This window comes from Streptomyces sp. NPDC107500, from assembly GCF_055582785.1.
Genome location: NZ_JBVJPF010000002.1, coordinates 683386 through 914071 on the forward strand (window position 1 = coordinate 683386; position 230686 = coordinate 914071).

Consider the following 230686-nt stretch of genomic DNA (forward strand, 5'->3'; position numbering starts at 1 on the left):
CCGGGCGACGTCATCGCCACCGGCACGCCGCACGGCGTCGGCATGGGCCGCACCCCGCAGCTGTGGCTCGGGGACGGCGACGTCGTGGAGGTCGAGGTGGAGAACGTCGGCCGGCTCCGCAACACGGTGCGCCTCACCGGCTGAGGCCACCTCTTCCCTCTTCCCACCGTCCCGCCACCAGCAGGAGGACCGCGATGAACATCGCCGACGACCCCGACCGCGCGCCGGCCCGCTCGCACCTGTACGCCATGGGCCTGACCGACGACGACATGCGCAGGCCCACGGTGGGCATCGCGTCCACGTGGACGGGCACGATGCCCTGCAACCTCACCCACCGCGACCTCGCCCGGCACGTGGCCACCGGTGTGCGCAGGGCGGGCGGCACGCCGATGGAGTTCAACACCGTCGCCGTGTCCGACAACCTCACCATGGGCACGCCGGGCATGCGGGCGTCGCTGGTCAGCCGGGAGGTCATCGCGGACTCCATCGAGCTGATGGGCCGCGCGCACGCCTTCGACGCCCTGGTCTGCATCGTCGGCTGCGACAAGACGGTGCCCGCGGCGATGATGGCGATGGCCCGCCTGGACATCCCCGCCGTGCTCCTCTACAGCGGCAGCATGATGCCGGGCCGCTGGCGCGACCGCGACGTGACGATCCAGGACATGTGGGAGGCCCTGGGCGAGCGCGCGGTCGGCCGGCTCGGCCAGGAGGACGTGGACGACCTGGCCCGCAACGCCTGCCCCGGGGCGGGTACCTGTGCGGCCCAGTACACCGCCAACACCATGGGCGCGGTGGCCGACTTCATGGGCCTGGCACCCTTCGGCGTCGGTGACATCCCCGCGGTCGCCGCCGAGAAGCAGGCCGCCGCCGAGCGCGTGGGCGAGGTCGCCCTGGACGTCTTCGCCCGGGACGTGCGCCCGTCGCACATCCTGACGCGGGACGCCCTGTACAACGCCATCGTGTCGGTCGCCTCGATGGGCGGGTCCACCAACGCGGTGCTCCACCTGCTGGCGGTGGCCCGCGAGGCGGGTCTCGACCTGGCGATCGACGAGATCGGCGCGATCTGCCGCCAGGTCCCCATCGTCACCGGCCTCAAGCCCTCGGGGCCGCACACCGCGGTCGACCTGTGGCGGGCCGGCGGCACCTCGCTGGTGGCGTCCCGGCTGCGGGACGCGGGGCTGCTGCGCGAGAACGTGACCCTCGTCGACGGCCGCTCCTTCGCCGACGTGGCCGCCGACGCCCGGGAGGCGCCGGGCCAGGACGTGGTGGCGAGCGTCGCCGAGCCGGTGAAGGGGCCGGGCGCGCTCGCCGTGCTGCACGGTTCGCTCGCGCCCGACGGCTGCGTGCTCAAGCTGGGCGGCCGGGCCGACTTCCGGCGCGAGGGCCCGGCGCGGGTCTTCGACTCGGAGGAGGAGTGCTTCGAGGCCATCCAGGGCGGGCACGTGCGCGCCGGCGACGTGGTCGTCGTCCGGTACGAGGGACCGGCCGGGGGCCCGGGCATGCGGGAGATGCTGTCCATCACCGGCGCGCTGGTGGGCCAGGGTCTCGGCGACTCGGTCGCGCTCGTCACGGACGGCCGGTTCAGCGGCGTCTCGCACGGCCTGGTCATCGGCCACGTCGCCCCCGAGGCGTACCGGGGCGGACCCATCGCCCTGGTACGGGACGGCGACACCGTGGCCGTCGACTCGGCCGCCGAGACCCTCGACCTGCTCGTCGACGACGGAGAACTCGAACGCCGCCGCGCCGCCTGGACCCGCCCGGAGCGCCTCGCGGAACGCGGCGTCTTCAGCAAGTACGTCGCCACGGTGGGCTCCGCCTCGGACGGCGCGGTCACCGTCTGACCGGCCGCACGGCACCACGACAGCCCGGGCACCCGCCCGGGCTGTCGCCTTTCCCCGCGCCGGGGACGTTCAGCGCCGGTGCACCGGCCGCGTACCGCCGTCCTCGCGAAGGACCGTGCTGAGCAGGGAGCGGGCGGCCGGTTCCGTTCCCGGGCCCCGGTCGGTCAGGTGCCAGAGGGTGTCGCCCCGGCGGACGACCAGGTCGGTGCGCCGGGGGTCGTGCCGGACCGGGGTGGCCGCCAGTGCGGTGACGGGGCCGGTGCCGGGGAGGGTGAGGCTCCGGCGGCGGTCCGTGCCGGGGCGTACGGCGACGAGGTCCGCGCCGCCGTCCGACAGGAACACCAGCGGGCCGTCGGTGCCGTGCACCGCGGCGGCGTGCTGGGCGCCCGGCAGGGTGGACACGACGCCGTCGGCGCCCGTCCAGTGGCTGCTCGCGCGGGAGAGGGTCAGGACGGCGGGGCGGGTGGCGTCCGGGGCGGCCACCAGGGTCACCGCGTGCGGGGCCCGTCCGTCCGGGCCGGTGGGCCCGGGTGGCGCGACGGGGGCCCAGAGCAGGTCCGGGTAGCCCGCCGGGTCGGCCCGGTACAGGCGGCCCGGCACGGTGCCGGGGTCCGGGGACAGGAAGGTCCACAGCGCGCCGTCGGCGGTCTCGGCGAGCGCGAGCGCCGGGAAGGGGCGGGCCGGGGGCGGCTCCTCGGCCGTGAACGCGGCCTCAGGGCTCCAGCGCAGGCGGTGCGCCGCGTCGCCGGAGCGGGCCAGGACCTCCAGGTGATCGGGACCGTTGCGGCTCTGAAGGACGCGTATGTCGTCGTAGCGCCGCCCGGCGGCGAAGTGCAGGCCGCCGCTCCACTCGCCGGGGGGCGGCGCTCCCTCGGGCGTCCCGGTGCCCTCGGGGTCGGTGTTGTGCCACAGCACCCACAGGCCGTCGTCCTCGTCGCAGAGCACGAGCTCCAGGTTGCCGCGCTCGCCGTAGCGGCCCTGGGCGAGGCCGACGCCACCGCGCGACGGGGGCGGGGGTGCGCTGGTGAGGGAGGGGGAAGGGGCAGCTGCCATGGGGCGTCCTCGTCGCGGCCGGCCGTGGGGATCTGGTGGCGGGGGCGCCTGGCCGGCTGACCGCCCGCACCACGTCGGCACCGTCGCACACCCCGGAACGCGCGTCAATGAGCACAGACAAGCAAAAATGCGCAGGATGGCTTGCATCGACAGGAGGTACGGCCAAGACTGAGCGCTCATGGACTCCAACGGCAACGGCACCAGCAACGACGACCGCGACGACGGCACCGAAGCCCCCCGCGCCACCCCGCACCTGCTGGTCGTGGGAGCGACGGGCGCGCTGCTCCCCGCGGTCCGTACCGCGACCGCGCGGGGCGCCACCGTCACGGCGCTGGCCAGGAACGCCGCCGCCCTGCGGGACCTGGAGCGCGGCACGGGCGGCGCCGCACGGCCGCTGGCCCGCGACTTCGAGGCGCCCGGACTGCGCGAGGCGCTGTCGCGGGCCGCGCGGGAGAGGCCGTTCACCGGCGCCCTGCTCTACTGCCCCCTCGCCACCCCGGCCACCGTGCGCACCCTGACCGGGGCCGTCCCGGCGGGACGCCCCGTGGTCCTGCTGCTGACCAGCGCCCACGCGGCACCGGAGGGCGAGGTGGACGACGCCGGCCCGTGGGACCCCGCGTTCCTTCCCTCGGACGCGCGGCCCACCCCCGGCTGCCGGCTGCTCGTCCTGGGCTGGCGGACCCGGCCGGAGGGCTCGCGGTGGCACACGGCCGAGGAGATCTCCGAGGCCGCGCTGCGCCTCCTGGACGCCGCCCCGCCCGGCGACGCGGTCCTCGGACGGGTACGCCCCTGGCCGACGCGTCCGTCCGCGTAAGGTTTCCTGCACGACAACGCCGTACACGCCACGGCCTGGGAACGAGGGACGAGGGAACGCATGCTGGGCGCCGAACGCCGCAACAGGCTGCTGGAGATGGTGGGCGAGGCCGGCGTGGCACAGGTGGGCCTGCTGGCCGAGCGGCTGGGTGTCAGCCCGTCCACCATCCGGCGCGACCTCTCCCACCTCCAGGACCAGGGGCTGCTCAACCGCACCCACGGCGGCGCCGTCGCCCAGCAGTCGAGCGAGGAGCCCGACCGGCCCGCCCGTACCGACGTGGCCTCGTGGGAGAAGCGGCAACTCGCCGAGGCGGCCGTCCGCTACCTCCAGCCCGGCGCCACCGTCCTGATCACCGGCGGCACCACGACGGCGGCGCTCGCCCCGTTGCTCGGCGGGATACCGGAGTTGACGGTGGTGACCAACTCGCTCCACCTCGCGGGCGAACTCGCGCACCACGAGACGGTCACGACGGTCGTGCTCGGCGGCTACCTGCGGCACCGCGAGATGTCACTGCTGGGGCACCTGACCCGGCAGGCGCTGGAGGAACTGCACATCGACGAGGCGTACGTCGGCGCGTACGGCATCAACGCGGCCGGGATCAGCGGCGCGCACGTGGACGAGGCCGAGACGGACCGCTGGCTGCTGTCGAAGGTGCAGCGGGTGACCGTCCTGGTGGACGGTTCCAAGTTCGGGCGTTCCGGGCCGGTGCGGGTGGCGTCGTCCGCCCGCCTGCACCGGGTGATCACCGACGGCTCGGCGCCCGAGGCGGAGGTGGCCGCACTGGCCGCCGCCGGTGTGGACGTGGTCCGGGTCTGACCCGCGGGGCCGGGCGGCCCCCGGCCCACCGCCGCCTCAGCCGCGTGCGGCCCCGGCGACCGGCGCGAGCCGTCCGGCGCTCCACTCCGTCCACACCCCGTCGTGCGGCACGTCCCACTCCCCGGCCAGGGTCCGGCCCAGCGCCCGCAGCGCGGCGTCCGTGGCCGCGGCCGGGCGCTCCGAGCCGTGCACGACGGCGAGCGGCCAGGCGGCGACGGGCGCCTCTCCGGTGACCGTGACGGCCGCCGGGGCCAGTACGGCCACCACACCGGAGTCCGGCAGACCCAGCTCCGCCGCGACGGCCCGGCACAGGGCGGTCAGCCGTGCCGTGTCCCGATCGGGGCCCGCGCTGGGTGCGGTGACCTGGATGACCGGCATGCCCTACCTCGTCTCGTCGCTCATCACTCGGGGGATGCGCCGACGCTAAGCGGTCCCCCGCACAGCGTCAAGGGAAAATGAGCAAAAGAAAGCATGACTTGCTTGTTATTGACTGCTCTTGGTGAGGGGGATAGAAAGCAGTCATCGCCGGCCGCGGACCAGGCCGGAACCCGCCCTTGACATCTGGAGGTTGCCGCATGTCCGTCACCAGGCGCGCGCTGCTCGGCGCAGCCGTGGCCGGAGCCGGAGCGGTCGGTTTCGCGCGTCGCTCGGGCTTCACGCCCTCCAACACCGGCAGCGCGGGAGCGGACACGCTGACCTTCGCGCTCTGGGGAACCGAGGCGGAGACCGCGTCGTTCCGGTCACTGGCCCGGACCTACGAACAGCGCAACCGGGGCATCCGGGTGCACATCAAGGTCGAGCCGTACCAGCAGATGTACACCAACATGGACGCCCTGCTCGCGGGCGGCCGCGCCCCCGACCTGTTCCGCTGCGACTACGCCAACCTCGGCATGTACAGCGCGAGCGACCAACTCCTCGACCTGTCACCGTACTTCAGCGAGGCGGAGCGCAAGTCGTTCCTGCCCGCGCTGTGGGAGGCGGTCTGCCACGACGGCCGCCCGTACGCGGTCCCGCACCACACCGACACCACCGCCGTCCTCTACCGCAAGGACATGTTCGAGCGCGCGGGCATCACCGAGGTGCCCCGGCGACTCGAAGACGCCTGGACCTGGGACGAGTTCGGCGAGATATGCGCAAGACTGAGCAAGAAGCTCGATCACGTCTACCCCTTCACCTACGGGTGGCAGCAGGCGGGCGCGTTCCGCTGGCTGACCTGGCTGTGGGCGGCGGGCGGTCATCTGCTCACCCGCGATCTGAGCGCTCCGGCCCTCGAATCGGCCGCCGGACTGCGGGCCATGCGCTTCACCCAGGACTTCTTCCGCCAGGGCTGGGTCCCGCCCAACAGCTCGGTCAAGACGGCGTCCTACCCCGACTCCCTCTTCAACGCCGGTACCACGGCGATGGCCTTCGCCGGTGACTTCCTGCTGCCGCAGATCGTCGCGGGCGGCCTGGACCCGGACCTGTACGGCGTCACCTACCAGCCGCGCGACCGGACGGCCGCCACCGACCTCGGCGGCAACGCCGTGGTGGCCACCCGCACCACCGAGAACCCCGAACTGGCCGCCGACTTCCTCAAGTTCCTGGTGAGCGAGGAGATCATGCGGCGCTACTGCGAGGAGACCGTGGTCCTGCCCACCCGGCCGGCCCTGCTCCAGAGCCGCCTGGACTACGCGGAACGGCCCGACCTGATGCCCGTCTTCGCCGATCAGGCCACGACCCTGACCCCGGCCATGACCGGCGAGGTCGCCGTGCCCTACTTCGGCCGGATCAACGCCGCGCTCCAGGACGAGCTGGAGGCCGCCTTCGTCAGCGGCCAGTCGGCCGAGGCGACCCTCCAGAAGATCGCCGACGCCACCCGCGCGGCCATCGCCGCCCAGTGAACTCCTCCTCTTCCTCCCGCCACGGAGCTGCCATGGCCACCGTCACCTCACCCGCCCGCACGTCACCGGCCGCGAAACCCGCCCCGCCCCCGGGCCGGCGCCGGACCAGGTCCGCCGCCCGGGTGCGCGAGACCGTCGCCGCCTGGACGATGCTCGCCCCCAACCTGACCCTGGTCACCGTCTTCCTCCTGGTGCCCCTGGTCATGGCCCTGGTGCTGAGCTTCCAGTACAGCACCGGGCTGACCTCCCCGACCTGGGCCGGGCTGGCCAACTACCGGCAGCTCATGGGTGACCCCGTCTTCTGGCGGACCGTGGCCAACACCGCCGTGTTCTGCGTGGCGACGGTGCCCGTCGAGATGGCGATGGGCCTCGGTCTGGCGCTGCTGTTCAACTCGGTGATGCCGGCCCGACCGCTGTGGCGCACCCTCGTCTACCTGCCGATGGTCATCTCCGGGGTCGCCACGGCCCTGATCGGCACCCTGATGTTCGACGAGAACATCGGCCTGCTGAACAAGCTGATCGGCACGGTGGGGATCGACGCGCTGCCCTGGCAGACCGACGGCACCGCGGCCATGGGGTCGGTCGTCCTCATCACGCTGTGGATGCGGGTCGGCTTCAACATGGTCATCTACCTGGCCGGACTCCAGGGCATCTCGCCCGAGCTGTACGAGGCGGCGCGGGTGGAGGGCGCGGGCTGGTGGCAGCAGGTACGCAACATCACCGTGCCGATGCTCGGGCCGTCCACCTTCTTCCTGCTGATCATGAACGTCATCTACTCGTTCCAGGTCTTCGACACCGTCTTCGTGATGACGCTCGGCGGACCCGGCCACGCCACCGACGTCATGATCACGTACGCGTACCGCAACGGCTTCGAGGGCCGCCAGCAGGGCTACGCGGCGGCGATCGGCATCGTGCTCTACCTGCTGGTCATGGCCTTCACCGCGCTCCAGTGGCGCTTCAGCCGCAACCGGGACACGGTCGGCTGACCCCTCCCCCGGCTCCCCGTTCCCCCGTTCCGTCCCGAAGGACCCCCGATGTCCACGATCTCGACGCAACTCCCCGGTCCGGACACCCGCCCGGGCGCCCGGCAGCGGCGCGCCAAGCGCCTGAAGTACCTGCGGGTCGCGGCGGCGGCGCTCGCGGGGCTGGCCATGGCGCTCCCGCTGTACTGGATGCTGCTGACCGCCTTCTCGCCGCTGTCCGATCTGCACACCACCAGCCTCCACTGGTGGCCGAGCGACCTCACCCTGGAGAACTTCCGCACCGTCTTCGCCTTCCCGGTGTGGACCTGGGCGATGAACTCCACGGTGATCACGTGCTGCGTGGTCGCGGTCACCGTCACGGTCAACCTGCTGGCCGGCTACGTCTTCGCCAAGATGCGCTTCCGGGGCCGCAGCCTGGTCTTCCTGCTGCTGCTGAGCACCATGACGGTGCCCGTGCAGGTCCTGATGGTGCCGCAGTTCAAACTCGTCAGCGGCATGGGCCTGTTCGGCAGCTTCTGGGCCGTCATCCTGCCCGCCTCCTCCACCGCCTTCGGCATCTTCCTCGCCCGCCAGTTCATGCTGGGCATCCCCGACGAGATCCTCGAGGCCGCCCGCATGGACGGCGCCGGCCAGATACGCACCTTCGTGACCGTGGTGCTGCCGCTGTGCAAGCCGCTGGTCGCCGTGCTGTCGCTGCTGACGTTCCTGTACCAGTGGAACGACTTCGCCTGGCCGCTGACCGTCCTCAAGGACTCGCGGCTCTACACGCTCTCCGTCGGCATGCAGTTCGTGAACGGCGAGTACACCGCCAACTACGGCGCGATCATGGCGCTCGCGCTGCTGTCCGTCCTGCCCATGGTCGTCATCTTCCTGTGCTTCCAGAAGTACTTCGTCCAGGGTTTCGCACGATCGGGAATCAAGTAATGACCCACTACCTCAGCACCCTGTCCTTCTCCGACGCCTGGCTCGACCGGCTGCGCGAGCGCGTCCCGGGTCTGGAGATCACCCAGATAACGGCCGAGAAGGCCGCCGACGTCCCCGACGAGGTGTGGCGGCGCACCCGCGTCCTGCACACCGGCGGGGTCTTCCCCGGCCCCGGCCAGGCACCGGCGCTGGAGTGGATCCAGCTGGACACCTCGGGCGCGGACCACCTCAAGGGCACCCCCGCCTGGGAGCTGCCGGTCCCCATCACCTCCATCGGCGGCATCTCACCGGTGCCGATGGCCGAGTACGTGATGATGATGGTCCTCGGTCTCGCGCACCGGCTGCCACGCGCGGTGGCCGTCCAGCGGTCCGGGGTCTGGCCGTCCCTGAGCGAGCGGTGGAACACCCTGATGCCGCGCTCCCTGCGCGGCGCCACCCTCGGCGTCATCGGGTACGGGCGGATCGGGCAGGAGATCGGCCGGCTCGCCCGCGCCCACCACATGGAGGTCCTCGGCCTCAAGCGCGGCCGGGCGGCCCGTTCCGGTGCCTTCTTCGGCGCCGCCGCCCGGGACGAGGCGGACGCCGAGATCTACACCCCCGACCGGCTGCACGACTTCCTCGCCCGCTGCGACTACCTGGTGGTCACCTGCCCGCTCACCGAGGAGACCGCGGGCATGGTCGACGCCGGCGCCCTGGCCGCGCTCAAGGAGGGCGCGATGGTCGTCAACGTGGCGCGCGGCGGCATCGTCGACGAGGAGGCGCTGCTGCGCGCGCTGCGCTCGGGGCACGTGGCCGGGGCCGCGCTCGACGTCTTCGACGAGGAGCCGCTCGGCGCCGACAGCCCCTGGTGGACCGAGCCGGGCGTCCTGCTGACCCCGCACGTGGCGGGCTTCGCGCCGGACTACGAGGAGCAGGTGCTGCGGCTGGTCGGCGAGAACATCGAGCGGCACCTGAGCGGTTCGGACCTGCTCAACCTGGTGGACCGCGGCCGTGGCTACTGACTTCCTCCTCGCCCCCCAGCGCCATCACGCCGTCCTGGACCGGCTGCGCAGCCGGGGCGCGGTGAACGTCGTCGAGCTGTCCCGGCTGCTGCGCATCAGCCCCTCCACCGTCCGGCGGGACCTGCGGGACCTGGAACTCCAGGGGCTGCTGCGCCGGGTGCACGGCGGGGCCACCGCCCTCGCCGACTCCGTGGAGCCCGACCAGCCGGTCCGCGCGGCCGAACAGCCCGAGCAGAAGCGGCGTATCGCGGACACCGCGCTGTCCCTGATCCAGGACCGCAGCACCATCCTGATCAGCGGCGGGACCACCACGGAGGCGCTGGCAGGTCGGCTCACCGAGCGCCGGGGGCTGACCGTCGTCACCAACGCCCTGCCCATCGCCCAGATCCTCGCCGCCAGTTCGTCGACCGACGTGATCGTCCTCGGCGGCGTGCTGCGCCACCGCGAGCAGTCCCTGCTGGGTCACCTGGCGGAGCTGGCGCTGAGCGAGCTGCAAATAGACCAGGTCTTCAGCAGCGCGTACGGCCTGCACGCCGAGGCGGGTCTGACCGGTGCGCATGTCGACGAGGCGCAGACGGACCGGGCGCTGCTGAGCGCCGGGCACGACATCGTGGTGCTCGCCGACGAGTCGAAGCTCGGCCGCCGGGGACCGGTCCGGCTGGCCCCGCTGGCGCGGGTCGGCACGCTGGTCACCGACGCCCCGCCCCATCACCCCGTACCCGCCGCCCTCGCGGCCGGCGGCGGACGCGTCCTGCACGCCTGATCACCGACGGCGGTCCGCCGTACGCGGCCCGCCCCCATGCGAGAGACCGAAGAGAAGCCACAAGCCATGCCTCTGACAGCCACCTCCCACGTCGTCGACCTGGCGATCCGTTCCGACACGGCGGCCCTGGCCTTCAACGTGATCACGCTGGAGCACGCCCAGGCGATCGCCGCCGCCTGTGAGCGCACCGGCCTGCCCGCCATCCTCGCCGTCAGCCACAACGCGGTGCGTTACCACGGTGACGACCCGGCGGTGATCGTCGCCGCCTGCGCCGCGGTGGCCCGGCGCTGCCGTGTCCCCCTGTCCCTGCACCTCGACCACATCGAGGACCCCGAACTGGCCTGCGCGGCCCCGGACCTCGGGTGCACGTCGGTGATGTTCGACGCCTCCCGGCTCCCGCACGACGAGAACGTGCGGGTCACCGCCGAGGTGACCGCACGCCTGCACGCCCGGGGCGTGTGGGTGGAGGCGGAGCTGGGCGAGATCGGCGGCAAGGACGGTGTGCACGCCGCCACCGCCCGTACCGACCCGGCCGAGGCCGCCGCCTACGTGGCCGCCACCGGTGTGGACGCGCTGGCCGTCGCGGTCGGCAGTTCGCACGCCATGACCACCCGCACCGCCCGCCTCGACCAGGACCTGATCGCCCGCCTGCGGGACGCGGTGGACGTCCCCCTGGTGCTGCACGGGTCGTCGGGCGTGCCCGAGGCCGAACTCCGCGAGGCCGTCCGCAACGGCATGCGGAAGATCAACTTCGGTACGCACCTCAACACCGCGTTCACCGCCGCCGTCCGGGAGGCGCTCGCCGCCACCGACCGTGTCGACCCCCGCCGCTACCTGGCCGCCGGCCGGGAGGCCGCGTCCGAAGCGGCCGCCGCCCAACTGCGTCTCCTCGCCCCCGCGTCCCCGGCCGCCGCCGGGCCCGTCGAGAAAGGCTCGCCCATGCCCTCCGCCCCCACCGGTCCCGAGCCGGTCGCCGACCCGCGCCAGGTGCTGACCGACGCCGGTGAACGCGCCCTCGAACGCGAGGGCATCCCCATGTTCCTGGCCCTGCAGAGCGTCGAGGCGCGGCCGGCGGCCGAGGAGTCGGTGCGCGCCGAGGGCGCCGGGCTGGCCTCCCTCCTCGGTCACTACCGCTCCGCGCTCTCGCCGGAGTGCGCGGACGACGCGGAGCCCGCGCTGATCGACGTCCTCCAGGTCATGGCCGTCTCCCACTTCACCCCCCAGGCTCCGGCCGCCGCGCAGAACACCGAGGAGCAGCGATGACCCAGCACGCCGACATCCCGGGCGCGAGCTTCACCGCGCACGAACGCGCCTTCCAGGAGGGCCGGTTCCTGCGGGTGGTGAACTACCACAACACGCCGGAGGCCGACACGGAGAAGGTCCGGGCCGAACTCCACTCCCTCGCCGAGCGGTTCGACCCGGTGACGCTGGAGGACCTGGACGCGTTCCGCACCACCGGGCGGTGGCACAAGTCCCGCCCCGGCATCATCCCGGTCTTCTACGAGGGGTACCGCAACAACGCCGAGGTGGCCGCGCCGCTCGCCGAGGAGGCGGGACTGACCGGCTGGTTCTTCGTCTGCACGGCCTTCCTCGACGTGCCGGTGGCCGAGCAGTTCGACTACGCCAACGCCCACAACATCGACCTGGTCCCCGAGGACCGCGCGGGCGACCGGCTCGCCATGACCTGGGACCAGGTGGCGGACCTGAGCACGCGCCACGTCGTCACCCCGCACACCGCGAGCCACGCGAGCGCCGCCTCCCTGGAGACCGACGAGGCGATCCGGTACGAGGTCCTGGAGCCCAAGCGGCGGATGGACGAGGTCACCGGCCAGGACGCGGCCTGCACCGCCTTCCTGTGGGGCACGCCGTTCGGCCGGAACCCCAGGGTGGACGCGGCCGTCCGGGAGGCGGGGTACCGCTACCAGTTCAGCAACACGATGGTGCAGTACCTCGGCTGACCCGTCGGGCGGTACGGAAAGGGGCCGGGCGCGATCGGACGCGCCCGGCCCCCTCGCCGTAGGGCGGGTCAGTCCCGTGGGTCCGGCAGCCGCTGCACCATCGTGTTGCTGAAGAGATACCGGTACCCGGCGTCCACGAGGGCGCGGTCGGCGGTGCCCCGCCCGGTCCAGTGGGTGCCGGCCAGCCAGGCGGTGCAGACGGCGTCGCCGCCGGTGGCCGCGTCGATCAGCCGCTTGGGCTCCACCACCTCGCGGTGCACGTCCTCCTCCGTCACGACGCGCTCCGCCAGTTCGTGGGAGGCGGTGTGCGGGGTGACCACGTGCCCCCTGCGGTGCAGGTCCGCCACCTCGTCCCAGGTCATGGCGATGCGCTCACCGCGCGGGTTCTCGTCGACCAGCTTGATCCGGTGGGCCAGGGCGAAGTCGTACTGCCGGTCGGCGGGGGTGTCCATGAAGGCGGTGCAGACGAAGAACCAGCCGGTGACGCCGGCCTCCTCGCACGCGGCGGCGGCCACGTCGTAGTTGTCGCGGTATCCCTCGTAGATCGCGACGAGGAGGGCGGGCCGGTCCTGGTGCCACTCGCCGGTGCGCATGAAGCGGTCCAGGTCGCCGGGGGTGACGATGGCGTAGTCCCGGGCCAGCGCGGTCAGTTCGGCGACCAGTTCGTCCCGCATGCCCGGCGGGGTGTTGTGGTAGTTCATCACCCGCAGGAAGCGGCCGGCGCGCAGGTCGCAGAGGGTGGCGTCGTAGCCGATCGCGGCGGGGCCGGGGAGCGGGGCCGACGTGGCCGCCGAGGAGGTGTGCGGGCCGCGCTCGCCGCCGAGGAGGCGGTCGTACGCGACGGCCTGGAGGGTCTCGACGAGCGCGGTCTCGTCGTCGGCGCCGCCGGGGTGCAGCTCCCGGTGGAAGGTCTCGAAGAGGCCGGCGAGGCGGGCGTCCGCGCCGCTCGTCACCGGCGTGGCCGCCGGCCGGGCGCCGCGCAGGGAGACCACCATCGGGACCCCTTTGCGCCGCGCGACGAGCTGCCGGGATGCCTCCAGGGCGTCGTGCGCCCGTGGGGCGCCGGGGCTGGGATCGGGCATGGGCGTTCTCCTGTGCGTGCGGTGCGTCGGTCAGTCCACTCTGGTACGCGCCGCACACACAGGCAATAACGCGCAGAAGTTGCGCGCTATTGCTCGCTTCACACCTCGACGGGCGCGTCCTCCGGCAGGCTGTCCATGAAGGAGCTGACGGAGAAGACCGCGTTGCCGGCGCCGGGCGGGCCGTAGCCGGGGGGCGAGGAGAGACCGAACTCCTCCATCGTCTGCCGGTAGGCCTGGAGCAGCCGGATGTGGTACTCCAGCGGGGCGCCGTCGGGATTGGTCTTGCCCAGCGGGGTGGTGGGCTCGGGGCACCAGGTGGTGAAGCGGGGCGTGATGCCCTGCGACATGAAGAAGCGCAGGCCCTCGGTGGTGGAGGCGATGGCCTCGTCGACCGTCTTGAAGCCGAAGGGCTCGGCCATCTCCACGCCCGCCACGAAGTTCGGGATCACGTTGCGCGCGCCGAAGACGTCGGCGGAGTCGAGGATGCGCTTGTGCCACTCGTCGCGGCCGACGTAGCGCTCCTTGCCCGGGCAGTACATCTTGAACAGGTACTCGTCCCACACCTCGTAGTTGGGGTGGTAGATCTGGACGCCGTAGTCCTTGAAGCGCTGGACGTCGTCCTTGGGCAGCGCCTGGGCGACGACCTTGCCGATCCAGCGGCCGGGGAAGTGCTCCTCGATGGCCTTGGCGTAGCGCCCGTAGAAGTCCGCCTCGTCCAGGCCCTGGACCTTCGACGTGATCGCGCCGCCGGTGAGCGTGTAGGCCGTGGAGGTCTTGGCCGTGTCGTAGGTGTTGATGATGTCGAGGGCTTCGAGGACCTCGTCGACGTCCTTCACACCCGTGTAGGGGCGGCCCGCCGCCTTGTGCTGGCGCCAGTTGTGGTTGATGTCGCAGTACTGGCACTCCTCCTTGGCGCCGAAGTACTGGCAGACCCGGAACGCGGTCAGGTAGATCAGGTAGCCCCACTGGATGGTCGGGGCCACCTCCATGACCGACTTCCCGTTGGCGAGCTTGTGGCGGTAGTACTCCGGCATCGGCGGCACGCCGACGTCCGAGATGCGCTTGCCGTCGAGGTAGAGGCCGAGCTGGCCGTGCTCGTCGGAGGCGACCCGGTAGGGCGAGGAGGGGTTCACGCGTACCGAGACGACGGTGCGGCGCAGGTCGTAGGGGCCGCCGGTGAGGATGATCTCCTCGGGCGGGCGGCGCAGCGCGGCCTCGCCCAGCTCCGGCAGGGTGCCGTGGTCGAAGGAGAAGATGAAGTACGACTTCGGCTTGACCTCACCCGACTCGTTGTCGCTCAGCGCGGAGGGGTCGAAGGCCACCCCGCCGCGGAGCAGGTCCTCCTTGAAGACGGCTTCCCGCGGTACGTGCGGAAAGCGCTCCATAAGATCCTCGACCAGCGCGGTACGGCTGCCCATCCGTGTCTCCTCCCGGCTCAGGCGTTCGACTTCTCACGGTATGCCCCCGCGCGTGCGGCTTCCCGCCCGGGGCCCCTTCCAGGCGCGCCGGGTAGGTTTCCGCGGTATGAGCGACGTCACGGTGACCAACTGGGCCGGCAACATCACCTACACGGCCAAGGAGCTGCTGCGACCGCGCTCGCCGGCCGCGCTGCGGGCCCTGGTGGCGGACAGCGCGCGGCTGCGGGTGCTGGGCAGCGGGCACTCCTTCAACGAGATCGCCGAGCCGGGCGACGGCGGTGTCCTGCTGTCGCTGGCGGACCTGCCGTCCGAGGTGGACGTCGACACGGCGGCCCGTACGGTGCGGGTGGGCGGGGGCGTCCGGTACGCGGAGCTGGCCCGGCGGGTGCACGCGCGGGGCCTGGCGCTGGCGAACATGGCGTCGCTGCCGCACATCTCGGTGGCCGGTTCGGTGGCGACCGGCACGCACGGCTCCGGGGTGGGCAACGGCTCGCTGGCGTCGGAGGTGCGCGAGGTGGAGCTGGTCACGGCGGACGGCTCGACGCTGGTGCTCGCGCGCGGCGACGACCGGTTCGGCGGCGCGGTGACGTCACTCGGCGCGCTCGGAGTGGTGACCGCCCTCACCCTCGACCTGGAGCCGGCCTACGAGGTCGAGCAGCACGTCTTCACGGAGTTCCCGCTCACGGGTCTGGACGCGGCGACCTTCGAGACGGTGATGGCGTCGGCGTACAGCGTGAGCCTCTTCACCGACTGGCGGGCACCGGGCTTCCGGCAGGTGTGGCTGAAGCGGCGCACGGACCAGCCGCTGCCGGCGTTCCCGTACGCGGAACCGGCCGTGGACAGGATGCATCCGGTGCCGGGCATGCCCGCGGTGAACTGCACGGAGCAGTCCGGGGTGCCGGGGCCGTGGCACGAGCGGCTGCCGCACTTCCGCGCCGACTTCGTGCCCAGCAGCGGGGCCGAGCTCCAGTCGGAGTACCTGATGCCGCGCGAGCACGCCCTGGACGCCCTGCACGCGATGGACGCCATCCGGGACGTCCTCGCGCCGGTCCTCCAGACCTGCGAGATACGCACGGTGGCCGCCGACGCGCAGTGGCTGAGCCCGTCCTACGGGAGGGACACCGTGGCGGCGCACTTCACCTGGGTAGAGGACACGGCGGCGGTGCTGCCGGTGGTGCGCGGCCTGGAGCGGGCGCTGGCCCCCTTCGCCGCCCGGCCGCACTGGGGGAAGGTCTTCACGGCCCCGGCGGACGAACTGCGCGCCCGCTACCCGCGACTCGACGACTTCCGGACGCTGGCGGAGACCCTGGACCCGGCGGGGAAGTTCAGGAACGCGTTCGTGCGCGGAATCCTGGGCGGGGCCTAGGACCGCCCCGCCCCGCGGATCGGTGTGAGCAGGGCGGTCGTGGCGATGAGGACGCAGCCGGCGCCCGCCGCCAGGGCGACCGGTGTGGTGCCGTGGTGCTCCGCCGCCCAGGTGAGGACGGCCGCGCCGACGGGGGCCACCGAGTACTGGAGGGTCCAGAAGGCGGAGGTGACGCGGCCGAGCAGGTGCTCCGGGGTCACCTCCTGGCGCAGGGACATCGAGCAGGTGCCCGCCATGCCCACGCAGGCGAGGAAGGCCGCGCTCAGCAGGGCGACCGCGGGGACCTCGGTCACCCGGCCGAGACCGGCGAAGGCCAGCCCGCACACCGCGACCGAGCCGGTCCAGGTCGGGCCGAAGCCGAGCCGGCGCCGCGCGCGGGCCACCAGCAGCGCGCCGGTGATGGTGCCGAGCGCGCCGATGGCCATGACGGTGCCGACCGTGCCGTCGTCGCGGCCCAGGTCGTGCTTGAGGTGGTAGATGACCAGGTCGTTCAGGCCGAGGGTGAGGAAGCTGAACCCGCACAGCAGCACGGTGAGCGAGCGCAGCACCGGATGCCCGTACAGGAAGGCGATGCCGGTGCGCAGGTCCTGCCGGAGGCCCGGCCGCCTGCCGGTGGCCGGGGCGTCGTCGGCGGGGCGGGGGCGGAAGCGGACGAAGGCGACGCAGGCGGCCGAGACGCCGAAGCTGGCCGCGTCGACGCCGATGGCGGTGGCCGGTCCCGACCAGCCGGCCACCACTCCGGCACAGAGCGGGCCCAGCACGCCGGCCGCCGCGGCGGTGGCGTTGAGCCGTCCGTTCGCCTCGGTGAGCTGTTCGGTGCCGACCAGGCTGCGTACGACGGTGACGTAGCCGACGGCGAACAGCATGCCGACGGCCTCGCACAGGGGCAGGACGACGTAGAGCAGCCAGATCTGCGGGCCGAACAGCCAGACGACGGGGACCAGCCCGTACATGCCCATCCGGACGAGGTCGCAGCCGATGAGCAGCTTGCGGCGGTCGACGCGGTCGACGACGGCCCCGGCGAACACGGCCGCGAGGACCGCGGCGGCGCCGCCCACGGCCGTCAGCAGGCCCATCCGGGCGATCGAGCCGGTGGCCTCCAGGACCAGCAGGGGCAGCGCGATCAGCGCGAAGGAGTCGCCGAGGACGGAGAGGGTCTGCGCGGCCCAGAAGACCCCGAAGTCCCGTTGCCGCCACAGGGGCCGGGTGTCCTGCGCGGGGGGTCCGGCGGCCCGGTCGGCGTCGCGCGCCTCGCGGGTCATCCCGTCGTCGCCGTCAGCCGTCGCATACCGGTCGTCTCCCCCTGCTCGCCCTGCGCGGTCGGCGACACCCTACGGACCGGGGGCGGTGGGCGCAGCAGGGTTTACGGGCGCTGGCCTAGCATGAGGCCCGAGATCTCCAGGAGTCCCGAGGAGGCCGGAGAGTCAGGAAGGTGGCGCATGCCCCGAGTGGGCCTCACGACCGGCCGGGTGGTCGCGGCCGCCGCCGACCTCGCCGACGCGAGCGGCTTCGAGAGCGTCACCGTCTCCGCCCTGGCCCGGCACTTCGGGGTGAAGGACGCGAGCCTGTACACGCACGTCAGGAACCTCCAGGACCTGCGCGTGCGGGTCGCGTTGCTGGCCGGCGGCGAGCTGATCGACGAGATCGCGGCGGCGGTGGCGGGGCGGGCCGGGAAGGACGCGCTGGCCGCGTTCGCGAACGCCTACCGCGCCTACGCCCTGCGGCACCCGGGCCGTTACGCCGCGACGCAGATCCGCATGGACCAGTCCCTCGTCGCCGACTCCCCCGCCCTGCGCCGCACCGCCGAGATCACCCACGGCATGCTCCGTGCCTACGGCCTCACCGAGCCCGACCTGACCGACGCGGTGCGCCTGCTGCGCAGCACCTTCCACGGGTTCTGCGCCCTGGAGGCCACCGGCGGCTTCGGCGCCCCGCGTGCCGTCCAGGCGTCCTGGGAGCGTGCGGTGGACGCGCTGCACGTCGCGCTGGAGAACTGGCCCCGGGCGGACTAGCCGCCGCTCAGCGCGGTCACCTCCTCGTACGCCGGTGCCGTGCCCTCCGGCGGCCGGCCCGCGGCGATGTCGGCCACCGTCTCCAGGGCGGCGCCCAAGGCCCTGCGGTACAGCAGCGAGCCGAGGCTGACGCGGGCCACGCCGAGGTCGGCGAGGTGCGGGAGGGTGGGGCCGGCGGGTGAGTGGAGGACGTTGAGCGGGACGTCGAAGTGCGCGGCGAGGGCCGCGATCCGGGCGGGGTCGGTGAGGCCGGGGACGAAGACGCCGTCGGCACCGGCCTCGCGGTAGGCCTCCAGGCGCCGCACGGTCTCCCCGGGGTCGCCGTCGCCCGACCAGTACGTGTCCGTACGGGCGTTGACGAACAGGCCCGGGGCCGCCGACCGCACCGCGGCGATCTTCGCGGCGTGCCGGTCGGCGGGGCCCAGCGCGTCCTCCAGGTTGATGCCGACCGCGCCGACCGCCGCCAGTTGCCGCGCGAACTCCCCCACGTCGTCGGGGTCGTCGGCGAAGCCGCTCTCGGCGTCCACGGTCAGCAGGAACGGCCCGGAGCCCAGGGTGAGGGCCAGCCGCAGGGTCTCGTCCCGGGTCGCCGCCGCGCCGTCGGGCAGCCCGTTCGCCGCCGCGACACCGAGGCTGGTGGTGCCCACGGCCCCAAAGCCCCGGGCGGCGAGGGCGTGCGCCGACGCGTGGTCCCAGGCGCACGGCAGCAGCAGGGGCTCGCCCGGCCGGTGCAGGGCGGCGAAGGCGGTCACGTCAGGTCACCCACGGCGTCGGCGTAGTACACGGACTCCCCCAGGTGCCGGGCGAGTTCGCGGAAGCTCCAGCCCTCGCCGGGCGAGTCGTCGAGCTGCCGCGGGGTGAGCGCGTCCAGGCGGTCGGCCCAGATCCGGGCGAGCCGGGTGAGGCGGCTGCGGGCCTCGTCGAGGTCGTCCGCCGTGAAGGGTGCGCGGTCCGCGTCCGTGGTCGTGGCGGAGGCGTGCCAGTGGTCGGGCTGGGTCGGCCGGCCCGCCAACCGCGCCTCCATCTCGGCGAGATGGTCGACCAGGTGGTCGGCGACCCGCCGGACGGCCTTGTGCGGGGTGTAGACGCGCCCGTCGACGTGGACGGGTTCTCCGTCCCAGCGGGTCCAGGTGGCGGCCAGGGCGAGGACGTGCTCGACCATGCCGGTGACGGTGTCGGCGGGTGTGGCACGGGCGGGGGCGGTGGTTGCGGTGTGCGTGTCGCTCATGTGCCCGACGCTATGGGCCGGTTGTTTCGGCGGGCGCCGAAGTGTCCGGGGGCGGCGGGCGGGTATCCGGACGGACACGTGACGTCACCCCCCTGATCCGGCCGGCCGAGAGGTGGACATGAAGAGACGCGAGCGACGCGACGGGGCCCTGGAGCGGGACTGGCGGGACAGGCTGTCGGTGATCGGCCTGGCCGCGCTGGCGGTGGGCGTGGTGGTCCGGCTGGCCGCGAACGGGCTCGACTCGTGGCCGTGGGCGGTGATCAGCGCTGCCCTGATGAGTGTCTGGGTCGTGTTCCTGGTGCGCCGCCGCAGGCGTCACGACGCGCGGGACACCGGTGCCGATCCGGAGGACGTGCCCGCCATGGAGCGGCGGATCCTCAAGGGCGGCGCTCCGCCCGAGGACCCCGACCGGCGCCGGGAGATGGCCGCGCTGGTCGACTCGCGTCAGCGGCGGCTGCGGCGGGGCCGCAAGTGGGCGTTTCCCTTGCTGGCCCTCATCTTCTTCGGTACGTCCGTCCTGTGGTTCGCGGCCGGTTCCACGACCGCCGGGAGCCTGACCCTCGCCCTCGCGGTGGCCTTCATGGGCTGGCTGACCTGGTTCAACCTGCGCTTCGACCGGCGCCTGACGCAGATGCGCCACCGGCTGCGGACCTGAACTCCCCGGGCCGGTGGGCCTGCATCCGTGCGTCAGGTGACCAGCCCGTGGCGGTAGGCGAACACGACCGCCTGGACGCGGTCGCGCAGGTCCAGCTTGGTGAGGATGCGGGAGACGAAGGTCTTGACCGTCTCGGGGCTGATCACCAGGGCCGCGGCGATCTCGCTGTTGGACAGGCCGTCCGCGATGAGGCGCAGCACCTCCGTCTCGCGGGGCGTGAGGGGGAGGTCCTCGGCGGGGCCCCCGACGGGCCGGATGCGTGCGGCGTACCGGCCGACGAGGCGGCGCGTCACGTCGGGGTCGAGGAGCGCCGCGCCCATCGCCACGGTCCGGATGCCGTGCAGCAGGCGGTCCGGCGGCGCATCCTTGAGCAGGAACCCGCTCGCGCCCGCGCGCAGCGCCTCGTAGACGTACTCGTCGAGGTTGAACGTCGTCACGACGAGGACCTTGACGGGATGCTCCACCCCCGCGCCCGCCAGCCGCCGGGTGGCCTCGATGCCGTCCATGACCGGCATCCGCACGTCCATGACGACCACGTCCGGCCGTACTTCGGCGGCCAGGTCGACGGCGGCCTGCCCGTCGCCGCACTCGCCCGCCACCTCCAGGTCGGGCTGGGCGTCGACGATCGTCGCCAGTCCGGCGCGGATCATCACCTGGTCGTCGCAGATCAGGACGCGGACCGGGGCGCTCATGACGGACTCCTCGCGGGGATGCGGGCCTGGACGACGAAGCCTCCGCCCTCCGGGCGGTCCGCGCTGAAGTCGCCGCCGAGGACGTCGACCCGTTCGCGCAGTCCGGCCAGGCCGCGCCCGCTGCCGCCGGGGGACGCGGCGCCCGAGCCGGTGCCGTCCGTGCCGACCCGCACGGTGATCTCGCTTTCGCCGTGGTGGACCAGGACCGAGGTCCGGCCGCCGTGGTCGTACTTGAGCGCGTTCGTCAGGGCCTCCTGGACGACGCGGTAGGCCACGAGGTCGGCGCTGCCGGTCGAGGCCGCCGGTGTGCCCTCCTCGGTGAACTCCACCGGCTGACCGGCCCGGCGGGTCTGCTCCACCAGCGTGAGCACCCGGCCGACGGGCGGTGTCCTGGGCTCGGCGTTCCCGGTGCCGTGGTCCGGGTTGAGCAAGTCGAGCAGGTGCCGCAGGTCGGTGATGGCGCGGCGGCCGGTGTCGCTGACCGCGGCCAGCGTCTGGTCGAGGCGGTCGGGCGCGGCGGTCAGGTACCGGGCGGCCTCGGACTGGACGACCATCGCCGTGACGTGGTGGGTGACGACGTCGTGGAGTTCGCGGGCGATGCGGGTGCGCTCGGCGTTGCGGGCGTCCTCGGCGACCCGCCCCCGCCGTTCGGCCTCCGCGGCCCGGGCGGAGCGCATCCAGGTGCCGATGCCCCAGGCGAGGCCCAGCGCGAGGTAGAACGTGACGAATTCGGCGACCGGGTCGCCCGGTCCGCGCCGGTACAGGTCGACCGAGAGGGCGACGAAGGCCAGGGAGGCGAGGGCGAGGGTCGCGCGCCGGTACCGCTCCAGATACGAACCGGCGCTCAGCAGCGCGATGGGCAGCGCGGTTCCGGCGAAGAGGTGGTAGCCGCGGATCTGGTCGAGGGCGAAGCCGATCGACACCAGGGCGAGGCAGAGGTGCGGCCACCGTCGGCGCAGGGCGAGCGGAAGACACTGGAGGACGGCGGCGACACCGGCGAGTACGTCGGCGGAGCGGGTGGGCAGACCCCCGATCTCGGTGCCGTTGCCCCGCAGCGCCGGCAGCAGGGAGGCGACCAGGAGGAGCACTCCGAGCGGCAGGTCCCGGACGGTCACGTCGAGGCGTCGCCACCGCTCGGACATCCCCGGCATCATGTCGGGCATCCCTCGGCGAGCGATCATCGGGGCAGTGTAGCGGTGGAGTTGGCACGCGCCGCGCGGCGAGCACCGGGTGCCACGATGTGGCCGCGCCGGTGGGCCAGCCACAGGAACACCAGGGTCAGCAGCGCGCCGAATCCGACCGCGTACACGCTGCCCTCGGGGCCGAACTCGCCGCCCGTGATCAGCTTCGGGCCGTCCGTCGCGGCGTCGAGCAGCCCCTGGTTGGAGCCGTTGCCGGAGACCTCGGTGCTGAAGACGCCGGCCGCGGCGAAGTTCCAGCCGAAGTGCACGCCGATCGTGAGCCAGAGGCTGCGGGTGGCGGCGTAGGCGGCGGCGAGCATGAAGCCGGCCTCGATGGAGATGGCGAGGGCGCCCCAGACGGTCGCGTGTTCGTTGAGCAGGTGCGAGAGGCCGAACACGACGCCGGTCAGGACCAGCGCGACGTACGTGCCGACGTGTTCCTCGACGATCCGGAACAGGACGCCGCGGTACACCACTTCCTCCATCGCGGCGGCGGCCGCCATGAAGCCGACGAGGCCCAGGGCGCCCTCCACCGAGCCCAGGCCGTCGACCTCGTAGTAGCCGGAGGAGAAGAGGTTCACGATGACGGCGCCGAACATCCCGGCGCCGATCAGTGTCCCCCAGCCGGCCTTGGCCGCGGCGCCCTCCCGGGCCACGTCCAGGGCCTGCCGGCGCTCGGTCCGCCGGACCACCCACGCGTAGACGAGGACCGCCAGCGCGGCCGCCGTGAGGCCGACGCCGAGGGTCAGCCAGTCGTTCTCCTTCACGGCGTTGACGGCGTTTCCGCCTATGGCGTACATCGCCAGGACGGCCAGGAACTGCCAGACGAACCTCACGGGGACTCCTTCGTGGGAGGCCCGCGACCGGAGCGTCCCGGGCCGATCAGGACGCTACGGATCCGGCGCCGGGAGATCGTCACCTCGGGGTGGACACCTGGCCGTAGCTCGCACGGGGGACAAGACGCCGGGCCCGCCGCAGGACCGGGCATAGCCTCGTGCCATGACCAGCGATTTCGCCGCCGCCCTCGCCTCCGGCCGCCCGCTCGTGCTCGACGGCGGGATGTCCAACCAGCTGGAGGCCGCCGGCCACGATCTGAGCGACGAGCTGTGGTCGGCGCGGCTGCTCGCCGAGGCGCCCGATGCGATCACCGAGGCGCACCTCGCGTACTACGAGGCGGGCGCCGACGTGGCGATCACGGCCGGCTACCAGGCCACCTTCGAGGCCTTCGCCCGGCGGGGCTTCGGTCCCGGGCGCTCGGCCGAACTGATCGCCCTCAGCGTCGGCTTGGCCAGGGAGGCCGCTCGCCGGGCCCGCGCGGACCGCCCGCTGTGGGTGGCGGCCTCCGTCGGCCCGTACGGCGCGATGCTCGCGGACGGCTCGGAGTACCGCGGCCGGTACGGACTCACCCCGGAGGCTCTGGAGCGCTTCCACCGGCCCCGGCTCGAGGTACTGGCCGCCGCCCGGCCCGACGTCCTCGCGCTGGAGACGGTCCCCGACGCCGACGAGGCGGTGGCGCTGCTGCGGGCGGTGCGCGGACTGGGCGTCCCCGCCTGGCTGTCGTACACGGTCACGGGCGGCCGCACCCGGGCCGGGCAGCCGCTGGAGGAGGCGTTCGCCCTGGCCGCCGACGCGGGCGAGGTGATCGCGGTCGGCGTCAACTGCTGCGCCCCCGAGGACGTGCCGGGCGCCGTCGAGACCGCCGCCCGGGTCACCGGCAAACCGGTCGTGGCCTACCCCAACAGCGGGGAGACCTGGGACGCGGTGGCCCGGTCCTGGCGGGGGCGTTCCTCGTTCACCCCGGAGCGGGTACGGGCCTGGCGTGCGTCCGGTGCCCGGCTGGTCGGCGGCTGCTGCCGGGTGGGCCCGGACACGATCAGGTCGATCGCGTCGGCGCCGGGACGGGGGTGAGGAGAGGCGCCCGGGTCACTCCGCCGACCCGGCGCTCTTCCGCTGGTTGGCATGGAAGCGCGCCTTCTTCTGCCGATTCCCGCACGTGTTCATGTCACACCACTTGCGGGTGCGGCTCTGGCTGGTGTCGAAGAAGGCGGCACGGCAGGTGGGTGAGGCGCACAGGGCCAGTTTTCCGTCCCGTTCGCCCGCGATGACGCTGATCGCGTCGGCGGCGATCACGCTGAGGGCGTCCTCCACGCGGGATTCCGGGCTGAGCCGCCATCGCCGCACACCCTCGGGCGTGAGGACCGCCGCGGCCCGGCCCTGAGCGCTGCGGTCGTTGATGACGTGGACGGCGGACGCGGGGAGCGCGTCCTGGACCGCGGCCGCCGTCGCGGCGGCGTGGATCGACTCCCTCAGTTCCCGGGCGAGGTCGAGCTGGGCGGCGGTGCAGGAGTCCACGGCGAGGTCGTACACCGCCAGCCAGTCGACGAGTCGCTGCGGCGTGGGGATGCGCTCCACGGCGTCGCCGTGACGCTCCGACAGGGTCCCCGTGAAGCTGGTGGCCAGCACCTTGCCGAGGCGGAAGTCAGGGAACGCAGCAGGCATGGAACCACCTTAGCCGGTTGCGGGGTGGCTCGCGGGGCTGCTAGAACCGTCTTAGCCGGTTCCGCGATGGCCAGGAGGTCTCATGTCCCGTCCAGACAGCGACGTGCGAGCGTTCGAAGCCCACGCGACGGACGCCGAACTCGACGATCTGCGCGCGCGACTGGCCGCGGCGCGGCTGCCGGAGGCCGAGACGGTCCGGGGCGCCGCGCCCGGCCCTGGCCGATGGGACCAGGGCGTGCCGCTCGCCGACCTCGTCGACGTCGTGGACTACTGGCGCACCGGGTACGACTGGCGGTCGTTCGAAGAGCGCCTCAACCGCGTCGGCCAGTTCCGCACGACCGTCGAGGACCTGGACATCCACTTCCTGCACCGCCGCTCGGCCCGCGCGGACGCCACTCCCCTGCTCATGACGCACGGCTGGCCGGGCAGCGTCGCCGAGTTCATCGACGTGGTGGACGACCTGGCGGATCCGAAGGACGCCGACGCGCCGGCGTTCCACGTCGTCGCCCCGTCGCTGCCGGGCTTCGGCTACAGCGGCAAACCGGCCGCCACCGGGTGGGGGACCGAGAAGATCGCGGCCGCGTGGGTGGAGTTGATGGGAAGGCTCGGCTACGGCGAGTTCGCGGCCCACGGCGGCGACTGGGGCGGCAACATCACCACGGTGCTCGGCGGCAGGTTCCCGGCGCACGTCCTCGGCATCCACAGCACGTTCGCGCAGGCGCCCCCCGGTCTGACCACGGACGGCCTGACGGCGGTCGAACGCGGGTGGGCCGAGGGAACAGCCCACTTCTGGCGCCACCGCGCGGCGTACGCGAAGCAGCAGGCGACCCGGCCCCAGACCATCGGCTACTCCCTGGTGGACTCACCGGTCGGGCTTCTCGCCTGGATCCTGGACAAGTTCGCCGAGTGGTCGGACACGGAGGACAGCCCCTTCGAGAGGATCTCCAAGGACCGCATCCTCGACAACGTGACCCTCTACTGGCTGACACGCACGGGCGCGTCGGCGGCCCGCATCTACTACGAGAGCCACAACTCACTGGACCCCGAACTCCGGGTCGACGTCCCGTCGGCGATCAGCATGTACCCCCGGGACATCGAGAAGTGCCCGCGCCCCTGGGCCCAGGAGCGGTACCGGCAGATCGTCCGCTGGAGCGCACCCGAAACCGGGGGTCACTTCCCGTCGCTGGAAGTGCCGGAGTACTTCGTCAAGGACCTCCGGGAGGGCCTCGCGGAGGTGCTGAGGGCCACGGGGCGTGGAACGTAGCACTCGGTGACGCCACGAGCAGCCACCCATGGCAGGCTCGTGGCGCATGATCGATGAATTCGCGAAACGCACCCTGCACGGCAGACTGCGCCGGGACCGCGAGGCGCTGCTCTGGAAGCTCGACGGCTTGTCCGAGTACGACGCACGCAGGCCTTTGACGGTGACCGGGACCAACCTCCTCGGCCTGGTCAAACACGTGGCCAACGTCGAGGCCCGCTACTTCGGCGAGGTCTTCGACCGCCCCTCCCCGGAACCGCTGCCCCGGTGGCAGGACCACGACGGCGGCGATCAGTGGGCGGCCGAGGGCGAGACCCGCGACCAGATCATCGGGTTCTACCGGCGCACGTGGGAACACTCGGACGCGACGATCAGCGAACTTCCCCTCGACGCCCCCGGCCACGTGCCGTGGTGGCGGGAGCCCTCTCCCAACACGAACCTGTTCGCCATCCTGATCCACGTCCTCGGCGAGACCAACCGGCATGCGGGGCACGCCGACATCCTGCGCGAGGGCCTCGACGGCCGGACCGGGATGCGTGCCGAGCACGAGCAGCGGATCGACGAGGAAGCCCGTGCGGCCCACTGCGCGAAGATCGAACAGGCCGCCAGGGCAGCCACCGGACCCCGATCACCGAAGGGTTGACGCGTCAGTGACGTCCACCGAACCGTTCGACCGCATCAAGATCCGCGTCGCCGCGGCTCTGTTCAACGGCGACGAGATCGCCCTCATCCACCGCACCAAGAACGGCCAGGACCAGTACACCCTGCCGGGCGGCAACGTCGAACCCGGCGAACCCATCCCCCGTGCCCTCGCACGCGAACTCGACGAGGAACTGGGCCTGGACCTCGCGGAAGCGAGCGGCGCCCCACAGCTGACCTGGTTGCAGGACGCCATGGTCACCCGCCCCGGCAGCACCCCACCCCGCAAACTCCACCTCGTCTTCCGCGTGCACATCGCGACCCCCGTCCGGACCCGGTTGCGCACCGTCGAGCATGACGACACCGCCGGCGTCGGCCGCCTCACCTGGAGCCACTACAGGGACGCCGCCGACAAGGCCCTGTTCCCGCCGGTCCCGCTCGCCGGACTCGCCGCTCCCACCGCGCCGGTCGACGCCGCCCAGTCGCTGCTGCCGGCCCTGGACGACACCAACTACAACTGGATCTGACCACCGTTCCTGGCCGTTCGCCTCGCACCAGACCACCCCGGCGGCGCAAGCGCTCGCGTGGGGACGGGGGTTGCGGGGGTCTTGCGCAGACGCGCCGGCCTGCCCAGGATGAAGAGAGCGCTTGTCAGGATCACACCAAAGGTACGTGTGTTCCTGATGGTGTGTCATGGGGCGTCCACCCAACGCCCCCTCCCCGGTTCCCCACAACCTGGAGGATTCACAGTGCGACTCTCCCACCCCCACGCCCTTCCGAGACGCGCACGGCTCATCGCCATGGCGACCGGTCTCGCGGCCGCCGCGGCCCTGGCGGTTCCCGCCGCCACGGCGTCGGCCCAGCCGGCCCCTCAGACGTTCAGCGCCACCGAGCTCAAGCAGACGCACGACGCCGTGCGCACCGCCGACGTCGGCGGTACCGCGTGGTACACCGACACCAAGTCGGACAAGGTCGTCGTCACGGTCGACAGCACGGTCAGCAAGGCCGAGATAGCCGAGATCAGGAGCGAGGCCGGTACGAACGCCGGCGCTCTCGTGATCAAGCACACCCCCGGCAAGTTCTCCAAGCTCATCGCCGGTGGCGAGGCCATCACAACGGGTGGAGCCCGCTGCTCCCTCGGCTTCAACGTGCAGGACGGCGCGGGCACCAAGTTCGCGCTGACCGCCGGTCACTGCACCAACATCGGCAGCTCGTGGTCGATCGGCACCACCGCCGGATCCAGCTTCCCCGGCAACGACTACGGCATCATCCGGCACTCCAACGGCGCCGCCGCCGACGGTCGCGTCTACCTCTACAACGGCTCCTACCAGGAGATCACCGGCGCCGGAGACGCCTCGGTCGGCCAGTCCGTCCAGCGCAGCGGCAGCACCACCGGTCTGCACGGCGGCAGCGTCACCGGCCTCAACGCCACCGTCAACTACGGTGCGGACGGCATAGTCAGCGGTCTGATCCAGACCAACGTCTGCGCCGAGCCCGGCGACAGCGGTGGCGCGCTCTTCGCCGGCAGCACCGCGCTCGGCCTGACCTCCGGCGGCAGCGGCAACTGCTCCTCCGGCGGCACGACGTTCTTCCAGCCGGTCACCGAGGCCCTCAGCGCCTACGGCGTGAGCATCATCTGAGTCCTGCGCAATCCGGCGGCCCGTCCGCCGCCTCGGCGCATCGCCCCGTCCGGTTCACCGGGAGGGGCGATGTCCTGAGTACGGCGGAGCAATAGCGGGCCACAGGCACGGAGGGGCGGTACGGCCATGGCCGTACCGCCCCTCCGCAATCGCCACGCGGAGAAGTCAGTGGCGTCCGTGAGCACTCGCGGACGCGCCCCCGAAGAGCCGTGCAAGGGCACGGAAGGGAAGTGTGACGACCGTGGCAATCGCTCCGCCAACGGATCGCAGAACGTCTGCAATGGCCTTCAGCATGTCGGACCTCCAAGCGGGATCTTGCTGTCTTGCGTCAGGAGCCGAGCGCTCCTGTCAGGCTCTGCTTACCGGTTGCCCCTCGGTCGACGGCGAAAACGTAGGGACCTCGCCAGGGCCCGGTGCCACCAACCGCAGCCGATCCGGCCGGAGCCGGCCCGCGCCCACAGCGACGCGGTGATCCGCGGCGGGGCGAAGGCGCCGGCCGTCGTGCCGGGGTCAGGCGCCGGCCTGTAGGCGCAGGCCCGCCAGCGTGAGGTCCAGCGCGGCGAGGAACTGGTCCCGGTCGTCGTGACCCGCGAACTCGTCGGCGATGTGCCGTACGAACGGGAACTCCTCGGCGTCGAGCGACCGCCACGTCTCGGCGAAACGGCCGAGGTACTCCTCGCGGTCCACCTCGCCGTCGAGCAGCTCCTGAGGGATCTCCGCGCCCAGGTCGGCAGCCGTGCCGACGACGACGCCCGTGATCGCCGAGACGGCGTGGAACCGCTGCCGCGACGTGAGGTCGAGGCGCAGGGTCTGCCGGCCGAGCAGCTCGTACAGCCGCAGGGAGTTGCCCTGTACGTCGGTGTTGCGCATGAAGTACGCGGAAAGCCACGGCCGGTCCACGATCGCGTCGAACAGGGTGACGGCCATCGCCCGGAGGTCGGCGATGGGGTCGTCGCTGTCGGGGTGCTCCTCCACGGCGGCCAGGACCCCACTGATCGCGTGGTCGGTGGCGCGGTCGAGAAGCTCGTCCTTGTTCTGGACGTACCAGTAGATCGTGCCGACACCGGTGCCGAGCCGGGCGGCGAGGGCGCGGAACGTCAGCGCGGGACCGCCGGCCTCGTCGAGGAGGGCCACGGCCGCGTCGAGGACGGCCTCCATGGAGTGCGAAGCGCGTCGGCGCCCGCGGGCGGGCCTCTCGGTGGCGGAGCGTGCACGTGTGGGCGGCGGTGTCATCCATCCATCCAAGCACAGGCCGCCGGCACGGCTTGCTTCTCTATTGAACATCGTTCTATGGTGCCCAACGAACAATGTTCTATGAACGAACACCGTTCCATTGTTGGCGGTGTTCAGCGTGCAGAAAGGAGGCCGGTCATGAGTGCCACCACCACCGAAACCGAGCCCTTCCCCACCCGGACCTACGGATCACTGCGGGCGGCGTGGATCCCGTTGGCCGCGCTCTGCCTGGCCTTCTTCGTCGAGATGGTCGACAACACCCTGCTCTCGATCGCACTGCCCACCATCGGCCGCGACCTCGGCGGCAGCACGACCGCCCTGCAATGGGTCACCGGCGCGTACTCACTGACGTTCGGCGGCCTGCTGCTCACGGCGGGGTCGATGGCCGACCGCCTCGGACGCCGGCGCGTCCTGCTCGTCGGCCTCGCCGTCTTCGGCGTGATGAGCCTGTCCGTGGCCGCCGTCGACTCCACCGGTCAGCTGATCGCGCTGCGCGCCGGGCTCGGCGTCGCCGCCGCCGCCATGGCCCCCATCACCAACTCGCTCGTCTTCCGCCTCTTCGACGACCAGGCGCTGCGGATGCGCGCGATGACGCTGATGATCGTCGTCGGCATGTCCGGGTTCATCCTCGGCCCGCTGCTCGGCGGCACCGCGCTCGCTCACGTGAGCTGGCAGTGGCTGCTGCTGATCAACGCGCCGATTGCCCTGATCGCGGCCATCGGTGTGCGGCTCGGCGTCGCGCCCGACCGGCGCGAGGACCTCACCCACGACAGGCTCGACCTGCCGGGCGCCGCCCTGAGCGTGCTCACCATCGGCCTCGCCTGCTACGCCCTGACCAGCGGCGTCGAGCACGGTTGGCGCTCCGTCGCCACGCTCGCCTCGGTCCTGGGAGCCGCGGCCGCGGGCATCGCGTTCGTGTGGCACGAGCGCCACAGCAAGGCCCCCATGCTGGACCTCAAGATCTTCTCCAACGGCACCGTCCGCGGCGCCGCCCTCGCCCAGATCGGCACGTCCGTCGCGATGGCCGGCGTGATGTTCGGGCTCATCCTGCACTTCCAGTACGCCTACGGATGGAGCCCCGTGCGGGCCGGCCTGGCGAACCTGCCGCTCATCGTGACGATGATCGCGGCGACCCCGCTCTCGGAGTGGCTCGCCAAGAGGTTCGGCCACCGCGTCGCCTGCCTGATCGGCGCGGCCTGCCTGACCGTGGCGCTGGCCGGCCTCGCGTGGGGCGTCGACCACGGGTACGCCGCCATCGCCCTGTGCATGGTCGTGATGACCGTCGGGCTGCGCACGGTCATGACCATCTGCGCCATCGCCCTGGTCGAGGCGATGCCCGCCAACCGCACCTCGATCGGCACCGCGCTCAACGACACCGCCCAAGAGGTCGGCACCAGCGTCGGCACCGCCGTCGTCGGCACCCTGGTCGCCGTACTGGTCACCACCCGGCTGCCCGCGGGCGCCTGGGACAGCGGCCTCGTGCGGTCCTTCTTCCACGGCGAGCGCATCACCTACGGCGTGCTTGCCGTGCTCGTCGGCGTGATCGCGCTGGGCGGCGCGCTCACCCTGACCGACTCGCACGCCACCGAAGAGCCGGCCTGAGGCAAGCCGCGGCGAGACCGGGCGGACGGTTCCGGCGCGGGACGCCGTTCTTCGGATGTCAGTCGAGGCAGAACTCGTTGCCCTCGATGTCCTGCATCGTGATGCAGGACTCGTTGACGCCGTCGGCGCGCTGGGTCAGCACATGTGTCGCGCCGAGCGCCATCAGCCGTGCGCATTCGGCCTCGAGTGTGGCAAGGCGCTCGTCACCCACGAGCCCGATGCCGGCCCGCACATCGAGATGCACCCGGTTCTTGACGACCTTGCCTTCGGGAACCCGCTGGAAGAGCAGGCGGGGGCCCACACCCGAGGGATCGGCGCACGCGAAGTAGAGCTCCTCCTCGGGCGGCAGCGAGTGGTGGTACTCCTCCCACGTGGCAAAGCCCTCCGGGACCGGCGGCACGACGTAGCCCAGCACCTCGCACCAGAAGGCAGCGAGGCGCGCGGGTTCCGCGCAGTCGAAGGTCACTTGAACCTGTCTGATCGTTGGCATCGGCGCACGATAACAGGGATGCCGCCCAGGCGGACGGTGAGTTCCTGCGGCACCTTTGACTGACGCGCAGGGGCCGCAGTCATCCACCGCTTTGTGTCAGGAGGACCTGTGCAGCGTGGCGAAGTCTGGTGGGCGGATATCGACGAACGGCGACCGGTCGTACTGCTCTCACGAGAAGGGTCCGAGTTCCGGGCGATGCAGGTCGTCGCCCCCGCCGGCACGGGACTCGGCAAGGTGGCCGCCGAGCTGGCGGTAGGTGCCTCCGAGGGATTGCCCATGGAAGGCGTTCTGCGAGTCGCACTCCCCCGCCCCGGTCTCATCCCTTGCACGTGGCTGGTCACCTTGCGCCGGAAAGATCTGGTCGAGCAGGCGGGCGTCCTGTCACCCGCGAAGCTTGGCGATCTCCAGGAACTCCTCCACCTCGGTGGGCTGGACCAGGAGCCTGCGATCTACTGATTGTTCAGCAGATGCCCCAGTTGGTCGGGTTCACGGCCGGGCGTGCTGCTCGGCGGCGTCGAACGCGGGCGCGAGCGGGGCCAGCGCCGCGCGGAGTTGGTCGGGCAGCGAGCCGGAGGGCACCACCAGTCCTCCGGCGGAGAGACTCTCGGCGCCCTCCGCGTTCCCGGCCGGCCGGAGCCAGCCTTCCAGCGCGATGCGAACGGCCGCGGCCACGCCTGCCGCGAGGACGCGGGCCGTGTGCGCCCCGGCGTCGTCCAGGCGTTCGCCGATCACTGCCGCGAGAGGGGTCTCGATGCCGGCGGCGCTATCGAGGAACGCGTCGCGCAGCGCGGTCTGGGTGGTGATCAGCAGCAGCACCTTGTGTTCACGCTCGCCGGTGTTCGTGTACTGCTCGACCACTGCTTCGGTGACGGCATCGGCCAGGCGCACGCCTCCGGGCCGGGCCGCGACCGCCGCCGCGATGCGCGCCTCCCGGTCCGCGGTAACAGCGGAGACGATCGCCTGCTCGCGGCTGGCGAAGTAGTTGTTGTAGGTGCGCGGCGAGACCCCGGCCGCCTCGGCAATGTCCTCGACCCGCACCTGGTCGGGTCCGCGCTCCACGGCCAGACGCAGCGCCGCCTCACGCAGCGCCTTGCGCGTGGCCTGCTTCTTCCGCTCCCGCAGCCCTCGTGGTGGTGTCGTCACGACGGCAGCGTTCCACACAACGCTGCGCACGCGCAAAGTTGCGCGTGCGTAAACTTGCGTGCGCGCACTTTTCCTGTCAGCCTCAACCCGCCCGAGACCGACGGAGGGGACGTCACCATGCGAGCAAGAGGAATGACCTACGACACCGGATTGGTCGTGCACGGCCAGGTGTCCCGCGAGCACTTCGACCGTGCGGTGGTCCGGCGCGAGCTCGCCATCATCCGTGACGACCTGCACTGCAATGCGGTCCAGATCATCGGCGGCGACCCGGACCGACTGGAGCTGGCCGCCGGTGCCGCCGCCGAACTCGGCCTGGAGGTCTGGTTCTCGCCCTATCCGCTGGAGTTGGATCCGGAGCCGATCCTCACGCTCTTCCGCGACTGCGCCGAGCGAGCGGAACGGCTCCGGCAGCAGGGGGCCGCAGTCGTGTTCGTCGCAGGGGTCGAGCTGAGCGTGATGAACCGCGGGTTCCTGCCCGGTGACAGCCCCGAGGAGCGGGTCGAGCAGCTGATGGGCCAACCCGAGCGGCGGGCCGAGGCGATGCGCGAACTCGGCGTACGCGTCAACGCGTTCCTCCGCGACGCCGCGGCCGCGGTCCGCAAGCGCTTCCGGGGCAGGCTCACCTACGCGGCCATCCAGTTCGAGCAGGTCGACTGGGCTCCCTTCGACTTCGTGACGTTCGAGCTGATCCGCTCCGCCGAGGTCGCCGACAGGTTCCGGGGCGCGGTGCGCACCCTGGCCCAGGACCCGAAGCCACTCGCCGTCACCGGGTTCGGCACCGCGGCCTACCGCGGCGCAGGAGACCGCGGCGGGCGAGTGCTGGAAGTGGTCGAGCACGACCCGCAGACCAAGGCCCCTGTACGGCTGAACGGCATGTACGAGCGTGACGAGGCCGGCCAGGCCGCGTATCTGAGCGAACTGCTGGAGATCTTCGAGACCGAGGGCGTGGACAGCGCGTTCGTGTTCCTGTTCGCCTTGCCCGGCTATCCGCACCGCCCCGACGGCGACCCCAGGGACGACTTGGACCGGGCCGGCCTGGGCATCGTCAAACTCCTCGAAGGGCGCACGGGACAGACCTACCCCGACATGCAGTGGGAACCCAAGGCCGCCTTCACGGCAGTGGCGCAGCGGTATCGGAGGTGACAGGCTCCGCGCACCCGTCCACCGCCGCCGCGGCCCGCGGGCAAACGGCGTGTTGCACCTGGGCGGGTTACTGATGCCGGGCGGTTGGGCCGCTGAGGATCCTCGGCTTCTACATGACGGCCCCCGGTGACGGCCACCCCAGCCACCAGATGAACAGGCCGCTCAGCAGGACGAGCAGGAAGAGTGCGGCGTTGGTGCGGCGGTAGGCGACCAAGAGGGCCACGAACTCGCGGATCATGGCGCTCGGCCAGAAGTACGCGGCTGTCGGCGCCCCGATCACGTGACCCCGGACGCCGGTGCGGCGGGCGGTGATCGCGGCGCGGAAGACGTGGTAGTTGTTCGTGACGATCACGCAGCGGTAATCCGGATTCGCCCGCTCCATCAGGGCTTTGCTGAACGTCAGATTCTCGTCCGTGGTCGTCGAGCGGTCCTCGCGTTCGATCAGGTCGGCGGGGACACCCTGGGTGACCAGGTAGTCGGCCATCGCGTGGGACTCGGGCAGCTTCTCGTCGGGCCCCTGTCCTCCCGAGGTGATCAGAACCGGGCGCCGGCCCTTCCGGGACAGCCTGGCGTGCTCCTTCCGGGCCCGGTCGAGGCGACCGGCCAGCAGCGGGGGCACGGTGGTGCCGCCGCTCAGGCCTGAGCCCAGGACCACCACGTAGTCCGCCCGGCGCCGGATGCGCAGACGTCCGTAAAGGCCCCCGTAAACGAGGAAACAGAGGAACAGGAAGGCGACGTAGCCGGCGAGCGCCACCGCCGTCGCCGCCACGACCACAAGCGTGTGCGTGTGCAGCACCAGCGCGGTGATCAGCAGCGCGAGCAGGGCGATCAGGGCGATGCCCGCCCCCAGGGACAGCAGGTTCGCCGGACTTCTGCCCTCCTTGCGCACCATGGTGATCCCGTTGGCGATGAGGAACCACGCCAGCGTGACGACTCCCACGCCCGCGAGGGTCAGCAGCACGACGGCCAGATCGCGGCCCAACTGGGTTCGCTCGGAGGCCACATGCAGCAAGAGCGCGAGCACCGCGAAGACGGCGGACAGGCCCAGCAGAACCGCATTGCTCACTCGGCGGCGATCTCGAACCACACCGGCACAGAACAGGAAGAAGCAGACGAACGACGGTACAAAGGCCACCATGCGCCGATCCTACGAGGCGTGCGGTGCCCGGCGGGGTGTAGGCCAGGGCCGTCTGGGCGCCGTTCTGCAGGGTACGGACCCACTCACGGTTGAGCTTGTCGTACTTCCAGGTGGTGGTGCCCGAGGCGTCGGTGCGGGTCTTCACGTTGCCGTCACCGTCGTAGGTGTAGGTGACGGTGGAGTTGGTGGAGGACACCTCGCGGACGCGGTCGCGGTTGTCGTAGGTGTAGACGGTGGTGATGTTCCGACCGTCCTTGACCGTCTCCACGCGGCCCAGCGCGTCGTACGTGTACGTCGTCTCGCCCAGCGGCGTCGGTGGCTTGACCTTGCGCAGGTTGCCCTGGTCGTCGTACGTGAACGAGGTGACCTTGCCGCCCGCGTCCTTCGCTGTGCAGCGCTGGCCCTCGAAGCCGCCGCATTCGAGGGTGGCGTTGTTGTACGTGTACTCCCGGGTGCCGCCCGCGGTGCCGGACGTGGTCACCGACATCGTGTTGCCGTTGGCGTCGTACTTGAAGGAGTCCTTGCGGCCGTCCGCGGTCGTGAAATCGTTCGGCAGGTCGGTGCCCGCGACCGTCTGATACGCCGTCATCGACGCCGTCGCGCCCAGCGGCAGCTTCTGGGAGAGGGCGTTGTTGCGGCCGTCCCAGCCGTAGGTGGTCGTGTTGCCGCCCGTGCCGTCCGCGCCGGTGCCCATGGCGTCGATCGCCGTCTGGGTGAGGTGGTTCTTGTACGTGGCGTGGCGGGCGTGGCCGAGCGGGTCGGTGACCTTGGTGACCTCGCCGTCCGCGTTGTGGACGTCCTTCGTAGCGTCGCCGTCGGGGTCGGTGACCGTCGTGGTGCCCGCGTCCGAGGGGGTGGCCGCCGTGTAGTCGTAGCGCCAGGTCGGGCCGATGTGGCCGCCGGACGTCGACTCAGTGGCGCGCTGCATGGAGCGGACGCGATTGTGGCCGTCGTAGGTGAACAGGGTGACCGTGCCTTCGGCGGTGGTCACCTTCGTCACGCGGCGGGAGCCGTCGTACTCGTAGGCGGTGGCCTGGCCTGCGGTGTCGCTGACCTTGGCGAGGTTGCCGGCGCCGTCGAGGTCGAGGACGGCGGTGCGGCCGGTGTGGTCCTTGGCCTGCCACTGATTCGGGTACGTCTTGACCAGGTCGATCCAGCGGCCCGAGCGGGTCTCGGTGAGCTTGAAGCCCTTGTGCTCGCCGCCCTCGTCGTGCTGCTCGACGGTGATCGTGCCCTTGTTCTCTTGTCCGTCACCTTCAGCAGGGTGCCGTGCTCGCTGTAGGTGTCTTTCGTGCCGGACTTGCGGTCGGTCAGGGTATAGGTGCCGTCCGCGTTCTCCTCAAGGTCCTTGGAGTAGCCGGTCGGTGTCGTGTACGTGCCGTCCGACTTGGCGGTGAAGCGGAGCAGGTCGCCGGTGGCGTCGAAGACGTCCACCTCACCGTCGCCCACCTCAAGGTAGCGCTCGTAGGCCTGCCACCAGCGCTGCGACACCTTGCCCCACGGGGCTTCCAGGGAGTTGTACGTGCGGGCCAGCTGGAGTTTCCGGCCGACGCCCGCGATGTCGAAGTCCGTCGCGGCCAGCATCAGGTTGCCGTTGGAGAGGTTCACCCGCGCCACCAGGGCGTCGTTCAGGCGGGTGTCGGTGATCTGGTGCCAGGGCACCTCGCCCTGCCCCTCGGGCAGATAGCCGGAGGCGGCATTGGCTGCCGAGCGTGCAGTGGACGCCTTGGCGAGCTGCTCGCCGGTGGTGCGGGCCTGCTGGGCGGCCCGCCAGGCGGCCACCTCCGGCGACGGCTTCGCCTCCACCTCATCGGCTTCGTCCACGGGCTCTCTGGCTCCGGCAGCCGCGGCTTCGGCGTCGCCGCCAGGCCGGGTGCCGCCGCGATCACGACGGCAGCCGTGGTGATCGCCGAGACGAGGGCGGTTCTGTGCGTTCTGCGGGCACGCCGAAACGGCATGCGCATGGCACGCGAGTGCATCAACTTCCCCCCACAGGAAGACAGACACGGCAGCCCCAACGGTCACCGCGGACTCACAAGCTGTCACAGGAAGCACACAAAACGGCCTGGTGTCCCCCTGAAATGCATGTGCATTCCGGCCGGAATAAGCCCCGCCGCTTCACGCCGGAAATTCGGCAGAAATCTGGCCCAACTAGGCAGGCGAGGGGTTGAATTTGTGGTTCCGTTGTCGACTTCCTCAGGGAACCTGGCCAGAAACGAATGAAGTGGACTCTTCATCGCAAGAAGTAGCCCCTCATGGTCATATTCCAGCCAGGTTCAGACCTGACCCAATCTCCCCACTGGCCCCGGCAACCAAGGGTTTCGCGCTCGTCGCGGCCTGCTGTCACCCCTGGAAAGTTGTCCAGGAGCAATGGTTGAGCGCTGAACGCCGCTGCGAACCGACCTTCACGCCATGCACACTTGCCGCGCCCTGCATGCGTGGTCCCCCAGCCCGCGGCAATCACCCCTGCTGCAAAGGACCCGTCCCATGAGTGCGCCCGGAAGACGCAGAACTGCCGCCCAGTGGGCCGGGCGGCTGCTGTGCTGGAGCCTGGCCCTCGCCATGGTCACCGCCGCCGTCGAGGCGCTCTTCCACCCGGGCGCCGCGTGGTGGCCCTTCCTCTGGCCCGCGCCCTGGTACCTCACCCCTGCCGCCGCGCTCGCCTGGGGCCTCCTGCGTCTGCGCGAGAAGGGTGCGGGCCGGCCGCCCTGCGACGATCACGACGACCTGCCCGCAGAGGACTGGGACCAGGCCGCCTGACCCGCCTACACGCCTCCCACCTCGAACCACACCACCTTGCCGGGTTTCCGCTCCCCCACGCCCCACTTGTCCGCCAGCTCCGACACGAGCAGCAGCCCGCGCCCGCCCTCCCCGGGCTCCCGGACGTCCGCCTGCGGCACCGCCGGTACACCGTCCCCGCTGTCGTGGACCTCCACGCGCACGCCGTCTCCGCAGGGCACCAGCCTCAGCAGGAAGCCGCGCCCGGGTGGCACGCCGTGCACCAGGGCGTTGGTGGCCAGTTCGCTGACGCACAGCAGCACGTCGTCCACGCGCCCGCGCACACCCCACGCGGCGAGGGTCTCCCTCGCGAACGCCCTCGCGGCGGGGACGGACCGGCGCTCCCGGCGGTAGAAGCGCTCACGGGGGGACGGGGGTTGAGTTTCGGTGTTCACGTGACGAGGGTCACGCTCCGTGGTCACACTGAGACAGTGCGCAGGGCCGTACGGCCGGTTTGTACGGGCGCGCGACGGTGGACGTACGGGCGTGGGTGGGGAGTTCGACCTCATGGGGACGACGACACGGAGGAATGCCTCCGCGATGAAGATGGTGGGTGCGCTGCTCGCCCTCTACCGGCAGGCCGCCGGCCACACCCAGAGGTCTCTGGGCGAGCGTTTCGTCATCGGCGAGCAGCAGATCGCCTCGATCGAGCAGGGCCGACGCCCGCTGAAGCCGGATCTCGCCGAGCAGCTCGACGAACTCCTCGACACCAAGGGCGCGTTGTCCATCGCCCTCAGCAAGATGCCCGAGGTGGATCTCGTTCCGTTGTGGGCGGAGGAGTTCCTGGACAGGGAGCGCGAGGCCATCGCCATCTCCGTCTACGACAGTCTCGCCGTGCCGGGCCAGCTTCAGACGGAGGGATACGCACGGGCGGTCTTCCGCAGCCGCGTGCCCGTCTACGACGAGGACGAGATCGAGCTGCGCGTCGCCACCCGGCTGGAGCGGCAGGAGATCCTGCACGGCAAGGTGCCGCCCACGACGAGCTTCGTCATCTGGGAGGCCGCACTGCGAGACCAGTTGGGCGGTGTCGATGTCTACACCGAGCAGGTGCGGAAGCTACGCGACTGCGCGGACATGCCCGGCATCACGCTCCAGGTCCTTCCGCTGGGCCGCACCTCGCATGCGGGGCTCGACGGGCCCTTCGTACTTCTGGAAACCCCCGAGTACCAGCGGCTCGCCTACATGGAGACGCAGCGCGGAAGCCAGCTGATCGCTGACCCGGACGGGGTGGGAATCCTGACGCAGAAGTATGCGATGCTGCGAACGCAGGCCCTCAACACCGAGGATACGAGGGACTTGTTGGACCGTCTCCTGGGAGAAGCATGAGCAGCGACACCGCACTTCAGTGGGTCAAGTCGAGCTACAGCGGGAGCGAAGGCGGTCAGTGCGTCGAGGTAGCCACCCACCCCACCGCCATCCACATCCGCGACTCCAAGACCACCGCCGGCCCCGACACCCCCACCCCGCACATCACCGTCGCACCAAGCGCCTGGACCGCATTCCTCGCATGGTGACGTCCGCCTTCCACAGGTCGAACTCCGCGTCACGCGGCCCGTACGCCACATAGGGCTCGCCCTCGCCGAAGACCTGGACGGGGTGTGTCGCGTCCCAGGCGCGCCAGCCCGGGTCGCCGGACTCGGCGAAGCGGACCCACGCCCCGTGCATCGCGTCCGCCAGGTCCTGCGGGGCGCCCTCGCCCGCGAGCTTGCGGGAGTCCGGTGAGTCGCCCGAGTCGAAGACGAAGCCCAGTTCCAGGGCGTGGCAGGCGCCGAGGTCGGGCAGGCTGGACGGCCAGGCGAACTCGTAGACGTACGAGGATCCGGGCCGCGCGTCGGCCACGCGGTGCAGCGGGACGCGGAGCAGGTGGTCGGTGACCAGCTGCCCCACCGTCTCGGCGGCACCGGCGTCCGGGCGCGCCGCGCGGTAGCCGCGTACGACCTCGTTGCCGCAGTGGCAACGGGCGCGCGCGCCCGCGAGCGCCACCGCGCCGAGCCGGTCGACGCGTTCGAGGAGGCCGCCGGGGACCAGCCAGAGCCGGTATTCGTCGCGGGTCCAGCCCATCATGAGGTCGACGTCCCGGGCCGCGTCGCCGTCGACGAGGGCGTCGAGCGGGTCGTGGGGCATCACGTCGCCGTCGACGACGATGCCGAAGGCGGGGCCGCCCAGTACGGGGCTGCTGAACCGGCCCACCTCGGCCTGGGCGCGCAGCAACTGGGCGCGGTCGGCGGCGGCGAAGGCGACCGCGGTGGCGGGTATCCGGAGGCGGGCGGCCATCCGGCGGACCATGCGCCGCACCTTGTCGCGGTCGGCGGCCTCGGGCGCGCCGCTCTGGAGCACCGCGCGGCGGAACAGCCCCTGGGCCCGGGGCGCGGCGAGCAGGGCGCCGGTGCTGATGGCACCGGCGGACTGACCGGCGACGGTGACGCGGTCGGGGTCGCCGCCGAAGGCCGCGATGGACGCCCGCACCCACTCCAGGGCGGCGATCTGGTCGCGCAGGCCCGCGTTGGCGGGGGCGTCCGGGAAGAGGCCGTAGCCCTCGACGCCGAGTCGGTAGTTGACCGAGACGCAGACCACGCCGTCCCGTGCGAAGGTGGCACCGTCGTAGACGGGGACCGCGGAGGATCCCCTGGTCAGGGCGCCGCCGTGCAGCCAGACCAGGACCGGCAGCCGGGCGCCGGGGCCGGGCTCGGGCGTCCAGACGTTGAGGTTGAGGCAGTCGTCGCCGGGGATAGCCGGGTCGGAGAGGTACTGGGCGAAGGCCTCGGAGTACGGCGGTTTCGGCGCCGTGGGGCCGAAGGAGCCGGCGTCGCGCACCCCGTCCCAGGGCTCTGGCGCCACGGGCGGGCGGAACCGGCGGGGACCGAAGGGCGGGGCCGCGTAGGTGATGCCGCGGAAGACGGCGACCCCGTTCTCGTACCGGCCGCGCACGGCCCCGTACTCCGTGCTGACCACGGGTTTCGTCCGGCCTGCCGTCATGCGCCCACCAGCCCTTCGCCGCACTCTCGTACCGCTCATGGCACAGCGTCACCGTGGCCGTGTCTATTCCGGACCGTCCGCTTCGGCCCGGCTGGGGGACAATGGAAGCCACGCACGCCCGGACTGCGCAGGAGGCCGTCGTGACACTCGACCCTCATCGCTCCACTCAGAACGCGCCCGTATGGCTCGCCGAGGCGGGCGGACGGCACGCCGTGCTGGCCTTCTCCGGCACCCTCGACTCGCACGCGCTCCAGGTCCTGGAGGAACTGCTCATGGACCCGCGGCTGCGGGAGCCGAGCGACTGGACCCTGGAGATGAGCGGTCTGGAGAACATCGACCTGGCGTCCGCCTACGCGCTGATGCGGGCGGTGACCCGGGCGCACGAGCCGGCCAGCCTCACGGTCCGGGGTGCCCGTCCGGCCGTCCACCGGGTGCTGCGGCAGGCCGGGCTGGACACCGTGGTCACCTACACGGAGTGAGCCGCATACCCACGGCCGGCTTCAGTCGGTGGTGACGGCCGCCGCGGTGCCCGCGGTGCCCGCGGTGACGGCGGCGAGGGTCCGCAGCACGGCCGTGTTCACCGCTTCCGCGCCCCAGCTGTCCTGCTCCAGCCTCTTGGCCCGCCGGTAGACCTTGCCCGACCAGGGGATCACGCGGTGCAGGCTCGGCAGGGTTCCGCTCGCGGAGAGCAGGCCGATCAGGGCCGCCGTGCGCCCGTCGGGCTCCTCCTCGTCCACCAGGACCGCGCGCACGCGTTCCAGCAGGGCCTCCTTGTGCCGGGTGTCGGCCGCGGACAGGGACGTCGCGGGGAACAGGCCCAGTACCTTCCTGCGCTCCCGGCGCACCATCCCGCGCTCGACGAGCCGGTCGAGGACCGTCTCGCGCAGGCCGGTGCCGATCTCGATGAGGAGGGTGTTGACGCCGCGGGTGCGCGCGGAGACCTGCCGGTGGGCCTCGCGGAGCACCGGGTCGGAGAGCGGGGCCCCGGCGACGGCGTGGACGCGCACACCGTCCATGCCCACGTCCCGGCGGTCGACGCGCAGCCGTCCGGCCCGGGCCAGTTCGACGAGCACGGCGCCGCCCTGGGCGTAGTACAGCGTCCCGGCGCCCGCGATGGCGCCGGAGGCGTCGTCGAACATCAGCAGCGTCAGGTCCTCGACGATGAGCGGGTCCTTCTGCACGGTCCTCTTCCCTCCGTCTCCGCCCCGACTTGCCTGCCGGGAAAGTCAAGAGTAGCTTTCCCGGCAGGAAAGTAAAGCTGGACGTGGAAGGGGAGGCGGTGGGCGTGGGCACACCGGTGAACGCCGAACAGGCATGGCAGGACCTCCAGCGCATCCGGGTGCCGCAGGAGCGGGTGTACGACGAGGTCGAGCGGTCCGCCTCCGGGGGTCCCCGCGCGACGTACGGCACGGCCGCGCTCATGTGGCTCTTCCTGGCCGCCCAGGGCCTGGACCTGCCCCCGTGGGGCGTCGCGCTCGCCGCCGTCGCGTACCTGTCGCTGCTGGCGTGGATGGTCGTGACGCACACCAACCGGAGCCGGGTGCGGCTGCACCACTCCCGCTACGACTGGCGTTCCCTCGCCACGTTCGCCGGGGGCGCCGTGCTGGTCGGCGGGACGACGGTGCTGACGGGGTGGCTGGCCGAGCCCCTCGAACCGCTGGCGGGCAGCATGATCCAGGCGACCGCGGCGGCGGCCGTCTTCGTGCTGTTCGTGGGCCCTGCCAACCGCTGGTCGACCGGCGCGCTGCGCGGCCGTGGCGCCGGTGCGGAGGCGGGCCGGTGAGCGTCCCCAGCGGCTTCGACGAGCTGATCCACCCCGCCACCCGGCTGTCGGTGGTCGCCCTGCTCGCCGCCACCGAGTGGGCGGACTTCGCGTTCGTCCGCGACAGCCTCTCGCTCAGCGACTCCGCGCTCTCCAAGCAGCTGCACACCCTGGAGGAGGCCGCGTACCTGGAGATCCGGAAGGAGGGTGCCGGCCGCAAGCGGCGCACCAAGGTACGGCTGACGGACCGGGGACGCACCGCCTTCGAGGGGCACGTGGCGGCACTCCGGGCCATCGTCCAGGGCGCCGGGCCCCAGGACGACAACGCCGGGCCGCAGACCTCCCGTCCGGCGGAGGCGGCACGATGACCGCGGCGTCCCCTCCCGTGGTCCGGGCCCGCGGCCTGACCATGGCGTACGGCGACGTCGGCATCCTGCACGGCGTCGACCTGGACGTGCACCGCGGCGAGGTCCTGGCCCTGCTCGGGCCCAACGGCGCGGGCAAGACCACGACCGTCGAGATCCTGGAGGGCTTCCGGCAGCGCTCCGGCGGCGAGGTCCGCGTACTGGGCACCGACCCGGAGCGGGGCGACGACGCCTGGCGGGCGCGGATCGGGCTGGTCCTCCAGTCCTGGCGCGACCACCGCCGCTGGCGGGTCGCCGAACTGCTGACCCACTTCGCCACCTATTACGCCGACCCGCGCGACCCGGCCGAGCTGCTGGACCTGGTCGGCCTCACCGAGCAGGCCGGGCGGCAGGTGGAGCGGCTGTCCGGCGGGCAGCGGCGACGCCTGGACGTGGCGCTCGGCATCGTCGGCCGCCCTGAGCTGCTGTTCCTGGACGAGCCGACCACCGGCTTCGACCCGGAGGCCCGCCGCGAGTTCCACCTCCTGGTCGAACGGCTGGCCCGCGAGGAGGGCGTGACCGTCCTGCTCACCACGCACGACCTGGTCGAGGCCGAGCGGCTCGCCGACCGGATCGCCATGCTGGTCGGCGGCCGGATCCGGGCCCACGGCACCCCCGCGGAGCTGGCCCGCGGGGCCGCAGCGCGGGCCGAGGTCCGCTGGACGGCCGGTGACGGCACGCCCCGGCGCGAACGCACCGAGGACCCCTCACGACTGGTGTGGGAGCTGCACCGGGACGCCGACGGCCCGATCGCGGACCTGGAGGTCCGGCGTCCGACGCTGGAGGACACGTATCTGCACATGGTGCACCGGCCGGACGCCGGCACCGACGGTGTCGACGGGATCGCGGAGAGGGAGGCACGGGCCGCATGACGGAGACACGGCTGGAGCGGCAGGGCCCGCGCCGCGCCGTCCGCGCCCCGTGGCGGGCCGGGTTCCTGCGCGGCGGCATCGAACTGCGCCACCTCCTGCGCAACCCCAAGGAGATGTCCGGCCACCTCGGCAACGTGGTGGTGGCGCTGGTCGTCGCCGGACTCGTCGGCGACGACGTGCCCGGGACCCGGACGCCGATGGCCCACCTGGTGCTGGCCGGCTTCGCCGCCTACCTGATGTTCCAGATCGGGCTGATCAGCCTCCCGCAGATGCTGGTGACCGAACGGGAGGAGGGCGCCTTGCTGCGGCTGCGCGCGACGCCCGGCGGGATCCCGGCCTACCTGGTGGCCAAGTGCCTGCTGGTGGTCGTCACGACGGTCGCCACCCTGGCCGTGCTGCTGGGACTCGCCGCGCTGCTGGTGGACGGGCCGCTGCCGCAGGGGCCGGGCGGCTGGGTGACGCTGCTGTGGGTCAGCACGCTCGGGCTGCTCGCCGTCGTACCGCTGGGGGCGGCCATCGGCGCGGTGCTGCCCAACCCGCGCGAGGCACTGGCGTTGATCATGCTGCCCACCATGGCGCTGCTGTTCACCTCCGGCGCCGTGTTCCCGCTGACCTCGCTGCCCGTGCCGGTCCAGCAGGTGGCCTCGGTCTTCCCGCTCAAGTGGATGGCGCAGGGCCTGCGTTCGGCCCTGCTGCCGGACAGCGCCCGGGCCGCCGAGGCGGCCGGTTCCTGGGAGCTGCCCATGGTCGCGCTCGTCCTGGCCGCCTGGGCCGTGCTCGGCTTCCTCCTCGCCGTCCCCCTCCTGCGCCGCGCCGCCCGCCGCGAGTCCGGCTCCCGCCTGAGCGCGCGCCACCGCAAGGCGGAACAGAGCGGCGCGCTGCCCGCCTAGGTCCTGACGCCCGTCCGGCGGACCGTGCCGCGCCGCGGGTCCCCTCCCCCGCCGGGCGGCCTTCCCGTCGCCGCGCCGCGCCGTGTGAACGCTGCGATGCTGAGAGGGCAGGCGCGCTTCTCACGGGGCGACGAAGGTGGTGCTGACCATGGCCGGGGAGAGGCAGAGTGGTCGCGGGCCGACGGCACCGGGGCAATGGCCCGGGGCGGGCCCCTTTCTGCGTACCCGCACGGCGGTGCCCGCCCTTCCCCCGACGTTCCTGAGGCGCGGGCGGCTGTCCCGGCGCCTCGACGACGGTCTGGACACGCCGTTGACGGTGGTGAGCGGCGCCGCGGGGGCCGGGAAGACCCTGCTGGTCGCCGACTGGGCGGCCCGGGCGGGGCAGCCCGTCGCCTGGCTGACCAACGACGCCGGGCACCAGGGCGGCGGAACGTTCTGGGCCTACCTGTTGGAGGCACTGCGCGGTGCCGGTGAACCGGTGCCCCCGGAGGTCGGGGCCCCCGCCTGCGGGGACCGGGTCGACCCGATGTTCCCCTCGCGTCTGGCCGGCGCGCTGAGCGAGCGGGAACGGCCGGTGGTCGTGGTGCTGGACGAGTACGACCGGGTGACCGATCCGGAGATCGCCGCACAGCTGGAGTTCGTCCTGCGCCACGCGGGTCCGGGGCTGCGCCTCTTCCTCGTCACCCGCAACGAGCCCCGGCTCCCCCTGCACCGCTACCGGGCGTCCGGTCAGCTGACCGAGGTCAGGAACGCGGACCTGGCCTTCACCCCCGAGGAGGCCGCCGCGCTCCTCGAACTGCACGGCCTGCGCCTCGCCCGGCCCGCCATGCTCGGGCTGGTGGAGCACACGCGCGGCTGGGCCGCGGGGCTGCGGCTGTGCGCGCTGGCGGCACGGGACAGTCCGGATCCGGAGCGGTACCTGAAGGAGTTCGAGGCGGGCCACTCCGCGGTCGCCGACTTCCTGCTGGCGGAGGTGCTCGACCGGCAGGGACCCGGCGTCCGGGGCCTGCTGCTCCGGGTGAGTGTGCTCGACGACTTCCGGCCCGAGCTGGCGGACGCGCTGACCGGGCGCCGCGACGCCGAATCCGCGCTGGCCGGGCTGCGGCGGCAGAACGCGTTCGTCGAGTACCGGGGAGACGTCTCGTACCGGCTGCACCCGCTGTTCGCGGAGATCCTCCGCGCCCACCTGCGTGAGCGGCTGCCCGGTCTGGAGGCGGAGCTGCACCGGCGGGCGGCGGCGTGGCTGCGGCGGCACGGGCGGCTCACCGAGGCGCTGCGGCACGGCGCCGCCGCCGACGACTGGGAGTTCACGGCCGGAGCGCTGCTCGGCGACCTCGCCGTCGGCCAGTTGTTCACCGGGCTGCGGTCCGCCGACCTCTCCGCCCTGTTCGCACGGATGCCCGCCACGGCCACCACCCCGGCCGCGGAGCTGGTCCGCGCGGCACGCGGCCTGGCCCGGTCCGACCTGGAGGGTGGTCTGGCCCATCTGCGGCACGCCGAGCGGGGTCTGACGGCGGACGCCCCCGCGGCCGACCGGATGTGCGGGGCGCTGCTCCAGGCGCTGGCGGCGCGGCTGACCGGTGCGCCGGAGCGGGCGGCGACGGCGGCCGGTACCGCGGGGCAGCTGCTCGGCGAGCTGCCGGAGGGGCTGCTGGACGAGCACCCCGAGGTCGTCGCCCTTCTGCGGGCCCATGTGGGCTGCGCCTTGCTCTGGGCCGGCCGCCTGGACGAGGCACGGGCCGAACTGGCGGCCGTGGCGGGCGGCGACGAACGGGCGGCGACGGCACCGGCCCGCGAGGACGCGCTCGGCCACCTCGCCCTGATCGACTACCTGGACGGCCGCCCCTCGGCCGCCGAGAGCAGGGCACTGGCGGCCACGGCGGTACGGCGGCGGTTCAGTCTGCCGGGGCGGTCCGGGTCGGGCATCGCACTCGTGGTGCTCGCGGCAGTCGCTGTGGAACGCGACGAACTCGATCGCGCCGAGGCGTTGCTCGACGTGCCGGGCGGCGGGGAGCAGGCGGTGCGGGACCCGGTGTGCGCGGGGGCCCGCGCCGCCACCACGGCCCGGCTGCTGCTGGCCCGCGGCCGGGCCCGCGCCGCCTTCGACGCCCTGCGGCGGCCGGTGCCCGGGGTGACCGTCTCACCGTGGCTGGAGGCGCACCGCGCCGTGCTGACCGCCGCCGCGCACCAGGCCGCGGGAGACCGGGGGGCGGCCTGTGCGCTCCTGCGACGCGTTCCGCCGGGGCCCGCGATGTGCGCCGTGGAGGCCGCGGGCGTCCAGTTCGCCGCGGGCTTCCCCGAGGCGGCGCTGAGGCGGCTCGACGCGCTCCCCCCGCGCGGCGACCCGGGTCCGGCCGTGCGGGTGCGGGCCGCGCTGCTCAGGGCACGGGCGGCCGATGCCGCCGGGGACGCCGTCGCCGCCCGCAGGCTGGTCGGCCACGCCGTGCGGGAGGCGCGGCGCGAGCGGCTGCGGCGCCCGCTGCTCGACACCGGCCCCTGGGTGCGTCCGCTGCTGGCCCCGGCGCCCGCACCGCCGTCCGCGGCACCGGTCGTGCCGGACCTCAGCCCGAGGGAGCGGGAGGTGCTGGGCGGGGTCGCGCGGCTGATGTCGTACGAGGAGATCGGGGCCGAGCTGTTCATCTCGGTGAACACGGTCAAGACCCACCTCAAGAGCGCCTACCGCAAGCTGTGCGTGAACCGGCGCTCCGACGCCGTGCGCCGCGCGCGGGAACTGCACCTGCTGTGACGCGGCGGCTCACACCGGACGCTGACGCAACTCCATGACCCGCAGGCCGAGGGACTGGCAGCGGTCGAGCAGCCCGTACAGCTGCGCCTCGTCCACGACGGCCCCGTACAGCACCGTCTGGCCGTCCATCTCCACGTGCCGCAGCTCGGGGAAGGCCCTGGCCAGCGCTGCCGACAGATGACCGTCGACACGAATCTCGTAGCGCATCACCTCGCCTCCCTCCTGCGATGCGCGCCCGCGTCAGTCGGGCGGCGGCTCCCTGCCCTGCCGCCGCAGACCGGTCTGCACGGCGCCCACCAGCACCCGCGCGGCCACACCCACCAGGAGCAGGCCGCCGGCCATCTGGATCATCACCACCAGCCGGCCCGTCTGGGAGTGGGCGACGATGTCGCCGTACCCCACGGTGGCGAACGTGGCCAGCGTGAAGTACAGCGAGTCCGTCTTGGTCAGCGCCTCGCTGAAGGTTCCCGGACTGGCCCGCTCCAACAGGTAGTAGAACGCGGCGAACAGCACCAGGAACAGCACGGCGGTGGCGGCGAGGGCCTCGGCGGCCCGCAGCCGGGGGTGCGGGGAGAGCAGGATGGCCCGGATCTCCCAGAGGAAGACCAGGACGACCGCGACCAGGCCGCACACGAACGCCGCCCAGGTGGCGGCGGTGGGGCGCTCGTCCAGCGGCAGCAGGTAGTAGGCGGCGAACAGACCCGTCGTCACGCCCGCGGCCCGCGCGAGGGCCACGGCCGTCGCCCGACGCCGCCGGGACACCGACCCGGTGAGCGGGTCGGGACCCGCCCGGTCCTCCACCGGTTCGTCCACAGCCTCATCACACCGCCGGACACGGCCCTGCCGGATCACCCGCGGAGGGTGATCCCGCGCGCCCCCGCCGTCGCGACACTGTGGTCATGAACGGACAGGTGTTTCTGGCGTACGACTATCCGCTGCTCAGCGTGTTCTGGTCGCTGCTCTGGTTCTTCCTGTGGATCATGTGGTTCATCCTGCTCTTCCGCATCGTGACCGACATCTTCCGCGACGACGAGCTCGGCGGCTGGACCAAGGCGGGATGGATGGTGTTCGTCATCGTCCTCCCCTTCATCGGCGTCCTCATCTACGTGATCGCCCGGGGCAGGGGCATGGGCCGCCGTGAGCACGCCCACGTACGGGCCCGGCAGGAGGAGATCGACGACTACATCCGCAAGACGGCGGGGAGCGGGCACGGGCGGAGCGGCAGCGTGGACGAGCTGGCCAGGCTCTCCGAGATCCGCGCCCGCGGCGACATCACGGAAGACGAGTTCCGCAGGGCGAAGGAGCTGGTGCTCAGCGGCTCCGGGCCGGCCGGACCGAAGGAGGCACGATGACCGCGACCCACGGCGCACGCGCGCACACGACCAGGGGGGCCATGGCCGGCGGGCTCACGGCCTTCGCGGGCGTGATGCTGATGATCTCGGGTCTGCTCGGGATCTTCCGGGGCATCATGGCGATCGCCGAGGACGACGTGTTCGTCACGACGCCCGAGTACGTCTTCCGGTTCGACCTCACCGGCTGGGGCTGGATCCATCTCGCGCTCGGGATCGTGGCGGTGCTCGTCTCGCTCGGCCTCTTCCGCGCCTCGCTGTGGGCACGGGTGGTCGGCGTCGGCATCGCGGCGCTCGTCCTCATCGCGAACTTCCTGTCGCTGCCCTACTACCCGGTCTGGTCGATCGTGGTGATCGCGATGTCGGCGTTCATCATCTGGGCGCTGTGCGTGGTCCGGCAGGACCAGTGACGCGGGCCGCCCTCAAGGGCGGTGCGCCGCCGCGTCCTTGGTCAGCTGCACGGCGGCGAGCAGGCTGAGGCCGGGTGCCGCCTCGCGCAGCGTCTTGACGGCCCGCACGGAGTCGACGGGGCCCTCGTGGCCGGCCGCGGCGAGGCGTTCGTGGACCCAGCGGGCTCGCAGCTCGGCGTCGGAGGCCGCGGCGGCCCGCTCGGCGACGGCGGCGGCCGCCTCCAGGCCGGGCCGTTCCTCGGGCGTCGCCGCGGCGAGCGCCTGGCGGATCCCGTGGGCGATGACGTCGGCGTCGCGCAGGACGAGGACGTTGAGTTCCGGTGTCTTGTTCCGTCCGAGCATGCGGTCATCGTCGACGCCACGGCCCGTCCGGGGCAAGGCGCTTGAGGAGTTCCTGAGCCAAGGGGCTCGTGTCCGTTTTCTTCAAGACCCGGGCGGCACGCCCTGTCTACGGTGACGTCATGACCGCACGATTCAACGCCATCGGCCTCGTCGTCTCCGACATGTCCGCCTCCGTGGCCTTCTACCGCCGGCTCGGCTTCGCGTTCCCCGACGGCTGCGAGGGGCAGCCGCACGCGGAGGCCGAACTGCCGGGCGGCATCCGGCTGCTGCTCGACACCGAGGAGTCCGTCCAGTCCTTCATGCCCGGGTGGCAGCCGCCGGCCGGGGGCGGGCGCCATTCGCTCGCCCTGCTGTGCGACACACCCGCCGAGGTCGACGCGCTCTACGCCGAACTGACCGCCGCCGGCTGCCACGGCGAGCAGAAGCCGTGGGACGCCGGCTGGGGCCAGCGCTACGCCGTACTGGGCGACCCCGACGGCCACGGTGTGGACCTGTTCGCGCCGCTGGCGGCGGCCGCCGAGTAGTGCGCCGGTGGTGACGCCCGCCGGCTCCCGTACGTCTCGCGTCGCCCGCACACGGCGGTACATCGCACCGGACCAGCGCGTCCGCCCGTTCGCCCGCTAGCGACGGTCACCGAGCAGCTCACCCGGAGTGACGCCCGCCAACTCCCGTACGTCACGCGTCAGGTGGGCCTGGTCCGCGAAGCCGGTCCGGGCGGCCGTCTCGGCGAGGGGCGTGCCGGCGCGGGCCAGGGCGAGGGCGCGTTGCAGGCGCAGGACCCGGGCCAGGGTCTTGGGGCCGTAGCCGAAGGCGGCCAGGGAGCGCCGGTGCAGCAGGCGGGCGCCGACGCCGAGTGCGTCGGCGGTCGCGGCGACGGGGCGGCCCGCGTCGAGGGCGGCCACGATCCGGAGCGGCAGCGGGTCGGGGGGCTCCGCCTCGGCGGCCCGGGACAGCGCGGCCTCCTCCAGTCCGCTCGCCGGATCGGGGGCCGCGTTCACCCGCGCGGCCAACTGCCGGGCGCGGGCGGCCGGCCAGAGGTCGGTGAGGTCGACGCGCCGGTCGCGCAGCTCGCGGGCGGGGACGCCGAGGAGCGCGGGCGCGGTGCCGGGCGGGAAGCGGACGCCCGCCCAGGGGGCCGCGGTGCCCTCCGTGAGGTGGGCGCGGGTGTCGGGTCCGGCGACCAGGAGCCGGCCGTCGTGCCAGAGCAGGTCCATGCAGCCGTCCGGCAGGACCCGTCCCGGCTCCGGCTCGGTCGGGGTGCTGGTCCACACCACGGCGCCGGTCAGGCGGGAGGCGCGTTCCGCGTACACGGGTGCCAGGTTACGCCGGTGTCCGGTACTCCTGCGGGCTGACGCCGTACACCCGTTTGAAGGCGGTGGACAGGGCGAAGGCGCTGCCGTAGCCGACCTGGCGGGCGATCGCGCCGAGGGTGTCCTCGCTGTCGCGCAGCCGGTCGGCGGCGAGGGCCAGGCGCCAGCCGGTGAGGTACGCCATCGGGGGTTCGCCCACCAGGTCGGTGAAGCGCCGGGCCAGGGCGGCGCGGGACACCCCGGACTTCGCGGCGAGGGACGCCACCGTCCACGGGTGCGCGGGGTCGTCCTGGAGCAGGCGCAGCGCGGGGCCGACGACGGGGTCGCCCAGGGCCCGGTACCAGGCGGGCGCCTCGCCGGACGGTCCGGCGAACCAGGCCCGCAGCGCGGCGATGACCAGCAGGTCGAGGAGGCGGTCCAGGACCACCTCCTGGCCCGGTTCGTCGCGCGCGACCTCCGTCATGAGCAGGGGGGTGAGCGGGTTGTCCCAGGCGTCGGAGGTGAGGGACAGCAGCGGGGGCAGGGCGTCGAGGAGCCGCCCGCCGATCTCGCCGCGCACCAGGTAGCTGCCGATCAGCAGCACCGCCGCGCCGTCGGGCCGGTCGCCCCAGGCGCGTACGCCGAGGTCCATCGAGCCGTTGAGGGGCCGCCCGTCCGGGTAACTGCACGCCCCGCCCGGCAGGATCACCGCCTGCGGGGCGGTGGCCGGGTCGTCGGCGCAGGTGTAGGGCTCGGGCCCGCGCGCGACGGCGAGATCACCGGCCCGCAGCCGCACCCGCTCCCCCGCGTCCGGCACGACCCAGGCGTCCCCGCGGACCACGAGCATCACCGTCAACGGCGCCCGGTCCTCGACCCGGACGGCCCACGGCGGATCGAAACAGGCACGGATCATGAACGCCCCACGGGCGCGGGGGCCTTCCAGCAGACCGGCGAGTGCGTCCATGGCGGCCCAGCGTAGACGCACACGTATGCGGGCGAGCCGTTCGACGATGGGAAGGTGCGGCACCCGGCAGTTGACTGAGGTCATGACAGAGACGAGCAGGCGAGAGAAGACGACGATCGTCGTGACCGGGGCCTCCGGGCGCACCGGGCGGCGGGTGGCCGAGGCGGCGCGGGCGGCCGGGCACGCCGTGCGGGCGGCGTCCCGGGCGACCGGCTTCGACTGGTGGGACCGGTCGACCTGGGCGGACGTCCTGCGCGGCGCCGACGCGGCCTACCTGGTCCATCCCGCGGACGTCGGCGCCCCCGACGCCGCCGACACGGTCGGCGCGTTCGCGCGGGAGGCGGCCGGGCTCGGCGTACGGCGGCTGGTGCTGCTCTCGGCGCGGGGCGAGGAGCGGGCGCGGCCCGCCGAGGAGGCGCTGGCGCAGGCGGGGGCGCACTGGACGGTCGTGCGGTCCGCGTGGTTCGCGCAGAACTTCAGCGAGGGCCCGCTCGTCGCGGAACTGCGCGAGCGCGGGGAGCTGGTCTTCCCGGCCGGCGGGGTCCCGGAGCCGTTCGTGGACCTGCGGGACGTCGCTGACGTGGTGGTGGCGGCGCTGACCTGCGGCGACCGGTACGCCGGGCGGGCACTGGAGGTCTCGGGGCCCCGGCTGCTGACCTTCGGTGAGGCGGTCGCGGAGATCGGGAAGGAGACGGGCCGCGCGCTGACGTACCGGGCGGTCTCGGCGCGGGAGTACGGCGAGAACCTGGCCGCCTTCGGTGTGCCGGCGGAGGAGGCCGCGTTCCTCGTGGAGCTGTTCGGCTCGCTGCTCGACGGCCGCAACGCCCGTCTGTCGGACGGCGTCCAGGAGGTGCTGGGCCGGACGCCGAGGGACTTCGGGGACTTCGTCCGCGAGGGCGCGGCGACGGGCACGTGGGACCCGGAGGAGGCCGGCGGGGCCTAGGTTTGCCGCCCTGACGGATGACGCGTCCGCATGGGTTCGGACACGGGCGCATGCGGCCCGGGCATGGGTGCTGCGGTTGTGCCCGCCCGGGAGAGAGCGGATTCTGTAGGGGACGAACGGGGCTGGTGTGGCGCCATGAGCGCAGGGAAAACGGACCAGAGTGCTGACTTTCGTGGCCCTCTCGACGTCACCAGGGCGGCCACGGTCGTTGCCGACGCGCAGAACACGGTCATCGGATGGAGCCTCGGAGCGGAGCGGCTCTTCGGCTACTCGTCGCAGGAGATCGTCGGCCGCCCCCTGACCACGTTCCTGCCGTCCGGCCCGACGCCCTCCCTCCCCCCTCTCCTGCCCCACTACCGGGGGAACGACGTACGCGCCGCCCGGCACCGGGACGGAACCGAGGTGATCGTCGCCGTCGACGGGTGCCCGCTGCCGGGCGCCGGGACGGCGGTGCGGGTCCTCGTCGCGACGGAGCTGAAGGATCTGCGGCTCTGGGACTCCCGACTGGCACTGTTGCACGGAGTGGCCACCCAGTCCCCCGTCGGCCTGGCCATCTACGACGCCGATCTGCGTCTGACCTGGTGCAACACGGCCTTCGAGCGGGAGATCGGACGACCGTTCGCCGAGTTCCGCGGCCTGCGGGCCGATGAGCTGTACTCCGACGGAAGATTCGTGACCAAGGGGCATCCGCCCACGCTCGACGCGGTCATGCGTCACGTACTGGACACCGGCGAGCCCTTTCTCGACCTGCATTTCCAGGGCCGCCCGCCGAGCGATCCGGCCACGGAGCACCTCTGGTCCTGTGCCTACTACCGGCTCCAGGACGCCGACGGCCAGGTCGTCGGCGTGTGCGAGGACGCGTTCGACATCTCCGACCGATACCGGGCGCAGCGGCGACTGGCGCTGCTCGTCGAGGCGGGCCGGGGGATCGGGACCGCCCTCGACGTGGTGGTCACCGCTGAGAAGATCACCGAGGTGTCGGTACCGGCATTCGCCTCCACGGTCACGGTCGACCTCGCGCGAATGGTCCTGGAGGGCGACATGCCGGCCACCAGCGGCACCGCGGCCATGCCTCTGGTGCGGGTGTCCGCCCGCTCGGCCGACGAGGCGGACGTCGAGAAGCCCGACACCGCCCGCTCACCCGTGGAGTACGCCGCTGGTTCGCCGCAGGACCGCAGCCTCTCCTCGGGCGGCCTCGTGCTCGACAACACGACCCTGGTCGTACCGCTCCGGGCCGGGAACGGCCTGCTGGGACTCGTCACCTTCACGCGCGACGCGGAGTCGGCCACCTTCGACGGCGGAGAAGTCGCACTCGCCGACGAGTTGGTCGCCCGCACCGCCGTGTCCATCGACAACGCCCGCCGATTCACCCGTGAGCGCACCGCCGCCCTGGCGCTGCAACGTCAGTTGCTGCCGCAGCAGCTGCCCGAGGCGTCAGCCGTCGACCTGGCCTACCGCTACCTGCCCACGGATGACGTGACAGGAGTCGGTGGTGACTGGTTCGACGTCATTCCGCTCTCCGGGACCCGGGTCGGCCTCGTGGTCGGGGACGTGGTCGGTCACGGCCTGGGGGCAGCCGCCACCATGGGGCGGCTGCGTACGACCGTACGCGCGTTCGCCCAAATGGACATGGACCCGGTCGAGCTGCTGTCGCGACTCGACGATCTGGTGGCGCAGCCGGCGGAGGAGCAGTGGGGCGGCACGGATGTGCCGGACAGCGCCCATGCGGACGTGACCACGGGGGCGACCTGCCTGTACGCGGTCTACGACCCGGTCTCGCGACGCTGTGTCATGGCGAGGGCCGGGCACCTGCCACCGGCGGTCGTCGACCCGGAGGGCCGGGTGACCTTTCCGGATCTGCCGGCCGGCCCGCCCCTGGGTCTCGGCGGCCTGCCGTTCGAGTCCTTGGAGATCGAGCTTCCGGTGGGCAGCCTGCTGGCCCTCTTCACCGACGGTCTGGTCGAGGCCCGCGACCATGACATCGACCACGGCCTCGGCACACTGGGGCAGGTACTCAGCGACCGGCACGCCCCCCTCGAAGATCTGTGCGACCGCGCCGTGGCGGAGCTCGTGCCGAGCGGCTCGACGGCAGACGACACCGCCCTGCTGCTCGTCCGTACCCGCGAACTCGACACGTCGCAGGTCGCCGAATGGGAACTGCCCGCCGAACCGGTCGTCGCGGGCCGTGTCCGGGACCTTGCCACCCGGCAACTGCACCACTGGGGCCTTGAGGAACTGTCCTTCACGACCGAGCTGGTCGTCAGCGAACTGGTGACCAACGCGGTCAGATACGCCGAAGGACCGATCCAGGTACGGCTCATCCGGGACCGCACCCTCTTGTGCGAGGTCGCCGACGGGGGCCACACGTCCCCGCATCTGCGCCACAGCAGTGCGGACGACGAGGGTGGGCGCGGTCTGTTCATCGTGGCGCAGCTCGTCCAGAGGTGGGGCACCCGCTACTCCCACTCCGGCAAGACCATCTGGACCGAGCAGGCCTTTCCAGCGGCGGAGGGACCGCACGGTCTCCGCCCGCACGCGGGGTCCCCCTAGCCTCGGGCGACGGCTCGCACGCTGCGTTCACGGGCCCCCACGTCGCCGGATGCCGCGCGGACGAGGCCGCTCACGAGGCCTCCGGCTTGTCGTGGTTGGCGGGGGGTGTGTGCTTCGCGTGGGTGCGCAGGCGGGCCGTGACGTCCTCCGGCGGGAGGAAGCGGGACCAGCGTTCCGGGAACTCCGAGGGCATGTCGGGGTCCGACTCTCCGTTCGCGGAGGCGCGGGCCACGTAGTCGGCGACCTGGGCCTGGCGCAGCCGCTCGTTGGCCTCGCGGGCCGCGGCGGTGGCGGCGGCCGGCCAGACCCGGTCGATGGCCGCGTTGACCGCGGCCCCGACGAGCACGGCGAACGCGGACACACCGATCCACAGCAGCACGGCGACCGGCGCGGCCAGCGAACCGTAGATCGTGGGGCCCTCGACGGTGCTGGTGAGGTAGATGCGCAGCAGGAAGCTGCCGAGCACCCACATGCCGAGGGCGACCAGCGCGCCGGGCACGTCCTCGATCCACGGGGAGCGCACCGGCACGGAGACGTGGTACAGCGTGGTCAGGAAGGCCACCGACAGGAGGATCACGACCGGCCAGTACAGGACCTGCACGACCGTCGTCGACCAGGGCACGATCCGCACCACGGCGTCCGGCCCGGCCACCATCAGCGGCAGCGCGACCGACCCGATGAGAAGCGCCACCAGGAAGAGCAGGAAGGCCATCAGGCGGGTCTTGACGATCCCCCGGACGCCGTCGAGGCCGTACATCACGGTGATGGTGTCGATGAAGACGTTCACCGCGCGGGAGCCCGACCACAGGGCGAACAGGAAGCCGATGGAGATGACGTCGGGCCGGCCGCCCTTCATCACGTCGTCCAGGATCGGCTCGGTGATCTGCTTGACGCCCTTCTCGGAGAGCACCGCGCGGGAGGCGTCCAGGATGTTGTTGCGCAGGCTCTCGGTGGTGTCGGCGCCGATCCAGGAGTCGACGTAGCCGAGCAGTCCCAGGAGGCTCAGCAGCAGGGGCGGCACCGACAGCAGCGTGAAGAACGCGGCCTCGGCGGCCAGGCCGAGGATGCGGTACTCCATGCACGAGTTGACCGTGTCCTTGAGCAGCAGCCAGGCGGTCCTGCGTTTGGAGACGTTCCGGTACAGGACCCGGGCACGATGAAGCCGGCCGGAGGGCCGTTCGGGGGATTCACTTGCTGGCTGCACGACCTAAAGGTATCCGCCGCCGGGGGTCGCACTCATCCGCGGACGCCCAGCGGCCGGTGCCGGCTCCGCGCAGGTCCCCGGCACGATAGGTTCGCGTTCATGGCAGGCAGCACCCACACCGTGACGAATCAGGCGCCGCCGCTGGTCGGCCACGACGTCTTCACCGGCGACCGGGCCCTGACGGCCGCCGTCGAGCGGCACCTGGCACCGGAGCTGCGCGCGGAGGCGCTGGCCGAGCTGTCGGGCCTGGGCCGCAGCTGCGGGTCGCTCCAGGCCCAGGAGTGGGGCGAGCAGGCCAACACGAACCCGCCGGTCCTGCGCACCCACGACCGGTACGGCCACCGCGTCGACGAGGTCGACTTCCACCCGGCCTGGCACCGGCTGCTCGGCAAGGGCGTCGCGGCCGGTCTGACCGCGGCCTGGACCCGGCCGGGCGGGCACGTGCGGCGCGCGGCCGGCTTCCTCATGTGGACCCAGGTGGAGGCGGGCAACTGCTGCCCGCTGTCCATGACGCACGCCGCCGTGCCGGCCCTGCGCGCCGATCCGGACCTGGCCGCCGAGTGGGAGCCGCGGCTGACCTCGCGGGTGTACGACCGTGAGCTGCGGCCGGCCCGGCTGAAGGCCGGCGCCCTGTTCGGCATGGGCATGACCGAGAAGCAGGGCGGCAGCGACGTACGGGCGAACACCACGTCGGCCCGGCCGCTGGCCGAGGACGGCACGTACGAGCTGACCGGGCACAAGTGGTTCTGCTCGGCGCCCATGTCGGACGGCTTCCTGGTGCTGGCGCGGGCCCCGGGCGGGCCGACCTGCTTCCTGGTGCCGCGCGTGCTGGCCGACGGCACCCGCAACGTGTTCCTGATCCAGCGGCTCAAGGACAAGCTGGGCAACCGGTCCAACGCCTCCGCCGAGGTCGAGTTCGACGGCACCTGGGCCCGCCGGGTGGGCGAGGAGGGGCGCGGGGTGGCCACCATCATCGACATGGTGGCGGCGACCCGGGTCGACTGCGTGCTGGGCTCGGCGGGTCTGATGCGGCAGGCCGTGGCGCAGGCGGTGCACCACTGCGGGTACCGGGAGGCGTTCGGCGCGAAGCTGGCCGACCAGCCGCTGATGCGCAACGTCCTCGCCGACCTGGCGATCGAGTCGGAGGCGGCGACCACGCTCGCGCTGCGGCTGGCGGCGGCCCAGGACGCGGCGGGCGACGGCGACGAGCGGGAGCGGGCGCTGCTGCGGCTGGCGGTGCCGGCCGCGAAGTACTGGGTGACGAAGCGGTGCGCGCCGGTGGTGGTGGAGGCCGCCGAGTGCCTGGGCGGCAACGGCTACGTCGAGGAGTCCGGCATGCCCCGGCTGGTGCGCGAGTCGCCGCTCAACTCGGTCTGGGAGGGCGCCGGCAACGTACAGGCGCTGGACGTGCTGCGGGCGCTGGGGCGGGAACCGCTGGCGATGGACGCGTACCTGACGGAGGTGGGCCTGGCGCGCGGCGCCGATCACCGGCTGGACGCGGCGATCCGGGGCCTGTTGACGGAACTGGCGGACCTGGCGGACGCCGAGGGGCGGGCGCGGCGGCTGGTGGAGCGGCTGGCACTGGTGCTCCAGGGCTCGCTCCTGGTCCGGTACGCGCCGCCGGAGGTGGCCGACGCGTTCTGCGCCGCGCGGCTGGGCGGCGACGGGGGCGCGGCCTTCGGCACGCTGCCGCCGACCCTGGACCTGGCGTCGGTGGTGGAGCGGGCCCGGCCGGGGGCCTGATCCGGCCAGGTGGTGCGGAGGTGGTGCTGCGCCGACACGGCACCACCTCCGCCACACGGGCCTGTTCCGGCCGCGTACGCCGCTCGGGACGGCGTGGTTCAAGTCTGGCCACCCGCCCGGTCGTCCACCAGGGTTGCAGGGGGTTGCAACTTGCTGCCGGTCGTGTGCGGACTGTGTCCTCACGCGCATGGGCAAGCGGTCACTATGGGACGGACATCCGGCTCCCGGGAGGACGAGGACCTGTGGCGCTCTCGCCGATGGACGTGACGCAGTTCGCCGCCGCCGACGCGGCGCGTGCGGCCCGGATGCTCAGCGAGGTCCGCTCCGCCAGGCTCTCCGGCGGACAGGCCCCGGTGGCACCGAGGCCGGTGATCGAGCAGTCCTGGGAGCGGGTGCTGCGCAGCGGCGTCGATCCCGACCACGACGTCCGCTCCGGGCTGCTGTCGCCGGAGGAGGTGCGGCGGCGGCGCGAGTCCTCGGCGCTGCGGCACGTGCTGCCGCTGCTGCGGGAGACGCTGCTCTCGGTCGCGGACGTCGCCCACCACATCATGGTGGTCGCCGACGAGGACGGCCGGGTGCTGTGGCGGGAGGGCAGCGCTCCGGTGCTGCGCCGGGCCGACGGACTGGGGTTCGAACTCGGCGCGGACTGGCGGGAGGAGGTCGTCGGCACCAACGGCGTGGGGACGCCCGCGGTGACCCGGCGGCCCGTACAGGTCTTCGCCTCCGAGCACTTCGTCCGGTCCCAGGCGACCTGGACCTGTGCGGGGGCGCCGATCACCGACCCGCGCAGTGGCCGGCTGCTCGGCGTGGTCGACGTGAGCGGGCCGCTGGAGACGATGCACCCGGCGACGCTCGCCTGGGTCGACTCGGTGGCCAAGCTGGCCGAGGCCCGGCTGCGCGAGCTGCACGTGCGGTCGCTGGAGCGGCTGCGGGCGGTGGCCGCGCCGGTGCTGGCCCGGCTGGACGGTCGGGCGCTGGTGACGGACCGGGACGGCTGGACGGCGGCGGTGACGGGGATGCCGTACGTGGACCGGGTGGCGCTGCCCAAGTCGCCCGAGGCGGGGACGAGGTGGCTGCCGGCGATCGGGGCGTGCACCGTGGAGCCGCTGGCCGGGGGCTGGCTGGTGCGGGCCGCCGAGGGGCCGGTGCCGGAGGGTGCCACCCGGATCGTGCTGGACCTCGCAGAGCCGCGCCGCCGGTCGGTGCGGGTGCTGGGCGGAGCGGGCGAGTGGACCCGGGAACTGAGTCCCCGGCACGCCGAGTTGCTGTACCTGCTGGCCGTGCACCGGGGCGGTCTCAGCGCCGCCGGCCTGGCCGAGGACGTGTTCGGCGACCCGGCCCGCACGGTGACGGTGCGGGCCGAGATGTCCCGGGTCCGCAGGTACCTGGGCCCGTATCTGGAACATCGGCCGTATCGTTTCTGCGAAGCCGCGGAGGTGGAGCTGCTCCTCCCGCCCGACCCCCGCGACCTGCTCCCCCACTCCACCGCTCCGGCGGTCCGGGAGGGCCGGGCGACGCGGGGCGTACCTTGAAGCACGCGGTATCCCGGCAAACGCCCCGGTTGGCCGTAAAGACGGGTTGATTTCGCATAATTGCAACGTCCGCGTCCGCGGACCCCGCCGACTGCCGTAGCATCCTCTTCTGACCGTCCCATCCGCTCCTCGGTCAACGCGTCCACCGTCGAGCGCAGTTGGTCCGGTGTCCGTGGAGGTTCGATGAAGCATCGCGGCAGACACCGCCGGCGCAGGCGGGGACGGGCGCTGCGCGCGGCCCTGACCGGGGCGGCCCTCGCCCTGACCGGCGCCGCCACGCTGATCAGCGCCTCGCAGGCCACGGTCGCCGACGACCCCGGCACCCTCAAGCCCCTCACCTCCGCCGCCGAGACCGACGCCCTGCGGCTGACGGAGCACCGCGTCCCCGGGCCCTGGCTCGACCGGCTCTCCGACGCCATGGGCGAACCGGTGGGCGTCGACGCCGTACTCGACTCCGCCGACCGCACCCTGCGTGACGCCGCGGACTGCACCGCGGGGGAGAAGGAGTCCCTGCCGGTCTCCCCCGCCGCCACCCGCGCCTACTGCTGGGACGAGGCCGACACCGAGGGCTGGCTGCCCGGCGCGGTCACCACCTCGGGCGACGCGGACGAGGACGGGTCCTGGGGCGCGCACCGCGTCATCGTCTCCGCCTGGTCCCGGGACGACGGCACCCCTCAGGGCGGCCTCGCCCGGGTCTCGTTCGTCGACGCCGACGATCCCGGCCACCTCGGCTACACCTCGGCGCTCCTCGCCGTCCCGGTCGACGGCGGCCACGACTACCGGGGGCTCGCCTCCCCCGTCACCGGCATGGTCTGGTACCAGGACAAGCTGCTGGTCACCACCGCAGCCGGGGACCGCGACGCGCTGTACGTGTACGAGGTGGACCGCGTCCAGCGCGCCACCACCGCGGCCACCGCCGTCGGCCGGGTGCCGGGCGGCTGGGCGGCCAACGGTCACCGCTGGGTACTGCCCGCCGTCGCGTCCTACCGCCTCCCCGACACCGACGACGCCGCACGGCCCGGCGCGATCTCCCTGGACCGCGGCACCTCCCCCGACAGCCTGGTGGCGAGCGAGCGGGTGGCCGCGGACGGAGACCGCCCCACCCGGCTGTGGCGCTACCCGCTGAGCACCGACCCGGACCGCGGTGGCCTCCCGGTCACCGACTCCGCCGGACACGTGGACGCGGTGGAGGCGTTCGAGACCGGGGCGGCCGAGGTCGGCGGTGTGCTGTCGCACCGCCCGGCGGGCGCCGCACACACCGCCTGGTACCTGGACCGCGCGGCCGGCGGTCACGACGGACGCGGCACCCTGTGGCGCCAGGACGCGGAGGGCGCCCGGGCCACCGAGTGCGGCTCCGACGGCTCGCAGCGCTGCTGGAGCGGACAGGCGGGCTCCCTCTCCTACTGGGCGCGGACCGGCGAGGTCTGGTCCCAGTCCGGCAGCGTGCTGTTCGCCCTGCCGCTGAGGTCCATCGAGGCCGCGCTCGACTGAAGCGCGGCCTGGGCCCGGCGCCCGGGATCGACAGATCCGCGAACCGGATGATTCCCTGACCGGCATGACCAACATCGCCGTGACCACCTGGTCCCTGGAGCAGACGGCGCCCACCGACCTGCTGCCGGCCGCCGCTCCGGAGGGGGACGTGCGCATCGTCCGCGCCACGGTGCCCTCCCCCGAGTTCAGCCGCTTCCTCTACGCCTCGGTCGGCGGCGACATCCGCTGGACGGACCGGCTCGGCTGGAGCCACGCCCGCTGGCAGGAGCACCTGGACCGGCCCGGCGTGGAGACCTGGGTCGCGTACGACCGGGGCACGCCCGCCGGATACGTGGAGCTGACGGCCGGCGACGACGGCGTGGTGGAGATCGAGTACTTCGGACTGCTCCCGGCGTTCCGGGGCCGGCGCATCGGGGGCCACCTCCTCTCGTACGGCACCGCCCGCGCCTGGGACCTCGCGGAGCGCCGGCCGGAGCTGGCCACGACCAAGCGGGTGTGGCTGCACACGTGCAGCAAGGACGGCGAGCACGCCATGGACAACTACCGGCGCCGCGGCTTCCGCCTCTTCGACACCAAGGTCGAGGAGGAGGCCGACGTGGCCACGCCGGGGCCCTGGCCTGGAGCGTTCCCCGCCTGATCCCCGGCTGTGATCCACAACACCCTTGTCTCACTCCACGGGACAAGGGTGTCCGCATCTTGGACGAAGCTGGACTGTGTCCAGATCGCCGTGCCAGTCTTCCGTCATGCCTGGAACTGGAATTGCCTTGGTGAGTCGGCGGCACGTCGACCTCGGCCGCATGTCCAGCGCCATCTGTCCGGGCCGCTGAGAGATCTCTCCAGCACTACCGGATTCCCCGCATCAGCCTCCGCCCGCGCAAGGACGCGCATGTCTGCCATGCGCCCGTGCGCGCAGGTCAGAGCCGCTTTCCGTCTGCCTTGAAGGACGTGTCACACCATGGCCGCCACCCCACCCGAGCCTGCCGCCGCGACCCCCCGCCGCAAGGTGAGCCGTCACCGCGGCGAGGGCCAGTGGGCGGCGGGTCACTTCACCCCGCTCAACGCCAACGAGCAGACCAAGAAGGACGACGACGGTCTCAACGTACGGACACGGATTGAGACGATCTACTCCAAGCGGGGTTTCGACTCGATCGACCCCGGCGACCTGCGCGGACGTATGCGCTGGTGGGGGCTGTACACCCAGCGCAAGCAGGGCATCGATGGCGGAAAGACGGCCGTCCTGGAGCCGGAGGAGCTGGACGACAGCTACTTCATGCTCCGCGTCCGCATCGACGGCGGCGCGCTGACCACCGCGCAGCTGCGGGTCGTCGGTGAGATCTCGCAGGAGTTCGCGCGCGGCACGGCCGACATCACCGACCGGCAGAACGTCCAGTACCACTGGATCCGGATCGAGGACGTGCCCGAGATCTGGAACCGCCTGGAGGGCGTCGGCCTGTCCACGGTGACCGCCTGCGGCGACACGCCCCGCGTGATGATCGGCTCCCCGGTGGCGGGCATCGCCGAGGACGAGATCATCGACGGCACGCCGGCGCTGGAGGAGATGAAGCGCCGCGTCCTGAACAACCCCGCTTACTCGAACCTCCCCCGCAAGTTCAAGACCGCGATCTCCGGGTCGCCGGTCCTCGACGTGGTGCACGAGATCAACGACGTGGCGTTCGTCGGCGTGGTCCACCCCGAGCACGGGCCGGGCTTCGACCTGTGGGTCGGCGGCGGCCTGTCCACCAACCCGAAGCTGGGCGTGCGGCTCAACGCGTGGGTGCCGATCGAGGACGTGCCCGACGTCTACGAGGGCGTCATCTCGATCTTCCGCGACTACGGCTACCGGCGGCTGCGCAACCGCGCCCGTCTGAAGTTCCTGGTCGCCGACTGGGGCGCGGAGAAGTTCCGCCAGGTGCTGGAGGACGAGTACCTGAAGCGGAAGCTGACCGACGGTCCCGCCCCCGCCGAGCCCACCAGCCGCTGGCGCGACCACATCGGCGTGCACCGGCAGCGCGACGGCCGCTTCTACGTCGGCTTCGCCCCGCGCGTCGGCCGCGTCGACGGCACCATCCTGACCAAGGTCGCCGACCTGGCGGAGGCGCACGGCTCGGGCCGGGTCCGTACGACCGTCGAGCAGAAGATGATCATCCTCGATGTCGAGGAGGGCCAGGTCGACTCCCTGGTGGAGTCCCTGGAGGCGCTCGACCTCACCGCCCGGCCCTCCAGCTTCCGGCGCGGCACCATGGCCTGCACCGGCATCGAGTTCTGCAAGCTGGCCATCGTCGAGACCAAGGCGCGCGGCGCCTCGCTCATCGACGAGCTGGAGCGCCGCCTCCCCGACTTCGACGAGCCCCTCACCATCAACCTCAACGGCTGCCCCAACGCCTGCGCCCGCATCCAGACCGCGGACATCGGCCTCAAGGGCCAGCTGGTCCTGAACGACCGGGGCGAGCAGGTCGAGGGCTACCAGGTGCACCTGGGCGGCGCCCTCGGCCTGGAGCCCGGCTTCGGCCGCAAGGTGCGCGGCCTGAAGGTCACGGCGGAGGAGCTGCCGGACTACGTGGAGCGCGTCCTCAAGCGCTTCGAGGCCGAGCGCGAGGACGGCGAGCGCTTCGCCACCTGGGCGGCCCGCGCCTCCGAGGAGGCCCTGTCATGAGCGAGCGTGCCGCGCCGTTCTACTGCCCCTACTGCGGAGACGAGGACCTGCGTCCGCACGAGCAGGGTCACGGCGCCTGGGAATGCGCGGCGTGCAACCGCGCATTCCAGTTGAAGTTCCTCGGCCTGCTGGCCCGGGGACTTCAGCCCAACTCCACGGGAGGGGAACCGATATGACCGCGGTTCGGGAAGAGCGTACGACCGACGAACTCAGGGCCCTGGCCGAGCGGGCGGGCCGCGAACTGGAGGACGCCTCCGCCCTGGAGATCCTCCAGTGGGCGGCCGACACCTTCGGCAGCCGCTTCTGCGTGACCTCCTCGATGGAGGACGCGGTCGTCGCCCACCTCGCCTCCCGCGCCCTGCCAGGAGTGGACGTCGTATTCCTCGACACCGGCTACCACTTCCCGGAGACTGTCGGCACCCGGGACGCGGTGGAGGCCGTGATGGACGTGAACGTCATTACGCTCACCCCCCGCCAGACAGTCGCCGAGCAGGACGCCGAGTACGGACCCAGGCTGCACGACCGCAACCCCGACCTGTGCTGCGCGCTGCGCAAGATCAAGCCGCTGGACGAGGGCCTGGCCGGCTACCAGGCCTGGGCGACCGGACTGCGCCGCGACGAGTCCGAGACCCGGGCGAACACCCCCGTGGTCGGCTGGGACGAGAAGCGGCGGAAGGTGAAGATCTCCCCCATCGCCAAGTGGTCACAGGAAGATGTGCAAACGTACGTCGACGAGCACGGCGTCCTCACCAACCCGCTGCTCATGGACGGCTATGCCTCCGTGGGCTGCGCGCCGTGCACCCGCCGTGTGCTGGAGGGCGAGGACGCCCGTTCCGGACGCTGGGCGGGCCTCACCAAGACCGAATGCGGACTGCACGGCTGACATGACGACGACCACCGGACCAACGAGTTTCAGGGAGAACCACGTGACGACCGGAGCCACCGTCTGGCTCACGGGCCTGCCCAGCGCCGGGAAGACCACCATCGCCCACGAGCTGGCCGGCCGCCTGCGCGAGGAGGGCAGGCGCGTCGAGCTGCTCGACGGGGACGAGATCCGCGAGTTCCTCTCCGCGGGCCTCGGCTTCGACCGCGCGGACCGGCACACCAACGTGCAGCGCATCGGCTTCGTCGCCGAACTCCTCGCCCGCAACGGCGTCACGGCGCTGGTCCCGGTGATCGCCCCGTACGCGGAGAGCCGGGACGCGGTCCGCGAGCGGCACGAGGCGAACGGCACGGCCTACGTGGAGGTGCACGTGGCCACCCCGGTCGAGGTGTGCTCGGTGCGCGACGTCAAGGGCCTGTACGCCAAGCAGGCCGCGGGTGAGCTGACCGGGCTCACCGGCGTCGACGACCCGTACGAGGAGCCCGTCAAGCCCGACCTGCGCATCGAGTCGCAGCACCAGACCGTTCAGGAGTCCGCCGCGGCGGTCCACGCCCTGCTCACCGAAAGGGGACTGGCATGACGACGTCCGTGGCGGCCGTGGCGGAGGGCACCGACAGCCCTTACGCCCTCTCCCACCTCGACGCTCTCGAGTCGGAGGCGGTGCACATCTTCCGTGAGGTGGCGGGTGAGTTCGAGCGGCCGGTGATCCTGTTCTCCGGCGGCAAGGACTCCATCCTCATGCTGCACCTCGCGCTGAAGGCGTTCGCGCCCGCGGCGGTGCCGTTCTCGCTGCTGCACGTGGACACGGGGCACAACTTCCCCGAGGTCCTCGACTACCGCGACCGCACCGTCGAACGGCACGGGCTGCGGCTGCACGTCGCCTCCGTGCAGGACTACATCGACCGCGGCGTCCTGCGCGAGCGTCCCGACGGGACCCGCAACCCGCTCCAGACGCTGCCGCTGACCGAGAAGATCCAGGCCGAGAAGTTCGACGCCGTCTTCGGCGGCGGACGCCGCGACGAGGAGAAGGCCCGCGCCAAGGAGCGGGTGTTCTCGCTGCGCGACGAGTTCTCCCAGTGGGACCCGCGCCGCCAGCGCCCCGAGCTGTGGAACCTCTACAACGGCCGCCACGCCCCCGGCGAACACGTCCGCGTCTTCCCCCTGTCCAACTGGACCGAGCTGGACGTGTGGCAGTACATCGCCCGCGAGAACATCGAACTGCCCGCCATCTACTACGCCCACGAGCGCGAGGTCTTCGCCCGCTCCGGGATGTGGCTGACCGCCGGCGAGTGGGGCGGCCCCAAACCCGGCGAGGCCGTGGAGAAGCGGCTGGTGCGCTACCGCACCGTCGGTGACATGTCCTGCACCGGCGCCGTCGACTCCGACGCCGACAGCATCGAGAAGGTCATCGCCGAGATCGCCGTCACCCGGCTCACCGAACGCGGCGCCACCCGCGCCGACGACAAGATGTCCGAGGCCGCGATGGAAGACCGCAAGCGCGAGGGGTACTTCTAGACATGACCCGCACCACCGAACCCACCGGGGCCCTGTCCATCTGGCAGCTGTCCGAGACGACCCTGCTGCGGTTCGCCACCGCCGGCTCCGTCGACGACGGCAAGTCCACCCTCGTCGGACGCCTCCTGCACGACTCCAAGTCCGTCCTCACCGACCAGCTGGAGGCCGTGGAGCGGGCCTCCGCGAGCCGCGGCCAGGACGCCCCCGACCTCGCCCTGCTCACCGACGGCCTGCGCGCCGAGCGCGAACAGGGCATCACCATCGACGTCGCCTACCGCTACTTCGCCACCCCCAGGCGCCGGTTCATCCTCGCCGACACGCCGGGGCACGTGCAGTACACGCGGAACATGGTCACCGGCGCCTCCACCGCCGAACTGACCGTCATCCTGGTCGACGCCCGCAACGGGGTCGTCGAGCAGACCCGCCGGCATGCGGCGATCGCCGCTCTGCTGCGGGTGCCGCACGTCGTCCTCGCCGTGAACAAGATGGACCTGGTCGAGTACCGCGAGCCCGTGTTCGCCGCGATCGCCGAGGAGTTCACCGCCTACGCCACCGAGCTGGGCGTCCCCGAGGTCACCGCGATCCCGATCTCCGCGCTGGCCGGGGACAACGTGGTCGAGCCGTCGGCGGTCATGGACTGGTACGGCGGACCCACCGTGCTGGAGCACCTGGAGACCGTGCCGGTCAGCCACGACCTGGCGCACTGCCACGCCCGGCTGCCCGTGCAGTACGTGATCCGCCCGCAGAGCGCCGAGCACCCCGACTACCGGGGTTACGCCGGTCAGATCGCCGCGGGCACCTTCCGCGTCGGCGACGAGATCACCGTCCTGCCCTCCGGGCGGACCTCGAAGGTGTCCGGGATCGACCTGCTGGGCGTGCCGGTCGAGGAGGCCTGGACACCGCAGTCGGTGACGCTGCTGCTCGAGGACGACATCGACGTCTCCCGTGGCGACCTGATCGTGCCCCGCAAGGACGCCCCCGCCACGTCCCAGGACGTCGAGGCCACCGTCTGCCACGTCGCCGACGCGCCGCTCACCGTCGGCCACCGGGTCCTGCTCAAGCACGGCACCCGCACCGTCAAGGCGATCGTCAAGGACATCCCGGCCCGCCTCACCCTCGACGACCTGTCCCTGCACCCGCACCCCGGACAGCTCGTCGCCAACGACATCGGCCGGGTCACCATCCGCACCGCCGAACCCCTGCCCGCCGACTCCTACGCCGACTCCCGCCGCACCGGGTCCTTCATCCTCATCGACCCCAGCGACGGCACCACCCTCACCGCCGGCATGGCCGGTGAGTCCTTCGCCACGCCGGAGCCCGTCAAGGACGAGGCGGACGAAGACGGGTGGGACTTCTGAGCATGAACTCCCCTGATTTCTATTCCACGTTCGCCAAGGAGGGCGGCCGCGTCGGCAGCGGTGCCCTCGGCAGCGGGCAGGGCGGAGTGGCGCGATGTGTGCGCTGACGTACGCGCACTGCCCGCGCGCCCACACCCCCCACCCGCACAGCCGAAGACAAGCCGACCTCCCGGCCACGACCTGACACCTCGGACGACCCGACAGGCGTGAGAGCCGGACCAACGAGAGGAACACCTCCCGTGCCTGCCACCACCGCCCTGCGCCGCACCGTCGCGGTCCTGGCCGCCCTGCCGCTACTGGCCCTCGCCGCCTGCGGGTACGGCTCCGAGGCCGAGAAGGACGACGGGGCCAAGGTCGCCGCCGGTGCCGAGAAGATCGACGGTCTGGACTCCGTCCGGATCGGGTACTTCGGCAACGTCACCCACGCCACGCCGCTGGTCGGCAACCAGAAGGGCTTCTTCCAGAAGGCCCTGGGCGCCACCGAGGCCAAGTACGCCACCTTCAACGCCGGCCCCTCCGAGATCGAGGCGCTGAACTCCGGCTCCATCGACATCGGCTGGATCGGCCCCTCCCCCTCGATCAACGGCTACACCAAGTCCGGCGGCAAGAACCTGCGGATCATCGGCGGTTCGGCGTCCGGCGGAGTGAAGCTGGTGGTGAACCCGGACAAGATCAAGTCGCTGAAGGACGTCAAGGGCAAGCGCATCGCCACCCCGCAGCTCGGCAACACCCAGGACGTCGCCTTCCTCCACTGGATCGCCGAGCAGGGCTGGAAGACCGACGCGCAGAGCGGCAAGGGCGACGTGACCGTCGTGCGCAGCGACAACAAGGTCACCCCGGACGCCTACAAGTCCGGTTCCCTGGACGGCGCCTGGGTGCCCGAGCCGACCGCGTCGAAGCTGGTCGCCGAGGGCGGCAAGGTGCTGCTGGACGAGTCGACGCTGTGGCCGGACAAGAAGTTCGTGATCACGAACATCATCGTGTCGCAGAAGTTCCTCAAGGAGCACCCGAAGGCCGTCGAGGCGGTGCTGAAGGCGTCGGTCGACACCAACGAGTGGATCAAGGCCAACCCGGACGAGGCCAAGGCCGCCGCCAACAAGCAGCTGGAGAAGGACACCGGCAAGGCCCTGCCCGCCGACGTCCTCGACCCGGCGTGGAAGTCGATCCAGCTCACCGACGACCCGCTGGCCGCCACCCTCGACGCCCAGGCCGAGCACGCCGTCAAGGCCGGTCTGCTCGACCAGCCCGACCTCAAGGGCATCTACGACCTCACGCTGCTCAACAAGGTTCTCAAGGCCAAGGGCAAGCCCACCGTCGACGACGCCGGACTCGGCGCCCAGTAAAGCCCGGATCCGACCGTTCCCCAGGAGGTGACGACCATGGCCACGACCACGACCCTCGCCAAGGCCGCCGACGGCACCGAGTCGGCCGTCCACGCCGCCCGCATCGAGCATGTCTCGAAGTCGTTCGCGGGCCCCGCCGGGCAGCAGCTCGTGCTGGACGACATCACCCTCGATGTCGCGCCCGGCGAGTTCGTCACCCTCCTGGGGGCCTCCGGCTGCGGCAAGTCCACGCTGCTCAACCTGGTGGCGGGCCTGGACAGGCCCAGCACCGGCGAGATCACCACCGACGGACGCCCCGCCCTGATGTTCCAGGAGCACGCCCTCTTCCCGTGGCTCACCGCGGGCAAGAACATCGAACTCGCCCTGAAACTGCGTGGCGTGCCCAAGGCCGAGCGCCGCGAGAAGGCGGAGGAGCTGCTCGAACTCGTCCGGCTCAAGGGCGCGCACGGCAAGCGGGTGCACGAGCTGTCCGGCGGCATGCGCCAGCGCGTCGCGCTCGCCCGGGCACTGGCCCAGGAGAGCAAGCTGCTGCTGATGGACGAGCCGTTCGCGGCGCTGGACGCCATCACGCGGGACGTCCTGCACGACGAGCTGACCCGCATCTGGCGCGAGACCCAGGTGTCCGTCCTGTTCGTCACGCACAACGTGCGCGAGGCCGTCCGCCTCGCCGAGCGCGTGGTGCTGCTGTCCTCCCGTCCGGGGCGCATCGCCCGCCAGTGGACGGTCGGCATTCCGCAGCCGCGCCGCATCGAGGACACCGCCGTGGCGGAGCTGTCCGTCGAGATCACCGAAGAACTGCGTGGGGAGATCCGCCGTCATGGCCAGCACTGAGACCACCACGCCCGCCAAGGACGCGGGAGATCTCGCCGGTCTGGAGGCGGGCCTCGACGCGCTGGAGACCCGGCAGAAGGCCCGTACGCCCTTCAGGCAGACCTTCGTGGAGAAGATCCTGCCGCCCACCGTCGCCGTCCTGCTGGTGCTCGCGGTGTGGCAGGCCCTGGTCTCCTTCAAGATCGTCGACGACCCGACCAAGCTGCCGGCCCCGGCGGACGTGTGGCGGGTGGCGCAGGACGCCTGGCTCCAGGGCGAGTTGCTGGGCTACATCTGGACCAGTGTCTCGCGCGGGCTCTCCGGCTTCCTGCTCGCCCTCGTGATCGGCACCCCCCTCGGGCTGCTGGTCGCCCGGGTGAAGGTCGTCCGCGCCGCCATCGGACCCATCCTGTCCGGCCTCCAGTCCCTGCCCTCGGTCGCCTGGGTACCGCCCGCCGTCATCTGGCTGGGCCTGAACAACTCGATGATGTACGCCGTCATCCTCCTCGGCGCCGTCCCCTCCATCGCCAACGGCCTCGTCTCCGGCGTCGACCAGGTCTCCCCCCTCTTCCTGCGCGCCGGCCGCACCCTGGGCGCCACCGGGCTGAAGGGCACCTGGCACATCGTGCTCCCGGCCGCCCTGCCCGGCTACGTCGCCGGCCTCAAGCAGGGCTGGGCGTTCTCCTGGCGCTCGCTGATGGCCGCCGAGATCATCGCCTCCTTCCCCGACCTCGGGGTGGGCCTGGGCCAGCTGCTGGAGAACGGCCGCAACGCCAGCGACATGGCCATGGTCTTCGAAGCCATCCTCCTCATCCTGATCGTCGGCATCGCCATCGACCTGCTCATCTTCAGCCCGCTGGAGCGGTGGGTACTGCGCAGCCGCGGCCTGCTGGTGAAGAGCTGAGGTACGACATGTCCGCACCGGTCCTTCTGGTCATCGCCCACGGCAGCCGCGACCCGCGGCACGCCGCGACCGTGCACGCCCTGGTCCGCCGGGTCAGGGCGCTGCGGCCCGACGTACGGGTGGAGACGGGCTTCCTGGACTTCAACGTTCCCTCCGTGCCGGGCGTGCTGGAGTCCCTGGCGACGGAGGGGGTGCGGGACGTGGTGGCGCTGCCGCTGCTGCTGACCCGCGCCTTCCACGCCAAGGCGGACATCCCGGCGGTCCTGGCGGACGCCCCGCCGCGGCTCAGGATCCGTCAGGCGGAGGTGCTCGGTCCCTCGCCGCTGCTGCTGGCGGCGCTGGAGCGGCGGCTGTACGAGGCCGGCCTCACGCCCGCCGACAAGTCCTCGACCGGGGTCGTCCTGGCCTCGGCGGGGTCCTCCGACCCGGAGGCGATCGCAGTGATCGCAGAAATCGCGCGGGAGTGGCGGCGTTCCGGTTGGTGCGCCGTGCGGCCTGCGTTCGCCTCCGCATCCCTCCCCCGCACCGAGGACGCCGTGCGGGAGCTGCGCGCCCTGGGCTGCGCACGCGTCGCCGTCGCCCCGTACGTCCTCGCGCCCGGCCGCCTGCCGGACCGGATCGCGCGGGGCGCGGCCGGGGCGGACGTACTGGCGGACGTCCTCGGCCCCTCCCCGGAGGTGGCGCGGGTCCTGCTGGAGCGGTACGACGCGGCGCGGACGCCGGTACTGGCGGCGGTCGGGGCCTGAAGACAGGGCCTAGGGACCGGTCATCTCCACGAGTTTGACGACGGTGTTCCAGTTGCGGGTGGTGGCGACCACGCCCTTGGTCATCCGAGGACGCGCGAGGACCTCGGCGAGCTTGGAGCGGCCGAGGCCGTCGGGCGCGTAGAGGTACAGGGCGCGGTCGCCGAGGCGGAACTCCTCGGGGAGGAAGGCCGGCGCGTCGACCGGCGCGAAGCGCTCCGCGTCCACGGGGGCGGAGAAGTAGGTGACGTGCAACTGCTTGGCCTCCAGTTCGGCGGCCGGGAAGGGGCACGCCTCGGCGACGGCCTTCAGATAGGCGTGGTCGCGCACGATCACGTCCACCGCGAAGCCGAAGCGCTTCTCGATCGCCCCCGCCAACTCGGCGGCCAGGGACTCCTCGTCCCCGTGCGCGGCGGCGAAGACGGCCTGTCCGCTCTGCAGATGCGTGCGTACGGCGTCGTGGCCGAGGTCCGTCAGAAGCGCGCGCAGGTCGGCCATCGGGAGCTTCCGCGCCCCGCCGACATTGACCCCGCGCAGCAGCGCCGCGTACATCGTCGTCATGGGCACACCCTAGAGCGGCCGTCGTGCCCCGTGGGGGCGGGCACGACGGCCGGGTCCGCACGGTGGCGGACGTGCGCGCCACTCTCTCCGATGCGGTGCGCGTGGTTCAACCACTACACGCACCTGTGACTTAGACAACAAGCCTGCGAAAGGGTTCCGGCGACCCGGCGCACCCCCGGGTCCGCACCCCCGGCGACCCGGTAGATGTAAGGGACCGGGATCCTCCTCAGCGGTGAGAGACGGCGGTACGGAGGGATGAGCCGTCGCCGGGGTGCCTCACCAAGGAGCACGACGCGGTGTTCTTACACGGGCCATACCTTCGAAGCGCAAGGTGACGGCAGGGGTCGTCGCCGCTCGATGGGGGGCAGGCCGGTCATGCGGAACCGAGACACACGGGTGCGGGGCATAGCCGCGCGGGCCGGCGGCTGGAGCGCCAGACACCGATGGGCCGCCGTCGGCATCTGGGTGCTGTTCGTCGTCCTCGCGATGGGGCTGGGGTCGGCGGCCGGGCGGGTCGACGTCAAGGACAGCGACCAGATGGGCGGCGAGACGCACACCGCCGCACAGATCGTCGAGGACGCCGGGATCGAGGAGCCGGCCGGCGAGTCCGTCCTCGTCCAGGCGAAGGACGGCGGCCTCAAGGCGACGGACCCCGACTTCCGGGCCGCGGTCACCGCGGTCGTCACGGCGGTGGAGGGCACCGGAGAGGTCACGGGCGTGACCTCCCCGTACGAGGCCAGGACGATCTCGAAGGACGGCCGCAGCGCGCTGGTGCGGTTCGACATGCGCGGCGAGGCGGACACGGCGGGCGACCGGGTCGAGCCGGTGCTGAACGCCGTCGCGGACGTCCAGAGGGAGCACGAGTCGCTGCGGATCGAGGAGATCGGCGGCGCCAGCATGATGAAGACGTTCGACGACGCGTTCGGCGACGACTTCAAGAAGGCCGAGTACTCGGCGGTGCCGGTGGCGCTCGGCATCCTCCTGGTCGCGTTCGGGGCGCTGGTGGCGGCGCTGGTGCCGGTGGCGCTGGCGATCACCGCGATCGTCGCGACGATGGGTCTGATGGCCCTGGTGAGCCACTTCCAGCCGATGAGCGAGACCGCCAACTCCGTGATGCTGCTGGTCGGTCTGGCCGTCGGCGTCGACTACTGCCTGTTCTACCTGCGCCGTGAGCGCGAGGAGCGGGCCGCGGGCCGGGACGCGCAGACCGCGCTCAGGATCGCCGCCGCCACCAGTGGCCGGGCGATCGTCGTCTCCGGTGTCACGGTGTGCGTGGCCATGGCGGGCATGCTGTTCACGGGCATCGCCGAGTTCGAGGCGATGGGCCTGGCCTCGCTGATGGTGGTCGCGGTCGCCATGGTCGGCTCGGTGACGGTGCTGCCCGCGCTGCTGTCGCTGCTGGGCGACCGGGTCGAGAAGGGCCGCCTGCCGTTCCTGCGCCGGCGCCGCAAGGGCGGCGCCTCGGAGGGCAGCCGGTTCTGGACGGCGGTCCTCAACCGCGTCCTGGCCAAGCCGCTGCTCGCCGCCGTGGTGGCGACCGGCGCGCTGCTGGCCGTGGCCGCCCCGGCGATCGGCATGAAGACGGAGAACCTCACGCTGGACCAGGAGTTCGGCGACTCGCTGCCGATCGTGCAGACGTACAACCGGGTCAACGAGGCGTTCCCCGGCGGGTCGGACCCGGCCGAGGTGGTCGTGAAGGCCGACGACATCAACGCGCCGGAGGTGCGGGCCGCGCTCGCCGACTTCCGTGAGCGTGCGGTGAGTTCGGGTGCCTCGCGGGGACCGGTCGACGTCACGACGCACGACGAGCAGAACGTCGCCCTGGTCTACGTCCCGCTGGTCGGCGGCTCCGACCAGGACGAGGCGGGCGAGAGCCTCGACAAGCTGCGGGACGAGGTGCGGCCGGCCACGCTGGGCAAGGTCGACGGCGTCGAGGCGCCGATCACCGGTCAGGTCGCCGGGTCGAAGGACTTCAACGACCAGTTGGTCGGCTCGGTCCTGCCGGTCTTCGCCTTCGTGGTGGTCTTCGCCTTCCTGCTGATGCTGCTGTCCTTCCGTTCGCTGACGGTCGCGCTCACCTCGATCGTGCTGAACCTGCTGTCGGTGGGCGCCGCCTACGGCATCCTGGTCGCCGTCTTCCAGCACGGCTGGGGCGCGTCGCTGGTGGGCGCGGAGGGTGTGGGCGCCATCATCACCTGGCTGCCGCTGTTCCTCTTCGTGATCCTGTTCGGCCTGTCGATGGACTACCACGTCTTCGTGGTCTCGCGGATCCGTGAGGCGCGGCTGCGCGGGCGGGACACGGCGGACGCGATCCGGCACGGGGTGGTCACCACGGCGGGGGTCGTCACCAGTGCGGCCGTCATCATGGTCGCGGTGTTCGCCATCTTCGGGACGCTGTCCATGCAGTCCATGAAGCAGATGGGCGTGGGCCTGGCGGCGGCGGTGCTGATCGACGCGACGATCATCCGGGGTGTGCTGCTGCCGGCCGTGATGTCCCTGCTCGGTGAGCGCAACTGGTACCTGCCGAAGTGGCTGCACCGGCTGCCGGACCTCACCCACGACGAGGCGCCCGAGGCGATCGCGACGACGGTCCGCGACGACGAGGGCGAGCGCGGGGAGCGGGGTGAGCGGGTGGGGGTGTGAGCGGCCACCACCCACCACCACTGCCGCGGGCCCGCCGTTTCCGAGAGGAACCGGCGGGCCCGCGGCGTGCTCTGCCGGGTGCGGTCAGGCCCTCGCGGCGGCCAGTCGCTCCTCGATCAGGTCGGCGGCCCGCCGGGTGCCGCCCTCGTGGGCCATCCCGCCCTGGATCTTCTTGAGGCGCCGGGCCACCTCCGGGTCGTCGACCAGGGCGAGGGCGGCGGTGCGCAGCGCTTCCGCGGTGGCCTCGGCGGTGTCGAGCTGCCGGGCCACACCGAGCCCCTGGAGCATGCCGGCGTTGCCGAACTGGTCCACGGCCTGCGGTACGGCGATCATCGGCGTGGCGGTCGCCAGGCCCTCCTGGCTGCCGCCGGCGCCCGCGTGGGTGACGAACAGGTCGGCCTGCTGGAGGATCGACAACTGCGGTACCCAGGACCGCACTTCCACGTTGTCCGGCACCTCGCCCAGCTCGGCCGGGTCGACGTGCCGGCCGATCTGGAGCACCGTGTGCCAGCCGGGCAGCTCGCCGAAGGCCTTGACGCACTCGCGGTAGAAACCGGGCTGCTTGGTGAAGGCGGACCCCAGGGAGACCAGCGCGACCTTCTCCGCGCTCTCGGGGCGCGTCCAGTCGCCCTCGGCGGTCCGGTCGCCCTGGCAGGCGCCGACGAAGGTGTACGTCTTCTCGTCGACCCGCTCGGCGTTGGGCTGGAGGGCCTTGGGCATCAGCACCAGGGAGCGCTCGGGGCGGCCGACGAAGGGGTCGGGGTGCATGGTGATCCCGTTCTCCTCCAGCCAGGCCTGGAAGCGGGCGTAGTACGCCTGGCCGCGCTCGGTCTTCAGCGGCTCCTCCCACAGAGGCTCGCCGACCTCCTGCTCGTACCCCTCCCAGGCGACCATGCAGGGCGAGAGGGAGACCACGGGCACGTCCCAGCGGTGACCGAGGACGCGGGCGGTGTAGGAGGCGATGTCGTGCAGGACGAGGTCCGGTTCGTCGCCCTCGTAGGCCGCGGCGATCTGCGGGAGCGACTGGATGGCGTCGTCCAGGAACGGCTCCACGTTGTCCAGCAGGGTGCTCCCCCATGCCTCCGGGTCGGCGTCGGGGCCGGGCAGCGTGCTGTTCCAGAGCTTGGGTTCGGCCCCCACCTCGGCGACCTTCTCCGCGAGGAGCGGCGGGATCGCGTACGTCACCCGATGCCCTCGCGCGACGAGCTCGCGGATCACCTCCAGGCTGGGGTTCACGTGGCCGTGGGCGGCGATGGAGAACATGGCGATGTGCGCGGAACTGGTCATGCGCCGACCGTACGTGAGACGAGACGTTTCGTGCACATTCTGGCGCGCATCTTCTCGGATCATGAGCCCAGCTCGTCGTGCAGCCGCAGCCACGCCTCGGGCGGGACCTCGCCGACGAGCACGCGCGGGTCGAGCCGTGCGCCCCGGAACGCGGCGTCCACGCGCCGGGCCGGGCGGGCCCGCCGCAGGGACGCGTGCAGCGAGCCGCCGACCCCGGAGAAGCCCAGCTCGACCAGGTCGTCCCAGCTCCGGAGGGCGGCGCCGGTGAGCAGCGGGGTGGGGCGGCGTTCGAGGCGGAGGATCCCGGCGTCGACGCGCGGCGCCGGGCGGAAGCGGTACCGGCCCACCCTGCCCACCAGGCGCCACTCGTGGCTCGGCCAGGTCCGGACCGTCAGCAGGGTCCAGCGGCCGTAGTCACCGGTGCGTTTGCGGGCGTACTCCAGCTGCGTGATCAAGGTGGAGTGGGTGAGCGCGGGGGCGGTGAGGCACCAGTCCACGATGTCCGCGGTGCGCGAGAAGGGCACGTTCCCGGCGACGGCGAACGGGGTGCGCGGCGGCCGCGCGGCGAGGAAGTCACCGGCGACGACGCGGACGTGAGGGGTGTGCGCGAAGCGGGCGCGGAGCCCCGGCAGGAGCCGGGGATCGATCTCGTAGGCGCGCAGTTCCCGGCTGCGGCGGGCCAGCGGCTCGGTGAGGGCGCCCTGGCCGGCGCCCACTTCGAGCAGGAGCGGAGGGTGCCGATTGTCGGGCGCGGCGAGCCGGGCGACGCGCTCGGCGGTGGCGCGGTCGGCGAGGAAGTTCTGCGAGAGCGTGCGGGCACGCTGGGTGGGGCGGGCCATGGCCTGCGGTCCTTTGTCTTCCGTGGAGGGGGAAACGGGCAGCCGAAGGCCCTGACCGGAAGACGAAGGCGAAAGGAGATCGCGGAGGCTCGGCCCCGCCGCGGGTGGGAGACGTGCGTCAGCGCGTGACGTGCCTCAGCGGCGGGGGGACCCCGGGCCGGTCAGGGCTCCGGGGCCACGACGCATCCTGATGGAGTACGTGCAGCCCCGGCCGAGACCGGAGTTGAAGATCGCGTTGCAAGCTGCCACGGAGGTGACGCTAGGCGGCCGCGCGCCGGGCGGGCAACGGGTTTTCGGCGCGGGCACCACCGACGCGGCCCGCCCGCCGCCCGCCGTCAGCGCTGGTAGCGGGCGAGTACGAGGTTGCCGTCCTCCTCCAGTCGCTCGCGCAGCTCGTCCTCCCCGATCGCCCCGCTGTAGTACTCCTGGAGCGCGGGGGTGGCCACCTTGTCCTTCCACTCGGGGTACCCCCGGACGGACTGCGCGGGTGCCGAGCGCAGGTGGCCGGCGAGCGCGGTGCCGGTGGCCCAGCCCCGCTCGGGCGTGTGCAGGGCGGGGTCCTTCAGCGCCCGCGTGCCGGTGGGCAGCATCCAGTCACCGAGGGCCAGGCGCACCATGTTGTCCGGCTGGAGGAGGAAGTCGAGGAAGGCGGCGGCCTCCTTCTTGTGCGGGGTGTCCTCGGCGATCGACAGGGTCTGCGGGCTGACGCCCTGGGCGAGCCCGTCGGTGCCCGCGGGGGCGGGCAGCACCTGCCAGTCGAAGCCCTCCGGGGCCTGCTGCTCGATCTGCTGGCGGTAGGAGAAGCCGAGGGGCACCATCGCGTACTTGCCCCCGAAGAAGCCGGGCAGGGTGTCGGAGCCGCCGCTGCCCAGCGTGTCGGAGGAGGCGCTGCGGTCCGTCTCGACCTGGTCGTGGATGGTGCGGGGCACCACCTGGTCGCCCTCCTCGAAGCGGACGGTGACCTTTCCGTCCGCATCCCGGTGGAACATCCGGCCGCCGTTGGACAGGGAGAGGTTGAGTGTCGCGGAGACGGGCTCCTTGAGCGGCCATGCCACCCCGTACCCGCCGTCGCCGCTGAGCCGCTTCGTCACCTGCCGGAACTCCGCCCAGGTCCAGGGGTGTTCGGGCGTGGGGATCCGGACGTTCGCCTTCCGCAGCAGGTCGGCGTTGGCGATCAGCACCCGTGGTTCCTGGAGGAACGGCACACCGTAGACCCCGTCGTCGAAGGTGACCGTCTCCCAACTGCGTTCGGGGATGTCCGACTTCAGCCGGTCGGGCAGCAGCTCGGTCAGGTCGGCGAGGTAGCCGCCGTACGCGAAGTCGGCGAGGTCGTCGGAGGCGTCGTGGATGATGTCGGGTGCCTCGCCGCCCTCGAAGGACGTGAGGAGCTGGTCGTGGACGCTGTCCCAGCTGCCCTGGACGTACTCGACGCGTACGTCCGGGTGGGCGGCGTTCCACTCCCGGACCAGTTCCTTGTTGGCCTCGACCGACTCCTCCTGCCAGGCCAGCGACTGGAAGCGCAGGGTGATCCGGCCGTCGTCCGCGTCGCCGCCGCCCGAGGTGCAGCCTGCGAGCAGCAGGGCGAGGGCGACGAGCAGGGTCGCGGTGCGGGTGCGCATCAGCTCTTCACCGCCCCGGCGAGCATGCCGCCCGTGATCCGCCGCTGGATCAGCGCGAAGATCACCAGTGAGGGCAGCGTCGCGAGGAAGGCCGCCGCGGCCAGCGGGCCGAGGTCGGCGACGCCCTCGGCGCCGATGAAGTGGGTGAGGATCACCGGCAGGGTCTGTTTCTCCGGTGTCTTCAGCAGCACCAGCGCGAAGAAGAACTCGTTCCACGCGGTGATGAACGCGAACATGGCCGTCGCCACGATCCCCGGCGCGAGCAGCGGCGCGGTCACCGAGACCAGCGTCCGCAGCCGCCCGGCGCCGTCGACCGCCGCCGCCTCCTCCAGTTCGGCCGGTACGGCGCGGACGTACCCGGCGAGCATCCACAGCGCGAACGGCAGCGACCACACGACGTACACCATCACCAGCCCGGGCACGGAGTTGATCAGTCCGAGGTTCTTCAGGACCAGGAAGAGCGGGATGATCAGCAGGACGAAGGGGAAGGCCTGGCTGATCACGACCCACCCGGTGGCCGCCCTGGCGAGCCGGCCGCGGCGGCGGGCCATGACGTAGGCCATGGGGGTGGCGATCACCACGGCGATCACCGCGGCGCCGAGCGCGGCGAGCAGGGAGTTGAGCGCGGCGTGCAGCAGGGGCTGTTCGTCGAAGGCCTGCCGGAAGTTGTCGAGAGTGGGGTTCTCCGGGATCCAGGTGGGGTGCAGACTGCCCAGCTCGCGTGGCGGTTTGAACGCGGTGGAGATCAGCCAGAGGAACGGGAAGGCCAGGAAGACGAGATATGCGAGCAGCGCGGCGTACTGACCGACGCGGGCCGTGGTCGAGGTCCTCACGCCTCGTCACCTCCCTTGAGTCCGCCCTTCAGCCGGCCGGCGAGGAAGACGGCGAGCAGGACCGAGATCGCCGCCACCATGACGCAGCCCATCGCGGCCGCGTAGCCGAACTGCCCGTAGCGGAAGGCTTCCTCGTAGGCGAAGAGCATGGGCAGCCGGGTGCGCCCGCCGGGGCCGCCGTTGGTCAGCACGTAGACCAGGGCGAAGGAGTTGAAGTTCCAGATGAGGTTGAGCGCGGTGATGGCGAGCGCGATGGGTCTGAGGGCGGGCCAGGTGACCGTGCGGAAGCGGCGCCAGGCTCCGGCGCCGTCGACCGCGGCGGCCTCGTGCAGCTCGCGGGGGGTGTTCTGGAGTCCGGCGAGCAGCGCCACCGTGGTCTGCGGCATGCCGGCCCAGACGCCGACGACGATGACGGCGGGCAGGGCGGTGCCGAGGCCGCTGAGCCAGTCGTGTCCGTTGCCGAGGCCGAGGTCGCGCAGCGTCTCGTTGAGGATGCCCGCGTCCGTGTTGTAGACGAGCCGCCACATGACGCCGACGACGACCTCGGGCATCGCCCAGGGGATGATCGCGAGGGCGCGGGCCAGCCAGCGCAGGCGGAGGTTCTGGTTGAGCAGCAGGGCGAGACCGAGTGCGAGCAGGAACTGCGGCACCGTCACCCCGACCGCCCAGACGAGCCCGATCCGGAAGGACTCCCAGAACAGCGTGTCGTGCAGCAGGTCCTGGAAGTTCAGCGTGCCGATCCACCGGGTGGGCTCGGTGCGGCCGGACTGGGCGTCGGTGAACGCCAGCAGGATGCCGTAGAGCAGCGGTCCGACGCTGAGCACCAGGATGGGGATCAGCGCGGGCAGCACGAGGAACCAGGCGCCGTGGTCCGGCCCGCGGCGTCCGCGCTCCTGGCCGGGCGCACGGCGCGCCGGTGTCCTCGACTCGGTCACCAATGCCACGTAATCAGCCCCTTTGCGCTGCTCGGACGGGCCTCGTCATGGTCGTGAAGTGACCGCGACCCGTCAAGAGTCCGCGCATCCGCTCCCACCTGTGCGAATGCGACACTGGCCGACGGACGGCGGGAACCCGGCGGACATGACGGACATGGAGGCGTACGACGATGGACGAGGCACGGGCCCGGGAGGTGCTGGCCGGGGCGGGCGTACTGCCCCGGCCGGCTCAGGCGCGGCTGCTGGCCCTCGGCGAGAACGCGGTGTTCGCCGCCGGTGACCTCGCGGTCAAGGTGGGCCGGGACGCGGAACTCCTCGACCGGGCGCGCCGGGAACTGGCCGTCGCCCTCTGGCTGGAGGAGGCCGGCGTGCCGGCGGTGCGGGCGGCCCGCCCGACGGCGCTGTTCGTCGACGGGCATCCGGTGACGGTGTGGCGGCGGCTGCCCGAGCCGGTGCGGCCCGCCGAGCCGCGGGACGTGGCCGTGCTGCTGCGGCTGGTCCACGAACTGGCCCTCCCCTCGTCCTTCGAGCTGCCGCCCCGCGAGCTGCTGGGCGGTGTGGAGCGCTGGCTGCGGCTCGCGGGCGACGTGATCGACCCCGCGGACGCCGCGTATCTGCGCGAGCGCCGGGACGGATTCGCCTCGGCCGCCGCCGCGCTCACCCCGCACCTGACGCCGGGCCCGATCCACGGCGACGCGCTGCCCCGCAATGTGCACGTCGGTCCCGACGGGCCGGTCCTGGTGGACCTGGAGACCTTCTCCGCCGACCTGCGCGAGCACGATCTCGTGGTGCTGGCGCTCAGCCGGGACCGCTACGGGCTGCCCGCCGAGGCGTACGACGCCTTCACGGCCGCCTATGGCTGGGACGTACGCGAGTGGGACGGCTGTGCGGTGCTGCGCGGCGCCCGGGAGACGGCCAGCTGCGCGTGGGTGGCCCAGCATGCGCCGAGCAATCCGAAGGCGCTGGCCGAGTTCGGGCGCAGGGTGGCGTCGCTGCGGGACGGGGACCCGACGGTGCGCTGGTATCCCTTCTGACGCCGCCCGGTCAGACGCGCTCGTCGGCCGGTTCGCGCAGGGGCCACGTCGCGTCGACGATGGCCGTGGCGTCGCCCTTGCGGCGCAGGAAGCTCTGGAAGTCCGCCGCCCACTCGGCGTACCACTCGACCTGGCGGTGGTGCAGGTCCGCCGGGCCGAGGGCCGCGACCTTGGGGTGGCGGTCGGCTATCGCGCAGGCCAGCCGGGCCGCGGCGAGCGCGTCGGCGGTGGCGTCGTGGGCCGCGTCGAGCGGGACGCCGTACTCCCGGCAGACCGCTTCCAGGTTGCGCTTGCCCCTGCGGTAGCGGTCGACGGAGCGGTCGATGGTGTACGGGTCGATGACCGGGGCGGGGTCCGCGCCGCCCAGGCGGTCGCGCAGGGACGGCAGTCCGTGGCGCCGCAGCTCGGCGGCGAGCAGGGTGAGGTCGAAGGCCGCGTTGTAGGCGACGACCGGGACGCCGGTGCGCCAGTGGTCCGTGAGCACGGCGGCGATGGCGTCCGCGACCTGGTCGGCGGGCCGGCCCTCGGCGGCAGCCCGCTCATTGCTGATGCCGTGCACCGCGACGGCCTCGGCCGGGATCTCCACGCCCGGGTCGGCCAGCCACTCCCGGCGGCCCTGCGGCTCCCCGCCCCTGACCTCGATCACGGCCCCCGTGACGATGCGCGCCTCGCGCGGATCGGTGCCCGTCGTCTCCAGGTCGAAGCCGATCAGCAGCTCCCGGTGCCAGCCCATGGGCGGTCCCCCTTCTTGGTGGTGCGTTCCCCCAGTGGTCTCCACCTTCCCACGGGCCACTGACAATCCGAGGATCGCATTCCGCTTACCCCGTTCCGGACCCGGGCCGGACCCCGGAGGGACCGCGGCCGACACCCGACTGGACCTTCACGACACCGGCCGCGAATCCGCCCACATCAGCTCGAACTCCTCACGATAGGTGGGGAAGAGTCCGCCTTCGTCGATTTCGTCCGCCTTCACCACCCTGCCGCCGCCCCGCCCGTTGCGCAGCACGAGGACCGGTGCCTCCATCCCCCGCGTCCGGCGCAGATAGGACTGCACGACCGCGATGCCGTCGGCGCCGTCCCCGTCGACGAGGTAGGCGGTGAAGCGGGGCGTCTCGTCGAAGACCTGGATCTCGAACGCCCCCGGGTCCCGCAGCCGGGCGCGCACCCGGCGCATGTGCAGGATGTTCATCTCCACGGACCGGCTCAGCTCGCCCCGCTTGATGCCCAGTTCACGCTCGCGGCGCTTGATCGCGCTGGAGGCCGGGTTCAGGAAGAGCAGCCGCACCCGGCCGCCGGACTCGGCCAGCCGCAGCAGACGGCGGCCGGAGAAGTTCTGCACGAGCAGGTTGAGGCCGATGCCGAGGGCGTCCACGCGGCGGGCCCCGCCGAACAGGTCCTCGGCCGGGAACTGGCGCAGCAGCCGCACCCGGTCCGAGTGGACGGCGACGACATCGGCGTAGCGGTCGCCGACCAGGTCCTCGACCGCGTCCACCGGCAGCCGCCGCGCGGACGGCACGTCGCCGCCCGCGCCGAGGACCTCGAGCAGGCGCGCGGAGGCCCGCTCGGCCTGGCTCAGCACCGCCTCGGACAGCGCCCGGTTGCGGGAGACGACGTTGCGGGTGACCTCCAGCTCGTCCAGGGCGAGTTCGACGTCCCGGCGCTCGTCCACGTAGGGCTCGAAGCAGGGCCAGTGCTGCACCATCAGCTCGCGCAGCTGGGGCAGGGTCAGGAAGCTGAGGACGTTGTCGTCGGCCGGGTCCAGCAGGTAGCCCTTGCGACGGCTGACCTCGCGGACCGCGACGGCGCGCTGCACCCACTCCTGGCCGGCGGGCCCGGCCGCGGCGACCACCCAGTCGTCGCCGTGGACGGGCTCGTAGATCGGCCTCAGGACGGCCGCCACGACCGCGCGCAGCCGCTGTTCGACGAGGTTCAGCCAGATGTAGGCGCGGCCGGCCCGCTGGGCGCGGGTGCGCACCTCGTGCCAGGCGCCGCCGTCCCAGTCCAGTTCCGGACCGATCGCGCCCGCGTTCATCGGCCGCGCCAGGGACACCGCACCGGGCGGGACGTCCGTGGAGTTCTCCTGGTGACCGTCGTCACCAGGAGGCAGCTCCAGCCCTCCCGAGCCCACCCGTGTACCGCCTTCCGCTCCCCCGGACGCTTCCCGGGGACACCCCGTCCCAACGATCAAGGAAGGGTACTCCGGTAGCGGTCCGCGGTGCAGCCCGATGGACGGGCCGGTTTTCCCAACCTCCTTGATCCACCGGCCCGTTCCGGGCCGAACCCCACCGGCGAGTGAGCGGAGTCATAGCGGTGACGTGGCCGGGTACGGGGAAGACTTCCCCGCGCCCGTCCCGCGGCGCGTGTGGAGCAGAACGCCGAAGGGTGGGTAGGGAGACGTACGTGCTAGGTGGTCGCCTCACTTTCGGGGAGACTCGCAGCCAAGGCGTCCGCACCGGCGCCCCACACCTGAAAGAGTCGTGTTCATGCAGGTCTGGCCTGGAGAGGCGTATCCACTGGGTGCCACGTACGACGGCGCCGGCACCAACTTCGCGGTCTTCACGGAGGCCGCCGACCGAGTAGAGCTGTGTCTGCTGCACGACGACGGTTCGGAGACCGCCGTCGAACTGCGGGAGAGCGACGCGTTCGTGCGGCACGCGTACCTGCCGGGCGTGATGCCGGGGCAGCGGTACGGCTACCGCGTGCACGGCCCGTACGCGCCGGAGCACGGGCAGCGCTGCAACAGCGCCAAGCTGCTCCTCGATCCGTACGCGCGTGCGATCAGCGGCGCGGTGCAGTGGGGGGAGGAGGTCTACGGCTACCACTTCGGCGAGCCCGAACGGCGCAACGACCTCGACTCGGCCCCGCACATGATGACGTCGGTCGTGGTCAACCCGTACTTCGACTGGGGCGACGACCGGCGCCCCCGGACGGAGTACCACCACACGGTGATCTACGAGGCCCACGTCAAGGGCCTGACCATGCGTCACCCGGGCCTGCCGGAGGAGCTGCGCGGCACCTACGCGGCCCTCGCGCACCCGGCGCTGATCGAGCACCTCACCGAGCTGGGGGTGACCGCGCTGGAGCTGATGCCGGTGCACCAGTTCGTGAACGACCACCGCCTGGTGGACATGGGGCTGAACAACTACTGGGGCTACAACACCATCGGCTTCTTCGCCCCGCACAACGCGTACGCCTCCTGGGGCGACCGCGGCCAGCAGGTGCTGGAGTTCAAGTCGGCGGTCAAGGCGCTGCACGAGGCCGGGATCGAGGTGATCCTGGACGTGGTCTACAACCACACGGCCGAGGGCAACCACCTGGGCCCGACGCTGTCCTTCAAGGGCCTCGACAACGCCTCGTACTACCGGCTGACCGACGACCCGCGCTACTACATGGACACGACGGGTACCGGGAACTCGCTGCTGATGCGGTCCCCGCACGTACTCCAGATGATCATGGACTCGCTGCGGTACTGGGTCACCGAGATGCACGTCGACGGCTTCCGCTTCGACCTCGCGGCCACCCTGGCCCGGCAGTTCCACGAGGTGGACCGGCTGTCGTCCTTCTTCGACCTGGTGCAGCAGGACCCCGTGGTCTCGCAGGTGAAGCTGATCGCCGAGCCCTGGGACGTGGGCGAGGGCGGCTACCAGGTGGGCAACTTCCCGCCGCTGTGGACCGAGTGGAACGGCAAGTACCGGGACACGGTGCGCGACCTGTGGCGCGGCGAGCAGCGCACCCTCGCGGAATTCGCCTCCCGGCTGACCGGCTCCTCCGACCTCTACCAGGACGACGGGCGCCGCCCCCTGGCCTCGATCAACTTCGTGACCTGCCACGACGGCTTCACCCTGCACGACATGGTGGCGTACAACGACAAGCACAACCAGGCCAACGGGGAGGAGAACCGGGACGGCGAGAGCCACAACCGCTCCTGGAACTGCGGCGTCGAGGGCGACACCGACGACCCGGCGGTCCTGGAGCTGCGGGCGCGGCAGATGCGCAACTTCACCGCCACCCTGCTGCTCTCCCAGGGCGTCCCGATGATCAGCCACGGCGACGAGTTCGCGCGCACCCAGCGGGGCAACAACAACGCCTACTGCCAGGACAACGAACTGGCCTGGCTGGACTGGCCGGAAGGCGAGGAGCCCGCCCCCGGGCTGCTGGAGTTCACGCGGGCCATGGTGTGGCTGCGCAAGGACCACCCGGTCTTCCGCAGGCGCCGCTTCTTCCACGGGCGCCCCGTGGAGGGCACCCGCGACGAGCTGTCGGACATCGCCTGGTTCACCCCGGAGGGCGCGGACATGACGCAGCGGGACTGGGACTCCGCGCGGGCGTCGGCCCTGACCGTCTTCCTGAACGGCAACGCGATCTCCGAACCCGGTCCGCGCGGGGAGCGCATCACCGACGACTCGTTCCTGCTGATGTTCAACGCCGCGCCCAAGACGCTGGAATTCGTGGTGCCGGTGGACCACGGCCGGCAGTGGGAGGTGGTCGTGGACACCGCGCTCCAGGAGGGGGTGCCCTCGGAGACGGGGCAGAAGGTGCAGGCCGGGGACCGGCTGACTCTGGTGGACCGCAGCCTGGTGGTGCTCCAGCGGCCCGTCTAGCGCGGGCGCGGGGCGTCCGCCCGGCGTGGACGCCCCTCACCCGTGCAGGGGGCCGGTGACACGAAAGGCGGCGGGGCGGGTACGTAGCTCTGCATGACACCTGAGCGCCCCGACCCGGTGACGTCCACGGCCCCCTCCTCCGCTCCCCGCGCCACCTACCGGCTCCAGCTCCAGCCCGACTTCCCCTTCGCCGCCGCCTCGGCGGCCGTGCCGTACCTGGCCTCGCTCGGCGTGTCCCACCTGCACCTGTCGCCGGTGTTGGAGGCGGTGCCGGGGTCGGGGCACGGCTACGACGTCGTGGACCACGCGCGGGTGCGCGCGGAACTGGGCGGCGAGGAGGGGCTGCGGGCCCTGTCGCGCACCGCGCGGGAGCACGGTCTCGGCCTGGTGGTGGACATCGTGCCCAACCACATGGCGATGTCCCCCCGCCACAACGGCGTCCTGTGGGACGTGCTGCGCCAGGGCCCGGCGTCGCCCCGCGCGCGGTGGTTCGACATCGACTGGGAGGCGCGGGGCGGGCAGCTCCTGCTGCCGGTGCTCGGCGCCCCCGTCGGCGAGGTTGTCGACCAGCTGCGCGTGGACGGCGACGTACTGCGCTACCACGAGCACGCCTTCCCGCTGCGGGACGGCACCGCGGACCTGCCGCTGCCGCAGCTCCTGGACGCCCAGTGGTACCGCCCGGTGTGGTGGCGGCTCGCCCGCACCGAGCTGAACTACCGGCGCTTCTTCAGCATCTCGGAGCTGATCGGCGTACGCGTGGAGGACCCCGAGGTGTTCGAGGCCACGCACGCCACCGTCCTGCGGCTGCTGCACGAAGGGGTGATCGACGGGCTGCGCGTCGACCACCCCGACGGCCTCGCGGACCCCGGCGCCTACCTCCGGCGGCTGCACGAGGCGAGCGGCGGACGGTGGACGGTGGTGGAGAAGATCCTCGCGGACGGGGAGCGGCTGCCGGCCGCGTGGCCCGTCGCGGGCACGACCGGATACGACGCCCTGCGGCACGTCGACGGGGTCTTCACCGACCCGGCCGGGTACGGGGAACTGCTCGGGCACTACCGTGCGTTCGCCGCCCCCCGGGAGGACCTGGGCGGGGACTGGGCGGCGACGGTGCGGCGGGCGGCGTACCGGGTGCTCGGGCACGAACTGGCCACCGAGACGGACCGCCTGACCCGGGTGGCGCACCGCCTGTGCGCCGCCTCCCCGGAGCCCGCGCTGCGCGACCGGGCGCCCTGGGCGCTGCGCACGGCGCTGTGCGAGCTGCTGGTGCGCCTGGAGGTGTACCGGCCGTACGGCGCCGGGGACGCGGCGTCCGTGGTGACCGAGGAGGCGGCGGCCGAGGCGCGCGCCGTCTTCGCGGTGCCGGAGGAGGCCGGCGCGGTGGACGTCGTACGGGATCTCGTGCTGGGGCGGTACGGCGACGGGCCGGAGCACGCGGAGTTCCGGGACCGGTTCGCGCAGACCGCGTCGGCGCTGCGCGCCAAGTCCGTCGAGGACACCGCCTTCTACCGCTACGTGCCGCTGCTGTCGGCGACGGAGGTGGGCGGGAACCCGGGTGGTCCGGCGCTGGCCCCGGAGCGGTTCCACGCCTACTGCGCGCGCGTGCAGCGCGACTGGCCGACGACGGGCACGGTCGTCTCGACGCACGACACCAAGCGCAGCGCCGACGTGCGCGCCGCGCTGGCCGTGCTCACCGAGTGCCCCGGGCGGTGGGCGGACGTCCTCGCGGAGGTCACCCGCAGCGGCGGGGACGGGCCGGACGCGCAGCTGGCGTGGGCGGCCTGGCAGACGGTGTTCGGGCTGGGCCCCGCGGACGGTGAGCGGGTGCGGGAGGCGCTCCTGAAGCACGTGCGCGAGGCGGGGACGCACACCAGCTGGACGGAACAGGAGCCGTCGTACGAGGAGGCGGTGGCGGCGTTCGTGGCGGCGGGGCCGTGCGGCGCGCCGGGCGAGCGGGTGGCCGCGCTGCGCGACTCCCTGGCGCCGCACATCCGGGCCAACGTCCTCGGCACGGCTCTCACCCACCTCACCATGCCGGGCGTGCCGGACCTGTACCAGGGCACCGAGCACGAGTACCTGGCCCTGGTCGACCCGGACAACCGGCGGCCGGTGGACTTTCCGGCCGGTCCGCGGGAGCAGGCAGGGCCGCCAGGGGCGGCCGGCGAGAAGGCGGCCGTGACGCGGGCGGCGCTCGCGCTGCGCGCCCGGCGGCCCGGCGCCTTCGGCGACACGGCGACGTACGAGCCGCTGACCGCCGAGGGCCCGGCGGCGGAGCACTGCCTGGCGTTCGTCCGCTCCGGGGAGACCGTCACGGCCGTCACCCGGCTGTCGCTGCGGCTGGCGGAGGCGGGCGGCTGGGGCGCCACGACGCTGCCGCTGCCGCCGGGCCGGTGGGCCGACGCGCTGGCGCCGGAGCGGGAGTTCAAGGGGCACGCGCGCGTGGCGGACCTGTTCGCGGCCACACCGGTCGCGCTGCTGGAGCGGGTGGCGGGCACCGGTCAGGACGGCTGAGGCGGGGTCACTCCCGGTGCATGGGCACGGCGGCCTCGGAGCCCCACCCGGGCTCCCCCGTCCGTAAACGCGCGGTGGGGCGCCGTCCGGCCAGTGCGAAGGCGGCGAGGACGACCCGGGTCTGGTACTCCACCTGGCGTGCGATCGGTATCCAGCGGGCCGCGCAGCCGTCGCGGTAGTCGGCGCAGCCCTCGTCGACGAGCCGGTCCAGTTCGGGCAGGACACCCGCCGGGTCGCTCCCCGCGCGGGTCACCAGCTGGTGCAGCAGCCCCGCGGTGCGCAGGGCCAGGCGCCGTCCGGCCAGGCGCAGGGCGACCAGGTGGGCGGTGCTCATGGGCGGCAGCGAGCGGCCCGACCCGTCGTCGGTGTCGGGGTCCCAGGCGTCGGCGAGCCGCGGGCAGACCAGCAGGTAGTCGTCGACCGGGGCGAGCAGGTGCGCCGCCTCCGGCACCCCGGCCAGGTGCGGCCGGACGCGGACGAGGACGCGCTGAAGGCGCCGGGTGTCGTGCCGCAGGGCGCGGCTCACGGCCCGCAGCACCCCGTCCCGGTCGGCCGGGAGCGTGCCGTCGGCGACGGCGGCGACCCCCCACATGGGCGCCTCGACGACCGCGGTGACCGTGCCGTAGCGGCCGGGGTGGCACCAGGTCGAGTCGACGGCGGCCTCCGTGATGGCGGCGGTGAGGTCGCCGCGGCGGGGTGGCGGTATGCGGTAGACGGCGGGGCCGAGGTCGGGCCAGTACAGGGTGTCGTAGGCGCCCAGTTCGCGGGGGATGCCGAGCCGGGCGGCGGCGTGGGCGATGCGCTGGGCGATGCCGGGCAGGTCGTGGGTCAGCTCGACGAAGCCGCCGCCGACGTCCACGCCGTGCAGGGAGCACTGGAGGAAGGGCCGCAGCTCGTCCTGGAGGTCGAGCAGGGTGCGGGTCTCGGGCAGGGTGGCGCGGTCCGGGCCGTCGGGCAGCCACTCGGGCTGCTCCAGGAACCCGGGACGGAAGAAGTTACGGGCGTAGCGGCCGAGGGTGTACGGGCCGGACAGCCAGCCCTCGTTGCGGCGCAGCCCGTCGGGGTCGGCGCAGAGCAGCAGGTTCCAGGTGGCGTCGGCGCCCTCGGTGAGCCGGGGGTCGGCCGCGGCCCGCTCGGCCAGCCGGAGGGCGGTGGCGCCGCCCACGGGCTCGTTGGCGTGCGGTCCGGCGACGACGAGGACGTGACGTCCGCCGTGGCCGACGGAGAGCAGCAGCAGCGGGGTGCCCGCGCGGGAGGTGCCGACCTGGCGCAGCCGGGCGTGTCGGGGATGGCGGGCGACGAAGGCGGCGGCCCGGGCACCCAGCTCGTCCACGGTCGGATAGCGCAGGAGGGGCGGCAGGGCACACCTCCACGAAGTGGGCCGACGGTTCACCTGGCGCGTGCGGTGTACGCACAGTCAGTCACGACTTGGGGGGTACGTCAACACCACGCAACGCAAAGGGAAGTACGCCACGGAAGACCTCATGACGAAGCGTGAAGCCCAGGCCAGAGCTGTGTGCGGGCAGGTCCGCCGCGCTCAGTTCACCGCGAGGCGGAAGGTCATCCGGCCGAAGCCGATCTGGTCGCCCTCGCGGACGACGGCCGCCGCGATGACCCGCCGTCCGTTGACCGTGGTGCCGTTGGTGGAGCCGAGGTCGCGCAGCACCCACATGCCGCCCTGGTGGCTGAGTTCAGCGTGCACCCGGGAGACCGTCTCGTGGTTCAGCCGAAGGCCGCTGGAGGGGTCGCGTCCTATCCGCAGCGGGTGGCCGGTGGCGGGATGGGGCAGCAGCAGCTTGGGCAGCCGCTCGGCCCGCCAGGCCCTGCCGAGCCGCACGCCGAACCCGGACACCGCCTCGACGGTGCCGAACACGAACCGGGACAGCCGGCCCTCGGTGGGCAGGTCGGCGGTGAGCGGGGCCAGTTCCTCCAGGCGGCGGGCGGCGAGCGCCAGTTCCATCCGGCGCACGAACGTGTCGTGCGACAGCCGCCCCATGACGACGCCGTCCCGGAGCAGCTTCAGCGCCTTGTCGCGCTCCGCGTCGGACAACCGCGCGGGGTGCGTGGGGAACTCGAAGGACGACGTCACGCAGGTGATTGTCGGTCAGCCGGGGGTGGGGTGTCCAGGACACCGCCCGTCACCTGCGCACCCGGCTGCCGGTCGGCCAGCGCGTAGAGCGCGGACACGTCGGCGCCGCGGCGCCGCTTGGCCTCGACCGTGGTCATGCCCGCGTGCAGGGCCGTCGTGCCGTGGGCGTAGGCCTCCTCGACGGGGAGGTAGTACATGAGGTTGAAGTACAGGTGGGGTGCGGGGTGCCCGCGGTCGAGGGCGACCGCGCGGATCCATGTCGTGGATCCGTAGTGGTAGTAGAGGCAGAAGGCGATCATCCGGCCCGCGTCGTGGGCGGCGACCACGCGGGCCTCGTCGCCCATGGTCGCGGCCTGGCGTTCCAGCAGGGCGGTCATCGCGTCGACGCCGTCGCGGTCGTGGCCGTGTTCCCGCTGGTGTCCGGCGAGGAGGGCCCCGGCCTCCTCGAAGCAGTCCGCGAGCGGCTGGTGGCGCACCCGGATGCCGGCCGCGGCGAAGTCCGCGCGTTCACGGCGGATGCCGGCCCGGCGTCTCGCGGGCAGGGAGGCGATGTAGTCGTCGATGCCCGTGCCGGGAAGGGGGATGAGGGCGTCGTCCTCCAGGTGCAGGGGCGGATCCGGGTAGAGCGGGGCGAGGGCGGCCGTGGCCCGGGTGGTGAGGTAGGGCCACCAGTGCGTGGTGCCGTGCCGGTCCGCGAAGCGGCGCGCGGCGTCGCGGAGCCGGGTGAGGCAGGCGTCCTGACCGGGGCTGACGAGGGGGGTGTTGTGGTAGCCGCGGCGTGCGCCGGCGATGACGCGGGGCCGCAGGCGCGGGGGCAGCACGGTCTCGGGCTGGTAGCTGTCGTTCGGTTCGTCCCGCACCAGGTAGAGGGGCGCGGCGGCGAGCAGCGTGCCGTCGGGGTCCCGTACGAGGCAGTACGCGCTGGTGGCGGTGGGGTCTTCCTCCTCGCCCGCGAGCCAGCGGTGGGAGAGGTAGAGGCCGGCCGGGCGGGCGAGGCGCTCCCACTCGGTGACGGGGACCTCGTGGATGGAGTCGACGATGCTCGTGATCAACGCGTGGTCCTTCGGCGGTGGCGGGCGGGGGCCGTGAGGGCCGGAACGGCGACCAGGGCGAGGACGCAGGCGGCGGCCTCGACACCCCAGGGAAGGAGCGGACCGGCCTCCAGGAGCAGGGTGAACAGGGCGGGGGCGGCGACCATGCCGAGCGCCCAGGAGAACTGGTAGAGGCCCTGCGTGAAGCCGCCGGCCGCCTGTGGGGTGAGGGTCACCGACAGCTCACTCAGCGCGGGGCCGAGGAGGATCTCCGCCACGCTGAACAGGACGATCGCCGTGACGAGGGCCGCCCAGGCGGTGGCGGCGGCGCCGGGGAGCGCGGGCAGCGCGAACGCCCCCATGCCCGCGGTCATGACCAGGTATCCGGCGGACACGGCGCGGTGGGGCACCTTGGGTGCCAGGTGCGCGGTGACGGCCGTCGAGCACAGGGAGACGACGACGGTGTTGACGACGAACAGCAGGCTCGCGGCCGAGGCGGGAAGGTCCAGGGCGCGGGTGGTGTAGACGGCGACGAGCACGGAGAGGATGGCCTGGGCGAGGACGTAGGGGATGTTGACGGCCACGAGCACGAGGTAGCGGCGTGTGTCGCCCGCGCCGGTCGCGCGGTCTCGCGGCGGGGTGCCGTCCGGTTCGGGCGCGGTGGTCGTGAGGGCGGCGAAGCAGGCGGCCGCCAGGAGGTAGGTCGCGGCGTCGACGGCGATCAGCCAGCGCAGCGAGCCGTTCCCGAAGACGCTCAGGGCCCCGGCCGCGGCGGCGGCCCCGGCGGCGAGCCCGATGTTGCGCAGCGAGCCGGTGAACGCGAACCAGGAGCGGCGTTCACCGGGCCGGGTGACGTGGGTGATCAGGGTGCGCTGCGCGGTGAAGTACATGTTGATGCCGCCCTGTACGAGGACGTGCACGCCGGCGATGTGCCACGGCTCGCGGGCGAGCAGGAACAGGGCGAACCCGGCGGCGGAGAGGACGTTCGCCCACACCACGACGCGTTGGGGCCCGACCCGGTCCATGAGGCGTCCGGCGAGGAACGTGACGGGCAGGGCGAGGGCCTGACCTGCCGTCATGGCCGCGCCGACCCGCGTGAGGGGGACGCCCTGGACCTCGGTGAAGTAGAGCAGGCCCAGCGGCAGGAGCATGCCGTTGCCGACGGAGTCGATCAGGTTGCCGGTGATGAAGAGGCCGTGCCCGCGCAGTGCGGGCAGGCCCAGGCGGTCCGCGGTACGGGAGCGGCGGGCGTCCGCGGACGCGCTCACCGGTTCGGGTCCAGCAGGTCACCGAGCTTGGCCATGACCTCGGCGCTGGGAAAGCCGGATGTCTCGTGCAGCTCCGTCAGGGCCTTGACGGTCCGGTCCTCCTCGTCCCGGGCGAGGGTGAACACGACGATGTCCCCGTGACAGACGCCGTCGATGACCAGCTCGTGCGCGGTGACCACCCGGACGTGCCGTGCGAGTTCGGCCAGTGCCGCGGGCGGGATGCCGTCGGCGGCGAGGAACTCGACGGCCCAGCAGGTCCGTCGCGCCATGCCGCCGGTGAGGGGGAGGCCGCGGGCCATGCGGGCGAGGGAGGTGAAGGTGTTGGTGCCGGACGCCGCGCACGAGAGGGTGGTGGCGCCGCCGATGCGCGGGTTGATCTCCAGGACGGTGAACCGTCCGCCGGTGTAGATCATGTCGACGTTGACCGACCCGTGGACCCCGAGGTCTTCGCAGAGGCCGGCCAGGGTGCGGGCCACTTCGGCGAAGGCGGTGTCGGCCTCCTCGCGGGGGCCGCACCAGCGCAGGCCGGCGAAGGTGAACACCGGTTCCGCACCGGCGCGTCCGGTCCAGCACAGGGGCAGGACCCGGTACGAGCCGGGGCGGCCCACGATGTCGACGCTGCACAGGTCGCCTTCGACCACCTGTTCCACCACCGTCGACACCGTCTGGGGGCCGGGTTTGAGGTGGGCGTCGAGGTCGGCGGGTGAGCGCAGGGTGCGGATGCCCATGCTGGTGGAGTCCCACACGGGCTTCGACATCAGCGGGTAGCCGACCCGTTCGGCCTGGACGCGCAGTGCGTCGCGGTAGCCGGGCACCGTCAGACCCCGTCCGGCCAGGAGGTCGGAGTCGACGCGGAATCCGTCGGGTACGTCCAGCCCGGCCCGCCGGCAGAGCTGTTTGGTCTCCCACTTGTCCACCAGCAGCATCGTGGCCGCGAGCGGGGTCATGACCGTCGGGATGCCGACGGCGTCCAGGAAGGCCTTCGCCGCGGCGTCGCGGAGCGCGTTCTCGCACGGCAGCGAGATCGACACCGCCGCGTCCGCGCCCCAGGCGGCCACGGCGTCCGCGATCTCCCGCGGTGTCACCGCCCGGTCCAGCCGTTCCCGGTGGCCGGGGAAGTCGTCGTCACCGGCGGTGCCGCTGGTGTGGAACAGCCCGGCCTCGATCCCGTCGGCCGCGAGTTCGCGTACGGCCCGCTGGATGTAGGGGTCGGCCCGCCGGATGCCCACCGATCGTAAGAACGCGATCCTCCGCACCTGGCTCAGCCCACTTCCACTCGGGACCGGGCGGCCGCCCGGCCGACCAGTCCGCGTGCCTCGTCGGCCGTCGCCGCGCGGGCCACCACGTGCCCGACCCGGCACGCCGAGTCCACCGGATCCGGTACCTCGTCCCCGGGCCTGAGGTGCACCTCGCTGTGCGTGCCGGGCAGGTCCGGGACGTCCACGCGCCGCAGGACCCCGCCGCGGGCGGGGAGCAGGAACCGGATCGACACCGCGTCCGTACGGGAGGGGACGGTGTCCGGGACCAGGCCGAGCACGGCCTGGAGGTGGGCCACGGCCTCGCTCACGCCGGTCGCGGCCTCGACGACCTCGCACAGGTTGTCCCCCGGCAGGCGGGCGCCCGTCTCGATGACGTACGGAGTCCGCGCGCCCGGCGGGATCTTCACCTCGGTGTGCGCGATCCCGTTGCGCACACCGACGGCGAGCGCCGCCCGCGCCGCGGTCCGCCGCACCTCCTCGGCCAGCGGCGCGGGCAGGCCGGAGGGGCAGGTGTGCCCGGTCTCGATGCGGTACGGGCCCTCGGTGGTGTCCTTCCTGACCACCGGAAGCGGGTGGGCGACCCCGCCCGCGACCACCGTGTCGCAGGAGTACTCCTCTCCCGGGATGTACTCCTGGAGCAGGACGCGCGAGTCGAGTTCCAGGCCGTGCGGGTGGGCGTGGGTGAACCGCTGGGACGCGGCGACGGCCTCGTCGAGCCGGTCCGGGCCGTCGAGCACGGACACCCCCCACGAACCGCCCTGCTCCGCGGGCTTCACCACCAGGGGCCAGCCGAGGCCGTCCGGCCCCGCCCGTGCCACCCGCCGGGCGTCGGCCGCGTCGTGCGCGACGGCCCAGCGGGGGGCGGGGATCCCTGCGGCCGCGAACGCCCGGCCCATCAGGATCTTGTTCCTGGGCGCGTGCGCCAGCCGGGGATCGTTGCCGGGCAGGCCGACCCGTGCGGCCAGCAGCGCCGCGAGCGGGGTGAACAGTTCGAAGCAGGCCGCGATCCCGGCGACCGCGTGCCGCCGGCAGAAGGCCTCCATGTCCCCGAGGGCCCTCGGGGTGTCCGTCAGATCCGTCGCGCACACCCCGGAGAGGGCGGCCCGCAGCCACTGCGGGTAGCCGTCATGGACGTCCTCGTGCGTGGCCGCGTACAAGCGCGCCCCGAGCCGGTCGGCGGCCTCGACGAGGAAGCGCCCCGCGTTCCCCATCGGCTCGATCACCAGTACTCCCGGCCCGCGCGGGCCCGCCCCGAATGTCATTCCACCAGCAAACCCGTGGGGTGGTCGCGTGGGCTATCGGCCTGACAGACGAAACCAACTCGCCCAATCACGTGCGCCTTTGGAGCAATTGCCAACGAACTGGCCAGTAGAAACGGGGTATTTGGTGCGCCCATCTGATGGAGTCGCACAAGTGTCCCGTGGTCGGATCACCCTGCCGGAAGAAGCACGCCGCGCCACCCACGGGAAGGCACCACCGTGTCCAGCACTCTGCACCAGCAACTCGCCGACCACATCGACCAGGGCGTCATCCCGCCCTACCAGTACTCCTACCCGCCTCGGTCCACGTACCGCCCGCTCCCCGAGGGCAAGTGGACCGTCTCCGAGGTGTGGGCGAGGGACCTCGCCAGCTACCAGGTCCCCGAACTCAACCTCTACCTGCACGTCCCCTTCTGCGACCGCAAATGCGGGTTCTGCAACCTCTACACCGTCATCAGCACCGACGAGGACGTCTACGACGCCTACACCGACGCCCTCTGTACCCAGATCCGCGACCACGCGGAGATCATCCAGGCCCGGCGGTTACGCACGATCTACATCGGTGGTGGTACGCCCGCGCTGCTCAAACCCCGCCACTTCGAGCAGATCTTCGGCACCATCGGCGAGGTCTACCCCAACTGGCGTTCCACGGCCGAGGAGGTCGCCGTCGAGGCGACCCCGTCCTCGATCGCCGACGCGCCGGACGAGTTCAGGTCCCTCATCGACATGGGGCTCACCCGCGCCAACGTCGGCATCCAGTCCCTCGTCCCCCGCGAGATCCGCGAGGCCGGCCGGGGCGGTGAGGACGAGGACGTCATCCGCCGCGCGGTCCGCACCGCGCACGAACTCGGCCTGCCGGACCTGTCCACCGACCTGATCATGGGCTTCGCGGGACAGACCCCCGAGACCTGGCGCCAGAGCGTGGACGAACTGGCCGCGCTCCGGCCCACCACCATCAGCACGTACTTCCTCACCGTGCGGCCGGACGCCTGGTTCTCCAAGACCGGCGCCTACCAGTACATGTGGCAGCCCGAGCTGTACGAGCGCTACGACTACGCCCGCCAGGTCTTCCTCGACCACGGGTACGTCCAGGAGGGCTCCGTCCGCTACAAGAAGCCCGGCCGCGGGGGCTACGCGCAGAAGGTGCTCACCTTCCACGGCGTCCCCCTGCTCGGCCTCGGCGTCGGCGCCCGCTCCTACACCAGCGTGCTCGACTACATGTGCGGGAGCGTGAAGCCCTCGACGGCCGAGGTCGCGGAGTACATCAGGAAGGCGAGGAACCACGCACTCGTTCCCGTCACCGGCTTCGAACTGACCGACGAGGAGATCGTCCGCAAACGGCTCGTCCTCGACACGTTCGACCTCGACCTCTCGGAACTGGACCGATTCGGCTACCGGCGGCACGCGGCCGAGTTCGAACCCGTCCTGGAGGCGGCGGAGTCCAACGGGCTCGTCCACCGCCTCGGCAGCCGTGTGCAGCTGACCCCCAAGGGATTCAAGTACCGGGACATCCTGTCGTGGATGTTCTACTCCGGGTCCGTCAAGGACCTCGACCGCGAGTACTACGAGAACCTCCACGCGGCGAACGCGCGCGCCCGGAAGAACATGGGGGCGACGCCGGTCCGGATCACGGGCGTCGACCTGCGCGAGCGCGAAGGAGCCGCGTGAGCGATCTGTACGTCGCGGCGGGCGGCGGCGGAGACCCCGTCGGAACCCTGATCGCGGCCCGCGCCCTCACCGGCGACCCCGCAGGCCGGGCCGGCCCGCCGCTGGTCGCCACCTACGCGTGGGAGCGCCCCGAGGTCGATCCGACCGCCGCCCTCCTCGGGGCCGGGGACTTCGAGGGGCTGGCCCGCGAAGCTGCGGCCGGCGGGGGCGGCTTCGGTGCCTTCACCGCGGCCACGCGGGTGCGCCCGCCGGCCGGGTCCACCATGCCCGCCCTGGCCCGGGACCTGCCCGCCCGGCTGCTGCTGCTCGACCCCGCGGCGGGACTCGCCGCCCTGGCACGGCAGATCGCGTCGATGGCGGCGGCCGCGGGCGGCCGGATCCACGTCGTCGACGTCGGCGGCGACGTCCTGACACACGGCGACGAGCCCGCCCTGTGCAGCCCGTTCGGGGATGCCCTCACCCTCGCCGCCTGCCGGCTCACCGGCGTCCCCACCACCGTGCACGTCGCGGGGCCCGGCCTCGACGGCGAGATCGAGGAGCGGACCCTTCTCGAACGCCTCGCCACCAGTCGTCCCCTCGTCCCCGACCGGGACGCGGTGGCAGCGGCGGCCCGCGCACTGGCCTGGCACCCGTCCGAGGCCTCCGCGCTGTGGGCCGCCGCCGTCCTCGGCGCCCGCGGCACCGTCCGCACCGTCGGCAGCAGCGCCATCCGGCTCACCGACGCCTCCCCGGGGCTCTACCCCCTGCCGCTCGAGGAGGCCCTCGGCCACAACCCGGTCGCACGGGCCCTCGTCGAGGAGCGCCCGGCGACCCTGCGGGCCGCGGCCGACGTCTCCCACCGGCTCACCAATATCCCCGGGCTGGCGAGCGAACACCCCGGCGCGCGCGGGCAGAACCCGCCCGTCGAAGGGATGCCCCCTGCCGACCGGGACCGGACCGTGAAGTCCCTCCGTGCAGCGGCCGACGGCGCCGACCACATCACCCTGCGGTACGCCGCCCGCACCCTCGGCCTCACCTGGCGGGACATCCCCGCCCTCCGCACCGTCCTCGGCAGCCACACCCCGCTGCTCCGGCTCCCCTGACACGCCAGGACGCCCACCCCGCGCGCGGTACGGCACGACACCTGCCGCGAGCGGGGGCAATCCCTTAGCGGACGGCTCCCTCATGCGTGACCATGGACGGGCTACATCACGGTGAGCAGACGAAGGGGAACCGTCCGTGCAGTTCGAGGTGTGGGCACCACAGGCCGGCCGAGTGACGCTGGAGTGCGACGGCGCCACGCGCGCGTTGGAGCGCGATCCCGAGCGGCCGGGGTGGTGGTGCGGGGAGAGCGAGGCGGGCGACGGCTCGCGGTACGGCTTCGCGGTGGACGACGGGCCGGTGCTGCCGGACCCCCGCTCGCGACGGCAGCCGGACGGACCGGACGGACTCAGTGCCGTCGTCGACCACGGCCGGCACGCCTGGCGCACCGACTGGGCGGGGCGGTCCCTGCCCGGCGGCGTGCTGTACGAGTTGCACGTCGGCACGTACACGCCCGAGGGCACGCTCGACGCCGCCGCCGAGCGGCTCGGGCATCTGGCCGATCTGGGCGTCACACACGTCGAGCTGATGCCCCTGTGCCCCTTTCCGGGCCGGCACGGCTGGGGGTACGAGGGTGTGTCGCTGTGGGCGGTGCACGAGCCGTACGGCGGGCCCGAGGCGCTGAAACGGTTCGTCGACCGGGCGCACGAGCTGGGCCTGGGCGTGGTCCTGGACGTGGTGCACAACCACCTGGGCCCGTCCGGCAACTATCTGCCCGTTTTCGGCCCGTACTTCACCGACACCCACCACACGCCCTGGGGCGTGGCCGTCAACCTGGACGCGCCCGGCTCCGACGAGGTGCGCGCGTACCTCGTGGACAGCGCGCTGGCGTGGCTGCGGGACTACCGCATCGACGGCCTGCGCCTGGACGCGGTGCACGCCCTGGTGGACACGCGCGCGTCCCACTTCCTGGAGCAGCTGTCGACGGCCGTGGACGACCTCGCGGCCGACCTGGACCGCCCGCTGTTCCTGATCGCCGAGTCCGACCTCAACGACCCGCGGATCATCACCCCGCGCGCGGACGGCGGCCTGGGCGTGCACGCGCAGTGGAACGACGACTTCCACCACGCCCTGCACACCGCGCTGACCGGGGAGTCGCAGGGCTACTACGCCGACTTCGCGCGCGACCCGCTGGCGGCGCTGGCCAAGACGCTGTCCCGGGGCTACTTCCACGACGGCACCTATTCCAGCTTCCGCGGGCGCGGTCACGGCCGTCCGCTGGACCGCGGGCGGGTGGCCGCGCACCGGCTGACCGGCTACAGCCAGACCCACGACCAGATCGGCAACCGCGCCCAGGGCGACCGGCTCGCCGCGCTGGTCTCCCCCGGTCTCGCGGCCTGCGCGGCCACGCTGACGCTGACGGCGCCGTTCACACCGATGCTCTTCATGGGCGAGGAGTGGGCCGCCGGGACACCGTGGCAGTTCTTCACCGACCACACCGACCCGGAGCTGGCCGAGGCCGTACGCAACGGCAGGCGGCGGGAGTTCGCCGCGCACGGCTGGAAGGAGGAGGACGTGCCCGACCCGCAGGACCCGGCGACGCGCGAGCGTTCCTGCCTCGACTGGTCCGAGCCGGAGCGCGAGCCGCACGCGCGCGTACTGGACTGGTACCGCCGGCTGATCGCCCTGCGCGCCGAGCAGCCGGACCTCACCGACCCCGACCTCGCCGACACCAAGGTGGCGTACGACTCCGGGGCGCGCTGGCTGGCCTTCCGGCGCGGCGACATCCGGGTGGCCGTCAACCTGGGCCCCGAGCCGGCCCTCATCCCGCTGGGCAGTCGCCCCGCGCGCGTGCTCGCCGCGTGGGAACCGGTGGAGGGACCGGGCACGGACGGGATACTGCGGGTGCCGGGCGAGTCGAGCGTGGTGCTCGAACAGCAGTGACGGGCCCCGGCGTCGCTGTCGGGGCGGCGCGCTCAGGCGGGCGCGTCGGCCGTGCCGTCCCCGTCGTCCTCGCGCAGCTCCGTCACCCGTTCCAGCAGGATCGGCTCCCAGGCGCGCCGCAGCCGCGTCCTCAGCAGGGGCAGGGCGGTGGCGGAGCGGCCCGCGAGAGCGTCGGCGAGCTGGACGGCGGTGTCGCAGCGGGCCAGCCACAGGCCGCGCAGGCAGGGCCGGGCGCCGTACCCGGCGAGCGTGGCGGCGCGCACCGCGGCCGGTGAGCCGACGGAGAGCGCGAGGCCGGCGATGTCCTCGGCCGGGTCCCCGACGACGGCGTCGGTCCAGCCGAGGACGCCGCGGACCCGGCCGTCGGCGCTGACCACCAGGTGTTCGCCGGTCAGTCCGTGGTGGACGAGGACCGCCGCACCCGGCTGTGCGCCGAGCTGGGCGGCCGCCTGCCGGGTGAGCCGCTCCGGGCGCGTGGCGTCGAACTCGTCGGCCTCCGCGAGGCGTTTTTCGGCCCGCTCGGCGATCCCGCGCAGCGCTTCCAGGGAACGCGGGGCGGACCGGGGCACGCCGAGGGTCTCGGCCTGGCGGACCGGCACCTCGCGCACGGCGGTGAGCAGCGCCGCGAGGTCCGCCTCGCCCAGCGCGGACACGTCGTGGTCCTCGCCGGAACCGCCGGGCACCTTGGCGTCCAGCGTGTAGGTCAGCCCCGGTGCCCACTCGCCGTGCGCCACGCTCGTGGGCACCGCGACGGGCAGGTACGGCCGCACCAGCTCGCGCAGGCGCAGCTCGCGGCGCTGGCGTACGGACGCGTCGCGGTCGGGGGCCAGCCGCAGCACGTGCCGGGTGCCGACCCACCAGGTGGCGGGCCCCGCGCCCGCGGCGACGGGCCGTACGTCGGGTCGTGTGCTCCCGCCCAGCAGGGAGCCGACCAGTCGGCGGACGGTGTCCGCGGTGGGTGTCGGTGCCTGGGTCATGGTCGCGCCGTCGTCCTCCGGGTCGGCCGGGGCGGTCGGGGGTCCTTTCCGTCGCCGGTCACTCCACCACGACCAGCTCCCGCGTGGTGTCGTTGAAACGCCGGCCGCCGTCCTGCGTGACGGTGACGATGTCCTCGATGCGTACCCCGAACCGGCCGGGCAGGTAGACGCCGGGCTCGACGGAGAAGCACATGCCGGGCACGAGGGGCCGCTCCTCGCCCTCGATCATGTACGGCGGTTCGTGCGTGGTGACGCCGATGCCGTGCCCGGTGCGGTGGATGAAGTACTCGCCGTACCCGGCGTCGGCGATGACCGCGCGGGCGGCCCGGTCGACGTCCTGGCAGGCGGCGCCGGGCCGCACCGCCCGGAAGCCGGCCTCCTGCGCCTCGCGGACCAGGTCGTGCACCCGGCGCTCCTCGTCGGTGGGTTCGCCCACGTGGACGGTGCGGGAGGTGTCCGAGCCGTAACCGTCCTTCAGGCCGCCGAAGTCGAGGACGACCATGTCGCCGTCCTCGATGACGCGGTCGCCGACCTCGTGGTGCGGGTTGGCGCCGTTCGGGCCGGAGGCGACGATGGTGAAGTCGACCTGGGAGTGGCCGAAGCCCAGCAGCAGGCCGGCGAGGTCGGCGGCGACCTCGGACTCCCGGCGGCCGCCGAAGCGGACGGTGCGGATCTCCTCGAACGCGGCGTCCGCCGCCGCGCCGGCCGCCGCCAGCAGTTCCAGCTCCGCCGCGTCCTTGACGGCGCGCAGCATGGGCAGCGCCTCGGTGAGGGAGGCGTAGGAGGTGCCGGGCAGGGCGCTCTGAAGGGCCAGCAGGTGCATCGCCCAGGCGTTGTCGCTGATGCCGAACCGCCCGGATCGGTCGAGGAGGGCGGCGGTGGCGGCGTAGGGGTCCTTGCCGTCGGTCCAGTCGCGCAGGGTGAGGGCGGGCGCGCCGGTCGCCTTCGCCGCGTCGGGGGCCTCCAGCGTGGGGACGACCAGCACGGGGTCGCGGCCGGGGGCGAGGACGAGCAGCGTGAGCCGTTCGGTGTCCGCGGTGGGCGCGTAGCCGGTGAGCCACACGAGGTCCGGGCCCGGCGCCACCAGCAGCCCGGCGAGACCTGCGTCGGCGGCGGCGCCCGCGGCGCGCTCCATGCGGGCCCGGTAGTCGTCGGCGGTGAAGGAAGCGGCGGGCCTGCGGCCGGTCATCCGGGCCTCCCTGGGCGAAAGAGTGAAGGGACCACGGGCAGCATCCTGCCCGCAGCGCGGGGGCGGCGCGAGCCGATTGGCATTGATCGACCGACCTGGCTAATGGTTTGATGCGTTGCAACCATTAACAAGGGGGCGTGCCGTCCGGGCGCCCGAAGGAGGGGAACCGTGCTCGTACTCGCGCACATCAGCGATCTTCATCTCGACGGGAGTCCGCGCTCGACCGAGCGCGCCGCGCGGGTCCGTGACCACCTGTGGGGACTGCCGGGGCGGGTGGACGCGCTGCTGGTGACCGGGGACATCGCGGACCACGGCACCGAGGCGGAGTACGAGGAGGCCGCCGCGCTCCTCGGGCTGCGCGACGGCACCGCGCCGTTCCCCGTGCTGACCTGCCCGGGCAACCACGACGTCCGCGCCCCCTACCGCAAGGCCCTGCTGGGACTGCCCGCCGCCGACGGTCCGGTCAACGAGGTGCGCGTCCTCCCGGGCTGCGCGGTGCTGATGTGCGACTCCAGCGTCCCGGGGAGCGACGAGGGGGAGCTGGACGAGGAGACGTACGGCTGGATCGAGTCGACGCTCGACGGACTCGGCGACCGCCCGGCGCTGCTCGCCTTCCACCACCCGCCGACGTCCCTGCACCACCCCCTGCCCGACGCGTACCCGCTGCGCCGGCCCGAGCGCCTCGCCGCGCTGCTGGAACGGCGGCCCCGGGTCGCCGGGCTGATCACCGGGCACGCCCACACCCCCGCCGCCACCGTCTTCGCCGGGCGGCCCGTGCTGGTCGGCCCCGGGGTGACCTGGACCCTGCGGCTGCCCTGGGAGGGCGAGCAGGTCGCGGACCGGGACGCGCCGGTCGGGCTGGCCTACCACGTGCTGGACGACGCCGGACGGCTCACCAGCCACTTCCGCACCGTCACGTGACGACACCCGGCACGGCCGTCAACTGCTGGTAGCCGCCGCTCTCGTGGCGGACGGTGATCTTCACGTCCTTGCCGGGCCGCGCGCGGGCCACCGCCCGTGCGAGATCGGCGGCCGAGTCGACGCGGGTCGTGCCGAACACCAGCAGCACGTCGCCCCGGACCAGCCCCGCCGCGTAACCGGGACCGGGCACGTGGACGCCCACGACCAGGGCTCCCGGCTTCTCGTGGTCCACGGCCTCCACGCCGAGGGTCGCGGCGGCCCGCGCCGGGGAGAGGGACGCCGCCGCGGACGGGGGCGCCGGGGCGGTGCGGGAGCCGGTCCGGTCCCCCGCCCCCGGGCCGGGCCCCGCCGCTGCCGACCGCTGTTGCAGCGCGGCGAGTTCGCTCATGCCGATCACCGTGGCGCCCACCGTGCCCAGTCCCACGCCCGCCAGGACCAGCACGGTCGCGGCGAACACACCGAGCAGCACGGTGGTCAGCCGCCGACGGCGCCGGCACCCGGCGTGCGGACGCCGGAAGCCGTCGGGTTCGGTACGGGCGGCCGGTTCCCGGCCGGGCATCGGTTTGGGCCGCAACGCTGTCTGTTCCATGGATCGCCTCCGGCAGGTGCTCTACCCGGCGCACCGGCGCGTGACGAGCCACGAACGAGTGAGACTGAACGCCGGTCAGGGCATGGGCACGAGGGGCCCCCTGGGCACGGGCGAGGGCAGCGGCGGGGCCGGGATCCGGTCGGGGAGGAAGCCGTGGGTACGCCCCGCCAGGTACTCGGCCTTGTAACGCAGGACGTTCCGGTGCCAGTTGAGGATGCCGGCCATCCAGTTCTGGAGGTCGGTCACGTAGCCGCGCATGATGTCCCGGGCCTCTTCGGAGAGCTGGAAGTCGTCGTACACGACGGGCAGTTCGTGCGCGACGACGTGCTCGAACTGGCGCATGCGCTGGTTCATCAGGTCCTGTACGACCCGCAGGGCGGCCGGGTAGTCGACGCCGAAGAAGTTCTGCACGACGAGGACCGCGTTGTGGACCTCACCCTCGTACTCGATCTCCTTCTGGTACGAGAAGACGTCGTTGAGCAGGCACCCGTAGTCGATCGCCGCGTTCTCCAGGGAGCGGACCGGGCCGCTGCGGTAGACCTCGGGCGGTACGGCGGGCCCGTGTCCGGCGCGGCACAGGCCCAGCGTGAGGTCCGAGCCGAAGGTGGCGCGCCGCATCTCCAGGTAGTCCACCGGGTCGGGGACCCGGTTCTGGATCTGGTTGGACAGCTCCCACACCCAGGCCTCGGTCATCGCGTCGACGGCCGTCTTGAGGGGGCGCCGCTCGTCGGGCGTCATACCGGCCGTCGTGCGCACCCAGAGGTCGATCAGGGAGCGCTCCATGGCGTTGCCGGGCGGCGGGACCGGTTCGCCGTCGAGCGGCATGCAGGCCGAGAGCCGGGCCGTGGTCAGCCGGGCGGCGGCCAGGTCGCGGCGGTGCCCGTAGACGAGCGGGTAGTAGTCGTCGCCGTAGGTCCCGAAGGCCAGCCAGTCGGAGGCCAGGTCGAGCTGGTCCTGGGTGGCGTCCGGGTCGAGACCGGCGGCGCACAGGGGGAGGTCGCAGCTCGCGAGCTTGTCCTCGTCCCACACACCCTCGCCGAGGATGCCCATCCGGTGCGACCACGCGAGCAGGTGCCGCCGGGATCCCTCCAGGGCGGGGCTCAGCTCCACCGGGTACGGCATGCGGATGTCGGGAATGACCGACGGGCCGACCTTCTGGAAGGGGACGTGCGTGTAGGGCCGGGCCCGCTGGGCGGCGGTGGCGGCGAGCAGGGCGCCGACGTCGGCGGCGGAGGTGCCGGGGCCGGTGAGCGCCTGCCACCCGGCGACGGGCCGCGCGCCCTTGTTCATGTACCGGCTGGAGCGCATGTGCCATTCGTGGCCGCCGGACTGCCAGTCCTGGAGGCCCTTGACGTAGGCCCCGACGGCGGCGACCTCGGGCGGCGTGAGTCCGTTCTCCAGGGCCACCGCGGGCACTTCGGTGAAGGCGGTGTGCTCGAACTGGTGCAGGCGGGAGGTGAGGACGTCGTTGACCAGCTCGGCGGCCTCCTGGGTGGTGCAGCCGAAGAAGGTCTCCAGGACCAGCACCCCGTTGCTCAGCTCGCCCTCGTCCTCGACCTCGCGCTGGTAGGAGAAGAGGTCGTTGCGCAGGTGCACGCCGTCGGAGAACGTCTCCATCAGCACCCGGAGCGGCCGGGACCCGGCGACGGCCGCGGGCACCTCCGCGGTCGCGTACTCCACGAGCCCCGCCGACCAGGGGGCGCCGCCGACCTTGCGGCGCATCTCGATGTACTCGACGGGGTTGGCGATCCGCCCCTCGTTGATGTTGGACAGCTCCCACAGGGACTCGTTGAGCAGGTGCTCGGTCGCGACGGCGAAGCGGCGGCGCCAGTCGGCCGACATCGCGGGCACCGTGCGGGTCCAGAGGTCGGCGAGTCCTGCCTCGACCGGGTTCTCCGGCTCGGGCATCCCGGTGGTGGGGTCCGACGGCATGAACAGCGGCAGCCGGTCCAGGTGGGCCTTGCCGCCGACGCGGTCCTGGGTGCGCTTGAACCGCTCCAGGAAGTGGTCGTCGAAGAAGAAGACCCACACGTACCAGTCGGTGATCAGGGAGAGCGCCGGCCCGTCGCAGTCGGGATGGGTGTAGGCGCAGAGCAGTCCGTAGTCGTGTGCGTCGAGGTCCGACTGCTCCCAGACCTCGGAGCCCTCCAGCATGCCCATCTCACGCGCCCACGCCGTCGAGTGGGCCCGGGCCTCGTCGAGATGCGGGTTGAGCCGCGCGGGATGCGGCAGGTAGAAGTGCGGGAGTTCGAAGGGCTGTCGCGTCATGGCCCGGCACTACCCAGGGCCCCGAGGGCACATCCACCCGGCGGCACATGATCACACCATCGCGTGAAAGAGCGCGGAACGCGGGAACTTCGCGTTCAGGTCCTGACCTGGATCAGGGCGTGCGTCCCGCCGGTCCGCCAGTGCCGCTCCCCGCCCGACTCCAGCGCCGCCTCGGTCTTCTCCGACAGGCCGGTGATCACATCGGACTTGAGGGTGCGCAGGGCGGCGACGGGACCCGGGAAGTACGCGGTGGCGTCCGCGAAGGGCGTGGTCGGCGGCCACCACCGGTCGCCCACCAGGCGGCGGTAGTTCAGGTCGCCCTTGAGGACGGTGACGGTGGCCGCGGCGAACTCCGCGCGCAGGTCCTCGGGCATGTCGGCGTACGGCAGCGGGGCGCAGGAGAACGGGTGGGCGCGGACGGTGACGCGCCCGTCCCGCAGCGCCGTCCACAGCCGACGCCCGTACTCCTCGGCCGCGCCGCCCGCCGCCACCAGCCGGCGGAGCGCGTCGAGCAGGTCGGCGGGTGTCGCGTCGGAGACGTAGTAAGGGTGCGGCTTGACGTGCAGGACCGCCCGGTCGACGCGGCCCTCGGCGAGCAGGTGGGAGACGAGGAGCAGGTCGGGGACGAGTTCGCGGCCCGCGTTGTCGGCGACGAGGCACAGAGTCCTCGGTCCCGCCGCGCCGGGTCCTTCGGAGGGCGGGAGCAGGGACCACAGGGCGTCGCCGTCGTCGCAGACGAGGGCCTCCTCCCGCTCCCCGGTGCCGGTGCCGCCCTCGGAGAGGCGGAAGCCGAGGTCCGCCCGGTTGCCCCAGAGCGAGCCGTGCAGCAGGGCCCGGGTCCGCTCGCCGGCGGGCAGGGCGGCGAGGCCGTCGAGCGCGGTGAGTTCCTCGTCCGTCGCGGGGTCGTCGAGTTCGGCGAGCTTGGCCGGCCGGAACGGGTCGACGCCCTGCCAGGTGCCGGGGGCGAAGTAGCCGACGGCGTCGAGGAGCCGGCGGTAGAAGTGGCTCTCGGCCCACAGCCAGGGCACGTCGTACCAGGAGCGGCCGGCGTACGCGTCCAGGCCCCACCGCGCCCAGCGGTCCCGGTCGCGGGGGCCGGCGTCGGCGGGCAGCGGTTCGATCACACCGTCGGCACAGCTCGCGAGCAGCGCGTCGAGGGCGCGCAGCCGTTCGGGGCCGTAGGGGAACGCGTCGCGCACCTGCCGGACGATGGCGGGGTGCCGGTCGGCGAGCACACCGTGCGGGAAGGACCCGGGCTCGTCGCCGAGGATGACGGGGGCGGGCGCGGACGGGGTGTCGGGCATGCGCCTCACCGTACCGCGCGGGCCGGTCCGTTCAGGCGGAGGCGGTCTCGCGCTCCAGGCGCGCCGCGAGGGTGACGTAGCGGGCGCGACGGGTCACCGGCACCATGCCGCGGATGAGGATGTGCCACATCTCGGCCAGGCGGCGGGGCTGGCGCCCGGCCGGTTCCAGGGTCCCGCTGACCACGCGGGTGCCGACGATGGAGCAGACGAGGGTGTGGGCCACGGAGTCGACGTCGATGTCCGGATGCAGGTCGGACTGCCGGACCGCGTCGAGGAGCCGGGAGGTGGCGATCTCCCGCCACTCGGTGAAGGGGTGCGGCAGCGGCGGCCGTACCGGCACGCCCGCGGTGGCGAGCCGCAGACCGGCGCGGAGCACCGGACCCTCCTCGCACAGCCGGGCCATGCCGAAGGTGAGGCGCATCAGCGCCTCCAGCGAGGTGTAGCCGCGCCCGCCCAGATCCGTGGAGAGTTGCCGCGAGGTCCTGGACTGGATCTCCATGATGGCGTGGACGAGGTCTTCCTTCGCCGCGAAGTGGAAGTACAGGGCGCCCTTGGTGACCCCGGCGTGGGCCACGATCTCGCTCAGGCTGGTCGACTCGTAGCCGTGACGGTCGAACAGGTCGGCGGCGGCGCCGACGATCGTCGCGCGGGTCTGCTCGGCGCGTAGCTGCCTCGCCATCGGCTGAACTCTCCTGGGCTGGAACTCAACAGGCCGTGCGGCCCGCCTTTACCCCCTGTACACGATAACTCACCGATAACTGACCGTCAGATAGTCCTCCTTGGGAACCGCTGGAGTCGGCGTCGAGGAGCACCGTTCGCCACCTGTCCCGTTCATCACGATGCGGCACCGACAACTCACACCTGGTCGCTGGTCACTTGACTACCAGCGGTCACTCACGGTTTGCTCCGGCCAGGCGAGATTCACCCGGTTGGCGCAGCGACACGTGGCTCCGGGCCACCTCGCCCCGTTCCTCCTGCTCGGCCGCACAGCGAGGTGCCCCCGCCCCCATGAGTACTTCTCCCCCGCCCACCCACTCCCCCGGCCCGCTGCGCGCCGCCGCCCTCGCCGCGGCCGTCTGTCTGCTGACGGCCGGCTGCTCCGCCGTCGGCGGGGACGAGGACGGCTCGACGGCGGACGCCGCCGGCGGGTCCGGCGCCGACCGGATGAAGGTCGTCATGGTCACCCACGGCGGCGAGGGCGACGCCTTCTGGGACCGGGTGCGCAAGGGTGCCGAGGCCGCGGCGGCCAAGGACGGCATCGACCTGACGTACGCGGGCGACGCCGACACCGCCGGCCAGGCCGACCTGGTGCGGGACGCGGTCCGGGACAAGGTGGACGGCATCGCCCTGACGCTGGCCAAGCCGCAGGCGATGAAGGCGCCGGTCGCCGAGGCCAAGGCCGCCGGGATACCCGTGGTCGGCCTCAACTCCGGTATGGACGCCTGGCGGTCGGCGGGACTCCTGGAGTACTTCGGACAGGACGAGAGCGTGGCGGGCCGGGCCGTCGGCGACAAACTCAACGACCTCAAGGCCAAACACGCCCTGTGCGTCATCCACGAGCGTGGCAACGTTGCCGTGGAGGCCCGCTGCGCCGGTGTGAAGAAGACGTTCAAGGGCGAGACCGAGATGCTCTACGTCGAGGGCACCGACATGAAGGCGGTCGGCGCCGCGGTCACCGCGCGGCTGCGCCAGGACCCCAGCATCGACGAAGTCGTCACGAACGGCGCGGCGTTCGCGCTCACCGCGGTCAAGTCGGTCGACGAGGCGGGCAGCAGTGCCGACGTCGCCACCTTCGACCTCGACAACGACCTGGTCGCCGCCGTCAAACGGGGGGACGTCCAGTTCGCGGTGGACCAGCAGCCGTATCTCCAGGGCTATCTCGCGGTGGACGCGCTCTGGCTGTACCGGACCAACGGCAACGTCAGCGGCGGCGGAGTGGCGCCGGTGCTGACCGGCCCCGCGTTCGTGACCCGCACGAACGCCGACACGGTCGCGAAGTTCGCCGCGGGCGGCACCCGGTGACCGGGCCCCGCGGCCGCCGGCTCGCCCGCACCTCGAACATCCTTCCCCGATGATCGCCTAGGACGACGATGCCCGCACGGAAGGGAGCCCGGCGCCGCCTCGGCTCCATACGTCTCTCCCTGATCCTCCTGGCCCTGGTGCCCGGCGTCACGCTGGCCGCCGTGTGGGGGGTGACGACGATCCAGATGTTCTCGGAGGGCCTGCGGCTGCGCTCGCAGACGGAACTGAGCCGCGACACCGGGGCCATGGGCACCGAGGCGACGCTCGCCCTTCAGAAGGAGCGCAGCCTGTCGGCCGCCTGGCTGGCCGCGCCCGAGGGCGACCGGGCGGAACTGGAGGCGCAGCGCAGGAAGACGGACGAGGCGGTCGCCCAGCTGGTCGGCCAGTCCGACGCGATCGAGGAAGCGCCCTCCCGGGTCTCGGACCGGCTGTACTCGGTGCTCGGCTCGGTGGGCAGCCTGGAGTACTACCGCGACCAGGTCGACGACCCGAGCGACATCACCCCCGAGCAGGCGCTCGACCAGTACACCTCGATCATCGACGAGCAGGTCCACGCCTTCCAGGAACTGTCCCAGGTCGACGACGGCGACCTCACCTCGCAGGCCGGGCCGCTGGTCGCCCTGGAGCACGCGGCCGAACTGACCTCCCAGGAGGACGCCCGGCTCACCCTGGCCTGGCCGTCCGCCCGGATGGACGAGCAGCAGTGGGCGCGCTTCGCGCAACTGGTCCACACCCGGCGCTGGCTGGTCCAGGACCAGATCGTCCCCTCCCTGAGCGGCAGCGCGAAGACGGAGACCGAGCGGATCCTCGCCAGCCCCGAGTGGCAGACCCTCCAGCGGGTCGAGGACAGGGTGCTCGCGGCCCGCGCCGCGGACGGTGCGGACCGGATCGACCTGCCGGAGCTGCGGGAGGAGTGGACCACGGCGTTCGCGAAGGTCTCCGACGCGTACGGGAAACTGATCCGGCAGCAGACGGGCGGGCTCCTGGACCGCAGCGCCGACGAGGCGCGCCAGCTGCTGATCACGGCCGCCTCCCTCAGCGCCGGCGGGCTGGTCGCCCTGCTGTTGTGCGTCGGCATGTCCTGGCGCATCACGCGTTCGCTGTCGAGGCGGCTGCGCGGGCTGCGGCTGGCCACGCTGAGCCTGGCCGAGGAGCGGCTGCCGGACGTGGTGGCGCGGCTGGAGCGGGGCGAGAAGGTCGACGTGGAGTCGGCGACCCCGCCGCTGGACTACGGACGGGACGAACTCGGGCAGGTCGCGCAGGCGTTCAACACGGCCCAGCGCACCGCCGTGCACACCGCCGTCGAACTGGCCGACACCCGGCGCGGCTTCCAGAAGGTGATCCTCGGCATCGCCCGGCAGAGCCAGAACCTGGTCAACATGCAGCTCGGCAAGCTGGACGCCCTGGAGCGCGAGCACACCGACCCCGAGATCCTCAAGGGGTTGTACGAACTGGACTCGACGGCGAGCCAGTTGCGCCGGTACGAGGAGAACCTCGTCATCATCAGCGGCGAGCAGCCCAGACGCACCTGGCGCGAGCCCGTCTCGCTGGTCGACATCCTGCGCAGCGCCGTGGGTGAGGTGGCCGAGTACCAGCGCGTGGAACTGCACACCGACGAGGAGGTGGCGCTCGCGCCGCCCGCGGTCGCCGACGTGATCCACCTGCTGGCCGAGCTGATCGACAACGCGACGGCCTACTCCCCCGCGCCCAACCCGGTCGGGGTGCGCGCGGCGCTGGTGGCCAAGGGGCTGGCCGTCGAGATCGAGGACCGCGGGCTCGGGCTGTCCGAGGAGGACTACGCGGCGTTCAACGAACAGTTGGCGGTGGCCCCGCAGTTCGACGTGGTGGCGCTCGCCGACGACCTGCGGCTCGGCATGTTCGTCGTGGCCCGCCTCGCGCACCGGCACGGCATCACGGTGACACTGCGTTCCTCGCCGTACGGCGGGACCACGGCGATCGTGCTGATCCCGCACGAGATCGTGGTGCGGGAGCCGGTCGACGACGCGCCCGCGGCACCCACGCCGGCGACGGCGGACGGGCCGGGTTCCGGGGGCTCCACGTCCGGCGGGTCCGTCGACCCCGCCGGGCCCACGGTACGGCCGCGGCCGGTGCCCGCGAGCCGGGCCGAAGCCGCCACGCCCGTCGCCCCGGCCGCCGCCTCTGCCCCCGTCTCCGCCTCCGCCTCCGAGCCGAACGGCCTGGCGCCGCTGCCCCGCAGGGTTCCGCAGACCAGCCTCGCCGCCGAGCTGCGGGACGAGGACACCGCCGACGGCCCGGACGGCGCGCCCGACGAGTACGCCGACTTCACGGCCGAGCGTGCCGCGTCGTCCCTCGGCGGGTTCCAGCGCGGCACGCTGCGGGCCCAGGCCGACGCCGCCTCCGACGACACCGACGGGCAGGTGTTCTCCTCCGCCGCCCCCTCCACGCCCACCGCCGACCGCCGACCGCCGACGAAGGACACCCGATGACCCGACCCTCCCCCGCCACGCACAGCGAGCTGGACCAGTTGCTCACCGGACTCGTGGAGCGGGTCGCCGACGTGAACCAGGCGGTGGTGCTCTCCGAGGACGGGCTCGTCGTCAGCAAGTCCACCGGGTTCCTGCGGGACGACGCCGAGCGGCTGGCGGCGACCGCGTCGGGCCTGATGAGCCTCAGCAAGGGCGTCAGCATGGACTTCCGCGGCGGCCCGGTGCGTCAGGCCCTCATCGAGATGGCCAACGGCTACCTGATCCTCAGCTCCGCGGGTCCGGGCGCCCACCTGGTCGTGCTCACCGGGCCGAACGCGGACGTCGGTGTGGTGGCGTACCAGATGAACATGCTGGTGAAGAAGATCGGCGAGCACCTGAGCGCGGCACCGCGGGCCACCGCCGGCCCCGGCGAGTGACGTGACCGGAGGCGACGCGGGGGGCCGGCTCGTGCGGCCGTTCACCCTGACCGGCGGCCGGACCCGGCCCAGCCGCGCCGACTTCACTCTCATCACGACGGTGACCGCGGTCGACCCGCAGCCGGTGCGGGGCGCGCGGCCGCAGCCCGAGCACCTGCGGATCCTGCGGCTGTGCGCCCGGCCCGTGGCCGTGGCGGAGATCGCGGCCCGCCTCGACCTGCCGGTGAGCGTGGTGGTCATCCTCCTCTCCGACCTGCTGGAGGCCGGCCGGATCACCGCCCGGCCGCCGCACCTCGTCTCCCGCGCCAACCCGGACCTTGACCTGCTGCAGAAAGTGAGGGACGGCCTTGGCCGGCTCTGACCGCGCCGCTGAGGCGCCCACGGCATCGGCGCGCGGGACCGCGCCCGACGCCGTCAAGATCCTGATCGCCGGCGGTTTCGGCGTCGGCAAGACCACCATGGTGGGCTCGGTCAGCGAGATCGCCCCGCTGCGCACCGAGGAACCGCTGACCGCCGCGGGACTCGACGTCGACGACCTCGCCGGCATCGAGGAGAAGCGGGCCACCACCGTGGCCCTGGACTTCGGGCGGATCACCATCGGCCGGGAACTGGTGCTGTACCTCTTCGGCACGCCCGGTCAGCAGCGGTTCTGGTTCATGTGGAACGACCTGGCGATCGGCGCGCTCGGGGCGGTCGTGCTGGTCGACGTCCGCAGGCCCGAGTCGAGCTTCGCCGCCATCGACTTCTTCGAGCGGCGGGGCATCCCGTTCGTGGTCGGCGTCAACGGCTTCCACGGGCGGCATCCGTACCCGGCGGCGGAGATCCGGGAGGCCCTCGCGCTGCCGGAGCACGTGCAGGTGCTGCTGTGCGACGCGCGGGAGCGGACCTCCAGCCGGGACGTCCTCATCGCCCTGATCGACCAGTTGATCGACGCCGCGACCGGGGCCGCGGCGTCGTAACCGGCCGTCTGCGGGCGTCCGTCAGACGAGGCCCGCGGACTTGAGCCACTCCTTGGCCACGTCCAGCGGGTCCTTCTTGTCCAGCTGGACCTGGGCGTCCAGGTCCAGGAGGGTCTTGGTGTCCAGCTTGGCGGAGACCGCGTTGAGCGTGGCCACGCCCTCCTTGGACAGTGCGTCCTTGGTGACCAGCGGGGTCACGTTCGCGTACCCGAAGAGGTTCTCCGGGTCCTTCAGGACGACGAACTTCTCCTTGATGATGGTCGGATCGGTGGTGAAGACGTCCGCCGCCTGCACGGTGTTCTTCGTCAGCGCGGACTGGGTCAGCGGGCCGCCCGCGTCGAGCGCCTTGAAGGACTTGAACTTCAGCCCGTACACCGACTCCAGGCCCTTGAGGCCCTGCTGCCGGGTCTGGAACTCGGGCGAGCCGCCGATCGTCAGGTCCGGGGCGGCGTCCTTGAGGTCGGCGAGGGTCGACTCGGCGGTGAGGCCGTACTTCTTCGCGGTCTCGGCGTTGACGCTCACCGAGTCCTTGTTCTCGGCCGGCGAGGACTCCAGCACGGTCAGCTTCTTGTCGAGCTTGGCCTTCACGGCCTCGTTGACCGCGTCGGCGGACTGCTGCTGGGCCTCGGGGTCGAGGTAGGCGAGCAGGGAGCCGTTGTACTCGGGCAGCACGGTGACCGAGCCGTTCTTCATCAGGCCGTACGTCGTCTCCCTGCTGCCTATGTTGTGCTTGTAGGTGACCTTGAGGCCCTTGGCCTTCAGCGCCTCGCCGTAGATGTCGGCGAGCAGGGTGCTCTCGGCGAAGTTGTTCGAGCCGACGACGACGGTGCCGGCCTTCGCCTTCTCGCCGGCCAGCGGGTTGTCGGACGTGTCGTCGGAGTCGGAGGAACAGCCCGCGAGCAGCGCCGCCGCGGCGGTGAGCGCGACGGCCGCCGCGCCGGAGTGCCTCGTCCTGGACCAGCTGCTCTTCCTGGTAGAAGTCATCCATCGATCCAAACGAGCCACATGTCGGTGAGTCAAGAACGGCCTGGTTACGGTTTCTTTCACGGCGGTCACAGCCTTCGCTCCACGGCGGTCGCAGTCGTCGCTTCTCAGCGCCGCCGGACGCCCGGCGACACCGCCAGCCGTCCCGCCGCCCAGAACGCCGCGAGCGTGACCAGCGCCAGGAGGGCCACCAGCGTGGCGCCGCCGACCACCTTCTCGTAGTCGCGCTGATAGAGGCCGTCGATGATGTACCGGCCGATCCCGCCGAGGGAGACGTACGCCGCGATGGTCGCCGTCGACACGACCTGGATGGCGGCGGAGCGCAGTCCGCTCAGGACGAGCGGCAGGGCGACGGGCAGTTCCACCCGGAACAGGATGCTCGACTCGTGCATGCCCATGCCGCGCGCCGCGTCCACGGGTGAGGGGTCGACGGAGCGGACCGCCTCGTAGGTGGTCACCAGGATCGGCGGGATCGCGAGGATGACCAGCGGGACCATCACGGGCAGCAGGCCGATGCCGACCACGACGGCGATCAGCACCAGCAGACCGAAGCTGGGCAGCGCGCGGGCGGCGGTGGCGACGAACGCGACGGCGTTGCCGCCGCGCCCGGTGTGCCCGGTCAGCAGCCCGATGGGCAGGCCGATCGCGGTGGCGAGGCCGAGGGCCATCAGCGTGTACTGGACGTGTTCCAGCAGGCGCTGCGGGATGCCGTCGTAGCCGTGCCAGTGGGCACTGTCGCTGAAGAAGGCGTTGACGAAGTTGAGTACGTTCACCGGGCCGACGCCTCCTCCGGCTCGGGCAGTTCCCGCCGTGCGGCGGACTCCTTGGGCCGGCCCTTGCCGCGCGGCATCCACGGGGTCAGCAGGTTCCGGATCAGGACGAGCAAGGCGTCGCACAGGACGGCCAGGACGGCGGTGGTCAGGACGGAGTTGACCGCGAGTTCCGGCCGGCCGTACTTCTGGGCGTCCGCGAGCAGGTTGCCGAGGGCGCCCTGGTTGCCGATCAGGGCGCCGACGCTGACCAGCGAGATGCTCGCCGACACGGCGACGCGGAGCCCGGCGAGGATGGCGGGCACCGCGATCGGCAACTGCACCTGCAGATAGCGCCGCACCGGACCGAAGCCCATCGCGGTCGACGCGGCCAGGGTCTCCTCGGGCACCGACCGCACGCCGTCCACGATCGCCGGGACCAGCACGACCAGGCTGTACACGGCCAGCGGGATCATCACCGTCAGCTCGGTCTGGCCGGTGTAGTCGATGAGGACGACGAAGACGGCCAGCGACGGGACGGCGTAGAAGACGGTGGTCACGCCGAGCACCGGCGGGTACAGCCAGCGGAAGCGCACGCACAGCTGGGCGACGGGCAGCGCGGCCAGCAGTCCGGCCAGCACCGGCAGCAGCGCCTCGCGCAGGTGCAGGCCGATCAGGCCGAAGTAGGTGTTGTCGAGGTCGCTCGGGATGTCGAAGAAGCCGTTCACGGCGCGACCTTCGTGACGTCGGCGGCACCGGCGCCGGACGCTCCGGCCTCGGGCACCCGGGCGGTGGCCGTGTCGTCGTGCGCGGCGCGGATGGCCTCGGCGATGGTCTGCTGGGAGACGACCCCGATCACCCGGCCGTCGGCGTCCACGGCGACCGCCCAGCCGGTGGGCGAGAGGACGGCGCAGTCGAGGGCGGCGCGCAGCGAGTCCGTGCCGGGGGTGAAGGGCCGCCCGTGGGACAGCAGCCGCTCGGGGGCGATGTCCCCGGCGGTCAGGTCCTCCGGCCGGGCCCAGCCCAGCGGCCTGTCGTCCGCGTCGGTCACCAGGAGGTGCGGGGCGTCGGCCGCGGCGGGCGGCGCCTCGGTGGCGCCGGTGCGCACGACCGGGTCGCGGGTCGGCTCCAGGCCGGCGGACGGGAAGAAGGAGAGGCGCCGGATGCCGCGGTCGGCGCCGAGGAAGTCCTCGACGAACTCGTCCGCGGGGTCGGACAGCAGCTCGGCGGGCGGCGCGAACTGGGCGAGCCGGCCGCCGGTGCGCATCACCGCGACCATGGTGCCCAGCTTGATGGCCTCGTCGATGTCGTGCGTGACGAAGACGATGGTCTTGCCCAGTTCGTCCTGGATGCGCAGGAGTTCGTCCTGGAGGCCCTTGCGGACCACGGGGTCGACGGCGGAGAACGGCTCGTCCATGAGCAGCACCGGCGGGTCGGCGGCGAGCGCCCGGGCCACGCCGACGCGCTGCTGCTGGCCGCCGGAGAGCTGGTAGGGGTAGCGCTTGCCGAGGGAGGCGTCCAGCCCCACGCGTTCCATCAGCTCGGCCGCGCGCTCCCGGGACTTCTCCTTGCCCCAGCCGATCATGCGGGGCACGGTCGCGATGTTGTCGAGGATCGTCCGGTGCTGGAAGAGCCCGGCGTTCTGGATGACGTAGCCCATCGAGCGGCGCAGCGTGGTGACCGGCTGCCGGCCGAGGTCCTCGCCGTCGAGGAGGATGGTGCCCTCGGTGGGCTCGACCATCCTGTTGATCATCCGCAGGGTCGTCGTCTTGCCGCAGCCCGAGGGTCCGACGAGGACGGTTATCGCGCGGTCGGGTATCTCCAGCGACAGGTGGTCGACCGCCACGGTGCCGTCCGGGTACCGCTTGGTGACTGAGTCCATGCGTATCAAAACGCCGAATACCCTTCGGGTCTGGCAGAAGCTGCCCGCTCCGGCCGCGGTCGGTGGGGCCGTCGCCGGTCGAGTGTAGACGGCGGATCTGCGGGGCCCGATGGTCCGGGGCGACTCCTTCCCCCTGGCCGGGCGTTCACACCGGGTCGTCGGGGACGACGCATGCGGGCAGGTACGCGGCCGGGCATCACGTCGGCCGGCGTACGACACTGGAGGGAAGACGTCCTCGGCGTCCGATGGGAGCAACGTGGTGTCTTCCCTGCTGTCGGTGAACGTGGGAATGCCGCGGAACGTGGCCTGGCAGGGCGATACGGTCCACACCGGCGTGTGGAAGATGCCCCGGTCCGGCCCGGTGACGGCCCGCCGCCTCAATCTCGACGGCGACGGGCAGGGCGACCGGGCGGGACACGGGGGTGAACAGCGCGCGGTCCTCGTGTACCAGGTGCAGTCCTACCGGTACTGGGAGCGGCTCCTCCACCGTGACGACTTCGGCTACGGCCAGTTCGGCGAGAACCTCACCGTCGACGGTCTGCCCGACGACCAGGTCTGCATCGGCGATCGCTACGCCATCGGGGAGGCCGAGTTCGAGGTCACCCAGCCCAGGGTCACCTGCTACCGCGTCGGAATGCGGCTCGCGGAGCCGCGGATGCCGGCTCTGCTGGTCGCCCATCGCAGGCCCGGCTTCTACATGCGGGTGATCCGGGAGGGCCGCATCCGGGCCGGGGATCCGATCGTCAGGACGCGCACCGGGTGGGGATCACTGAGCGTCACTGACGCCGACGCCCTGCTCTACCTGCCCGACCGCGACGCCCACACGCTGCGTCTCGCCCTGTCCGTCCCCGCTCTCAGCCCCGGCTGGCGCGGCTCGTTCCGTGACCTGCTGGCCGCCGCCGAAGGTCCCGACGCGTCGTCGAGCCCGCGGTGGTCGGGGTTCCGGGAGCTGCTGGTGGACCAAGTGGTCCCCGAGAGCGCGTCCGTCACCTCCCTCTATCTCGGCTCGCCCGACGGATCGCCTCTCCCGGAGGCCCGGGCCGGGCAGTACGTCACGCTGCGCCTTCCCTCGCTCGCCGAGCCGGCCCCGGTGCGCAGCTACTCGTTGTCCTCGGCCTCGGCCGACGGCCGGTACCGCATCAGCGTCAAACACGACCCCCGTGGCTCGGTGAGCGGCTACCTGACCACGCGCACGCACCGTGGTACCCGCCTCGACGTGGCGGCTCCCCGAGGCGAGTTCGTGCTCGACCGCGGCAACGAGCCGATCGTTCTCGTCTCGGCCGGAATCGGTCTGACACCGGTGCTGGCCATGCTCCACGAGCTGGCCGCCCACGACCGCGAGCGCGAGGTCTGGTGGATCCACGGCGCCCGCCGGCCCGAGGAGCACCCGCTCGCGGCGGAGGCCCACGACCTGCTCACGGGTCTTCCGAACGGGCATGAGCACGTCTACTACAGCTCCGCCGCACCCGGGGACCACCAACTCGGCCACGCCGTACGGGGACGGCTCACGAGAGAGGCGCTCATGGCCCTCTCCCTTCCCGCCGACGCCAGCGCCTACGTCTGCGGGCCCGAGGGCTTCATGGACGACATGCGGCAGGCACTCGCGGAGGCCGGGATCGATCCGGCCCGAACGCACACCGAGGCCTTCTCGGCCCTGCCCGCCCTCCGCCCCGGTATCGCCCCGCGGGCGGCCGCGGCGCCGCACCAGCCCGCCGGCGAGCCCGGAACGGGCCCGCAGGTCACCTTCGCCCGCAGCGGCCTCGCCACCCGGTACCCCGCCGGCCGGCGGAGCCTTCTCGAGCTGGCCGAGGCCTGCGACGTCCCGGTCCGCTGGTCCTGCCGCACGGGGGTGTGCCACACCTGCGTCACCGCGCTCCTGTCCGGGAAGGTCGGCTACGACCCGGCGCCGCTGGAGTACCCCGCGACCGGCGAGGTGCTGATCTGCTGTGCCCGGCCGGACGGCGATGTCGTCCTGGACATGTGAGAGACGGCGGATCGAGGCCGGCCGCTCAGCGCAGGAATCCCTCGTAGCGGTGCTGCTCGATCTGGCTGCTGATCTGTTTGACGGTCTCCAGACCGACACTCACGATGATGAGGATGCTCGTCCCCGTGAGCTGGTTCGCGCTGCCGAAACTGCCGAGGGCCACGGTCGGCACGAGGGCGATCAGCCCGAGGTAGATCGATCCCGGCCAGGTGAGGCGGTTGAGGACATAGCCCAGGTACTGCGCCGTGGCCTTCCCGGCACGGATCCCCGGAATGAACCCTCCGGCCTGCTTGATGTTCCCCGCGATCTCCTCCGGATTGAACGTGATGGACACGTAGAAGAAGGCGAAGAAGACGATCAGAAGGAAGTAGATCGCCACATAGTAGGGATGGTTCCCTCTGCTCAGGTTGTTCGTGATCCAGGTCGACCATCCGGAATCGGACCCGGCGAACTGCGCGATCAGCGCGGGAAGGTAGAGAAGCGAGGAGCCGAAGATGACGGGGACCACGCCGGCCTGGTTGACCTTCAGCGGGATGTAGGTGGCGGTTCCCCCGTACGACTTCCGGCCGATCATGCGCTTGGCGTACTGCACCGGAATACGGCGTTGCGCCTGCTCCACGAAGACGACCAGGCCCACCATCACGAACCCGACCAGCAGGACGATGCCGAAGGCGAGCCAGCCTCCGGCGAGGGTGCTCTCCTGCTTCACGGACCAGAGCGCGCCGGGGAGGGTCGAGGCGATGGAGAGGAAGATCAGCATCGACATACCGTTGCCGACACCCCGTTCGGTGATGAGTTCACCGAGCCACATGACGCATGCCGTACCGGCGGTGATGGTCACGACCATGACGGCGGTGACGAAGACGGAGTCGTCCGGAACGATCCGGGACGCGTCCGGGCAACTGGGAAACAGGGCGCCGTTACGGGCGGTCGCCACGAGACCGGTCCCCTGGAGCACGGCGAGAGCCACCGTGAGGTAGCGCGTGTACTGAGTGATCTTGGCCTGGCCGGAGGGGCCTTCCTTCTTCAACGCCTCCAGCCTCGGAATCACCGCCGTGAGCAGCTGGAGAATGATGCTGGCCGTGATGTAGGGAAGGATCCCGAGCGCGAACACCGTGATCTGAAGGAGCGCACCGCCACTGAACAGATTGACCAGCCCGAGGATTCCGTTCGACTGGGAGACGGAATCCACGCAACTCTGGACCCTCTGGTAGTCCACTCCTGGAATCGGCACGTGGGAGCCGAGGCGGAACAGGATGATGATGCCCAGAGTGAATGCCAGCTTTTTGCGGAGGTCGGGGGTCTTGAAAACGCTTGCGAACGCGTTCAGCACGATGGTTCCTCTTGTGGGCCCGAGGTGCCGGTCCGCGGCTCCTTGAGGTCATGCTGCACGAACCGGGCGCGACCGGCCCGTCCTGGTGATCCCATCCGGTGGCGTCGGTAGGCCGTCCGGGTTCGGCGGCGGGGTCAGAAACCGCGCAGGATGCCTTCGGAGGGGCCTCGCTCGATCGACCTGCGCTGCCTCTCGGCGGCCAGTTGCGTGACGGCCTGGTGCACCTCGCCCAGGATGGCGATCTGATCGTGATCGAGGTCCGCAGAAGCCTCGTCGGAGGGCGTCGGACGCATCCCGGCCGCTGCCGCGAGGTGGGCGAGGACGGGGTCGTTCCAGTCCCGCATGGCCTCGGCCGCCTGACGGTGGAGGTGACGGGCATCCCCCACAGCGACCCGGTAGCGTCCGGCCAGGCCGCTGCCCCGGCGCCACAGCCAGCCCACGACCGTCTCGTAGGGGACGTCCCGGACAAGCTCCGACGCGGCCTCGATCAGCATCGGGGAGCCGGTTCCCACCCGCGCGGCGGGCAGGAGGCGATCGCCGTGGAGGAGAACGGCCTGCGCCTCCGTGAGGTCGACGAGTTCGGCGGCCGCCAGCGCGAGTGACAGGTCGCCCTCCTCAATGCGCGGATCGCCACCGAGCGCGACGGCGAGAGCCGACAATCTCTGGGCTTTTCCCATGTACGACTCCACGATTTCGGCCGTCTCGTCACGTCTCGCTTCCACGGTCAGGATAGGCACGGCAGCGGCCTCGGCAATTCATCCGCCGCCCTCGTCATCACTTCCAAATGGTGCGTAATTCTTCGTCCCGGTATTCTCGTGCACGGTTCCGGTTGCCTGATCGGAGGTCTGCGATGAGCCACGAGCAGAAGGACGGCGGGCTGGCCGGGCAAGTCGTCGTGGTGATCGGCGGCAGCTCGGGCATGGGCTTCGAGACCGCTCGCCGCGTGCGCGCCGAGGGCGGCCAGGTGTTCATGACGGGACGCAACGAGGAGCGGCTGGAGCGGGCGGCGGCACAGATCCAGCCGCTGGGCACGGCCACGTTCGACGCCACGGACCCCGACGGAGTCCGGACGTTCTTCCAGGACCTGCCGCATCCCGTCGATCACGTCATCTCCACGGCCGGCGGGCCGTCGTACCTGCCACTGGCCGAGATGGATCTCGGTGAGACCAGCCGTCACTTCGGCGACCGCCTGGCCATGACCCTGGCGATCGCGAAGTACGGTCGGGACAAGGTCCGGGCCGGGGGAACGCTGCTCTTCATCGGCGGCACCGGAGGCAGGCGGCCCGGCGTCGGGCGGACGGTGATCGCGGCGCTCACCGCGGCCCTCCCCGCCCTCACCGCCAACCTGGCCCTCGAACTGGCCCCCGTGCGCGTCAACCTCATCGCGGCCGGCTTCGTGGACACACCGCTCTCGGCATCCCTGCTGGGGGATCGGCTCGAGGCGAGGCGCGAGGAGCTGAGGTCGACCCTGCCGATCCGGCGCGTGGTCGGGCCGGAGGACGTCGCCGATCTGGCCCTCCACATCATGCGCAACGAGGCGCTGACCGGGGCCACGTACGACATCGACGGCGGCCAGCAGCTGCTCTGAAGCCCGCGCGCGGCGCGAAGCTCATCCGGTCGGGCCGGGATCGTTCGGGTGCGGCTGCAAGGGCGTGACCACGGCGGTCATCCACGGGGACAGGGGCAGGCTGCCCAGCACGTTCGACCGCAGATCGGACTCGTCGTCGGCCCGCCAGACACCGACGCTGCGCAGCTCCCCCACCGGACGCCACAGCCGGAAGAGGCGCCCCTGCTCAGCCAGTTCCCCGGCCCGGACGGCCTCCGCCGCGCGTCTCCGGTCGACCTCCGCCGGGTCGGTCCCCTCCGGAATCTCAGTGGTCAGTTCGACCATGAACTCCTGCATGCTCCCTGCCTTTCTCAGGCGAGGATCTTCAGCAGTCGCTCGGCCAGCACCTCGGCGGAGGCCGGGTTCTGTCCGGTGACCAGATTCCGGTCCTCGACCATGTACGGCTCCCAGACGGGCCCCCGGCTGTACTGGACACCGACCTGGTCCTTCAGCTCCGTCTCCAGGAGCCAGGTCGCCCGGGGAGCCAGGCCCACGCCCTCTTCCTCGTCGTTGGTGAAACCCGTGGCCCTGTACCCCTCGAACGGCGACACTCCGTGGATCCGGGTCGCCAGCATCGCGGCGGGCGCATGGCACACGATGAACAGCGGTTCGCCGGAGCCGAGTTGTGCCGTCAGGAGCCGGCCGGCGTCGGCGTCGAAGGCGAGATCCGACATCGGGCCGTGCCCACCCGGCAGGTACACCGCGTCGTAATCCTCCAGGCGGACGTCCGAGAGCCTCAACGGGCGACGCATCACCTCGGCGTCCCGGATGATGGACTCCAGGTCCAGGGCGCCCTGCTCCCCGCCCGCCATCGACGGACGGAGGCTCATCATGTCGACGTTCGGAGTCGTGCCGCCCGGAGTTGCCACCACGACGGCGTGACCGGCATCGGTCAGGGCCTTGTAGGGCTTGGCGAACTCCTCCGCCCAGTAACCCGTCGCATATCGTGTGCCGTCCTTCAGCACCCAGTACGTCGCACCACTGACCATGAACAGGACCGTTGCCATCGCTCTGCGCCTCCACTCGGGACTTCGAGGCGATCAGGCACCGTTTCAGTCTAGAAGCGGGGCCGCTGGGACGCATCCGGCTCACACCGCCCCCTCGCAGGTCACGCTCGCCGGGCGAGGCGCCCGCCGCGTCCCTATCCTCGAAGAGGGGCCAGCCATCGGTACCGCGTGGAGGCGGGTCACATGACCGGGACGGCACAGGCGCGTGAGGTGGACCGCGCGCTCAAGGAGAAGCATCGCTCGATGTGGGCCCTCGGAGACTATCCGGCGGTGGCACGGGATGTCGTGGCCGGTCTGGGCCCCGCCCTCGTGGAGGCCTGTGGGATCAAGGACGGCGACCGGGTGCTGGACGTGGCCGCCGGATCGGGGAACGCCTCGATCCCGGCCGCATTGGCCGGCGGGGACGTGGTGGCCTCCGACCTCACTCCCGAACTGCTGGACGTGGGCCGGAGCGAGGCGGAAGCGCGCGGCGCGGCACTGAGCTGGCGGGAAGCGGATGCCGAGGACCTCCCGTTCGAGGACGCGTCCTTCGACACCGTGATGTCCTGCGTGGGCGTCATGTTCGCTCCCCATCACCAGGCCGCCGCCGACGAGTTGGTGCGCGTGTGCAGGCCGGGTGGCACGATCGGGCTCCTGAACTGGACCCCCGAGGGGTACATCGGGAAGATGTTCGCGATCATGAAACCGTTCGCCCCACCGCCTCCCCCTGGTGCCCAGCCACCGCCGTTGTGGGGCCGGGAGGAACACGTGCGGATGCTGCTCGGTGACCGTGTCACCGGCGTCGAAGCGCACCGGCGGTCGCTCCGCGTGGACACGTTCGGCGAGCCGGAGGACTTCCGCGCGTTCTTCAAGTCCGCCTACGGGCCGACGATCAGCGTCTACCGGAACCTGGCCGACGACCCCGAACGTACCGCCGCCCTGGACGCGGCTCTCCTGGACCTGGCACGCGGTGCGCTCGAGGACGGTGCCCTCGACTGGGAGTATCTGCTGCTCACCGCCCGCCGCAGCACCTGAGGTTCCGGGAGTCCGGCCGGTCGGGCACTAGGGCCTGTCTGACAATTCCCGTCGTCGCCCGGAGGGCGGCCTCGCGGCGTCAGGTGCGTGCTCTCGCCGTGCCGGGCGTAGAGCCTCGTACTGGATGTACTCGGCTCTGCGCCCGGTGCGGCGAGAGTGCGTGCATGGCGTCGCGGGGCTGGGGGCACCTCCCGGCCGGAGGCTGGGGGAGGGAACTGTCAGACAGGCCCTAGGGGGCCGGGCGCCCGGTGGCGCAGTATGTGCGGGTGGACAGAGTGCGACTCCTCGTCGTGGACGACGACCCGCCCATCGCCGACCTCGTGGCCACGGTCGCCCGCTACGAGGGGTGGGAGGCGGTCACCGCGAACACCGGCGAGCAGGCGCTGCGGCTGGCCGCCGGGTTCCGCCCGGACATCGTGGTGCTCGACCTGATGCTGCCGGACGTCGACGGCTTCGGCGTCCTGGACCGGCTGCGCCGCTCGGGCGCGATGGTGCCGGTGGTGTTCCTGACGGCGCGGGACGGGGTGGCCGACCGGGTGGCGGGGCTGACCCGGGGCGGTGACGACTACCTGGTCAAGCCGTTCGCGGTGGAGGAGCTGATGGCCCGGCTGCGGACGGTCCTGCGGCGCAGCACCGGGGCCGGGTCCCCGCGGTCGGTGCTGCGGGTGGCGGACCTGGAGGTGGACGAGGACACGCGCGAGGTGCGGCGCGGCGGGCGGCGGCTGTCGCTGACACCGACGGAGTTCGAGGTGCTGCGCTACCTGATGCGCAGGTCGCCGTCCGTGATGACGAAGGCGCAGATCCTCGACCACGTGTGGGAGTACGGGTTCGGCGGCCGGTCCAACGTCGTCGAGCTGGTCGTCAGCCGGCTGCGGCGCAAGCTCGACGACACGGGCGAGCCGCTGATCCAGACGGTGCGGGGCTTCGGATACGCGATCCGGGAGACCGCCCGGTGATCCGGCGGTGGTGGCGCGCCTACCGGGGGCTGCGGCTCGGGACCCGGCTGGCGCTGGGCCTCGGGGTGCTGTCGCTGGTGGTGTTCGCGGTGGTCGGCACGGTGCTGACCGCGTACATGCGGGACTACCTGGAGCGGCAGCTCGCCGACCAGATGAAGCTGGTGCAGGTCGTGCAGTCCAAGGACGCGGCGACGCACGGCACGGTGCGACGCAAGCCGTACTACGGCTGGTACACGGCCGTGTACGACGTCTCCGGCACCTCGGCCGACCTGCGCACGCCCGCCGAGGTGCCGGCCGACAGCCGGGCCCTGACCGACCTGGCGCGGACGATGGCCCGCTCGGAGGAGGACCTCACCCGCACGGTGCGGATCGGCGGACACGGCCCCTACCTGCTGCGCGCCTGCGAGGTGGAGCCCGGGGTGGTGCTGGTCAGCGCGGCACCGATGGGGGACGTCGAGGACACCGTCGACCAGCTGATCACGGTGCAGGTCGTCGCCTTCGGGCTGGCGCTGCTCGCCCTGGTGGTGTTCGGACGGCGGATGCTGCGGCGCGGCCTGAAACCGCTGAGCGACATGGCGAGCACGGCGCACGGCATCGCCTCGCACGACCTGACCGAGTCGGCGGCCCGGCTCCCGCTGCGGGCCGACGGGCGGGACGGCGGGCAGGAGGTGGCGGAGCTGCGGACCGCGTTCAACACGATGCTGGAGCACATCGACGCGTCGCTGGCGGTGCGGGCGGAGGCGGAGCGGCGGCTGCGCCGGTTCGTCGCCGACGCCTCGCACGAGCTGCGCACGCCGCTGATGTCGGTGCGTGGCTACGCCGACCTCTTCCAGTACGCGGCGGCCAACGAGCCCGCGGAACGGGAGCGGCACCTGGCGCGGCTGCGGGCGGAGGCCGCCCGGATGGGGGTGCTCCTGGACGACCTGCTGCTGCTCGCCCGGCTGGACGCCGACGAGGTGGAGGCGCCGCTGCGCCGGGAGGACGCGGATCTGACGGAGCTGGTGCGGCAGGCGGCGGACGCCTTCCGCGCCGGGCACCCGGACCGTCCGCTGACGGTGCGGACGGGTGCGGCGGTGGTGAAGCTGCGGCTCGACCCGCAGCGCATCCGGCAGGTTCTCGACAACCTGCTCACCAACGCGGCCGTGCACACGCCGCCGGGCACCGCGGTCTCGGTCACCGTCTGCGGCGGGGCGGACGCGGTCCGGGTGTCGGTGGCCGACGCGGGTCCGGGCATCCCGGCGGCGGACCGGGAACGGATCTTCGACCGCTTCTACCGCGTCGACAAGGCCCGCAGCCGCGACCGGGGCGGGAGCGGCCTGGGCCTGTCCGTCGCCGCCTCGCTGGTGCGCGCGCACGGCGGCACGGTCGAGGTGGACGGCGAGCCGGGCGCGACGGTGTTCACCGTGACGCTCCCGGCCGCCGACCGTGACGGGTCATCCGCCCGGTGACTCAGTCCTCCGCGGGCGTCAGCCGCAGCGAGATGCTGTTGATGCAGTACCGCTGGTCGGTCGGGGTCGGGTAGCCCTCGCCCTGGAAGACGTGCCCGAGGTGCGAGCCGCAGCGGGCGCAGCGCACCTCGGTGCGGACCATCCCGTGCGAGCGGTCCTCGATCAGCTCGACCGCGTCGGTGTCCTTCGGGTCGAAGAAGGACGGCCAGCCGCAGTGCGACTCGAACTTGGTCGTGGAGGTGAACAGGTCCGCGCCGCAGGCCCGGCAGGAGTAGACGCCCTCGGTCTTGGTGTCGGTGTACTCACCGGTGAAGGCCGGTTCGGTGCCGGCCTGGCGCAGCACGGCGTACTCGGCCGGGGCCAGCTCCGCGCGCCACTGCTCGTCCGGCTTCTCGACGTCGTACGACATGAGTCCTCAGCCCCTTAGTTTCCGGTGCTCGACAGCTGGTCCAGGATGCGCGGTCCGAGGTCGGTGACGTCGCCCGCGCCCATGGTGAGAACGAGATCTCCGGCCTTCGCCATTCCCGCGACCACCGCGGGCGCCCCGGCCTTGTCGTGGACCGCGGTGACGTCGGCACCGGCGGCCCGGGCCGCCTCGATGATCAGGTCGCTGGTGATGCCCGGGATCGGGTCCTCGCGGGCCGGGTAGATGTCCAGGACGACCGAGGCGTCCGCCAGGGACAGGGCCTGGCCCATCTCCTTGCCCAGTTCCTGGGTGCGGGAGAACAGGTGCGGCTGGAAGAGGACCAGGATGCGGGCGTCGCCGACCGCGGCGCGCATGGCCTCCAGGTCGGCGGTCATCTCGGTGGGGTGGTGCGCGTAGGAGTCGACGACCTGGACGCCGGCCGCCTCGCCCTTGAGCTGGAGGCGCCGCTTGACGCCCGTGTAGGCGGCCAGGGCGGGGGCCAGCTCGGCGGCGGGGACGCCGAGGGCGGCGCCCGCGGCGAGGGCGGCAACGGCGTTGTGGGCGTAGTGGCGGCCGGGGACGGAGACCGCGAAGGTCAGCTCCGTGCCGTCCAGCACCACCGTGACCTCGCTCTTCAGGCCCTGCGGGACGACCGACAGGATGCGCACGTCGGCGTCCTCGGACTCCCCGTAGGTCACGGTCCGCACCTTGCCGGCCAGGCGCCGCGTCAGCTCCCGGGCGCCCTGCTGGTCCGCCGCGACCACCAGGGTGCCACCGGGGACGATCCGGTCGGCGAAGGTCTCGAAGGACTCGTAGATCTCGTCCATCGAGGCGTAGTTGGCGTGGTGGTCCAGCTCGACGTTGAGGACGATGGCGACCTCGGGGGCGTACTTGTGGAAGCTGCGGTCGCTTTCATCCGCCTCGGCGACGAAGATCTCGCCGTCGCCGTGCAGGGCGTTGGAGCCGGGCGCGTCCAGGTCGCCGCCGATGGCGTACGAGGGGTTCAGGCCCAGCTCGGACAGGCTGACCGCGAGCATCGAGGTGGTGGTGGTCTTGCCGTGGGTGCCGGCCACCGCGATCGGGCGCAGGCCGTTCATCAGGGCGGCGAGGGCGTCGGAGCGGTGCACGACCGGAACGCCCAGCTCGGCCGCGCGGGCCAGCTCCGGATTGTCCTGACGGATCGCGGACGACACGACGACGCAGCTCGCGTCGTCGGCGAGGTGCTCCGCCGCGTGCCCGATGTGCACGGTGGCGCCCAGGGCGCGCAGCGCCTCGGCGGTCTCGGACTCCTTGGCGTCGCTGCCCGCCACCTGGGCACCGCGCTGGGCGAGGATCCTGGCGATGCCCGACATTCCGGCGCCGCCGATGCCGATGAAGTGCGGTCGGTCCATGGCGGTGGGAAGGCCGGGTGCCATGCGCTGTTCTCCCAGGGGTGCGGCGGGTGGTCTGCTGGTTGGCGCGCCCCCTGGGCGGGAGCGCGGCACCAGCCTATGCCTTGCTGTGGGAGAACAGTTTCAGGACCGGCACGCCGACCTTGTGCCGGGCCCGCGAGGCCCAGTCGCGGTGGAAGAACTCCTCCACGTAGTGCGGGTCCGTCAGCACGATCACCTCGTCGGCGCCGATCTCCAGGACCAGGGACTTCAGCTCGTCCAGCGGATGGTCCTCGATCAGCCGGCCGTCGGCCTCCGCGCCGGACGCGCGCAGGGCGGTGAGGGACACCTCCAGCGCCCGCCGGCCGACGCTCTGCGCGTCGTCGCCCTCGGGCGTCTCACCCTCCCGGACGGCGTCGTCCAGCTCGCCGAGCGCGACGTCGTCGATCGCTCTCAGCAGCCGGTCGGCCTGATCGCCGCGCGGCTGGAGCAGCACATGGAAGGCGACCGTCTCCTCGCCGTGCAAGGTGGTGACGAACTCCACGTCGGCGGACGTCAGGGCCTTCTCGATCATCAAAACGCTTGTGAACACCAGGCGCCCCTTCTCCTTCGAGGGCCCGTGGGCCCACCCTCCGTAGGCCGTACCGGACCCTGCGGAAACCATCCTGCCCCGTGATCGCCCGGGTACTGCCGGAATCAGTGTGCCCGGCGCGGACCAAACGGAACGGATGATTCCGCCGATTCCCGGAGGTGCGGCACGACCGGACCCGTGTCCGGTGGCCGTCGTCTGCCCGGGACGGGTTGTCCTAGTCCCGCCGGTAGCGGCTGAAGAGGAAACCTTCCTCCTCCAGGAGGGACGCCAGCGCGAACCGCCGCGGCACCCCGACGGGGGGTCCGCCCGCGATCCGCTGGGCGTCCCCGGCGGTGAGCATCGGGGACACGGTCAGGCACAGCTCGTCCAGCACACCGGCCGCGACGAACTGGCCCAGCAGCCGCGGACCGCCCTCGGTCAGCAGCCGGGTGTGTCCGAGCCCGGCCAGCGCGCCGACGGCCCGGACGGGGTCCACACCGGCACCGTCCCCGGCGATCACGACCCGGGCGCCCGCCTTCTCGGCGGCCGTGATGCGGTCCTGGGGCGCGGCGGCCCCGGTCAGGATCAGGGTGGGCACCAGCGGGGCGGTGAACAGCGGCAGGGTGAGGTCCAGCTCCAGGCTCGCGCTGACCACCGCTACCGCGGGCACGGGCGTCTGCCCGGCCGCCCGCCGCGCCTCGGCGAACTCCGCACGCGCGCGTGCGGGCCGGTACCCCTCCTGCCGTACGGTCTCGGCGCCGGCGACCACCACGTCGGCGAGCGCGCGCAGGGTGCCGAAGACGCGCATGTCGGCCGCGCTGGAGATGGGCTGGGAACGGCCCTCGTGCTGGGCGGCGCCGTCGAGGGTGGACACCATGTTGGCCCGCAGCCACGCCGCACGCCGCCCGTCCGGCACGGGGTAGGCGTAGGCCTCCGCCAGCTCGGCCAGGCTCCATTCCCGATCACCCCCGTCGGGGACCGGGCCCGCCCCGGGGCCGGCTGTCTGATCGATCACAGGGAACAGACGTCGCATGAGATGCAGTCTTCCACGCTCCGGGGACCCGGACCGGCCCCGGATCCGCCGGTGGGGCCCTGTGCCGCCGGGGTCCGTCGCATCGCCACGAGGGCCCAAGCGCCGCCGCACCCGCACGTCTCCGGCAGGCCCCGCGTCCAGGACCCCGGCCGCCCGCCCGTGTCGGCCCCGGAGCCGTCGGCGGCTGCGGGTGCGGCAGGGCCGACGGGACCGAGGTCTGCCGCGTCCGGCCGCGCGGCCCACACACCGCGTCCAAGGCCCCGGCCGCACTCCCGCACCAGCCCCGGGGGCGCCGCCGACACCGGGGGCGCCCCAGGCCCAGGGCCGCCACCGGGACCGGGGGCGCCGGCCGCTCGACCGGGGCCCCGGGCCCGCAGGGCCTACCATGGACCACCGTGTCGCCCTCCTCCTCCGCCGCCGGCCCCGGGTCCACCCCGATAGCCGTGGCCGATCCGTTGTCCCTGTGTGCTCGTGAGCCGCATGTGCCCGCCGACCGCCTGGTCGCCGAGATGGTGCCGCCGCCGCGGTTCGACTCGGTCCGGTTCGGGACCTATGTGCCGGACCCGAACCAGCCCAGCCAGCACGAGGCCGTACGGGTCCTGGAGGAGTTCGCGGGCGGGCTGGGCGAGCCGTCCGGCGCGGGTACCGGGCGGCGCGGGTTCTTCGGGTTCGGGCGGAGCAAGGCGCCGAAGGCCCCGGCCGGCCCCCGCGGCGTCTACCTCGACGGCGGCTACGGGGTCGGCAAGACCCACCTGCTGGCCTCCCTGTGGCACGCCACCCCCGCCGACCCCTCCCGCAAGGCTTTCGGCACCTTCGTCGAGCTGACCAACCTCGTCGGCGCCCTCGGCTTCCAGCAGACCGTGCGCACCCTCTCCGGGCACCGCCTCCTGTGCATCGACGAATTCGAGCTGGACGACCCCGGCGACACCGTCCTCGTCTCCAGCCTGCTCGCCCGGCTCGTCGAGGCCGGCGTGGCACTCGCCGCCACCTCCAACACGCTGCCCGGCAAGCTCGGCGAGGGCCGCTTCGCGGCGGTGGACTTCCTGCGCGAGATCCAGGGCCTGTCCGCCCACTTCCGCGCCCTGCGCATCGACGGCGAGGACTACCGCCACCGCGGCCTGCCCGAGGCCCCTGCACCGCACTCCGACGAGCAGGTCACCCGGGCGGCGCGGGCCACCGCGGGAGCCTCGCTCGACGACTTCGGCGCGCTCCTCGACCACCTCGCCCGCGTCCACCCCAGCCGCTACGGCGCCCTGACCGACGACCTCGCGGCGGTGTGCCTCACCGGGGTGCGCCCGGTCCCGGACCAGTCGACGGCGCTGCGCCTCGTGGTGCTCGCGGACCGCCTCTACGACCGCGAGGTGCCCGTCCTCGCGTCCGGGCTCCCCTTCGACCAGCTCTTCGGCGAGGACATGCTGAAGGGCGGCTACCGCAAGAAGTACTTCCGGGCGATCTCCCGGCTCACCGCGCTGGCCCGGGACGCCGCGCGCCTGGTGGACGGCCCCGACACGCCCTGACAACGGCCGCTTCGCGCCAACGGACCCGCGATTTTCAGGCTCTCTTCAGCTCGTAACGCTACGTTAACCCTGCAAAGCTCATTGCAGGGTTAACGTGTTTCTTGACCACGCATTGACCATGCGTTGACCAAGCGATGACCGTGCACCGACCATGCACCGGCACACATCGAAGGCGTGAAATGCCTGGAGGGGGGCGCATGTTGCGAGGCGCGACGGCGCGGACGCGGATTCCGTTCCCCGCCGCCGTCCTGGTCGTGCTCCTGCTGTTCGCTCCGGCCGCTTCCTTCGCATTCGCGCATACGAGCCGTGACGCCATGGCCAACGCCCATCCCGGAACCACCCTCTCCGGCACGGCGCCGTACGACGAGCGGGCCGGCTGTCACGACGGCGGCCGCTCCGCGAACGCCCACGACGCCACCCGCGTCCGCGACCGTCACCGCACCACCACCGCGCCCCCGCCCGGTCCGCCCGAGCGCCCGCTCACGTGGACCGAGGGGACCGCTTCCGGACGGCACGCCGACCACCGGTCCAGACCCTCGACGGACCACTCCCCGGCGGCACTTCAGGTCTTCCGCTGCTGAGGGACGGCCGGATCGCCCCCCACCTCTGTCCTGCCCATCCGACGCGCCCCCACTGCGCGCCAGGAGGAATCCCGCATCATGCAACCCCTCATCGACAACGCCCGTAGGTTCGGACAGCGCCCTGAGGAGTTCGCCGGGCACGCCGAAGGCCAGTCGCCCGAAGTACTGTTCATCACCTGCTCCGACTCCCGGGTCGTCCCGGCGCTGATCACGGGCGCCCGGCCCGGCCGGCTCTTCGAGCTGCGCACCGCGGGCAACGTCGTCCCGCTGTACGGCACCGGCCACCCCTCCGGCGAGGCCGCCACCGTCGAATACGCCGTGGCGGTGCTCGGCGTCGGCGACATCGTGGTCTGCGGCCACTCGCACTGCGGCGCCGTCGGCGCCCTGGTGCGCGGCGACGACCTGAGCGCCGTACCCGCCGTACGCGACTGGCTGGCGTACGCCGCCGACGAGCCGAAGTCCTGCGACCCCACCGACCCGACCGTCGCCGAGGCCGTGCAGCACCACGTCCTGGCGCAACTGGAGCGGCTGCGCTCCTACCCCTGCGTGGAAAGCCGCCTGACGCAGGGCCGGCTGCGGCTGCACGGCTGGTACTACGAGGTCCACACCGGGGCCGTACGCCAACACAGCGCGGACACCGACGCGTTCGAGAACCTGTGAGCGCCGGCATGAACCTGATAGCCAAGTTCCCCCACTGGCGGCAGGACGTCACCTCCTCGCTCGTCGTGTTCCTGGTCGCGCTCCCGCTGTGCGTGGGCGTGGCCGTCGCATCCGGCGTCCCGGCCGAACTCGGCCTCGTCACCGGCATCGTGGGCGGCCTGGTCACCGGATTCCTGCCGGGCAGCAGCCTCCAGGTGTCCGGGCCGGCCGCCGGCCTCACCGTGCTGGTCTTCGGCGCGGTCGACCAGTACGGACTGCCCGCGCTCGGCGTGATCGTGCTGGCCTCCGGTCTCCTCCAGCTCGCGATGGGCGCCCTGAAGCTGGGGCGCTGGTTCCGGGCGATCTCCCTGTCGGTGGTCGAGGGCATGCTGGCCGGCATCGGCCTGGTGCTCATCGCCGGCCAGCTCTACGCGGCCGCCGGACTGGAGGCGCCCGCCTCCGGCCTGGACAAGCTCACCGGGCTGCCCGGCGCCGCCGCCGACGCGCTGGGCAGCACCGAGGCGCTCACCTCGCTGGCCCTGGGCGCCGGCACCGTCGCGGTCATGGTGCTGTGGAAGCGGCTGCCGAAGCGGGCGCAGACCCTGCCGGGCGCGCTGGCCGCGGTCGTCCTGGCCACGTCGGTCACGGCGGTGTTCGGCCTGTCGGTCGCGACGGTCGAGGTCAACGGCCTGCTGGACTCCATCCAGCCGCCCGGCGCCGACGCTTTCGGCGGGCTGGCGAACATCGGACTCCTCGGCACCATCGTCGCCTTCACCCTGATCGCGTCGGCGGAGAGCCTGTTCAGCGCGGCCGCGGTGGACCGGCTGCACAAGGGGCCGCGGACCGAGTACGACAAGGAGCTGATGGCGCAGGGCGCCGGCAACACGGTGTGCGGTGTGCTCGGCGCGCTGCCGATGACGGCGGTCATCGTGCGCAGCTCCGCCAACGTGAGCGCCGGCGCGAAGACCAAGGCGTCCCGGGTGCTGCACGGCGTGTGGCTGCTGCTGTTCGCCGCGCTGCTGCCCTCCGCGCTGGCCCTGATCCCGCTGCCCGCGCTGGCCGGCATCCTGGTCCACGCGGGCTGGAAGCTGATCCCGTTCCGCGGCATCGTGCCGCTGTGGCGGGAGCACCGGGGCGAGGCGCTGATCCTGGTGGTCACGGCCCTGTCGATCGTCGCGGTGAACATGTTCGAGGGCGTGCTGATCGGTCTGGCCCTGTCCGTGGTCAAGACCGCCTGGGAGGCGTCGCACCTCAAGCTGGAGATCGTCGACAAGGGCGCGGGACCCGTCCAGGCCCACCTGGCGGGCAACGCGACCTTCCTGCGGCTGCCGAAGATCCTGGAGAGCCTGGAATCGCTGCCGCAGGACCGACCGGTCGAGCTGGACCTGTCCGGCCTGCACCACCTGGACCACGCCTGCCGCACGGCCCTGGAGAACTGGGCCGAACGGCACAGCACCGCCGGCACGGACCCGGTGACGGTCACGGAACCGCCGAAGGCGGTCTCGGTGTAGCGGCCCTCCCCGGTCCGGGGCCATGGCCCCGGACCGGGCGTCGGGAATATCGTGGCAGGAGCAGATGAATCGGACCTCTGGGCGAGGAGGCCGTCATGCTCGAAGAGCTCCTGGCCGCGGCCGCGGCCGTCGGCAGCGCCGGGGTGGTGTATCTCGTCTCGGCCGCGCGGGTCGTCAAGCAGTACGAGCGGGGGGTGGTCTTCCGCCTCGGGCGGCTCGCGGGCGAGGTGCGCGAGCCCGGGTTCACGATGGTGGTTCCGGTCGTGGACCGGCTGCACAAGGTCAACATGCAGATCGTCACGATGCCGGTGCCCGCCCAGGAGGGCATCACCCGCGACAACGTCACGGTGCGGGTGGACGCGGTCGTGTACTTCAAGGTGATCGACGCGGCCAACGCGCTGGTCCGTGTCGAGGACTACCGCTTCGCCGTCTCCCAGATGGCCCAGACCTCCCTGCGCTCGATCATCGGCAAGAGCGAGCTGGACGACCTGCTCTCCAACCGGGAGAAGCTGAACCAGGGCCTGGAGCTGATGATCGACAGCCCGGCCGTGGGGTGGGGCGTGCAGGTGGACCGGGTCGAGATCAAGGACGTCTCCCTGCCCGACACCATGAAACGCTCGATGGCCCGGCAGGCCGAGGCAGACCGGGAGCGCCGGGCCCGGGTCATCAACGCCGACGCCGAGTTGCAGGCCTCGAAGGTCCTCGCGGAGGCCGCGCGGGAGATGTCCGAGACACCCGCGGCGCTGCAACTGCGCCTGTTGCAGACGGTGGTGGCGGTGGCCGCCGAGAAGAACTCGACCCTCGTACTGCCCTTCCCGGTGGAGTTGCTGCGGTTCCTGGAGAAGGCCCAGGAGCATCCGGTCGAGAAGTGACACGTGCTACGCGCGTGGTTCCCGCGACTCCTGGCAGGTGATAGACACGGCGGGTCACAGTCCTGTCCGCCAGCAGGAAGGTTTCCCCCATGTCCATGTCCAGCAACGAGGCGACCCGACGTCAGGTGCTCGCGCGCACGGGAGCCCTGGGCGCAGGCATCGCCTTCACCGGGGCGCTCTCCGAACTCTTCGCCGGCACCGCCGCGGCCCAGTCCCTGGGCCACACCGGCTACGGCCCCCTCGTGCCCGACCCCGACGGCCTGCTCGACCTGGCCAAGGGCTTCCGCTACCGGGTGCTGTCCCGCGAGGGCGACCGGCTGCGCTCCGGCGAGGGGCCGGTGCCCTCCAACCACGACGGCATGTCGGCCTTTCCCGGCCGGCACGGCGGGGTCCACCTGGTCCGCAACCACGAGAACCGCGCGGACGGCCGCGTCCCGGTTCCGACGGTCAAGGGCCTGACCTACGACCCCGAGGGCAAGGGCGGCTGTACGGCGCTGACGCTGGACTCCCGCAACCGCGTGCTGTCCGAGCGGGTCGCTATCGCAGGCACGGCCGTCAACTGCGCGGGCGGGCCCACCCCCTGGCACACCTGGCTGACCTGCGAGGAGACCGAGGACAAGGCCGGCACCAACGGGTACACCAAGGATCACGGCTTCATCTTCGAGGTCGACCCGGTCGACCCGCACCGCACCGGCGCGGTGCCGCTGACCGCGATGGGCCGCTTCCAGCACGAGGCGATCGCCGTGGACCCGCGGCGCGGCGTCGTGTACGAGACGGAGGACGCGTTCGAGCGGCCGTTCGGGCTGTTCTACCGGTTCCTGCCCGAGAAGCCGCTCGGCGGCCGGGGTTCACTGCGGGCGGGCGGGCGGCTCCAGGCGATGCGGGTGCCGGGCGTGCCCGACCTGTCCTCGATCCAGGAGACGGGCGCCGCCTTCGACGGCATCGAGTGGGTGGACGTACCCGACCCGCTGGCCGCCGAGACGCCCATCCGCTTCCAGGACTTCGGCCGGGGCGGCATCACCCACGCGCAGAAGCTGGAGGGCTGCTACTGGGGCGGGCGGTCCGTGTACTTCGTGTCGTCCTTCGCCCACAGCGACGAGGGCTCGGCCGCCGACCACTACGGGCAGATCTGGCGCTACGACCCCGAGCGGCGCCGGCTGACCCTGGTGATCGTCTTCGGTCCGGACACCGACGTGCAGCTGCCGGGCGAGTCCCCGGACAACATCTGCCTGGCTCCCAGCGGCGGCCTGATGGTCTGCGAGGACGGCGGGGGCGCCCAGCACGTGTTCGGGGTGACCCGGCGCGGCGAGGTGTACGCGATGGCCCGGGGCGCCCAGAACATCGGGACGCCTCAGGAGCCGGAGTGGGGCGAGTTCGCGGGGGTCACCTTCTCCCCCGACGGCGACACGATGTACGTCAACTGCTACACACCCGGCACCACCTTCGCCATCACGGGTCCGTGGCGCGGGTAGGCCCGGGAGGGTGACCCTCGGGGCACGCCACGCCCCATAGTCGTACAAACCGAAGAACACACTCATACGTTCGTACGGTGATCACTCTCGTACGTCGTGCCGCCGCCCTCTGCGCGCTGGGCGCCGCCCTCGCCGCCTGCGGGACCTCCGGGTCCGCGCGGGCGCCGGGTCCGGCGTCCGGCGCGCCCTCCACCGCACCCGCGAAGCAGGCTCCCTCCCGGCCCCCGACGCTCGCGCCCGGCCCCGCCGGCCTGACCCCCGTCTTCGAGCACGGACCGCGCACCGCGGGCAGGACCATCGCGCTCACCTTCGACGCCGACATGACCGCCGACCAGGGGCCCAGGGCCGCCTCGGGGGAACGCTTCGACAACCCCGGGCTGATCTCGACGCTGCGGCGGCTGGAGGTGCCGGCCACGGTGTTCATGACCGGACGGTGGGCCGAGGAGTACCCGGACGAGGCCCGGTCCATCGGGCGGGACCCCCGGTTCGAGATCGCCAACCACTCCTACAGCCACTACGCCTACACCGACGACTGCTACGGACTGCCGACCGTGTCCCGGGACCGGATGCGCTCGGACCTGGAGCGGGCGTACGCGTCGTTCCGCAAGGCCGGGGTGCCGGACGCGATGCCGTACTTCCGCTTCCCTGGCGGCTGCTACGACAAGGCGGCGCTGAAGGAGCTGACCGCGGCCGGCGTCACCGCCGTGCAGTGGGACGTGGTGAGCGGCGACGCCTTCGCGACGGACGCCGACGCCGTGGCCCGCGAGGTGCTGGACGGCGCGAAGCCGGGGTCGGTGGTGGTCATGCACTGCACGCGCAGCGCCGCCCCGGTGACCGAGCGGGCGGTCCGGACGATCGTGCCCGCGCTGCGTGAACGGGGCTACCGCTTCGTGAAGGTCTCGGAGCTGATCGGCGCCGCGAACGGCCGGGCCTGACGCGCCTACGCTGGAGACATGAGCAGCGACGACGACCAGGGACCGGACGACTACTGCCTGATCGACGCGACCCGGCCGCCCAAAGCCGACGGGCCGCCCTACGCGGAGTGCGTGCTGTGCCGGGAACCGACGGAGTACTCGGAGTCGTACAAGGGCATCACGTACTGCCCGGTCTGCGAGTGGCAGGAGGCGCAGCGCACGGCCTGCTCGGGCTGACCGGCACGCGGATTGGCAGACTGGGGGCGTGAGCAACGAAGCGACGACGTCCGTCCCCGACAGCCCCTTCCGTCCCGAACCCGGCGACCGCGACCTCGCGCCGCAGTTCGTCCTGCCGCTGGTGGTGCGCATCGAGCGGGCGGCACCGCCCGCCCGTACCGACGCGCTGGAGACCGCGGCCCGGGCGGTGCTGGTGATGCTCGGCGACGAGCGGTCGGCCGGCGACGGCGAGTGGGCGCAGGCGGTGCGGGACTGGCAGGACGCGCGCATCCGCAAGGTGGTGCGCCGGGCGCGCGGCGCAGAGTGGCGGCGGGCCGAGGCGCTGCCCGGCATCACGGTCGCCGGCGGTTCGGCGGAGGTCCGGGTCTTTCCCCCGGTCCCGCTGGACGGCTGGCCGAAGGACCTGGCCCGTCTCCAGGTCTCCGGCACCGACCTCGACGACCCGGAACCGCCGGTCGAGGCCGGCCTCTCGGCGCCGGTGCTCTGGATGAACCCGGACCTGGACATGTCGGCGGGCAAGGCCATGGCCCAGGCGGGCCACGGCGCCCAGCTCGCCTGGTGGGAGCTGGACGCCGGGGCGCGGGCGGCGTGGCGGGCGGCGGGCTACCCGCTGACCGTGCGCACAGCGGATCCCGCCCGCTGGAGCGGCCTGACCACGAGTGGCCTGCCGGTGGTCCGCGACGCCGGGTTCACGGAGATCGCGCCGGGCTCGTGCACGGTGGTCGCTGACCACCCGGCGCTGCCTGGTGCTACGACTCGATCTTGATCGAGTTGATGGGCGTGAGGTTCACGTAGCGGAGGTAGTCGGGCCGGAGGACCGTTCCGCAGCCCGTACCGTTGCCGCCCGTGCACGTCCGCACGGTCCAGCCGTCGGTCTGGTTGTTGTAGACCCAGTGGTTCCCGTACTGGTTGTAGAGCTTGTGGACCCCTCGGGAGTAGTAGAAGTCGGTCGGCTCGGCGTCCGTGTAGTGCACGCCCTGCGGGTAGATGCAGACGGCCCCGACCGGACATCCGTACTGGGAGTCCGCGGCCGGTGCCGCGGACGCCGCCCCCGTGCCGGCGCCCAGCAGTCCGGCCGTGAGGGCGACGGACGCGGCGCCGCCGGCGAGTGCGCGGTGGAAGAGCTTCATGGGATTCCCTCCGTTGCGGTTTCCTGCACCGGCAGGTTCCTGGCGCGGGCGCCGTTCGCGCACCACTGTTCGGGCCCAGCCAAATCGTCGCCGAGCAGCCGCAGACCCAGCGCGGTCACCGAGTGCAGGACGTACTTGCCGGCCCGGCGCGTCGTGAGCAGGCCGGCCTCCCGCAGCACCGCCAGCTGCTGGCTGCCGCTGGGCAGCGAGATGCCGACCGCCGCCGCCAGCTCGGACGTCGTCCCGCACGCGCGTCCGGCCGCCTCGTGGAGCAGCGCGGCCCGGGTGGGGCCCACCAGGGCGGTGAGCGCGGCGAACCCGGTGACCGGGGCCGGGACGACCGTCTTGTCCGCCGGGTAGACGAGCACGGGGCTCTGGTCCGCGTCGACCAGGGTGATCGGCCGTCGCCAGCAGAAGTACGAGGGCACGAGCAGCAGCCCACGCCCCTCCAGGTGCAGGTCGCGCCGGACCGGATAGTCCACTTCGAGCACCGGTGGCCGCCACACCGCCACCGGCCGGAAGGTGGCCAGCAGGGCGGCCGTCCCGCCGGTCACCAGGGCGCGGGTGCGCCAGGCGAGGTCGGCGCCCACGGCCGCCCCGATCCGGTCGCGCACGGGTTCGAGCAACGCCTCGTCATAGGCGCGCAGGCCGCCGCCCAGCCCCCCGAGCGCCGCCACGTCGCCCCGGGCCAGTGCCGCCGCGCCCGGGACCGGCCGCGCGCCGGACGCGGCCAGCAGGGCCAGCTCGTGCCGGAGGCGGCCGCGCGGAGTGGCGAGCACCCGTTCGACGCCGTCCCGCAGAGTCACGTGGTGGCCCTCTACGGGCGGGGTGAGGAAGTCCGGGAAGTACGCGCCGAACGGCACCAGGCCACGCAGCGCCAGCGCGGCCCGGCGGGCCGTGCCGTCGTTCAGCAGCCGGGCCCTGACCTGCCGCCGCCACGGGTCGAAGGCGAGCGCGCCCTCCCGTGTCTGGAGGCGGCAGACGCTGCACACGATCTCCCACAGCGGATCGGGGCCGCGGGCCAGTCTGATGTTCTCCAGGTCCTGTCCGGTGAAGTGGATCCGCAGCAAGGTGTTCCCCCGTTCCCCCGACGGACGTCGAACCCGTCCACGGCCAGCGTGGGCCGCCCGCATACGCAAACGGTTGACGCCCGCTGAACGGCGGCCGCGGCGGTGCGCGTGCGATGAGTTCCGCGGGGCGGGGCGGTCTACCCACCAGGCGTACCTTCCAGAAACGGACGTGATCACCGTGCCGAACAGTTCCGCCCACGCCGACCTCGGCGGCCTGGAGATGTACTACGAGATCCACGGCTCCGGCCGGGACGGCACCGGGCGTCCGCTGGTCCTGCTGCACGGCGGTGTCCTCACCGTCGGACTGAGCTTCGGCGCCCTGCTGCCCGCCCTCGCCCCCGGCCGCCACATCGTGGCCCCCGAGCTGCAGGGGCACGGGCACACCGCCGACATCGACCGCGCCATCACCGTGCCCCACCTCGCGGGTGACGTGGTCGGCCTGCTCGACGCGCTCGGCATCGAGCGGGCCGACCTGCTCGGGTTCAGCCTGGGCGGGCTGACCGCGCTGGAGGTCGCCGTCAGGCATCCCGAACGGGTGGGACGGCTCGTGCTCGCCGCCACGCAGTACACCCAGGACGGCTACCGCGAGGAGGTCCGCACCCCCGACTACGACTCACCGCTGCTGCCCGGCGAGGCCGACTTCAGGGAGATGGCCGACGCCTACGCGGCCACCGCTCCGCACCCCGAGCACTTTCAGGACTTCATCGACAAGTGCTCGCAGGCCGCCCACGGCCCGCTGCCCTGGAGCGCCGACGACCTGCGCGGGCTGACGGCACCCACGCTGCTGGTCGTCGGGGACCGCGACTTCGTGCGCGTGGAGCACGCCGCCGAGATGCGGGAGCTGATCCCCGACGCGCGCCTAGCCGTCCTCCCCGGCACCACCCACATGACGCTGATGCGGCGCACGGCCCTGCTCGTGCCGCTCCTGGAGGAGTTCCTGGGCCCCGGTCGAACGCCGGAGGCGTCGTCCCGCGCGGCGTGACATCGTGGTGGGATGAGCATCGACGTGCGCCCGGCCTCGGTCTTCGAGGACGTGCGCGCGGTGCTCGGCCCCAAGTCGCCCGGAGCCAACGTCTGCTGGTGCCTGAGCTACCGCGTCCCCTCCAAGGTCAACAAGGAGCTGCGCGGCCCGGCCCGCGGCGCGTACGTCGCCGAGCTGTGCCGGACGGCCCCGCCTCCCGGGGTCCTCGCCCACGACGGGGACGAGCCGGTCGGCTGGGCCGCCGTGGCGCCGCGCGCGGACACGTCCTTCGCCCGCAACCGCAAGATCCCGCACGTGGACGACCTGCCGGTCTGGTCGCTGTGGTGCATCCGTGTGCGGCCCGGTCACCGCAGGCGGGGGATCTCGCACGCCCTGATCGCCGGGGCCGTCGAATTCGCCCGCTCCCAGGGTGCTCCGGCCATCGAGGCGTACCCGCTGGACAACGGGGACGCCCGGGTCGACCTGACGATGGCGTACGCCGGGCTCCGGCGGAACTTCGAGCGTGCCGGTTTCGTCCACGCCGCCGACACCACCTCCGTACTGGCCGGACACCCGCGCGTCCTGATGCGACTGGACCTGCGCTGAGCGTCCGGCGGACTACGGACTACGGACTACGGACTACGGACAGGACCTAGCAGAACTGCTTCGCGGTCGCCTGACCGAACCTGGCGAACGCCGCACGCGTTCCCTCGCCGGCGATACCGTCGATCTTGCCGGTGTACCCCCAGTTGCCGTGCTTGAGGAAGTACTGGAGCCCCTTGATCGTGGCCGGGCCCACGATGCCGTCGGTGACGAGGTTCTGGCCCCAACTCCTGTTGAGGAACTCCTGCATCGCCTCCCAGCTCTTCGGGCCGAGGTACCCGTCCTCGTCAAGGTTGACGGTGGGCGAGGTGTTCAGGAAGCACTGGACGCCGGTCGCCTGGTTCCTGGTGAGGCCGAGGTTGTTGTACGCGGCCACCGCCGTGACCGCCGACCTCGGGGCGGGGGAGGTGTCCGCCATGGCCGTGCCCGCGGCGGCGAGGCCGCCGGCGGCGATACCGGCCGCGGCGGTGACTGCGACCAGTGTCCTGGTGAGAGCGCGCATGCTGTGCTCCTCAATATGACGTGCGCTTGAAGAAGCCGACCTCGGCGGCCGGCTCCGCAACGAGACTGCGGGGTCGGCGGGATGCTCGTCCACAGGCGACGCGGAGGTGGCCCCGTCCCGGGACGTCCCACGCCATGACCTGCGCAGATGCCGACCGCCGTGTCCCTTTGGCGGGACTTGGACGGCAGGGGCACGGCCGGGTGCGCGCCCGGGGCGGGGTCGGCGCAGGGGGGTGCTCCGGGCGGCTGGTGCAGAATGAGACCGGACACGGGGGGCCGGTCCTGCGGTCGGAACGCGAGTGGGGGGAAGCGTGTCGCGCTGGAAGGCACTGCCCGCAGAACTGCATCCGCACGTGCACCAGTTGATCGTGCGCCTGCGCATGCTGAAGGACCACAGCGAGCTGAGCACGCGGCAACTCGCCGTGAAGACCGGCTACAGCGCGAGGTCGTGGCAGCGCTATCTGAACGGCCGGTCCCTGCCGCCCCTGGAAGCCGTCGAGGCGATGGCCCGCATCGGCCGTGACGACCCGGCCCGGCTGCTGGTGATGCACGAGACCGCCGCCCAACGCTGGGCGGAGGGGCGGACGGCCGGCACGAAACCCCCCGAGGACTCCTCCGCGACACCGGACCACACCCCCACCGAACGGCAGCCCCACGGGCGCGCTCTGCGCGTGGCCGTCGCGGCGGGAGCCGTGGTCACGGTGCTGTCCGTCTCCGTGGCCCTCCTGCTGGCCGTTCGGCTCACCGAGGCCCGCGCCCAGCTCGCCCACGACCGAGCCGACGCCGACGTGACGGCCCCGGCCACCGTGTCGGAGTCCCTGGTGCCGGTCATCTACACCTGTCGGCTGGAGCGGCGTGGCGACCGCTGGCACGCGGGCCTGAGCAGCACCACGGACATCCTCCTGTCCAACACCCAGGTGGGTCTCGAAGTGGCCGAGGCCCAGTGCCTGCTGCGCCGCGCGGGTACCGCGCCGGGAGACATCGACGGCGTGTTCGGCCCGAAGACGCGTCGAGCGGTCGAACGCATGCAGAAGCGGAACGGACTGATCGTGAACGGAGTCATCGACCCGCCGACCTGGCAGGCACTGCGCAAGGCGGCGCCCGAGTGAGCACGGAACACACGCGGCTGGTGGCGACGTTGCGGGAACTGCGCTCCCGCGCGGGCCTGAGCCTGGCGGCGCTGGCGGAGCGCACGCCGTACAGCAAGTCCTCCTGGGAGCGCTACCTCAACGGCAAGAGTCTGCCTCCCCGACACGCCGTGCGGGAACTGTGCAGGCTGGCGGACGAACCGGACGGGCGGCTGCTCGTGCTCCGTGAGATCGCCGAGTCGCACTGGAGCGGACGCGCGGTGGCCACCGCACCCGCTGCTTCCCCGGACGAGTCGACGCGGCCGCATCCACAGGAGCTGCCACCGCCCGACGGGACCCGGCGGCTGCGACTTCGCCGAAGCAGGCTCCTGGTGGTGCTGGCGGCGGCCTACACCGTGGTCGTGGGCGGCGTCGCGGCCCTGCTGTTCCTCCTGTTGCCGGACTCGGAGGCGCGGGAGGCCGAGTCGCTGCCGGCCTCCGTGCCGTTCTCCTTCGCTCCCCTGTGCGAGGGAGCGGCCTGCGAGGGCCAGGACCCGATGCGCCTGATCTGCGGCGTCGGCCCCGACACCCTCGCCTCGTACCGCACGGCCACCGGCGCCCGCGTCGAACTGCGCCACAGTGAGAAGTGCGGTGCGAGCTGGGCCCGGATCTGGGCGACCGAGGTCGGGGACCGGGTGGACGTCTCGGCGGGCGGCCCGACCCACAGCGTGCGCATCAGGGACAAGGACGACGCGGCGACCTTCGTCTACACCGAGATGACCGAGGTGCACCCCGGCAGCACCGTACGGGCCTGCTTCCGGCCCGCGTCGACCGACGGCGAACGGGAGTGCTTCGAGGCCCGCGTGGGAGCGGCCACCACGACCCCCGCCCCGTCCTCACCCGAATAACGTCGGCCCTCTGGACGCCTCGATGTGGCCCTGTCCGACGCGGGCCGGCCGATGCGCGCCCAAAGCTCACAGTCCATACCCTCAAATCTTGCTCTGAAGACGCCCCCCGCGCGGTTGGCGGCGGGCCGGGTGGGCCATACCCCCGTCATACCGACGGGGAGGAGGTACGACCATGCGACGACTGGGAACCGGCATCGGGTGGCGTCCGGAGATCGCGGACGCCGTGGAGCGGATGCCCGGCATCGCCTGGGTCGAGGCCGTGTCCGAGAACCTCTGTCCCGGGCATCTGCCGGAATCGCTGCTGCGGCTGCGCGAGCGCGGAGTGACCGTCGTGCCGCACGGTGTCTCGCTCGGTCTCGGCGGCGCCGAACGGCCGGACGCGGGGCGGCTGGCGGCGCTGGCCGACCGCGCGGAGGCGCTCGGATCGCCGCTGGTCACCGAGCACATCGCGTTCGTCCGCGCGGGCGGCGCGCTGACCGCCTCCCCGCACCTGGAGGCCGGGCACCTGCTGCCCGTGCCGCGCACCCGCGACGCGCTCGACGTGCTGTGCGAGAACGTGCGCATCGCGCAGGACGCGCTGCCCGTGCCGCTCGCCGTGGAGAACATCGCCGCGCTCGTCGCCTGGCCGGACGAGGAGCTGACGGAGGGGCAGTTCCTGTACGAGCTGGCCGACCGGACCGGGGTGCGGCTGCTGATCGACGTGGCGAACCTGCACACCAACCACGTGAACATCGGCGCGGACCCGGCCGAGGCGCTCGGCGAACTGCCGCTGGAGGCCATCGCCTACGTCCATGTCGCGGGCGGTTTCGAACGGGACGGCGTCTGGCACGACAGCCACGCCCACCCGGTCCCGCCGCCGGTGCTCGACATCCTCACCGACCTCGCCTCGCGGGTGGCACCGCCGGGCGTCCTGCTGGAGCGGGACGAGAACTTCCCCGGCGCGGGCGAGCTGGAGGCGGAGGTGGAGGCGATCCGCGACGCCGTCGCGCGGGGGCGGGCGCAGAGCGATGGCCCCGCCGACCGGGGGGCGTCCGTGGCACGAGCGGCCTCGCCCGAGGCGAACGCGGCGGACCACGCCGTACGGCAGCGGCTCGGTCTGGCGCAGGCCGCGCTGCTGTCCGCGCTGGTCGCGGGGGCGCCGGCGCCCGAGGGGTTCGACCGGGTGCGGCTGGGCGTACAGGCGCGGGCGCTCGCCGGGAAGCGGGCGGACGTGGTCGCGAAGGTGGCGCCCCAACTGCCGGTGATCCTCGGCCCGGCGTACCGGCCGGCGTTCCTCGCCTACGCGCGGGGGTGCCCGATGGGCGCGGGCTACCGGCGGGACGCCCTCGACTTCGCCGAGCGGCTGCTGAGCGCGGACGCGGGGCCCGCGGCGGAGGACGCCGGTGTGCGGCGGGAGTTGCGGGAGTGGTGGCTGGAGCGCTCGGGGCCGGTGCCGCGGTCGAGGCGTCCCGGGGTGCGGTGGGCGCGTGCGACCAGGCGGGTCCTGCTGCGTCGCTGACCGCGTCACGGCCGGTCCGGGACATCACCAAACGGAACGTCACATACCCACAACACTGCGTCCCGAAATGTGAACAGGCCATGGCGCCGGCGAAAGCCTTTGGCATAGAAGTACGGCATGTTCTGGGTCCTTTTCCTCCTGTCGGCCTGGGCCGTCGCCGGCCTCGCGTGTCTGCGGCTGTGTCTGGCCGCCGTGCGCGCGGCGGCCGTCGCCCCGCGCACCCCCGCGCCGGAGCACGCGCTGACGCTGTACGAGGCGGCGTTCCTGTCCGGCGGACCGCGGCGGGTGGCCGACCTGACGCTGGTCTCGATGGCCCGCCAGCGCCGGCTGCTGCTCGCGCACACCGGCTGGGCGACGGTCGTGGACCCGTGCGGACGCGACGACATGGAGCGGTCGGTCATAGGGGCGATAGGGCCCGAGGGGCAGTCCCGGATAGCCCCGGTCCGGGCCACCGCCGCCACGGCCGACCCGGTACGGGGACTGGCCGACCGGCTGGTCGGCGCCGGTCTCGCCGTACCGGACGGCGGCTCCGACGGTGTCGCGGCCGGGGTGCGGCGGGTACGGGTCGCGGCGGCGGCCGTGTGCGCGCTGGCCGTCGCCGCGCTGGCTCTCCCCCTGCCCGCGCACGAGCCGCGCACGCTGATCGCCCTGTGGTTCGCCCTTCCGCTCGCCCTGACCCTGGGCTGCCTCGCCATCACGCGGATGGAGATCCACCCGTACTCCCGCTGGGCCACCCCGGCCGGGCAGCGGCTGATCGGCACCCTCGTCCAGCACGCCGACGGCACCGCCGACGAGCGCACCTACCTCACCTCCGTCGCCGTGCGCGGCGTGCACGCGATCGGCGAGCCGGACCTGCGCGCGGCCTTCGCCCACCGCGAGGCGTACACCGAGGGGTACCGCGGGCGCCGGTTCTGACCGGCCGCCGCCGGCACACCGACGCGCCGGGGGCGTACGGAGGCACTCGGCGCCGACACCCGCGGGCGGTGCTTGCCCTGCCCGGCGGGCCGGCCAAACATCCCTTGTGACACCCCCGTGCCACCGAAGGGATACGCGATGCGAGCTGCCGCCCTCTACTCGGCCGCCGGGTCCTTGCTGCTGACCACCCTCGCCACCGCCCCTCCGGCCCAGGCGGCCCCCGCCGCCCACGGCTCGGCGGAGGCGCGCGGCACCGCCGTGGCCGCCGAGCGGGCCGCGGCGGCCGGCATCGCGTTCGGCGACTGCCCGAAGGCGGAGGACCTGCCGGGCAGCATGCGCTGCGGCACGGTCGAGGTGCCCCTGGACTACGCGCACCCCGACGGGAAGCGGCTCCGGCTCACCGTCAGCCGGGTGCGGGCCACCCACAAGGACCCGCGGAACCCCAAGCGCAAGGTGCCCGGGCAGGGCGCCCTCCTCTACAACCCGGGGGGTCCCGGCGGCTCGGGCCTGAACTTCCCGCTGGTCGGCCTGGTGCCCGAGTGGAAGCGGCTCGCGGGCGCCTACGACCTGGTCGGATACGCGCCGCGCGGGGTCGCGCCCTCCGCCCCGCTGTCCTGCCAGGACCCCGGCGACTTCTTCAAGGGGCCGCGCCCGGCCCCGACACAGCCCTCGGACGCGTACAAGAGGAAGCGCGCCGCCGAGGCCGAGGCGTACGCGCGGGGCTGCGCCGAACGCGCCGGGGAGTCGCTGCGGCACTACCACTCGCTCAACAACGCCCGTGACCTGGAGGTGGTGCGGGCCGCGCTGGGCGAGGAGCGGCTGTCCTTCATGGGCGCGTCGTACGGCACCTACCTCGGGGCGCTGTACGCCGAGCTGTTCCCGGCCCGGGTGCGGCGGATGGTGTTCGACTCGGTGGTGCATCCGGACCCCGCCATGGTCTGGTACCGCAACAACCTCGAGCAGTCGGAGGCGTTCGAGGACCGCTGGGACGACTTCAAGGAGTGGATCGCCGGGCACGACGCCGTGTACGGCCTCGGAGACACGCCGAGGGAGGTGCAGAACAGCTACGAGGAGGCGAGCGAGCGGCTCGCGGCGGAGCCGGCCGGCGGGACGGTGGGGCCCGCCCAGTTGCAGGGGGCGTTCCTGCGGGCCGGGTACTACGACGACTTCTGGCCGCACCGCGCCGAGGCGCTGTCGGCGTACCTGAAGGGCGATCCGCAGCCGCTGGTCGACCAGGCGGGGACGCGGACCGCGGAGGGCGCGACGGGGGCGGAGAACGCCAACGCCGTGTACACGGCCGTCGAGTGCAACGACGCGGCCTGGCCGACCGACTTCGAGGTCTGGGACCGGGACAACACCCGGCTGGCGCGCCGGGCGCCCTTCGAGACCTGGGACAACGTGTGGACCAACCTGCCGTGCGCCTACTGGCGGGTCCCCCGGCAGCGGCCCCTCGACGTGCGCACCGTGCCCGGTGAGCTGCCGCCGACGCTGATCCTGGCCGCCGAGCGGGACGCGGCCACCCCCTACGAGGGCGCGCTGGAGCTGCGGCGGCGGCTGTCGGGCTCGGTCCTGGTGACCGAGCGGGACGCGGGCACGCACGGCATCGCCGGGGGACCGAACGCCTGCGTCAACGGCCACCTGGAGGCGTACCTGCTTCAGGGCCGGCTCCCGGCGCGGAACACGTCGTGTGCCCCGCGCCCGGAACCGGAGCCGAGCCCGGCGCCCTGATCAGGCCAGCCCGGCCACCAGCTCCGCGATGTCCTTGCGGCGCCCGGTGTAGAACGGGACCTCCTCGCGGACGTGCATGCGCGCCTCGGAGGCGCGCAGGTGGCGCATGAGGTCGACGATGCGGTACAGCTCGTCGGCCTCGAAGGCGAGGATCCACTCGTAGTCGCCGAGCGAGAAAGAGGCGACCGTGTTGGCGCGCACGTCCGGGTAGCCGCGGGCCATCTTGCCGTGGTCGGCGAGCATGCGGCGGCGGTCCTCGTCCGGCAGCAGGTACCAGTCGTAGGAGCGCACGAACGGGTAGACGCTGATGTAGTCGCGGGGCGTCTCGTCGGCCAGGAAGGCCGGGATGTGCGCGCGGTTGAACTCGGCGGGGCGGTGCAGCGCCATGTTCGACCAGACCGGCTCCAGCGCGCGGCCCAGCTTCGTGCGGCGGAAGAGGTTGTACGCCTCCTGGAGCTGGTCGGCGGTCTCCGCGTGCCACCAGATCATGAGGTCGGCGTCGGCGCGCAGACCGGACACGTCGTACGTGCCGCGGACCGTCACGTCCTTGGCGGCGAGCTGGTCGAACAGCTCCTGGACCTCGTCGGCGTACCCGGCGCGGTCCTCGGGGAGCGTGTCCTTGAGCCTGAAGACGGACCAGAGGGTGTAGCGGATGACCTCGTTGAGGTCCTTGGCCAGCTTGCCCTTGTTGGGGATCCGGCCGGCGGCAGCGGTGGAGGCGTCGTCACTCATGCCCCTATTCTCCCGCTCCGCCGTGCGGACTCCGCACCGGGTGGGCGGTCGGCTCGTCCACGCCGCGCGGGTCCCCGTGGATCCGGTCCACCGCCGCGTACGCGCTCGCGATGCTCGCCGGGATGCCGACGCCGTCGTAGGCCGCCCCGCACACCGCGAGGCCCGGGAGCTTCGCGACGTGCCCGCGGACACGGGCCACGCGCGCGTGGTGGCCCACGGGGTACTGGGGCAGGCCGTCCTGCCAGCGGGTGACCCGGGTGGCGACGGGCTCGGCGGTCAGCCCGGTGGCCTCCCCGAGGTCGTGCCGGGAGGCGGCGACCAGGCCCGCGTCGTCGCGGCCGAGGATCTCCGTCTCGCCGTACCGCCCGACGGAGGTGCGCAGGACGACCAGGTCCGGGTCGTCGTCGGCGATCCAGCCCCACTTGCGGGAGGCGAAGGTGGACGCCTTGATGGTGTGCCCGTCGACCGGCGGCACCAGGAAGCCGCTGCCCTCGGGCAGGGCGGCGGCGTCGGAGCGGCGGTAGGCGAGGGTGATCAGCGCCATCGAGGCGTACTCCACCGCGGACAGCTCGGCGGCGGCCGCGGGTGCCTCGGCGCGCAGCAGCTCGGCGGCGGGGCGGGCGGGGAGGGCGACGACGACCGCGCCGGCGTGCAGCACCCGCTCGCCGGCGGTGATCCGCCAGCCGTCCGGGGCCGTGCGGCGCAGCTCCGTCACGGGTGCCCCGGTGACGATCTCGCCGCCGCGCGCGCGGACCGACTCGGCGACGGCGAGGGGCAGGGTGCCGATGCCGCCCTCGATGCCCATGAACACCGGGCCGCTCGCCGGGGAGGTGGCCGTCCGTCCCTGGAGGGCGCGCACCGCCTCGGTGAGGGAGGTGTGGTCGCGGGCCGCCTCGAAGAGCTGGGGCACGGCGGAGCGCAGCGAGATGCGGTAGGCGTCGCCCGCGTAGACGCCGCCGAGCAGCGGTTCGACGAGGCGGTCGACGACCTCGCGGCCGAGGCGCGCGGCGACGTACTCCCCCACCGCGACGTCGTCGCCCACCTCGGTGCGCGGCAGGTCGGCGTCGCGCTCGATGCGGGCCAGTCCCTCCTCGGAGAGGACGCCGGCCAGGGCGGCGGCGGTGCCGGGGACGCCCATGACGTGGCCCTTGGGCATGGGGCGCAGCGCACCGCGGGTCCACAGGGAGGCCGACGCGGTGGCCGGCGGCTGGAGGCGGTCGGCGAGTCCGGCCGCGCGGGCCAGGCCGACGGCCTCGGGGCGGCGGGCCAGCATCGACTCGGCGCCGAGGTCGACGCGGACGCCGGCGATCTCACCGGGCAGCAGCTTGCCGCCGACCCGGACGGCGGCCTCCAGCACGGTCACCCGGGCGCCCCGCTCCAGCAGGCGGTGGGCGGCGGCCAGTCCGGCGATGCCGGCTCCGACGACGACGACATGTCCCGGGTCCCCCAGAACCCGCCCCGCGGGGGTCTCGCTTGCGCACATGCCCCCAGCGTCTCAGACCCCGCCGGCGGGGCCGCCGCCAGGCCGGTCACGTCTTCGCGCCCGGCGAGTCCGGACCGTGACCTGTTCGGGACCGTTCCGCGCCGGCCCGCGGGCCGCTCCCCGCGTCGTAGGAACGACAGTTCCACCGACGATCCCGGGGGCCCCTGTGCGCACATCATCCTTCCCACGACCGCTTCCGGCGCTGGCCGCCGTCCTGCTGGCCGGGGCTCTCGCGCTGACCGGATGCAGCTCCGGCGGCGGTGACTCCGGCGCGGACAGCGCGGCCGGCGCGGCCAAGGAGGCCGCTCCCCCGGCGGCCGACGACCGGCCGGGCGCGGCGGGCGGCGACGCCTCCGGTGCCCGGGCGACCGCGCCGCCGAAGGCCGCCGCGACCCACGTCATCCGCACCGCCTCGCTGACCGTCCAGGTCGAGGACGTGCCGAAGGCCCTGGACGAGGCCCGCACCACCGTCGAGAACGCGGGCGGCTACGTGGGCGACGAGGACACCAGCCGGGACGAGGACGGCCGGGAACGCACCCGGCTGGAGCTGCGCGTGCCCGTCGACGCCTATGCGGACGTCCTCGACGGCCTGGAGGGCGCCGGGAAGCTGCTGCACCGGGGCGCGAAGGCGCAGGACGTCACCGACCAGGTCGTCGACGTGGAGAGCCGGATCAAGTCGCAGCGGGCCAGCGTGGCCCGGGTGCGGGAGCTGATGGACCGGGCGACGAAGCTGAGCGACGTGGTGACGCTGGAGGGCGAGCTGAGTTCCCGGCAGACCGAACTGGAGGCGCTGCTGGCCCAGCAGGCGTCCCTGAAGGACCGCACCAGCCTGGCCACCATCACCCTCTCCCTGTCCGAGACGCCGGCCGACGAGGCCGCCGAGGACGACGACCCCGGGTTCACGGACGCGCTGGCCGCCGGCTGGGACGCCTTCGTGACGATGCTGCGCTGGCTGGCGGTGGCCCTCGGCGCGGTGCTGCCGTTCGCCGTCGTGGCGGCGCTGCTGGTGCTGGTGTGGCTGCGGGTGGTGCGGCCCATGCTGCCGCGCCGTACGGCGGCCGCCGCTTCGAGGGCGCCGGCGGCGCGCGAGGAGGAGACCGGCGCGCGGGACTGAAATGCCGGGTCCGCGTAGCGTGTTCGCATGAGCATGAGCTTCGCGGGCGGTACGAGAGAACGACTGGTCGTGATCGGCGGTGACGCCGCGGGGATGTCCGCGGCGTCGCAGGCCCGTCGGCTGAGGGGCCCGGACGAACTGGAGATCGTGGCGTTCGAGCGCGGCCACTTCAGCTCGTACTCGGCGTGCGGCATCCCGTACTGGGTCGGCGGCGACGTGGCCGACCGGGACCAGTTGATCGCCCGCACGCCCGAGGAGCACCGGGCCCGGGACATCGACCTGCGGATGCGCACGGAGGTCACGGAGATCGACGTGGCCGGCGGGCGGGTACGCGCGCGTGACGTCGATTCGGGGGCGGAGTCCTGGACGCCGTACGACAAGCTCGTGATCGGTACCGGGGCGCGGCCGATCCGGCCGGAGCTGCCGGGCGTCGACGCGCCCGGCGTGCACGGGGTGCAGACCCTCGACGACGGTCAGGCGCTGCTCGACACGCTCACCCGCACGCACGGCCGTCGCGCGGTGGTCGTCGGCGCCGGGTACATCGGCGTGGAGATGGCCGAGGCGCTCATCAAGCGCGGTTACGAGGTGACGGTCGTCAACCGCGGCCGGGAGCCGATGTCGACGCTGGATCCGGACATGGGCCGCATGGTGCACCAGGCCATGGAGGGTCTCGGCATCACCATGGTGAACGGCGCCGAGGTCACCGAGGTGCGCACCGGGGACGACGGCCGGGTCCGGGCGGTGGCCACCGAGGACGCCGAGTACCCGGCGGACGTGGTCGTGCTCGGCATCGGCGTACGCCCCGAGACCGCGCTGGCCGAGGCCGCCGGGCTGCCGCTCGGCGCGCACGGCGGGCTGCTGACCGACCTCGGCATGCGGGTGCGGGGGCACGAGAACATCTGGGCGGGCGGCGACTGCGTGGAGGTGCTCGACCTGGTCTCCGGGCAGTCGCGGCACATCCCGCTGGGCACGCACGCCAACAAGCACGGTCAAGTCATCGGCACCAACGTGGGCGGAGGTTACGCGACCTTCCCCGGCGTGGTCGGCACGGCGGTCAGCAAGGTGTGCGACCTGGAGATCGCGCGCACCGGGCTGCGCGAGAAGGACGCCCTGCGGGCGGGGCTGCGGTTCGTGACGGCCACGATCGAGTCGACCAGCCGCGCGGGCTACTACCCGGACTCCTCCCCCATGACGGTGAAGATGCTCGCCGAGCGGCGCACCGGCCGGCTGCTCGGCGTCCAGATCGTCGGCCGCGAGGGCGCCGGCAAGCGGGTGGACATCGCCGCGGTGGCCCTCACGGCCGGGATGACGGTGGACCGGATGACGGCCCTCGACCTGGGGTACGCGCCGCCCTTCTCCCCTGTGTGGGACCCCGTGCTGGTGGCCGCCCGCAGGGCCTCGCGGGCGGTGGAGGAGGAGCGCCGCTGAGTGCGGCGGCGCCTCCTACGCGGTCCCGTTGATCCGGTCGATGGCCTGCCGTGCCTGTTCGGCCGGGGGCCGCGCGGGGAGCGACGACACCGAGGCGGGTGCCGGGCCGGCGGCCGAGGCGGCCACCGCGGGCGGCTGTTCGCCGGCCGGCCTGGCGTGCGTCGCCGCGGCCCGGGCGGAGCGCAGCCGGTGGCTCACCGCCTCGTCCAGCGTCACCGGGCGCTGCATCTGCGCGGCCAGCCGCCCGGCCTCCTGGCCGAGCCGGGCCACGTCCTCCCAGGGCAGGCGCAGCACGAGGGCGACCTCGGCCTCCCCGTCGGGCAGGGCGTGCATCGCCGGCGCCGGTGTGACCCGTTCGTTCATCGCCTGATCCTCACGTCGTCCCCGCGTCCGCCTTCCCCGGGTCGCGGGCGGTTGTGAGGACATACGCACGCGCGGCCCGGGGTGTTCACGGGCGGGGTCAGGCGGGGGTGGCGGCCTCGTCCGGCACGGCCGCTGCCGGGGTCCAGCGGATGCGGGTGCTGCACAGCGCGACGGCGCCCGCGGACGCGGCGACGGCGCCCATGCCCCAGGCCAGGCTGCTCGCACCGGCGATGAAGCCGATGAGCGGCGGCCCGGCCAGCAGTCCGGTGGTGCCCATGGCGGCGACCAGGGTGAGCGCGTCCGAGCCCTGGCGGGCCGCGGCGGCGTAGACGCAGGGGGTCACGGCGGCGATGCCCAGGCCCATGCAGGCAAAGCCCGCGAGGGCCGGCGCGACGCCGCCGCTGACCAGCGCGAGGGCGAGGCCGGCGGCGGCGACCGCGCTGCCGAGGAGGACGACCCGGCCGTCGCCCCAGCGGGCCCGCCAGCCGTCGGCGAAGAGGCGGGCGACGACCATCATCCCGGACACCACGGCGATGCCCAGGGGGGCGAGTTCCGCCGACGCCTCGGCGACGTCCTTGAGGTAGAGGGCGGACCAGTCGTTCATGGCGCCCTCGGCGACCGTGCCGAAGACCATGGCGCAGCACATCCACAGGGTCAGGCTGGAGGGGACGGTCCAGCGGCGGCCGGCCGGTTTCCCGTCGGCGGTGGCGGCCGCGTCCGCACCTGCCGCCCCGCCCGCCTCGTCCGCCGGTGCCTCGTCGTCGAGGAGCCCCGTCCGCGCGGACGCGCCCAGCGCGACGAGGAGGACGACGGCCACTCCGAAGTGCGCGGCGACGGAGCCGGTCGCGGCGGTCATGCCCGAGGCGAGCAGCGCGGCGAGCAGCGAGCCGGCGGAGAAGGTCGCGTGCAGCTTGGCCATGGTGTTGCGTTCGTGCCGTGTCTCCAGGGCGGCACCCTGCGCGTTCATGGCCACGTTCAGGCAGCCGACGAGGACGCCGTCGGCGCACATCACCAGCAGGGCCACCGGGTAGTTGGGGGCCGCCGCCAGGCCGAGCAGCAGGAGGGCGAGGCCGAGTTGGGAGAGCAGGCCGAGCCGCCGCGAGCCCAGGCGCCGCATCAGCCACGCCACCACCGGGAACGACACCGCCGCGCCGACCCCCGCGGCCATCAGGAGTACTCCCACCTCGGCGGCGCTCAGGTCCAGGTCGGACTTGATCGCCGGGATCCGCGCGGCCCAGGTGGCGTACTGGAAGCCGAGGGACAGGAACAGCGCGGCGATCGCCAACTGGCCGCGCAGGAAGGGGTCGTGGACACGGGACACGCGCATCAGCTCACTTCGCGCAGGAACGGGGGCGGGGTCGGGTGCGGGCTCGGGGGCGGGGAGAGGGACGGATGCGCCGGGACCGGCTTGGACATGTAGACGGCCTCGCCGCCGTAGGCGCCGGCGGGCACCACCCCCGGCTCGGCCACGAAGCCGCGCGTCGACCAGAACCGCTCGGTGCCGCCCACGGCGACCAGCGAGATCCGCTCGTCCCCGCGCGTCCGGGCGGTGCCGGTCAGGTGGTGCAGCAGGTGCCGCGCCAGCCCTCTGCGGCGCAGGCCGGGCGCCACGACGATGTCGTGCAGGTGGAGGTTGCCGGGCGGGAAGGCCGTCGCGGTTTCCTCCGCCCGTGTCAGGTCCGGGTAGCGGTGCGGCGGGTAAGGGAGGGCCAGCAGGTATCCGGCGGTGCGGGCGCCGACGTCCACGACGAAGCAGGTGTCCGGCGAGGCCGCCGCGCGGGACTCCAGCGCCGCCCGGCCCTCCGACAGCCCGAGGCCGGAGTAGGCGTCCCGCTCCAGCGCCACGACGGCGTCCCAGTCCCCGTCGGCGAGGGGCCGCACGCGCACGGTGTCACTCATCGGCGCCGGTCCCCTCGGGGCGGTCCGCCCAGGCGTACGGGAGCGGGGCGAAGCCGTTGAAGCCCAGGGTGGTGTAGCTGGTCGCGTAGGCGCCCGACGACAGCACCCAGACCGGGTCGCCCGAGGCGAGTGCCCGGGGTACGGGCACCAGTGCCTCCTCGTGGGAGTAGGCGTCGTCGCTGTCGCAGGTGGGTCCGGCGACGACGGCCGGGACGGTGGGTCCGTCGGGGTGGGTCGGGAACACCAGCCGGTACTGGAGGGCGTCCATCTCGTACAGGCCGTTGAACTTGCCGCAGCTCAGGTAGAGCCAGTGCCGCCGTTCGCCGTCGGCGTCCCGGCGTTCGGTGAGGCGGGCGACGTGGGCGCGGATCGCGCCGTGGTCGGCGACGAGGTGCCGGCCGGGTTCGATGACGAAGTCCAGCGGTCCGCCGTGGATCCGGCGGAGTTCGTCCGTGCCCTCCCGGATCACCGCGAAGATCTTGTCCAGCGGCGGGTCGAGAGGGGTACCGCGCCGGTCGCGGTAGCCGAGCGCGGGCAGGCCGCCGCCGAGGTTGACGTGGTCGACGCGGATGCCGCGCCGGTCCAGCGCGCGCAGCACCTCGCCGAGGTCCTCGACGGCGGCGTGCCACGCCTCGCCGGTCATCTGCTGGGAGCCGACGTGCACGGACAGGCCGGCCGGGACCAGACCGGCGTCCCGGGCCCGCTCCAGGACGCGGACGGCGTCGCCGGGCGCGCAGCCGAACTTGTTGCTGAGTCCCCAGACGGCGCCCGCCCCGCCGGTCGCCACCCGGCAGAAGACGCGGGCGCCGGGGGCGTGGCGGGCGAGGGCGGCGACGTCCTGGACGCTGTCGGTGGCGAAGGTGCGGATGCCGAGCCGGTGCGCCTCGGCGATGTTCCGGTCGGACTTGACGGTGTTGCCGTAGTGCACGTGCCCGGCCGGCACTCCGGCGCGCAGCGCCTGTTCGATCTCGCCGGGACTGGCCGCGTCGGCGCCGGCGCCGCGTCGGGCGAGGGTGGTGAGGACCTCGTCGACCGGGCAGGCCTTCATCGCGAACCGCACCTCGACGCCGGGCAGTTCCCGGCGCAGGGTGTCGTACCGCTGCTCGATGCCGGCCAGGTCGTAGACGATGCGGTCCTCGGTGGCGGCGGCGAGGGCGGCGGCCAGGGGCTCGCCGAGGACCGCGCCCGGCACCGGGCCCGTCACCGCGCTCACCGCGGCGCCACCGGCGGCCGGACCGGGGGCGTGGCCTTGGCGGCGGCGACCAGCCCCTGCCACGCCTCGGTCAGCAGGGCGAAGTCGGCCATGTCGCCGCGCGCCTCGTCGAGGAGCCGTTCGCGCCGGCCGGCCAGCAGGTCGGCGAAGTCGGCGTACGGGCCGCCCAGGCGCCGGTAGGCGCTGTCGAGGGCGTCGAGCCTGCGGACGTTCTCCGCGGTGTCCAGGCCGGTGCTCTCGCGGGCCAGGGCGGCGACCGCGGCGGGGCGGGCCCGGCCGTGCTCGTCCAGGAGGGTGTCGCCCGCCTCGGCCATGCGGTCGTAGACGAAGTGGAAGTAGAGCATCGACAGCAGGAACTTGGCGAAGCGGGTCTGGTAGGCGAGGAAGCCGGGGCCGGTCCGTCGTTCGCCGGTGTAGTAGTTGACGATGTTGCGGTTGTGCAGCACGCCGGGCAGCCGGGCGTCGTGCACCAGGTGGATGAGGAAGTAGTCGCTGCCGATGGTGTCGCGGGCGGGCGGAAGCGGTACGCGCTCGCTGACCGTCTCTCCGTGGAAGGCGATGTTGCACATGTCGACCCGCATCGGGTCGACCACCGTCAGCAGCGAGTGGTCCGCCGTGAAGGGTTCGGTGCCGGCGCCGGCGAAGGACTCCTCGACCAGGTCCCGTTTCTGCTCGGGGGTCCAGTCCTCGGGCGCCCACAGGGAGACCACGTCGTGGTAGACGCCGGGGTCGGCGTCGCGTATCCGCGCGATGTCCACGGAGAGTTCGCCCACGAAGGAGCTGCCCACCATGGCGACCCGCCGTCCCAGCAGGCCGTCAGCGAGGTCGGACTCGGTGACGCCGGGTAAGGCGTCGGCGGCGGGCCTGCCGAGGGAGAGCAGTTCGTGGTGGACGGGGAAGACGGTGCGGCCGTCGGCGCTCTGGTAGCGGCTGTCGGAGTCCCTGCGGTGCACGGACTCGCAGCCGAGCGCCGCCGCGATCAGGAAGGCGCGGTTGGTGCAGGCGCCGTAGGAGAGGCCGTCGGGCAGCATCAGGTCGAGGAGCAGCTCGGGCTTGGCGCTGCCGGAGCGTGCCGTGACCCGCTCCAGGAAGTCGCGCTGGGCGGCCTCGTCGAGGTGGTGCGCCGTGATCCGGGGGTGCGGGGGCAGCCGCCGCAGCGCCTCGGCGTGGGCGGCGTGGTCCTCGGGCGGGCAGGAGTCGAGGACCAGCAGGTGGACGTCGACGTCGAAGTGGGCGGCCGCGTGGGCCGCTTCCTCGCCGAGTGCCGTGATGGTGTCCGGGCAGTGCCGGTTGGTGGGCAGGGTCAGGCAGATGCTGCGCATGCGGCGTCCCCGGTGGCCTCGTCGGTCGCCTCGTCCGTGCCGGTGCCGGCGTCCTCGTGCCAGGGCGTCAGGCCCAGCAGCCTGGCGCCCAGTTCGTTCAGTTCGGCCGGGCCGTAGCGCTCGGACTCGTGGCGGTGGGCGTCGCCGAGGAGCGTGGCGTTCCAGTCGGGGGTGGTGAGGTTGCGCCAGGAGTCGACGCGGGAGTCGCGCAGCCGGCGGTGGCTCTCCAGGGCGGGCATCATCGACAGGTACTGGACGGCGCGCACGCCCTCGCCGGAGACGTTGGGCGCCACTCCGTGGGCCAGCAGGCCGTTCCAGATGAGCAGGTCGCCGGCCTCCAGGTCGGGCCGTACGACGGGCATGTCCTCGCGGTCGATCGCGGGCCGGATCGGGTCGCGGCCGTCGGGCTGGAGCGCCTTCCAGCGGTCGAAGCGGCGGAACAGCTCGGGGCAGCACTGGAAGCCGCCGTGGTCGGGCTTGGTGTCGTTGAGGGCGATGATGCCCTGGACGCGCTGGGGCAGTACGCCGAGCGTGGTGTCGACGTCCCAGTGCAGGTCGATGTCGAAGCCGCGCTCGGGCTTGTCGATGAGGGCGCGGTCGCGGTTGCCGACGTTGGGCGGGTTGAGGTTGAGCCGGTCAAGGGTGACCCACAGCTCCTCGCAGTCCCACACGTCCACGAAGGCGTCGTACACCCGCTGGGCCTGCCGGCTGTCCCAGATGAGCTGGTGCTGGTAGGCCTCGACGAAGCCGTAGATGTGCAGTTCCCGGTCGAGGTCGGAGCGGTACTCGCGGTCCTGGTACCAGGTGTCGGGGCGGTCCGGGTCGAGGCCCTGGAACTCCCAGGCGAAGTCCAGCAGACGGCGCGCGGAGGAGGCGGGTATCGCCTCCTTGACCACGACGTAGCCGTACGTCTGCCAGTGCGCGAAGTCCTCCTCGGACAGCACCCGCAGCGGGCGGGTCTTGTCCAGGTCGCGCAGCTGGGTGCGGGCCAGGTAGGTGTCGGCGTCCGCGCTGAAGTAGGGGATGTCCGACGGGGCTCGGTGGAGGTAGGAATCGGGCGTCGCCATGTGGTGCTCCAGATCCTCGCCGTCGCACCGTGCGGCAACGGCGGTGTGTGCGACGGAGGTCGGGCCGTCGCACATCAGGTCGGTGGGGGCAGCGGGGCCCGCTCGCGTCCGGGGGCGGAGCGGGGCGACGAGGGCGGCTCGGACGGACGGGGCTCTCCCGGTTCAGGGGCTCGCCCGGTCCGCGCTCTCGTCCGGAATGGTCGTCTCGTCCGGGGTGGTCGTCACGGAAGTGGTCGTACGGAAGGCGTCGCGAGCGGTCTTCGCAGCCCGGCCGCGGCAGGTGTCCGGCGCGGTAACTGGTGTCCCATGTGTCCCTCGCCGAACTTGCGCCTCACAATGGACTAGACCAAGGGAAGGTGTCAACACCCGTCCCGACGAGGAAAGTTGTTACTTCCGAGTTGGGTGACACCCCTCTTGACAGGTCTGGTTAACCTGAACGCGCACCCCCTTGGTCTATACCAAGATTCGTCACCGAAAGGCGCGTCCGATGGCCTCCAGCAAGCACGACGGCGAACTGCGCCGGCTCGCGCTCTCCGTCCTCCAGCCGGGTTTCGTCGGCACCGAGGCGCCCGACTGGGTCCTGCGCGACATCGGCGACGGCCTGGCCTCCGTGGTGCTCTTCTCCCGCAACATCGTCTCCACCGAGCAGGTCGCCCGGCTGACCGCCCAGCTGCGGTCGGAGAACCCGGAGTTGATCGTGGCCATCGACGAGGAGGCCGGTGACGTCACCCGGATCGAGTCGGCCACCGGATCGTCCCGGCCGGGCAACTTCGCGCTCGGCACGGTCGACGACACCGAGCTGACCGAGGCCGTCGCCGCCGACCTGGGCCGGCAGCTGCGCACCGCCGGGGTGAGCCTCGACTACGCGCCGAGCGCGGACGTCAACTCCAACCCCGACAACCCCATCATCGGCGTACGCTCCTTCGGCTCGGACCCCGACGTGGTCTCCCGGCACACCGCCGCGTGGATCCAGGGCCTCCAGTCGTCCGGCGTCGCCGCCTGCGCCAAGCACTTCCCCGGCCACGGGGACGTCGCCGTCGACTCGCACCACGACCTGCCGGCCTACGGTGCCGGACGGGACGAGATCGCGGCCCAGGCCCTGCCCCCGTTCCGGGCGGCCCTCTCGGCCGGGGTGCGCGCGGTGATGAGCGGCCACCTGCTCGTCCCGGCCTACGACCCCGACCTGCCGGCCACGCTCAGCCGGCGCATCCTGCGGGACCTGCTCCGCGGCGAACTGGGCTTCGACGGGCTGGTGGTCAGCGACGCCATCGAGATGGGCGCCGTCACCCGCCGGTACGGCATCGACGGCGCCACGGTGAAGGCCGTCGCCGCCGGGGTGGACGCGATCTGCGTCGGCGGCGAGAGCGCCGAGGAGGCCACGACCGAGCTGCTGGTCAAGGCGCTGACCGCCGCGGTCGCCGCGGGCGAGCTGCCGGAGGAGCGGCTGGCGGAGGCGGCGGGCCGGGTACGGGAGTTCGCCGGCTGGTCGGCCGCGCTGCGGGCGTCGGCCGGGGGCACCGGGGAGACGGCCGGCGACGGGATCGGACACCTCGCCGCCCGCCGCGCCGTCCGGCTCACCGGGGCCGCGCGCGAGGCGCTGCCGCTGACCGCCGCGCCGCACGTGGTCGAGCTGGCACCGGTGACGAACATGGCGATCGGCAAGGAGACCCCGTGGGGCGTCGCCGACCCGCTGCGCGAGCGGCTGCCCGGCACGACCTCGGTGCGGGTGCACGACGAGGAACTGCGCGAGGGAAAGCTGGAGTTGACAAGCTGCGCCCTGGAACCGGCGGTGGGGCGCCCTCTGGTCGTCGTCGCCCGCGACGCGGCCCGCCACCCGTGGATGAGCCGCGCGGTGACCGGCCTGACCACGGCCCGCCCCGACGCGATCGTGGTGGAGATGGGCCTGCCGGACACCACCGGCGCGACGACGGCCCACCTCTTCACCCACGGCGCGAGCGCGGCCTCAGGGGTGGCCGCGGCGGAGCTCCTGGCGGGAACGGACTGACACCCCGGGCCCGATGACCCGGACCAAGAGGGACGGGGCGGCGGCCTCGGCCCCCGCGAGAGAGACCCGAGGATGACACCGCACCGTTCCCAGCTCCGCCTGTCCACTGTGATCATGGCCCACCCGCGGCGGCGGGCCGCGGCCGAGGCGCTGGGCGAGGCGCACCCCGCGCTCGCCGCGCGGGTCGTCACCGACCCGGAGCCGCAGGGTCCGCCGTCGGCCCTGCGCACCGCGCGCCTGGCCTGGCGGTCCGTGTCCGCCGACGCCACGCACCACCTGGTGCTCCAGGACGACGCCGTGCTCTCCCCGGACTTCGCGGACACCGTCGCCGCGCTGGCCGCCGCCCGGCCGCGGGACTCCGTCAGCCTCTTCACCGAGTGGGGTTCGCGCACCGCCAGCGCGGTCCGTGCCGCGGCACTGCTCGGCCACGCCTGGGCGCCGGTGGTGGACGACTACCTCCCGTCCGTCGCGCTGATGCTGCCCGCCGGACTGGCCCGGGGGTTCGAGGAGTACGCCGCCGCGAAGGCCGCGCCCGACGCGACCGACGACGTCACCCTGCTCGACTACCTGCACGACGTCGGCCGGGTCGTCCCGGTGGCCGGCCCGGTCGACCACGCCAACCCGCCGAGCCTCGTCGGCAACGACGTGATGGGCCCGCGCAGCGCCGCCTGCCTCGCCCCCGCCGGCGACCCGGAGGGCTCCGTGCTGCCCGCGATGCGCGCGGTGCCGTACTTCTGCTGGTGGGAGCAGCTGGCCGTGGTCTACCTGCGCGACCCGGCGAGTCCGGACGGCTGGCGCCGGGTGCCGGCCGAGGAGGCGCTGCTGGAGCGGGGCATCGGGCGGGAGCGGGTCGTGGCATCGCTGCGGACGGCGCTGGAGAGCGTCCCGCACCGGGAGTTGATCCACGACCGGGTCGGCGACGTACTGCTCGCCGAGGTGTGGACCACCGCCTACGCGCTGGGCGTGGTGACCCGGGACCTCGGCGGCTTCCCCGACCTCGGCCGTCCGGCGGCCCGGGAGGCGCTCGCCACGCTGGCGCCGGGGGCGCTGCGCAGGGTCGTGCCGGTGCGTTGGCTGGCGGCCGTGGGCGAACTGCTGTATCCGCTGGTGGCGGCGGCCGTGCTGGGGGGCGCGGCGGACGCGGAGGCGGCGGGGCAAGGCTCGTGAGGTGCGCCCGCCCGCCGCGGGTCGCCCCGCGACGGGTGAGCGGGGCTCAGCGGGCGGTGCGGGTGTGCACGTACTCCACGAGGCGGGTCAGCGCGTCCGGGTCGGTGGTGGGCAGGACTCCGTGGCCGAGGTTGAAGACGTGGCCCTCCAGGCCCGCCGCCGCGTCCAGGACCTCGCCGGCCTTGGTCTCGACGGCCTGCGGGGTGGAGAAGAGGACGGCGGGGTCCAGGTTGCCCTGGAGCGCCTTGCCGGGGCCGATCCGGCGGGCCGCCTCGTCCATCGGGACGCGCCAGTCGACGCCGACGACGTCCGCGCCGGCCTCGCCCATCAGGCCGAGGAGTTCGCCGGTGCCGACGCCGAAGTGGATGCGCGGCACGCCGTACCCGGCGACGGCCTCGAAGACCTTGCGGGAGGCGGGCAGCACCGAGGCGCGGTAGTCCGCGGGCGACAGGGCGCCGACCCAGGAGTCGAAGAGCTGGACGGCGCTCGCGCCCGCCTCGATCTGTACCTTCAGGAAGGCCGCGGTGATGCCGGCGAGGCGGTCCAGGAGGTCGGCCCACAGCTGCGGGTCGCCGTACATGAGCGCCTTGGTGTGCTCGTGGTTGCGGGACGGGCCGCCCTCCACGAGGTAGCTCGCGAGGGTGAACGGCGCCCCGGCGAAGCCGATCAGCGGGGTGGCGCCCAGCTCGCGGGTGAGCAGGCCGATGGCCTCGCTGACGTAGGTGACGTCCTCGGGGGTCAGCTCGCGGAGCCGGTCCAGGTCCGCGCGGGTGCGGATCGGGTTCTCGACGACGGGGCCGACGCCCGGCTTGATGTCGAGGTCGATGCCGATGGCCTTGAGCGGGACCACGATGTCGCTGAAGTAGATGGCGGCGTCCACGCCGTGCCGGCGGACCGGCTGGAGGGTGATCTCGGTGACCAGTTCCGGCCGCATGCAGGACTCGAGCATCGGGATGCCCTCGCGCACCTTGAGGTACTCCGGCAGCGAGCGCCCGGCCTGCCGCATGAACCACACCGGGGTGTGCGGCACCGGCTCGCGCCTGCAGGCCCTGAGGAACGCGGAGTCGTACGTGGCGGTCGGCGGCTGGCCCGCGGGGCTCTGGTTGACACTCACACCGGCAAGTCTCGCACGGCGCGCGGACGGTCCCGGACCGCGGGTGGGGCGGCGCCCGCGCGCCCTCGGGGTACCGCGGGATCCGGACATCGCGTCCGCACGCGGGTGTCCCTCCCTGCGCCGGGCCGCCGTTCCGCTTAGTGTTCCCCGCATGGCTGCGGCTCAGGGACGACTGTCGGACGGCGCTGGCGGAATGGACGAGGCGAAGGGGACCGAGGAGGAGGCCCGGCACAAGGGGAGTACGGCACCGCCGGCCTTCACGGCCGCCGTCGATGCTCTGCGGGCCGCGCGGCTGCGGCCGCAGATCGAGGTGGAGCCGACGCGCGCGCCCCAGCGGCTCGCCCCGCACACGTACGCGCTGGAGGCCGCGGTCGTCGACGGCGACGAGGACCTGGCGGACGGCCGTCTGGTGCTGCTGCACGATCCTGCCGGGCACGACGCCTGGCGGGGGACCTTCCGGCTGGTGACCCTGGTCCGGGCCGAGCTGGAGCCGGAGATGGCCGCGGATCCGCTGCTGCCCGACGTGTGCTGGTCCTGGCTGACCGGCGCGCTCCAGGCCCGCGGGCTCACGTACGGGGAGCCGAGCGGCACCGTCACGCGCGCCAGCTCCCACTACTTCGGAGGGCTCTCGGCGCGCCCCGCGGCCTCGCAGATCGAGATCCGGGCGTCCTGGACGCCGCGCGAGGGTCTGGGCGGCGTCCCGGACACCGCGGCGCACCTCGCCTCGTGGTGCGACCTGCTGGCGCAGGTCGCGGGTCTGCCGCCGGCCGGGCCGGGCGACGCGTCGATCGTCACGCTGCCGCAGCGCCGCGGCCCGCAGTCGCGCTGACCCGCTCTTCCTTTCCTTCTTCTCCACCGGAGGGCTTCCACCTTCCTCACCAGGGGGCTTCCGCACGGCTGGGAAACGTTCCGTCACTTTGTCGACACGGCCACATTCGGCCGCGTATCGACAAAGTGCGAAACCGTTCGATCTTCGAATGATCGACCGCGTGTCCGAATTGCTCGGATTGTTACTCACCAGATCGTGATCATTCTCTAAAGGCGAACCGGTTCGGTGCCGAAGACGACTGTGACCTTGAAAGCACGGTTCGTCCCGCCTTCACCCCACGAGCCGGCCCCGTCCCCGCCCCCCAGGAGGCCTGGTGTCCGTTCTCCTCGAGCAGCCTGCAAGCCTGGTCGCCTACCGCCCGAACAAGCCGACCGCCATGGTGGTCGTGGCCGATCAGCGCGTCCGTTCCACCGTCACCCGCCACCTGTGGGCGCTCGGTGTGCGCGACGTCATCGAGGCCTCGTCCGTCGCGGAGGCTCGTCCCCGCATCGGCAACCCCCGCGACATCTGCGTCGCGGAAGTCCACCTCCCCGACGGCTCCGGCCTGACCCTGCTGTCCGAGACCCGCGCCGCGGGCTGGCCCAACGGTCTCGCCCTGTCCGCCGCCGACGACATCGGCGCCGTACGCAACGCCCTCGCCGGCGGCGTCAAGGGCTACGTCGTCACCGGCACCCGCACCAACGTCGGGCTCCCCACCCGGCCGGGCGCCGCCCCCATCGGCGCCGCCGCCGCCCGCCTGCACCGCCGCCCCCCGGGTGCCCCGAGCCACCCGGGCGGCTACCGCGAGCTCTCCGGCCGCGAGGTGGAGGTGCTGCGACTGGTCGCGGAGGGCCAGTCGAACAAGGCGATCGGCGTCTCCATGGGCCTGTCCGCCCTGACCGTCAAGAGCCACCTGGCCCGCATCGCCCGCAAGCTCGGCACGGGCGACCGCGCCGGGATGGTCGCGGTGGCCCTGCGCACCGGCATCATTCACTGACCCGTTCACCGACCTGACTGGTTTACGACCCCCCGGCGCCCGCCGACGGAACGTTCCGTCGGCGGGCGCCGTCGATCCACCGATACTCTTGACAGGTGACCGACGCCCACGAAACCGCAGCAGACCGCCCACTGCGAACCACCGGAGGCGCTCCTCCGGACGACGCCGGATCTTCTGCGAGTCAGGCGCCGACCCCCTTGCTCGAACCACGCGAGGGCATTCCGCCGGTGATCGCCGACGCCGACGCCCTCGCCGAGGTGACCGCCGCCTTCGCCGCCGGCCACGGCCCCGTCGCCGTGGACGCCGAGCGTGCCTCCGGGTACCGCTACGGGCAGCGGGCGTACCTGGTGCAGCTGCGCCGGGAGGGCGCCGGGAGCGCGCTGATCGACCCGGTGGCCTGCCCCGACCTGTCCGGACTCGGCGCGGCCGTCGCCGACGTGGAGTGGGTGCTGCACGCCGCCACCCAGGACCTGCCGTGCCTGCGCGAAATAGGGATGGTCCCCACGCGCATCTTCGACACCGAGCTGGCCGGGCGGCTCGCCGGGTTCCCGCGGGTCGGCCTCGGCGCGATGGTGGAGAACGTCCTGGGCTTCGTCCTGGAGAAGGGCCACTCGGCCGTCGACTGGTCCACCCGCCCGCTGCCCGAGCCCTGGCTGCGCTACGCCGCGCTCGACGTCGAGCTGCTCGTCGACCTGCGGGACGCGCTGGAGAAGGAGCTGGACCGGCAGGGCAAGCTGGAGTGGGCCCGGCAGGAGTTCGACGCGATCGCGTCCGCGCCGCCGCCCGAGCCGCGCAAGGACCCGTGGCGGCGCACGTCCGGCATGCACAAGGTGCGCCGGCGCCGGCAGCTGGCCGTGGTGCGGGAGCTGTGGCAGGCCCGGGACCGGATCGCGCAGCGCCGGGACGTCTCCCCCGGCAAGGTGCTCGGGGACGCCGCCATCGTCGAGGCGGCGCTCGCGCTGCCGGCCGACGCGCAGGCGCTGTCCGCGCTGAACGGCTTCGGGCGGGTCAGCCGCCGGCAGCTGGAGCAGTGGCAGGTGTCGGTCGACCGGGCCAAGGCGCTCTCCGAGTCGCAGCTGCCGCAGCCCGGCCAGCCCGTGACCGGTCCCCCGCCGCCGCGGGCCTGGGCCGACAAGGACCCGGCCGCCGCGGCCCGGCTCTCCGCGGCGCGCGCGGCGGTGACGGCGCTCGCCGAGCAGCTCGCCATGCCGCAGGAGAACCTGATCACGCCGGACACGGTGCGCCGGGTCTGCTGGGAGCCGCCGGCCGCGGTCGACGCCGGCTCGGTGGCGGCCGCCCTGGCCGGACACGGGGCCCGGCCCTGGCAGGTGGAGCAGGTGACGCCGGTGCTGGTCACCGCGCTGACCTCCGCGGCGGACCCGCGCTGAGCCGTCCGGCGGACCCGCGCCGAGCCTCCGCGTGCCCCCGACGGTGTGACGTTCGCCGCTCCCGCCGGGGGGACTGGGCAGCTACGTTACTCATAAGTAGCATGGGGCTGAGCGCGCGCTCAGTGCATGCGTGCCGCAGCAGTGCCACCCCGCACCCTGGAGGAGAGCCATCGTGCCTCGTACCGTCAGGGACGTCGTCTTCGTAGACGGCGTCCGCACCCCGTTCGGCAAGGCGGGCCCGAAGGGCGTCTACCACGAGACCCGCGCCGACGACCTGGTCGTGAAGGCGATCCGGGAGCTGCTGCGCCGCAACCCCGGTCTCGACCCGAAGAAGGTCGACGAGGTCGCCGTCGCCGCCACCACGCAGGTCGGCGACCAGGGCCTGACCATCGGCCGGATGGCCGGCATCCTCGCCGGTCTGCCCCAGTCGGTGCCCGGCTACGCGATCGACCGCATGTGCGCGGGCGCGCTGACCGCCGTCACCACCGTGGCCGGCTCGGTCGCCTTCGGCGCGTACGACGTCGCCATCGCGGGCGGTGTGGAGCACATGGGCCGCCACCCGATGGGCGAGGGCGCCGACCCCAACCCGCGGTTCGTCTCCGAGAAGCTGGTCGACGAGTCCGCCCTCTTCATGGGCATGACCGCGGAGAACCTGCACGACCGCTACCCGAGCATCACCAAGCGGCGCGCCGACGAGTACGCCGTGCGCTCGCAGGAGAAGGCCGCCAAGGCGTACGCCAACGGCCAGATCCAGGCCGACCTGGTGCCGGTCTCGGTGCGCCGCACCAACGCGGAGGCGGGTGAGACGGGCTGGGGCCTGGTCACCGCCGACGAGCCGATGCGTCCGGGCACCACGCTGGAGAACCTGTCCGGCCTCAAGACGCCGTTCCGCGTGCACGGCCGGGTCACCGCGGGCAACGCGGCCGGTCTGAACGACGGCGCCACCGCCTCGATCATCGCGAGCGAGGACTTCGCCCGCGAGCACGACCTGCCGGTCAAGATGCGCCTGGTCTCGTACTCCTTCGCGGGCGTCGAGCCGGAGGTCATGGGCTACGGACCGATCCCGGCGACGGAGAAGGCGCTGGCCCAGGCCGGCCTCTCCATCGACGACATCGGCCTGTTCGAGATCAACGAGGCCTTCGCCGTCCAGGTCCTCGCCTTCCTGGAGCACTACGGCATCGCCGACAACGACGCGCGCGTGAACCAGTACGGCGGCGCCATCGCCTTCGGCCACCCGCTGGCCTCCTCCGGCGTACGTCTGATGACGCAGCTGGCCCGCCAGTTCGAGGAGCAGCCGCACGTCCGCTACGGCCTGACCACCATGTGCGTCGGCTTCGGCATGGGCGCGACCGTCATCTGGGAGAACCCGCACTTCGAGGGGGACAAGTGAGCACCACCGCAGAGCTTTTGAAGGGTGCCGCCGAGCTGTTCCCCGGCGAGGTCGTCACCCAGGCGCACGTGCGCCACTTCGACCTCCCCCTGGGCGCCGGGCGCTTCGCCCTGATCACCCTGGACAACGGCCACGACCACACCAAGCCGACCACGCTCGGCCCGCAGTCGCTCGCGAACATCGACGCCGCGATCGACCAGGTCGAGAAGGAGGCCGCGGACGGCGACATCGTCGGCGTCGGCGTCACCGGCAAGCCGTTCATCTTCGCCGTCGGCGCCGACCTCAAGGGCGTCGAGCTGCTGAAGCGGCACGAGGACGCGCTGGCCATCGGCAAGGGCGGCCACGACGTCCTCAAGCGGCTGTCGAAGCTGGCGGTGCCGTCCTTCGCGTACTACAACGGCGCCTCCATGGGCGGCGGCGTGGAGATCGGCCTGCACTGCTCCTACCGGACGGTCTCCGCGGCCCTCCCGGCGTTCTCGCTCCCCGAGGTCTTCCTCGGCCTGGTCCCCGGCTGGGGCGGCTGCACCCTGCTGCCGAACCTGATCGGCGCGGACAAGGCCGTCTCGGTGATCATCGAGAACAGCCTGAACCAGAACAAGCAGCTCAAGGGCAAGCAGGTCTACGAACTCGGCATCGCGGACGCGCTGTTCGAGGGCGCGGACTTCCTGGAGCAGTCGCTGATCTGGACGGCGTCCGTCCTCAAGGGCGAGATCGCCGTCGAGCGTCCGGTGATCGACCGCGGCGACGCCTGGGACCAGGCCGTCGCGAAGGGCCGCTTCATCGCGGACGGCAAGGTGCACGGCGCCGCCCCGGCCGCCTACCGCGCCCTGGACATCATCGCCACCGCCAAGAACGGCGACCTCCAGCAGGGCTTCGACGCCGAGGACCAGGCGCTCGCCGACCTGATCATGGGCGGCGAACTGCGGTCCGGCATCTACGCCTTCAACCTGGTGCAGAAGCGCGGCAAGCGCCCCGCGGGCGCCCCGGACAAGTCGCTGGCCCGCCCGGTCACCAAGGTCGGCGTGGTCGGCGCCGGCCTGATGGCCTCCCAGCTCGCGCTGCTCTTCCTGCGCCGCCTGGAGGTCCCGGTCGTCCTCACCGACATCGACCAGGAGCGCGTCGACAAGGGTGTGGGCTACGTCCACGCCGAGATCGACAAGCTGCTCGGCAAGGGCCGGATCAACCAGGACAAGGCGAACCGGCTGAAGGCCCTGGTCTCCGGCGTCCTGGACAAGGCCGAGGGCTTCGCGGACGCCGACTTCGTCATCGAAGCGGTCTTCGAGGAGATGGGCGTCAAGCAGAAGGTCTTCGCCGAGGTCGAGGCGGTCGCCCCGGCGCACGCGATCCTCGCGACGAACACCTCCTCCCTCTCCGTCTCGGAGATGGCGTCGAAGCTGAAGCACCCCGAGCGGGTCGTCGGTTTCCACTTCTTCAACCCGGTCGCGATCCTGCCGCTGCTGGAGATCGTCCGCGGTGAGCAGACCGACGAGGCCTCGCTGGCCACGGCGTTCGGCGTCGCCAAGAAGCTGAAGAAGACCGCGGTCCTCGTCAAGGACGCCCCGGCGTTCGTCGTGAACCGCATCCTGACCCGCTTCATGGGCGAGATCCAGAACGTCATCGACGAGGGCACGCCGGTGGCCGTCGCGGAGAAGGCGGTGGAGCCGCTCGGCCTGCCGATGTCCCCGCTGGTCCTGCTGGAGCTGGTCGGTCCCGCGATCGGCCTGCACGTCTCGGAGACCCTCAACGGGGCCTTCCCCGAGCGCTTCACGGTCTCCCCGAACCTCAAGGCGGTCGTCGAGGCCGGCAAGCGCGGCTTCTACGTCTACGACAGCGGCAAGCCCGAGCTGGACCCCGAGGTCGCCGCGCTCCTCAAGCAGGGCGACACCGTCCTGTCGGAGGAGCAGGTGCGGGCGCGGGTGCTGGACGCGGTCGCCCAGGAGATCGGCCTGATGCTCGACGAGGGCGTCGTCGCCGAGGCCCAGGACATCGACCTCTGCCTGATCACCGGCGCCGGCTGGCCCTTCCACCTGGGCGGCATCACGCCGTACCTGGACCGCGAGGGCGTCTCGCAGCGGGTGAACGGGAAGCCGTTCCTGGAGGCTGGCGTGGCGAGCGTGCCCGCGTAGGTCTCCGTACGACGAGAGGGCCCCCGCCGCGTACGGCGGGGGCCCTCTCGCGTGCGGGGGGGGCGGGTCAGTAGCCGTACGGTGTCGCGCCCGCCGTGACGTGCGCGACGGCGAAGGGGACCGGCGTCGCCGGGGACTCGTTTCCCGCCGTGTCCACGGCGAAGACCTCCACCGTGTGCCGGCCCTCCTGCCACGGCCAGCCGGAGTCCCAGGCCCAGCGTCCGTCGACCGCGACCGGGCTCCCGCCCAGGAGCGTGCCGCCGGCCCGGAACCCCACCTGCGCGGCACCCCTGGCCAGGCCGGTGAAGCGCACGGCCGACCCGCCGATCTGCTCGTACGCCACCGGGGAGTGGACGGTGGGCGCGGGCAGCCCGCCGCCCATGGGCGCGAGGTCCAGGGGCGCCGCGGGCTGGGCCGGGAGCGCGCCCGCACCGGCGGCCGGGGCGCCGGCCACCGCGGTGAACGGGACGGCGGTGCCCCTGGTCTTGCGGCCCTCGGCGTCCCAGGCGACGGCCTTCACCAGGTGCTTGCCCTTGCTCCACGGCTTGTCCCGCTGCCAGGACCAGGTGCCGTCCGCGGCCACGGCCGCCTTGCCCAGGAACTTGCCGTGCTCCCACAGGCTCACGCGTACCGCGCCCAGGGCGGTGCCGGTGAAGTACACGCCGTTCGTGGGCAGTTCGGTGTCCGGTGCCGGGTGGGAGACCACCGGCATGGCGATGGTGCTGGGCCGCTCGGCCGAGGTGGCGGACAGATAGCCGCTGATCGCCGAGGTGTCGCGGTCCGGCTCCTCGTACCCGTTGCGCACCATGCCCAGCCGTGGGGCGAGCCCGTCGGAGAGCATGTTGACGAGGCCCATCAGGAAGGGCACGTTGCGTCGGGTGACGTCCGAGTGGCGGGTGATGTGCGGGGATTCGCTGTAGACGAGGTTGAAGTTGTCGTACCCCTGGAAGAGGCCGAGGAAGGGTTCGACCTGCTCCTGGTACTGCTCGTCCTGCGGCGAGGTGAGCAGGTAGATGTTGGACTGCCGGCCCACGCCCGAGCGCACCAGGTCCGGGAGGAGCGCGTCGACCGTCCGGACGTTCTCCTCCGGCACCCCCTCGCCCAGCATGAACCGGGCGACCTTGGGGTGCACCGTCTTCACGTAGGTGCCGATGAGGAACTGCGGCACGATGGAGACGATGTTGCCGAACCCGTAGCGCAGGCCGAAGTAGAGGGCCGCGCTGCCGCCCTTGGAACCGCCCCACAGCGTGACGCGGTCCGGGGTCAGGTCGAGGGCGTTCATCACCTTGGAGACGACCCCGATCACGGACTGCTCCAGGGAGAAGTCCATCCCCTCGCACAGGTAGTAGCTCCGCATGCCGCGGAACCGGTCACGGATCCAGAGGATGTTGGCCCGGACCGGGTTGAGGACGCCGTTCGACCAGCCGTAGTCGTCGGGGACGCCGAAGTTGGAGAACACGACGAGGAGATGGCGGTTGCCGCCCTTCCCGTGCGTGAACCGGTACTCGACGGGATACGCGCCCGAGGTGTCGATCCCGCTGATCAGCTCGCGTGCTTTCGGCGGTGCAGTCGGCATGTGTGGCTTCCACTCGTAAGTTGTTCGTCGTCCGGACCGTCGTTGCTCAGTACCGCGGCGGGAGGTGGCCGACGGGCACGGCCGCGTGCAGGACCGTGAAGGCGGCCGCGGCCGGGGCGGACTCCGCGCCGTGCGCGTCCGCCCCGACCACCTCGACCAGGTGCGTCCCCTCCGGCCACGACCAGCCCGGGTCCCAGCCCCAGACGCCGTCCGGCGCGACCGCCACCGCGCCCAGCGGCACGCCGTTCTCCCGGAAACCGACCTGGACCGCGCCCGGCGCGGTCCCGTGGAAGGCGACCGACGGCCCCACCTGCTGCCCCGGTCCCGGTACGGCGACGACCGGCGGGGTCGGCCCCGTGGGGACGGGGCGGTCGACCACCGAGAAGGGCACCTCGACCCGGCTGGAGTGGAAGCCCGCCGGGTCGACCGCGAAGATCTTGACCAGGTGCTTGCCGGTCGCCCACGGCTTGGCCGGCGCCCAGGACCAGGAGCCGTCGGCCGCGACCTCGGGCGACGCCACGAACTTGCCGTTCTGCCACATGCTGACCCGCACCGCCCCTTGGGCCGTCCCGGCGAAGCGGAGGCCGGTGGCGGGCGCCTCGCCGTTGTAGTCCGGGGCCGTCACCACGGGCGGCGCGAACGCGTCGGCGCCCTGCACCTTCGAGGTGGCGGAGAGGTAGGCCTCGATGTCCGACGTCTCCCGGTCGAACTCCTCGGCGGCGTGGCGCACGAACCCGAGGCGCGGAGCGTAGCCGTCGGCGAGCAGGTTCAGCAGACCGACGAGCGCCGGGACGTTCCGCCGGGTGACCGTGGCGTGGCCGGTGATCGTCGGCGACTCGCTGTACAGGAAGTTGAAGTTGTCGTAGCCCTGGAACATGCCGAGGAACGGCTCCACCTGCACCGCGTAGTGCTCGTCCTGGGGCGAGGAGAGCACGTAGATGTTGGCGGCGCTGTTCGCGCGGGCCCGCACCAGGTCGGGGAGGAGGGCGTCGAGGAACCGGGCGTTGTGCGCCGGGGCGCCTTCGCCCAGCATGTAGGCGGAGACCTTCGGGTGCCGCCGCTCCAGGGCGTCGCCGACGAGGAACTGCGGCACGATGGCCACGATGTTCCGGTACCCGTACCGCAGCCCGAAGTACAGCGCGGCGCTGCCGCCCTTGGAGCCGCCCCACAGAGTGACCTGGTCCGGCGTCAGGCCCAGCGAACGCGTGACGTTCGAGATGAGGGTCTGCACCGAGTCAGCCAGGCCGAAGTCCATGTTCCGGCACAGGTAGTAGGCGTTCATCCCGTCGAAGCGGTCGCGGATCCAGAGGATGTTGGCGCGTACGTTGTCGAAGACGCCGTTGCACCAGCCGTAGTCCTCGGGCGCGGAGAAGTTGGCGAACACCACGACGAGGTGGCGGTTGCCGCTCTTGGCGTGCGAGAACCGGTACTCGACGGGAAACGCGCCCGACGCCTCGATCCCGTTGAACATCTTCCGCGCGGGCGCCTTGGACATGTACGGAACTCCACTCTCATGACCGCCCCCGTAGGCCGGTTCGGTCGATCGGACATGATGTCGGGATGCCTCTGCCGGACTTCCCGCTCCTCACCGGCCCGCGCCGACGTCGCGGCCTCGTCGCCGTGGCCTCGGTGCTCGCGCTGTCGGCGCTCCTGGTCACGCTGGTGCCGGCGCTGACCGCGAGGGGGACGGTGCGGTCCCTCCCGGCGGAGCGCGTCCTGACCGTGGCGTCCTGGAACATGTGCGGCGTGCGGCGGTGGAACTGCGCGGAGACCGGCGGTGCCGCCGCCAAGAGGCGGGCGGTGGAACGGCTCGTCGGCGAGGGTGCCGACGTGGTGCTGCTCCAGGAGGCGTGCGCCGCCGAGGCGGAGTCGGTCCGCGACGCCCTCGGCGGTTCCTGGCAGCTCGCCTTCCGTCCCTACACCTCGCGCGACCGGTCCGGGCGTTCCGGCGCGGTGCGGTGCGACGGGCGCGGGCAGGGCGCGGCCGGCCTCGCCCTGCTCTCGGCCCACCCGCTGTCCTCGGTGCGGTCGGTGCCCTCGCGCCAGCCGGTGGCCGGACTGGGGCGCGGCATCCTGTGCGCGACGGTCGGCAAGGCCGGCGTCCGGGTGTGCAACGCCCACCTGAGCCTGCCCGGCAGCGATCTGGCGCATCCCGGCCGGGAGTACCGCGACGACCAGTTGCGGGCGCTGGTCGCGGCGGTGCCGCGGCGACGCACGGTGTTCGGCGGTGACTTCAACCTGAACCCGCCGAGCGTCCGCAACGCGTCCCGCTGGGTGTGGCCCGACGCCGTCTACCGCGTCTACCGGGAGTGCGACCAGGACTTCGCCGCCGACCGCTCCGGGCGCCCGACGCACGAGTCCGGTCACAAGCTGGACTATCTGTTCACCGGCCTGCCCAGGTCCGGCTGCACGGTGCGCGACACCGGCGTCTCCGACCACCGCGCGCTGCTGGTCCGGGTGGACACCGGCTGAGGGCCCGCCGAGTACCGGAGTCATACGACCGCGCCCTCGAAGGTCCGCCCGCCGGGCATGAGCTGCGGAGGGCCGGCGTGCTCCGGCCCGGGCTGCGAGGGCACGGTACCGACCACGGGCGCGGCGGCGGGCCCCGGTTGCACCGTCCGGCGCGGCGCGGTGAACCAGTTCCCGGCACGGCCCTGGACCGGCGTCATGGGCCGCCCCGCCTGCCGGGTGTCGACGGTGCCCACGGCCGGTGCCTGCGCCTGCCCGGGATCGAGGTCGCCGCCCGCCACGAGCATCCGGTCGGCGAGCCGCGCGGAGGCGTAACCGTCGTCCAGGTCGCAGAACTCGCGCTGGAACCAGCGGTACCGGTCGGCGTAGGCCTCCTCGATCCGGTCGATCCGTTCGACGGCCGTCACCAGCGCCTCGGAGGTGTGCAGGAGGGGGCCGGGGGCGCTGCTAGCGAAGTCGAAGTAGAAGCCGCGCAGGGTGTCCCGGTAGTGGTCCAGGTCGTAGGTGAAGAAGAGGATGGGCCGCCCGGTGTTGACGTAGTCGAACATCAGGGAGGAGTAGTCCGTGATCATGATGTCGGTGATCAGGGAGAGTTCGGCCATGTCCGGGTAGTCGGAGACGTCGAAGACGAAGCCGTCGCCGGCGCCGGGCACCGGGTCCACGACATTGGGGTGGCGGCGGACCAGGAGGACGTGGTCGTCGCCCAGCCGGGCGCGGGCGTCCGCGAGGTCGATACGGAAGTCCAGCTTGTACTTGCCGGGCGCGTAGTACTGGTCGTCGCGCCAGGTGGGCGCGTACATCACGACCCGCTTGCCCTCGGGCAGGCCGATGCGGCGGCGGATCTCCCGCTCCCGCTCCTCGGTGCCGGACAGCCGGAGGATGTCGTTGCGGGGGTAGCCCGACTCGACCATCTCGCCGGGGAAGCCGAAGGCGCGCTGGAGGATCGGGGTGGAGAAGCTGTTGGGCGAGACCAGCATGTCCCAGTTCCGCACCTCCTTCTCGACCCGTTCCAGGTAGCGCTGGTCGGCGAAGTGGATGGACTCGATGTCGTGGCCGATCTTCTTCAGCGGGGTGCCGTGCCAGGTCTGCACGACGATCTGGCCGTCGCGCCGCTGGAACCAGTCGGGGAGGTGGTTGTTGGCGACGACGTACCGGCTGGTGGCCAGGGCCTCGTACCACTCGGGCGACCACATGCGGATCGGGATCGCGCTGGGCGGCACCTCCACCTGGTCGTCGCGCACCACCCACAGCTGTTCGAGGTCGGTTCCGCGCCGGAGCAGTTCCTCGTGCAGGGCGCGGGGGCTGTCCGAGTACTGGGTGCCCTTGAAGGCGTCGAAGAGGACGGCGGGGCGCACCCGTTGCCGGCGGGCCGCCGGGTACGCCTTGGTGCGCAGCAGCTTCTGGCGGTAGGGGCCGCGGGCGTAGTCGGGCATGGCGGAGTGGACGAGCAGGGAGAGCCGGTCGTACGCCTCGGCCTGGAGTTCGTAGCGGCGCTCGTCCTCCTCGTACTCCTCGGGGAAGGCGGCGACGAGATCCTGTTCGATCTTCACCATCAGGTCTTCGAGGCGGTCCTCGCGGGCCACCGCCGAGAGGTCCTGCCGGCGCAGGAAGAAGTCCCAGCGGCCGGCCGCGAGCGGGATGTCGCCGGCCAGCGTCCGCATGGCGGCCGGGCTGACCAGGGACCGGAACGCGTTGCCGTCCCACTCGACGGGGACCTCGCGCTCCGCGCCGTGCGCCCGGGAGCGGACCACCAGGTGGGCGTCCCGGTACTCGCGCGACGAGAGCCGGTCCGCGGCCAGGTAGCGGCCGTGGATCTCCAGCGAGCCGTCCTGATGCCAGGAGAATCGATTCACCGTCGGCAGGGTGGCGCGCTCGAAGAGGACGAGGTAGCCCGAGCCGTTGCGGTGCACCACGACCTCGCGGTCGCCCTCCCGGGTCTGTAGCGAGCCGGGCATCCGGTAGTGGCCGTCGGGCGTCTCCTCCGCCATCACCGGGTAGAGGGCGCCCTTGCGGCCCTCCACGTGGAGGGTCGTCTTCCAGCCGTTGCTGCCCATGCTCCAGGACTCCGGGATGTCCGCGTCGGCCTGGGCGTCGGCCCGGAAGGCCGGCACCAGCGAGCGCAGCGGGAGCCTGGCGGAGAAGGTGCACCAGCCCTCGCCGCCCGCCGTGAAGTACACGCGGCCGTCGTGCTGGCCCGCGCCGCTGAGGCTGGTGACGCGCAGCTTGCCCCACTCCGGCACGCGCGGCCCGAGGTAGACCCCGCGCACCTCCAGCTGGTCGCCGGTCACGCGGTGGCCGGTGATCCGGCAGCGGACGATCTCGACCCGGAGCTTCAGCTTGCCCTGGAGGAAGACCGGAAGGATGCGGGTGTTCTTGTCGACATAGCGGTACGGCGGGTTGGCGGAGCTTCCCGCACCGCCGCGGTCGATGCCCCGGTAGCGGAACAGCCCGCGGCTGAGGACACCGGCGGCCACGTCCCAGGTCCCCTCGACCCACTGGCCCTTGCGCTTGAGCCGGGTCGTGTCGATCCGGGCCTCGAAGCCGGCCCAGTCGTAGCAGTAGCGGTTCTGGTTGGAGTGTTCGGTGGCCTGGGGCGCGTAGGTGGTCTTCGCCGGGGTGATCACCATCCGCCCCTGCTTCTTGTTCCGCAGGGCGAGCGCCTTCACCGACATGTGCCGCTTGTGCACGTTGATGAAGCGCACGTACGCGCTCCCGGTGAGGGTCAGCAGATGGCCGTTGGTGCTCCAGCGGGCCCCGCCGAGCGAGCCGTGCAGGGAGAGTTCCTTGTCGAGCCGGAACGCCTTCTTGTCGAGGCCGACCCCGCGGTCCCCGAGGTAGGGGTACTTCAGGTAGCGCCGGAAGCGGCGCTGGACCGGCATCGGACCGCCGCGCCGCTCGAACTCGATGACCTCCAGCAGCTCGGCCAGCCGCCACTCGCGCACCAGCAGCCACTTGACCCGGGCGTCCGCGGGCAGTTCGTCGATGATGGTCAGGTCGGTCTCGTCGAGGAACTCGTTGGCCCACCGCATGAACGACTGCCGGTACTCCTCGTCCGCGTCCGGCAGCACCTTGAGGTGCAGCATCAGGTCGGACTTCAGGCAGGCGAGGTCGTACTTGCGCTTGCTCTCCTCGTACTGGCGCGAGCGGCGGTCGGCCAGGAAGCGGCTGACCGACTGGACCGCCGCGACCCGGTCCCGCAGGTTGGACAGCTCGGTGTGGCGCTGGGTGATCGAGGGCGCGGCCCCGCCCTCGCGGCGGCGCCAGAAGTACACGATGTCGGTGACGACGTCGACCTTGGCGGCGCGGAAGTGGGCGTACATGTTGACCCAGGAGTCCTCGTACATGACGCCCTCGGGGAACGCGATGTAGTGGTAGTCCCAGAAGGTGCGCCGGAACATCTTGTTCCAGACGGTGCGGTCGTAGATCAGCGCCTCGAACCGGGTGATGTGCGTGCCCCGCCGGTTCTTCTGCATCGGACCCTTGTGCAGGGGTGACTGCCACTTCTTGGTGGAGTTCATCATCTGCACGTTGCCCGAGACGAAGTCCGACTCGGACCCCTCCAGGGTGCGGACCAGCAGGCCGTAGGCGTACTCGGGGATGACGTCGTCCCCGTCGACGAAGGCGAGGAACTCCCCCTGGGGGTGCATGGCGCGCAGGCCGGTGTTGCGGGCGTGCCCGGGGCCCTGCGCCTCCTGGCGGATCATCCGGAAGCGCGGGTCGGCGGCGCAGAAGTCGGCGGCGATCCGCGAGGAGCCGTCGGTGGAGCCGTCGTCGACGAGGATCACCTCGAAGTCACGGAACGACTGCCGCGCGATCGACTCCAGGCATTCGGCGAGATAGGTCTCGACGTCCTGAAAGGGCACGACGATGCTCAAACGCGGGTGATCCACCAACTCGTACTCCTACCAAGACATTTCGCCCAGCGGGCTGCCGAACAGTCCGCACTGGACGCCCCTCCCCTGTCCGACGCGGCCACGGCCCCCACCGTGAACGGCCACACCGGAAACCCCTGCCGGCCAGAAAGCCCCCCTTCACAGCCGTCACAGGTTCGCCACATCTTATGTCACCCTTAAGGCTGGTCAAGGGGAGTTAATGTGGCGTACATCGCTGTTACCCGCTATGGTTCCCCGCTCGCAAAATAACTGGGCGTGAGCACATATAGTGCTCGCACTGACACGACCGCCCAGCGGGCCGGCCTCCCCCCACCCGGGCCCTGCGACTCCGCCACCGCGGAGCCCGTGAGGAGAGGAACCCACCACCATGACGCACAGCGCCACCACGGAGCCTCGGCGTGCCCGCCGGGCCGCGCCGGACGGCGGTCGCCGCGCGCCACGCCGCCGCAGACGCTGGGGACGGATCGTCCTGCTGTCGCTCGTCGTGCTCCTGCTCGCCCTCGGCGGCACCGGCTACTGGCTCTACAGCGGCCTGAACGGGAACATCGACGGGGTCGACCTGGACAAGGCCCTCGGCACCGACCGTCCGGAGAAGCTGCCGACGTCGGGACAGAACCTGCTGGTCCTCGGCTCGGACTCGCGCGCCGGCGACAACGCCTCGCTCGGCACCGGCAAGGTCGCCGGGGCCCGTTCGGACACCGCCCTGGTGGTGCACATACCCGAGGGCCGCAAGCAGGCCGTCGCCGTGAGCATCCCGCGCGACACCCTGGTCACCCGCCCCGCGTGCGAGAAGTCCGACGGCTCCGCCCTGCCGGAGGCGGAGCGCGTGATGTTCAACTCCGTGTACTCGCAGGCCGGTCCGGCCTGCGTGGTCAAGACCGTGGAGAAGATGTCCGGCGTCCGCATGGACCACTACATGGAGATCGACTTCGCCGGGTTCAAGGGCCTGGTCGACGCCATCGGCGGGGTGCCCGTCACCGTCGAGGAGCCCATCAAGGACCCCGCGAGCGGCCTCGACCTGAGCGCCGGCACCCACACACTCGACGGCACCGAGTCCCTGGCCTTCGTGCGCACCCGGCACGGGGTGGGCGACGGCAGCGACCTCGGCCGCATCGGGCTCCAGCAGCAGTTCCTGATCGCGCTGCTGAGCGAGGTCAAGAAGCAGGACCTGCTGGGCAGCCCCACCAAGACGTACAAGATCGCCGACAGCCTCACCACCGCGCTCACCACGGACTCCGAACTGGCCTCGCTGACCAGCCTGGCGGAGTTCGCGCGCAGCATGAACGGGGTCGACCCCGCCACCATGGAGACGATCATGCTGCCGGTGGCGTACGACAAGACCGACCCGAACCGGGTCGTGGCCGCCGAGCCGCAGGCCGCCGACTTGTGGAAGGCCGTCCGGTCGGACTCCGAGATCCCCGAGTCCGCCAAGAAGTCGCCCGCGACGGGCGGCTGATTCCCCGCCAGGACGTCCGCACGGGACGGCCGCGGGACGCCGACCGCTCGGGCGGCCGCTCAGGCGGTCGCTCAGGCGCCGAGGGTTCGCCAGCGGGTGAGGGCGAGGCCGGTGCCGTCGTCCTGGCGGGCCACCTTCGGGATGCCGTCGGCCCCGATCAGCGCCATCACCACGCGCCCGTGCCCATCGCGGGCCAGGGCCGGTGCGCCCTGGCACGACTCGGTCAGGGCGTACCACCAGAATCCGCCGGTCTCGTTCTCCGTGGCACCCATGCCGAACAGCGCGGAGCCGTCCCGGGTCCGGTGGGCGAGGACGACGCAGTCGTAGCCGTCCACGGCCGTGCGCAGGGAGGCGTACGGCCGTTCGGCCGGCGATCCGCCCAGCGCGGCGGGCCAGTCGCCCTCCCGCCACGCGGCCGCGCCGCCGCTCTCGGCGTCGGTCCAGAAGTACGTGGCCCGGTCCGGCCCGGTCTCCACCGCGGTGACCGTGCCCGGCACCGGGCGCAGGGCGAGGCCCTGGGGCCCGGCGAAGTCGCCGCCCGGTTCGTTCTGGCGCCACAGCAGGACGCCCGAAGCGGAGACGGCGCAGACCTCCAGCCGGCCGCCGGACAGCGCGACCGGCGCGGGCGGTCCGTCGATCCCGTTGCCGCGCAGGTCCTCCCAGGCGCGCCACTTGCCGTTCGGCGCCTCGCGGCGCAGCGACAGGCCGCCGTTCGCGTTGCGTACGAAGACGTGCACCGTGCCGTCGGACGCGACCGCCCCCACGGGCACCCCGAGTCCCCGGCCCTCGGCGCGGTCGCGGTGCGGGTTGCCCAGCGAGCGCCACTCGGTGAAGGCCAGTCCGGTCTGGTACTGGATGGCGTGCACGACGTCCACGCCCGGCGCGCCGTCGGACCGCTCGCGCTCCCGGCGGCCCAGGAAGTGGACGTAGGTGTCCGCCCCCTGCACCACCGTCAGGTCGGTCAGCCCCGCGACGGGCACGAAGTGCGGCCCGCTCCAGTCCGGGCCGCCCACGGCGGTCTCCGTCCAGCGCACCAGGCCGCCCTCGGCGGGCAGGTAGAGGCTGAGGCGGCCGTCCCTGCCGAGGGTGAGCCAGTCGCCGTGCGGCGGTCCGGCCGCGCCGTCGTGCCCGCGCTCCGCGGTGCCGGGCCCGACCCGGCCGGCCGTGCCGACCGGGGCCGCCGACTTTCTCCGCATGGCCTGCTGCACCTTCCTGAAGCCCGCCGTGTCACGGACAGGGACCGTCGAACGCGGAACATCATATGCCGTTCGTTCACCAGTTCCCCATGTGTCCGTCACCGGGCCGCCGGGTGGCGTCAGACGGCCTGCCACGCTCCCAGCGCCAGCCCCGCCTCGTCCTTCCGCCGGGCGAGGTGGAGCTGCCCCGTGGACGGGGCGAGGGTCGCGGCCACCAGGCGGCCGTCGGCGTCCAGCGCCAGGGAGACCGTCGCGTCGGCCGGGAGCGCGGGGCCCGACTCGGTCCAGGCCGCGCCCATCTCCTCCAGTTCCGAGGGGTACGCGGCGAAGGCGACCCGGCCGCTGCCCGCCGAGCGCTGGGCGACCACCGTGCAGTCGTGACCGTCTATGACACAGCGGACGGCGGAGACGGGGCCGGGTCCCGCGGCGGCCACCAGGGGCGTGGGCTTGCCGCCGGGGCGCCAGGCGCACAGCTCACCGGTGCCGTCGTCGGTGTACAGGACGGTGGTGTGCCCGGCGGAGGTCGCGAGCGCGCGCAGGGTGCCCGGGCGGACCGCCGCGTCGAGGCGCTCCCCCAGCACCGGCCGCGCACCCGCCTTGTCCTGACGCCAGTGCAGGATGCCGTCCGGGACGGGCGCGTACACCTCGACCAGGCCGGTCTCGGCCGTCGCCGCCGTGGGCGCCTCCTGGACGCCGCGGCCCTTCAGGTCGCGCCAGGGGTCCCAGCCGCCCTTCTCCTTCTGGGCCACCATGCTCAGGCCGCCGCCCCCGTTGCGGACGAAGACGTGGGCGCGCCCCTGGGCGTCGACCGCGACGGCCGGCGTTCCGGTGCGGTCGCCCTGCTTGTTGGGGTGGCCGGCCGGCTCCCAGTCCAGGGGGGCGAGCAGCGGCCGGAAGTGCGTGGTGTGCACGAGTCCGGACCGGTCGGCGCCGGTCGGCCGCCAGGCGACCAGATGGGCGTAGCCGTCGGGGCCCCTGCCGACCGCGAGGCCGGGGCGCAGTGCCTGGTCGCCGCCGAGCCGTCGCGGGGCCTCCCAGGCGCCCGCGGGCACGCGTTCGGCACGCCAGAGGGCGGCGTCGTCGGTCGGCAGGTACACGCTGAGGCGGCCGTCGCGGCCGAGGAGAAGCCAGTCGCCATTCACCGCATCACTGTAAGCGGGGGCACCGGCTCCGTGTCGATCGGGTGCCGTCGAGGGGCGGCGGCCGCGTGCGACCCTGACCGCATGGACGACAACGCACCCCTGCTCGTGATCGTCGACGCCGCGAACGTGGTCGGCTCGGTGCCCGACGGCTGGTGGCGCGACCGGCGCGGGGCCGCGGAGCGCCTGCGCGACCGCCTGGCGGCGGACGGAGTGCCGGGTCACACCGGTCCGGTGGAGATCGTGCTGGTGGTGGAGGGCGCGGCCCGCGGGGTGGAGTCCGTCGACGGCGTACGGGTCGAGTCGGCACCCGGCAGCGGGGACGACCACATGGTCGGCCTGGTCGAACGGGCCGCCGACCGGCGCCCCGTCCTGGTCGTGACGGCCGACCGCGAGCTGCGCCGCCGGGTGGCGGAACTGGGAGCGGAGGTGACGGGGCCTCGGACCGTACGGCCCCGGTGACGGCGAGCGCCCGGTCCCGGAGCGACTCCTCCGGGACCGGGCGCCGCCTTCGTCCGGCTACTGGCCGGCCGGGGGTGCCGGGGTCTCCTCGCCGGTGGCCAGACGGCTGTGGTTGCGGCTGTAGAGGAAGTACACGACGACGCCGATGGCCATCCAGATGCCGAACCGGACCCAGGTCTCGGCGGGCAGGTTCAGCATCAGCCAGAGCGACGCGGCCACCGACACGATCGGCAGCACCGGAACCAGCGGGGTGCGGAAGGCGCGCGGCAGGTCCGGGCGGGTCCGGCGCAGGATGATCACGCTGATCGCCACGATGACGAACGCGAACAGCGTGCCGATGTTCACCAGCTCGGCCAGCTCGCTCAGGCTGGTGAAGCCCGCCACGATCGCGATGATCACGCCGAGCAGGATGGTCGGCCGGTACGGCGTCCGGAACTTCGGGTGGACGCGGGAGAAGAAGCGGGGCAGCAGCCCGTCGCGGCTCATCGCGAAGAACACCCGGGTCTGGCCGAGCAGCAGGATCATGCACACCGTGGTCAGGCCGACGGCGGCGCCGAAGCTGATCACGCCGGCGAAGAACGGGTGCCCGGTGGACTTGAAGGCGTCGGCGAGCGGGGCGTCGACGGACAGTTCGCTGTAGTGCTGCATGCCGGTGACGACGATCGAGACGGCGACGTAGAGGGCGGTGCAGATGAACAGCGAGCCGAGGATGCCGCGGGGCATGTCCCGCTGCGGGTTGCGGGTCTCCTCGGCGGCCGTGGCGACGATGTCGAAGCCGATGAAGGCGAAGAAGACGACCGAGGCCGCGGTGAAGATGCCCATGACGCCGAAGTTCGCCGGTGCCCAGCCGAACATCAGCTGGATCAGTGGCGAGTCGAGCCCCGCCCCGGCATCCACCGGCTGCGACTTCGGGACGAACGGGTCGTAGTTGGAACCCTTGATGAAGAAGGCACCCGCGATGATCACGATGAGGACGACGGTCACCTTGATGGCGACGACCAGCGAGGTGATCCGCGCCGAGAGCTTCATGCCGAGGACGAGGATGCCGGTGAGCACCAGCACCAGGGCGGCGGCGAGGATGTCGAAGCCGAAGCCGTCGGCCCCGTCCCGGCCGCCCAGGGTCTCGGGGAACGTCACGCCGGCGTTGTCGAAGAACGAACGGATGTACCCCGACCAGCCGACGGCCACCACCGCCGTGCCCAGCGCGAACTCCAGGACCAGGTCCCAGCCGATGATCCACGCGGGCAGTTCGCCGAGCGAGGCGTAGGAGAAGGTGTAGGCGGAACCCGCCACCGGGACGGTGGAGGCGAACTCGGCATAGCAGAGCGCGGCGAGCCCGCACACCACACCGGCGACCACGAACGCCAGGGCCACGGAGGGCCCGGCGTTGTTCTTGGCGACCGTGCCGGTGAGTACGAAGATGCCGGTGCCGATGATGACACCGACGCCGAAGACGGTCAGATCCAGCGCGGACAGGGATTTCTTGAGCGCGTGCTCCGGTTCCTCCGTGTCCCGGATCGACTGTTCGATCTTCTTGGTCCTGAAAAGACTGCTGTTGCTCACGCGTACCTCCGACGCTTGTCGTCCCCGACATGATCGAGAGGGGGGCGTACTGCGTATGCCCCGGCGTGAGCCGATTCACGCGGATGGGCCGGTTTCACCACCGCAACGGGTGGAGAGACCGGCCCATCGGCGCAACAGCGCCGGCGTCCCGTCAGTCGCGGGCCGCCTGCACGGCGTCCGCGTCGGCGCCCGTGCGGTCGTAGCGGCCGTCGAGCTTGGCCACCAGACCGGTGACCTGGCGGGCGATGTCGGGCGCGGTGAGCCCGATCTCGGCCAGGACCTCGGCGCGGGAGGCGTGGTCGAGGAAGCGCGGCGGGATGCCGAAGTCGCGCAGCGGCACGTCCATGCCCGCGTCGCGCAGCGCCTGGGCGACGGCGGAGCCGACACCGCCGACGCGCGAGTTGTCCTCGACGGTGACGACCACGCGGTGGCGCTCGGCGAGGGGCGCCATGGCCTCGTCGACCGGCTTCACCCAGCGCGGGTCGACCACGGTGGTGGAGATGCCCTGCTTGTCCAGCAGGTCCGCCACCTCCAGGCACATCGGCGCGAGCGCGCCGACGGACACCAGCAGGACGTCCGGGGTGTCGGTGCCGGGGGCGCGCAGCACGTCCATGCCGCCGACGCGGCCGACGGCGGGCACGGCGGGGCCGACCGCGCCCTTGGAGAAGCGGACCACGGTCGGCGCGTCGTCGACCTCGACGGCCTCGCGCAGCTGGGCGCGGACCTGGTCGGCGTCGCGCGGGGCGGCCAGCCGCAGGCCGGGGACGACCTGGAGGATCGACATGTCCCACATGCCGTTGTGGGAGGCGCCGTCGGTGCCGGTGACACCGGCGCGGTCCAGCACGAAGGTGACGCCGCACTTGTGCAGGGCCACGTCCATCAGCACCTGGTCGAAGGCGCGGTTGAGGAAGGTGGCGTACACCGCGAAGACCGGGTGCACCCCGCCGTGGGCGAGGCCGGCCGCGGAGACCGCGCCGTGCTGCTCGGCGATGCCGACGTCGTAGACGCGGTCCGGGAAGGCCTTGGCGAACTTGTCGAGGCCGACCGGCTGGAGCATGGCGGCCGTGATGGCGACCACGTCCTCCCGCTCCTCGCCGATCTTCACCATCTCCTCACCGAAGACGCTGGTCCAGTCGGCGCCCGAGGTGGAGATGGGCAGGCCGGTGTCGGGGTGGATCTTGCCGACGGCGTGGAAGCGGTCCGCCTCGTCCTGGAGGGCGGGCTGGTAGCCGCGGCCCTTCTCGGTGAGGCAGTGCACGATGACCGGACCGCCGAAGCGCTTGGCGCGGGTGAGCGCGGACTCCAGGGCCTCCAGGTCGTGGCCGTCGATCGGGCCGACGTACTTCAGGCCGAGGTCCTCGAACATGCCCTGCGGGGCGATGAAGTCCTTCAGGCCCTTCTTGGCGCCGTGCAGGGTGTCGTAGAGCGGGCGGCCGACGACCGGGGTGCGCTCCAGGACCTCCTTGGTGCGGGCCAGGAAGCGCTCGTAGCCGTCGGTGGTGCGCAGGGTCGCCAGGTGGTTGGCGAGGCCGCCGATGGTGGGCGCGTAGGAGCGCTCGTTGTCGTTGACGACGATGACGAGGGGGCGGTCCTTGGCGGCGGCGATGTTGTTCAGCGCCTCCCAGGCCATGCCGCCGGTGAGCGCGCCGTCGCCGATGACGGCGACCACGTGGTCGTCGCGGTCGAGGACCTGGTTGGCCTTGGCGATGCCGTCGGCCCAGCCGAGGACCGTGGAGGCGTGGCTGTTCTCGATGACGTCGTGCTCGGACTCGGCCTGCGCGGGGTAGCCGGACAGGCCGCCCTTCATCTTCAGCCTGGAGAAGTCCTGGCGGCCGGTGAGCAGCTTGTGCACGTAGGACTGGTGGCCCGTGTCCCAGAGCACCTTGTCCTTCGGGGAGTCGAAGACGCGGTGCAGGGCGAGGGTGAGTTCCACCACGCCGAGGTTGGGGCCGAGGTGGCCGCCGGTCTTGGACACGGCGTCGACCAGGAAGGTGCGGATCTCCTCTGCCAGGCCGCCCAGCTCTTCCAGGCTGAGCCGGTCCAGATCGCGCGGTCCCGTGATGCGGGTCAGCAGCGGCACCCGTGCCTCCTTGCAGTAGAGCTGTTGCCGGGCCTGCCCGAGTCTAATGTTCCGCCGTGGCGGAACGTGTCCGGGCGGTGCGTCGTACGTCACGCGTTCGGCCTTACCCAGCGGCGGACCGTTCTACGACTGCCCCGCCGACGGCGACCGACGCGCACCGTCCCCCGAACGCCACGGCACAACGGTCCGCCCGCCCTCCCGGGGCTCAGCCGGGCGGGCGGGCGGTCGTCGGCCGTACTGGCCGCACCAGGGGCTTCGGTGGCCGCTACGCGCGGCCGGCCGTCTTCTGGGTCTTGCGGGTGACCGCGTCGATGACGACGGTCGCCAGCAGCACGCCACCGGTGATCATGTACTGGACCGGCGAGGCGATGCCCTCAAGGGCGAGGCCGTACTGGATCGAGATGATGACCATCACACCGAGCAGCGCGTCCCAGGTGCGGCCGCGGCCGCCGAAGAGGGACGTGCCGCCAATGACGGCCGCGGCGATGACGTTCATCAGGAACTCACCGGTACCCGCGCCCTGGTTGGCGGAGGCGATCTTCGAGGCGACGAAGAGGCCGCCGATCGCGGCGAAGGTGCCCGCGATCGCGAAGACCGAGATCCGCACCAGCTCGACGTTGATGCCGGCCCGGCGGGACGCCTCGACGCTGCCGCCGAGTGCGAAGATCTTCCGGCCGTAGGCGGTGCGGCGCAGGACGAAGTCCGTGAGCAGCAGGAAGGCCAGGAAGATCACGACGGCCAGCGGCAGGCCCTTGTACTGGTTGAAGACGATCGCCACGGCGAAGGCCAGCACGGCGAGCAGCACCGTGCGCACGATGATCTCGTTCAGCGGCCGGGACGGCACTCCGACGGACTCACGGCGCCGGTTGTCGAAGAACGCGCTGAGGAAGTACCCGGCGGTGACGACGATCGCCAGGCCGTAGGCGGCGGCCACGTCGCTGAAGTAGTAGCTGGTCAGCTTGACGACCACGCCGTCGGAGTCGAGGTTGATCGTGCCGTTGTCGCCCAGGATCTGCAGCATGAAGCCCTGCCAGAACAGCAGGCCGGCCAGGGTGACGGCGAAGGCGGGGACGCCGATGCGGGCGAAGACGAAGCCGTGGATGGCGCCGGCCGCGGTTCCGGTGAGGATCGCCAGCACCAGGGCGAGTATCTCGTTCATCCCGTGCGTGACGCTGAGCACCGCGAAGGTGGCGCCCGCGACACCGCTGACCGAGCCGACCGACAGGTCGATCTCGCCGAGCAGCAGGACGAAGACGATACCGACGGCGATCATGCCGGTGCCGACCATGGCGACCGACATGTCGGAGAAGTTGCCGGCGGTGAGGAAGTTGGAGTTCAGGCTGGTGAAGATGGCCCAGATGACCAGCAGGCCCACGACGACCGGGATGGACCCGAGGTCGCCGGCCTTCATCTTCCGCTTGAACTCGCCGAGGTAGCCGGCGAGGCCCTGCTCGCGCACCAGCAGCCGGGGGTCGACCGCGGCGACCGCGGCGGGAGCCGCGTCGGCGTTCTCCACCGAGCTCTCCTCGGCGGCCGTGGAGGTCTTGTCGATGCTCACTTCTTGATCTCCCCATTGGTGCGCGCCGCACGACGGGTCACGGCGTTCTCCGTGGCGCCCGTGATGGCGGAGATGATCTCTTCCTGCGAGGTCGACTTGACCTCGAAGATGCCGTTGTTGCGCCCGAGGCGCAGGACGGCGACCTTGTCGGCGACCGCCTTGACGTCGGCCATGTTGTGGCTGATGAGGATGACCGCGTGGCCACGCTCGCGCAGCCGCTCGACGAGGTCGAGGACCTGGGCGGTCTGCTCGACGCCGAGGGCGGCGGTGGGCTCGTCCAGGATGACCAGCTTCGGCTCGCCGAGCATGGAGCGGGCGATCGCCACGACCTGGCGCTGACCGCCGGAGAGCGAGGCGATCGGGATGCGCACGCTCGGGATGCGGATGGACAGCGTGTCCAGCAGCTCGCGGGAGCGGCGCTCCATCTCCACCTCGTCCAGGACGCCGCGCTTGCGCAGCTCCCGGCCCAGGTAGAGGTTGCCGACGACGTCGATGTTGTCGCACAGCGCGAGGTCCTGGTAGACGGTCGCGATGCCGAGGTTCTGGGCGTCGTGCGGCCTGTTGATCGAGACGGACCTGCCGTCCCACTCGATGGCGCCCTCATCGATGGGGTGCACGCCGGCGATCGTCTTGACCAGCGTGGACTTTCCGGCGCCGTTGTCGCCCACCAGGGCGACCACCTCACCGGCGTGGACCTCAAGCTCTACGTCGGTGAGCGCCTGGACGGCACCGAATCGCTTGGAGACCCCGCGCAACGCCAGCACGGGCGTAGCGGACACGTGAACCATCTCCTTCGCCGCCTGACCCGGCGGGAGGTTGTGCAGAAAGGTTGGGGGGAGGGTCCGTCCGGCGCCCCGCGTAGCTTGCGGGGCTGATGAGTGCGGGGCGCCGGAGGAGCTGGGGCGGCCGGTCCCGGGCGGCTCAGTCAGCTCGGGACGCGGGATCCGCTTACTTCAGACCGATCTTGTCGCAGGCGGCCTTGTACTTGCCGGCGCAGATCTCGTCGATCGTGTAGAAGCCGTCCTTGATGACGGTGTCCTTGATGTTGTCCTTGGTCAGCGAGACGACCGGGACGATGACCGCGGGGACGCCCTTGGCGGACTCGCTGTCGACCTTGTCGTTGGCGATGGAGTCGAGCGACTCGCCCTTGGCCAGCTTCACGGCCATCTCGGCCGCGACCTCGGCCTCCTTCGGGTAGGACTTGAAGACGCTCATGTACTGCTCACCGGTGACGATGCGCTGCACACCCGCGAGTTCGGCGTCCTGGCCGGTGACCGGGATGTCGGCGATGCCGGCGGCCTTCAGGGCGGTGATGATGCCGCCCGCCATGCCGTCGTTGGCGGAGTAGACGCCGGCGATCTTGTCCTTGCCGAGGGCGGAGATGGCGCCCTCCATGTTGGCGTTGGCGTTCTCCGGCTTCCACTCCTTGGTGTCGTACTCGCGGCCGACCTTCACCTTGCCGTCGAGGGCGGCGTGGGCGCCCTCCTTGAACTGGGCGGCGTTCGGGTCGGTGGACGAGCCGTTCATCATGACGACCTGGCTGTCCTTGGCCTTGTCGCCCAGCGCCTTCAGCAGCGCCTCGCCCTGCGTCTTACCGACGGTGACGTTGTCGAACGAGGTGTAGGCGTCGATCGGGCCCTCGGCGAGGCGGTCGAAGGCGACGACCTTGATGCCGGCGTCCTTGGCCTTCTTCACCGAGCCGGCGATGGCCTTGTAGTCCACCGCGTCCAGGATCAGCACGTCGACCTTGTTGGTCACCATCGTGTCGACCTGCTGGTTCTGCAGGCTGGCGTCCTGCTTGGCGTTGGCGTAGACGACCTCGCCCTTGTTGTTCGTGAGCTCCTTGACCTTCTTCTCGATCATGGGCTTGTCGAACTTCTCGTAGCGAGCGGTCTGGTTCTCCGGAAGCAGGAGACCGACCTTGATGTCGTCGCCCTTCTTGGCGGCCGAGTCGGACGAGTCGTTGTCGCCGGACTCCGCGGCGCTGCCACAGGCAGCAAGCGAGACGACCATGGCGCCGGCGGCGACGGCAAAGGCGGCACGACGCATACGCGTGTTCACTTCACAAACCTCCCTGACGAGGCCGCGTCGTTGCGGCCGAGGTGGCTGGAAGTCAACTCGGCCGCGCGTACGGCGTCAAGAAGTAAATCCTTAACGAGATGACAACGGTGCCATCCGTGCTCTAAGTGAAGGCAGGCGTGGCCGCCGGCAGGGCGCCGGTCATACTTCCGTCCAAAAGGGTCGAATCGCCCATTTCACTGAGGGCGAGGGCGAGCGCCCCGAGCACCTCCGCACGGCCCCCAAGTGCCCCGGGAAGCACGGAGAGTTGGCGCGCCGCGCTGGGGATGGCGTACCGCCCGACGGACTCCCTTATCGGGCCGAGCACCAGCTCACCGGCCTCGGCGAGATCGCCGCCGAGGACGACCCGGCTCGGATTGAGCAGGTTGCAGAGGTTGGCGACTCCACTGCCGATGTGGCGGCCGACGTCGGCGATCACCCGACGGCAGCCCGGGTCACCGTCCCGTGCCAGCCGTACGACGCCCTCCATCGTCAGATCGGTGCCGTGGCTGGGCTGGAGGAGCGGAAGCACATAGCGTGCTGCCGCGAAGGTCTCCAGGCAACCCCGGTTGCCGCAACGGCAGACGGGACCGGCTTCATCGAGGGTGATATGCCCGATTTCTCCCGCTGTGCCGCCCGGGCCCCGATAGATCTTCCCGTTGATCACCAGGCCCGCGCCGACACCGCTGGCGACCTTGATGTACGCCAGGTCCCGCACCCCCCGGCCGCTCCCCCAGACCAGCTCCCCCAGGGCGCCGAGGTTGGCGTCGTTGTCCACGTGCACCGGCACGCCGAGCCGCCCCCGCAGCTCCTCGGCGGGCCGGGTGCCGCCCCAGCCGGGCAGGATGGCGGTCGAGCCCAGCGTCCCGGACTCCACGTCGATCGGGCCGGGCACGCCCAGACCCACTCCGGCGATCTTGGAGCGGTCGACGCCGGTGGCCTCGACCAACCGGCTGACCAGCTGTTCCGCCCGGTCGAAGCCCTGGTCCGAGGAGGCGTCCACGTCCAGCGGCTCGGCCTCCTCGGCGAGCACCTGATGGGCCAGGTTCCCGATCGCGACACGCAGGTGGGTGTGGCCGAAGTCCACGCCGATGACGATGCCGGCGTCCCCGCTCAGCGAGACGCTGCGGGCCCGCCTGCCGCCCGCCGACGTGGGCGTGACCTCGACGGTCCCGCCCTCCTTCAGCTCCCGGACGATGTTCGAGACGGTCGCCGCGGACAGGCCCGTCGTCCTCGCGATCTCCGCCTGCGTGAGCGAACCGGCGAGCCGTACCGCTCGTACGACCCGTTCCAGGTTGGCTCGGTGCAGCGACGACTGCGACCCCGGAGTCTCCACGACGACCTCCTGCGCGCGGGGCCGCTTCGATGAGGCCCCGTCCATGTCCAACTAGTGAACTCTAAGCTGAGCCGTTCGGGTCGCCTCCCGTCAAGAGGTTGAACCGCATCAGGGCCCCCACGGGTGCGTGGCCGCACACACGCGCGTGCCGCCCCCGGAGGCCGGAGGCGGCACGCGCGAACACGTCGGGAAGCGCGGAGGCGCTACTTCAGGGCGCCCGCGGTGAGTCCCTGGACCACCTGGCGCTGGAAGATGATGTAGGCCGCCAGCACCGGCAGCATGGCCATCACCAGGCCCGCGAACAGGCCCGACCAGTCGCCCTTGTACCCCTGGCTGACCGCCAGCTGCACCAGGCCCTGGGTGAGGACGTGCTTGTCCGGGTCCGTGTTGAGCACGGTCGGCAGCATGTACTGGTTCCACTGTCCCAGGAAGTTGAAGATCCCCACGCTGATCAGGCCGGGCTTGGCCATCGGCAGCATGACCTGGAAGAACGTCCTGGTGTGCGAGGCCCCGTCCACGAACGCCGCCTCCGCCACCGAGCTGGGCAGGGTCCGGAAGAAGGCGGTCAGGAAGAACACCGTGAAGGGCAGCGAGTAGGCGATGTAGACCAGGATCAGCCCGTGGATGGTGTTCAGCAGCCCCATGTTGTCCACGACGTAGAACAGCGGGACCAGCGCGAGCATGATCGGGAAGCTCATGCCGCCGATGAACAAGTAATAGATGAACCGGTTGCCCGGGAAGTCGAACCGGGCCAGCACATAGGCGGCCATGGAGCCCAGCACCAGGGTGCCGACGAGCGAACCGCCCACCACCATGACGGTGTTGAGGAAGTAGTCGCTCATGTGCGCCTGGGACCAGGCTCGCGACCAGTTGTCGAAGTTCAGCTCGGTGGGCAGCGACCAGGGCGAGCCGAAGATGGAGGCGTCGTCCTTGAAGGACGTCATCACCGCCCACACCAGCGGCATGCCGACCATGATCGCCCAGATGACCAGGACGCCGTGGGAGAAGACGTTGAGGGCGGTGCCCTCCTTCTTCCCCTTGCGGAGTCCGCCGGGCGCGGCCTCGGTCTTCAGGACGGGCGCGCCGGACTCGGCCGGCACGGGGGCGGGGGTCTCGGTCGTCTTCATTGCTCAGTACTCCAGCCGCTCGCGCCGGCCCAGCTTCATCACGAGGGCCGCGAAGGCCAGCGTGACGAGGAGCAGGGCGACGCCGATGGTGGTGGCGTAGGCGGCCTGACCGTCCCGGAACGCCTTCTGGTACACGTACAGGACCGTCACGGTGGTCGAGTAGTCGGGTCCGCCGGGCCCGGTCGTCATGATCTGCACGACCGCGAAGGACTCGGCGCCGAGCGCGAGGATCCCCATGTAGACCCAGCCGGACTGCACGGTGTCCCACAGCAGCGGCAGGGTGACCTTGAAGAAGGTCGTGAAGCGGTTCGCCCCGTCCAGCAGCGCGGCCTCGTACAGCTCCGCCGGGATGGAGGCCATGCCCGCCGAGAAGAGGACCACGAAGAAGCCGACGGTGGACCAGACGAGCACCGCCATCACGCACCACAGCGCGAGGTTCGGGTCGCCGAGCCACAGCGGCTGGACCGAGTCCAGGCCGATCCCGCGCAGCAGGGAGTTGACCGCGCCGCTGTCGGGGTTGTAGGCGAACTGGAACAGCAGGGCGACGATCGCGATGGAGAGCACCTGCGGGAAGAAGTAGACGATCTTGTAGAAGCCGGAACCGCGGACACCGGTGATCACCGGGCCGCCCTTCCGCTTCCGCCCGCCCACGTTGATCATGAAGGAGAAGAAGAGCGCCAGGCCGAGCGTCACCAGCGGCACCAGCAGGGCGAACAACACGCTGTGCCACAACGACTTCCAGAAGATGTCGTCGTCGAGCATCCGCGAGTAGTTGTCGAAGCCGACCATCTTGAACTCGGGACTCAGCCCGGTCCAGTCCGTGAACGAGTAGTAGATGGACTGGATGAACGGCCAGACCACGAAGAGCGTGTACAGCCCCAGGGGTACCGCGAGGAACCCCACGATGAACCGGTACTTGCCGTGCTGCATTGCTACCGACCCCGATCTGAGCGCGGGTGGCGCCGCCAGGGCCCGTCCGGCGCGCCGGCGCCGGACAGGCCCTGGTGACGCTTCCTCACTGGTGCTTGTAGTGCTTGATCGACGAGTCCTTGGCGGCGTCGTCGGCGAAGCCCTGGATCTTCTTGATGGTCTCGGCCGGAGTCATCCGGCCCGCCATCATCTCGCCCAGGCAGCCGACGCCGATCTTCTCCTTCTGGAGCTGCACGTACCAGTCCTGCATCCGCGGGTTCACCACGTTGCTGCCGGCCAGCTCCAGCGCCGCCACGCCGGACTTGAGGCCCGGGGTCAGCTCGATGCCGTCGGTGCCGCCGTTGTAGGCGCTGAGCGACTTCACCTTGCTGGTGAAGTTCTTCGAGGAGGCCTCGCTGAGCATGACGCGCAGCTGCTCCATGCCGCCGGCGCCGTTGGCCGCCTTGGCCGGGACGATGAAGGGCTCGCCGCCGGAGGCCCACATCGTGCCGAAGGGCATCTTGTCGCTGTCGTCGATGCCGGGCGGGGCGGACACCGCGAGGTCGAAGTCGGCGGGGATGACCTTGGCCGACTCGTTCTCCACCCAGGAGCCGTTGGGGATGAACAGGGCCTTGCCCTTGGCCCAGGCGGTCTGCGACTGGATGTGGTCCAGGCCGGGGGTGCCCTTGAGGATGTAGCCCTTCTTGTACAGCTCGTACCAGGCCTCGAAGACCGTCTTGACCGCCGGGTGCTTCCAGGCGTTCGGCTCCAGGTTGTCGATGGCGTCCAGCACCTCGACACCGCCGACCTTGGCGATCATCGGGGACATCGAGAAGGGGATGTAGTACGGGTACTTGCCCGCGTACGTCCAGCCGGCCATGCCCTTCTTCTTGGCCTTCTCGCAGACCGCGAGCATCTCGTCCCAGGTCTTCGGGTACTCCGCGTCCAGCGAGTCGAGCGCCTTCTGCGAGTACCAGTTCCCGTAGACCGTGTACGCGTAGTACAGGATCCAGACCGGTTCGCCGTCGAACTGGCCCATCTCCACGATGCCGGGGCGCAGCGTGTCGCGGACCTTCTTGTTCGGGTCGTCGTAGGACGGGGCGTCGAGGAGCGGGGTGAGGTCGGCGAGCTGCTTCTTGCCGACCAGGACGCCCATGTCCATCTGCTCGGCGCCGGAGTTGTCGACGAGGTCGGGCGGGTTGCCGCCGTTGAAGCGCGGCTGGAGGGTCGACTGGATCTTCTGGGTGGCGGAGAACTTCACCTTGGCCTTCGGGAAGGCCTTCTCGTACAGCTTCACGGCGTCCTCGGCGTACTCCTTGCCGAAGCCGCCGTCGAAGAGGACGAATTCCATCTGGGCGCTGTCGTTGACCGCGAGAGGGTTCTTCGCGGACTTCTCGCCCGCCTTGGCCTTCTCCTGGTCGTCCCCGCCGCCGCTCGCACAGGCGGAGAGGAAGCTCATGGTCGGTACGGAGATCAGGCCGAGCGCGGCGGAGCGCTTGATCAGATCGCGGCGGCCGACGCCCGTACCGTTGTTCTCGGCGGAAGTGGATCCCATGCTCAAGTCCTCGCCTTCTACAGGACTCAGGCGGTGAACCGGATCCTCCCCGGCACCGCGATCGGGTCACGCTGGGTCGTGCGGGAAACGCTGGTACTGCTCTGCTGAAAAGTGCTGCTCGGGCGCTTGGGCGGTTCCCCTTCGCGGTTCCCCCCGTATCCCCCGGTGGGCGACAGGTATAGTCCACTTCCCGCCAGCGGATCAAGATCGAAAGCAAGGTTGGCGGTACGTCTTTTCCGAGTTGAGACCTCCCGGAAATATGAGTGGCCTGTGCACGCCATGCCGTAAGAATCCCTGGCATAAGCCCCGAACGCCACATCCAACACCCTTGACATCACATGCCACTTGACCCCTACTGGTCCTTGCGCAGCAGATTTGACAACGTTGTCCCACGCGCAGGGAGGGTGGCCAGGACATGGAATACAGAGTTCGGCACAGATGGGGTCCGGCGGTCGTACTGACGACCGCCTTCGCTTTGGCGGTGGGTTCACAGGGGGCGGCGGTCGCGCTGCCGCAGGCTCCGGCCGGAGCCGACCGGGAGTTCGCCTCCTCGTTCGAGGCGGACGACCCGGCTCCGGACTGGCTCAACACCGTGGACACCGGCGCGGACGGCGGCAAGCGGTCCTCCGGTGTGGACGGCGGGTACACCACCGGCATACCGGGCAACGTCACCGACCACGTGACCGGCGTACGGGCCAGCGCCGAGAACACGAACGGCGGGGAGGTCAAGGAGAACCTCGTCGACGGCGAGCCGGGCACCAAGTGGCTGACCTTCGAGAAGACGGGCTGGGTCGAGTTCGACCTGGACAAGTCGACCAAGATCGCCAAATACGCCCTCACCTCGGCCAACGACCACGACGAACGCGACCCGGTGGACTGGACGCTGAAGGGCTCGGCGGACGGCGAGACCTGGCAGACGCTGGACTCCCGTTCCGGGGAATCCTTCGGCGAGCGCTTCCAGACGAAGACGTACGACCTCGCCGAGGCCGCCGAGTACCAGCACTTCCGGCTGGAGATCACCAAGAACAACGGCGCGGGCGACGCCCTCCAGCTCGCCGACTTCCAGCTGTCCACCGGCGCCGGCGACACCCCGGTGCCCGAGGACATGCTCTCCCTGGTCGACCGCGGCCCGACCGGCTCGCCGACCGCGAAGTCGGGCGCGGGCTTCACCGGCACGCACGCCCTGCGCTACGCGGGCCGGCACACCGCGGACGGCCGGGGCTACTCGTACAACAAGGTCTTCGACGTCAACGTGAAGGTCGACCGCCGCAGCGAGCTGTCGTACAAGATCTTCCCCTCCATGGCCGACGGCGACCTCGACTACGACGCCACGAACGTCTCCGTCGACCTCGCCTTCACCGACGGCACCTACCTCAGCGACCTCAAGGCCACCGACCAGCACGGATTCCCGCTGACGCCGCGCGGTCAGGGCGACGCCAAGATCCTCTACGTCAACCAGTGGAACAGCGTCGAGTCGGGCATCGGCTCGGTCGCGGCCGGCAAGACCGTCGACCGGATCCTGGTGGCGTACGACTCCCCCAAGGGCCCGGCGAAGTTCCGCGGCTGGCTGGACGACGTGAAGATCGAGCGGGCCGCGTACGAGCGCCCGAAGGCCCACCTCTCCGACCACGCGCTCACCACCCGCGGCACGAATTCCAGCGGCAGCTTCTCGCGCGGCAACAACTTCCCGGCGACCGCGGTACCGCACGGCTTCAACTTCTGGACGCCGGTGACCAACGCCGGATCGCTCAGCTGGCTCTACGAGTACGCGCGCGGCAACAACGCGGACAACCTGCCCACCCTCCAGGCGTTCAGCGCGAGCCACGAGCCGAGCCCGTGGATGGGCGACCGGCAGACCTTCCAGGTGATGCCCTCGGCCGCGTCCGGCACCCCGGACACCGGCCGCGACGCCCGCGAGCTGGCCTTCCGGCACGAGAACGAGACCGCCCGGCCGTACTACTACGGCGTGCGGTTCGAGAACGGCCTCAAGGCCGAGATGACGCCGACCGACCACGCGGCGATGATGCGCTTCACCTACCCGGGTGACGACGCGAGCGTGATCTTCGACAACGTCACCGACCAGGCCGGCCTCACCCTGGACAAGGAGAACGGCACCTTCACCGGCTACTCGGACGTCAAGTCCGGGCTGTCCACCGGTGCCACCCGCCTCTTCGTGTACGGCGAGTTCGACAGCAAGGTCACCGGCGGCGACTCCAGCGGCGTCAAGGGCCACCTGCGCTTCGACGCGGGCAAGGACCGCGCCGTGACGCTGCGCATCGCGACCTCGCTGATCGGCGTCGAGCAGGCGAAGGACAACCTGCGCCAGGAGATCCCCGCGCGCGCCTCCTTCGACAAGGTCAAGCGCGACGCCCAGAAGCAGTGGGACGAGGTCCTCGGCAAGGTCGAGGTCGAGGGCGCCACGCAGGACCAGCTGACCACGCTGTACTCCAGCCTCTACCGGCTGTACCTGTACCCGAACGCCGGCCACGAGAAGGTCGACGGCAAGTACAAGTACGCCTCCCCCTTCTCCAAGGCGGTCAAGGAGGACACCCCGACGGAGACCGGCGCCAAGATCGTCGACGGCAAGGTCTACGTCAACAACGGCTTCTGGGACACGTACCGGACCACCTGGCCCGCGTACTCCTTCCTGACCCCGTCCAAGGCCGGTGAGCTGGTCGACGGCTTCGTGCAGCACTACAAGGACGGCGGCTGGACCTCCCGCTGGTCCTCGCCCGGCGCCGCGGACCTGATGACCGGCACCTCCTCCGACGTGGCCTTCGCGGACGCCTACGTCAAGGGCGTCGACTTCGACGCGAAGGCGGCCTACGACGCGGCCGTCAAGAACGCCACCGTGGTGCCCCCGTCCTCGGGCGTGGGCCGCAAGGGCATGGAGACCTCGCCGTTCCTCGGCTACACCAGCTCCGAGACGCACGAGGGCCTGTCGTGGGCGCTGGAGGGCTACCTCAACGACTACGGCATCGCCAAGATGGGCGAGAAGCTCTACAAGGAGACCGGCGAGAAGCGGTACAAGGAGGAGTCGGCGTACTTCCTCAACCGCGCGCAGGACTACGTGAACCTCTTCGACTCGAAGGCCGGCTTCTTCCAGGGCAAGAACGCCAAGGGCGAGTGGCGGGTGGACTCCGAGAAGTACGACCCGCGCGTGTGGGGCTACGACTACACGGAGACCAACGGCTGGGGCTACGCCTTCACCGCCCCGCAGGACAGCCGCGGCCTCGCCAACCTCTACGGCGGCCGCAAGGGGCTCGGCGACAAGCTCGACGAGTACCTCGCCACCCCCGAGACGGCCTCCCCCGAGTTCAAGGGCTCCTACGGCGGGGTCATCCACGAGATGACCGAGGCGCGGGACGTCCGGATGGGCATGTACGGGCACTCCAACCAGGTCGCCCACCACGCCCTGTACATGTACGACGCGGCCGGGCAGCCGTACAAGACGCAGAAGAACGTCCGCGAGGTGCTCCAGCGTCTGTACACCGGCAGCGAGATCGGCCAGGGCTACCACGGTGACGAGGACAACGGCGAGCAGTCGGCCTGGTTCCTCTTCTCCTCGCTCGGCTTCTACCCGCTGGTGATGGGCAGCGGCGAATACGCCATCGGCTCCCCGCAGTTCACCAAGGCGACGGTGCACCTGGAGAACGGCCGCAAGCTGGTCGTCAAGGCCCCGAAGAACAGCACCAAGAACGTCTACGTGCAGGGCCTGAAGGTCAACGGCAAGCGCTGGAACTCCACTTCGCTCCCCCACTCGGTGATCGCCAAGGGCGGCGTCCTGGAGTTCGACATGGGCGCGAAGCCCTCCTCGTGGGGCACCGGCAAGGACGCGGCCCCGCCGTCGGTCACCCAGGACGACGAGGTGCCGACCCCGCGCGCGGACGCCGTCACCGGTGCGGGCGCCCTGTTCGACAACACCTCGGCGACCGAGGCGGGCGTGACGTCGGTGGACCTCCCGGTCTCCGGCAAGGGCGTGAAGGCGGCCCAGTACACGCTGACTTCGCCGAAGGACCACGCGAAGGCACCGGCCGGCTGGAAGCTCCAGGGCTCGGCCGACGGCACGACCTGGCGGACGCTGGACCAGCGCTCCGGGGAGTCCTTCGCCTGGGACCGGCAGACCCGGGCGTTCTCGGTGAAGTCACCGGGCACCTACGCGAAGTACCGGCTGGTCCTGGACGGCGAGCACACGCTGGCGGAGGTGGAGCTGCTGTCCTGAACCCCACGGTGAGCGGGGGATGAAGTCGCGGGGTACGCCGGGTGACCGGCGTACCCCGCAAAAGGTTGTACGCCCCACGTTGCTCTTCCATACCTGTTCTGTACCGCTCTCGTCCCCTGCGGTAAATCTGATTGACGTGTGAACGTCATGTGTAAGGATCACGGAGTATCCCGGATCATGCCGGGCCGTCACCGGCCCGCGATCCGTTCCGGATGCCTTTTCGCATCGTCAACTGGAGGACACACGTGGCCAAAAGCTCTGGCCTGAACACGCGTCGCGCCCTGGCGCGTGCCACGGCGGCGGCGCTCACCGCCGCCCTGGTGGCGACGGGCACGGGTGCCGCCGTCGCGGCCGACGGTCCGTCGGCCGCTTCCCGGCCGCAGGCCGACCTGAAGCCCTCGGGCGCCACGAAGTACGGCTCCACCGCCCTGCCGGGCGACGCACAGATCAACCCGGTGTTCGGCGTGGACGGCAACGGTGACCTGTGGAGCTACTACCCGACCGGTGAGGGCGGGCTCGAGTCCCGCCTGGACTCCGGGTACGGCTGGCAGTCCGCCCGCGCCATGACGCAGGTCGACCAGGACGCCGACGGCTACTCGGACGGCATCTGGCACGTCACCACCGGCGGCCAGCTCTACTGGGCGCCGTGGGGGACCGAGGACCACACCTTGGTGGGCAACGGCTGGAAGATCTACAACCAGCTGTTCTCCGGCGCCAACCTGGGTGGCGCCGCCGCCGACGATCTGCTCGCCCGGGACAGCTCCGGCAACCTGTACCTGTACCTCGGGTACGGCAACGGCAAGCTGACCCAGCGCTACAAGGTCGGCGGCGGGTGGGACGCCTACACCCACATCACCGGCAAGGGCGACCTGACCGGCGACGGCAAGGACGACATCGTCGCCAAGGACAAGTCGGGCGTCCTGTGGCTGTACAAGGGCACCGGCAACTACAAGGCGCCCTTCTCCTCCCGCACCCGTGTCGGTGGCGGCTGGAACACGTACAACAACATCCTGTCCGTCGGTGACATCGACATCGACGGCATCACGGACGTCGTGGCCCGCAACAAGAGCGGGGCCCTGTACCTGTACAAGGGCACGGGCAACGGCTCCGCGCCGTTCAAGAGCCCCGTGAAGATCGGCAGCGGTGGCTGGAACACGTACCGCCTGATGTTCTGAGGCACGCGAAGGCCGAGGGCCGCACTCCCGGTGACGGGAGTGCGGCCCTCGGCTTGTGCGCGCTGCTTCCTACTTGCGGATCAGGCTCCGCAGCACGTACTGCAGGATGCCGCCGTTGCGGTAGTAGTCCGCCTCACCCGGGGTGTCGATGCGGACGACCGCGTCGAACTCGACGCCGGTGTCGGTGGTGACCTTCACCGTGCGCGGGGTGGTGCCGTCGTTCAGCTCGGTGACGCCGGAGACGGAGAAGGACTCCTCGCCGGTCAGGCCGAGGGACTCGGCGGTGCGGCCCTCCGGGAACTGGAGCGGCAGGACGCCCATGCCGATGAGGTTCGAGCGGTGGATGCGCTCGTAGGACTCGGCGATGACGGCCTTGACGCCGAGGAGAGCGGTGCCCTTGGCGGCCCAGTCGCGGGAGGAGCCGGAGCCGTACTCCTTGCCGGCCAGGACGACGAGCGGGATGTTCTGCTCGATGTAGTTGCGGGAGGCGTCGTAGATGAACGACACCGGCCCGTCGGCCTGGGTGAAGTCGCGGGTGTAGCCGCCCTCGGTGCCCGGCGCGATCTGGTTGCGCAGGCGGATGTTGGCGAAGGTGCCGCGGATCATGATCTCGTGGTTGCCGCGGCGCGAGCCGTAGCTGTTGAAGTCGCGGCGCTCGACGCCGTGCTCCGTCAGGTACTTGCCGGCCGGGGTGTCGGCCTTGATGGCACCGGCCGGGGAGATGTGGTCGGTGGTGACCGAGTCGCCCAGCTTGGCCAGCACGCGGGCACCGGAGATGTCCTCGACCGGGGCCGGCTCCATGCCCATGCCCTCGAAGTACGGGGGCTTGCGCACGTAGGTGGACTCGGTGTCCCACTCGAAGGTGTCGCCGGTCGGGATCGGCAGCGCCTGCCACTGGGCGTCGCCCGCGAAGACGTCGCTGTAGGACTTGGAGAACATGTCCTCGCCGATGGCGTTGGCGACGACGTCGTTGACCTCGGCCTCGGTCGGCCAGATGTCCTTGAGGAAGACCGGGTTGCCGTCCTGGTCGGCGCCGAGGGCGTCCTTGGTGATGTCGACCTTCATGGAGCCGGCGAGGGCGTAGGCGACGACCAGCGGCGGGGACGCCAGGTAGTTCATCTTGACGTCGGGGTTGATCCGGCCCTCGAAGTTGCGGTTGCCGGAGAGCACCGAGGTGACGGCCAGGTCGTGGTCGTTGACGGCCTTGGAGACCTCGTCCGGCAGCGGGCCGGAGTTGCCGATGCAGGTGGTGCAGCCGTAGCCGACGAGGTTGAAGCCGACCTTGTCGAGGTACGGGGTGAGGCCCGACTTCTCGAAGTAGTCGGTGACGACCTTGGAGCCCGGGGCGAGGGTGGTCTTGACCCACGGCTTGCGGGTCAGGCCCTTCTCGACCGCCTTCTTGGCCACCAGGGCGGCGGCGACCATGACGTACGGGTTGGAGGTGTTGGTGCAGGAGGTGATGGCGGCCACCGTCACGGCACCGTGGTCCAGCTCGTAGGTCGTGCCGTCGGGGGCGGTGACCGGGACCGGGTTGGACGGGACGCCGTTGGCGACGGCCGGGGCGTCGGAGGCCGGGAAGGACTCCTGGCCCGCTTCGTCCACGCTGTCGACGTAGTTGCGCACGTCCTGCTTGAACTGCTCGGCGGCGTTCGCGAGGACGATGCGGTCCTGCGGGCGCTTCGGGCCGGCGATGGAGGGGACGACCGTGGCGAGGTCCAGCTCCAGCTTCTCGGAGAAGTCCGGCTCGGCCTTCGGGTCCAGCCAGAGGCCCTGCTCCTTGGCGTACGCCTCGACCAGGGCGACCTGCTGGTCGCTGCGGCCGGTCAGGCGCATGTAGTTCAGGGTCTCGTCGTCGATCGGGAAGATCGCGGCGGTGGAGCCGAACTCCGGCGACATGTTGCCGATGGTGGCGCGGTTGGCGAGGCTGGTGGCCGCCACACCCTCGCCGTAGAACTCGACGAACTTGCCGACGACGCCGTGCTTGCGGAGCATCTCGGTGATGGTCAGCACGAGGTCCGTGGCGGTGGTGCCCGGCTGCAGCTCACCGGTGAGCTTGAAGCCGACGACGCGCGGGATCAGCATGGAGACCGGCTGGCCGAGCATCGCGGCCTCGGCCTCGATGCCGCCGACGCCCCAGCCGAGGACGCCGAGGCCGTTGACCATGGTGGTGTGCGAGTCGGTGCCGACCAGGGTGTCGGGGTAGGCCTTGCCCTCGCGGATCATGACGACACGGGCCAGGTGCTCGATGTTCACCTGGTGCACGATGCCGGTGCCGGGCGGGACGACCTTGAACTCGTCGAAGGCGGTCTGGCCCCAGCGCAGGAACTGGTAGCGCTCCTTGTTGCGGCCGTACTCCAGGTCGACGTTCTGCTTGAAGGCGTCGTTGGTGCCGAACTTGTCGGCGATCACGGAGTGGTCGATGACCAGCTCGGCCGGGGCCAGCGGGTTGATCTTGGCCGCGTCACCGCCCAGCTCCTTGACGGCCTCGCGCATGGTGGCGAGGTCCACGACACAGGGCACGCCGGTGAAGTCCTGCATGATCACGCGGGCCGGCGTGAACTGGATCTCCTGCGACGGCTGGGCCTGCGAGTCCCAGCCGCCGAGGGCGCGGATGTGGTCGGCGGTGATGTTCGCGCCGTCCTCGGTGCGGAGCAGGTTCTCCAGCAGCACCTTCAGGCTGTAGGGAAGGCGCGCGGAGCCCTCGACCTTGTCCAGCCGGAAGATCTCGTACGACTCGTCGCCCACCTGCAGCGTGCTGCGGGCGTCGAAGCTGTTCGCCGACACGACAGTCTCCTTCATTCATGTGCGCGTACCACCGCATCCTGCCGCCACGCCGCCCTGGCCTTTCCGCTAAGGTATGGCTAAGTTAGGTAAGCCTTACCGCTGGACCCGACGGCGGCTGCGGCTGCGGTGCGCCTCAGCAGATATCTCGATGTCGAGATAACTCTAGTACATGGGGGCGGCCTGGTCATGCCCGGGCACTGTGTGGCGTGCGCCCCACCGCCCCACTTCCCGGGTGACCCGTGCGGCCATCACTACGCCGAACGGGGGTATCCGATGCGTGCCGGACAGCCCCGGCACTACTCGGACGGAGGCACGATGCCGCTCACATTCCGCAAGAGTTTCCGGATCCTTCCCGGAGTGCGCCTGAACATCAACAAGCGTTCGTGGTCCATCACCACCGGCGGCAAGAACGGCCCCCGCCACACCCGCAGCAGCACCGGACGTCGTACGACATCGATGGATTTGCCCGGACCTTTCGGATGGCGCCGCACCACGACGAGCAAGCGCCGGTGAGGCGCGCTTGACGTCGCGTCACCCGAACGGACCCCCCGAGAGGCGCCATCTCATATCTGAGATAGCCTCAACCTCATGGCAGACGACTACCTCGTACGCATCGGCAAGCTCATCCGTGACGCCCGGCAGCATCGCGGCTGGACCCAGTCACAGCTTGCGGAGGCGCTCAACACCAGTCAGAGCGCCGTCAACCGCATCGAGCGCGGCAACCAGAACATCAGCCTTGAGATGATCGCCCGTATCGGCGAAGCGCTGGACAGCGAGATCGTCTCCCTGGGCTACGCGGGTCCGATGCACCTGCGCGTGGTCGGCGGCCGTCGCCTCTCGGGCGCCATCGACGTCAAGACGAGCAAGAACGCGTGCGTGGCCCTGCTGTGCGCCTCGCTGCTCAACAAGGGCCGCACCGTGCTGCGCCGGGTCGCCCGCATCGAGGAGGTCTACCGCCTCCTGGAGGTGCTCAACTCCATCGGCGTGCGCACCCGCTGGATCAACGACGGCACCGACCTGGAGATCGTGCCGCCGGGCGAGCTGGACATGGAGGCCATCGACGCCGAGGCGGCGGTGCGCACCCGCTCGATCATCATGTTCCTCGGCCCGCTGCTGCACCGCATGGACCGCTTCCGGCTGCCCTACGCCGGCGGCTGCGACCTCGGCACCCGCACCATCGAGCCGCACATGATCGCGCTGCGCCGGTTCGGCCTGGAGGTCGCGGCGACCGAGGGCCACTACCACGCGGTGGTGGACCGTCAGGTGCGCCCGGACCGCCCGATCGTGCTGACCGAGCGCGGCGACACGGTGACGGAGAACGCGCTGCTGGCCGCGGCCCGGCACGACGGCGTCACGGTCATCCGCAACGCCTCGTCCAACTACATGGTCCAGGACCTCTGCTTCTTCCTGGAGGCCCTGGGCGTCCGGGTCGAGGGCATCGGCACCACCACCCTCACGGTGCACGGCATGCCGGTGATCGACGCCGACGTGGACTACTCGCCCTCCGAGGACCCGGTCGAGGCGATGAGCCTGCTGGCCGCGGCCGTGGTGACGGAGTCGGAGCTGACGGTCCGTCGCGTCCCGATCGAGTTCCTGGAGATCGAGCTGGCGGTCCTGGAGGAGATGGGCCTCGACCACGACCGCACGCCGGAGTACTTCGCGGACAACGGCCGCACGCGCCTGGTGGACCTCACCGTCCGGCCCTCCAAGCTGGAGGCGCCGATCGACAAGATCCACCCCATGCCCTTCCCGGGCCTGAACATCGACAACGTCCCGTTCTTCGCGGCCATCGCGGCCTCCGCGCAGGGCCAGACCCTCATCCACGACTGGGTCTACGACAACCGCGCGATCTACCTGACCGACCTCAACCGCCTCGGCGGCCGCCTCCAGCTCCTGGACCCCCACCGCGTCCTGGTCGAGGGCCCCACCCGCTGGCGCGCCGCCGAGATGATGTGCCCGCCGGCCCTGCGCCCCGCGGTGGTCGTCCTGCTGGCGATGATGGCGGCGGAGGGCACGTCGGTGCTGCGCAACGTGTACGTGATCAACCGGGGGTACGAGGATCTGGCGGAGCGGCTGAACTCGGTGGGGGCGCAGATCGATATCTTCCGGGACATCTGAAAGCTCTAAGAAAAAGTAGCGTTGAACCCCTCCTGAACTGCAAAAATGCGGGACTGGAGGGGACTCCGCTTCGTCTGTGGGACTTCTCAGGGACTTTCGGGCCGGACCGAGGAAATGCGGACGCGGTCGCCGAGGATCTCGCGCTGTACCGGAGAAGTTCCGACGACGTCTGCCGGAGGCGGACGAGTTGCACGGCACATGCCGGGCTGCACACGCGGCTCCGGTGGATGTGACCGCGATCGGCTCCCCATACCCCCAAGCCCTCACCGGTGGCGCAGTCCTCACCAGTGGCACGCCTTGCGGTCACACCACCTCGTAAATCGACCTCACAGTCATCCAACGAAAGACATGGGCATAGTTGGCGCCCAAGCCCCAACTCGCGACTGCCCGGAACACGCGCACACACACCGCATCTCAACGACGAGTGGCCCGCCTCGCGCCTCTCACAACGGTTATGAACTCCCTCCAGGCACGGACGAGAGCACTTCCGTCAAGAAGAATTCCCCGTACCTGCCGGAGCAGAATGCGCATCACGCCCAGCGCCAAGACGGCCCCGCACCCCACGGCTATCCACCACATTGAGTCACCTCCTCGCATCAGGCATCAGAGTCTCCGCACAGAGGGTGAACGTCTGTACCATCGACGGTACTTTTCGCGTTCCCGAGCCTCGGCCCCGGGCATCAGACTGCCTGCCTCGGAGATCGAAGTCAGCCTCATATAGCAGGCCTTTTGTGATCTCCGGATCCAGGGCCTCGGCCAGACACCTGGACGTAGCCGCGGCAACTGCGCTCGGTCCAGTGTCCGCCTCAGGTATCGCTTCGGGGCGGGAGCAGCGGCGCCAGGAAGCGACTCGGTTCTCCGTGCCAGGTGATGGCAAGGGCGTCACGGGCGCGGGTGGCCGCGACGAAGAGCAGCGAGCGCGCCCGGTGCAGCTCTCGCCGATGGCGGCTCGGGTCGGTGTGCTCCCACGTGTCCACGGAGGCGCGGGGGACGAGGCCCTCGGCCACCCCGGCGATGATCAGGCAGCGGTACTCCAGCCCCTTGAAGCGGTACATGGTGCCGATGTGGACGCCCTGATCGCCGCGCGGCCCGTCCTGTGTGATCTCGGTCGGGGTGATGCCGCGCCGGGCGAGGCGTTCGGCGAGCTGGGTGACCATGTCGTTGGTCGGGACGCAGATCGCCGTGGACTCGCGGGGCACGTCGTGCCAGGCCCGCAGCTGTTCCACGACGAGGTCCATCTCCTCGTCCCAGCTCCGCGCACCGCGCAACGACGGAGCCGGGCCGTGCAGGACCGAGCGGTACCCAGCGAGGGTGTCGCTGTCACCGTCCAGGTCGTCGTAGTCGGCGTCGCCCAGCACCCGGATCGCGTCGCGGAGGATCTCCCGGGTTGTGCGATAGCTGAGGGTCAGCCGGGAGGACCGGCCCCGGATGTGGACACCGAGGCTGCCGAGGGTGACCTGGTTGTCGTAGATCCGCTGGTGCGTGTCGCCCACGAGGAAGATGTCGTCGGCCTCGGACGGCGCCATGGCGCGCAGCATCTTCCAGTGGGCGGCGCTGAGGTCCTGGGCCTCGTCGACCACGATGTGCCGGTACCGGTGGCGCAGCCGGGCGCCGGAACCGGCCTCGACGTGGAGGTTGTCCAGGCCGCCCCGGTCGTCGCGTTCCTGTGACCGCTCGTCGATCCTGGCCTTGCGGGTCATCTCCAGCCGCGCCGCCCGTTCGGCGACCTGGCGGTGGGTCTCCAGCCCCTTGGTCTCCAGCCGTTGCGTGAAGCGTTCGGCGAGTTGCCAGATGCCGGCGCGCTCGGCGCGGGTGACGCTGCGCCCCCTGCCGGCGCGCCGGACGGTGAAGTAGTCGCTCCGGGAGGCCACGGCCTGGCCGAGGATGACCTGGTTCCATTCGTCGCTGAGGAACTCGGCGCTCCAGCGGGTCTCTCCCGCCTCCACCAGCAGGTCTCGCCACTCGCGGAGCGCCGCCGTGTCGTCGATGCGCCGCTTGGCGTTGCCCGGGTCGGCCTCGCTGACGATGCGGGTGGCGAGTTGGTCGACGTGTGCGATGTCGACCCTGGCCAGTACGTCGGGTCCGCCGAGGGAGAGGAGCCGGGAGCGGAGGTCGGCGGCAAGGTTCCGGTTGAACGTGGTGAACAGGACAGGCTTGGTGTGGCCGGGCGGGAGCTGTCGCACCAGATGGCAGACACGGTGGAGGGCGACGATGGTCTTGCCCGTTCCCGGGCCGCCACCGACCCGGGCCGGGCCGGAGTAGCGCCGGTGGACCAGCTTCTCCTGGGTAGGGTGGAGGAAGATCTTCCAGCGCCCGAAGTCGCCCTCCTCCAGGATGCTCTGCAGGAATTCGTCGTCGGTGATCGCCACGGTCTGTGAGCGGTCGACGGCTGCCTGCCAGTCGGCGGCGTCGAGGTTGCGCTCCGGCTCTTCGACCGCGACGGGCGCGGTGACCTCGTCCATGACCGTTTCGTAGGAAGCACCGTCGCGCAGCCGGAGGAGGACCTCCCCGGTGTGGCGGGGTGCGTACTCGACGAGGCCGAGCAGTTCGTCGTCCGTGGTGAGTTTCCGGACGATGGGGATGAGCGGTTCGGCGACGCCGAGATCGGCGAGCTGCTCGTCGGTGTAGGCCCCGAAGAGGGGTTTTTCCGGCTGCTCCAGCCCTTCCGGCTCCTCCAGCCCTTCCGGCTCCTCCGACGGCTTCGGACGGGCCGGTTCCGCAGCGGGCACGGGCGTCGGAGCCGGGACCGGAGCGGCGGGCGGGGTGAGTCCGCGGCGCAGCACGCTCTCCTCGACGACCTGGAGGTCGACGTATTCGATGGCGCCGGTGATGTGGTTGATGCCGTAGTTGAGCCGGTCCAGGTTCTTGTGGACGTGGCTGCGGTGCTTGACCGAGACGAGCAGCCAGTCGTCGCCGCCGAGGCGGATCATCAGGGCCCGCCACTCGCGGTTGACACGTGCCGACCAGAGACGGTCGTGGCCTTCCAGCTGCTTGAGGTCGAAGCCGCCGGCGTCGGGGTTGCGGCGGAAGTCGTGCTGGAACTTGTAGAACGCCCCGAGGACTGCGCGGTCCAGTTTGACGATCTCCTTGTCGGCCTTGTCCAGCAGGCGCAGCGTCACGCCCGTCCTCGGCGCGCCGGTGACCGTCATCGCTCGTTCTCCTCGTGGTGGTGCGTTGCTCTGTCCGCGTCCCGGCCGGCCAGCGCGGCGAGTTCGTCGACGTCCCATTCCGCCGCGGTACGGACCTGCCAGCCCACGTCCCGGTATGCCCGGTCCCGTTGCTCAGCGTCAATGTCGCGTCGGGTGGCGGGGTCTGGTCGGTGCGCGAGGACGATGCCCACGCGGGGGCCGGGCCAGGCGAGTTCGGCGGGCCAGGCTGCCGTTCCCAGTTCGTAGCCGGCCTCCGGGGCGGGCAGGCCCCGGTCGGCGAGGGCCCTGGCGAGGGCGGGCAGGCCGGGCTCGTCGACGAGGTACTCGATGACTTCGTCCCAGGCGGGGTCGCGCACGGCGGCCGGAGCCTCCTCGGCGCCCTGCCCCTCCGCGACCGGCTGCCGCCCGAGGGCCGACTGCGATCCGACGGTCGGCTGCCGTCCATCCGGAACGGGTTGCTGCCGGTGCCGCCGTGAGCTGAGCCATCCGGCGCCGCCGGTGACCGCCAGCTCGGCCGGGTCGAACCCGGGGAGCATGGTGGTCGTGAGCTGGACCCCGTCGCCCTCCCCCGCGTCGAGGAACTGGAGCAGGTTGCTCCAGTAGAGCCACGCCTGCCAGCGTCTGCGGTGGGCGGCCTCGTCGGCGTCGACCGTGTCCGTGCTGTCGTCGAGGACGGTCAGCGCCGTCCAGGCGGCCGCGCTCTGGCCCCCGCGCAGGTCGAGCGCGATGGTGAGCGGGCACCCCGAGGCGTCCCGCGTCGCCATGACCTGGACGGCGCCCTGTCCCTGTGCCAGCCGGTGACCGTGCAGCGCCTCGCTGATCCTGAGCCCGGTCTCCTTGCCTGCGGCCAGGGCCCTGCTGGTCGCCGACACGGCGGCGAAGCCCGCGAGGGCGCTCTGGGTGCGGCGCCGCCAGGCGTCCGGGTCGGGGTCGGTGAGGTAGCCGATCAGCGTCTCGACCGGGTTGGCCCACACCAGCCTCGGCAGGTCGCGGGTGTCTCCGGCGTGCATGCGCCGGTGGACGTCCATGGCCGTCTTCTGCGCGGTGTTCGGGTACGGCTTCCACGGGGGGTCGGCCCGGGGCGTGGTCCGGCCGGTCCAGGTCTGTACGTCGTCCCAGGTGAGCTGGAAGACCTGCCAGCCTTCCGCGCGCAGCCGGGTGCGCTTGACGGCGTCGGCCTCGGCGGTGAGGTGCTCGGGGCTCGCGTGGTAGCGGTAGCCGTCGAGGTAGACGGCGACCCGGCGGTCGTCGTCGGTGCTGCGGAAGACCACGTCCGGCCGGGTGAAGTCGAGCGGGGTCTGGGTTTCCATCTGCCAGCCGCGGACGGTGCCGTCGGGTGCCGTGAAGCGCAGTGTCGTGTCCCGGGTGCCGTCGGCCGTGAGAGCGGTGCGGACGCTGACGTCGTCCACCCGCTCGGCCCATTCGAGCAGCCCGCGCCGGAAGAGTGCCTCCAGCTCGCTCTCCACCTGGTGCACCAGGGTGATGTCTCGGGTGGTGGCGACCGGTCCGACGCTCCAGTGGTCCGCGGTGCGGCCGAAGAGGTCGCCGAGCATGTCGAGGGCGTGCTCGCGGGAGACGAGTTCGTACTCGCCGTCGGTGACGTGCCGCAACAGGCAGCGGTGGCACGCGGACCGGCCCTGGCCCACGCACACGCACGTCTCGATCACCTGCCGGGCGTCGTGCAGGACACCCTTGAGACCGTCCCGGCCGGCGAGGCGATGCAGGTAGCCGGTGCCGCCGGGGAGCGTGTCGTACAGGACGAGGAAGTGGCGGCGGAGCGGGGTCTCACCGCGTTCCTCGGGCATGGAGTCGGTGACGACCGCGAGGTGGTCGGGGTCGCCGCCGTAGCTGCGGGCGATGCCGGCCAGCAGCAGCGCCTTGAAGGACGCGAGCCGTTCTCGGGTGTGCGCGGTGACGGCGGGGATGAGGACGCGCAGTGCGTCGGTGCGCAGTTCGTGGGCGAGCAGCACCCGCTCGCCGCGTCGTACGGCGTCGGCTCCGGCGCGCCGTCTGGGACACCACGGCCGGTGGTACTTGGCGTGTGCCGACGCGTCACCGGCGTCGTGCGCGGCGGGTCCGCCGTCCGGGTCGGCGTAGCCGCACGCGTCGCAGACCCAGAAGGGGTTGAGGCGGACCTCCTGTCCGGCGAAGGCGGTGTCCGCGCCGCCGTCCACGCGGGCGGCGCCGACGTTGAGATGCCGGACGTGCGCCTGCCGGGTGAACTCCCAGCCGAAGGTGGCGTGTTCGTGCTTCCAGGCCTGTTCGATGTCGTCGGCGTCGATGTCGACGGCGGGAACGACGGTGTAGTGGCGCCGCTCCCGTTCGTCGCTGTCGTCGCGGACGCGGACGTCGTCGCGTTCGTCCCGGGAGGTGACGCGGCGCGGCACGAGCACCTTGTGCAGGCAGCCGACGTCGCCGATGGCCGCGGACCGGCAGCGAGGGCAGGGGGACGCGTCGTCCTCGGCGAGGTGGGTGCGGACGTGGCCGCAGTCGGGGCACACGCGCCACCAGAGCCAGGCCGGGCGGCCGGGCCCGCCGATGTCTACTCCGGTGACGCGGTGCTTGTAGCCCTGGACGTAGTAGTGGTTGCCGGGCGCGAACTCGGTGAGGGCGAGGCGGGCGGGGCGGCTGTGGCGGAGGGTCTTGCTGTGGTTCTCGCGGCCGCCGTCGGCCGTCTTCTCGGTCCAGGTGAGGGTGGCCTCCAGTTCGGTGGCCGAGTCGATGAGGCTGTAGTTCGGCAGCAGGCCGAGGTCGACCAGGGCACCGTGCGCGGTGGTGCGGCTGATCTCCCGGGAGAGGCGGCCCACCTCCCGTCGCTCGGCGCGCAGTTCGCGTCCCTGCCGTGCGTGGTCGGGGTCACCGGCGACGAGCAGCCCGTGCGCCCGGTCGATGGCCTCGGTGCGGCGCTGGAGGTCCGCGCGACGCTCCTCCCAGCGCTTGCACGCGGCGTCCAGGGCACCGGCCAGTCCCTCCTTGCCTGGATCGGTGGCGTAAACGGTGAGGGCGGTACGGGCCTGCGGGCTGACGCCGATGCCGCGGCTCTCGTCGTACGGCGGGAACAGGCTCAGGAAGCCTCGCACGAGCCGTTCGCCGTCGGCCTGCGCGGCTTCGGCGAAGTCGGCCTGCCAGGCGGAAGCGCCGAACAGTTCCGTGGCCCGCCCGGGCAGCGGGCGCAGCGGTGTCCCGTCGGGGGCGGTCAGCCGTCCGGCGCCGGCGAGGTCGAGGAGGTAAGCGAGGTACTGGCGGCGCAGGATCTCGGCCGCGGACAGGTAGCAGCCGGGCGGCCGGACCTCCCCGGCGATCATGAGGCGGGGTTCTTCGAGGTAGTAGCGGTCGCGCGGCCCTCGGTCGACCATGGTGAGCAGGTAGGCGTTGCCGGTGGAGCGGCCCGCGCGGCCCACCCGCTGGATGTAGTTGGCCGGTCCCTTGGGCAGTGAGGCGAGGACGACCGCCGAGAGGTCGCCGATGTCGATGCCGAGTTCGAGGGTGGGGGTGCAGGACAGGACCTGCGGGTTGGCGTAGTGGACGCGGGTGCCGTCGCGGAAGGCCTTCTCGACCGCCTCGCGCCGGGCGCGGCTGAGGGTGCCGGTGTGTTCGGCGGTGTTGATGGTGAAGACGCCGGCTTCGCGGTACATGCGCCGGTAGAAGTCGTCTGTGTAGTCCCGTTGCCGCAGTCCGCTGTCCAGGTCGCGGCCGGTGCCGAGGGTGCCGCCGCAGCGGTAGCGGGGGCAGGGCTGCCCGTGCCACTGGCCGGCCAGGTCGGGGTGGATGGTCTGTTCCCAGAAGCAGCGCGGGCAGTGCGCGGTGGCGTCGGGCAGCGTGTCGTCGGCGAGTCTGCGTACCCGGATGTGGCCGGGCTGGAGTCCGTAGACGCGGGTGGCGCCGTCGAGCGCGGTGCGCGCGGAGACAACACCGGCCTCGGCGAGCGCGGGCAGCAGCCGGGTCAGGAAGGCGGCGGCGGCCTCCGGGCGCAGGCCGAGGGAGCGTACGGCCCAGTCCTGGTACCAGCCGAGCCGTCCGGTGAGGACGTCGAAGTCCTCGCTGCCCTGCTTGGGGCTGCCGAGCAGGAAGGCGGGCGCGGAGACTCCCCGGGGGAAGGCGGGCATTCCGTTCTCGCGTCCGCCCCAGATCGCCCATCGTCGGACCCCGGCCTGGTCCAGCCAGGGGTCCAGCCAGGCGTGCCGGACGGCGCCCCTGATCCGCATCCGCTCCAGCAGGCCCCGGACGAAGCCGATATGCCGGTCGTATCCGGGTACGGACCCGTCGGGCAGGGCGATCTCTCCCGGCGTGGTGAGGAGTGTCTCCCGTACGAGTTCCGCCACGGCGTCGGGGTCCGGGAGGGGCACGTCGGCGGCGACGGTGCGGGTCAGTTCCAGGGTGCGGCCCTGCCGGGAGCGCAGGCCGAACTCCATCACGGTGGCGAACGCCAGGCGCTGCGCGATCAGTTCCCAGGTGGCCCGGGAGCCGCGGCTGCGGCCGGAGAGCAGCGTGTCCACACCCCTGACCAGGTGCAGGTCGGGCGGGATGACGGCGGCCTGTACGGCCTTGCTGTCGACGACGTCCGCGATCAGGTCGGCGGCCAGGTCGTTCAGCGTGATCGGCTCGTCCTCGTCGATGCGGCTGGCGAGCAGGGCACGAAGCGAGAAGGTGTACGAGCGGCTGGCGACGTATCCGGCGCGGTGGGCGGCGTCCTGCACCGAGTCGTTGAAGAGGAGGGTCTTGTCCTCCCCCAGGTTCTTGTCGAGTTCGCCACCGGTGAAGAGCTGGGTGACGGCGGCGGCGGCGAGCGCGGCGAGGCCGGTGCCGAGGTAGCGGACGGAGTTGAAGGTGCGGCAGGCGGGGCACTGGTCGCGTTCGGCGGCCCGGTCGCCGTCGAGGTCGGCGTGGACGAACGCGGCGTTGTGGAGGGTGCGTGGCCGGCGCGGTCCCTCCCCGTCTGTCGGGGCGGTGAAGTCGGCGTCGGGTGACAGGGGCCGAAGCCGCCCGCCGTGGCCCTCCAGCACCATGACGGAGGGGCCGCCGCGCCGGCGTTCCGCCCCCGCCCCGAAGGCGGCCTCGTGTACCTCTCGCGGGGTCGCGGCGATCATGTTGCGCACCCGACGCTTGTCCCGGCCGACGGAGGCGCGGCGGATCTTCGTGGCGTTGAGGTCGAGCTCGGCGGGGTCGACCTCGGGCGAGTACGCGGCCCAGCCGGAGCGTCCGCACTCGCGGCAGAACACGGCCGGCAGGAACACCTCGGCGGGCGGCGGCGCGCTGTCGTCGGCCGGTACGGCGGCCTGCTCGGCGGCGTCGAGGGGTACGGCGGGTCCCTCCCCGTCGTACGGGGACGGCTGGGCGGCCGGGCCGGGGTCCCTGCGGGTCAGCCCACCGCCGGAGGTCACCCGTTCGTCGTCCCAGCGGAACTCGGCGCGGGCGGCGCTGATGCCCCGCAGCACACGGGAGACCGAGCGTACCCAGTGGTGGATCTCGATGGACAGCAGCGGCCGTCCGGGGTGGTCCGGGTCTCGGGCGTACGAGAGGAGGGCGATGTACCGGGCCAGGCCCTGGGCGGCGACCCGCGGCTGCTGCTGCACGGCCATGCCCCAGTGGTAGGCGTAGCGGGGCAGCACCTCGGTGATCTCGGCGATCGTCCTGGGCGTGCCGTCGAGGATCTCGAGGACGGCGGCGGTCAGCCGGTGCCGGCGCAGCACGGCCCCGAGATCCTCCGGGCTCGGCCCGCTTAGCCCGGTGAAGGCGGTGACGAGGTCGTCCATCGCGCCCGCGTCGCGGGTGGGGTCGCCGAGTCCGGCGACCTCTTGGGGCGAGGGGAACGGCAGGCTGAAGTCGCTCTCGCCGGTGAAGTCTTTGGTGGAGCGCCGGTCCTCCCCGACGACCGCGTCGGGCGGGAACGGCACGCCGAAGACCTGCTCGGCGACTTCCAGCATGCCGGGGCCGCTGCCGGGGCGGGCCGCCGCGCCCCGCGCCCCGCTGTCGGTGGCGCCGGTGCCGTTCTCGCCGAGGGTGGCCGACGTGGCGACGGGGCAGACCGGCCCCAGTGGCCGTCCGGGTTCGGCGAGCGCGGTGACCGAGCCGAGGCGGCGCAGCAGCATGGCGACGTCCGTGCCCTGGGCGCCGTCGTAGGTGTGGAACTCGTCGAGGACGACGTAGGCGAGCGCCGAGTCCTGCCACAGCCGCTGGTCCTCGGGCCGTTGCAGGAGCAGGTCGAGCATCTTGTAGTTGGTGATCAGGATGTCCGGCATGGTCCGCCGGATCTCGTCCCGGTCCACGGTGATCGCCGGATTGGCCTGCTTGAACTCCTGGGACGGCCGGTCCCCGATGTAGAGCCCGGCGCCCACCCCGGCCTCCCGCAGACGGGTGTCCTTCGGGTCGTTCAGCCGCTTGCCGATGCGGTGGGCCTGGTCGGTGGCCAGCGCGTTCATCGGGTACAGCAGGATCGCCTTGACGCCCTCCTGCCCGGCCAGCCGCTGGCGGTAGCAGTGGTCGAGGATCGGGACCAGGAACGACTCGGTCTTGCCGGATCCGGTGCCGGTGGTGACGAGGGTGGGCCGGGCCGTGCCGTGCAGGGTAGACAGCCGCTCCCAGGCGGCTTCCTGGTGCCGGTACGGGGTCAGCTCGGGGTGCCAGGTCAGATGCCGCTTCCAGTCCGTGCCGACGGCGGTGCGGAAGGGGGTACGGACGCGGAGGTAGGGGCCGCGGAAGATGCCGTCCTCGGGGTCGCCCAGGAAGTTCTCCAGGGCGCGGCGGGTGCTCTCGTCGGCCAGCGCGTACGTCGTCGCGAGGTACTGGCTCAGGCTGGCCCGTACCTGGTCGGCGGCGAGAGTGGGACGCACGCGCGGTCCTCCTTGGTGCGGATGGTTCCGGCGGGCGGCCGGTCAGGGGGCTACGTTAGCCGGGGCGGCCGGGCGGGCTCCGGCCGCCTCAGCTGCCGAGCTTGTGTCCGATGTGGGCGATGTGCACCCTGCGGGTGGCCTTCAGGAACCGGAAGTGCAGCCGCCCCGCGCCGGGCGTGAAGCGCAGGTGGGTGTCGAAGTACTGCTGCGTGCCGTCGAGGTCGGTGAACTCGCAGTAGTCACGCTTGCGGGTCGGGTGTTCCGGTGTCACGAACGAACCCCACTGCGGCTCGTCGAGGCCGCCCGCGGCGTCCCAGAGCTGGATCGCGCGGTCCATCTCCGCGAGGCGCTTGCGGACCGGGTGGACCCAGTACTGTTTCAGGCCCCGCAGCTGCTCTTCGACGTGCGGCAGGAAAGACAGGTGAGGGAAGAGGTCCGGGCACTGTTCCCACAGCTCGGCTCCGGTGCGGATGCCGCTCAGGTTGTCGCGCAGTGCGGCCTGCGTCTCCTCTCGGATCCAGGGCAGGTGCGTGTCGACGTGCTCGCGGGTGGCGGCGTGCGGGACCTCGACCTCAGAGAACGCCGATCCGCCGTCCTCCTCGTCGAGGAGCTCTTCCCGTCGGAGGAAAACCCGGTCCGCGTTCCAGCGGGGCTCCAGCAGCAGGGACACACCGGCGCCGCCCATCAGGTGCGCGGCGCCGAGTCCGGTCACCGGTACGCCCTCGTGGCTGTAGGCGACGTCGGAGAAGGTCTCCCCGTCGGGGTAGACATCCTCGTGCGGGTACTTGGTCTGCATCAACAGCAGCCGCTGCCACAGCTCCTTGGCCCCCGGACTCCCGACCCACTTGGCGATGGGATGATCCTTCGCCAGCCGTAAGGCGTTCACGGGCTCCCGGGCTACCAGCACCGTGCCTGGCCGGTCCACCCTCGCGACCGCGACGATAGCCTTCACCAGCTCGGTCATGGCGCGGTTGACCCGGTCCGGGTCCGCCGTCGTCTCGCAGGACTTCTCGTTCAGGAACAGCTGCGGCACGTCTCCCCCTCCGCGATGGTGTGCGCTGCCCCGCCTCCCCAGGCGGGTGTGTCAGCCGATGAGCTGGTCGAGCGTGTTCTCCAGCTCGTCGAAGAACCCAGTGGGCCACTGGTCAAGCATGCCGTCCGAGTCGACCCGAGGGGTGACGACCTCCACGCCGGTTCCGTCGCCACGGAAGTAGTGGAAAACCGCCTGCGCAGGGGTGATCCGTCCCTGCTTGACGGCGAGCCGCACGCCGTTGATGACGTGGTCGCTGTGCGACTCCATGATCACTTGCGCACCCTGCGCGGCGGTCGCTGCGGCCAGCGTGGCCATCTGCGTCTGACCCTGCGGATGCAGGTGCGCCTCGGGGTTCTCCAGGAGCACCAGGGAGCCGGGACGGGCCGAGAGGCAGGCCACCACGATCGGCAGGACGTAGGTGAGGCCGAAGCCGACGTTGCTGGGACGGCGGCGCCGGGTGGGGCCGAGCGCGCCCTGGAAGCCGTACGAGAGGCGCACGGCGTCGGCGCCCTCGATGGCGTGCGCCTGGATGTCCACGCCCGGGCACAGGTCGCCCATCCAGGCGGTGGCCTGGTCGATCAGGAGGTCGGATACGGCCTTCGGGTGATGCAGGGGCCCCTCGGGCACCTCGTCCCGGGCGTGGTGACGCAGGAAGTTGACGGTGTGTTCGCCGCGTACGCCGAGGAAGCCGCGACCGATGACCGCGTAATGGTCGCGCGGGTAGAACTCGGCGGGCGAGATCCGGTCGGCGTGCAGGTACTGGAAGGGCGCGGTGAGGAACGAGGGAGCCACAGCCTCGGGCCCTATGGGCGCGGCGACTCCCTCCGAGGTGGACGGCAGGTCCACGTCCAACAGAGGCAGCAGGTTCTGCTCGAGTTCGTACCCGACGGTCCAGCCGTAGCGGTACGGTCCCTCGTCGACGCCGAGACCGATCCGCGCCTTGTCTCCCGCGAAGTCCTCGTGCAGTACGTCGTCCCCGGTGCCGAGGCCCACGAGTTCTCCGTTGAGCAGGAAGCCCTGGTTGGGGCGGTCCAGACGGAGGTCAGGGCTTTGTGCTTCAGGCCGGTGCCTGGAGATCTCCAGGCTGCCCGTCTCGTACGACTGGCGCAGCAGGGCGATCGACTGGAGGACGCTGCTCTTGCCGGACGAATTCAGTCCGGTGAGGAGGGTGAGGGGACCCAGGGGCAGTGACATGTCCTGGAACGCCTTGAAGTTGCGCAGTGTCAGTCGGTCGATCACTGTTCGGCCACCCCTCGGAACAGTCGTGCCACGTGCTGGAACCGGGTGCGGATCTTCACCGGGTCCCCGGTGCCCACGGAGATCGACCGGTCGAAGTCCCAGTCTCCCATGAGCTCGAAGAACCTGGAGCGCACCATCATTCGAGACGCTACCAGCCTGGCCCGCTCGTGATCGTCGAGAAGTGCCAGATGGACGGAGATCGTCTCGAACAATGCCTTGTTGATCGCGGGAGAACTGCGCTCCCCCCCACGCCACTTGCGGAACGCGTGCTGGTCAAAGAGTTCCCGCGCGCACCGCATGGCCACCCGGAACTCCCGTGCCAGTTGCTCCCGCCTCTCCTGCGTGAGGGCGTTGACGTCGTACATGGCGCTGGTGAGGAACTGGTCGAAATCCTTCGCCGTGTGCTCGGCCGGATTGCTCAGGCGGAAGGCGAGGAAGCGCAGCACCATCTCCCGGTCGGCCATCCGCTCGTTGGACACACTCCACCGCGTGGCCTCGCCGAACGCCGGGTCCTCGGCGAGGTCCGCGAGGTACTCCCGGACCACTCCCCGCACCAGCGCGTGCCTCAGCTCCTGCGGTGTCAGCGGCAGGCCCGTGGTGTTAATCCTGGAGAACACATTGTGCTTGACGGCCTCCGGGGTGCCCTGCTGCATGATGTGGACCGTCAACTGGGTCTCGCGCAGCCGGATCTTCAGCCGGCCGGTCAGGTCCTGGTACCTCTTGCCGTGGAAGTCGTGCAGGTAGTCCAAGCCGCGGAGGGTCAGGGGCCCCAGTCCGGTGAGCCCGGGCTCCATGAACCGCGCGATGGCGGTGAGCCGCTGCACTCCGTCCACCACGGCCCACTTGTCGTCGCCGTCCTGGGCCATGTGGAAGTTGGAGATCGGGATGCGCAGCAGCAGCGACTCGATCAGCCTGCTCTGGTCTCGGTCCTTCCAGACCCCGGCCCGGCGCTGGAAGTCCGGCGCCAGGTCGATCATGCCCTCCCGCAGCCGGGACAGCAGCAGGTCCACGGTGGTGGTCTCGGTGTGGATCTTGATGCTGTCGGGCCGGAACGGGGCGGAGATGCCGTCGGCGTCGGTGTAGCTCTCATCCTCCTCGTCGGTGGGCAGCTCCAGCTCCACACCGGTCGGGCGACCGTCGGCCCCGATCTCAAGGGGCGCGCCCAGCGGTAGGAAGAGCGCGTCCGGATCGTCGACGTCCGCCGCGACGGCGTACCCGCGGCTCCCCGCCGACCGGTCCCGTCCGACGCCCCGGCCGTCGGCACTGCCCTCCAGGTCCGCCATGCTCCCCGTCGCCCTCCGCAGCCGCCCGATGCCGTACCGGTCCAGCCTATAGACGGGCCTTCCCGCCTGTCAGCGCGACAGGTCCAGCTCGGCGACGACCGTCTTGCCGACCGAAACGCGATCGAGCACGTCCCAGCGGTCGGCGAGCGCCTCCACGAGGAGCATGCCCCGGCCGTTCTCCGAGAGCGGCCCCACTTCGGGGCGGACCGCGCCGGGTGCTGGGGGCCGGAGCTCGCCCCGGGTGTCGGAGACCTCGATGCGCAGGGTCCGGCCGAGGAGCTTGACGGTGACCTCGAAGTCACGGCCGGGCACCCGGCCGTGCGTGACGGCGTTGGCGGCGAGTTCCGCGACGAGCAGGGCAGCGGTGTCGGACGCCTCACTGCCGTGCGGGACGCCCCAGGTGTCGAGCTGGTGCAGGGCAAGCCGGCGGGCGAGGCGGGCTCCGCGCGGAGTGGAGCTGAACCGCTGGGTGAACACACGTACGGTGACGGGCGCCTGATAGGTCACGGGGGTGGGCGGTGGTGTCATGTGCCCAATCTGGCGGCGGGCTCGGGCGGCTCGCCAGCGCCGTCCCGCGTACGCAGAGTCAGCGTACGCACACATTTGGTGGACAGTACGTGTCACTCCGCGTGACGATGGAGCCGAGTCAGAAGCGGTACGGACGGTGACAGTGCGCGGGAGGTGGCCGACGGTGGCCTACGAATGTACGGACGGCGGTACGGGGGCGGGCGGCGCGGAACCGGGGGCGTCGGACAGTCTGCGCACCTTCGGCGCGGTCGTCCAGGCCCTGCGGGAGCACGCGGGCCTGAGCCGCGAGGAGTTTGGCGCCCTGGTCCGCTTCTCCAAACACACCGTCGCCTCGGTCGAGCAGGGCCGCCGGATGCCGGACCGGGACTTCGTGGAGCGCGCGGAGGAGGCCCTCGGCAACACGGGGGCACTGCGGAAGGCGGCGCCGCATCTGTCGCGGCAGGCGGGGCTGGCGAGCTGGTTCCGGCAGTGGGCTCGGCTGGAGGCTACGGCGATCAGCCTGTACACCTACGAGTGCCGGGTGGTGCCGGGTCTGTTGCAGACGGAGGCGTATGCGCGGGCGGTGTCGTTGAACGTGCCGCCGCTGCCCGACCCGGAGGAACTGGAGCAGCGGATCGCGGCGCGGATGGCTCGGCAGGAGCTGCTGGCGGTCACACGGAAGCCGCCGACCGCCTTCAGCTTCATCGTGGAGCAGGCGGTGCTGGAACGGTGGACGGGCGGGGAGGCGGTGACGCGGGGGCAGTTCGACCGGTTGCTGGGGGTGATCGAGGGGAACTGGAATGTGGAGTTTCAGGTGATGCCGCTGCGGCAGCCGTCGCATGCGGGGACGGACGGGCCGATGCGCCTGGCCGAGACACCGGACAACCAGTGGTTCGCCTACTCCGAAGGGCAGCAGAACGGACGGCTGATCGCCCATGCGAAAGAGATCAGTCTGCTCCAGCAGCGGTATGCGAAACTGCGCTCGCAGGCCTTGACCCCCGAGGACTCCTTGGGCCTGTTGAAGCGATTGCGAGGAGCGGTATGAGCACGTCCGACCTGGCCTGGTTCAAGAGCAGTTACAGCGGCTCGCAGGGTGACGACTGCATCGAGGTGGCGAACGGCATGCACGCGATCCACGTCCGGGACTCCAAGGACCAGCGGAGCCCCGAACTGGCCCTCTCCCCGGCCGCGTGGAGCGACTTCGTCTCCTACGCCGCCCAGAGCTGACCCTCACGCCCCGCGCCGGAACCGTCCGACGCGGGGCGCTGCCGTTACTTGCCCTTGTCGGTGGCTTCCCGTAGCCGCGCGGTGAAGTAGGCGTGCGCCTCGCGCATCTCCTTCTCGCGCTCGGCCTTGTAGAAGGGGGCGGTGTAGCCCTCGGGGGGCTCGGCGCGGCCCTTCTTCTGGTAGGCGAGGAACTGCTCGTAGTGGTCCTTGGTCTGGCCGAAGCCATAGGTGTAGCGGTCGCCAGCGATCTTGCGCTCATTGGCGTCGAACCAAGTGACCGCGTCGAAATCCTGCATGATCGGGAAGCGGGACTTATACATGGCAGCCAGGGCGTCCGCACTCACTTCGAGCCAAACCGCGACAAGGGCGTCGATCTCCACGAGCGCGGCTCTGCGCGCCCGCTCGCTGCGCAGCGGGGTCGAACGCCCCCACGTTGGGCCGACTTCGTGGAGAGGCTGTATGTCCGGCCATTCCACTGCCCAAGGTTCGTAGCCGGGCCAAGTCGACTCGTACAGCTCCTCCCACAACTCCGCGTAGGCAGCCGTGAGGCAGTTCAGGCGCAGGGTTCGCAACAAGAGTGCCGAGGCCAGCGGGTGGTCGGCGGCCGGCGCGGGGAGCCGCCTGGCCGGAGCCACATCAAGGTTCCTTACTCGGGCTGTGCGCAGCAGGTAGTCCACCGGGAGTGAGGCCCAGAAGCCGGCTAGCAGGGTAGTGCTCCGGTTGTCAGACAGCGCGCAACTGCGCAACGCATCAACGTGTGCGGCACCCGGGGGCAGCAAAGCCGTGTAAAGGGCCCTCTCCGTGTCGGGCGCGATCATCTTGCGCCACGCCACCCGATAGAACTCCGTGTACGGCCGCCGCAGCCGCCGCAACAGCTCCGCCTTCACCTGCTCCTCAGTGACCTCCGACGCCGCCACCCCGAAGCGCCCTGCGGCAGCGTTCCGCGCCCGTGTCACCTCACGCTCGGACGCCTTGAGCTGGTCCAGCGTCCGGCCGTCGCTCCACACGTCCTGTGCGGCCCGGTACACCTCGGGCTTCGCGACGTAGACGTACTCGGACTCGGGCACGGCGTCATCGGCCAGCGTCATCGAGTTGAGGCCCAGGACCTCGCCGCCGCCCTGGCTCGGCTGCTTGAACATGGGGTTGGCGAGGCCAATCTGAGGGCCCTTAAGGATGACCTCGGACCAGTCGGCCGACCGCCGGACCACACCCGCTTCGTCCTTCGGTGAGTAGTCGATGAGGTCGTCCGCCTTGGCCCCGCTCTCGTCGTAACCACGCGCAATCTGCGGCTCGTACTCCGCGAGCCGCAACGAGTAGCTCGCCAGCGCCTCGATCGCCTGAGCCTCCGCCGTACTCACCGGCGACAACAGCCGGGCTTGACGGACCGGCTGGGATTCTTCGCCGGTCAGCTTCTGCCACTGGGCAAGCATCTCCTCGTCCACGTGGACGATCCGCTTGCGGTGCGGGCGTTCGTCCCAGCTGTCGCCGTAACGCACTCCGGGATCGGGACCGGTGCCGTCGTCGTCCGCCGACAGACGCAATGCGTCCACGGAGAAGAGCCAGGACAGGTGGTCGAAGCCGACCTCGCCCTGCTCCCCGTAAATGTGCACGCCGAAGTGACTGGATCGGCCGACGGGCGGCGGGAAGAATCGGTTGCCCGAGTTCACAAAGTCGCCGTGCACCCGCAGCCTGGTGTACGCGGCCTCGCGCAGGCGCCCTTCCTTGTCACCACTGAAGTGAGAGTCCGGGTGGACCAGGCCCACGGACCCGTGCTTCGCCATGTGCTGCCAGGTCTGGCACATGAATGCCCGGTACAGATCCGGCTGGGTTCCCGCGAGGAGGGGGTACACCGGCCCGGAACTCAGCATCTCGCTCATGCCGCTCGTCGACGCGAGCTCGGCGAGGAGATACGCGTGGGCACGGGGCGACTTCAGCAGTTCGTCCCGCCTCCGGGTCCGTTCTGTCTTGGTCGGCTTCTCGGTGAGCATGAACCACGGTTCGTGCTCGGCGAGTACCGGATTCTCCTCCCACCTCGGCCGCACCCAAGGCGGATTCCCCACCTGAAGGTCGAACCCGCCCCCCGGCCCCCGGAACACGTGCGCGAAGTGCAGCTCCCAGTGGAAGAAGCCGTGGCCGTCCTCCGCCTTTATGTCCTTCTCCGTCGTGCCCGCGATGTCCTCGACCGTGTTCAGCCAGGGGAAACGGAACGGCAGGCGGCCGGGCGCGTCCATGCCGAGAATGCCGTCGAGGCGTACCTCGATGTCCGACAGGAACTCCAGTGCCCGGTCCACCGGCATGTCCTCGATGCCTTCGAGGGGTGAGCCCTCCGGGTCCCTGGTGCCGAGGAGGGCCTCCAGGAAGTCCAGCCAGTCCCCCATGTTCCGCAAGGGGCTGCACGGCGGCAGCTCGGGGATCCGGGCCTCGCGGCCCGTCGTACCGCGCTTGCCCCGGGTCTCCAGGCCGGCCTCCTCGTCCGCCGCGCCCAACTCGCCCTGCTCACCGTCCGGATGGTCGAACAGCCCGGCCGCCCGCCACAAGGGACGGTCCACGGGAGACTCCACCGGCTCCACGGGCCGCACGGCGGAGGCGAGCAGCCCAGCCACCGACGACTCGTCGACCAGCGTGCCGCCCGTCTCGTACACCGGGTCCGTGCCGTCGAGTTCGCCTGCCTTGTCCAGCGGCCAGAACCACAGCGCGCACCACGCGTCCATCACGGTCTTGAGGCGCCAATACGGAGTGCCGTGGCGGGTGAGGTCGTCGAGGACCTTCTGCTTGTCCTCCGCCTCCGCCTCCGCCTCCGCCGGCGAGGTCTGCTCCAGCCAGTCCGCGCCCCACACTTCGATGCGGCGGGAGACCGCCCGCTCGGAGAGTTCGAGGCGCGTCGCGACGAGCGACCACAGGAACTCGGCGCGGCGGGCCAGGGCCTGCAACCGGCCCAGCTCGGTCTTGTCCGCAGCCTTGCGCCACCGGTCGTAGCGCTTCTGCCGGGCTTCGGCGGTCTCGGCGCCGCGCTCCTGGAAGGGCTTCGGCGCCTTGGGGGCCTTCTGGACGCCCTTGCGCCACGCCCCCAGCGCCTTGGCCGCGTCCTCCGCGAGCTTCTTCGCCTCGGACTCTGCCGCGACCGCGCCCCAGCCGATGGCGGGCAGCAGGAACTGGTGGACCGCGCCGTCGGGCAGCGAGCCGGCGTGGAAGGGAAGGTCGATCGGCGGGAGGGTGTTCTTCTTCGCCAGCCACCCGCCGCCCGGCAGAACGTCCGCCTTGTAGACCTTGCGGCCCGCGCCGATGAGTGAGTTGCCGCGCCGCAGGTGCAGGCCGAACCAGGGGGCCCGCATGCCCGGGTGCATGGAGTTGAGCCAGAGGGAGACCTCGGCCAGTTCCACCGCGGTGGCGTTGAGGTCGACGCCGTAGGCGTTGTGCAGGGCGATGTAGGCCTTGGTCTTCTGGAGTTCGAGCTGCCGCAGCTCGGGGTCGACGCGGCGACCCAGTTCGCGTTCGCGGCGCCGCAGGTACTCGGCGGCCACCTGGTCGATGGCCTCGTTGAGGAAGGCACCGGAGCCGAGGGCCGGCTCGCAGATCGTCCAGGCCAGGAGCTCCCTGGCCGGGGTGACGCTGTCGTGCTGGTCCAGCCGGTGTTTCAGGGCCAGTTCGACGGTGACCTCGGTGAGGGACTTCGGGGTGTAGTAGGAGGCGGAGGTCTGGCGGTCGCGACCGGCCAGGCGGTACACGAACGAACCCCGGGGGTGGACCACCCGGTCCTTGCGGCCGGTCTCCTCGTCCGTGCGGGTGACGAAGACCTTGTCGTCGTAGTGCTGGGCGCGTGAGGCGGGGATCGTCCAGCTGCCGCCCGACTCGTCGCCCTTCTTGGCGACTTCGTACAGCTCCTCCTCGGCGATGGAACCGGTGTAGGACATCAGGCCCTCGTACACCGCGCCGAGCTGGTTGATGCCGAGCTGGGCGTAGGAGATGAAGCCGCCGCGTTCCTTGCCCCGGCCCTTGGTGAGCATCAGGCGGCGCAGCACCTTGTGCAGGGTCTCATTGCGCAGCCGGGTGTCCAGGAACGGGCGGCGCTTTTCCCCTTCGCCGCCCCGGTAGGCGGGGTTCTCGATGCGGTCGTCGGCGATGAGGCGGACGGCGTCCTTGGTGAACAGCTCGGAGTGCAGGGCCTCGAAGCGCAGGCCCGCGCTGGTGCTGCGGGCGGCGGCGCGGCGGGCGCGGTCGGCCTCGCGGACGCGTTCGGTGTGCTCGGCCGGGGTGATCTCGCCAGCCGCCAGGAGCCGCGCCGCCTCCCGCTCCGCCTCGGTGGCCTCGCGGGCGGCGGCCTCGGCAGCGAGGTCCTCGGGCTCGGTGCCGTAGCGGCGGTGGCCCCTCTCGACCTTGTCGAAGAGCAGGTCCAGCGACTCGTACAGGTGGAAGCCGCGCCGAGAGCGCTCCCCGACGAGGTCGCGCAGGACTAGGTCGCCGAGGCGCTGGAGGCCGTAGCCCTGCTCGTACTCGGGATAGTCGGAGGGCAGGATGCCGAGGGTGGGACTGGCCTCCGCGTAGAGCAGGAACAGGATGCGGTAGAGGTAGCGCAGGGACTCTCGGCTGAGTTCCTTGGCAAGGCGCGCCGGGTCGTCGAGGTGGGCGGGGGTGATGCCGTTCTCGGGGTCGCGCAGGCGTTCCAGGACGGCGTTCGCGATCCACTCGACGCTCAGGCGCAGCCCCTCGCGGAGTTCGGTGGAGACGCCGACGGCGTGCTTGCCGGACCGGTCGACGAAGGAGGCGAGGGGGGCGGTGCCGCCCTCGGTCGGGACGCGCAGCGCGTCGGCGCCGAAGAGGGCGGCGAGTGTGTCGAGTTCGCCGCCGTGGCGGTCGTCGCGGCGGTGCAGGGCCGCGTCGAGGTCGGCGGCGAGGTAGCGGCCCTCTGGCCAGGCGAGGCGGTCGGCGAGGACGATGACGCCGCCGACGAGCAGGAGGACGTAGCGCGGAGGCGCGTCGCAGGCGAAGAGGAAGTCGGTGAGGGCCTTGGCGTCTTGCAGGGGTGGCGCCGACTGCTCCAGTGTCACGGGGTGGAGCAGTCGGCCGGCGCCGTCCGGGTCGAGGGCGGCGTCGGGCTGGGTGGTCCAGCCGCAGGAGACCGCGTAGAGGCCCGGTTCGGCGTGCACGACCTGGACGGCGTACGCGTGGTCGGTACGGTGGACGGTGACGGGCTGCTCGTGGGCGGCGGTATAACCGAGGGCGTGCAGGGTGTCCAGATGCGATTCGGTCAAGCGCTTGCGCCAGCCCTCGGGCTGGGGAGCGCCGGGTTCGGCGAGGGCTTCCACGTCCTTGGCGAGGGCTGCGCGGCCCGCGAAGTAGGGGCCGTGCAGGGCGCGCAGGCCCTCGCGGGGGGTACGGGCGCGCGGCGGTACGGAGTCGCGGCCGTGGCCCTGGCGATCGGCCTCGGCGACGGCGTCGGCGTGGCGGCGGCGTTCGTCCTCCTCGAAGGCGGCCCAGCGGGAGAGGAGGCCGTCCTTCGCCTTGAGATCCTTGGGGAGGACTTCGGCGAGATAGTGGGGCGAGAGGTAGTCGCCGTGGTTGACCAGCGAGTCGTACGTCACGTCAGTTCTCCGCCTGGGCGTCGGACGGGTGGGCGTCGGCTGCGGGCTCGTCGGCTTCGGGGGTGTCCGGGCCGCCGGGGCGGGCGAGGACGGCGAGGACGCGCAGCAGCGGGCGGCCGGTGGTGTGCAGTTGGTCGAGGAGCCGGGCCAGTTCGTCGGCGGTCTCCTCGACGACGCGTTCGCGGCGGCCCGTGACTCCGGGCAGCAGGGAGTCGGTGCGCCACTGGGCGACGTGGGCGCGGTAGGCGGCGAGAGGCTCGCTGATCCGCTCCTCCCACTGGTCCCTTCCCTCGTCCAGGTGGTGGCGGGCCGCGGCGACGGCGGCGGGCACGAGGGTCTGGAGCCGGTCCAGGTCGCGCGGGCCGCCGGTGCGGGCGAGCCGGGGGCCGACCTTCGCATCGCGCAGCGCGTCGGCCATGGGCCGCACCTCGGGTGTGCCGGTGCCGTCGGCGCCGAGCCCGGTGACGGCCATCCAGCGCACCACGGTGGGGCGGCCCAGGGCGTTGGAGTGGATGCCCTGGACCAGGAAGACAGGGCTGTCCACGTGCGGCGTGGTGATGACCGGGGCTTCCTGGCGGCCGAACTCGACGAGGACCTTGTCCGTCAGCCATTCCACCACCGGGTGGATGTCGGTGAGGAAGGAGACCTCCGGCCACATGCTGGTGCTGCTGTCTCTGGCCTCGGTGAGCTTGCGCTGCGCGAGGGTACGGTCGAAGGTGACCAGCATCCGCTCGGCGACCCGCTGCTCCTTGAGATAGGAGGGCGGGAGGGCCTTGAGGCGGTGGAGCAGGTCGGGGGCCTGGGCGGGAGAGAGCGAGAAATAGGCGCCGCCCTTGGCGTCGGTGCCGGAGGAAAGGCCGATCGCGTCCTCGGCGCGCTCCTGGTAGACCTCGTCGAGGGCGGTGGCGACGAAGGCGGCGGTGTCGCCTTCGAAGAGCGAGATCAGTTCGGCGCGTGCGGGCAGCTCCTGCTCGGTGATCGTGTCCACCTGGCCGAACAGGTCGGCCAGGGCGGTGTCGTCGGCGCCGGGACCGTCGTCCAGGAAGTCCTCGACGGTGCCGCCGCGGACCAGCTCCTTGATGAGCCGGCGCTCTTCCTCCTCGGCGCGGTAGAAACCGGACACGGCCTCGGCGGTGCCGTCCAGTTTGTGTGCCTCCTCCTCACGGCGGAGCAGCTTCTCGGCGACCGTGCGGTCGTCCTTGGCGCCGGGTACGGCCGAGCTGAGGATCAGCGCCCTGAACTGGGGCTCGTACGTCTGCCCGTACCGGTCGATGCGGCCGTTGCGCTGCTCGATGCGGATCAGCGACCATGGGATGTCGTAGTGGATCAGGTGGTGGCACTGGCGGTGCAGGTTGACGCCCTCGGAGGCGACGTCGCCGGTGAACAGCAGCCGGACCGGGGTGTCGGCGAGGCCGAACGCCTCCAGGACGTCGCCCTGTTCATCGTCGCTGAGGCCGCCGTGCATCACGGACACGGCCTTCACCGTGCCGTCGGCCGCGACGGGGAAGCCCAGCCGGGCGGGAACGACCTCGGCCAGCCACTTGAGCGTGCGGACGCGCTCGGAGAAGATCACGGCCCGTTTGGTGGACCGGGGGCCGACGCCGATCGCCCGCAACTGCTGGACGAGCGCGTCGAGTTTGGCGGAGTCGCCGGGCGCGCTGCCGTCTCCCATGCCGGCGACGATCTCCCGCAGCCGGGCGAGGGCGGCCTGCTCTCCGGCGATGGCCGGGTCGGGGCGCAGCCCCTTCTCCTCGGCCCTGCGGACCCTGTCGCCCAGCGCGGTGATGCGGTTGGCGACCGTCTCGCCGAGAGCGACGTGGGAGGAAAGGAACGTCTTGAGCAGGTTGTAGGCGAAGACGGCTTCGGTGGCGACCGAGGCGGGATCCTCGTCCGCCGTGCCGAACTCCGTGCTCTTCGGCGCGGCGGGAATCCAGTGCTCGGCCAGTTCGGCGAAGACCCGCTCCTCGGCCTCGGTGGCGGCACAGTGGAGGGAGACGGTGGGGCCGCGGTCGGGCCACTCGGTGCCCATCTCGTCCCGGACCTCGCGGCTGATCTTGGTGCGCCGGATGTAGAGGTGGCCGAGGTCCTCGGCCGGGTCATAGTGGTCGCGGTCGGCGATGGCGGCCGGGTCGAGCAAGGAGATCAGGTCGGCGAAGGACCGCTTGTCACCGTTGTGCGGGGTGGCGCTGGCCAGCAGCAGGGCGTCCGTGCGCGGGGCGAGGATCTCGGCGAGGGCGCGGCGCTGGCTGCCCGGGTTGATCAGGTTGTGGGACTCGTCGATGACGACGGCGTCCCAGCGGATGCGCTCCAGGTGGTGCCGGTACTGGCCGATGTTCTTGAGGGTGTCCACGGAGATGATCACGCGCTTGTAGTGCGTGAACGGGTTCCGGCCGGCCGGCAGCTCGCGCTGGATGCGCTGGACGCCGAGCGAGTCGAGCCGCACGAGCGGGATCGAGAAGCGGGTCCACAGCTCGTGCTGGAACTGCTCCAGGATGCTCTGCGGCGTCACGACCAGGATGCGCTCGCCCCGACCGCGACGGATCAGCTCCGCGAGGGTCAGGCCGATCTCCAGCGTCTTGCCGAGACCCACCACATCGGCGATCAGGACCCGCGGGCGCAGATTGCGCATCGACAGGGCCAGTTCGGCGGGGCGCTGCTGGTAGACGAGCGGGTCCAGCAGGAAGCCGTCCGCGAGGGCGAGGCCGCGCTCCGACTGGGGCAGCGGGGTTTTGCGCAGGACGGCTTCGAGGAAGAGGCGGCTGCTGCGGAAGTACGAGGAGGTGTCGGGGATCAGGCGGGTCTTCTCCGGATCGAGCAGTTCCACCTCGTCGATGCCGCTGAAGAAGACGGCCTCCTCATCGCGCACGAACTCCGAGACGCCGACCGCCTCGATCCGTTCCCCGTCGTGGTCGGTCGTGGTGGTGTTGCGGACCAGCCACTCCTCGTCCCGTACGGAGATCTGCGCCCCCGGCGGGAACCGGGTCCCCTCCTGTGTCGCCCCCTGGTCGGTCACCCGCGGCCCCTTCGTCTTCCCGTGCGTCGTGCGGTCCTGCGACGGCAAGTCTGTCACGGAGGCGGAGGGGTCCGTACGGGCTTCGGGACGCGGACCGCGGCTGCTCAGAAGCGTGCCTCTCGGGCGTACGCGGCGCGGATCCGCTCGGCGATCCTCAGGGGTGCCGAGGAGCGGACGCCGATGGCCCCGCGGCTTCGGGGCGGGACCCCACCCGCGTCGGGGACGCTCTCGTGCGGGGTGAGAGTGACGGCGCTCTCGGCTTCCTCGCCGTCTTCGGCATCGGCGTCGCGCCGCCCGGTCCCGGCGGGTACCGACGTGTCCGGCCGTTCCCCGTCCTCGACCGCCGTCGGGTCGATGGTGCCGGGCGTGTAGGCGGAGGTGCCGGTTCCGGGAGCCGGGCCGGGGGGTGGCGCGGGAAGGTGGGGCACGACGGTCTCGGGCGTCAGGTCGGTCAGGCGGCGCTTGGCCTGGAGAGCGGTCAGCCCCTGGTCCCGGATGACCCGTACCAACCGCTCGATGACCTCTGGCAGGGCCGGCCGCGCAGTCGGATCCGGGGCCAGCATGTCCGTGATCAGCGGTGCCAGCTCCGGTGGGACACCCGTGAGGTCGGGCGGAGTGTGCGGGTCCTCGATCTTCAGGGCGACGGCCTGCCAGGTCGGCCCCTCGTACGGGTAGTGCCCGGTCGCGGCGAACAGCAGGACGGCACCCAGTGCGTAGACGTCGGCCGACCTGTCCAGCCGGTGCTCGCCCCGGGCCTGCTCCGGCGGCATGCAGAGCACGCTGCCGACGACGAAGCCGGTCGCCGTCAGTGTGGTACGGCGTTCCGCGAGCACGGCGAGACCGAAGTCGATCACCTTCGGGCCGTACGGGGACAGCAGGATGTTCGGAGGCTTCAGATCCCGGTGGAGCAGCCCCGCGTCGTGCACCGTGCCGAGACCCTCCGCCAGCAACGCGCCCAGGCTGGCGGTCTCGGCGAGCGGCAGCGGCCCCTGTCCGGTGACGAGCGTGCGCAGGTCCGGTCCGGGGACGTACTCCACGGCGAGCCAGGGCTGGTCCGCGTCCGCGTCCGCGCCCACGAACGCCGCGACGAACGGCCCGTACACCGTGCGCAGACTGTCCACTTCGGACACGAAGCGCGCCCGGGTGTCCTCGTCGAGGACCGACGGCTTGATGACCTTCACGGCGGCCTGGTGACCGGCCGCGGACTCCCCGAGAAACACCTCTCCCATGCCGCCGGACCCGATCCGGCATACGAGCGAGAAGCCCCCGATCTCCCTCGGATCCTCGTCCCTCAGTGGTTCCACGTCGCCGAAGCCTCCCCTGCGTGACCTGCGACCGCTGCTCTGGAAGGCGGACCGGCCCAGAACGCAGTCAGTCTATGCAAGGCCGCGCGCTCCGCGTTCGCCGCCAGGTGCGGACGCCGGGCCCGCTCGCTCAACTCCTGACCGAGGCGAAATACCGCGGCCACACGGTGGCAATTCAGATCGAGATCCATCACAGCAAGACCGGACACCGCTCTCCTTGAGACTTCCCTCTCCGTGCTGAACAGCACGCGCGAAGCTGCGACCGTGAGCGCGTGACTCAGACGACTCCAGTGATCTTGAATGCGGCCCAGAACAAGGGATTCTCGGCGACCTGCTGGTCAAGGTGGCTCCGCCAGTCCGGAAGTATCGTGTCGATGGCTGATTCGGCGGCGCCCGCCGGTCCTGCCCCAGAGGGCACGTGCCACCGATACTCACGTAGGTAGCGGATGGTGTCGGCGTAAGCGCTGTGGGAGTCCAATCCAGCACCGAGGTGTGCGTGGAGCACGGCAGAGAACACGACACCTTGCAGATCCGTGATGTCCCACAGGGTGGAGATGACCGCTTTCGCGCCGCGGGCGAGGAACGCGGACTCGATGCTGCGCAAGGTCTGCACGGTGCGACCGGTGCCTTCGTGCGTGCCTGTTCTGCAAGCGTTCAGGATGACCAGTTCGACACTGGAGAAGGTCCCGTCTGCGAGGATCCCGCTGGAAGTGAGCATGGCCTTCCCGAGCGAACCGCCGTGCAGGGCGAGCCCGGCGGCCCAGCGATTCGGGTGGGTCAAGCCGTGTGCCGCGACGTGGACGATCCGGGCCATGGGCATCATGTGAAAAGCGCGGGCCGGAGTCGCCTCCTCTTCCATGACAACTTCCACGCTGTCGTGAAGACCTTTGATCACATGGGCTTCGCACAGTGGGCCGCCAATCAGCTCGAGGCCGGGGAGGTGACCACCGCTGTGTGCCACTACCAGCACCTCGACCACAGCCGCTTGCCGCTGGGAATTCTCGGTGGCGGACATGAGTCGAGCCGTAGGGGCGTAGACCACCTGCTCGAAAGCATCGATCAAGGTGGAGGTGCGCGCGCTGCCGAGCGGAGCTGCGTGAAGGGGCAGGAGCTCCAGCGGAGCTGTGGGGCTGAGCACCAACCGACGGACTTCATGGGGCGTAACCGTCTCGATGATGGCTTGTGCCGGCCCACCGCACTCAGTAACCAACTGCTCCAGGTAGTCGTGCCACTTACGTTGGGGGTGATCCGGTGCTTGCCGCGTCCATTCATCGACCGCACCGGCGAGAGGTACGAGGGGAAACCCCTCACACGTAACTAGATCGAAGTGCGAGTGGCCCGCACGGGTCCGGCACACCGCAAGCTGGAGAGTTCCGTACCGGTTGATGAGGTGGACGAACGCAGTCTGTTCGTCCACGGAGGGTCTGTCGGAGCGGTCAGTCCATCGTGGCTTGCCCTTCCCCCGCCCCGTGGCCGCCCGAAGCAGTTCCAGAGCTCTCTGCCTGTCCTCGGCAGCGGCCTTCAGTTCCGTATCTCCCTCCAACGGACCTTTCCCGTCGAGCAGGTCGGCGGCATACCGAGAGCGAAGCCAGGCGAGATGGCGTGCGGCTGCGATGAAGGACTGGTACTCAGGGGCGTCGGACTCCAGGGCTAGCTCGTCATGAATGTCCTCGCCCTTGGCGGTTTCACAGGTCTGGAAGGCGACCTCTGCGGCCTGGTCTCGGCCCTCAAGGGCGATCCTCTGCCTTATCGTCTGCGTCTCGTCACCGACCAGCCGACGAAGCGCTGCGATCGAGGCTTCCTTTACCCGGGTGCACACCTCTTCCGGCAGACCGAGCCGGATACTGCCCACTGCCCTGAGCTCACCGTCGCCTACCAGCCGGACGACGCTGAGACGGGCGTACCCAACGGTCGCAAGATGGAGGAGTTCCAGAGCATGTTCCACCCAGGAGAGGGAGTAGGTGTAGGGGGCCCGGAAGGGACGGTCGGGGTCGGCCGGATGTGCGGGGAACTGGAACCACAGTCTCAGACCATCATCGTAGTCTTCGACCCCGAAGGCGTACCGTGTTGGCAGCTCCATCAGCATTCGCACGGCCGTCATATGCGCGTCCGTCTCCACTGTGGCCAACCAGACGGGGTGAGGACCTGCCTGCCTGTGGAAAAAGCGGGTACCGCACGTGATGATTTCCTCGGCCATCCAATCGGGCACCGAGGAATCCCGGGCGATGGAATCCGGTTGCCACAATAAAGCGTCGTCTGGGTCCAGTTCGGCTCGAAGCAGGCCCCAGCCCGCCCGAAGGCACTCCTCGCCGTACCGCTCATCCTCCGTCATGGGCGTGAACA

198 protein-coding genes and 1 pseudogene (2 of these 199 running past the window's edge) are annotated in these 230686 nt (G+C 72.1%); 104 read left to right on the forward strand and 95 right to left on the reverse strand.

All coding sequences use genetic code 11. The features are described 5' to 3' along the window. Positions 1-144: the 3' end of a fumarylacetoacetate hydrolase family protein gene (locus ACZ67M_RS09095; RefSeq protein ID WP_392012100.1), read on the forward strand. 705 nt of this gene lie to the left of the window's left edge; 144 of the gene's 849 nt are visible here — the last part of the coding sequence; the start codon falls outside the window, past its left edge; the stop codon is at positions 142-144. Between the two features lie 50 nt (positions 145-194). Further along, positions 195-1841, forward strand: coding sequence for a dihydroxy-acid dehydratase (ilvD, locus tag ACZ67M_RS09100; RefSeq protein ID WP_355825015.1), 1647 nt, complete (start codon positions 195-197; stop codon positions 1839-1841). A 69-nt stretch (positions 1842-1910) separates the two neighbouring features. Here the strand turns inward: ilvD and ACZ67M_RS09105 are convergent, their stop codons facing one another. Continuing rightward, positions 1911-2894 (reverse strand): hypothetical protein, encoded by a 984-nt coding sequence (locus tag ACZ67M_RS09105; RefSeq protein ID WP_469850222.1) that lies wholly within the window; start codon positions 2892-2894, stop codon positions 1911-1913. Between the two features lie 178 nt (positions 2895-3072). On the opposite strand from ACZ67M_RS09105, the gene ACZ67M_RS09110 reads away from it, so the two are divergent. Beyond that, a complete protein-coding gene (locus tag ACZ67M_RS09110) occupies positions 3073-3708 on the forward strand; it encodes a Rossmann-fold NAD(P)-binding domain-containing protein (protein WP_469850224.1) in 636 nt (211 codons plus the stop codon). Positions 3709-3768: 60 nt separating this feature from the next. Continuing rightward, positions 3769-4524, forward strand: a complete 756-nt coding sequence (locus tag ACZ67M_RS09115) for a DeoR/GlpR family DNA-binding transcription regulator (RefSeq protein WP_122618212.1) — start codon at positions 3769-3771, stop codon at positions 4522-4524. A 36-nt stretch (positions 4525-4560) separates the two neighbouring features. On the opposite strand, the gene ACZ67M_RS09120 is transcribed toward ACZ67M_RS09115, so the two are convergent. Then, on the reverse strand, positions 4561-4902 hold the full coding sequence (locus tag ACZ67M_RS09120) for a hypothetical protein (RefSeq protein ID WP_469850225.1): 342 nt from the start codon (positions 4900-4902) through the stop codon (positions 4561-4563). 197 nt (positions 4903-5099) lie between these two features. Here ACZ67M_RS09120 and ACZ67M_RS09125 point away from each other — a divergent pair, with 197 nt between their 5' ends. From ACZ67M_RS09125 to ACZ67M_RS09155, 7 genes and pseudogenes are all read left to right on the forward strand, one after another. Continuing rightward, positions 5100-6404: an ABC transporter substrate-binding protein gene (locus tag ACZ67M_RS09125; RefSeq protein WP_361363845.1), complete on the forward strand. Its 1305-nt coding sequence runs from the start codon at positions 5100-5102 to the stop codon at positions 6402-6404. Between the two features lie 32 nt (positions 6405-6436). Then, positions 6437-7390 carry a carbohydrate ABC transporter permease gene (locus ACZ67M_RS09130; RefSeq protein WP_392012110.1) on the forward strand — a complete coding sequence of 318 codons (954 nt, stop codon included), beginning with the start codon at positions 6437-6439 and terminating at the stop codon, positions 7388-7390. Between the two features lie 48 nt (positions 7391-7438). Further along, positions 7439-8311 carry a carbohydrate ABC transporter permease gene (locus ACZ67M_RS09135; RefSeq protein WP_122618215.1) on the forward strand — a complete coding sequence of 291 codons (873 nt, stop codon included), beginning with the start codon at positions 7439-7441 and terminating at the stop codon, positions 8309-8311. Next, on the forward strand, positions 8311-9312 hold the full coding sequence (locus tag ACZ67M_RS09140) for a D-2-hydroxyacid dehydrogenase (protein WP_469850227.1): 1002 nt from the start codon (positions 8311-8313) through the stop codon (positions 9310-9312). The genes ACZ67M_RS09135 and ACZ67M_RS09140 overlap by 1 nt, the downstream gene beginning before the upstream one ends. Next, positions 9302-10075, forward strand: a complete 774-nt coding sequence (locus ACZ67M_RS09145; RefSeq protein WP_392101062.1) for a DeoR/GlpR family DNA-binding transcription regulator — start codon at positions 9302-9304, stop codon at positions 10073-10075. Before ACZ67M_RS09140 ends, ACZ67M_RS09145 begins: the two co-directional genes overlap by 11 nt. A 66-nt stretch (positions 10076-10141) precedes the next feature. After that, positions 10142-10966, forward strand: a pseudogene (locus ACZ67M_RS09150) (class II fructose-bisphosphate aldolase); the annotation flags it as partial. Between the two features lie 368 nt (positions 10967-11334). Further along, positions 11335-12033 (forward strand): polysaccharide deacetylase family protein, encoded by a 699-nt coding sequence (locus ACZ67M_RS09155; protein WP_469850229.1) that lies wholly within the window; start codon positions 11335-11337, stop codon positions 12031-12033. 68 nt (positions 12034-12101) lie between these two features. Here the strand turns inward: ACZ67M_RS09155 and ACZ67M_RS09160 are convergent, their stop codons facing one another. Both ACZ67M_RS09160 and ACZ67M_RS09165 read right to left on the reverse strand, forming a co-directional pair. Continuing rightward, entirely contained in the window at positions 12102-13115 is a 1014-nt protein-coding gene (locus ACZ67M_RS09160; RefSeq protein WP_469850231.1) for a polysaccharide deacetylase family protein, read from the reverse strand. A 98-nt stretch (positions 13116-13213) separates the two neighbouring features. After that, positions 13214-14533 (reverse strand): radical SAM protein, encoded by a 1320-nt coding sequence (locus tag ACZ67M_RS09165; protein WP_122618221.1) that lies wholly within the window; start codon positions 14531-14533, stop codon positions 13214-13216. Positions 14534-14639: 106 nt separating this feature from the next. On the opposite strand from ACZ67M_RS09165, the gene ACZ67M_RS09170 reads away from it, so the two are divergent. Then, complete coding sequence (locus tag ACZ67M_RS09170; RefSeq protein ID WP_469850233.1) at positions 14640-15899, forward strand: FAD-binding protein; 1260 nt, start codon at positions 14640-14642, stop codon at positions 15897-15899. Here the strand turns inward: ACZ67M_RS09170 and ACZ67M_RS09175 are convergent. Continuing rightward, a complete protein-coding gene (locus ACZ67M_RS09175; protein WP_469850234.1) occupies positions 15896-17161 on the reverse strand; it encodes an MFS transporter in 1266 nt (421 codons plus the stop codon). The genes ACZ67M_RS09170 and ACZ67M_RS09175 overlap by 4 nt on opposite strands. Before the next feature lie 177 nt (positions 17162-17338). Between ACZ67M_RS09175 and ACZ67M_RS09180 the strand changes: the two genes are divergently transcribed. Beyond that, a complete protein-coding gene (locus ACZ67M_RS09180; RefSeq protein ID WP_361363866.1) occupies positions 17339-17911 on the forward strand; it encodes a TetR-like C-terminal domain-containing protein in 573 nt (190 codons plus the stop codon). On the opposite strand, the gene ACZ67M_RS09185 is transcribed toward ACZ67M_RS09180, so the two are convergent. Then, positions 17908-18663 (reverse strand): isocitrate lyase/PEP mutase family protein, encoded by a 756-nt coding sequence (locus tag ACZ67M_RS09185; RefSeq protein WP_469850236.1) that lies wholly within the window; start codon positions 18661-18663, stop codon positions 17908-17910. The two genes, ACZ67M_RS09180 and ACZ67M_RS09185, sit on opposite strands and share 4 nt — an antisense overlap. Then, the gene (locus tag ACZ67M_RS09190) at positions 18660-19139 is read right to left on the reverse strand and encodes a hypothetical protein (RefSeq protein ID WP_469850238.1); all 480 of its coding nucleotides are present in this window, start codon (positions 19137-19139) and stop codon (positions 18660-18662) included. Before ACZ67M_RS09190 ends, ACZ67M_RS09185 begins: the two co-directional genes overlap by 4 nt. Positions 19140-19257: 118 nt before the next feature. Here ACZ67M_RS09190 and ACZ67M_RS09195 point away from each other — a divergent pair, with 118 nt between their 5' ends. Beyond that, a complete protein-coding gene (locus ACZ67M_RS09195) occupies positions 19258-19794 on the forward strand; it encodes a hypothetical protein (protein WP_385794068.1) in 537 nt (178 codons plus the stop codon). Positions 19795-19826: 32 nt separating this feature from the next. Here ACZ67M_RS09195 and ACZ67M_RS09200 read toward each other — a convergent pair whose 3' ends face one another. The 3 genes from ACZ67M_RS09200 to ACZ67M_RS09210 are packed head-to-tail and all read right to left on the reverse strand — an operon-like array spanning position 19827 to position 22503. Beyond that, positions 19827-20486 carry a response regulator transcription factor gene (locus tag ACZ67M_RS09200; protein WP_355824963.1) on the reverse strand — a complete coding sequence of 220 codons (660 nt, stop codon included), beginning with the start codon at positions 20484-20486 and terminating at the stop codon, positions 19827-19829. Further along, a complete protein-coding gene (locus ACZ67M_RS09205; RefSeq protein WP_469850240.1) occupies positions 20483-21667 on the reverse strand; it encodes a sensor histidine kinase in 1185 nt (394 codons plus the stop codon). The genes ACZ67M_RS09200 and ACZ67M_RS09205 overlap by 4 nt, the downstream gene beginning before the upstream one ends. After that, positions 21664-22503 carry a lysostaphin resistance A-like protein gene (locus ACZ67M_RS09210; RefSeq protein ID WP_469850242.1) on the reverse strand — a complete coding sequence of 280 codons (840 nt, stop codon included), beginning with the start codon at positions 22501-22503 and terminating at the stop codon, positions 21664-21666. The genes ACZ67M_RS09205 and ACZ67M_RS09210 overlap by 4 nt, the downstream gene beginning before the upstream one ends. Before the next feature lie 163 nt (positions 22504-22666). Between ACZ67M_RS09210 and mmuM the strand changes: the two genes are divergently transcribed. After that, positions 22667-23575: a homocysteine S-methyltransferase gene (gene mmuM, locus ACZ67M_RS09215; protein ID WP_469850244.1), complete on the forward strand. Its 909-nt coding sequence runs from the start codon at positions 22667-22669 to the stop codon at positions 23573-23575. Positions 23576-23590: 15 nt separating this feature from the next. Here the strand turns inward: mmuM and ACZ67M_RS09220 are convergent, their stop codons facing one another. After that, the gene (locus ACZ67M_RS09220; RefSeq protein WP_392012144.1) at positions 23591-24166 is read right to left on the reverse strand and encodes a CGNR zinc finger domain-containing protein; all 576 of its coding nucleotides are present in this window, start codon (positions 24164-24166) and stop codon (positions 23591-23593) included. An 82-nt stretch (positions 24167-24248) separates the two neighbouring features. On the opposite strand from ACZ67M_RS09220, the gene ACZ67M_RS09225 reads away from it, so the two are divergent. From ACZ67M_RS09225 to ACZ67M_RS09240, 4 genes are all read left to right on the forward strand, one after another. Continuing rightward, on the forward strand, positions 24249-25430 hold the full coding sequence (locus tag ACZ67M_RS09225) for an epoxide hydrolase family protein (RefSeq protein ID WP_469850246.1): 1182 nt from the start codon (positions 24249-24251) through the stop codon (positions 25428-25430). 46 nt (positions 25431-25476) lie between these two features. After that, positions 25477-26070, forward strand: coding sequence for a DinB family protein (locus ACZ67M_RS09230; RefSeq protein WP_469850248.1), 594 nt, complete (start codon positions 25477-25479; stop codon positions 26068-26070). Between the two features lie 7 nt (positions 26071-26077). After that, positions 26078-26593: an NUDIX hydrolase gene (locus ACZ67M_RS09235; RefSeq protein WP_469850250.1), complete on the forward strand. Its 516-nt coding sequence runs from the start codon at positions 26078-26080 to the stop codon at positions 26591-26593. A gap of 222 nt (positions 26594-26815) precedes the next feature. After that, positions 26816-27706, forward strand: coding sequence for a S1 family peptidase (locus tag ACZ67M_RS09240; protein WP_469850252.1), 891 nt, complete (start codon positions 26816-26818; stop codon positions 27704-27706). Between the two features lie 165 nt (positions 27707-27871). Here the strand turns inward: ACZ67M_RS09240 and ACZ67M_RS09245 are convergent, their stop codons facing one another. Together ACZ67M_RS09245 and ACZ67M_RS09250 are read right to left on the reverse strand one after the other, a co-directional pair. Further along, on the reverse strand, positions 27872-28000 hold the full coding sequence (locus ACZ67M_RS09245) for an LPFR motif small protein (RefSeq protein ID WP_277343310.1): 129 nt from the start codon (positions 27998-28000) through the stop codon (positions 27872-27874). 216 nt (positions 28001-28216) lie between these two features. After that, positions 28217-28864 carry a TetR/AcrR family transcriptional regulator gene (locus ACZ67M_RS09250; RefSeq protein ID WP_382813048.1) on the reverse strand — a complete coding sequence of 216 codons (648 nt, stop codon included), beginning with the start codon at positions 28862-28864 and terminating at the stop codon, positions 28217-28219. Positions 28865-29077: 213 nt separating this feature from the next. On the opposite strand from ACZ67M_RS09250, the gene ACZ67M_RS09255 reads away from it, so the two are divergent. Next, positions 29078-30541, forward strand: a complete 1464-nt coding sequence (locus tag ACZ67M_RS09255; protein WP_469850253.1) for an MFS transporter — start codon at positions 29078-29080, stop codon at positions 30539-30541. A gap of 58 nt (positions 30542-30599) precedes the next feature. Here the strand turns inward: ACZ67M_RS09255 and ACZ67M_RS09260 are convergent, their stop codons facing one another. Further along, positions 30600-31031: a VOC family protein gene (locus ACZ67M_RS09260; protein ID WP_386934952.1), complete on the reverse strand. Its 432-nt coding sequence runs from the start codon at positions 31029-31031 to the stop codon at positions 30600-30602. A gap of 108 nt (positions 31032-31139) precedes the next feature. On the opposite strand from ACZ67M_RS09260, the gene ACZ67M_RS09265 reads away from it, so the two are divergent. Further along, positions 31140-31487: a type II toxin-antitoxin system PemK/MazF family toxin gene (locus tag ACZ67M_RS09265; protein WP_392012162.1), complete on the forward strand. Its 348-nt coding sequence runs from the start codon at positions 31140-31142 to the stop codon at positions 31485-31487. A 30-nt stretch (positions 31488-31517) separates the two neighbouring features. Here ACZ67M_RS09265 and ACZ67M_RS09270 read toward each other — a convergent pair whose 3' ends face one another. After that, entirely contained in the window at positions 31518-32174 is a 657-nt protein-coding gene (locus ACZ67M_RS09270) for a TetR/AcrR family transcriptional regulator (RefSeq protein WP_392236027.1), read from the reverse strand. 132 nt (positions 32175-32306) lie between these two features. Here ACZ67M_RS09270 and ACZ67M_RS09275 point away from each other — a divergent pair, with 132 nt between their 5' ends. Next, positions 32307-33317, forward strand: a complete 1011-nt coding sequence (locus ACZ67M_RS09275; RefSeq protein ID WP_469850700.1) for a hypothetical protein — start codon at positions 32307-32309, stop codon at positions 33315-33317. A 109-nt stretch (positions 33318-33426) separates the two neighbouring features. Here the strand turns inward: ACZ67M_RS09275 and ACZ67M_RS09280 are convergent, their stop codons facing one another. Beyond that, positions 33427-34455 (reverse strand): YdcF family protein, encoded by a 1029-nt coding sequence (locus ACZ67M_RS09280; RefSeq protein ID WP_469850256.1) that lies wholly within the window; start codon positions 34453-34455, stop codon positions 33427-33429. A gap of 254 nt (positions 34456-34709) precedes the next feature. On the opposite strand from ACZ67M_RS09280, the gene ACZ67M_RS09285 reads away from it, so the two are divergent. Further along, on the forward strand, positions 34710-35033 hold the full coding sequence (locus ACZ67M_RS09285) for a hypothetical protein (protein WP_469850258.1): 324 nt from the start codon (positions 34710-34712) through the stop codon (positions 35031-35033). A gap of 418 nt (positions 35034-35451) precedes the next feature. Here the strand turns inward: ACZ67M_RS09285 and ACZ67M_RS09290 are convergent, their stop codons facing one another. After that, the gene (locus ACZ67M_RS09290) at positions 35452-36279 is read right to left on the reverse strand and encodes a DUF6531 domain-containing protein (protein ID WP_469850260.1); all 828 of its coding nucleotides are present in this window, start codon (positions 36277-36279) and stop codon (positions 35452-35454) included. 663 nt (positions 36280-36942) lie between these two features. Here ACZ67M_RS09290 and ACZ67M_RS09295 point away from each other — a divergent pair. Then, complete coding sequence (locus tag ACZ67M_RS09295; RefSeq protein WP_469850262.1) at positions 36943-37215, forward strand: hypothetical protein; 273 nt, start codon at positions 36943-36945, stop codon at positions 37213-37215. A gap of 5 nt (positions 37216-37220) precedes the next feature. Here the strand turns inward: ACZ67M_RS09295 and ACZ67M_RS09300 are convergent, their stop codons facing one another. Beyond that, positions 37221-37628, reverse strand: a complete 408-nt coding sequence (locus ACZ67M_RS09300; RefSeq protein WP_392012183.1) for an ATP-binding protein — start codon at positions 37626-37628, stop codon at positions 37221-37223. 112 nt (positions 37629-37740) lie between these two features. On the opposite strand from ACZ67M_RS09300, the gene ACZ67M_RS09305 reads away from it, so the two are divergent. Both ACZ67M_RS09305 and ACZ67M_RS09310 read left to right on the forward strand, forming a co-directional pair. Next, entirely contained in the window at positions 37741-38559 is an 819-nt protein-coding gene (locus ACZ67M_RS09305; RefSeq protein ID WP_469850263.1) for a helix-turn-helix domain-containing protein, read from the forward strand. Then, positions 38556-38747 (forward strand): DUF397 domain-containing protein, encoded by a 192-nt coding sequence (locus ACZ67M_RS09310; protein WP_467320740.1) that lies wholly within the window; start codon positions 38556-38558, stop codon positions 38745-38747. The genes ACZ67M_RS09305 and ACZ67M_RS09310 overlap by 4 nt, the downstream gene beginning before the upstream one ends. Here the strand turns inward: ACZ67M_RS09310 and ACZ67M_RS09315 are convergent. Next, the gene (locus ACZ67M_RS09315) at positions 38704-40209 is read right to left on the reverse strand and encodes a carboxylesterase/lipase family protein (protein ID WP_469850265.1); all 1506 of its coding nucleotides are present in this window, start codon (positions 40207-40209) and stop codon (positions 38704-38706) included. The two genes, ACZ67M_RS09310 and ACZ67M_RS09315, sit on opposite strands and share 44 nt — an antisense overlap. A 140-nt stretch (positions 40210-40349) precedes the next feature. On the opposite strand from ACZ67M_RS09315, the gene ACZ67M_RS09320 reads away from it, so the two are divergent. Further along, positions 40350-40688 carry an STAS domain-containing protein gene (locus tag ACZ67M_RS09320; RefSeq protein WP_361363924.1) on the forward strand — a complete coding sequence of 113 codons (339 nt, stop codon included), beginning with the start codon at positions 40350-40352 and terminating at the stop codon, positions 40686-40688. 21 nt (positions 40689-40709) lie between these two features. Here the strand turns inward: ACZ67M_RS09320 and ACZ67M_RS09325 are convergent, their stop codons facing one another. Continuing rightward, positions 40710-41390 carry a GOLPH3/VPS74 family protein gene (locus tag ACZ67M_RS09325; RefSeq protein WP_469850268.1) on the reverse strand — a complete coding sequence of 227 codons (681 nt, stop codon included), beginning with the start codon at positions 41388-41390 and terminating at the stop codon, positions 40710-40712. 104 nt (positions 41391-41494) lie between these two features. Between ACZ67M_RS09325 and ACZ67M_RS09330 the strand changes: the two genes are divergently transcribed. The 5 genes from ACZ67M_RS09330 (at position 41495) to ACZ67M_RS09350 (ending at position 46883) form a co-directional block, all read left to right on the forward strand. Next, complete coding sequence (locus ACZ67M_RS09330; RefSeq protein WP_386934960.1) at positions 41495-41992, forward strand: hypothetical protein; 498 nt, start codon at positions 41495-41497, stop codon at positions 41990-41992. Next, complete coding sequence (locus ACZ67M_RS09335; RefSeq protein ID WP_467320738.1) at positions 41989-42339, forward strand: transcriptional regulator; 351 nt, start codon at positions 41989-41991, stop codon at positions 42337-42339. Before ACZ67M_RS09330 ends, ACZ67M_RS09335 begins: the two co-directional genes overlap by 4 nt. Then, on the forward strand, positions 42336-43247 hold the full coding sequence (locus tag ACZ67M_RS09340) for an ABC transporter ATP-binding protein (protein ID WP_469850271.1): 912 nt from the start codon (positions 42336-42338) through the stop codon (positions 43245-43247). The genes ACZ67M_RS09335 and ACZ67M_RS09340 overlap by 4 nt, the downstream gene beginning before the upstream one ends. Continuing rightward, positions 43244-44137 carry an ABC transporter permease gene (locus tag ACZ67M_RS09345; RefSeq protein WP_469850273.1) on the forward strand — a complete coding sequence of 298 codons (894 nt, stop codon included), beginning with the start codon at positions 43244-43246 and terminating at the stop codon, positions 44135-44137. Before ACZ67M_RS09340 ends, ACZ67M_RS09345 begins: the two co-directional genes overlap by 4 nt. Positions 44138-44285: 148 nt before the next feature. Next, on the forward strand, positions 44286-46883 hold the full coding sequence (locus tag ACZ67M_RS09350) for a winged helix-turn-helix domain-containing protein (RefSeq protein ID WP_469850275.1): 2598 nt from the start codon (positions 44286-44288) through the stop codon (positions 46881-46883). A gap of 9 nt (positions 46884-46892) precedes the next feature. On the opposite strand, the gene ACZ67M_RS09355 is transcribed toward ACZ67M_RS09350, so the two are convergent. After that, the gene (locus ACZ67M_RS09355) at positions 46893-47090 is read right to left on the reverse strand and encodes a hypothetical protein (RefSeq protein WP_361363942.1); all 198 of its coding nucleotides are present in this window, start codon (positions 47088-47090) and stop codon (positions 46893-46895) included. 33 nt (positions 47091-47123) lie between these two features. After that, on the reverse strand, positions 47124-47696 hold the full coding sequence (locus tag ACZ67M_RS09360) for a potassium channel family protein (protein ID WP_469850277.1): 573 nt from the start codon (positions 47694-47696) through the stop codon (positions 47124-47126). 86 nt (positions 47697-47782) lie between these two features. On the opposite strand from ACZ67M_RS09360, the gene ACZ67M_RS09365 reads away from it, so the two are divergent. After that, positions 47783-48235, forward strand: a complete 453-nt coding sequence (locus tag ACZ67M_RS09365) for an SHOCT domain-containing protein (protein ID WP_122618256.1) — start codon at positions 47783-47785, stop codon at positions 48233-48235. After that, on the forward strand, positions 48232-48642 hold the full coding sequence (locus ACZ67M_RS09370; RefSeq protein ID WP_161328463.1) for a DUF7144 family membrane protein: 411 nt from the start codon (positions 48232-48234) through the stop codon (positions 48640-48642). The genes ACZ67M_RS09365 and ACZ67M_RS09370 overlap by 4 nt, the downstream gene beginning before the upstream one ends. A gap of 12 nt (positions 48643-48654) precedes the next feature. Here the strand turns inward: ACZ67M_RS09370 and ACZ67M_RS09375 are convergent, their stop codons facing one another. Then, positions 48655-48984 carry a hypothetical protein gene (locus ACZ67M_RS09375; RefSeq protein ID WP_361363945.1) on the reverse strand — a complete coding sequence of 110 codons (330 nt, stop codon included), beginning with the start codon at positions 48982-48984 and terminating at the stop codon, positions 48655-48657. A 119-nt stretch (positions 48985-49103) separates the two neighbouring features. Between ACZ67M_RS09375 and ACZ67M_RS09380 the strand changes: the two genes are divergently transcribed. After that, positions 49104-49508 carry a VOC family protein gene (locus tag ACZ67M_RS09380; RefSeq protein ID WP_352155170.1) on the forward strand — a complete coding sequence of 135 codons (405 nt, stop codon included), beginning with the start codon at positions 49104-49106 and terminating at the stop codon, positions 49506-49508. A 96-nt stretch (positions 49509-49604) separates the two neighbouring features. On the opposite strand, the gene ACZ67M_RS09385 is transcribed toward ACZ67M_RS09380, so the two are convergent. Next, positions 49605-50294 carry a helix-turn-helix domain-containing protein gene (locus ACZ67M_RS09385; RefSeq protein ID WP_392012209.1) on the reverse strand — a complete coding sequence of 230 codons (690 nt, stop codon included), beginning with the start codon at positions 50292-50294 and terminating at the stop codon, positions 49605-49607. A 10-nt stretch (positions 50295-50304) separates the two neighbouring features. Next, positions 50305-51237, reverse strand: a complete 933-nt coding sequence (locus tag ACZ67M_RS09390; RefSeq protein ID WP_386934972.1) for an AraC family transcriptional regulator — start codon at positions 51235-51237, stop codon at positions 50305-50307. An 82-nt stretch (positions 51238-51319) separates the two neighbouring features. Here ACZ67M_RS09390 and ACZ67M_RS09395 point away from each other — a divergent pair, with 82 nt between their 5' ends. Both ACZ67M_RS09395 and ACZ67M_RS09400 read left to right on the forward strand, forming a co-directional pair. Further along, positions 51320-52180 carry a Rossmann-fold NAD(P)-binding domain-containing protein gene (locus ACZ67M_RS09395; RefSeq protein WP_392012215.1) on the forward strand — a complete coding sequence of 287 codons (861 nt, stop codon included), beginning with the start codon at positions 51320-51322 and terminating at the stop codon, positions 52178-52180. Positions 52181-52315: 135 nt separating this feature from the next. Continuing rightward, a complete protein-coding gene (locus ACZ67M_RS09400) occupies positions 52316-54730 on the forward strand; it encodes a SpoIIE family protein phosphatase (protein ID WP_469850279.1) in 2415 nt (804 codons plus the stop codon). A gap of 70 nt (positions 54731-54800) precedes the next feature. On the opposite strand, the gene ACZ67M_RS09405 is transcribed toward ACZ67M_RS09400, so the two are convergent. Beyond that, positions 54801-55934 (reverse strand): YihY/virulence factor BrkB family protein, encoded by a 1134-nt coding sequence (locus tag ACZ67M_RS09405; RefSeq protein WP_163016051.1) that lies wholly within the window; start codon positions 55932-55934, stop codon positions 54801-54803. Positions 55935-56033: 99 nt separating this feature from the next. Between ACZ67M_RS09405 and ACZ67M_RS09410 the strand changes: the two genes are divergently transcribed. The 15 genes from ACZ67M_RS09410 (at position 56034) to ACZ67M_RS09480 (ending at position 70912) form a co-directional block, all read left to right on the forward strand. Next, a complete protein-coding gene (locus ACZ67M_RS09410) occupies positions 56034-57677 on the forward strand; it encodes an acyl-CoA dehydrogenase family protein (RefSeq protein ID WP_392012220.1) in 1644 nt (547 codons plus the stop codon). A gap of 242 nt (positions 57678-57919) precedes the next feature. Then, a complete protein-coding gene (locus ACZ67M_RS09415) occupies positions 57920-59209 on the forward strand; it encodes a helix-turn-helix domain-containing protein (RefSeq protein ID WP_385794148.1) in 1290 nt (429 codons plus the stop codon). A 183-nt stretch (positions 59210-59392) separates the two neighbouring features. Then, the gene (locus ACZ67M_RS09420) at positions 59393-60700 is read left to right on the forward strand and encodes a hypothetical protein (protein ID WP_392101103.1); all 1308 of its coding nucleotides are present in this window, start codon (positions 59393-59395) and stop codon (positions 60698-60700) included. A gap of 64 nt (positions 60701-60764) precedes the next feature. Next, the gene (locus ACZ67M_RS09425) at positions 60765-61337 is read left to right on the forward strand and encodes a GNAT family N-acetyltransferase (RefSeq protein WP_469850281.1); all 573 of its coding nucleotides are present in this window, start codon (positions 60765-60767) and stop codon (positions 61335-61337) included. 106 nt (positions 61338-61443) lie between these two features. Continuing rightward, on the forward strand, positions 61444-61527 hold the full coding sequence (locus ACZ67M_RS09430; RefSeq protein WP_309475039.1) for a putative leader peptide: 84 nt from the start codon (positions 61444-61446) through the stop codon (positions 61525-61527). 128 nt (positions 61528-61655) lie between these two features. Beyond that, positions 61656-63353: a sulfite reductase SirA gene (gene sirA / locus ACZ67M_RS09435; RefSeq protein ID WP_361363972.1), complete on the forward strand. Its 1698-nt coding sequence runs from the start codon at positions 61656-61658 to the stop codon at positions 63351-63353. Continuing rightward, on the forward strand, positions 63350-63529 hold the full coding sequence (locus tag ACZ67M_RS09440) for a hypothetical protein (RefSeq protein ID WP_361363974.1): 180 nt from the start codon (positions 63350-63352) through the stop codon (positions 63527-63529). Before sirA ends, ACZ67M_RS09440 begins: the two co-directional genes overlap by 4 nt. Further along, a complete protein-coding gene (locus tag ACZ67M_RS09445; protein WP_469850282.1) occupies positions 63526-64236 on the forward strand; it encodes a phosphoadenylyl-sulfate reductase in 711 nt (236 codons plus the stop codon). Before ACZ67M_RS09440 ends, ACZ67M_RS09445 begins: the two co-directional genes overlap by 4 nt. A gap of 43 nt (positions 64237-64279) precedes the next feature. Further along, the gene (cysC, locus tag ACZ67M_RS09450) at positions 64280-64816 is read left to right on the forward strand and encodes an adenylyl-sulfate kinase (RefSeq protein WP_361363980.1); all 537 of its coding nucleotides are present in this window, start codon (positions 64280-64282) and stop codon (positions 64814-64816) included. Further along, positions 64813-65751, forward strand: coding sequence for a sulfate adenylyltransferase subunit CysD (gene cysD, locus ACZ67M_RS09455; RefSeq protein WP_385794161.1), 939 nt, complete (start codon positions 64813-64815; stop codon positions 65749-65751). The genes cysC and cysD overlap by 4 nt, the downstream gene beginning before the upstream one ends. Before the next feature lie 2 nt (positions 65752-65753). Next, entirely contained in the window at positions 65754-67109 is a 1356-nt protein-coding gene (locus ACZ67M_RS09460; RefSeq protein WP_467320725.1) for a sulfate adenylyltransferase subunit 1, read from the forward strand. A 239-nt stretch (positions 67110-67348) separates the two neighbouring features. Then, positions 67349-68452 (forward strand): aliphatic sulfonate ABC transporter substrate-binding protein, encoded by a 1104-nt coding sequence (locus tag ACZ67M_RS09465; protein ID WP_385794164.1) that lies wholly within the window; start codon positions 67349-67351, stop codon positions 68450-68452. A gap of 36 nt (positions 68453-68488) precedes the next feature. Further along, positions 68489-69283 (forward strand): ABC transporter ATP-binding protein, encoded by a 795-nt coding sequence (locus tag ACZ67M_RS09470; protein ID WP_385794166.1) that lies wholly within the window; start codon positions 68489-68491, stop codon positions 69281-69283. Beyond that, the gene (locus ACZ67M_RS09475) at positions 69270-70166 is read left to right on the forward strand and encodes an ABC transporter permease (protein WP_361363991.1); all 897 of its coding nucleotides are present in this window, start codon (positions 69270-69272) and stop codon (positions 70164-70166) included. The genes ACZ67M_RS09470 and ACZ67M_RS09475 overlap by 14 nt, the downstream gene beginning before the upstream one ends. 8 nt (positions 70167-70174) lie before the next feature. Then, positions 70175-70912 (forward strand): sirohydrochlorin chelatase, encoded by a 738-nt coding sequence (locus ACZ67M_RS09480; RefSeq protein WP_361363994.1) that lies wholly within the window; start codon positions 70175-70177, stop codon positions 70910-70912. 9 nt (positions 70913-70921) lie between these two features. Here the strand turns inward: ACZ67M_RS09480 and ACZ67M_RS09485 are convergent, their stop codons facing one another. Beyond that, entirely contained in the window at positions 70922-71470 is a 549-nt protein-coding gene (locus ACZ67M_RS09485; protein WP_392101105.1) for a DUF1697 domain-containing protein, read from the reverse strand. Between the two features lie 375 nt (positions 71471-71845). Here ACZ67M_RS09485 and ACZ67M_RS09490 point away from each other — a divergent pair, with 375 nt between their 5' ends. Then, positions 71846-74113 (forward strand): MMPL family transporter, encoded by a 2268-nt coding sequence (locus tag ACZ67M_RS09490; RefSeq protein ID WP_392101107.1) that lies wholly within the window; start codon positions 71846-71848, stop codon positions 74111-74113. An 84-nt stretch (positions 74114-74197) separates the two neighbouring features. Here ACZ67M_RS09490 and ACZ67M_RS09495 read toward each other — a convergent pair whose 3' ends face one another. The 5 genes from ACZ67M_RS09495 to ACZ67M_RS09515 all read right to left on the reverse strand — a co-directional run bounded on the left by ACZ67M_RS09495 (position 74198) and on the right by ACZ67M_RS09515 (position 79635). Continuing rightward, entirely contained in the window at positions 74198-75463 is a 1266-nt protein-coding gene (locus ACZ67M_RS09495) for a glycosyltransferase (RefSeq protein ID WP_392236060.1), read from the reverse strand. Next, positions 75460-76239, reverse strand: coding sequence for a 23S rRNA (adenine(2058)-N(6))-methyltransferase Erm(O) (gene erm(O) / locus ACZ67M_RS09500; protein ID WP_469850285.1), 780 nt, complete (start codon positions 76237-76239; stop codon positions 75460-75462). Before erm(O) ends, ACZ67M_RS09495 begins: the two co-directional genes overlap by 4 nt. Before the next feature lie 335 nt (positions 76240-76574). Beyond that, positions 76575-77858 (reverse strand): ABC transporter substrate-binding protein, encoded by a 1284-nt coding sequence (locus tag ACZ67M_RS09505; RefSeq protein WP_469850286.1) that lies wholly within the window; start codon positions 77856-77858, stop codon positions 76575-76577. Further along, positions 77858-78691 carry a carbohydrate ABC transporter permease gene (locus ACZ67M_RS09510; RefSeq protein WP_361364010.1) on the reverse strand — a complete coding sequence of 278 codons (834 nt, stop codon included), beginning with the start codon at positions 78689-78691 and terminating at the stop codon, positions 77858-77860. The genes ACZ67M_RS09505 and ACZ67M_RS09510 overlap by 1 nt, the downstream gene beginning before the upstream one ends. After that, the gene (locus ACZ67M_RS09515) at positions 78688-79635 is read right to left on the reverse strand and encodes a carbohydrate ABC transporter permease (protein WP_469850288.1); all 948 of its coding nucleotides are present in this window, start codon (positions 79633-79635) and stop codon (positions 78688-78690) included. Before ACZ67M_RS09515 ends, ACZ67M_RS09510 begins: the two co-directional genes overlap by 4 nt. Before the next feature lie 161 nt (positions 79636-79796). On the opposite strand from ACZ67M_RS09515, the gene ACZ67M_RS09520 reads away from it, so the two are divergent. After that, positions 79797-80660 carry a phosphotransferase enzyme family protein gene (locus ACZ67M_RS09520; RefSeq protein ID WP_361364014.1) on the forward strand — a complete coding sequence of 288 codons (864 nt, stop codon included), beginning with the start codon at positions 79797-79799 and terminating at the stop codon, positions 80658-80660. A gap of 10 nt (positions 80661-80670) precedes the next feature. Here ACZ67M_RS09520 and ACZ67M_RS09525 read toward each other — a convergent pair whose 3' ends face one another. Together ACZ67M_RS09525 and ACZ67M_RS09530 are read right to left on the reverse strand one after the other, a co-directional pair. Further along, positions 80671-81393: an exonuclease domain-containing protein gene (locus ACZ67M_RS09525; protein WP_469850290.1), complete on the reverse strand. Its 723-nt coding sequence runs from the start codon at positions 81391-81393 to the stop codon at positions 80671-80673. Between the two features lie 147 nt (positions 81394-81540). Next, the gene (locus tag ACZ67M_RS09530) at positions 81541-82788 is read right to left on the reverse strand and encodes an SAV2148 family HEPN domain-containing protein (RefSeq protein ID WP_352155201.1); all 1248 of its coding nucleotides are present in this window, start codon (positions 82786-82788) and stop codon (positions 81541-81543) included. Positions 82789-83143: 355 nt separating this feature from the next. Between ACZ67M_RS09530 and glgX the strand changes: the two genes are divergently transcribed. Together glgX and treY are read left to right on the forward strand one after the other, a co-directional pair. Further along, complete coding sequence (gene glgX / locus ACZ67M_RS09535; protein ID WP_361364019.1) at positions 83144-85261, forward strand: glycogen debranching protein GlgX; 2118 nt, start codon at positions 83144-83146, stop codon at positions 85259-85261. A 93-nt stretch (positions 85262-85354) separates the two neighbouring features. Continuing rightward, entirely contained in the window at positions 85355-87769 is a 2415-nt protein-coding gene (treY, locus tag ACZ67M_RS09540) for a malto-oligosyltrehalose synthase (protein WP_469850293.1), read from the forward strand. A gap of 7 nt (positions 87770-87776) precedes the next feature. Here the strand turns inward: treY and ACZ67M_RS09545 are convergent, their stop codons facing one another. The 6 genes from ACZ67M_RS09545 to ACZ67M_RS09570 all read right to left on the reverse strand — a co-directional run bounded on the left by ACZ67M_RS09545 (position 87777) and on the right by ACZ67M_RS09570 (position 94678). Further along, complete coding sequence (locus ACZ67M_RS09545; protein ID WP_361364024.1) at positions 87777-89102, reverse strand: M14 family zinc carboxypeptidase; 1326 nt, start codon at positions 89100-89102, stop codon at positions 87777-87779. 204 nt (positions 89103-89306) lie between these two features. After that, entirely contained in the window at positions 89307-89858 is a 552-nt protein-coding gene (locus ACZ67M_RS09550) for a DUF1707 and FHA domain-containing protein (RefSeq protein WP_361364027.1), read from the reverse strand. Continuing rightward, a complete protein-coding gene (locus ACZ67M_RS09555; RefSeq protein WP_469850296.1) occupies positions 89855-90910 on the reverse strand; it encodes a peptidogalycan biosysnthesis protein in 1056 nt (351 codons plus the stop codon). Before ACZ67M_RS09555 ends, ACZ67M_RS09550 begins: the two co-directional genes overlap by 4 nt. Then, positions 90907-92157, reverse strand: a complete 1251-nt coding sequence (locus ACZ67M_RS09560) for an MFS transporter (RefSeq protein WP_451856704.1) — start codon at positions 92155-92157, stop codon at positions 90907-90909. The genes ACZ67M_RS09555 and ACZ67M_RS09560 overlap by 4 nt, the downstream gene beginning before the upstream one ends. Beyond that, complete coding sequence (locus tag ACZ67M_RS09565; RefSeq protein WP_469850297.1) at positions 92154-93386, reverse strand: ATP-grasp domain-containing protein; 1233 nt, start codon at positions 93384-93386, stop codon at positions 92154-92156. Before ACZ67M_RS09565 ends, ACZ67M_RS09560 begins: the two co-directional genes overlap by 4 nt. Positions 93387-93418: 32 nt before the next feature. Further along, a complete protein-coding gene (locus ACZ67M_RS09570) occupies positions 93419-94678 on the reverse strand; it encodes an ATP-grasp domain-containing protein (protein ID WP_469850299.1) in 1260 nt (419 codons plus the stop codon). 216 nt (positions 94679-94894) lie between these two features. Between ACZ67M_RS09570 and ACZ67M_RS09575 the strand changes: the two genes are divergently transcribed. The 3 genes from ACZ67M_RS09575 (at position 94895) to treZ (ending at position 99307) form a co-directional block, all read left to right on the forward strand. Next, a complete protein-coding gene (locus tag ACZ67M_RS09575; protein WP_467320709.1) occupies positions 94895-96343 on the forward strand; it encodes a coproporphyrinogen-III oxidase family protein in 1449 nt (482 codons plus the stop codon). Then, on the forward strand, positions 96340-97425 hold the full coding sequence (locus ACZ67M_RS09580; protein WP_469850301.1) for a DUF1152 domain-containing protein: 1086 nt from the start codon (positions 96340-96342) through the stop codon (positions 97423-97425). The genes ACZ67M_RS09575 and ACZ67M_RS09580 overlap by 4 nt, the downstream gene beginning before the upstream one ends. 136 nt (positions 97426-97561) lie before the next feature. Further along, complete coding sequence (treZ, locus tag ACZ67M_RS09585) at positions 97562-99307, forward strand: malto-oligosyltrehalose trehalohydrolase (protein ID WP_392236076.1); 1746 nt, start codon at positions 97562-97564, stop codon at positions 99305-99307. A gap of 32 nt (positions 99308-99339) precedes the next feature. Here treZ and ACZ67M_RS09590 read toward each other — a convergent pair whose 3' ends face one another. Together ACZ67M_RS09590 and ACZ67M_RS09595 are read right to left on the reverse strand one after the other, a co-directional pair. Then, positions 99340-100284 carry an aminoglycoside phosphotransferase family protein gene (locus ACZ67M_RS09590; RefSeq protein ID WP_469850304.1) on the reverse strand — a complete coding sequence of 315 codons (945 nt, stop codon included), beginning with the start codon at positions 100282-100284 and terminating at the stop codon, positions 99340-99342. Between the two features lie 58 nt (positions 100285-100342). Continuing rightward, the gene (locus ACZ67M_RS09595; RefSeq protein ID WP_469850306.1) at positions 100343-101473 is read right to left on the reverse strand and encodes an aminopeptidase P family protein; all 1131 of its coding nucleotides are present in this window, start codon (positions 101471-101473) and stop codon (positions 100343-100345) included. A gap of 168 nt (positions 101474-101641) precedes the next feature. Here ACZ67M_RS09595 and ACZ67M_RS09600 point away from each other — a divergent pair, with 168 nt between their 5' ends. Next, positions 101642-102394 carry a phosphodiesterase gene (locus ACZ67M_RS09600; RefSeq protein ID WP_469850308.1) on the forward strand — a complete coding sequence of 251 codons (753 nt, stop codon included), beginning with the start codon at positions 101642-101644 and terminating at the stop codon, positions 102392-102394. Here the strand turns inward: ACZ67M_RS09600 and ACZ67M_RS09605 are convergent. From ACZ67M_RS09605 to ACZ67M_RS09620, 4 genes are all read right to left on the reverse strand, one after another. Further along, on the reverse strand, positions 102387-102983 hold the full coding sequence (locus ACZ67M_RS09605; RefSeq protein WP_469850310.1) for a PDZ domain-containing protein: 597 nt from the start codon (positions 102981-102983) through the stop codon (positions 102387-102389). The genes ACZ67M_RS09600 and ACZ67M_RS09605 overlap by 8 nt on opposite strands. A 75-nt stretch (positions 102984-103058) precedes the next feature. Then, positions 103059-105251 (reverse strand): germacradienol/geosmin synthase Cyc2, encoded by a 2193-nt coding sequence (gene cyc2 / locus ACZ67M_RS09610; RefSeq protein ID WP_469850312.1) that lies wholly within the window; start codon positions 105249-105251, stop codon positions 103059-103061. Positions 105252-105346: 95 nt separating this feature from the next. Beyond that, a complete protein-coding gene (locus ACZ67M_RS09615) occupies positions 105347-106555 on the reverse strand; it encodes a damage-control phosphatase ARMT1 family protein (protein WP_361364061.1) in 1209 nt (402 codons plus the stop codon). A 31-nt stretch (positions 106556-106586) separates the two neighbouring features. Then, a complete protein-coding gene (locus ACZ67M_RS09620) occupies positions 106587-107234 on the reverse strand; it encodes a ScbR family autoregulator-binding transcription factor (RefSeq protein WP_361364064.1) in 648 nt (215 codons plus the stop codon). A gap of 329 nt (positions 107235-107563) precedes the next feature. Between ACZ67M_RS09620 and ACZ67M_RS09625 the strand changes: the two genes are divergently transcribed. From ACZ67M_RS09625 to ACZ67M_RS09645, 5 genes are all read left to right on the forward strand, one after another. Next, positions 107564-108577 carry a substrate-binding domain-containing protein gene (locus ACZ67M_RS09625; protein ID WP_392012288.1) on the forward strand — a complete coding sequence of 338 codons (1014 nt, stop codon included), beginning with the start codon at positions 107564-107566 and terminating at the stop codon, positions 108575-108577. A 68-nt stretch (positions 108578-108645) separates the two neighbouring features. Continuing rightward, on the forward strand, positions 108646-111045 hold the full coding sequence (locus tag ACZ67M_RS09630; protein ID WP_469850315.1) for a sensor histidine kinase: 2400 nt from the start codon (positions 108646-108648) through the stop codon (positions 111043-111045). Further along, entirely contained in the window at positions 111042-111461 is a 420-nt protein-coding gene (locus ACZ67M_RS09635; protein WP_361364074.1) for a roadblock/LC7 domain-containing protein, read from the forward strand. Before ACZ67M_RS09630 ends, ACZ67M_RS09635 begins: the two co-directional genes overlap by 4 nt. Position 111462: 1 nt before the next feature. Then, on the forward strand, positions 111463-111822 hold the full coding sequence (locus ACZ67M_RS09640) for a DUF742 domain-containing protein (RefSeq protein WP_382812853.1): 360 nt from the start codon (positions 111463-111465) through the stop codon (positions 111820-111822). Continuing rightward, the gene (locus ACZ67M_RS09645) at positions 111809-112420 is read left to right on the forward strand and encodes a GTP-binding protein (RefSeq protein WP_122618301.1); all 612 of its coding nucleotides are present in this window, start codon (positions 111809-111811) and stop codon (positions 112418-112420) included. Before ACZ67M_RS09640 ends, ACZ67M_RS09645 begins: the two co-directional genes overlap by 14 nt. Positions 112421-112441: 21 nt before the next feature. On the opposite strand, the gene ACZ67M_RS09650 is transcribed toward ACZ67M_RS09645, so the two are convergent. The 4 genes from ACZ67M_RS09650 to ACZ67M_RS09665 all read right to left on the reverse strand — a co-directional run bounded on the left by ACZ67M_RS09650 (position 112442) and on the right by ACZ67M_RS09665 (position 116044). Next, complete coding sequence (locus tag ACZ67M_RS09650) at positions 112442-113404, reverse strand: ABC transporter substrate-binding protein (RefSeq protein ID WP_361364081.1); 963 nt, start codon at positions 113402-113404, stop codon at positions 112442-112444. Between the two features lie 107 nt (positions 113405-113511). Then, positions 113512-114177, reverse strand: coding sequence for an ABC transporter permease (locus tag ACZ67M_RS09655; RefSeq protein WP_122618303.1), 666 nt, complete (start codon positions 114175-114177; stop codon positions 113512-113514). Beyond that, positions 114174-114881 carry an ABC transporter permease gene (locus ACZ67M_RS09660; RefSeq protein WP_469850318.1) on the reverse strand — a complete coding sequence of 236 codons (708 nt, stop codon included), beginning with the start codon at positions 114879-114881 and terminating at the stop codon, positions 114174-114176. Before ACZ67M_RS09660 ends, ACZ67M_RS09655 begins: the two co-directional genes overlap by 4 nt. Then, positions 114878-116044, reverse strand: coding sequence for an ABC transporter ATP-binding protein (locus ACZ67M_RS09665; RefSeq protein WP_392101130.1), 1167 nt, complete (start codon positions 116042-116044; stop codon positions 114878-114880). Before ACZ67M_RS09665 ends, ACZ67M_RS09660 begins: the two co-directional genes overlap by 4 nt. Positions 116045-116294: 250 nt before the next feature. Between ACZ67M_RS09665 and ACZ67M_RS09670 the strand changes: the two genes are divergently transcribed. Continuing rightward, positions 116295-118019 (forward strand): MOSC domain-containing protein, encoded by a 1725-nt coding sequence (locus ACZ67M_RS09670; protein ID WP_469850320.1) that lies wholly within the window; start codon positions 116295-116297, stop codon positions 118017-118019. A 25-nt stretch (positions 118020-118044) separates the two neighbouring features. Here ACZ67M_RS09670 and secY read toward each other — a convergent pair whose 3' ends face one another. Both secY and ACZ67M_RS09680 read right to left on the reverse strand, forming a co-directional pair. Continuing rightward, a complete protein-coding gene (gene secY / locus ACZ67M_RS09675) occupies positions 118045-119352 on the reverse strand; it encodes a preprotein translocase subunit SecY (RefSeq protein ID WP_469850322.1) in 1308 nt (435 codons plus the stop codon). A 134-nt stretch (positions 119353-119486) separates the two neighbouring features. Next, positions 119487-120029, reverse strand: coding sequence for a GPP34 family phosphoprotein (locus ACZ67M_RS09680; protein WP_361364097.1), 543 nt, complete (start codon positions 120027-120029; stop codon positions 119487-119489). A gap of 173 nt (positions 120030-120202) precedes the next feature. Between ACZ67M_RS09680 and ACZ67M_RS09685 the strand changes: the two genes are divergently transcribed. Continuing rightward, a complete protein-coding gene (locus tag ACZ67M_RS09685; protein ID WP_361364100.1) occupies positions 120203-120940 on the forward strand; it encodes an SDR family oxidoreductase in 738 nt (245 codons plus the stop codon). 21 nt (positions 120941-120961) lie between these two features. On the opposite strand, the gene ACZ67M_RS09690 is transcribed toward ACZ67M_RS09685, so the two are convergent. Together ACZ67M_RS09690 and ACZ67M_RS09695 are read right to left on the reverse strand one after the other, a co-directional pair. Beyond that, positions 120962-121255, reverse strand: a complete 294-nt coding sequence (locus tag ACZ67M_RS09690) for a muconolactone Delta-isomerase family protein (protein ID WP_361364103.1) — start codon at positions 121253-121255, stop codon at positions 120962-120964. Positions 121256-121269: 14 nt separating this feature from the next. Beyond that, positions 121270-121965, reverse strand: coding sequence for a type 1 glutamine amidotransferase domain-containing protein (locus tag ACZ67M_RS09695; protein ID WP_361364106.1), 696 nt, complete (start codon positions 121963-121965; stop codon positions 121270-121272). A gap of 183 nt (positions 121966-122148) precedes the next feature. Between ACZ67M_RS09695 and ACZ67M_RS09700 the strand changes: the two genes are divergently transcribed. The 3 genes from ACZ67M_RS09700 to ACZ67M_RS09710 all read left to right on the forward strand — a co-directional run bounded on the left by ACZ67M_RS09700 (position 122149) and on the right by ACZ67M_RS09710 (position 125383). Next, positions 122149-122979 (forward strand): class I SAM-dependent methyltransferase, encoded by an 831-nt coding sequence (locus ACZ67M_RS09700; protein ID WP_469850324.1) that lies wholly within the window; start codon positions 122149-122151, stop codon positions 122977-122979. A gap of 266 nt (positions 122980-123245) precedes the next feature. Next, positions 123246-123935: a response regulator transcription factor gene (locus ACZ67M_RS09705; RefSeq protein WP_392012304.1), complete on the forward strand. Its 690-nt coding sequence runs from the start codon at positions 123246-123248 to the stop codon at positions 123933-123935. After that, complete coding sequence (locus ACZ67M_RS09710) at positions 123932-125383, forward strand: sensor histidine kinase (protein ID WP_469850326.1); 1452 nt, start codon at positions 123932-123934, stop codon at positions 125381-125383. Before ACZ67M_RS09705 ends, ACZ67M_RS09710 begins: the two co-directional genes overlap by 4 nt. 1 nt (position 125384) lies before the next feature. Here ACZ67M_RS09710 and msrB read toward each other — a convergent pair whose 3' ends face one another. The 4 genes from msrB to ACZ67M_RS09730 all read right to left on the reverse strand — a co-directional run bounded on the left by msrB (position 125385) and on the right by ACZ67M_RS09730 (position 128763). Beyond that, positions 125385-125792, reverse strand: a complete 408-nt coding sequence (gene msrB / locus ACZ67M_RS09715) for a peptide-methionine (R)-S-oxide reductase MsrB (protein ID WP_064730354.1) — start codon at positions 125790-125792, stop codon at positions 125385-125387. 14 nt (positions 125793-125806) lie between these two features. Then, positions 125807-127204 carry a UDP-N-acetylmuramate--L-alanine ligase gene (gene murC / locus ACZ67M_RS09720; protein WP_361364117.1) on the reverse strand — a complete coding sequence of 466 codons (1398 nt, stop codon included), beginning with the start codon at positions 127202-127204 and terminating at the stop codon, positions 125807-125809. A 73-nt stretch (positions 127205-127277) separates the two neighbouring features. Further along, complete coding sequence (locus ACZ67M_RS09725; RefSeq protein WP_185832646.1) at positions 127278-127751, reverse strand: indole-3-glycerol phosphate synthase; 474 nt, start codon at positions 127749-127751, stop codon at positions 127278-127280. A 214-nt stretch (positions 127752-127965) separates the two neighbouring features. After that, entirely contained in the window at positions 127966-128763 is a 798-nt protein-coding gene (locus tag ACZ67M_RS09730; protein WP_361364123.1) for a pyrimidine reductase family protein, read from the reverse strand. Positions 128764-129158: 395 nt separating this feature from the next. On the opposite strand from ACZ67M_RS09730, the gene zapE reads away from it, so the two are divergent. The 9 genes from zapE (at position 129159) to ACZ67M_RS09775 (ending at position 137272) form a co-directional block, all read left to right on the forward strand. Further along, positions 129159-130280 (forward strand): cell division protein ZapE, encoded by a 1122-nt coding sequence (gene zapE, locus ACZ67M_RS09735; protein ID WP_385799127.1) that lies wholly within the window; start codon positions 129159-129161, stop codon positions 130278-130280. Between the two features lie 197 nt (positions 130281-130477). Next, complete coding sequence (locus tag ACZ67M_RS09740; RefSeq protein ID WP_392012311.1) at positions 130478-130861, forward strand: hypothetical protein; 384 nt, start codon at positions 130478-130480, stop codon at positions 130859-130861. A 78-nt stretch (positions 130862-130939) separates the two neighbouring features. Continuing rightward, positions 130940-131521, forward strand: coding sequence for a carbonic anhydrase (locus ACZ67M_RS09745; protein WP_469850329.1), 582 nt, complete (start codon positions 130940-130942; stop codon positions 131519-131521). A gap of 8 nt (positions 131522-131529) precedes the next feature. After that, positions 131530-133011 carry a SulP family inorganic anion transporter gene (locus ACZ67M_RS09750; protein ID WP_469850331.1) on the forward strand — a complete coding sequence of 494 codons (1482 nt, stop codon included), beginning with the start codon at positions 131530-131532 and terminating at the stop codon, positions 133009-133011. A 95-nt stretch (positions 133012-133106) separates the two neighbouring features. After that, positions 133107-133883, forward strand: coding sequence for a slipin family protein (locus ACZ67M_RS09755; protein WP_385799123.1), 777 nt, complete (start codon positions 133107-133109; stop codon positions 133881-133883). Between the two features lie 89 nt (positions 133884-133972). Further along, on the forward strand, positions 133973-135355 hold the full coding sequence (locus ACZ67M_RS09760) for a PhoX family protein (protein ID WP_469850333.1): 1383 nt from the start codon (positions 133973-133975) through the stop codon (positions 135353-135355). Between the two features lie 77 nt (positions 135356-135432). Then, complete coding sequence (locus ACZ67M_RS09765; RefSeq protein WP_392101140.1) at positions 135433-136290, forward strand: polysaccharide deacetylase family protein; 858 nt, start codon at positions 135433-135435, stop codon at positions 136288-136290. Positions 136291-136308: 18 nt separating this feature from the next. Then, positions 136309-136506, forward strand: coding sequence for a hypothetical protein (locus ACZ67M_RS09770; RefSeq protein WP_392012322.1), 198 nt, complete (start codon positions 136309-136311; stop codon positions 136504-136506). 28 nt (positions 136507-136534) lie between these two features. Further along, complete coding sequence (locus tag ACZ67M_RS09775; RefSeq protein WP_469850335.1) at positions 136535-137272, forward strand: peptidyl-tRNA hydrolase; 738 nt, start codon at positions 136535-136537, stop codon at positions 137270-137272. On the opposite strand, the gene ACZ67M_RS09780 is transcribed toward ACZ67M_RS09775, so the two are convergent. Both ACZ67M_RS09780 and ACZ67M_RS09785 read right to left on the reverse strand, forming a co-directional pair. Further along, the gene (locus ACZ67M_RS09780) at positions 137256-137636 is read right to left on the reverse strand and encodes a hypothetical protein (RefSeq protein WP_361364145.1); all 381 of its coding nucleotides are present in this window, start codon (positions 137634-137636) and stop codon (positions 137256-137258) included. The genes ACZ67M_RS09775 and ACZ67M_RS09780 overlap by 17 nt on opposite strands. Continuing rightward, a complete protein-coding gene (locus ACZ67M_RS09785) occupies positions 137633-138706 on the reverse strand; it encodes an ArsR/SmtB family transcription factor (protein WP_469850337.1) in 1074 nt (357 codons plus the stop codon). The genes ACZ67M_RS09780 and ACZ67M_RS09785 overlap by 4 nt, the downstream gene beginning before the upstream one ends. 178 nt (positions 138707-138884) lie before the next feature. Between ACZ67M_RS09785 and ACZ67M_RS09790 the strand changes: the two genes are divergently transcribed. Both ACZ67M_RS09790 and ACZ67M_RS09795 read left to right on the forward strand, forming a co-directional pair. Then, the gene (locus tag ACZ67M_RS09790; RefSeq protein WP_469850339.1) at positions 138885-139688 is read left to right on the forward strand and encodes an alpha/beta fold hydrolase; all 804 of its coding nucleotides are present in this window, start codon (positions 138885-138887) and stop codon (positions 139686-139688) included. A gap of 12 nt (positions 139689-139700) precedes the next feature. Further along, positions 139701-140273 carry a GNAT family N-acetyltransferase gene (locus ACZ67M_RS09795; protein WP_392012330.1) on the forward strand — a complete coding sequence of 191 codons (573 nt, stop codon included), beginning with the start codon at positions 139701-139703 and terminating at the stop codon, positions 140271-140273. Positions 140274-140319: 46 nt separating this feature from the next. Here ACZ67M_RS09795 and ACZ67M_RS09800 read toward each other — a convergent pair whose 3' ends face one another. Further along, the gene (locus tag ACZ67M_RS09800; protein WP_392012333.1) at positions 140320-140772 is read right to left on the reverse strand and encodes a peptidoglycan-binding domain-containing protein; all 453 of its coding nucleotides are present in this window, start codon (positions 140770-140772) and stop codon (positions 140320-140322) included. 310 nt (positions 140773-141082) lie between these two features. Between ACZ67M_RS09800 and ACZ67M_RS09805 the strand changes: the two genes are divergently transcribed. The 5 genes from ACZ67M_RS09805 (at position 141083) to ACZ67M_RS09825 (ending at position 146887) form a co-directional block, all read left to right on the forward strand. After that, positions 141083-141880 carry a peptidoglycan-binding protein gene (locus tag ACZ67M_RS09805; RefSeq protein ID WP_392012336.1) on the forward strand — a complete coding sequence of 266 codons (798 nt, stop codon included), beginning with the start codon at positions 141083-141085 and terminating at the stop codon, positions 141878-141880. Then, positions 141877-142746, forward strand: coding sequence for a helix-turn-helix domain-containing protein (locus tag ACZ67M_RS09810; RefSeq protein WP_469850341.1), 870 nt, complete (start codon positions 141877-141879; stop codon positions 142744-142746). The genes ACZ67M_RS09805 and ACZ67M_RS09810 overlap by 4 nt, the downstream gene beginning before the upstream one ends. Positions 142747-142918: 172 nt before the next feature. After that, positions 142919-144244: an MbnB/TglH/ChrH family RiPP precursor modification enzyme gene (locus tag ACZ67M_RS09815; RefSeq protein ID WP_469850342.1), complete on the forward strand. Its 1326-nt coding sequence runs from the start codon at positions 142919-142921 to the stop codon at positions 144242-144244. Between the two features lie 117 nt (positions 144245-144361). Then, a complete protein-coding gene (locus ACZ67M_RS09820) occupies positions 144362-145159 on the forward strand; it encodes a TIGR04222 domain-containing membrane protein (protein WP_469850343.1) in 798 nt (265 codons plus the stop codon). A 138-nt stretch (positions 145160-145297) separates the two neighbouring features. Further along, positions 145298-146887, forward strand: a complete 1590-nt coding sequence (locus tag ACZ67M_RS09825; protein WP_469850345.1) for an alpha/beta hydrolase — start codon at positions 145298-145300, stop codon at positions 146885-146887. Here the strand turns inward: ACZ67M_RS09825 and hemQ are convergent, their stop codons facing one another. Together hemQ and hemG are read right to left on the reverse strand one after the other, a co-directional pair. After that, positions 146888-147619 carry a hydrogen peroxide-dependent heme synthase gene (gene hemQ, locus ACZ67M_RS09830; protein ID WP_392012343.1) on the reverse strand — a complete coding sequence of 244 codons (732 nt, stop codon included), beginning with the start codon at positions 147617-147619 and terminating at the stop codon, positions 146888-146890. Positions 147620-147623: 4 nt separating this feature from the next. Then, positions 147624-149102: a protoporphyrinogen oxidase gene (hemG, locus tag ACZ67M_RS09835; RefSeq protein WP_469850348.1), complete on the reverse strand. Its 1479-nt coding sequence runs from the start codon at positions 149100-149102 to the stop codon at positions 147624-147626. 166 nt (positions 149103-149268) lie between these two features. Here hemG and ACZ67M_RS09840 point away from each other — a divergent pair, with 166 nt between their 5' ends. Together ACZ67M_RS09840 and ACZ67M_RS09845 are read left to right on the forward strand one after the other, a co-directional pair. Next, entirely contained in the window at positions 149269-150216 is a 948-nt protein-coding gene (locus ACZ67M_RS09840) for a DUF4349 domain-containing protein (RefSeq protein ID WP_392012346.1), read from the forward strand. A 27-nt stretch (positions 150217-150243) separates the two neighbouring features. After that, complete coding sequence (locus ACZ67M_RS09845) at positions 150244-151644, forward strand: FAD-dependent oxidoreductase (RefSeq protein WP_469850350.1); 1401 nt, start codon at positions 150244-150246, stop codon at positions 151642-151644. A gap of 15 nt (positions 151645-151659) precedes the next feature. Here the strand turns inward: ACZ67M_RS09845 and ACZ67M_RS09850 are convergent, their stop codons facing one another. From ACZ67M_RS09850 to ACZ67M_RS09875, 6 genes are all read right to left on the reverse strand, one after another. Beyond that, positions 151660-152007: a hypothetical protein gene (locus ACZ67M_RS09850; RefSeq protein WP_361364186.1), complete on the reverse strand. Its 348-nt coding sequence runs from the start codon at positions 152005-152007 to the stop codon at positions 151660-151662. A gap of 97 nt (positions 152008-152104) precedes the next feature. After that, positions 152105-153334, reverse strand: coding sequence for an MFS transporter (locus ACZ67M_RS09855; protein ID WP_469850352.1), 1230 nt, complete (start codon positions 153332-153334; stop codon positions 152105-152107). Further along, positions 153334-153906 carry a GNAT family N-acetyltransferase gene (locus ACZ67M_RS09860; RefSeq protein WP_469850354.1) on the reverse strand — a complete coding sequence of 191 codons (573 nt, stop codon included), beginning with the start codon at positions 153904-153906 and terminating at the stop codon, positions 153334-153336. The genes ACZ67M_RS09855 and ACZ67M_RS09860 overlap by 1 nt, the downstream gene beginning before the upstream one ends. Beyond that, entirely contained in the window at positions 153899-155110 is a 1212-nt protein-coding gene (locus tag ACZ67M_RS09865; RefSeq protein WP_469850702.1) for a type III PLP-dependent enzyme, read from the reverse strand. The genes ACZ67M_RS09860 and ACZ67M_RS09865 overlap by 8 nt, the downstream gene beginning before the upstream one ends. Before the next feature lie 5 nt (positions 155111-155115). Further along, positions 155116-156441, reverse strand: coding sequence for a DUF6271 family protein (locus tag ACZ67M_RS09870; RefSeq protein ID WP_361364197.1), 1326 nt, complete (start codon positions 156439-156441; stop codon positions 155116-155118). Beyond that, a complete protein-coding gene (locus ACZ67M_RS09875) occupies positions 156423-157508 on the reverse strand; it encodes a phytanoyl-CoA dioxygenase family protein (protein ID WP_361364200.1) in 1086 nt (361 codons plus the stop codon). The genes ACZ67M_RS09870 and ACZ67M_RS09875 overlap by 19 nt, the downstream gene beginning before the upstream one ends. Before the next feature lie 487 nt (positions 157509-157995). Between ACZ67M_RS09875 and ACZ67M_RS09880 the strand changes: the two genes are divergently transcribed. After that, on the forward strand, positions 157996-159513 hold the full coding sequence (locus ACZ67M_RS09880; protein ID WP_469850356.1) for a glycoside hydrolase family 3 protein: 1518 nt from the start codon (positions 157996-157998) through the stop codon (positions 159511-159513). A 114-nt stretch (positions 159514-159627) separates the two neighbouring features. Continuing rightward, positions 159628-160680, forward strand: coding sequence for a hypothetical protein (locus tag ACZ67M_RS09885; protein ID WP_469850358.1), 1053 nt, complete (start codon positions 159628-159630; stop codon positions 160678-160680). Positions 160681-160726: 46 nt separating this feature from the next. On the opposite strand, the gene hemE is transcribed toward ACZ67M_RS09885, so the two are convergent. Beyond that, positions 160727-161794 carry a uroporphyrinogen decarboxylase gene (hemE, locus tag ACZ67M_RS09890; protein WP_469850360.1) on the reverse strand — a complete coding sequence of 356 codons (1068 nt, stop codon included), beginning with the start codon at positions 161792-161794 and terminating at the stop codon, positions 160727-160729. Positions 161795-161945: 151 nt separating this feature from the next. Here hemE and ACZ67M_RS09895 point away from each other — a divergent pair, with 151 nt between their 5' ends. The 5 genes from ACZ67M_RS09895 (at position 161946) to ACZ67M_RS09915 (ending at position 168503) form a co-directional block, all read left to right on the forward strand. Further along, positions 161946-162623 (forward strand): DUF3000 domain-containing protein, encoded by a 678-nt coding sequence (locus ACZ67M_RS09895; protein ID WP_392101166.1) that lies wholly within the window; start codon positions 161946-161948, stop codon positions 162621-162623. 313 nt (positions 162624-162936) lie between these two features. Continuing rightward, positions 162937-163599 carry a helix-turn-helix transcriptional regulator gene (locus tag ACZ67M_RS09900; protein WP_059298226.1) on the forward strand — a complete coding sequence of 221 codons (663 nt, stop codon included), beginning with the start codon at positions 162937-162939 and terminating at the stop codon, positions 163597-163599. A 95-nt stretch (positions 163600-163694) separates the two neighbouring features. After that, positions 163695-164987, forward strand: a complete 1293-nt coding sequence (locus tag ACZ67M_RS09905) for an HRDC domain-containing protein (RefSeq protein WP_392012367.1) — start codon at positions 163695-163697, stop codon at positions 164985-164987. A gap of 172 nt (positions 164988-165159) precedes the next feature. Continuing rightward, positions 165160-166377, forward strand: a complete 1218-nt coding sequence (locus ACZ67M_RS09910) for an acetyl-CoA C-acyltransferase (protein WP_469850363.1) — start codon at positions 165160-165162, stop codon at positions 166375-166377. Beyond that, entirely contained in the window at positions 166374-168503 is a 2130-nt protein-coding gene (locus ACZ67M_RS09915) for a 3-hydroxyacyl-CoA dehydrogenase NAD-binding domain-containing protein (protein ID WP_361364649.1), read from the forward strand. Before ACZ67M_RS09910 ends, ACZ67M_RS09915 begins: the two co-directional genes overlap by 4 nt. A 67-nt stretch (positions 168504-168570) precedes the next feature. Here ACZ67M_RS09915 and ACZ67M_RS09920 read toward each other — a convergent pair whose 3' ends face one another. Both ACZ67M_RS09920 and ACZ67M_RS09925 read right to left on the reverse strand, forming a co-directional pair. Beyond that, a complete protein-coding gene (locus ACZ67M_RS09920; protein WP_385799077.1) occupies positions 168571-170079 on the reverse strand; it encodes a hypothetical protein in 1509 nt (502 codons plus the stop codon). 46 nt (positions 170080-170125) lie between these two features. After that, positions 170126-171574, reverse strand: a complete 1449-nt coding sequence (locus tag ACZ67M_RS09925) for a hypothetical protein (protein WP_392012370.1) — start codon at positions 171572-171574, stop codon at positions 170126-170128. Between the two features lie 65 nt (positions 171575-171639). Here ACZ67M_RS09925 and ACZ67M_RS09930 point away from each other — a divergent pair, with 65 nt between their 5' ends. After that, positions 171640-172551, forward strand: a complete 912-nt coding sequence (locus ACZ67M_RS09930; protein WP_469850366.1) for an endonuclease/exonuclease/phosphatase family protein — start codon at positions 171640-171642, stop codon at positions 172549-172551. 20 nt (positions 172552-172571) lie between these two features. Here ACZ67M_RS09930 and ACZ67M_RS09935 read toward each other — a convergent pair whose 3' ends face one another. Next, entirely contained in the window at positions 172572-176411 is a 3840-nt protein-coding gene (locus ACZ67M_RS09935) for a bifunctional glycosyltransferase/CDP-glycerol:glycerophosphate glycerophosphotransferase (protein WP_469850367.1), read from the reverse strand. A gap of 397 nt (positions 176412-176808) precedes the next feature. Here ACZ67M_RS09935 and ACZ67M_RS09940 point away from each other — a divergent pair, with 397 nt between their 5' ends. Further along, positions 176809-177897, forward strand: coding sequence for an LCP family protein (locus ACZ67M_RS09940; RefSeq protein ID WP_469850368.1), 1089 nt, complete (start codon positions 176809-176811; stop codon positions 177895-177897). A gap of 71 nt (positions 177898-177968) precedes the next feature. Here the strand turns inward: ACZ67M_RS09940 and ACZ67M_RS09945 are convergent, their stop codons facing one another. Both ACZ67M_RS09945 and ACZ67M_RS09950 read right to left on the reverse strand, forming a co-directional pair. Next, a complete protein-coding gene (locus tag ACZ67M_RS09945) occupies positions 177969-179093 on the reverse strand; it encodes a PLL family lectin (protein ID WP_469850370.1) in 1125 nt (374 codons plus the stop codon). A gap of 119 nt (positions 179094-179212) precedes the next feature. After that, entirely contained in the window at positions 179213-180235 is a 1023-nt protein-coding gene (locus ACZ67M_RS09950; protein WP_392101175.1) for a DUF8189 domain-containing protein, read from the reverse strand. An 81-nt stretch (positions 180236-180316) separates the two neighbouring features. Between ACZ67M_RS09950 and ACZ67M_RS09955 the strand changes: the two genes are divergently transcribed. Further along, on the forward strand, positions 180317-180694 hold the full coding sequence (locus ACZ67M_RS09955; protein WP_469850373.1) for a PIN domain-containing protein: 378 nt from the start codon (positions 180317-180319) through the stop codon (positions 180692-180694). Between the two features lie 57 nt (positions 180695-180751). Here the strand turns inward: ACZ67M_RS09955 and ACZ67M_RS09960 are convergent, their stop codons facing one another. The 9 genes from ACZ67M_RS09960 to ngcE form a co-directional block, all read right to left on the reverse strand. After that, entirely contained in the window at positions 180752-182257 is a 1506-nt protein-coding gene (locus ACZ67M_RS09960) for an amino acid permease (RefSeq protein ID WP_392012383.1), read from the reverse strand. 151 nt (positions 182258-182408) lie between these two features. Then, on the reverse strand, positions 182409-184337 hold the full coding sequence (gene dxs, locus ACZ67M_RS09965) for a 1-deoxy-D-xylulose-5-phosphate synthase (RefSeq protein WP_469850375.1): 1929 nt from the start codon (positions 184335-184337) through the stop codon (positions 182409-182411). Positions 184338-184602: 265 nt separating this feature from the next. After that, positions 184603-185895, reverse strand: a complete 1293-nt coding sequence (locus ACZ67M_RS09970; protein WP_392101178.1) for a sugar ABC transporter permease — start codon at positions 185893-185895, stop codon at positions 184603-184605. Continuing rightward, the gene (locus ACZ67M_RS09975) at positions 185892-186683 is read right to left on the reverse strand and encodes an ATP-binding cassette domain-containing protein (RefSeq protein WP_064730313.1); all 792 of its coding nucleotides are present in this window, start codon (positions 186681-186683) and stop codon (positions 185892-185894) included. The genes ACZ67M_RS09970 and ACZ67M_RS09975 overlap by 4 nt, the downstream gene beginning before the upstream one ends. A gap of 160 nt (positions 186684-186843) precedes the next feature. Continuing rightward, complete coding sequence (locus tag ACZ67M_RS09980) at positions 186844-187944, reverse strand: ABC transporter substrate-binding protein (protein WP_392012806.1); 1101 nt, start codon at positions 187942-187944, stop codon at positions 186844-186846. A gap of 133 nt (positions 187945-188077) precedes the next feature. After that, on the reverse strand, positions 188078-189289 hold the full coding sequence (locus ACZ67M_RS09985; protein ID WP_385799200.1) for an ROK family transcriptional regulator: 1212 nt from the start codon (positions 189287-189289) through the stop codon (positions 188078-188080). Positions 189290-189492: 203 nt separating this feature from the next. After that, complete coding sequence (locus tag ACZ67M_RS09990; protein ID WP_361364679.1) at positions 189493-190416, reverse strand: carbohydrate ABC transporter permease; 924 nt, start codon at positions 190414-190416, stop codon at positions 189493-189495. Positions 190417-190419: 3 nt separating this feature from the next. After that, positions 190420-191346, reverse strand: coding sequence for a carbohydrate ABC transporter permease (locus ACZ67M_RS09995; protein ID WP_064730309.1), 927 nt, complete (start codon positions 191344-191346; stop codon positions 190420-190422). 85 nt (positions 191347-191431) lie between these two features. Further along, the gene (ngcE, locus tag ACZ67M_RS10000) at positions 191432-192880 is read right to left on the reverse strand and encodes an N-acetylglucosamine/diacetylchitobiose ABC transporter substrate-binding protein (protein ID WP_122618358.1); all 1449 of its coding nucleotides are present in this window, start codon (positions 192878-192880) and stop codon (positions 191432-191434) included. 415 nt (positions 192881-193295) lie between these two features. On the opposite strand from ngcE, the gene ACZ67M_RS10005 reads away from it, so the two are divergent. Continuing rightward, positions 193296-197102 (forward strand): GH92 family glycosyl hydrolase, encoded by a 3807-nt coding sequence (locus ACZ67M_RS10005; protein ID WP_469850378.1) that lies wholly within the window; start codon positions 193296-193298, stop codon positions 197100-197102. A 245-nt stretch (positions 197103-197347) separates the two neighbouring features. Continuing rightward, a complete protein-coding gene (locus tag ACZ67M_RS10010) occupies positions 197348-198277 on the forward strand; it encodes an FG-GAP repeat domain-containing protein (protein ID WP_469850379.1) in 930 nt (309 codons plus the stop codon). 69 nt (positions 198278-198346) lie between these two features. Here ACZ67M_RS10010 and acnA read toward each other — a convergent pair whose 3' ends face one another. Continuing rightward, the gene (gene acnA, locus ACZ67M_RS10015; protein WP_469850381.1) at positions 198347-201061 is read right to left on the reverse strand and encodes an aconitate hydratase AcnA; all 2715 of its coding nucleotides are present in this window, start codon (positions 201059-201061) and stop codon (positions 198347-198349) included. 315 nt (positions 201062-201376) lie between these two features. Here acnA and ACZ67M_RS10020 point away from each other — a divergent pair, with 315 nt between their 5' ends. Both ACZ67M_RS10020 and ACZ67M_RS10025 read left to right on the forward strand, forming a co-directional pair. Beyond that, positions 201377-201574: a DUF4236 domain-containing protein gene (locus ACZ67M_RS10020; RefSeq protein WP_079030465.1), complete on the forward strand. Its 198-nt coding sequence runs from the start codon at positions 201377-201379 to the stop codon at positions 201572-201574. A 75-nt stretch (positions 201575-201649) separates the two neighbouring features. Continuing rightward, positions 201650-203179 (forward strand): helix-turn-helix domain-containing protein, encoded by a 1530-nt coding sequence (locus ACZ67M_RS10025; protein ID WP_361364690.1) that lies wholly within the window; start codon positions 201650-201652, stop codon positions 203177-203179. An 806-nt stretch (positions 203180-203985) separates the two neighbouring features. Here ACZ67M_RS10025 and ACZ67M_RS10030 read toward each other — a convergent pair. The 6 genes from ACZ67M_RS10030 to ACZ67M_RS10055 all read right to left on the reverse strand — a co-directional run bounded on the left by ACZ67M_RS10030 (position 203986) and on the right by ACZ67M_RS10055 (position 217241). Beyond that, complete coding sequence (locus tag ACZ67M_RS10030; protein ID WP_469850382.1) at positions 203986-206328, reverse strand: UvrD-helicase domain-containing protein; 2343 nt, start codon at positions 206326-206328, stop codon at positions 203986-203988. Continuing rightward, a complete protein-coding gene (locus ACZ67M_RS10035) occupies positions 206325-213158 on the reverse strand; it encodes a DEAD/DEAH box helicase (protein WP_469850384.1) in 6834 nt (2277 codons plus the stop codon). The genes ACZ67M_RS10030 and ACZ67M_RS10035 overlap by 4 nt, the downstream gene beginning before the upstream one ends. An 88-nt stretch (positions 213159-213246) precedes the next feature. Then, the gene (locus ACZ67M_RS10040) at positions 213247-214191 is read right to left on the reverse strand and encodes a hypothetical protein (protein WP_469850386.1); all 945 of its coding nucleotides are present in this window, start codon (positions 214189-214191) and stop codon (positions 213247-213249) included. A 51-nt stretch (positions 214192-214242) separates the two neighbouring features. Beyond that, positions 214243-215430, reverse strand: coding sequence for an AAA family ATPase (locus tag ACZ67M_RS10045; RefSeq protein WP_469850387.1), 1188 nt, complete (start codon positions 215428-215430; stop codon positions 214243-214245). Further along, on the reverse strand, positions 215427-216713 hold the full coding sequence (locus ACZ67M_RS10050; RefSeq protein WP_469850388.1) for a GmrSD restriction endonuclease domain-containing protein: 1287 nt from the start codon (positions 216711-216713) through the stop codon (positions 215427-215429). The genes ACZ67M_RS10045 and ACZ67M_RS10050 overlap by 4 nt, the downstream gene beginning before the upstream one ends. A 69-nt stretch (positions 216714-216782) precedes the next feature. Continuing rightward, positions 216783-217241: an ATP-binding protein gene (locus tag ACZ67M_RS10055; protein ID WP_469850390.1), complete on the reverse strand. Its 459-nt coding sequence runs from the start codon at positions 217239-217241 to the stop codon at positions 216783-216785. A 163-nt stretch (positions 217242-217404) separates the two neighbouring features. Here ACZ67M_RS10055 and ACZ67M_RS10060 point away from each other — a divergent pair, with 163 nt between their 5' ends. Next, a complete protein-coding gene (locus tag ACZ67M_RS10060) occupies positions 217405-218265 on the forward strand; it encodes a helix-turn-helix domain-containing protein (RefSeq protein WP_469850392.1) in 861 nt (286 codons plus the stop codon). Beyond that, a complete protein-coding gene (locus ACZ67M_RS10065; RefSeq protein WP_469850394.1) occupies positions 218262-218447 on the forward strand; it encodes a DUF397 domain-containing protein in 186 nt (61 codons plus the stop codon). The genes ACZ67M_RS10060 and ACZ67M_RS10065 overlap by 4 nt, the downstream gene beginning before the upstream one ends. A gap of 44 nt (positions 218448-218491) precedes the next feature. Here the strand turns inward: ACZ67M_RS10065 and ACZ67M_RS10070 are convergent, their stop codons facing one another. The 4 genes from ACZ67M_RS10070 to ACZ67M_RS10085 form a co-directional block, all read right to left on the reverse strand. Further along, a complete protein-coding gene (locus ACZ67M_RS10070; protein ID WP_469850395.1) occupies positions 218492-224026 on the reverse strand; it encodes a DNA methyltransferase family protein in 5535 nt (1844 codons plus the stop codon). 1 nt (position 224027) lies between these two features. Then, positions 224028-227039: an SNF2-related protein gene (locus ACZ67M_RS10075; RefSeq protein ID WP_469850397.1), complete on the reverse strand. Its 3012-nt coding sequence runs from the start codon at positions 227037-227039 to the stop codon at positions 224028-224030. A 104-nt stretch (positions 227040-227143) separates the two neighbouring features. Then, positions 227144-228343 carry a serine/threonine-protein kinase gene (locus ACZ67M_RS10080; protein ID WP_469850399.1) on the reverse strand — a complete coding sequence of 400 codons (1200 nt, stop codon included), beginning with the start codon at positions 228341-228343 and terminating at the stop codon, positions 227144-227146. Positions 228344-228620: 277 nt separating this feature from the next. Then, positions 228621-230686, reverse strand: partial view of a CHAT domain-containing protein gene (locus ACZ67M_RS10085; RefSeq protein WP_469850401.1) — the 3' portion only. It continues 655 nt past the right edge of the window; 2066 of the gene's 2721 nt are visible here — the last part of the coding sequence; its start codon lies beyond the right edge, outside the window; the stop codon is at positions 228621-228623.

Coding starts and splice junctions, on each gene's coding strand:
- ilvD (WP_355825015.1), top strand. CDS start 195: ATGAACATCGCCGACGACCCCGACCGCGCGCCGGCCCGCTCGCACCTG.
- ACZ67M_RS09105 (WP_469850222.1), bottom strand. CDS start 2,894: ATGGCAGCTGCCCCTTCCCCCTCCCTCACCAGCGCACCCCCGCCCCCG.
- ACZ67M_RS09110 (WP_469850224.1), top strand. CDS start 3,073: ATGGACTCCAACGGCAACGGCACCAGCAACGACGACCGCGACGACGGC.
- ACZ67M_RS09115 (WP_122618212.1), top strand. CDS start 3,769: ATGCTGGGCGCCGAACGCCGCAACAGGCTGCTGGAGATGGTGGGCGAG.
- ACZ67M_RS09120 (WP_469850225.1), bottom strand. CDS start 4,902: ATGCCGGTCATCCAGGTCACCGCACCCAGCGCGGGCCCCGATCGGGAC.
- ACZ67M_RS09125 (WP_361363845.1), top strand. CDS start 5,100: ATGTCCGTCACCAGGCGCGCGCTGCTCGGCGCAGCCGTGGCCGGAGCC.
- ACZ67M_RS09130 (WP_392012110.1), top strand. CDS start 6,437: ATGGCCACCGTCACCTCACCCGCCCGCACGTCACCGGCCGCGAAACCC.
- ACZ67M_RS09135 (WP_122618215.1), top strand. CDS start 7,439: ATGTCCACGATCTCGACGCAACTCCCCGGTCCGGACACCCGCCCGGGC.
- ACZ67M_RS09140 (WP_469850227.1), top strand. CDS start 8,311: ATGACCCACTACCTCAGCACCCTGTCCTTCTCCGACGCCTGGCTCGAC.
- ACZ67M_RS09155 (WP_469850229.1), top strand. CDS start 11,335: ATGACCCAGCACGCCGACATCCCGGGCGCGAGCTTCACCGCGCACGAA.
- ACZ67M_RS09160 (WP_469850231.1), bottom strand. CDS start 13,115: ATGCCCGATCCCAGCCCCGGCGCCCCACGGGCGCACGACGCCCTGGAG.
- ACZ67M_RS09165 (WP_122618221.1), bottom strand. CDS start 14,533: ATGGGCAGCCGTACCGCGCTGGTCGAGGATCTTATGGAGCGCTTTCCG.
- ACZ67M_RS09170 (WP_469850233.1), top strand. CDS start 14,640: ATGAGCGACGTCACGGTGACCAACTGGGCCGGCAACATCACCTACACG.
- ACZ67M_RS09175 (WP_469850234.1), bottom strand. CDS start 17,161: ATGACCCGCGAGGCGCGCGACGCCGACCGGGCCGCCGGACCCCCCGCG.
- ACZ67M_RS09180 (WP_361363866.1), top strand. CDS start 17,339: ATGCCCCGAGTGGGCCTCACGACCGGCCGGGTGGTCGCGGCCGCCGCC.
- ACZ67M_RS09190 (WP_469850238.1), bottom strand. CDS start 19,139: ATGAGCGACACGCACACCGCAACCACCGCCCCCGCCCGTGCCACACCC.
- ACZ67M_RS09195 (WP_385794068.1), top strand. CDS start 19,258: ATGAAGAGACGCGAGCGACGCGACGGGGCCCTGGAGCGGGACTGGCGG.
- ACZ67M_RS09200 (WP_355824963.1), bottom strand. CDS start 20,486: ATGAGCGCCCCGGTCCGCGTCCTGATCTGCGACGACCAGGTGATGATC.
- ACZ67M_RS09205 (WP_469850240.1), bottom strand. CDS start 21,667: ATGATCGCTCGCCGAGGGATGCCCGACATGATGCCGGGGATGTCCGAG.
- mmuM (WP_469850244.1), top strand. CDS start 22,667: ATGACCAGCGATTTCGCCGCCGCCCTCGCCTCCGGCCGCCCGCTCGTG.
- ACZ67M_RS09220 (WP_392012144.1), bottom strand. CDS start 24,166: ATGCCTGCTGCGTTCCCTGACTTCCGCCTCGGCAAGGTGCTGGCCACC.
- ACZ67M_RS09225 (WP_469850246.1), top strand. CDS start 24,249: ATGTCCCGTCCAGACAGCGACGTGCGAGCGTTCGAAGCCCACGCGACG.
- ACZ67M_RS09230 (WP_469850248.1), top strand. CDS start 25,477: ATGATCGATGAATTCGCGAAACGCACCCTGCACGGCAGACTGCGCCGG.
- ACZ67M_RS09245 (WP_277343310.1), bottom strand. CDS start 28,000: ATGCTGAAGGCCATTGCAGACGTTCTGCGATCCGTTGGCGGAGCGATT.
- ACZ67M_RS09250 (WP_382813048.1), bottom strand. CDS start 28,864: ATGGAGGCCGTCCTCGACGCGGCCGTGGCCCTCCTCGACGAGGCCGGC.
- ACZ67M_RS09255 (WP_469850253.1), top strand. CDS start 29,078: ATGAGTGCCACCACCACCGAAACCGAGCCCTTCCCCACCCGGACCTAC.
- ACZ67M_RS09260 (WP_386934952.1), bottom strand. CDS start 31,031: ATGCCAACGATCAGACAGGTTCAAGTGACCTTCGACTGCGCGGAACCC.
- ACZ67M_RS09275 (WP_469850700.1), top strand. CDS start 32,307: ATGACCTACGACACCGGATTGGTCGTGCACGGCCAGGTGTCCCGCGAG.
- ACZ67M_RS09280 (WP_469850256.1), bottom strand. CDS start 34,455: ATGGTGGCCTTTGTACCGTCGTTCGTCTGCTTCTTCCTGTTCTGTGCC.
- ACZ67M_RS09295 (WP_469850262.1), top strand. CDS start 36,943: ATGAGTGCGCCCGGAAGACGCAGAACTGCCGCCCAGTGGGCCGGGCGG.
- ACZ67M_RS09305 (WP_469850263.1), top strand. CDS start 37,741: ATGGGGACGACGACACGGAGGAATGCCTCCGCGATGAAGATGGTGGGT.
- ACZ67M_RS09310 (WP_467320740.1), top strand. CDS start 38,556: ATGAGCAGCGACACCGCACTTCAGTGGGTCAAGTCGAGCTACAGCGGG.
- ACZ67M_RS09315 (WP_469850265.1), bottom strand. CDS start 40,209: ATGACGGCAGGCCGGACGAAACCCGTGGTCAGCACGGAGTACGGGGCC.
- ACZ67M_RS09340 (WP_469850271.1), top strand. CDS start 42,336: ATGACCGCGGCGTCCCCTCCCGTGGTCCGGGCCCGCGGCCTGACCATG.
- ACZ67M_RS09345 (WP_469850273.1), top strand. CDS start 43,244: ATGACGGAGACACGGCTGGAGCGGCAGGGCCCGCGCCGCGCCGTCCGC.
- ACZ67M_RS09350 (WP_469850275.1), top strand. CDS start 44,286: ATGGCCGGGGAGAGGCAGAGTGGTCGCGGGCCGACGGCACCGGGGCAA.
- ACZ67M_RS09355 (WP_361363942.1), bottom strand. CDS start 47,090: ATGCGCTACGAGATTCGTGTCGACGGTCATCTGTCGGCAGCGCTGGCC.
- ACZ67M_RS09365 (WP_122618256.1), top strand. CDS start 47,783: ATGAACGGACAGGTGTTTCTGGCGTACGACTATCCGCTGCTCAGCGTG.
- ACZ67M_RS09370 (WP_161328463.1), top strand. CDS start 48,232: ATGACCGCGACCCACGGCGCACGCGCGCACACGACCAGGGGGGCCATG.
- ACZ67M_RS09375 (WP_361363945.1), bottom strand. CDS start 48,984: ATGCTCGGACGGAACAAGACACCGGAACTCAACGTCCTCGTCCTGCGC.
- ACZ67M_RS09380 (WP_352155170.1), top strand. CDS start 49,104: ATGACCGCACGATTCAACGCCATCGGCCTCGTCGTCTCCGACATGTCC.
- ACZ67M_RS09390 (WP_386934972.1), bottom strand. CDS start 51,237: ATGGACGCACTCGCCGGTCTGCTGGAAGGCCCCCGCGCCCGTGGGGCG.
- ACZ67M_RS09395 (WP_392012215.1), top strand. CDS start 51,320: ATGACAGAGACGAGCAGGCGAGAGAAGACGACGATCGTCGTGACCGGG.
- ACZ67M_RS09400 (WP_469850279.1), top strand. CDS start 52,316: ATGAGCGCAGGGAAAACGGACCAGAGTGCTGACTTTCGTGGCCCTCTC.
- ACZ67M_RS09410 (WP_392012220.1), top strand. CDS start 56,034: ATGGCAGGCAGCACCCACACCGTGACGAATCAGGCGCCGCCGCTGGTC.
- ACZ67M_RS09420 (WP_392101103.1), top strand. CDS start 59,393: ATGAAGCATCGCGGCAGACACCGCCGGCGCAGGCGGGGACGGGCGCTG.
- ACZ67M_RS09425 (WP_469850281.1), top strand. CDS start 60,765: ATGACCAACATCGCCGTGACCACCTGGTCCCTGGAGCAGACGGCGCCC.
- ACZ67M_RS09430 (WP_309475039.1), top strand. CDS start 61,444: ATGCCTGGAACTGGAATTGCCTTGGTGAGTCGGCGGCACGTCGACCTC.
- sirA (WP_361363972.1), top strand. CDS start 61,656: ATGGCCGCCACCCCACCCGAGCCTGCCGCCGCGACCCCCCGCCGCAAG.
- ACZ67M_RS09440 (WP_361363974.1), top strand. CDS start 63,350: ATGAGCGAGCGTGCCGCGCCGTTCTACTGCCCCTACTGCGGAGACGAG.
- ACZ67M_RS09445 (WP_469850282.1), top strand. CDS start 63,526: ATGACCGCGGTTCGGGAAGAGCGTACGACCGACGAACTCAGGGCCCTG.
- cysD (WP_385794161.1), top strand. CDS start 64,813: ATGACGACGTCCGTGGCGGCCGTGGCGGAGGGCACCGACAGCCCTTAC.
- ACZ67M_RS09460 (WP_467320725.1), top strand. CDS start 65,754: ATGACCCGCACCACCGAACCCACCGGGGCCCTGTCCATCTGGCAGCTG.
- ACZ67M_RS09470 (WP_385794166.1), top strand. CDS start 68,489: ATGGCCACGACCACGACCCTCGCCAAGGCCGCCGACGGCACCGAGTCG.
- ACZ67M_RS09475 (WP_361363991.1), top strand. CDS start 69,270: ATGGCCAGCACTGAGACCACCACGCCCGCCAAGGACGCGGGAGATCTC.
- ACZ67M_RS09480 (WP_361363994.1), top strand. CDS start 70,175: ATGTCCGCACCGGTCCTTCTGGTCATCGCCCACGGCAGCCGCGACCCG.
- ACZ67M_RS09485 (WP_392101105.1), bottom strand. CDS start 71,470: ATGACGACGATGTACGCGGCGCTGCTGCGCGGGGTCAATGTCGGCGGG.
- ACZ67M_RS09490 (WP_392101107.1), top strand. CDS start 71,846: ATGCGGAACCGAGACACACGGGTGCGGGGCATAGCCGCGCGGGCCGGC.
- ACZ67M_RS09495 (WP_392236060.1), bottom strand. CDS start 75,463: ATGATCCGAGAAGATGCGCGCCAGAATGTGCACGAAACGTCTCGTCTC.
- ACZ67M_RS09505 (WP_469850286.1), bottom strand. CDS start 77,858: ATGCGCACCCGCACCGCGACCCTGCTCGTCGCCCTCGCCCTGCTGCTC.
- ACZ67M_RS09520 (WP_361364014.1), top strand. CDS start 79,797: ATGGACGAGGCACGGGCCCGGGAGGTGCTGGCCGGGGCGGGCGTACTG.
- ACZ67M_RS09525 (WP_469850290.1), bottom strand. CDS start 81,393: ATGGGCTGGCACCGGGAGCTGCTGATCGGCTTCGACCTGGAGACGACG.
- glgX (WP_361364019.1), top strand. CDS start 83,144: ATGCAGGTCTGGCCTGGAGAGGCGTATCCACTGGGTGCCACGTACGAC.
- treY (WP_469850293.1), top strand. CDS start 85,355: ATGACACCTGAGCGCCCCGACCCGGTGACGTCCACGGCCCCCTCCTCC.
- ACZ67M_RS09570 (WP_469850299.1), bottom strand. CDS start 94,678: ATGACATTCGGGGCGGGCCCGCGCGGGCCGGGAGTACTGGTGATCGAG.
- ACZ67M_RS09590 (WP_469850304.1), bottom strand. CDS start 100,284: ATGACCCAGGCACCGACACCCACCGCGGACACCGTCCGCCGACTGGTC.
- ACZ67M_RS09595 (WP_469850306.1), bottom strand. CDS start 101,473: ATGACCGGCCGCAGGCCCGCCGCTTCCTTCACCGCCGACGACTACCGG.
- ACZ67M_RS09605 (WP_469850310.1), bottom strand. CDS start 102,983: ATGGAACAGACAGCGTTGCGGCCCAAACCGATGCCCGGCCGGGAACCG.
- cyc2 (WP_469850312.1), bottom strand. CDS start 105,251: ATGACGCGACAGCCCTTCGAACTCCCGCACTTCTACCTGCCGCATCCC.
- ACZ67M_RS09615 (WP_361364061.1), bottom strand. CDS start 106,555: ATGCCCGACACCCCGTCCGCGCCCGCCCCCGTCATCCTCGGCGACGAG.
- ACZ67M_RS09620 (WP_361364064.1), bottom strand. CDS start 107,234: ATGGCGAGGCAGCTACGCGCCGAGCAGACCCGCGCGACGATCGTCGGC.
- ACZ67M_RS09625 (WP_392012288.1), top strand. CDS start 107,564: ATGAGTACTTCTCCCCCGCCCACCCACTCCCCCGGCCCGCTGCGCGCC.
- ACZ67M_RS09630 (WP_469850315.1), top strand. CDS start 108,646: ATGCCCGCACGGAAGGGAGCCCGGCGCCGCCTCGGCTCCATACGTCTC.
- ACZ67M_RS09635 (WP_361364074.1), top strand. CDS start 111,042: ATGACCCGACCCTCCCCCGCCACGCACAGCGAGCTGGACCAGTTGCTC.
- ACZ67M_RS09650 (WP_361364081.1), bottom strand. CDS start 113,404: ATGACTTCTACCAGGAAGAGCAGCTGGTCCAGGACGAGGCACTCCGGC.
- ACZ67M_RS09680 (WP_361364097.1), bottom strand. CDS start 120,029: ATGGGAAAAGCCCAGAGATTGTCGGCTCTCGCCGTCGCGCTCGGTGGC.
- ACZ67M_RS09685 (WP_361364100.1), top strand. CDS start 120,203: ATGAGCCACGAGCAGAAGGACGGCGGGCTGGCCGGGCAAGTCGTCGTG.
- ACZ67M_RS09690 (WP_361364103.1), bottom strand. CDS start 121,255: ATGCAGGAGTTCATGGTCGAACTGACCACTGAGATTCCGGAGGGGACC.
- ACZ67M_RS09695 (WP_361364106.1), bottom strand. CDS start 121,965: ATGGCAACGGTCCTGTTCATGGTCAGTGGTGCGACGTACTGGGTGCTG.
- ACZ67M_RS09700 (WP_469850324.1), top strand. CDS start 122,149: ATGACCGGGACGGCACAGGCGCGTGAGGTGGACCGCGCGCTCAAGGAG.
- msrB (WP_064730354.1), bottom strand. CDS start 125,792: ATGTCGTACGACGTCGAGAAGCCGGACGAGCAGTGGCGCGCGGAGCTG.
- murC (WP_361364117.1), bottom strand. CDS start 127,204: ATGGCACCCGGCCTTCCCACCGCCATGGACCGACCGCACTTCATCGGC.
- ACZ67M_RS09730 (WP_361364123.1), bottom strand. CDS start 128,763: ATGCGACGTCTGTTCCCTGTGATCGATCAGACAGCCGGCCCCGGGGCG.
- ACZ67M_RS09740 (WP_392012311.1), top strand. CDS start 130,478: ATGTTGCGAGGCGCGACGGCGCGGACGCGGATTCCGTTCCCCGCCGCC.
- ACZ67M_RS09745 (WP_469850329.1), top strand. CDS start 130,940: ATGCAACCCCTCATCGACAACGCCCGTAGGTTCGGACAGCGCCCTGAG.
- ACZ67M_RS09750 (WP_469850331.1), top strand. CDS start 131,530: ATGAACCTGATAGCCAAGTTCCCCCACTGGCGGCAGGACGTCACCTCC.
- ACZ67M_RS09755 (WP_385799123.1), top strand. CDS start 133,107: ATGCTCGAAGAGCTCCTGGCCGCGGCCGCGGCCGTCGGCAGCGCCGGG.
- ACZ67M_RS09760 (WP_469850333.1), top strand. CDS start 133,973: ATGTCCATGTCCAGCAACGAGGCGACCCGACGTCAGGTGCTCGCGCGC.
- ACZ67M_RS09770 (WP_392012322.1), top strand. CDS start 136,309: ATGAGCAGCGACGACGACCAGGGACCGGACGACTACTGCCTGATCGAC.
- ACZ67M_RS09780 (WP_361364145.1), bottom strand. CDS start 137,636: ATGAAGCTCTTCCACCGCGCACTCGCCGGCGGCGCCGCGTCCGTCGCC.
- ACZ67M_RS09795 (WP_392012330.1), top strand. CDS start 139,701: ATGAGCATCGACGTGCGCCCGGCCTCGGTCTTCGAGGACGTGCGCGCG.
- ACZ67M_RS09800 (WP_392012333.1), bottom strand. CDS start 140,772: ATGCGCGCTCTCACCAGGACACTGGTCGCAGTCACCGCCGCGGCCGGT.
- ACZ67M_RS09815 (WP_469850342.1), top strand. CDS start 142,919: ATGCGACGACTGGGAACCGGCATCGGGTGGCGTCCGGAGATCGCGGAC.
- ACZ67M_RS09820 (WP_469850343.1), top strand. CDS start 144,362: ATGTTCTGGGTCCTTTTCCTCCTGTCGGCCTGGGCCGTCGCCGGCCTC.
- ACZ67M_RS09825 (WP_469850345.1), top strand. CDS start 145,298: ATGCGAGCTGCCGCCCTCTACTCGGCCGCCGGGTCCTTGCTGCTGACC.
- hemQ (WP_392012343.1), bottom strand. CDS start 147,619: ATGAGTGACGACGCCTCCACCGCTGCCGCCGGCCGGATCCCCAACAAG.
- hemG (WP_469850348.1), bottom strand. CDS start 149,102: ATGTGCGCAAGCGAGACCCCCGCGGGGCGGGTTCTGGGGGACCCGGGA.
- ACZ67M_RS09845 (WP_469850350.1), top strand. CDS start 150,244: ATGAGCATGAGCTTCGCGGGCGGTACGAGAGAACGACTGGTCGTGATC.
- ACZ67M_RS09850 (WP_361364186.1), bottom strand. CDS start 152,007: ATGAACGAACGGGTCACACCGGCGCCGGCGATGCACGCCCTGCCCGAC.
- ACZ67M_RS09855 (WP_469850352.1), bottom strand. CDS start 153,334: ATGCGCGTGTCCCGTGTCCACGACCCCTTCCTGCGCGGCCAGTTGGCG.
- ACZ67M_RS09860 (WP_469850354.1), bottom strand. CDS start 153,906: ATGAGTGACACCGTGCGCGTGCGGCCCCTCGCCGACGGGGACTGGGAC.
- ACZ67M_RS09870 (WP_361364197.1), bottom strand. CDS start 156,441: ATGCGCAGCATCTGCCTGACCCTGCCCACCAACCGGCACTGCCCGGAC.
- ACZ67M_RS09875 (WP_361364200.1), bottom strand. CDS start 157,508: ATGGCGACGCCCGATTCCTACCTCCACCGAGCCCCGTCGGACATCCCC.
- ACZ67M_RS09880 (WP_469850356.1), top strand. CDS start 157,996: ATGGCCTCCAGCAAGCACGACGGCGAACTGCGCCGGCTCGCGCTCTCC.
- ACZ67M_RS09885 (WP_469850358.1), top strand. CDS start 159,628: ATGGCCCACCCGCGGCGGCGGGCCGCGGCCGAGGCGCTGGGCGAGGCG.
- ACZ67M_RS09895 (WP_392101166.1), top strand. CDS start 161,946: ATGGCTGCGGCTCAGGGACGACTGTCGGACGGCGCTGGCGGAATGGAC.
- ACZ67M_RS09920 (WP_385799077.1), bottom strand. CDS start 170,079: ATGCCGACTGCACCGCCGAAAGCACGCGAGCTGATCAGCGGGATCGAC.
- ACZ67M_RS09925 (WP_392012370.1), bottom strand. CDS start 171,574: ATGTCCAAGGCGCCCGCGCGGAAGATGTTCAACGGGATCGAGGCGTCG.
- ACZ67M_RS09930 (WP_469850366.1), top strand. CDS start 171,640: ATGCCTCTGCCGGACTTCCCGCTCCTCACCGGCCCGCGCCGACGTCGC.
- ACZ67M_RS09940 (WP_469850368.1), top strand. CDS start 176,809: ATGACGCACAGCGCCACCACGGAGCCTCGGCGTGCCCGCCGGGCCGCG.
- ACZ67M_RS09945 (WP_469850370.1), bottom strand. CDS start 179,093: ATGCGGAGAAAGTCGGCGGCCCCGGTCGGCACGGCCGGCCGGGTCGGG.
- ACZ67M_RS09955 (WP_469850373.1), top strand. CDS start 180,317: ATGGACGACAACGCACCCCTGCTCGTGATCGTCGACGCCGCGAACGTG.
- ACZ67M_RS09975 (WP_064730313.1), bottom strand. CDS start 186,683: ATGGTTCACGTGTCCGCTACGCCCGTGCTGGCGTTGCGCGGGGTCTCC.
- ACZ67M_RS09980 (WP_392012806.1), bottom strand. CDS start 187,944: ATGCGTCGTGCCGCCTTTGCCGTCGCCGCCGGCGCCATGGTCGTCTCG.
- ACZ67M_RS09990 (WP_361364679.1), bottom strand. CDS start 190,416: ATGAAGACGACCGAGACCCCCGCCCCCGTGCCGGCCGAGTCCGGCGCG.
- ACZ67M_RS09995 (WP_064730309.1), bottom strand. CDS start 191,346: ATGCAGCACGGCAAGTACCGGTTCATCGTGGGGTTCCTCGCGGTACCC.
- ngcE (WP_122618358.1), bottom strand. CDS start 192,880: ATGGGATCCACTTCCGCCGAGAACAACGGTACGGGCGTCGGCCGCCGC.
- ACZ67M_RS10005 (WP_469850378.1), top strand. CDS start 193,296: ATGGAATACAGAGTTCGGCACAGATGGGGTCCGGCGGTCGTACTGACG.
- ACZ67M_RS10020 (WP_079030465.1), top strand. CDS start 201,377: ATGCCGCTCACATTCCGCAAGAGTTTCCGGATCCTTCCCGGAGTGCGC.
- ACZ67M_RS10025 (WP_361364690.1), top strand. CDS start 201,650: ATGGCAGACGACTACCTCGTACGCATCGGCAAGCTCATCCGTGACGCC.
- ACZ67M_RS10030 (WP_469850382.1), bottom strand. CDS start 206,328: ATGACGGTCACCGGCGCGCCGAGGACGGGCGTGACGCTGCGCCTGCTG.
- ACZ67M_RS10050 (WP_469850388.1), bottom strand. CDS start 216,713: ATGGCGGACCTGGAGGGCAGTGCCGACGGCCGGGGCGTCGGACGGGAC.
- ACZ67M_RS10055 (WP_469850390.1), bottom strand. CDS start 217,241: ATGACACCACCGCCCACCCCCGTGACCTATCAGGCGCCCGTCACCGTA.
- ACZ67M_RS10065 (WP_469850394.1), top strand. CDS start 218,262: ATGAGCACGTCCGACCTGGCCTGGTTCAAGAGCAGTTACAGCGGCTCG.